This is a genomic window from Amaricoccus macauensis (genome assembly GCF_049800915.1).
GTDB lineage: Bacteria > Pseudomonadota > Alphaproteobacteria > Rhodobacterales > Rhodobacteraceae > Amaricoccus > Amaricoccus macauensis_A.
Window position 1 is genome coordinate 370,760 of record NZ_JBNAFY010000002.1, and the last position, 227,731, is coordinate 598,490.

The 227,731-nt window shown below is 63.0% G+C and carries 204 protein-coding genes (1 of these 204 only partly in view); 110 read left to right on the forward strand and 94 right to left on the reverse strand.

From position 1 onward, the window contains the following. Positions 1–22: 22 nt before the first annotated feature. Entirely contained in the window at positions 23–2,185 is a 2,163-nt protein-coding gene (locus tag ACP15W_RS06015) for a malate synthase G (RefSeq protein ID WP_424931948.1), read from the reverse strand. A gap of 289 nt (positions 2,186–2,474) precedes the next feature. On the opposite strand from ACP15W_RS06015, the gene ACP15W_RS06020 reads away from it, so the two are divergent. Next, positions 2,475–3,485 (forward strand): GAF domain-containing protein, encoded by a 1,011-nt coding sequence (locus tag ACP15W_RS06020; protein WP_424931949.1) that lies wholly within the window; start codon positions 2,475–2,477, stop codon positions 3,483–3,485. Positions 3,486–3,794: 309 nt separating this feature from the next. Here the strand turns inward: ACP15W_RS06020 and ACP15W_RS06025 are convergent, their stop codons facing one another. The 14 genes from ACP15W_RS06025 to ACP15W_RS06090 all read right to left on the reverse strand — a co-directional run bounded on the left by ACP15W_RS06025 (position 3,795) and on the right by ACP15W_RS06090 (position 20,617). Then, a complete protein-coding gene (locus ACP15W_RS06025) occupies positions 3,795–4,469 on the reverse strand; it encodes an imm11 family protein (RefSeq protein ID WP_424931950.1) in 675 nt (224 codons plus the stop codon). A gap of 384 nt (positions 4,470–4,853) precedes the next feature. Then, entirely contained in the window at positions 4,854–6,812 is a 1,959-nt protein-coding gene (locus ACP15W_RS06030; RefSeq protein ID WP_424931951.1) for a tetratricopeptide repeat protein, read from the reverse strand. Between the two features lie 33 nt (positions 6,813–6,845). Then, on the reverse strand, positions 6,846–8,162 hold the full coding sequence (locus ACP15W_RS06035; protein ID WP_424931952.1) for a hypothetical protein: 1,317 nt from the start codon (positions 8,160–8,162) through the stop codon (positions 6,846–6,848). Beyond that, positions 8,159–9,682 (reverse strand): VWA domain-containing protein, encoded by a 1,524-nt coding sequence (locus tag ACP15W_RS06040; protein ID WP_424931953.1) that lies wholly within the window; start codon positions 9,680–9,682, stop codon positions 8,159–8,161. The genes ACP15W_RS06035 and ACP15W_RS06040 overlap by 4 nt, the downstream gene beginning before the upstream one ends. Next, complete coding sequence (locus ACP15W_RS06045) at positions 9,679–10,662, reverse strand: VWA domain-containing protein (RefSeq protein ID WP_424931954.1); 984 nt, start codon at positions 10,660–10,662, stop codon at positions 9,679–9,681. The genes ACP15W_RS06040 and ACP15W_RS06045 overlap by 4 nt, the downstream gene beginning before the upstream one ends. Next, entirely contained in the window at positions 10,659–11,141 is a 483-nt protein-coding gene (locus ACP15W_RS06050) for a DUF4381 domain-containing protein (RefSeq protein WP_424931955.1), read from the reverse strand. The genes ACP15W_RS06045 and ACP15W_RS06050 overlap by 4 nt, the downstream gene beginning before the upstream one ends. After that, the gene (locus ACP15W_RS06055; protein WP_424931956.1) at positions 11,138–12,127 is read right to left on the reverse strand and encodes a DUF58 domain-containing protein; all 990 of its coding nucleotides are present in this window, start codon (positions 12,125–12,127) and stop codon (positions 11,138–11,140) included. Before ACP15W_RS06055 ends, ACP15W_RS06050 begins: the two co-directional genes overlap by 4 nt. 10 nt (positions 12,128–12,137) lie before the next feature. Continuing rightward, positions 12,138–13,127 (reverse strand): AAA family ATPase, encoded by a 990-nt coding sequence (locus ACP15W_RS06060; RefSeq protein WP_424931957.1) that lies wholly within the window; start codon positions 13,125–13,127, stop codon positions 12,138–12,140. Further along, on the reverse strand, positions 13,124–14,095 hold the full coding sequence (locus tag ACP15W_RS06065) for an HAD family hydrolase (RefSeq protein WP_424931958.1): 972 nt from the start codon (positions 14,093–14,095) through the stop codon (positions 13,124–13,126). Before ACP15W_RS06065 ends, ACP15W_RS06060 begins: the two co-directional genes overlap by 4 nt. A gap of 59 nt (positions 14,096–14,154) precedes the next feature. Further along, on the reverse strand, positions 14,155–15,768 hold the full coding sequence (locus ACP15W_RS06070; RefSeq protein ID WP_424931959.1) for a sulfatase-like hydrolase/transferase: 1,614 nt from the start codon (positions 15,766–15,768) through the stop codon (positions 14,155–14,157). Between the two features lie 370 nt (positions 15,769–16,138). Continuing rightward, the gene (locus ACP15W_RS06075; protein WP_424931960.1) at positions 16,139–17,722 is read right to left on the reverse strand and encodes an arylsulfatase; all 1,584 of its coding nucleotides are present in this window, start codon (positions 17,720–17,722) and stop codon (positions 16,139–16,141) included. Positions 17,723–18,065: 343 nt separating this feature from the next. After that, a complete protein-coding gene (locus tag ACP15W_RS06080; RefSeq protein ID WP_424931961.1) occupies positions 18,066–19,181 on the reverse strand; it encodes a TRAP transporter substrate-binding protein in 1,116 nt (371 codons plus the stop codon). 127 nt (positions 19,182–19,308) lie between these two features. Beyond that, the gene (locus ACP15W_RS06085) at positions 19,309–20,052 is read right to left on the reverse strand and encodes a sulfite exporter TauE/SafE family protein (RefSeq protein ID WP_424931962.1); all 744 of its coding nucleotides are present in this window, start codon (positions 20,050–20,052) and stop codon (positions 19,309–19,311) included. Between the two features lie 103 nt (positions 20,053–20,155). Beyond that, the gene (locus tag ACP15W_RS06090; RefSeq protein ID WP_424931963.1) at positions 20,156–20,617 is read right to left on the reverse strand and encodes an Lrp/AsnC family transcriptional regulator; all 462 of its coding nucleotides are present in this window, start codon (positions 20,615–20,617) and stop codon (positions 20,156–20,158) included. A 137-nt stretch (positions 20,618–20,754) separates the two neighbouring features. Here ACP15W_RS06090 and ald point away from each other — a divergent pair, with 137 nt between their 5' ends. Beyond that, positions 20,755–21,867: an alanine dehydrogenase gene (gene ald, locus ACP15W_RS06095; RefSeq protein WP_424931964.1), complete on the forward strand. Its 1,113-nt coding sequence runs from the start codon at positions 20,755–20,757 to the stop codon at positions 21,865–21,867. A gap of 60 nt (positions 21,868–21,927) precedes the next feature. Here ald and ACP15W_RS06100 read toward each other — a convergent pair whose 3' ends face one another. Further along, a complete protein-coding gene (locus tag ACP15W_RS06100) occupies positions 21,928–23,151 on the reverse strand; it encodes a multidrug effflux MFS transporter (protein WP_424931965.1) in 1,224 nt (407 codons plus the stop codon). A 141-nt stretch (positions 23,152–23,292) separates the two neighbouring features. On the opposite strand from ACP15W_RS06100, the gene ACP15W_RS06105 reads away from it, so the two are divergent. After that, complete coding sequence (locus tag ACP15W_RS06105) at positions 23,293–23,868, forward strand: TetR/AcrR family transcriptional regulator (RefSeq protein ID WP_424931966.1); 576 nt, start codon at positions 23,293–23,295, stop codon at positions 23,866–23,868. Between the two features lie 34 nt (positions 23,869–23,902). Here the strand turns inward: ACP15W_RS06105 and ACP15W_RS06110 are convergent, their stop codons facing one another. The 3 genes from ACP15W_RS06110 to ACP15W_RS06120 form a co-directional block, all read right to left on the reverse strand. Further along, on the reverse strand, positions 23,903–25,825 hold the full coding sequence (locus ACP15W_RS06110; RefSeq protein ID WP_424931967.1) for a TRAP transporter large permease: 1,923 nt from the start codon (positions 25,823–25,825) through the stop codon (positions 23,903–23,905). Continuing rightward, entirely contained in the window at positions 25,818–26,438 is a 621-nt protein-coding gene (locus ACP15W_RS06115) for a TRAP transporter small permease subunit (RefSeq protein WP_424931968.1), read from the reverse strand. The genes ACP15W_RS06110 and ACP15W_RS06115 overlap by 8 nt, the downstream gene beginning before the upstream one ends. A 100-nt stretch (positions 26,439–26,538) precedes the next feature. Further along, on the reverse strand, positions 26,539–28,875 hold the full coding sequence (locus ACP15W_RS06120) for a calcium-binding protein (RefSeq protein ID WP_424931969.1): 2,337 nt from the start codon (positions 28,873–28,875) through the stop codon (positions 26,539–26,541). A 166-nt stretch (positions 28,876–29,041) separates the two neighbouring features. On the opposite strand from ACP15W_RS06120, the gene ACP15W_RS06125 reads away from it, so the two are divergent. Next, positions 29,042–31,981, forward strand: a complete 2,940-nt coding sequence (locus ACP15W_RS06125; protein ID WP_424932285.1) for a valine--tRNA ligase — start codon at positions 29,042–29,044, stop codon at positions 31,979–31,981. Next, a complete protein-coding gene (locus ACP15W_RS06130) occupies positions 31,978–33,180 on the forward strand; it encodes an MFS transporter (RefSeq protein WP_424931970.1) in 1,203 nt (400 codons plus the stop codon). The genes ACP15W_RS06125 and ACP15W_RS06130 overlap by 4 nt, the downstream gene beginning before the upstream one ends. Before the next feature lie 56 nt (positions 33,181–33,236). On the opposite strand, the gene putP is transcribed toward ACP15W_RS06130, so the two are convergent. The 11 genes from putP to ACP15W_RS06185 form a co-directional block, all read right to left on the reverse strand. Next, on the reverse strand, positions 33,237–34,712 hold the full coding sequence (gene putP / locus ACP15W_RS06135; protein WP_424931971.1) for a sodium/proline symporter PutP: 1,476 nt from the start codon (positions 34,710–34,712) through the stop codon (positions 33,237–33,239). Between the two features lie 85 nt (positions 34,713–34,797). Then, a complete protein-coding gene (locus ACP15W_RS06140) occupies positions 34,798–36,189 on the reverse strand; it encodes a trypsin-like peptidase domain-containing protein (RefSeq protein WP_424931972.1) in 1,392 nt (463 codons plus the stop codon). A 10-nt stretch (positions 36,190–36,199) separates the two neighbouring features. Further along, the gene (locus ACP15W_RS06145; RefSeq protein ID WP_424931973.1) at positions 36,200–36,922 is read right to left on the reverse strand and encodes an RlmE family RNA methyltransferase; all 723 of its coding nucleotides are present in this window, start codon (positions 36,920–36,922) and stop codon (positions 36,200–36,202) included. Next, positions 36,919–38,052 carry a Ppx/GppA phosphatase family protein gene (locus ACP15W_RS06150; protein ID WP_424932286.1) on the reverse strand — a complete coding sequence of 378 codons (1,134 nt, stop codon included), beginning with the start codon at positions 38,050–38,052 and terminating at the stop codon, positions 36,919–36,921. Before ACP15W_RS06150 ends, ACP15W_RS06145 begins: the two co-directional genes overlap by 4 nt. 124 nt (positions 38,053–38,176) lie before the next feature. Then, positions 38,177–39,808: a TRAP transporter large permease gene (locus ACP15W_RS06155; RefSeq protein WP_424932287.1), complete on the reverse strand. Its 1,632-nt coding sequence runs from the start codon at positions 39,806–39,808 to the stop codon at positions 38,177–38,179. 13 nt (positions 39,809–39,821) lie between these two features. After that, positions 39,822–40,376, reverse strand: a complete 555-nt coding sequence (locus tag ACP15W_RS06160; protein WP_424931974.1) for a TRAP transporter small permease subunit — start codon at positions 40,374–40,376, stop codon at positions 39,822–39,824. A gap of 60 nt (positions 40,377–40,436) precedes the next feature. Continuing rightward, positions 40,437–41,522, reverse strand: coding sequence for a TRAP transporter substrate-binding protein (locus ACP15W_RS06165; RefSeq protein ID WP_424931975.1), 1,086 nt, complete (start codon positions 41,520–41,522; stop codon positions 40,437–40,439). A gap of 168 nt (positions 41,523–41,690) precedes the next feature. Next, positions 41,691–42,464, reverse strand: a complete 774-nt coding sequence (gene pstB, locus ACP15W_RS06170; protein WP_424932288.1) for a phosphate ABC transporter ATP-binding protein PstB — start codon at positions 42,462–42,464, stop codon at positions 41,691–41,693. 86 nt (positions 42,465–42,550) lie between these two features. After that, the gene (gene pstA, locus ACP15W_RS06175; RefSeq protein ID WP_424931976.1) at positions 42,551–43,897 is read right to left on the reverse strand and encodes a phosphate ABC transporter permease PstA; all 1,347 of its coding nucleotides are present in this window, start codon (positions 43,895–43,897) and stop codon (positions 42,551–42,553) included. Beyond that, positions 43,894–45,096, reverse strand: coding sequence for a phosphate ABC transporter permease subunit PstC (gene pstC / locus ACP15W_RS06180; RefSeq protein ID WP_424931977.1), 1,203 nt, complete (start codon positions 45,094–45,096; stop codon positions 43,894–43,896). The genes pstA and pstC overlap by 4 nt, the downstream gene beginning before the upstream one ends. A gap of 84 nt (positions 45,097–45,180) precedes the next feature. Beyond that, entirely contained in the window at positions 45,181–46,233 is a 1,053-nt protein-coding gene (locus ACP15W_RS06185) for a PstS family phosphate ABC transporter substrate-binding protein (protein ID WP_424931978.1), read from the reverse strand. Between the two features lie 358 nt (positions 46,234–46,591). Here ACP15W_RS06185 and ACP15W_RS06190 point away from each other — a divergent pair, with 358 nt between their 5' ends. The 9 genes from ACP15W_RS06190 (at position 46,592) to ACP15W_RS06230 (ending at position 55,846) form a co-directional block, all read left to right on the forward strand. Further along, positions 46,592–47,326: a lytic transglycosylase domain-containing protein gene (locus ACP15W_RS06190; RefSeq protein WP_424931979.1), complete on the forward strand. Its 735-nt coding sequence runs from the start codon at positions 46,592–46,594 to the stop codon at positions 47,324–47,326. A 148-nt stretch (positions 47,327–47,474) separates the two neighbouring features. After that, positions 47,475–47,681: a Flp family type IVb pilin gene (locus ACP15W_RS06195; RefSeq protein ID WP_424931980.1), complete on the forward strand. Its 207-nt coding sequence runs from the start codon at positions 47,475–47,477 to the stop codon at positions 47,679–47,681. Between the two features lie 243 nt (positions 47,682–47,924). After that, positions 47,925–48,971: a Flp pilus assembly protein CpaB gene (cpaB, locus tag ACP15W_RS06200; protein WP_424931981.1), complete on the forward strand. Its 1,047-nt coding sequence runs from the start codon at positions 47,925–47,927 to the stop codon at positions 48,969–48,971. 1 nt (position 48,972) lies between these two features. Then, the gene (locus tag ACP15W_RS06205) at positions 48,973–50,358 is read left to right on the forward strand and encodes a type II and III secretion system protein family protein (protein ID WP_424931982.1); all 1,386 of its coding nucleotides are present in this window, start codon (positions 48,973–48,975) and stop codon (positions 50,356–50,358) included. A 17-nt stretch (positions 50,359–50,375) separates the two neighbouring features. Further along, positions 50,376–51,026: a CpaD family pilus assembly lipoprotein gene (locus ACP15W_RS06210; RefSeq protein WP_424931983.1), complete on the forward strand. Its 651-nt coding sequence runs from the start codon at positions 50,376–50,378 to the stop codon at positions 51,024–51,026. 12 nt (positions 51,027–51,038) lie between these two features. Then, positions 51,039–52,256: an AAA family ATPase gene (locus ACP15W_RS06215; protein WP_424931984.1), complete on the forward strand. Its 1,218-nt coding sequence runs from the start codon at positions 51,039–51,041 to the stop codon at positions 52,254–52,256. 6 nt (positions 52,257–52,262) lie between these two features. Further along, positions 52,263–53,873, forward strand: a complete 1,611-nt coding sequence (locus ACP15W_RS06220; protein WP_424931985.1) for a CpaF family protein — start codon at positions 52,263–52,265, stop codon at positions 53,871–53,873. After that, a complete protein-coding gene (locus tag ACP15W_RS06225; protein WP_424931986.1) occupies positions 53,870–54,880 on the forward strand; it encodes a type II secretion system F family protein in 1,011 nt (336 codons plus the stop codon). Before ACP15W_RS06220 ends, ACP15W_RS06225 begins: the two co-directional genes overlap by 4 nt. 12 nt (positions 54,881–54,892) lie before the next feature. Then, on the forward strand, positions 54,893–55,846 hold the full coding sequence (locus ACP15W_RS06230) for a type II secretion system F family protein (RefSeq protein WP_424931987.1): 954 nt from the start codon (positions 54,893–54,895) through the stop codon (positions 55,844–55,846). 40 nt (positions 55,847–55,886) lie between these two features. Here the strand turns inward: ACP15W_RS06230 and ACP15W_RS06235 are convergent, their stop codons facing one another. Further along, a complete protein-coding gene (locus tag ACP15W_RS06235; RefSeq protein WP_424931988.1) occupies positions 55,887–56,654 on the reverse strand; it encodes a tetratricopeptide repeat protein in 768 nt (255 codons plus the stop codon). 165 nt (positions 56,655–56,819) lie between these two features. Here ACP15W_RS06235 and ACP15W_RS06240 point away from each other — a divergent pair, with 165 nt between their 5' ends. The 8 genes from ACP15W_RS06240 to ACP15W_RS06275 all read left to right on the forward strand — a co-directional run bounded on the left by ACP15W_RS06240 (position 56,820) and on the right by ACP15W_RS06275 (position 64,567). Next, positions 56,820–57,293 carry a prepilin peptidase gene (locus ACP15W_RS06240; protein WP_424931989.1) on the forward strand — a complete coding sequence of 158 codons (474 nt, stop codon included), beginning with the start codon at positions 56,820–56,822 and terminating at the stop codon, positions 57,291–57,293. A gap of 78 nt (positions 57,294–57,371) precedes the next feature. Further along, positions 57,372–58,850: a pilus assembly protein gene (locus ACP15W_RS06245; protein ID WP_424931990.1), complete on the forward strand. Its 1,479-nt coding sequence runs from the start codon at positions 57,372–57,374 to the stop codon at positions 58,848–58,850. Next, entirely contained in the window at positions 58,847–59,425 is a 579-nt protein-coding gene (locus ACP15W_RS06250) for a TadE/TadG family type IV pilus assembly protein (RefSeq protein ID WP_424931991.1), read from the forward strand. The genes ACP15W_RS06245 and ACP15W_RS06250 overlap by 4 nt, the downstream gene beginning before the upstream one ends. Then, positions 59,425–60,039 carry a TadE/TadG family type IV pilus assembly protein gene (locus tag ACP15W_RS06255; RefSeq protein WP_424931992.1) on the forward strand — a complete coding sequence of 205 codons (615 nt, stop codon included), beginning with the start codon at positions 59,425–59,427 and terminating at the stop codon, positions 60,037–60,039. The genes ACP15W_RS06250 and ACP15W_RS06255 overlap by 1 nt, the downstream gene beginning before the upstream one ends. A 182-nt stretch (positions 60,040–60,221) precedes the next feature. Continuing rightward, positions 60,222–60,761: a CoxG family protein gene (locus ACP15W_RS06260; protein WP_424931993.1), complete on the forward strand. Its 540-nt coding sequence runs from the start codon at positions 60,222–60,224 to the stop codon at positions 60,759–60,761. Positions 60,762–60,800: 39 nt separating this feature from the next. After that, positions 60,801–61,289 carry a (2Fe-2S)-binding protein gene (locus tag ACP15W_RS06265; RefSeq protein WP_424931994.1) on the forward strand — a complete coding sequence of 163 codons (489 nt, stop codon included), beginning with the start codon at positions 60,801–60,803 and terminating at the stop codon, positions 61,287–61,289. A 74-nt stretch (positions 61,290–61,363) separates the two neighbouring features. After that, positions 61,364–63,751: a xanthine dehydrogenase family protein molybdopterin-binding subunit gene (locus ACP15W_RS06270; protein ID WP_424931995.1), complete on the forward strand. Its 2,388-nt coding sequence runs from the start codon at positions 61,364–61,366 to the stop codon at positions 63,749–63,751. Between the two features lie 27 nt (positions 63,752–63,778). Further along, the gene (locus ACP15W_RS06275; protein WP_424931996.1) at positions 63,779–64,567 is read left to right on the forward strand and encodes an FAD binding domain-containing protein; all 789 of its coding nucleotides are present in this window, start codon (positions 63,779–63,781) and stop codon (positions 64,565–64,567) included. 7 nt (positions 64,568–64,574) lie between these two features. Here ACP15W_RS06275 and ACP15W_RS06280 read toward each other — a convergent pair whose 3' ends face one another. Continuing rightward, entirely contained in the window at positions 64,575–65,144 is a 570-nt protein-coding gene (locus ACP15W_RS06280) for a DUF2239 family protein (protein WP_424931997.1), read from the reverse strand. A 99-nt stretch (positions 65,145–65,243) separates the two neighbouring features. Here ACP15W_RS06280 and ACP15W_RS06285 point away from each other — a divergent pair, with 99 nt between their 5' ends. The 3 genes from ACP15W_RS06285 to ACP15W_RS06295 all read left to right on the forward strand — a co-directional run bounded on the left by ACP15W_RS06285 (position 65,244) and on the right by ACP15W_RS06295 (position 67,617). Further along, positions 65,244–65,582, forward strand: coding sequence for a GIY-YIG nuclease family protein (locus ACP15W_RS06285; protein WP_424931998.1), 339 nt, complete (start codon positions 65,244–65,246; stop codon positions 65,580–65,582). 86 nt (positions 65,583–65,668) lie between these two features. After that, the gene (locus tag ACP15W_RS06290; protein WP_424931999.1) at positions 65,669–66,415 is read left to right on the forward strand and encodes a response regulator transcription factor; all 747 of its coding nucleotides are present in this window, start codon (positions 65,669–65,671) and stop codon (positions 66,413–66,415) included. 92 nt (positions 66,416–66,507) lie between these two features. Beyond that, a complete protein-coding gene (locus ACP15W_RS06295) occupies positions 66,508–67,617 on the forward strand; it encodes a PQQ-dependent sugar dehydrogenase (RefSeq protein ID WP_424932000.1) in 1,110 nt (369 codons plus the stop codon). Positions 67,618–67,621: 4 nt separating this feature from the next. Here the strand turns inward: ACP15W_RS06295 and ACP15W_RS06300 are convergent, their stop codons facing one another. Continuing rightward, positions 67,622–68,602 carry a GlxA family transcriptional regulator gene (locus ACP15W_RS06300; RefSeq protein ID WP_424932001.1) on the reverse strand — a complete coding sequence of 327 codons (981 nt, stop codon included), beginning with the start codon at positions 68,600–68,602 and terminating at the stop codon, positions 67,622–67,624. A gap of 155 nt (positions 68,603–68,757) precedes the next feature. Between ACP15W_RS06300 and ACP15W_RS06305 the strand changes: the two genes are divergently transcribed. Together ACP15W_RS06305 and serB are read left to right on the forward strand one after the other, a co-directional pair. After that, on the forward strand, positions 68,758–70,128 hold the full coding sequence (locus ACP15W_RS06305; RefSeq protein ID WP_424932002.1) for a class II 3-deoxy-7-phosphoheptulonate synthase: 1,371 nt from the start codon (positions 68,758–68,760) through the stop codon (positions 70,126–70,128). Positions 70,129–70,257: 129 nt separating this feature from the next. Continuing rightward, positions 70,258–71,142: a phosphoserine phosphatase SerB gene (serB, locus tag ACP15W_RS06310; RefSeq protein ID WP_424932003.1), complete on the forward strand. Its 885-nt coding sequence runs from the start codon at positions 70,258–70,260 to the stop codon at positions 71,140–71,142. Positions 71,143–71,377: 235 nt separating this feature from the next. Here serB and ACP15W_RS06315 read toward each other — a convergent pair whose 3' ends face one another. Further along, the gene (locus ACP15W_RS06315; RefSeq protein ID WP_424932004.1) at positions 71,378–72,034 is read right to left on the reverse strand and encodes a PAS domain-containing protein; all 657 of its coding nucleotides are present in this window, start codon (positions 72,032–72,034) and stop codon (positions 71,378–71,380) included. A gap of 198 nt (positions 72,035–72,232) precedes the next feature. On the opposite strand from ACP15W_RS06315, the gene ACP15W_RS06320 reads away from it, so the two are divergent. The 4 genes from ACP15W_RS06320 to ACP15W_RS06335 all read left to right on the forward strand — a co-directional run bounded on the left by ACP15W_RS06320 (position 72,233) and on the right by ACP15W_RS06335 (position 75,531). Then, complete coding sequence (locus ACP15W_RS06320) at positions 72,233–73,123, forward strand: YicC/YloC family endoribonuclease (RefSeq protein ID WP_424932005.1); 891 nt, start codon at positions 72,233–72,235, stop codon at positions 73,121–73,123. Between the two features lie 3 nt (positions 73,124–73,126). Continuing rightward, positions 73,127–73,795 carry a guanylate kinase gene (gene gmk / locus ACP15W_RS06325; protein WP_424932006.1) on the forward strand — a complete coding sequence of 223 codons (669 nt, stop codon included), beginning with the start codon at positions 73,127–73,129 and terminating at the stop codon, positions 73,793–73,795. Next, positions 73,792–74,319 (forward strand): gamma carbonic anhydrase family protein, encoded by a 528-nt coding sequence (locus ACP15W_RS06330; RefSeq protein WP_424932007.1) that lies wholly within the window; start codon positions 73,792–73,794, stop codon positions 74,317–74,319. The genes gmk and ACP15W_RS06330 overlap by 4 nt, the downstream gene beginning before the upstream one ends. A 66-nt stretch (positions 74,320–74,385) precedes the next feature. After that, the gene (locus ACP15W_RS06335; RefSeq protein ID WP_424932008.1) at positions 74,386–75,531 is read left to right on the forward strand and encodes an HPP family protein; all 1,146 of its coding nucleotides are present in this window, start codon (positions 74,386–74,388) and stop codon (positions 75,529–75,531) included. Between the two features lie 79 nt (positions 75,532–75,610). Here the strand turns inward: ACP15W_RS06335 and ACP15W_RS06340 are convergent, their stop codons facing one another. Beyond that, positions 75,611–76,228 (reverse strand): histidine phosphotransferase family protein, encoded by a 618-nt coding sequence (locus ACP15W_RS06340; RefSeq protein ID WP_424932009.1) that lies wholly within the window; start codon positions 76,226–76,228, stop codon positions 75,611–75,613. A 30-nt stretch (positions 76,229–76,258) separates the two neighbouring features. Between ACP15W_RS06340 and ACP15W_RS06345 the strand changes: the two genes are divergently transcribed. The 3 genes from ACP15W_RS06345 to ACP15W_RS06355 all read left to right on the forward strand — a co-directional run bounded on the left by ACP15W_RS06345 (position 76,259) and on the right by ACP15W_RS06355 (position 78,261). Then, on the forward strand, positions 76,259–76,441 hold the full coding sequence (locus ACP15W_RS06345; RefSeq protein WP_424932010.1) for a DUF3553 domain-containing protein: 183 nt from the start codon (positions 76,259–76,261) through the stop codon (positions 76,439–76,441). 135 nt (positions 76,442–76,576) lie between these two features. Then, entirely contained in the window at positions 76,577–77,371 is a 795-nt protein-coding gene (locus tag ACP15W_RS06350; RefSeq protein WP_424932011.1) for a GNAT family N-acetyltransferase, read from the forward strand. Then, positions 77,368–78,261, forward strand: a complete 894-nt coding sequence (locus ACP15W_RS06355) for a lysophospholipid acyltransferase family protein (protein ID WP_424932012.1) — start codon at positions 77,368–77,370, stop codon at positions 78,259–78,261. Before ACP15W_RS06350 ends, ACP15W_RS06355 begins: the two co-directional genes overlap by 4 nt. On the opposite strand, the gene msrB is transcribed toward ACP15W_RS06355, so the two are convergent. Then, the gene (gene msrB / locus ACP15W_RS06360) at positions 78,207–78,620 is read right to left on the reverse strand and encodes a peptide-methionine (R)-S-oxide reductase MsrB (protein ID WP_424932013.1); all 414 of its coding nucleotides are present in this window, start codon (positions 78,618–78,620) and stop codon (positions 78,207–78,209) included. The genes ACP15W_RS06355 and msrB overlap by 55 nt on opposite strands. Positions 78,621–78,747: 127 nt before the next feature. On the opposite strand from msrB, the gene ACP15W_RS06365 reads away from it, so the two are divergent. After that, positions 78,748–79,521 (forward strand): GNAT family N-acetyltransferase, encoded by a 774-nt coding sequence (locus ACP15W_RS06365; protein ID WP_424932014.1) that lies wholly within the window; start codon positions 78,748–78,750, stop codon positions 79,519–79,521. A gap of 51 nt (positions 79,522–79,572) precedes the next feature. On the opposite strand, the gene ACP15W_RS06370 is transcribed toward ACP15W_RS06365, so the two are convergent. Genes ACP15W_RS06370 through ACP15W_RS06380 form a run of 3 tightly spaced genes read right to left on the reverse strand, consistent with a single transcriptional unit; the run spans position 79,573 to position 81,275 of the window. Next, positions 79,573–79,815 (reverse strand): DUF6894 family protein, encoded by a 243-nt coding sequence (locus tag ACP15W_RS06370; RefSeq protein ID WP_424932015.1) that lies wholly within the window; start codon positions 79,813–79,815, stop codon positions 79,573–79,575. A gap of 28 nt (positions 79,816–79,843) precedes the next feature. Further along, positions 79,844–80,581, reverse strand: coding sequence for a Crp/Fnr family transcriptional regulator (locus ACP15W_RS06375; RefSeq protein WP_424932016.1), 738 nt, complete (start codon positions 80,579–80,581; stop codon positions 79,844–79,846). Between the two features lie 10 nt (positions 80,582–80,591). Further along, complete coding sequence (locus ACP15W_RS06380; RefSeq protein ID WP_424932017.1) at positions 80,592–81,275, reverse strand: ATP-binding protein; 684 nt, start codon at positions 81,273–81,275, stop codon at positions 80,592–80,594. 477 nt (positions 81,276–81,752) lie between these two features. On the opposite strand from ACP15W_RS06380, the gene ACP15W_RS06385 reads away from it, so the two are divergent. Both ACP15W_RS06385 and ACP15W_RS06390 read left to right on the forward strand, forming a co-directional pair. After that, the gene (locus tag ACP15W_RS06385; protein WP_424932018.1) at positions 81,753–83,075 is read left to right on the forward strand and encodes a serine hydrolase domain-containing protein; all 1,323 of its coding nucleotides are present in this window, start codon (positions 81,753–81,755) and stop codon (positions 83,073–83,075) included. Between the two features lie 100 nt (positions 83,076–83,175). Beyond that, the gene (locus tag ACP15W_RS06390) at positions 83,176–84,858 is read left to right on the forward strand and encodes an ABC transporter permease (protein WP_424932019.1); all 1,683 of its coding nucleotides are present in this window, start codon (positions 83,176–83,178) and stop codon (positions 84,856–84,858) included. Here ACP15W_RS06390 and ACP15W_RS06395 read toward each other — a convergent pair. Next, positions 84,840–85,859, reverse strand: a complete 1,020-nt coding sequence (locus ACP15W_RS06395) for a ribose-phosphate pyrophosphokinase (RefSeq protein WP_424932020.1) — start codon at positions 85,857–85,859, stop codon at positions 84,840–84,842. The two genes, ACP15W_RS06390 and ACP15W_RS06395, sit on opposite strands and share 19 nt — an antisense overlap. 119 nt (positions 85,860–85,978) lie before the next feature. On the opposite strand from ACP15W_RS06395, the gene ACP15W_RS06400 reads away from it, so the two are divergent. From ACP15W_RS06400 to ACP15W_RS06410, 3 genes are all read left to right on the forward strand, one after another. Then, positions 85,979–86,581, forward strand: coding sequence for a 2-hydroxychromene-2-carboxylate isomerase (locus ACP15W_RS06400; protein WP_424932021.1), 603 nt, complete (start codon positions 85,979–85,981; stop codon positions 86,579–86,581). Positions 86,582–86,638: 57 nt separating this feature from the next. After that, a complete protein-coding gene (gene xth, locus ACP15W_RS06405; RefSeq protein WP_424932022.1) occupies positions 86,639–87,421 on the forward strand; it encodes an exodeoxyribonuclease III in 783 nt (260 codons plus the stop codon). A 482-nt stretch (positions 87,422–87,903) separates the two neighbouring features. Further along, a complete protein-coding gene (locus ACP15W_RS06410) occupies positions 87,904–88,761 on the forward strand; it encodes a pseudouridine synthase (RefSeq protein WP_424932023.1) in 858 nt (285 codons plus the stop codon). Between the two features lie 456 nt (positions 88,762–89,217). On the opposite strand, the gene ACP15W_RS06415 is transcribed toward ACP15W_RS06410, so the two are convergent. Further along, complete coding sequence (locus tag ACP15W_RS06415) at positions 89,218–89,421, reverse strand: cold-shock protein (protein WP_424932024.1); 204 nt, start codon at positions 89,419–89,421, stop codon at positions 89,218–89,220. A gap of 417 nt (positions 89,422–89,838) precedes the next feature. Between ACP15W_RS06415 and ACP15W_RS06420 the strand changes: the two genes are divergently transcribed. From ACP15W_RS06420 to ACP15W_RS06455, 8 genes are all read left to right on the forward strand, one after another. Further along, on the forward strand, positions 89,839–90,744 hold the full coding sequence (locus tag ACP15W_RS06420) for a 5-bromo-4-chloroindolyl phosphate hydrolysis family protein (RefSeq protein ID WP_424932025.1): 906 nt from the start codon (positions 89,839–89,841) through the stop codon (positions 90,742–90,744). A gap of 21 nt (positions 90,745–90,765) precedes the next feature. Then, on the forward strand, positions 90,766–91,953 hold the full coding sequence (locus ACP15W_RS06425; RefSeq protein WP_424932026.1) for a toxic anion resistance protein: 1,188 nt from the start codon (positions 90,766–90,768) through the stop codon (positions 91,951–91,953). 14 nt (positions 91,954–91,967) lie between these two features. Beyond that, positions 91,968–93,005: a DUF2927 domain-containing protein gene (locus ACP15W_RS06430; RefSeq protein ID WP_424932027.1), complete on the forward strand. Its 1,038-nt coding sequence runs from the start codon at positions 91,968–91,970 to the stop codon at positions 93,003–93,005. 132 nt (positions 93,006–93,137) lie between these two features. Beyond that, on the forward strand, positions 93,138–93,806 hold the full coding sequence (locus ACP15W_RS06435; RefSeq protein ID WP_424932028.1) for a DUF998 domain-containing protein: 669 nt from the start codon (positions 93,138–93,140) through the stop codon (positions 93,804–93,806). A gap of 137 nt (positions 93,807–93,943) precedes the next feature. Further along, a complete protein-coding gene (locus ACP15W_RS06440) occupies positions 93,944–95,071 on the forward strand; it encodes an SPFH domain-containing protein (RefSeq protein WP_424932029.1) in 1,128 nt (375 codons plus the stop codon). A gap of 90 nt (positions 95,072–95,161) precedes the next feature. Then, positions 95,162–96,295 carry a primosomal protein N' (replication factor Y) - superfamily II helicase gene (locus ACP15W_RS06445; RefSeq protein ID WP_424932030.1) on the forward strand — a complete coding sequence of 378 codons (1,134 nt, stop codon included), beginning with the start codon at positions 95,162–95,164 and terminating at the stop codon, positions 96,293–96,295. Between the two features lie 3 nt (positions 96,296–96,298). Continuing rightward, entirely contained in the window at positions 96,299–97,267 is a 969-nt protein-coding gene (locus ACP15W_RS06450; RefSeq protein ID WP_424932031.1) for a hypothetical protein, read from the forward strand. Positions 97,268–97,414: 147 nt separating this feature from the next. Next, the gene (locus ACP15W_RS06455; RefSeq protein ID WP_424932032.1) at positions 97,415–98,197 is read left to right on the forward strand and encodes a DUF4394 domain-containing protein; all 783 of its coding nucleotides are present in this window, start codon (positions 97,415–97,417) and stop codon (positions 98,195–98,197) included. 74 nt (positions 98,198–98,271) lie between these two features. Here the strand turns inward: ACP15W_RS06455 and ACP15W_RS06460 are convergent, their stop codons facing one another. From ACP15W_RS06460 to tkt, 9 genes are all read right to left on the reverse strand, one after another. Then, positions 98,272–99,726: a mannose-1-phosphate guanylyltransferase/mannose-6-phosphate isomerase gene (locus ACP15W_RS06460; RefSeq protein ID WP_424932033.1), complete on the reverse strand. Its 1,455-nt coding sequence runs from the start codon at positions 99,724–99,726 to the stop codon at positions 98,272–98,274. Between the two features lie 335 nt (positions 99,727–100,061). Beyond that, positions 100,062–101,384 (reverse strand): pyruvate dehydrogenase complex dihydrolipoamide acetyltransferase, encoded by a 1,323-nt coding sequence (locus ACP15W_RS06465; RefSeq protein WP_424932034.1) that lies wholly within the window; start codon positions 101,382–101,384, stop codon positions 100,062–100,064. Between the two features lie 10 nt (positions 101,385–101,394). Next, positions 101,395–102,813: a pyruvate dehydrogenase complex E1 component subunit beta gene (locus ACP15W_RS06470; RefSeq protein ID WP_424932035.1), complete on the reverse strand. Its 1,419-nt coding sequence runs from the start codon at positions 102,811–102,813 to the stop codon at positions 101,395–101,397. 17 nt (positions 102,814–102,830) lie between these two features. Then, entirely contained in the window at positions 102,831–103,820 is a 990-nt protein-coding gene (gene pdhA / locus ACP15W_RS06475; protein ID WP_424932036.1) for a pyruvate dehydrogenase (acetyl-transferring) E1 component subunit alpha, read from the reverse strand. Positions 103,821–104,051: 231 nt separating this feature from the next. Then, positions 104,052–104,360, reverse strand: a complete 309-nt coding sequence (locus ACP15W_RS06480) for an FtsB family cell division protein (RefSeq protein WP_424932037.1) — start codon at positions 104,358–104,360, stop codon at positions 104,052–104,054. An 86-nt stretch (positions 104,361–104,446) separates the two neighbouring features. Next, positions 104,447–105,403, reverse strand: coding sequence for a YihY/virulence factor BrkB family protein (locus tag ACP15W_RS06485; RefSeq protein WP_424932038.1), 957 nt, complete (start codon positions 105,401–105,403; stop codon positions 104,447–104,449). Between the two features lie 233 nt (positions 105,404–105,636). After that, the gene (locus tag ACP15W_RS06490; protein ID WP_424932039.1) at positions 105,637–106,566 is read right to left on the reverse strand and encodes a class I fructose-bisphosphate aldolase; all 930 of its coding nucleotides are present in this window, start codon (positions 106,564–106,566) and stop codon (positions 105,637–105,639) included. Positions 106,567–106,599: 33 nt separating this feature from the next. Continuing rightward, positions 106,600–107,781 carry a phosphoglycerate kinase gene (locus ACP15W_RS06495; protein ID WP_424932040.1) on the reverse strand — a complete coding sequence of 394 codons (1,182 nt, stop codon included), beginning with the start codon at positions 107,779–107,781 and terminating at the stop codon, positions 106,600–106,602. Between the two features lie 47 nt (positions 107,782–107,828). Then, the gene (gene tkt, locus ACP15W_RS06500) at positions 107,829–109,847 is read right to left on the reverse strand and encodes a transketolase (protein WP_424932041.1); all 2,019 of its coding nucleotides are present in this window, start codon (positions 109,845–109,847) and stop codon (positions 107,829–107,831) included. Between the two features lie 297 nt (positions 109,848–110,144). Here tkt and ACP15W_RS06505 point away from each other — a divergent pair, with 297 nt between their 5' ends. Continuing rightward, the gene (locus ACP15W_RS06505; RefSeq protein ID WP_424932042.1) at positions 110,145–110,396 is read left to right on the forward strand and encodes a hypothetical protein; all 252 of its coding nucleotides are present in this window, start codon (positions 110,145–110,147) and stop codon (positions 110,394–110,396) included. Between the two features lies 1 nt (position 110,397). Then, positions 110,398–110,841 carry a cell division protein ZapA gene (locus ACP15W_RS06510; protein WP_424932043.1) on the forward strand — a complete coding sequence of 148 codons (444 nt, stop codon included), beginning with the start codon at positions 110,398–110,400 and terminating at the stop codon, positions 110,839–110,841. 52 nt (positions 110,842–110,893) lie between these two features. Here the strand turns inward: ACP15W_RS06510 and grxD are convergent, their stop codons facing one another. From grxD to ACP15W_RS06535, 5 genes are all read right to left on the reverse strand, one after another. Then, entirely contained in the window at positions 110,894–111,268 is a 375-nt protein-coding gene (gene grxD / locus ACP15W_RS06515; RefSeq protein WP_424932044.1) for a Grx4 family monothiol glutaredoxin, read from the reverse strand. A 6-nt stretch (positions 111,269–111,274) separates the two neighbouring features. Beyond that, the gene (locus ACP15W_RS06520; RefSeq protein ID WP_424932045.1) at positions 111,275–111,517 is read right to left on the reverse strand and encodes a BolA/IbaG family iron-sulfur metabolism protein; all 243 of its coding nucleotides are present in this window, start codon (positions 111,515–111,517) and stop codon (positions 111,275–111,277) included. A gap of 65 nt (positions 111,518–111,582) precedes the next feature. After that, complete coding sequence (gene purL, locus ACP15W_RS06525) at positions 111,583–113,760, reverse strand: phosphoribosylformylglycinamidine synthase subunit PurL (protein WP_424932289.1); 2,178 nt, start codon at positions 113,758–113,760, stop codon at positions 111,583–111,585. Between the two features lie 700 nt (positions 113,761–114,460). After that, the gene (locus ACP15W_RS06530; RefSeq protein WP_424932046.1) at positions 114,461–115,405 is read right to left on the reverse strand and encodes an alpha/beta hydrolase family protein; all 945 of its coding nucleotides are present in this window, start codon (positions 115,403–115,405) and stop codon (positions 114,461–114,463) included. 40 nt (positions 115,406–115,445) lie between these two features. After that, positions 115,446–115,604 (reverse strand): hypothetical protein, encoded by a 159-nt coding sequence (locus ACP15W_RS06535; protein ID WP_424932047.1) that lies wholly within the window; start codon positions 115,602–115,604, stop codon positions 115,446–115,448. A 97-nt stretch (positions 115,605–115,701) separates the two neighbouring features. On the opposite strand from ACP15W_RS06535, the gene ACP15W_RS06540 reads away from it, so the two are divergent. The 12 genes from ACP15W_RS06540 (at position 115,702) to ACP15W_RS06595 (ending at position 129,965) form a co-directional block, all read left to right on the forward strand. After that, the gene (locus ACP15W_RS06540; protein ID WP_424932048.1) at positions 115,702–116,613 is read left to right on the forward strand and encodes an AraC family transcriptional regulator; all 912 of its coding nucleotides are present in this window, start codon (positions 115,702–115,704) and stop codon (positions 116,611–116,613) included. Positions 116,614–116,845: 232 nt separating this feature from the next. After that, positions 116,846–117,382, forward strand: a complete 537-nt coding sequence (locus ACP15W_RS06545) for an NADPH-dependent FMN reductase (protein ID WP_424932049.1) — start codon at positions 116,846–116,848, stop codon at positions 117,380–117,382. 216 nt (positions 117,383–117,598) lie between these two features. Beyond that, a complete protein-coding gene (locus ACP15W_RS06550) occupies positions 117,599–119,806 on the forward strand; it encodes an NADP-dependent isocitrate dehydrogenase (protein ID WP_424932050.1) in 2,208 nt (735 codons plus the stop codon). 74 nt (positions 119,807–119,880) lie between these two features. Then, the gene (locus ACP15W_RS06555; RefSeq protein ID WP_424932051.1) at positions 119,881–120,537 is read left to right on the forward strand and encodes an HAD family hydrolase; all 657 of its coding nucleotides are present in this window, start codon (positions 119,881–119,883) and stop codon (positions 120,535–120,537) included. Positions 120,538–120,541: 4 nt separating this feature from the next. Next, a complete protein-coding gene (locus tag ACP15W_RS06560) occupies positions 120,542–121,495 on the forward strand; it encodes a sugar-binding transcriptional regulator (RefSeq protein ID WP_424932052.1) in 954 nt (317 codons plus the stop codon). 220 nt (positions 121,496–121,715) lie between these two features. Beyond that, the gene (locus tag ACP15W_RS06565) at positions 121,716–123,029 is read left to right on the forward strand and encodes an ABC transporter substrate-binding protein (RefSeq protein WP_424932053.1); all 1,314 of its coding nucleotides are present in this window, start codon (positions 121,716–121,718) and stop codon (positions 123,027–123,029) included. A 213-nt stretch (positions 123,030–123,242) separates the two neighbouring features. Then, positions 123,243–124,112 (forward strand): carbohydrate ABC transporter permease, encoded by an 870-nt coding sequence (locus ACP15W_RS06570; RefSeq protein WP_424932054.1) that lies wholly within the window; start codon positions 123,243–123,245, stop codon positions 124,110–124,112. A 12-nt stretch (positions 124,113–124,124) separates the two neighbouring features. Continuing rightward, positions 124,125–124,955, forward strand: a complete 831-nt coding sequence (locus ACP15W_RS06575) for a carbohydrate ABC transporter permease (RefSeq protein ID WP_424932055.1) — start codon at positions 124,125–124,127, stop codon at positions 124,953–124,955. 10 nt (positions 124,956–124,965) lie between these two features. Beyond that, entirely contained in the window at positions 124,966–125,970 is a 1,005-nt protein-coding gene (locus ACP15W_RS06580) for an ABC transporter ATP-binding protein (RefSeq protein ID WP_424932056.1), read from the forward strand. A gap of 83 nt (positions 125,971–126,053) precedes the next feature. Beyond that, entirely contained in the window at positions 126,054–127,520 is a 1,467-nt protein-coding gene (locus ACP15W_RS06585) for a mannitol dehydrogenase family protein (RefSeq protein WP_424932057.1), read from the forward strand. Positions 127,521–127,534: 14 nt separating this feature from the next. Then, positions 127,535–128,989, forward strand: a complete 1,455-nt coding sequence (xylB, locus tag ACP15W_RS06590; RefSeq protein WP_424932058.1) for a xylulokinase — start codon at positions 127,535–127,537, stop codon at positions 128,987–128,989. 46 nt (positions 128,990–129,035) lie between these two features. Next, on the forward strand, positions 129,036–129,965 hold the full coding sequence (locus ACP15W_RS06595; RefSeq protein WP_424932059.1) for a carbohydrate kinase family protein: 930 nt from the start codon (positions 129,036–129,038) through the stop codon (positions 129,963–129,965). A 181-nt stretch (positions 129,966–130,146) separates the two neighbouring features. Here the strand turns inward: ACP15W_RS06595 and ACP15W_RS06600 are convergent, their stop codons facing one another. The 3 genes from ACP15W_RS06600 to ACP15W_RS06610 all read right to left on the reverse strand — a co-directional run bounded on the left by ACP15W_RS06600 (position 130,147) and on the right by ACP15W_RS06610 (position 132,331). Beyond that, complete coding sequence (locus ACP15W_RS06600; protein WP_424932060.1) at positions 130,147–130,464, reverse strand: hypothetical protein; 318 nt, start codon at positions 130,462–130,464, stop codon at positions 130,147–130,149. Between the two features lie 68 nt (positions 130,465–130,532). Next, a complete protein-coding gene (locus ACP15W_RS06605) occupies positions 130,533–131,750 on the reverse strand; it encodes a Zn-dependent hydrolase (protein ID WP_424932061.1) in 1,218 nt (405 codons plus the stop codon). Then, a complete protein-coding gene (locus ACP15W_RS06610) occupies positions 131,747–132,331 on the reverse strand; it encodes a 5-formyltetrahydrofolate cyclo-ligase (RefSeq protein WP_424932062.1) in 585 nt (194 codons plus the stop codon). Before ACP15W_RS06610 ends, ACP15W_RS06605 begins: the two co-directional genes overlap by 4 nt. A gap of 353 nt (positions 132,332–132,684) precedes the next feature. On the opposite strand from ACP15W_RS06610, the gene ACP15W_RS06615 reads away from it, so the two are divergent. Genes ACP15W_RS06615 through pap form a run of 3 tightly spaced genes read left to right on the forward strand, consistent with a single transcriptional unit; the run spans position 132,685 to position 135,651 of the window. Continuing rightward, positions 132,685–133,014: a DUF952 domain-containing protein gene (locus ACP15W_RS06615; protein WP_424932063.1), complete on the forward strand. Its 330-nt coding sequence runs from the start codon at positions 132,685–132,687 to the stop codon at positions 133,012–133,014. After that, positions 133,011–134,081: a quinone-dependent dihydroorotate dehydrogenase gene (locus ACP15W_RS06620; protein ID WP_424932064.1), complete on the forward strand. Its 1,071-nt coding sequence runs from the start codon at positions 133,011–133,013 to the stop codon at positions 134,079–134,081. Before ACP15W_RS06615 ends, ACP15W_RS06620 begins: the two co-directional genes overlap by 4 nt. Before the next feature lie 49 nt (positions 134,082–134,130). Continuing rightward, complete coding sequence (gene pap / locus ACP15W_RS06625; RefSeq protein ID WP_424932065.1) at positions 134,131–135,651, forward strand: polyphosphate:AMP phosphotransferase; 1,521 nt, start codon at positions 134,131–134,133, stop codon at positions 135,649–135,651. A gap of 128 nt (positions 135,652–135,779) precedes the next feature. Here the strand turns inward: pap and ACP15W_RS06630 are convergent, their stop codons facing one another. The 3 genes from ACP15W_RS06630 to ACP15W_RS06640 form a co-directional block, all read right to left on the reverse strand. Further along, a complete protein-coding gene (locus ACP15W_RS06630) occupies positions 135,780–137,147 on the reverse strand; it encodes an ATP-binding protein (RefSeq protein WP_424932066.1) in 1,368 nt (455 codons plus the stop codon). Continuing rightward, positions 137,144–137,830 carry a response regulator transcription factor gene (locus tag ACP15W_RS06635; protein ID WP_424932067.1) on the reverse strand — a complete coding sequence of 229 codons (687 nt, stop codon included), beginning with the start codon at positions 137,828–137,830 and terminating at the stop codon, positions 137,144–137,146. Before ACP15W_RS06635 ends, ACP15W_RS06630 begins: the two co-directional genes overlap by 4 nt. Positions 137,831–137,928: 98 nt before the next feature. After that, on the reverse strand, positions 137,929–139,386 hold the full coding sequence (locus ACP15W_RS06640; RefSeq protein ID WP_424932068.1) for a Do family serine endopeptidase: 1,458 nt from the start codon (positions 139,384–139,386) through the stop codon (positions 137,929–137,931). Between the two features lie 180 nt (positions 139,387–139,566). On the opposite strand from ACP15W_RS06640, the gene ACP15W_RS06645 reads away from it, so the two are divergent. Beyond that, positions 139,567–140,079, forward strand: coding sequence for an AAA family ATPase (locus tag ACP15W_RS06645; RefSeq protein ID WP_424932069.1), 513 nt, complete (start codon positions 139,567–139,569; stop codon positions 140,077–140,079). A 5-nt stretch (positions 140,080–140,084) separates the two neighbouring features. On the opposite strand, the gene ACP15W_RS06650 is transcribed toward ACP15W_RS06645, so the two are convergent. The 3 genes from ACP15W_RS06650 to ACP15W_RS06660 are packed head-to-tail and all read right to left on the reverse strand — an operon-like array spanning position 140,085 to position 144,888. After that, the gene (locus ACP15W_RS06650) at positions 140,085–141,005 is read right to left on the reverse strand and encodes a DMT family transporter (RefSeq protein WP_424932070.1); all 921 of its coding nucleotides are present in this window, start codon (positions 141,003–141,005) and stop codon (positions 140,085–140,087) included. A gap of 28 nt (positions 141,006–141,033) precedes the next feature. Continuing rightward, positions 141,034–142,284, reverse strand: coding sequence for a type III PLP-dependent enzyme (locus ACP15W_RS06655; protein ID WP_424932071.1), 1,251 nt, complete (start codon positions 142,282–142,284; stop codon positions 141,034–141,036). Between the two features lie 30 nt (positions 142,285–142,314). Beyond that, the gene (locus ACP15W_RS06660) at positions 142,315–144,888 is read right to left on the reverse strand and encodes a bifunctional diguanylate cyclase/phosphodiesterase (RefSeq protein WP_424932072.1); all 2,574 of its coding nucleotides are present in this window, start codon (positions 144,886–144,888) and stop codon (positions 142,315–142,317) included. A 475-nt stretch (positions 144,889–145,363) separates the two neighbouring features. Here ACP15W_RS06660 and ACP15W_RS06665 point away from each other — a divergent pair, with 475 nt between their 5' ends. From ACP15W_RS06665 to rlmH, 3 genes are all read left to right on the forward strand, one after another. Next, positions 145,364–145,528 carry a hypothetical protein gene (locus ACP15W_RS06665; protein ID WP_424932073.1) on the forward strand — a complete coding sequence of 55 codons (165 nt, stop codon included), beginning with the start codon at positions 145,364–145,366 and terminating at the stop codon, positions 145,526–145,528. A gap of 98 nt (positions 145,529–145,626) precedes the next feature. Next, a complete protein-coding gene (gene rsfS, locus ACP15W_RS06670; RefSeq protein WP_424932290.1) occupies positions 145,627–145,959 on the forward strand; it encodes a ribosome silencing factor in 333 nt (110 codons plus the stop codon). Between the two features lie 12 nt (positions 145,960–145,971). Further along, the gene (rlmH, locus tag ACP15W_RS06675) at positions 145,972–146,442 is read left to right on the forward strand and encodes a 23S rRNA (pseudouridine(1915)-N(3))-methyltransferase RlmH (protein WP_424932074.1); all 471 of its coding nucleotides are present in this window, start codon (positions 145,972–145,974) and stop codon (positions 146,440–146,442) included. 17 nt (positions 146,443–146,459) lie between these two features. Here the strand turns inward: rlmH and ACP15W_RS06680 are convergent, their stop codons facing one another. Beyond that, a complete protein-coding gene (locus tag ACP15W_RS06680) occupies positions 146,460–146,792 on the reverse strand; it encodes a HesB/IscA family protein (RefSeq protein WP_424932075.1) in 333 nt (110 codons plus the stop codon). Positions 146,793–146,981: 189 nt separating this feature from the next. Here ACP15W_RS06680 and ACP15W_RS06685 point away from each other — a divergent pair, with 189 nt between their 5' ends. After that, positions 146,982–148,133 carry a deoxyguanosinetriphosphate triphosphohydrolase gene (locus tag ACP15W_RS06685; protein ID WP_424932076.1) on the forward strand — a complete coding sequence of 384 codons (1,152 nt, stop codon included), beginning with the start codon at positions 146,982–146,984 and terminating at the stop codon, positions 148,131–148,133. A gap of 54 nt (positions 148,134–148,187) precedes the next feature. Here ACP15W_RS06685 and ACP15W_RS06690 read toward each other — a convergent pair whose 3' ends face one another. The 6 genes from ACP15W_RS06690 to xylF all read right to left on the reverse strand — a co-directional run bounded on the left by ACP15W_RS06690 (position 148,188) and on the right by xylF (position 156,450). Continuing rightward, on the reverse strand, positions 148,188–148,595 hold the full coding sequence (locus tag ACP15W_RS06690) for a response regulator (RefSeq protein WP_424932077.1): 408 nt from the start codon (positions 148,593–148,595) through the stop codon (positions 148,188–148,190). 26 nt (positions 148,596–148,621) lie between these two features. Continuing rightward, positions 148,622–151,672, reverse strand: a complete 3,051-nt coding sequence (locus tag ACP15W_RS06695) for an ATP-binding protein (protein WP_424932078.1) — start codon at positions 151,670–151,672, stop codon at positions 148,622–148,624. 221 nt (positions 151,673–151,893) lie between these two features. Further along, a complete protein-coding gene (gene xylA / locus ACP15W_RS06700) occupies positions 151,894–153,201 on the reverse strand; it encodes a xylose isomerase (protein WP_424932079.1) in 1,308 nt (435 codons plus the stop codon). A gap of 56 nt (positions 153,202–153,257) precedes the next feature. Then, positions 153,258–154,040, reverse strand: coding sequence for an ATP-binding cassette domain-containing protein (locus tag ACP15W_RS06705; RefSeq protein WP_424932080.1), 783 nt, complete (start codon positions 154,038–154,040; stop codon positions 153,258–153,260). Next, positions 154,040–155,338, reverse strand: coding sequence for a sugar ABC transporter permease (locus ACP15W_RS06710; protein ID WP_424932081.1), 1,299 nt, complete (start codon positions 155,336–155,338; stop codon positions 154,040–154,042). The genes ACP15W_RS06705 and ACP15W_RS06710 overlap by 1 nt, the downstream gene beginning before the upstream one ends. A gap of 83 nt (positions 155,339–155,421) precedes the next feature. Beyond that, positions 155,422–156,450 (reverse strand): D-xylose ABC transporter substrate-binding protein, encoded by a 1,029-nt coding sequence (gene xylF / locus ACP15W_RS06715; RefSeq protein ID WP_424932082.1) that lies wholly within the window; start codon positions 156,448–156,450, stop codon positions 155,422–155,424. 191 nt (positions 156,451–156,641) lie between these two features. Between xylF and ACP15W_RS06720 the strand changes: the two genes are divergently transcribed. After that, positions 156,642–157,862, forward strand: coding sequence for an ROK family protein (locus ACP15W_RS06720; RefSeq protein ID WP_424932083.1), 1,221 nt, complete (start codon positions 156,642–156,644; stop codon positions 157,860–157,862). Beyond that, complete coding sequence (locus ACP15W_RS06725) at positions 157,852–159,390, forward strand: CRTAC1 family protein (RefSeq protein ID WP_424932084.1); 1,539 nt, start codon at positions 157,852–157,854, stop codon at positions 159,388–159,390. Before ACP15W_RS06720 ends, ACP15W_RS06725 begins: the two co-directional genes overlap by 11 nt. Before the next feature lie 7 nt (positions 159,391–159,397). On the opposite strand, the gene ACP15W_RS06730 is transcribed toward ACP15W_RS06725, so the two are convergent. From ACP15W_RS06730 to ACP15W_RS06745, 4 genes are all read right to left on the reverse strand, one after another. Next, on the reverse strand, positions 159,398–160,639 hold the full coding sequence (locus ACP15W_RS06730; RefSeq protein WP_424932291.1) for a cytochrome-c peroxidase: 1,242 nt from the start codon (positions 160,637–160,639) through the stop codon (positions 159,398–159,400). A gap of 206 nt (positions 160,640–160,845) precedes the next feature. After that, complete coding sequence (locus tag ACP15W_RS06735; RefSeq protein ID WP_424932085.1) at positions 160,846–161,712, reverse strand: universal stress protein; 867 nt, start codon at positions 161,710–161,712, stop codon at positions 160,846–160,848. A gap of 13 nt (positions 161,713–161,725) precedes the next feature. Then, the gene (locus ACP15W_RS06740; protein WP_424932086.1) at positions 161,726–163,219 is read right to left on the reverse strand and encodes a SulP family inorganic anion transporter; all 1,494 of its coding nucleotides are present in this window, start codon (positions 163,217–163,219) and stop codon (positions 161,726–161,728) included. Positions 163,220–163,396: 177 nt separating this feature from the next. Then, a complete protein-coding gene (locus ACP15W_RS06745) occupies positions 163,397–164,260 on the reverse strand; it encodes an NAD(P)-dependent oxidoreductase (protein WP_424932087.1) in 864 nt (287 codons plus the stop codon). Between the two features lie 95 nt (positions 164,261–164,355). On the opposite strand from ACP15W_RS06745, the gene ACP15W_RS06750 reads away from it, so the two are divergent. Continuing rightward, complete coding sequence (locus ACP15W_RS06750) at positions 164,356–166,815, forward strand: penicillin acylase family protein (protein ID WP_424932088.1); 2,460 nt, start codon at positions 164,356–164,358, stop codon at positions 166,813–166,815. A gap of 84 nt (positions 166,816–166,899) precedes the next feature. On the opposite strand, the gene ACP15W_RS06755 is transcribed toward ACP15W_RS06750, so the two are convergent. From ACP15W_RS06755 to hemB, 3 genes are all read right to left on the reverse strand, one after another. Then, complete coding sequence (locus ACP15W_RS06755) at positions 166,900–167,460, reverse strand: twin-arginine translocation pathway signal (protein ID WP_424932089.1); 561 nt, start codon at positions 167,458–167,460, stop codon at positions 166,900–166,902. 147 nt (positions 167,461–167,607) lie between these two features. Next, positions 167,608–168,255, reverse strand: a complete 648-nt coding sequence (locus tag ACP15W_RS06760; protein ID WP_424932090.1) for a LysE family translocator — start codon at positions 168,253–168,255, stop codon at positions 167,608–167,610. Next, positions 168,252–169,259 carry a porphobilinogen synthase gene (gene hemB, locus ACP15W_RS06765; RefSeq protein WP_424932091.1) on the reverse strand — a complete coding sequence of 336 codons (1,008 nt, stop codon included), beginning with the start codon at positions 169,257–169,259 and terminating at the stop codon, positions 168,252–168,254. Before hemB ends, ACP15W_RS06760 begins: the two co-directional genes overlap by 4 nt. Before the next feature lie 170 nt (positions 169,260–169,429). On the opposite strand from hemB, the gene ACP15W_RS06770 reads away from it, so the two are divergent. From ACP15W_RS06770 to mfd, 3 genes are all read left to right on the forward strand, one after another. Beyond that, positions 169,430–169,927 carry a hypothetical protein gene (locus ACP15W_RS06770; protein WP_424932092.1) on the forward strand — a complete coding sequence of 166 codons (498 nt, stop codon included), beginning with the start codon at positions 169,430–169,432 and terminating at the stop codon, positions 169,925–169,927. Between the two features lie 155 nt (positions 169,928–170,082). After that, complete coding sequence (locus ACP15W_RS06775; protein ID WP_424932093.1) at positions 170,083–171,210, forward strand: esterase-like activity of phytase family protein; 1,128 nt, start codon at positions 170,083–170,085, stop codon at positions 171,208–171,210. Positions 171,211–171,260: 50 nt separating this feature from the next. Then, positions 171,261–174,731, forward strand: a complete 3,471-nt coding sequence (gene mfd, locus ACP15W_RS06780; protein ID WP_424932292.1) for a transcription-repair coupling factor — start codon at positions 171,261–171,263, stop codon at positions 174,729–174,731. Between the two features lie 173 nt (positions 174,732–174,904). Here mfd and ACP15W_RS06785 read toward each other — a convergent pair whose 3' ends face one another. Continuing rightward, positions 174,905–175,282 (reverse strand): hypothetical protein, encoded by a 378-nt coding sequence (locus tag ACP15W_RS06785; RefSeq protein WP_424932094.1) that lies wholly within the window; start codon positions 175,280–175,282, stop codon positions 174,905–174,907. 128 nt (positions 175,283–175,410) lie between these two features. On the opposite strand from ACP15W_RS06785, the gene ACP15W_RS06790 reads away from it, so the two are divergent. Beyond that, entirely contained in the window at positions 175,411–176,235 is an 825-nt protein-coding gene (locus ACP15W_RS06790) for a hypothetical protein (RefSeq protein ID WP_424932095.1), read from the forward strand. 211 nt (positions 176,236–176,446) lie between these two features. On the opposite strand, the gene ACP15W_RS06795 is transcribed toward ACP15W_RS06790, so the two are convergent. From ACP15W_RS06795 to glmU, 3 genes are all read right to left on the reverse strand, one after another. After that, entirely contained in the window at positions 176,447–176,983 is a 537-nt protein-coding gene (locus ACP15W_RS06795; RefSeq protein ID WP_424932096.1) for a pyridoxamine 5'-phosphate oxidase family protein, read from the reverse strand. A gap of 218 nt (positions 176,984–177,201) precedes the next feature. Then, on the reverse strand, positions 177,202–179,022 hold the full coding sequence (glmS, locus tag ACP15W_RS06800) for a glutamine--fructose-6-phosphate transaminase (isomerizing) (RefSeq protein ID WP_424932097.1): 1,821 nt from the start codon (positions 179,020–179,022) through the stop codon (positions 177,202–177,204). A gap of 3 nt (positions 179,023–179,025) precedes the next feature. Beyond that, on the reverse strand, positions 179,026–180,384 hold the full coding sequence (gene glmU, locus ACP15W_RS06805; RefSeq protein ID WP_424932098.1) for a bifunctional UDP-N-acetylglucosamine diphosphorylase/glucosamine-1-phosphate N-acetyltransferase GlmU: 1,359 nt from the start codon (positions 180,382–180,384) through the stop codon (positions 179,026–179,028). A 149-nt stretch (positions 180,385–180,533) separates the two neighbouring features. On the opposite strand from glmU, the gene ACP15W_RS06810 reads away from it, so the two are divergent. The 9 genes from ACP15W_RS06810 to recN all read left to right on the forward strand — a co-directional run bounded on the left by ACP15W_RS06810 (position 180,534) and on the right by recN (position 189,673). Further along, positions 180,534–181,217 carry an HAD-IA family hydrolase gene (locus ACP15W_RS06810; RefSeq protein WP_424932293.1) on the forward strand — a complete coding sequence of 228 codons (684 nt, stop codon included), beginning with the start codon at positions 180,534–180,536 and terminating at the stop codon, positions 181,215–181,217. Positions 181,218–181,265: 48 nt separating this feature from the next. After that, on the forward strand, positions 181,266–182,072 hold the full coding sequence (locus ACP15W_RS06815) for a metallophosphoesterase (RefSeq protein WP_424932099.1): 807 nt from the start codon (positions 181,266–181,268) through the stop codon (positions 182,070–182,072). A gap of 276 nt (positions 182,073–182,348) precedes the next feature. Next, positions 182,349–183,308, forward strand: coding sequence for an NADPH:quinone oxidoreductase family protein (locus tag ACP15W_RS06820; protein WP_424932100.1), 960 nt, complete (start codon positions 182,349–182,351; stop codon positions 183,306–183,308). Between the two features lie 78 nt (positions 183,309–183,386). Then, a complete protein-coding gene (locus ACP15W_RS06825; RefSeq protein ID WP_424932101.1) occupies positions 183,387–183,629 on the forward strand; it encodes a DUF4170 domain-containing protein in 243 nt (80 codons plus the stop codon). A 10-nt stretch (positions 183,630–183,639) separates the two neighbouring features. After that, positions 183,640–184,935: a 3-deoxy-D-manno-octulosonic acid transferase gene (locus tag ACP15W_RS06830; RefSeq protein WP_424932102.1), complete on the forward strand. Its 1,296-nt coding sequence runs from the start codon at positions 183,640–183,642 to the stop codon at positions 184,933–184,935. After that, positions 184,935–185,957 carry a tetraacyldisaccharide 4'-kinase gene (lpxK, locus tag ACP15W_RS06835; RefSeq protein ID WP_424932103.1) on the forward strand — a complete coding sequence of 341 codons (1,023 nt, stop codon included), beginning with the start codon at positions 184,935–184,937 and terminating at the stop codon, positions 185,955–185,957. The genes ACP15W_RS06830 and lpxK overlap by 1 nt, the downstream gene beginning before the upstream one ends. Positions 185,958–186,099: 142 nt before the next feature. Further along, a complete protein-coding gene (gene lpxC / locus ACP15W_RS06840) occupies positions 186,100–187,017 on the forward strand; it encodes a UDP-3-O-acyl-N-acetylglucosamine deacetylase (RefSeq protein WP_424932104.1) in 918 nt (305 codons plus the stop codon). A 146-nt stretch (positions 187,018–187,163) separates the two neighbouring features. Further along, a complete protein-coding gene (locus ACP15W_RS06845) occupies positions 187,164–188,003 on the forward strand; it encodes an outer membrane protein assembly factor BamD (RefSeq protein WP_424932105.1) in 840 nt (279 codons plus the stop codon). Positions 188,004–188,023: 20 nt separating this feature from the next. Then, the gene (recN, locus tag ACP15W_RS06850; RefSeq protein ID WP_424932106.1) at positions 188,024–189,673 is read left to right on the forward strand and encodes a DNA repair protein RecN; all 1,650 of its coding nucleotides are present in this window, start codon (positions 188,024–188,026) and stop codon (positions 189,671–189,673) included. A gap of 3 nt (positions 189,674–189,676) precedes the next feature. Here recN and ACP15W_RS06855 read toward each other — a convergent pair whose 3' ends face one another. The 8 genes from ACP15W_RS06855 to ACP15W_RS06890 all read right to left on the reverse strand — a co-directional run bounded on the left by ACP15W_RS06855 (position 189,677) and on the right by ACP15W_RS06890 (position 197,691). Next, on the reverse strand, positions 189,677–190,675 hold the full coding sequence (locus ACP15W_RS06855; protein WP_424932107.1) for an SOS response-associated peptidase: 999 nt from the start codon (positions 190,673–190,675) through the stop codon (positions 189,677–189,679). Between the two features lie 73 nt (positions 190,676–190,748). Then, positions 190,749–190,955 carry a hypothetical protein gene (locus ACP15W_RS06860; protein WP_424932108.1) on the reverse strand — a complete coding sequence of 69 codons (207 nt, stop codon included), beginning with the start codon at positions 190,953–190,955 and terminating at the stop codon, positions 190,749–190,751. Between the two features lie 56 nt (positions 190,956–191,011). Next, entirely contained in the window at positions 191,012–192,406 is a 1,395-nt protein-coding gene (lpdA, locus tag ACP15W_RS06865; RefSeq protein WP_424932109.1) for a dihydrolipoyl dehydrogenase, read from the reverse strand. Positions 192,407–192,697: 291 nt separating this feature from the next. Continuing rightward, positions 192,698–193,267: a DUF924 family protein gene (locus ACP15W_RS06870; RefSeq protein WP_424932110.1), complete on the reverse strand. Its 570-nt coding sequence runs from the start codon at positions 193,265–193,267 to the stop codon at positions 192,698–192,700. Positions 193,268–193,374: 107 nt separating this feature from the next. Continuing rightward, positions 193,375–194,640 (reverse strand): MFS transporter, encoded by a 1,266-nt coding sequence (locus ACP15W_RS06875; RefSeq protein ID WP_424932111.1) that lies wholly within the window; start codon positions 194,638–194,640, stop codon positions 193,375–193,377. Between the two features lie 147 nt (positions 194,641–194,787). Next, on the reverse strand, positions 194,788–195,837 hold the full coding sequence (queA, locus tag ACP15W_RS06880; protein ID WP_424932112.1) for a tRNA preQ1(34) S-adenosylmethionine ribosyltransferase-isomerase QueA: 1,050 nt from the start codon (positions 195,835–195,837) through the stop codon (positions 194,788–194,790). A gap of 86 nt (positions 195,838–195,923) precedes the next feature. Continuing rightward, positions 195,924–196,739, reverse strand: coding sequence for a ChaN family lipoprotein (locus ACP15W_RS06885; RefSeq protein ID WP_424932113.1), 816 nt, complete (start codon positions 196,737–196,739; stop codon positions 195,924–195,926). Positions 196,740–196,806: 67 nt separating this feature from the next. After that, positions 196,807–197,691 (reverse strand): RNA polymerase factor sigma-32, encoded by an 885-nt coding sequence (locus tag ACP15W_RS06890; protein WP_424932114.1) that lies wholly within the window; start codon positions 197,689–197,691, stop codon positions 196,807–196,809. Positions 197,692–197,900: 209 nt separating this feature from the next. Between ACP15W_RS06890 and ACP15W_RS06895 the strand changes: the two genes are divergently transcribed. Continuing rightward, positions 197,901–199,403, forward strand: a complete 1,503-nt coding sequence (locus ACP15W_RS06895) for a YifB family Mg chelatase-like AAA ATPase (protein ID WP_424932115.1) — start codon at positions 197,901–197,903, stop codon at positions 199,401–199,403. A 34-nt stretch (positions 199,404–199,437) separates the two neighbouring features. On the opposite strand, the gene ACP15W_RS06900 is transcribed toward ACP15W_RS06895, so the two are convergent. The 4 genes from ACP15W_RS06900 to rsmI all read right to left on the reverse strand — a co-directional run bounded on the left by ACP15W_RS06900 (position 199,438) and on the right by rsmI (position 202,607). Then, positions 199,438–200,331 (reverse strand): alpha/beta hydrolase, encoded by an 894-nt coding sequence (locus tag ACP15W_RS06900; RefSeq protein WP_424932116.1) that lies wholly within the window; start codon positions 200,329–200,331, stop codon positions 199,438–199,440. Then, entirely contained in the window at positions 200,331–201,272 is a 942-nt protein-coding gene (gshB, locus tag ACP15W_RS06905; protein ID WP_424932117.1) for a glutathione synthase, read from the reverse strand. Before gshB ends, ACP15W_RS06900 begins: the two co-directional genes overlap by 1 nt. 85 nt (positions 201,273–201,357) lie before the next feature. Next, on the reverse strand, positions 201,358–201,720 hold the full coding sequence (locus tag ACP15W_RS06910; RefSeq protein ID WP_424932118.1) for a YraN family protein: 363 nt from the start codon (positions 201,718–201,720) through the stop codon (positions 201,358–201,360). After that, the gene (gene rsmI, locus ACP15W_RS06915; RefSeq protein ID WP_424932119.1) at positions 201,717–202,607 is read right to left on the reverse strand and encodes a 16S rRNA (cytidine(1402)-2'-O)-methyltransferase; all 891 of its coding nucleotides are present in this window, start codon (positions 202,605–202,607) and stop codon (positions 201,717–201,719) included. The genes ACP15W_RS06910 and rsmI overlap by 4 nt, the downstream gene beginning before the upstream one ends. Before the next feature lie 86 nt (positions 202,608–202,693). On the opposite strand from rsmI, the gene ACP15W_RS06920 reads away from it, so the two are divergent. From ACP15W_RS06920 to ACP15W_RS07030, 23 genes are all read left to right on the forward strand, one after another. Continuing rightward, a complete protein-coding gene (locus ACP15W_RS06920; protein ID WP_424932120.1) occupies positions 202,694–203,887 on the forward strand; it encodes a penicillin-binding protein activator in 1,194 nt (397 codons plus the stop codon). Then, positions 203,877–206,726, forward strand: a complete 2,850-nt coding sequence (locus ACP15W_RS06925; protein WP_424932121.1) for a [protein-PII] uridylyltransferase — start codon at positions 203,877–203,879, stop codon at positions 206,724–206,726. The genes ACP15W_RS06920 and ACP15W_RS06925 overlap by 11 nt, the downstream gene beginning before the upstream one ends. After that, on the forward strand, positions 206,726–208,282 hold the full coding sequence (murJ, locus tag ACP15W_RS06930; RefSeq protein WP_424932294.1) for a murein biosynthesis integral membrane protein MurJ: 1,557 nt from the start codon (positions 206,726–206,728) through the stop codon (positions 208,280–208,282). Before ACP15W_RS06925 ends, murJ begins: the two co-directional genes overlap by 1 nt. A gap of 142 nt (positions 208,283–208,424) precedes the next feature. Next, complete coding sequence (locus tag ACP15W_RS06935; protein WP_424932122.1) at positions 208,425–209,777, forward strand: tetratricopeptide repeat protein; 1,353 nt, start codon at positions 208,425–208,427, stop codon at positions 209,775–209,777. A gap of 44 nt (positions 209,778–209,821) precedes the next feature. Further along, entirely contained in the window at positions 209,822–210,313 is a 492-nt protein-coding gene (locus ACP15W_RS06940) for a hypothetical protein (protein WP_424932123.1), read from the forward strand. Between the two features lie 301 nt (positions 210,314–210,614). Continuing rightward, the gene (locus tag ACP15W_RS06945; protein ID WP_424932124.1) at positions 210,615–211,436 is read left to right on the forward strand and encodes a sulfite exporter TauE/SafE family protein; all 822 of its coding nucleotides are present in this window, start codon (positions 210,615–210,617) and stop codon (positions 211,434–211,436) included. A gap of 173 nt (positions 211,437–211,609) precedes the next feature. Continuing rightward, positions 211,610–212,422, forward strand: a complete 813-nt coding sequence (gene rpsB, locus ACP15W_RS06950; protein ID WP_424932125.1) for a 30S ribosomal protein S2 — start codon at positions 211,610–211,612, stop codon at positions 212,420–212,422. Between the two features lie 86 nt (positions 212,423–212,508). Beyond that, positions 212,509–213,384, forward strand: a complete 876-nt coding sequence (tsf, locus tag ACP15W_RS06955; protein ID WP_424932126.1) for a translation elongation factor Ts — start codon at positions 212,509–212,511, stop codon at positions 213,382–213,384. Between the two features lie 143 nt (positions 213,385–213,527). Further along, the gene (gene pyrH / locus ACP15W_RS06960) at positions 213,528–214,280 is read left to right on the forward strand and encodes a UMP kinase (RefSeq protein WP_424932127.1); all 753 of its coding nucleotides are present in this window, start codon (positions 213,528–213,530) and stop codon (positions 214,278–214,280) included. A gap of 30 nt (positions 214,281–214,310) precedes the next feature. Beyond that, complete coding sequence (frr, locus tag ACP15W_RS06965) at positions 214,311–214,877, forward strand: ribosome recycling factor (protein WP_424932128.1); 567 nt, start codon at positions 214,311–214,313, stop codon at positions 214,875–214,877. Between the two features lie 43 nt (positions 214,878–214,920). After that, complete coding sequence (gene uppS, locus ACP15W_RS06970; protein ID WP_424932129.1) at positions 214,921–215,652, forward strand: polyprenyl diphosphate synthase; 732 nt, start codon at positions 214,921–214,923, stop codon at positions 215,650–215,652. Beyond that, positions 215,649–216,470 carry a phosphatidate cytidylyltransferase gene (locus tag ACP15W_RS06975; RefSeq protein WP_424932130.1) on the forward strand — a complete coding sequence of 274 codons (822 nt, stop codon included), beginning with the start codon at positions 215,649–215,651 and terminating at the stop codon, positions 216,468–216,470. The genes uppS and ACP15W_RS06975 overlap by 4 nt, the downstream gene beginning before the upstream one ends. Positions 216,471–216,473: 3 nt before the next feature. After that, a complete protein-coding gene (gene dxr, locus ACP15W_RS06980) occupies positions 216,474–217,658 on the forward strand; it encodes a 1-deoxy-D-xylulose-5-phosphate reductoisomerase (protein ID WP_424932131.1) in 1,185 nt (394 codons plus the stop codon). Then, the gene (gene rseP, locus ACP15W_RS06985) at positions 217,642–219,006 is read left to right on the forward strand and encodes an RIP metalloprotease RseP (RefSeq protein WP_424932132.1); all 1,365 of its coding nucleotides are present in this window, start codon (positions 217,642–217,644) and stop codon (positions 219,004–219,006) included. The genes dxr and rseP overlap by 17 nt, the downstream gene beginning before the upstream one ends. A gap of 43 nt (positions 219,007–219,049) precedes the next feature. Further along, on the forward strand, positions 219,050–221,389 hold the full coding sequence (gene bamA, locus ACP15W_RS06990) for an outer membrane protein assembly factor BamA (protein WP_424932133.1): 2,340 nt from the start codon (positions 219,050–219,052) through the stop codon (positions 221,387–221,389). A gap of 7 nt (positions 221,390–221,396) precedes the next feature. Continuing rightward, positions 221,397–222,008, forward strand: a complete 612-nt coding sequence (locus ACP15W_RS06995) for an OmpH family outer membrane protein (protein WP_424932134.1) — start codon at positions 221,397–221,399, stop codon at positions 222,006–222,008. Next, positions 222,005–222,490, forward strand: a complete 486-nt coding sequence (gene fabZ / locus ACP15W_RS07000) for a 3-hydroxyacyl-ACP dehydratase FabZ (RefSeq protein WP_424932135.1) — start codon at positions 222,005–222,007, stop codon at positions 222,488–222,490. Before ACP15W_RS06995 ends, fabZ begins: the two co-directional genes overlap by 4 nt. A 4-nt stretch (positions 222,491–222,494) precedes the next feature. Continuing rightward, positions 222,495–223,298 carry an acyl-ACP--UDP-N-acetylglucosamine O-acyltransferase gene (gene lpxA / locus ACP15W_RS07005; protein WP_424932136.1) on the forward strand — a complete coding sequence of 268 codons (804 nt, stop codon included), beginning with the start codon at positions 222,495–222,497 and terminating at the stop codon, positions 223,296–223,298. A gap of 4 nt (positions 223,299–223,302) precedes the next feature. Beyond that, positions 223,303–224,145 carry an LpxI family protein gene (locus ACP15W_RS07010; RefSeq protein WP_424932137.1) on the forward strand — a complete coding sequence of 281 codons (843 nt, stop codon included), beginning with the start codon at positions 223,303–223,305 and terminating at the stop codon, positions 224,143–224,145. Continuing rightward, complete coding sequence (lpxB, locus tag ACP15W_RS07015; RefSeq protein ID WP_424932138.1) at positions 224,142–225,368, forward strand: lipid-A-disaccharide synthase; 1,227 nt, start codon at positions 224,142–224,144, stop codon at positions 225,366–225,368. The genes ACP15W_RS07010 and lpxB overlap by 4 nt, the downstream gene beginning before the upstream one ends. A gap of 105 nt (positions 225,369–225,473) precedes the next feature. Beyond that, complete coding sequence (locus ACP15W_RS07020) at positions 225,474–226,097, forward strand: riboflavin synthase (RefSeq protein ID WP_424932139.1); 624 nt, start codon at positions 225,474–225,476, stop codon at positions 226,095–226,097. Between the two features lie 5 nt (positions 226,098–226,102). Next, positions 226,103–227,227 carry a 3,4-dihydroxy-2-butanone-4-phosphate synthase gene (gene ribB, locus ACP15W_RS07025; protein WP_424932140.1) on the forward strand — a complete coding sequence of 375 codons (1,125 nt, stop codon included), beginning with the start codon at positions 226,103–226,105 and terminating at the stop codon, positions 227,225–227,227. Between the two features lies 1 nt (position 227,228). After that, a protein-coding gene (locus ACP15W_RS07030) for a 6,7-dimethyl-8-ribityllumazine synthase (RefSeq protein ID WP_424932141.1) crosses the window boundary here: on the forward strand, positions 227,229–227,731 show its 5' portion. 34 nt of this gene lie beyond the right edge of the window; the window shows 503 of its 537 coding nt (coding positions 1–503); it begins with the start codon at positions 227,229–227,231; its stop codon lies beyond the right edge, outside the window.

Below are 227,731 nucleotides of genomic sequence, written 5' to 3' on the forward strand. Positions count from 1 at the left end.
GCGCGCGCCCCTCGAGACCCGCTCAGGCCGAGCCTTGAGCGGCCTTCGCCTCCTTGCGGCGCATGTGCAGGACCGGCTCGGTATAACCCGAGGGCTGTTCGCGGCCCTTGAAGATCAGGTCCCGTGCCGCCTGGAAGGCCACGGAGCTGTCATAATCCGGAGCCATGGGGCGATAGTTCGGATCGCCAGCGTTCTGGGCATCGACGGCCTTCGCCATGCGCTTGAGGCTGTCCTCGACTTCCGCCTCCGTGACCAGGCCATGAAGAAGCCAGTTGGCAAGATACTGGGACGAGATGCGCAAGGTTGCCCGATCCTCCATGAGCGCGACATCGTTGATGTCGGGCACCTTGGAGCAGCCGACGCCCTGATCGACCCAGCGTACCACATATCCCAGGATCGACTGGCAGTTGTTGTCGAGTTCCTTTGCGACTTCCGCGTCCGAGAGGTTGCGGCCCGCGAGCAGAGGCGGGGTGAGCAAGGTGTCTCGGCTGGCGCGGGTGCGGGATTTCAGCTCGTTCTGGCGGGCTTCGACGTCGATCACGTGATAATGCGTCGCGTGCAGGGTCGCGGCGGTGGGGGACGGGACCCAGGCCGTATCGGCTCCAGCCATGGGGTGTGCGGTCTTGGTCGCCAGCATCTCCGCCATGTTGTCGGGCTTGGCGAACATGCCCTTGCCGATCTGGCCCTTGCCCTGCATGCCGACCGCAAGGCCCACATCGACGTTGCCGTCCTCGTAGACCTTGAGCCAGCCCGCATCCTTCTGTTCGCCCTTGGGGATGAAGGGGCCTGCGACCATCGAGGTGTGGATTTCGTCGCCAGTGCGGTCGAGAAAGCCGGTATTGATGAAGACCAGCCGGTCCTTCACCGCGCGCACGCACTCCATCAGGTTCGCAGACGTGCGCCGTTCCTCGTCCATGACACCGAGCTTCACGGTATTGGTCGGCAGGCCGAGCATGTCCTCGACACGGGCGTAGAGCGTGTCGGCGAAAGCGACCTCGGCGGGCCCGTGCATCTTGGGTTTCACGACGTAGACCGAGCCTGCACGGGAATTGCGGGGCCCGCTGGTCTTGGCCAGGTCATGCAGCGCGCAGGCCACGGTGACCGCGGCATCGAGCATGCCCTCGGGCGTTTCCTCGCCGTCCATCAGCACGGCGTCGGTGGTCATCAGGTGGCCGACGTTGCGCACGAGAAGGAGCGCGCGACCGGGCAGGGTGATCTCGCTGCCATCCGGTGCGGTGAAGGTCTTGTCCGGGTTGAGGCTGCGGGTCAGCGTCTTGCCGCCCTTCTCGAAGGTTTCCGAAAGGTCACCCTTCATCAACCCGAGCCAGTTGGAATAGACCACGACCTTGTCGTCTGCATCGACCGCCGCGACCGAATCCTCGCAATCCTGGATCGCGGTCAGCGCGGATTCGATGAGCACGTCGCAAAGGCCCGAGGGGCTTGCCGCGCCGACGGGATTCGACGGGTCGATTACCAACTCGATATGCAGGCCGTTGTTGGCGAGGAGCCAGGAGGCCTTGTCGCCCGCTTCGCGGTAGCCCGCGAACTGACCCGGATTTGCAAGGGGGACCTGCTTGCCGTCAACGGATGCGTGGAACGCCTCGCCGGTCCGACCGTAGGCGGTGACGCCCGCGTGGCTTGCGCCGTCGAGCGGAACCGCCTTGTCGAGAAACTCGGCGGCCCAAGCCACGGCTTCAGCGCCGCGCTTGGGGTCGAAGCCCTTGCCCTCGGGCGCGCCGGGCAGCGCATCGGTTCCGTAGAGCGCATCATAGAGCGAGCCCCAGCGCGCATTGGCGGCATTGAGCGCGAAACGGGCGTTCATCACCGGAACCACAAGCTGCGGGCCAGCGATGGTGCCGATTTCGGGGTCGACATTCGTGGTGCCGATCGCGAAGGCCGGGCCTTCAGGCACGAGATAGCCGATCTCGGTCAGGAAAGCCGTATAGGCGTCCACATCCCAGGGCGCGCCCTTGCGCGCTTCGAGCCAGGCGTCGATCTTGTGCTGAAGTTCGGTGCGGAATTCGAGCAGGCTTCTGTTCTCGGGTGCTAGGTCCTGCAGAATGGCCGCATAGCCCGACCAGAACGCATCGGGCGAGACGGATGTTCCCTTCAGGACCTTCTCCTCGACCAGATCGGCCAGCTGTTCGGCGACCTGCAGACCGGCGCGCGCGACGTATGTGTTCATTCCCTTCTCCCGCTCGTCATGGGCTCGTCCGGCGCCTGCCGGCTGGCTCCCTCGCGTGGTTGGTAGCCGGTTTCGCGACGGGCTGGAAGGTGGCCGGTCAAAATTCCGGGGAAGAGGCGCTCTGCCCTTCGTCAGTGGCTGGAGGCGCGATGCGATTGCCAAAACGTTGGGCATTCCACGCAGCTTGCCGGCGTGCAGGGCGTTTCTTCCCAGCATTGCGTTGTTTTTCGGAGCGTCTCCGGCATGCTGTCCTGAATGGGACCGGACGAAGCCAGGACAGGGTGAGGCGATGAGCACTTCCGAGATCGAAACGCATGGCGCGGAGGGTGGGCTGGCGGTGTCCGCCGGGCTCATGGGGGCGGGCTCCAAGCCATTCATCCGGGCCACCGAGATCTGGGTTCCCACGAGCGACCGTCGCAGGCTCGAACTCGGCGCAGGGCTCTACCCGGATCTGCCGGGTTTCGAGGCGGCGAGCCGGGGCATCAGTTTCGGGTATGACGAGGGATTGCCGGGCAAGGCCTGGGCCGGGCGCTGCCCGATCGTGCTCAAGAACCTGACAAGCTCCTATTTCATGCGGGGTGAAGCGGCGGAGGCCGCGCGGCTGACCTGCGGTGTGGCCGTGCCGGTTTTCGCAGGCTCCTTCCTGATGGCGGTTCTGGTCCTTTTCTGCGGCGATGACCGCGATCATGTGGGTGCGCTCGAGGTCTGGCATGCGCCGAGCGGATCGAACGAAATGGGGCTCCTCGACGGGTATTTCGGCACGGCGGAGGTGTTCGAATGGAGTGCCCGGCACACGAAGTTTCCCAAGGGCGCGGGGCTGCCGGGGCTCACATGGGAAACCGGGCTGCCGGTGGTGCTCGAGGACCTGGGCCGTTCCAAGCGTTTCCTGCGCTGGGAGAGCGCGGAGCGGGTCGGCATCAATCGCGGCGTGGGCATTCCTTGCGGCACGGGGCCGGACGGAGCCTATGTCCTGACCTTCCTTTCGGCGCTGGGCACGCCCATCGCGCGGCGCTTCGAAAGCTGGGTGCCGAACGCGGAGGGGGATGGATTGATACTCGCCGGAGGGTTCTGCGAGAGCACCGGGGCGCTGGCGCAATGCTATGAGGGTCAGGCGATCGCCCCTGGAATGGGAACGATCGGCCATGCCTGGCGCGCGGGCATCCCGGCGATCTCGACCGAACTTGCCCGCGATGCGCCGCTCGTGGCCGCCTCGATCGCGGGCACGGCACTCAGGACGATGGTGGCGATGCCGGTGATCGAGGCCGGCAAGCCGCGGGCCGTTGCGGCCTGGTATCTCTGAGCCGGCGCGCGGCCGCCACATCGTCAGCGCCATGCCGGCCATCTGGAGATGGGTTTCGGGAAAGTCGAGCCGGCCCTGCATCGAGCCCTGCCAGTCGCCCATGGCATTGCGCATGTCTTCGGCGATCGGGCCGGGCAGGCGGGCAATCGGCGCATCGAGGAGCGCGGACCGTAGCGATGCGCACGTTGCGTGATGGATCGTCGAGGAGGTCCGCCACCGCGCGCACTCTTTCCTGCGGCGCTGCCGGAGAACGACATCGTACGGCCCTACTCGTTACTGGAAATACTGGCTAAATCTGGCCGATTTGCGCTATGAAATGGGGTTGTACACGCTTAGGTGCTCTGGGTGCGCACGCAACCACGCGAGTTGGGCCCCAACCTGCTCCTCCGCGACGTAGGGAACAACCAGTTCCTTGAACGTTCCGCGAGTATTTAGGCCCGTGAGTTTCCGTTTTTTGACTTCCGCCATGAAGTCATCCGAGATCATTATTCCAGGAAGTCGGCTGTAATTCTCACACCAGATGTGCGTGTCGCCCCGGGCGGGCCTGCTGATGAAAAGCTCGTCGCGTTTGCCGGGTGTCTCGTGACATGGCATACCCATCTCGAGCATTATTTCTCTAAGCTTTGATTCCCGCACCAGGAATGTATCGATACGTCTCGTGCAGTTGAAGGTATAGTATTTCCCCGGATACGAAGTGCCGTCCTTGTGAGACAGGGTGAGTTCAAAGAACTGATGTTCGCCTGGTGCGAATTCTTCGACGAGATCCCGGAAACGCTCGCTGACCGCGTTCACCCCCGGCATCGGGAACACATCATGCATCGTTGTGCCTTGCTCTGCGCGCGCAGTCCGCGGAACTATGGCGGGATCAACAGGCTCGCCGAGGCTGAAGCCGAACAACGCCTTTGCTTTGGGCCCCTCTCTGTCGAGATACTCGAACATGGTCTGGCCGCGGAGGCTGAAGCTGTAGTTGACCCAGAACGGCATCTTGTCCCCTCATCACGTGACCGCACAAATCGAAACCTTCGTAGGTCAAATACTACTTACTCGAGCACTTTTGGACTATGTAGCGTCTAGTTCCGGTAGAAAATGCCATTGGCAGGCCGGTGGCCGTGATGTGATGAATTGCATTCATCACCTCGTGCAAATCCGTCGTGCGGGGGCAAGCGACGCGATTTTTGGGCGACATGAACGGTCCGGCGAGCGCCCAATCGCGATTCATCAGATCGCTAGCATGACGCGAGCATTCCCGCCAATTCCGAGGCCGAGCGGCTTCCGTCCAGGGCATTGGCGGTTGCTTTCGGTCTGCAAACCGAGCGGGAATATAATCGATTGCAGGCGATCAACTCTTTTTCGGTTGGGTTCTCATGGCTAGCGCCCCGGCGGCAGCAGGTCCGGGTAGGCCTCGCCCCTGAGTTCGGTGAGGAAGGACGCGAGAGCAAGATCTTCCGGGTTGGCGGCAACAGCTTCCTCGAGGGTGCTGGTGGCTTTTTCCATGTCGCCGCTGGCGGCCGCGATCCGCGCGAGCATGACCCAGGCGTCGACCATCTGCGCATCGAGCGTCACGACCTCGCGAAAGGCGCTTTCGGCCGCGGCAAAATTGCGCATTGTCAACGCCATGCCGGCCATCTGGAGATGGGTTTCGGGAAAGTCGAGCCGGCCCTGCATCGAGCCCTGCCAGTCGCCCATGGCATTGCGCATGTCTTCGGCGATCGGGCCGGGCAGGCGGGCAATCGGCGCATCGAGGAGCGCGCGGGCAGTGGCGATGCGGACATTCCGTGCCGGATCATCGAGAAGATCGACCAGCGAGAGCACCCGCTCCTGCGGTGGCGCGAGGCGCTGGGCGCCGACGGCAGCTGCGCGTATCATCGGGTCCGGGTCCTCGAGAAGCGGTGCGACCGTGGCGACCTGGGCCGCTTCGCCGGATTGCTCGAGAAGCCAGAGCGCGGTGGCTCGGACGATGCCCGGCTCCGCATCATCGAGGGCCAGCTCTGCAAGATCGGGGGCGGCAAGCGACGCGTTCATTCGGCCCGCCGCCAGAACCTGGCCGTAATGCGGGCCGCGATGATCGCTTTCGGGGAACCAGTCCGCGATCTGCCTTGCGGCCCAGTCCGGGCTTTCGCCGTCGTGGCACGTCGTGCAGGCGTCGGGCGCGCCGGTTTCGGCAGCAAGGTCCGGGCGCGGCACCCGGAAGGAGTGATCTGCGCGCCAGTCGTTGCCCATGTAGACGCGTTCGGTCATGTGGCAGCTCTTGCACTGCGCCCCTTCGCTGCCGGGCGCATGGTGGTGGTGTTCGGGCGTGTCGTATTCGGCTTCCCTCAGGGTCGGGAAGGCGGGGTTCGCCGCGGGGCTGTGGCACTGGGTGCAGACGGCGTTGCCCTCGGCACGCAGTTCGGCGGTATGCGGCTCGTGGCAGTTGGTGCAGGTCACGCCCTTGGCATACATCTTCGATTGCAGGAACGAGCCGTAGACATAGACCTCGTCGATGATCTGGCCGTCCGCCTCGTAGAGGCCGGGGCGGAGCTGCGAGAGGTTGTAGCTGTCGTGATAGGGCGTGCCGGGCAGGGGGCTGCTGTCGAGGTAGGCCTCGCGGCGGGAATGGCAGCCGGCACATTGCTGGATGAGGGTTTCGGGGTCCGAGAGGTCGGCCGAGAAGCCGCCAATCGCCGGGTAGGGGCTTTCGGGCGTTTCAGCCCATGCAAGATGGTCCGCGCCGGGACCGTGGCAGGCCTCGCAGCCGACGCCAATCTCGGTTTGCGTCGATGCGTAGCTGCGGGTGGTGATGTCGTAGTTGGCCTCGAAGTCCGTTGCGTGGCAGACGGCGCAGCGGCCGTTCCAGGTCTTGTAGGGGCCTGTCCAGTGGAGCCCGTCGGCAGGTGTGAGGTGTTGATCGGGGTAGAGGTGGAACCATTCCCGCTTCTCGGTGTCCCAGACCACGTCGAAGCTCTGGAGCCGGCCCGGTTCGGTCTGGAGCAGGTATTGTTGCAGCGGTTCGACCCCGACCACCGAATGCACGGCGTAGCTGCGCCGGCTGCCGTCGGCTTCGGTCACCTCGATACTGTAGCTGCCATCGGCCCCGGTGCGGAACCGCGCGGTCATGCCGTCATGGGAGAATGCGGTGTCGTTGAAATCGCCAAGGACGTTTTCGGGGGTGGCGGGTGTCCAGGCGAGGTCGTGGTGGGAGCCTTCCCAGGCTTCGGCCGCCTCGGTGTGGCAGCCGATGCAGGTTTCCGAGCCGACGTAGTCCGGGTGCTGCGCAAGCGCGGGCGCGGCCCAGGCGCCAAGGGCGAGCAGCGGGGCCGCGAGCAGGGCGCGGAGGAGAAGGGGCATGACGGGCTGTCCGTGGCTTGGGGGCTGTGGCGCTCAGGTAGCAGGGTTGAGCGGCGGGAGCGAGGCGGGCCGGGCGCTTTTGACCTTGTTTTGCCGTGCATCGTTCAGCGCGCGTCTTATGGCGGACCATGCGGCGGCTTGATCGGCAGCGCCCTCCCCTCGGTAGCGGGTGGCGCCGAGCGCGAGCAGGGCCGACTGGAGGCTCGGCTCCGCGCGCGGGTCGCGACCGGCGACGCGCATGGCCCAGGTGTCGAGGGATTGGCGAAGCGCCTGATAGTCGCGGTTGTGGACGGCATCCTGCACCATGTGGAAGGCGTGGGCTTCGGAGGCGAGATGGGCTTCGCGGCGGGCCTTCAGCCCTCGATGCAGGAGCGGCGCCATTTTCCAGGCAAGTAGGAGGACGAGGGCGAGCCCCGTGGCTGCTGCGCTCCAGGGCAGGAATTGCCTCGGCGCTGCCGAGGGCGCCGGGGGGCCGCTCACCGAAATGTCGAAGCCCTCGGCGCGGGCGGTTTCGATCCTGCCGCTGTCGATGTTGAACCAGTCCAGCGTGATCTCCGGCACGTGACCGCTTCCGCCGCCTTGCGCGAGGAGGGTGATCCGTTCGCTGCGCGTGCCGCCCGGCACGCCGCGGTCATCGGTTTCGACGATCGCAGGTTCGTCCGGGTAGCTCGCGATGGCGTCGATCTCGATGGCAGGTTGCAGGCGCGGCAGCATTACCGGCGAAACGCCCGAGATCGTCGCGGTCACGCTGCGCGTCACGCTGTCGCCGGGGGCGAGGTTCTCGGGTGTGCCTTCGATGTCCTGCGCAAGCTCGAGCGCGGTTGCGGCGATGAACGGATCGAGCCCGGCCGCGGCGTCCGGGATCGTGCCGGTGAAGGAGATCGGTTCGGTGGTGAGTTCGGCCTGTCGCGGTTCGCCCGTTTCGGGGTCGGACCAGGTGATAGCTACAGCCTGTGCGGGGATCTCAAAGGTCCCGCCGACCATGGGCGCGATCGTGTAGCGCCGGGTCACGCCCGACCAGGTCTCGTTGCCGATGCGTTCGCTCGTCGGGCCGGCGCTGCCGACTCGCACCATGACGTTCGGCATCTGGAAGTCCGGCCAGACAGGAGGTTTCGGCATGAAGCTCGGAACCAGAACCGTGAGCCGGAGCGTGAGTGGCTGGCCCGGCACGGCCTCGGTTTCGTCGAAGGTCTGGCGCAGCACGGGTTCGGTCGGGGCGGAGGCCGCAGCAGCCTCCCGTTCGGCTGCTTCCGCCTGCATCTCGCGGTTCGTTCGAAAGGGCAGGTCCTGCGCCCCGGCCGGAAGCGAAAGCGCGGTGGAAAGGGTAAAGAGAAGGAGAGCCCGTTTCATTCGCCCCTCTCCTGCGCCGCCTCGAGGGCAAACCGCTGGCGCAGGAAGTCGCCTGTCTGGGTCTCAACGCTCATCATCCACTGATCCGCTGTCAGCGGTGTGCCGTCCCCCTGCTGGGGCACCTCCATCCGGGTTTCCTCGCCACGGTTTTCCTCGTTGTCGAAGCGGACATCGTCGGCACCCATGTCCTCCTGCTCACCAATATCGGACTGTTCCTGCACCCGCTCGACATAGGCCACGATCTGGCGCGCGACTGCGAGGTTTTCCGCCGCACCGGGATAGTCCGGGTCGCGCTCCACGGCCGTTTCGAAGGCCCGCACGCCATCCCTGTAGCCACGGTTGCGGATCTGGGCGAGCCCCTGGATGAAGGCGGCCTGCGCTGTGTCCACCCGGTCCAGAACCTCGATTGCAGGCCCATACTGCCCGTCGCGGTAGAGCGCATAACCGCGCCAGAGCGGATCGGCAAAGAGCTCCGCCGCCCGGCTGAAATCCTTGTTGCGGAAGGCGATCTGGCCTTGCTGGTCGGGGGTTAGGAACCAGTCCGCGATGCCGTCGGCCCGCGCGGGGGCGGGGGGCATCGCGAGAGTTCCGGCCAGCAGGATGGCAGCCCAGCGCATGGTCCAGCCACGTCGGAACCACAGGAGCAGCAGGAGGGCCGCGGGCCAGGCGAGCCATGCACCGCGATCCTCCCAGGGTTGGTCTGCGTCTTCCAGCAGGGCCTGGCGGTAGGCGGCATTCAACAGCCGGTCGAGCCGGCGCACGTCGCCATCATCCGGCGTCACGCGCAGAACCTGTGCCGAAAGCGCGTCGAGCCTGCGATCATTCGTGCCGTCGGGCAGCATGGCCAGGACCGAAAGCGGCCGCTCGGCGCCGTTGAGCGCCTCCGCGTCCGCCGGATCCAAAGCATCGGTGACGAAGAGGATCGCGCCCGGTGCGTCTTCGGCCGAGAGGAGCGATTGCGCCAAACTCAGCGCCCGGCCCGCCTGTGCGCCTTCGCGCGGCATCACGTCGGGCGAAAGCCCTTCGAGATAGGGCACGATGATGGAGGGGTCCTGGGCCATGGGCACGACCACATGCGCGCTGCCGGAATAGGCCACGAGCGCGGTGCGCGCATTGCCCCGGAGATCGAGAAAATCCCGGATCTTCTGTTTCGCGCGTTCGAGCCGCGAAGGTGCGATGTCCGTTTCCTCCATCGACGGGGTGACCTCGAGCGCCACGACGACCGGGGCGGCCTGCGACACCAGCGGGTCGGGCACCCGCGACCATGTGGGGCCAGCCGCGCCCAGCGTCGCGCAGGTCAATGCCAGTGCCACGCCGTCGACCGGACGGATGCGTCGCCTTCGCTCCGCCCCAACGGTAAGGGCCGCGCGCAGGTGCGGGGCGATGCCGTCCTCTGGCGGTGCGCGCCTTGCTCGGGAGCGGCGCACCAACACCCAGAGCAGGGCGATCACTGGCAGGAGAAGCAGCCAGAGCGGTCGCAGGAAATGGAACGCTTCCAGCGCTATGGCGAGCTCGCTCATGCCGTGGTCCTTCGTCGCGAGCCGAGCTGGAGCACCCCGAGTGTCGCGGTTCCCAGAAGGGCGGCCATGGCAAGCGGTATCCAGGCCAGCGGCTGGCGAGGGCGATAGGAGGTGGTTTCGACCTTGTGCGGCGCAAGCTCGTCGATCCGGGAATAAACCTGGTCGAGCGCGGCCGCGTCGGAGGCAAAGAAATAGGCCCCGCCGGTGCGGCCGGCAATCTGCTGAAGGGCGGCAATATCGACCCGGTTCTCGCCGGTTGCGTCGGGATCTCCGACGCCGATCGTGTAGATCTCCACTCCCTTGCTGGCCGCGATCTCGGCGGCATTCACGGGGTCCATGCGGCTCGACGTGTCGCTGCCATCCGAAAGGAGGATGAGCAGGCGTTCCTCGATCTCGCTGTTCTCGAAGGTGCGGATCGCAAGCCCGATGGCATCGCCGAGCGCGGTGTGGGGGCCGGCCATGCCGACTTCCGTCGTGTCGAGCAAGGTGAGGATCGTGCCGAGATCTTCGGTGAGGGGCGTCTGCAGGTAGGCCTTGGACCCGAAGACGATCAGCGCCATCCGGTCGCCGTCGCGCCCGGAGACGAAGCCCTTCACCACCTCGCGCACCGCCGCAAGCCGCTGCATCCGTGTGCCGTCCGCGCTCTCGAAGTCGCGGGTATCCATCGAGCCGGAGATGTCGATGGCGAGCACCACATCCCGCGCGGCGCGTGTCACCTCGACCGGCGCGCCGAGGCGTTCCGGGCGGGCGAGCGCAAGGATCACGAGGCACCAGCAGGCGATCGCGGCGATCATCTGGAGCCGCGAGCGGTTGAGCACCACGGCCCCCGCGCGGGTGTCCGCACCGGCGGCATCCGCAACGCGCCGGAAGAAGGGAAAGCGCAGGGCCGGCACCCTTTCGCGATGAGGAGGTGCGAGCCGCCAGATCAGGATCGGCAGGGGCAGGGCCAGCAGCGCCCAGGCAAAACCGAGCGTGATCATTCCGCGACCCCCGCCTTGTGTTGGCGAACCCATGCCTCCGCGATCTGGCGCAGGCCCGGGGTCGTGGCGGTTTCCCGGTCGTAGGGGCCACGGGTCAGGGCACGGGCGGCAGCATCGGGGATCGCCTCCCGCCCCGTGCGGCCGAGAAAGGCAAGCCAGGCCTCCCCGGTCAGGCTCGCGACGTTTTCCCGTGGCCAGGCCGCCAGCGCCGCGCGGCGGAGGATGGTGGCAATGGCTTTCGGATCATCCCCCGCGGCAGCGAGTTCCCGGAGGGCGGCACGACGGTAGGCGTTTCGGTGCCAGCGCTGCCAACCGCGCCAGGCGGCCCAGAGGGCGGCCACGAGCAGGAGGGCTGCCAGAACCGCCCAGCCCCAGGTTTGCGGCATCATCGAGACGGGCGGGGGTTCGGGCGGTTGCTGCAACTGCTCGATCAGCGAGATCAGATCGGTACCGGCCTGGGCGTTCTTCTCGCCGTTCATGACCGGGCTCGTCCGGGACCGAGCCCCATCAGCCGGCGGATCTGGGGCAGGGTTTCCTCGCCGGCCGACAAGGGCAGTACCGGCACGCCGAAGCGGCGCTGCCAGTCGAGGACCTCCGCGACCCGCCCACGGACCATGTCGCTCAGGGCGCGGTGTCGCGTTCTGTCTTCGGTGTCAATCTCGGCCTGGAGCACGCCGTCCGAGACGATGAGGCGCAAGCCCTCCGGCAAATCATGGGCAAACGGGTCGGTGACGAGGCCGAGCACGAGGTCGTTGCGGCGCGAAAGGCCGGAAACGAGCCGTTCGGTCTCCGCGTCGATCACATCGAAATCGCTCAAAACGATGATGAGGTGGTCGCGCCGGGCAATGCGCGACACCGAGCGCAGGACGGAGGTGAGGGAGACGGGGGTCACATTGGGCGCATCGGCGCGGAGCAGGGAATTGGCATCCGACAGGGCCGCGAGAAATCGGTCGAGCGCCATGCGGCTGCGCTGGGGCCGGATCTCGGCGATGTGCCGGTCACCGAAGACGATCCCGCCCACACGGTCGCCTTGGTCGAGGATGCGGAAGGCGGCGAGCGCGGCGGCTTCGGCGGCCGTGACCGATTTCATGTTCCGTTCGGAGCCGAAGAACATCGACATGCGCTGATCGACGACGATGAGGGCCGGGCGGTCGCGCTCTTCCGTCATCACCCGCACATGGGGTCGGCCCGTGCGCGCGGTGACCTTCCAGTCGATGGAGCGGATATCGTCGCCGGGGAGGTAGTCGCGCAGTTCCTCGAAGTTGAGACCGCGGCCGCGCAGGCGGGAGGCGTGGCGCCCGTTCAGCACCGAACGGGCGGGCTGGCGCGGCAGGAAGGTGAGGCTGCGCGCGCGGGCCTCGAGGCTGCGCAGATGGGCGAGATCCACGCTGATGCGCGGGTCCGTCGCCACTTGAGGGGCGGCGGATACGGTGCCTGTCCTGATGCGTGCTGCGCGGTCGCGCATGTCATCTCCCTCAGGGCAGCGCCACCTGGCGGATGAGCTCCTCGACCACCGCATCCGCGGACACGCCCTCGCCCTGGGCCTCGTAGGTGAGCCCGAGCCTGTGGCGCAGTACCTCGGGTGCGATGGCTCGGACGTCCTCGGGATCAACGTAATCCCGGCCCGCGAGCCAGGCATGGACGCGCCCGCACTTGTCGAGCGCAATCGAGGCGCGCGGGGAAGCGCCGATCTCGATCCAGCGCTTGAGATCGTCTCCGAACTCGTCCGGGTGGCGGGTGGCATTGACCAGATCCGCCATGTAGCGGTCCATCGCATCGGAGACATGAATGCCGCCGATTTCTTCCCGCGCGGCAAAGACGGCATCCTGCGGGATCGGGGCGAGCGTCTGGACCGGTGGACGATCGGCCACGACAGTGCTCGACGCGATCTCCTCGCCCCGCACCAGCCGGATCACCTCGACCTCATCCTCCACGGGCGGGTAGGTGATGAGCACATGCATGAGGAAGCGGTCCATCTGCGCCTCGGGAAGCGGGTAGGTTCCCTCCTGCTCCACGGGGTTCTGCGTGGCCATGACCATGAAGAGCGGCGGCATGGCATGGGTCTTGCCCGAAACCGTGACCTGTCGCTCCTCCATGGCTTCCAGCAGGGCGGCCTGCACCTTGGCGGGGGCGCGGTTGATCTCGTCGGCAAGCACGATGTTGGCGAAGATCGGTCCCGGCTCGAAGCGGAACTCGCCGCGTCCGCCCGTCTGGTAGTAGACCTCCGTGCCGGTGACATCCGAGGGAAGCAGGTCAGGGGTGAACTGGATGCGGCTGAAATCGCATTCCATGTTCTTCGCGAGTGCCTTGATCGCGCGGGTCTTCGCGAGGCCCGGCAGGCCCTCCACCAGCAGGTTGCCATTGGCAAGCAGGCCTATGAGGAGCCGCTCGACCACGTCCCGCTGGCCGATGATCGCCTCGCCCATCCGGTTCCGCAGCGCATCTATCTGATCCCGCGGTGTCATTCGGTGCCGGGCCAGACACGGGCCCAGTCCTCTGCCATGTCGACGATCAGCCAGCCGCGCTCGGGGCCTTCGTCGAGACCGCGGTTCAGCACGCCGATATGGCCTTCCCGGTCATAGGCGAATTCGCGTTCCGCGTCGGTGTGGTGGACAAGCAGGCCGAAGCTCGGGCCCTCCTGGCTCGTCGTCCATTCGAGCATGGCGAAGTCGCCGTCGGAGTTGCCACCCGCAAGGATCGGGCGTTTGCCGATATGGCGCATGATGCCCACCGGCTTGCCCTCCTTGTCATCGACGAAGCTGATGCCGCCATTCTTGGTCAGCACCGGCTCGCCTTCGACGAGTTCGTAGGTCGTGTTGCCCTCGCTGCCCACGACCTGGTGGGGCGGAATGTTGTAGGCCTCCCCGGCAATGGCGCGGATGAAATCCACGCCGCCGCCCGAAACGATGTAGGTCTGGAAATCCTCGTCTCGCAGGTAGCGCAGGAGTTCCAGCATCGGCTGATAGACCAGTTCGGCATAGACCACGTCCTTGCCGGGATGGGCCTGGGAGGTCAGCCATTCATGGGCGCTGGCCTTGAAGTCCTCCACGGTGATGCCGCTGTGCGACACATTCACGACCTCGATGAGCCCATCCAAGCCGTTTGCCAGCATGCCGTCCATATCACCTTCGGCTGCCGCCTTGAGCACATCCGAACTCAGGATCGAGGGGTCGGCTTCGGCCTTCTCGCGCAGGATATCGAGCGCGTAGAGCAGCTGGAAATAAGCCGGCTGTTCGGCCCAGAGGGTCCCGTCATTGTCGAAGACGGCGATCCTGTCTGCCACGGGGACGAAATCGTCGGATGCCGGATCCGTCACCGACTCGACGAAATCCAGGATGGCAGCTTTCGTGTCTCCCGCGATCCAGGAGGGCAGGGGGTCGGCATGAAGCGGGGCTGCAACGAGCAGGGCCGCGGCGATCAGGGGGGCACGCATCGGATCGTCCTTATGAGTGTGAAGCGGGGAAGCGCCAAAGACGGCACTTCCCGGTCGAATTACTGCCGGGACCTCGGCATGAACTCTTCCACATTCTGGAGCCGTTCCAGATACTGCTGGTTCTGCAGGGTCTGGTAGCCAAGGTTGGCCGCGGTGAGAGAGCCGCCCATCTCGTAGGGGTAATCCGGAATGGTGGAGAAGAATTCCTTCACGTAGTTCTGCACCGGCACGAAGGTCCACATGTTGTCGGCATACCAGCGGCGATACATCTCGGAGTCCTCCCAGGCGCGCTCATAGGGATCGGCCTTGAGGTTGATGACAACCGGCCAGCCCGGAACTTCGCGGACGGCATCGGTGATGTTGCCTTCGAGGATAGCGAAATGGATCTTCCAGTTCTGCACGCGAACGGCGTTCAGGTTGCCACCCTGATCGAAATACATGATCTCGCTACGCGGGCTCTGGTCGGTCTCGCCGGCGAGATACGGCATCTGGTTGTAGCCGTCGAGATGGACGCGGAACTCCTTCCCGTTGAGCGTTGCGCCATCCTCGTCCGCGAGGTCGTCGACGATATCGTCGTCGCCCACGGCAGCCGCGAATGTGGGGAACCAATCCTCATGACTGAAGATGCCGTTGATCTTGCGGCCCGGCTCGATCACATCCGGCCATTTCACGATCATCGGAATGCGGAAGCCGCCCTCCCACGTCGTTCCCTTCTCGCCCAGGAACGGCGTGATGCCGCCATCGGGCCAGGTCACGGTCTCGGCGCCGTTGTCGGTGGAATACATGACGATGGTGTTGTCCTCGATGCCGAGCTCATCGAGCTTGTCGAGGAGCTGGCCGACCTGACCGTCATGCTCGACCATTCCGTCGGGATAGAGGCCGATGCCCGTCACGCCGTCGGATTCCGGCTTGAGGTGGGTCCAGACATGCATTCGGGTGGCGTTGTACCAGATGAAGAAGGGCTGATCCTGCTCGACCGAACGATCCATGAAGTCTAGCGCCGCGGCCATGAATTCCTCGTCCACGGTCTGCATCCGCTCGCGAGTCAGCGGGCCGGTGTCCTCTATCTGTCCGTCGGCCGATGCCTTGATCACGCCACGGGGCCCATACTGCTCGCGGAAGGCCGGGTCCTTCGGGTAGTAGTAGGTTTCGGGCTCTTCCTCGGCGTTGAGGTGATAGAGGTTGCCGAAAAACTCGTCGAACCCGTGATTGGTCGGCAGGTGCTTGTCCTGGTCGCCGAGGTGGTTCTTGCCGAACTGGCCGGTGGCATAGCCGTGGTCCTTCAGCATGTCGGCGATCGTGGGGGCCCAGTCGGGAATGCCCTGGTCGTCGCCGGGCATGCCGATGGTCAGAAGCCCGGTGCGGAACGGGTGTTGGCCGAGGATGAAGGAGGCGCGGCCCGCGGTGCAGCTCTGCTGCGCGTAGCTGTCGGTGAAGAGCGCGCCCTCGGCAGCCAGGCTGTCGATATTGGGCGTCTGATAGCCCATGATGCCATGGTTGTAGGCGCTGATGTTGTGAACGCCAATGTCGTCGCCCCAGATGACGAGGATGTTCGGCTTGTCGCTGCCGCCCTCTTCATTTCCGGAAATGTCCTGTGCGGCGGTGATGCCGGATGCCGCAAAAAGCGCGAGTGCGCTCGTGGCCACACGACGCCCGATCAGACCGAAACTCATAGGTGTTCCCCCCTGCGACACGCCGGTCGCTCATCTAGAAATACAAGGCCCATTGATCCCCGTCATATCGGGGCAGGCCTGCGATCAACCCCTAGATCCGAGTGGCGCCAACGAATTTTCTGGCGAGGAAGCGGGGCGATTCATGCTTAACATTACGCAGAACCAGGTCGCAAAAGTTATTTTATACTAGTCTGATCACTTTTTCTGGTTGTATCGCAATTGATGAATGCAATCCCTGATGATTGCGCATTCGAAGCGACAGGAAAACGGGAACGGAGGTGATTTCCTCACGATCCGGGGTGGGCCTGGAGCGAAGCCGGTTCGGACGAGCTGCCGAATCCGGGGTGTCGCTCCAGACCCTTGCTGTAGCTTAGCGAGCCATGCCGCTGAGCTGACTTTCGAGCTGTGCCTGGATCTGGTCGACCGAGAAGCTCGCGGCGCGCTGGGACGGCGGATATTCCTCGAAGGTCGAGAAGAATTTCGACACCTCGACCTGGGCCGGGGTCAGCAGGAACACGTGGTCTATCAGCCAGTCATAGTAGGTGTTCGAGGTCCGGTCCGCCCGCTCATAGGGGTCGGCGCGGAGATCGAACAGCTTGGGGACCCGCAGCGGCGTGAAGGGTTCGGCCCAGATCTCCAGGGTGCCCGTGGCGCGCTGCTCCTGGAAAACGACCTTCCAGTTCTCGTAGCGCAGCCCGACAATGGCGCCATCGTCGTTGAAGTAGAAGAACTCCTTGCGGGCCGTCTCGTCACTTTCGCCGGTGAGGTAGGGCAGCTGGTTGTAGCCGTCGAGATGGACCTTGTATTCGCTTCCGTCGATGGTCGTGCCCTCGAGGAGGCGATCCTTGATGTCCGTGTCGCCGGCGGCCGCAAGCAGGGTCGGGAACCAGTCAAGGCCCGAGATCATGCCGGTCTTGACGGTGCCGGGCTCGAACTGGCCGGGCCAGCGGATCATGGCAGGCACGCGGAAGGCGCCTTCCCAGTTGGTGTTCTTCTCGCTGCGGAACGGGGTCGTCGCCGCATCGGGCCAGGAGTTCTGGTGCGGGCCGTTGTCGGTCGCGTACATCACGATGGTATTGTCCGCGATGCCCATCTCGTCGACCGCATCGAGGATCTGGCCGACAATCGCGTCATGCTCGATCATGCCATCGGCATACTCGGTGAGTGCCGTGAGGCCGGGCTCGGAGCGATTCTCTTCCTTCACATGGGTGCGGAAGTGCATCCGGGTGGTGTTCATCCAGACGAAGAACGGTTTGTCCTGCTCGACCTGACGCTGCATGAAGTCGATGGCCGCGGCGGAGGTCTCCTCGTCGACGGTTTCCATACGCTTCTTGGTGAGCGGGCCGGTATCCTCGATCTCGCCATCGGCCGAGGCCCGGATGACGCCGCGCGGTCCGAACTGCTCGCGGAAGGCCGGATCCTGCGGGTAGTTGAAGTTCTCGGGCTCTTCCTCGGCGTTGAGGTGGTAGAGGTTCCCGAAGAACTCGTCGAAGCCGTGGTTCGTCGGGAGGAACTCGTCCTTGTCGCCCAGGTGGTTCTTGCCGAACTGGCCCGTGGCATAGCCGAGGTCCTTCAGCGCCGAGGCGAGGGTCACGTCATCGGCCTGGAGGCCGACATCCGCGCCCGGAAGGCCGACCTTCGACAGGCCGGTCCGCAGCGTCGACTGGCCGGTGATGAAGGTCGACCGGCCGGCCGTGCAGCTCTGCTCGGCGTAGTAGTCGGTGAACTTGATGCCTTCCTGGGCAATCCGGTCGATGTTCGGGGTCTCGTAGCCCATCAGGCCGAAGCTGTAGGCAGAGATGTTTGTCTGCCCGATGTCATCGCCCCAGATCACGAGGATGTTGGGCTTGTCGCTTCCGGTATCCGAAGAATCCTGCGCAAAGGCATATCCGGAAGCTGCGGCGAGGGTGAATGCGCCAAGACAGACCCCCCTGCCTAAAGTCGTCAAATTCATGGATCGGCTCCCCTGTTTCGGCCAAGTGGCCGATGATCCAAGGCCCGCAACGACCCCTACCGGGTCAGTGAGGCACAATCATGCCGGGCGATCCGTGGCTATAAATCAAGGAAATTGCGTCGAATCGTGGCAAACGTTGAGTAACATGACGCAAACGTGGTCGCAAAAGTTATTTTATTTCAGTATGTTCAACTTTGGGGTTGAAAACCGTCAAAATACTCTACGGGGGTATTTCAACCTTTGGAAGATCCCATCTCGAAAAATCATGACTCATGCGACCGCCCGGCGCGAGGCCGGAGCGGTCAGTCTGCCCGGACCGGGTTCGGTCCGGGCCCAAGGCCATTCAGCCGTCGGTGCCAAGTGCGCCTTCGCGCTGCTTGACCATCATGAAGGTATCGAAGCTGTATTCGGAGACCTGCTGCCACAGGTAGGTCTCGGCGCGGAAGGCCATCATGGAGTCGTAGAGCTTCTTGAAGGCCTCGTTTTCCGCGTTGATCTCGCCATACATTTCGTTGGCGGCCTCGAAGCAGGCCTGCATCACGTCCTGCGGATAGTTGCGCAGCTGCGTGCCGTTCTGGACCAGCGTCTTGATGGCCGTGGGGTTCTTGTAGTCGTATTCGGCCATCATCTCGGTGGTCGCGGCCTTGCCGGCGGTGAGCAGAAGGCTCTGGTAGGCCGGGGGCAGCTCGTTCCACTTCTCGGCGTTCACGAAGCAGTTGAGGATGAGGTTCCCCTCCCACCAGCCGGGATAGTAGTAGAACGGTGCGACCTTGTAGAAGCCGAGCTTTTCGTCGTCATAGGGGCCGATCCACTCGGCGGCGTCGATCGTACCGCGCTCCAGCGAGGGGTAGATGTCGCCGCCCGCGATCTGCTGCGGAACTGCCCCGAGCTTTTCGATCACGCGGCCCGCGAGGCCCCCAATGCGCATCTTCAGGCCGTCCATGTCCGCGACGGAGTTGATCTCCTTGCGGAACCAGCCGCCCATCTGCGCGCCGGTGTTGCCCGCCGGGATGTAGTGCAGGCCTTCGCTGTTGTAGAACTCGTTGAGCGCGTCCATCCCGCCGCCGTAGAACAGCCAGGCCTGCATGCCGCGGGTGTTCAGGCCGAAGGGAATCGTCGCACCCATGGCATAGGCCGGGTTCTTGCCGACGTAGTAGTAGGCGGCGGTGTGGCACATCTCGACCGTTCCGCTCGAGACCGCATCGGCCGCCTGAAGGCCGGGGACGATTTCGCCGGCGGAATAGACCTGGATGGTGAAGTTGCCGTCCGTGGCCTCGCTCACGTATTTCGCCACGTCCTCGGCGCCGCCGTAGATCGTATCAAGCGATTTCGGGAAGGAGGACGTGCAGCGCCACTGAACCTTCGGCATGGACTGTGCGATAGCGGGTGCCGCGAGCGCGGTGCCGGCGACTGCGGCCGAGCCAATCGCGCCGCCCTTTATGAATTTGCGTCGATCCATTCTTCTCCCCTTCCGACATTGTCGGTTTGCAGTTGTGAGGTGAAATCCTCTGAGAGGTTTATGAAAGCCTCTCCCGCATTTGGCAATCGGCGTGATCCGATTGCCCATGCGATTGCAGTCGCGCGGGTCAGTTCAGGAAGAAGGCTATGGTCATCGCGGCACCAACAGCCGTGATCCCGGCGCGCAGAAGGGTCATGTTCCGGATACGGCGGGAATAGTGCCCGCCGAGATAGCCGCCTGCCGCCGTTGCGATGGCGAGGATCAAGGCGGACTCCCACGCGATAAGCCCGGCCAACGCGAGTGTGAGGGCCGACACGGTGGAGAGTAGTGCGGAAAGAACATTCTTCAGCCCGTTCATGCCGTGAAGGTTGGAAAACCCGATCAGGCTGAAGGCGGCCAGGAGCATGATGCCCAACCCGCCGTTGAAATACCCGCCATAGATCGAGACCGCGATCAGCACCGCGCTCGCGGCGGCCTTCGGAAGGCCATGCGCCCCGGCGAGGCGCGGCACGATCCAGGGGCCGGCGGCGAAGAGAACCGTGGCGGTGAGCAGGAGCCATGGCACAATCCCGACGAAGATCTCGTCTGGTGTGATCATCAGGAGCAGCGCGCCGATGAAGCCGCCGAGGATCGCCAGGGCGAGCATGAGTTTCAGCCCGACCGAACCCTCCGCGCTGATGTCGTGCCGGAAGGCCCAGGCACTGCTCAGATAGCCGGGCAGGGCCGTCAGCGTCGCGGTGGCGTTGGCCATGACCGGCGGGACGCCAAGCCAGACGAGGGCGGGAAACGAAAGGAAGGTTCCGCCACCCGCCACGGCGTTGAGCGCGCCTGCGGCGAGCCCGGCAAGGATCAGGACGAGTGTGGACAGCATCTGGAACTCCCATGGGCGCAGGCGATTCTTTTCGCCACGGAACGGTCTTGCGTTGCTCGGCGCAAGGCCAAAGTGTGCCTGATCGACAGCGGGTGATGGCCTTTCAGACGGGAAGTTCGGTCGTTTCACGGACCTTCTTCAGGACGAAGGAGGATTGCAGCCGCGCGACGCTCGGAAGACGGGCGAGATGCTTCCGATGCAGACGGGCGAAATCCTCGGTGTCCGCGACCACGATCTTGAGCAGGTAGTCGGCGGAGCCAGCCATCAGGTGGCATTCAAGGATCTCCGGTATTCTTGCCACGGCGGCTTCGAACGCCTCGAGCGCCTCTTCGGTCTGGGCGGCAAGCGTGACCTCGACGAAGACGTTGGAGCCGAGACCGATGGCCGCGCGATCGAGATGGGCGGCATAGCCCGCGATGGTGCCCGTTTCCTCGAGCCGGGCAAGACGGCGGTGACAGGCCGAGGCGGAGAGTGAAACCTCCTCGGCAAGTTCCGCGTTGGAGATACGTCCGCGACGCTGAAGCACCCGCAGGATTCGACGATCCGTGTGATCAAGTTCGGTCACGCGCAAGAATCTCCGCCAAAAATGGCAATACTGAGGTGGATATTTGCGTGAGAGTGGGCGCATACGCGAATCTTTTCAAGCATCTTCGACATGGGACGCTGTAGATTCGCAGAAATGGACAATCAGGGGGAGCAAGAATGAAGATCGGGGTGCCAAAGGAAATCAAGAACCAGGAATACCGTGTCGGGATGACGCCCAATGCCGTTCGCGAGGCCATTGCGCACGGCCATGAGGTTATTGTCGAAGCGGGTGCAGGGCACGGGTCCGGGTTCGAAGACGGAGACTACACGGAGGCCGGTGCGCAGATGCTGGGATCTGCCGAGGAAGTGTTCGGCGACGCGGAGATGATCGTGAAGGTCAAGGAACCGCAGCCCGCGGAGCGCAAGCGCCTGCGCGAGGGACAGTTGCTCTTCACCTATCTGCATCTGGCGCCCGATGGGCCGCAGACCGAGGATCTGCTGGCGTCCGGAGCGACCTGTGTTGCCTACGAGACCATTACCGATGCGCGCGGCGGGTTGCCGCTTCTTGCGCCGATGTCGGAGGTCGCGGGCCGTCTCGCGCCGCAGATGGGGGCCTGGACGCTGCAGAAGGCCAATGGCGGGCGCGGTGTCCTGCTGGCCGGCGTGCCGGGTGTTTCGCCCGCGGATGTCGTGGTGATCGGCGGTGGTGTGGTCGGCACCAACGCGGCCCGGATCGCCGCAGGGATGGGCGCGAACGTGACGGTGCTCGACCTCTCGCTGCCGCGGTTGCGCTATCTCGACGATACGTTCGGGCATTTGTTCTGCAACCGATATGCGTCACAGGGCGCGACGGCGGAACTGATCGCGCAGGCTGATATCGTCATCGGCGCGGTTCTGGTGCCGGGTGCGGCTGCGCCAAAGGTCATTCGTCGGGAACATCTTTCGACCATGAAGCCGGGTGCGGTGATCGTTGATGTGGCGATCGATCAGGGCGGCTGCGCGGAAACGTCGAAAGCGACGACCCATGACGATCCGATCTACGAGGTCGATGGGGTGATGCACTACTGCGTGGCGAACATGCCCGGCGCGGTGGCGCGCACCTCGACCATCGCACTTGGCAACGCGACGTTGCCGCATCTGCTGGCGCTGGCCGACAAGGGATGGAAGCAGGCTTGTGCCGACGACCCCCATCTAGCGGAAGGTCTCAATGTTCATGCGGGCAAGCTGACCAACCGTGCGGTGGCCGATGCCCAGGAGCGCGACTTCATCGAGCCTGCCGCGCTGTTCTGAACCTTCGGGGCGGGGGCCGGGTTGTGATCCGGCCCCGTCCAAGGCGGAGCAATTGGTGCCCTATCCGGCGGACGGGCATTCCCGTGGCAGGTCGCTTCCTCCTGCCTGCGCGAATTTCCAGAGGGCGAGGGCGAGAAGGCTTGCAATCAGGATGGGCAGGCACATGGAGAGCGCCGAGTCCGTGCCGCCGAGTGCAACTGAGCCCGAAACCGTGAAGGCGATGGCGAATTGCAGCCCGCCCAGGAGCGCGGAACGGATGCCCGATCCGGCGTGACCCAACTCCATTGCAATCGAGACGACATTGGGGGTGATCAGGCCGACAAGCCCCACCGTGATCCAGAGCGGCAGGACCAGAAGCCACATGTTCCCGAGGCTCGCGGAGATCGTTAGAGCGAGGGCGGAGAGGGCAAAGACCGGAAGCCCGGCATCGGCTATCTGTCGCGGCTCGTACCGATTCAGTAGCCGTGTGTTGACCCGTCCGAAGCAGATCAGTGCGGCCGCGATGAAAGCGAAGAGCAGGCCGTAGGCTACGTTCCCAAGCCCGTAGATCCCTTGGAATATCCCCGAAGAGCCGGTGATGAAGGCGAAGATGCCGCCCTGGACAAGACCTGCCACGATAGCGGGCAGGAGGAATGCACGCTGTGAGCCGGCGGAGGCGAAGGCGCGGGCAATGTGTGGAAGCGTTGTGGCGCTTCGCTTTTCTGGCGGGAGGGTTTCCGGAAGGGCGACGGCTGCGAGCACGAAGGCAACGATGCCGATACCCACCATCGTGAAGAAGATCGATTCCCACCCAAGGGACGAAAGGAGAAGACTGCCCAGGAAGGGGGAGAGGATCGGGCCAAGGGTCATGAGCATGACGAGAATGGTCATCATGCGCGCGGCTTCCCGCCCGCTGTGCAGGTCGTTGACCACAGCCCGGCCCACGACCATGCCGGAGCAGGCGCCTATGGCCTGGATGAAGCGGAGCGCGTTGAATGTCGCGATATCGTCGACGATCAGCAGACCGATGGACGAGAGAATGAAAAGACCCGCCCCGGCAAGCAGAGGTGGCTTGCGACCAAACCCGTCCATCAGCGGACCCATGATGAACTGGCCCACACAGAGCCCCAGGAAAAAGATCGACAGGGATAGCTCGGTGGCGGTTTCGCTTGCATGGAAGGCTAGAGCGATATCATCCATGGCCGAGAGATACATGTCGGTCGCTACCGGGGGGAAAATGGAAAGCAGCGCCAGAACGCCTGTGATGAGGCCCATGGAGGCCTTGCCGTGGTCAGCTTGAAGCATCGGTTTGTCCGTCGAGTTGGATTGAGTCGGGCCGTTCTGAGGGAGAATCCGCAAGGACATTCCCCGGCCATTGGGTTCGTATATATTAGACTGCAGTCTAATAATCACCCCAAGAATGCGATTTGGTCATGAGGTCAGCGCATGACAGCTAGTCAGTCGGCGGGACGGCCGAGAGATGAGATCGCGAGCCGGGCGCTCAAGGACGCCGCATTGGAGCTGGTCAGGGCGGAGGGATACAAGGCCGTGTCCATCCGCGCGATTGTCGAGGCAGCCCGTGTCTCGCGACAGACGCTCTACAACCGCTGGCAAGGCAAGGCGGAACTCGTACTTGACGCCATGTTCGAGGAAGCAGCCCAGAGCACGCCGTTTCCCGGGTCGGATCCGGAGATCCCGATGCGAGACCAACTCGAGCGGTTTCTGGGAGCCGTTTTCGAGCACATGGCGCGAGACGGCGATATCATTCGCAGTCTCATTGCCGCTGCGCAGGAAGATGTCGGGTTTCGCGAGGCGTTCCACACCAGGTTTGTTCACCCGCGTGAAAGGATCGTGACCGAACTGCTGGAGGTGGCGCAATCCCGCGATGAACTGCCTGCGGACAGGGACGTCGCCATGCTCTCGACATTCGTGCATGGCGCGTTCTGGTATCGGCTGCTGACCGGCCAGCCGCTTGACGAGACCTTCGCGCGTGAGATCGCAGACAGCGTGTTCGCTGTCTGACGACTCGTCTTCGCCGGGTCGGGTGCCGCTCGTGCTAGTCGAAGCTCGGGGGCTGCGAGAGATCCGGCGCAGCGGGCTGCTGGGCCGGCTGCTCCGTGGGCGCGGGAGCTTCACCCCCCAGTCCGGAAGGGGCTCCGCCGAGGCTGTCGCTGCCGAGCGGTGGCAGGCCGAGGCCGCCATCCCCGCTGGAGGCCCCCCCGCTGCTGCCGCCGAGGGGCGGCAAGCCGAGACCGCCATCGCTGCTCGAAGAGCCGCCGCCTCCACCGAGCGGGGGCAAGCCGAGACCGCCGTCGTTTCCGCCGCTTTCGCCACCCATCGGCGGCAGACCGAACCCACCGTCGGAGGGCGGTGCAAGCTGGATATTCGCGGCGGGCGGTGCCGTGACAGGCTCGGACTTGTAGTGCGTCACGAGACCCGGGAAGGAGATGATCAGCAGGATCATCGCCGCATTGATCACAATGAACGGGATCGCGCCCTTGTAGATCTCGGTCGTGCGGATCGAGGGCATCATCCGACCGGTGCGGCTGTCCTTCCAGTCCTTCGCGGGCGCCACCGAGCGCAGGTAGAACAGCGAGAAGCCAAAGGGCGGGGTGAGAAAGCTCGTCTGCAGGTTCACGCCGAGGATCACGCCGAACCAGACGAGGTCGATGCCGAGTGTCGAGGCGACGGGCGCCAGCAGCGGCACGAGGATGAAGGCGATCTCGAAGAAGTCGAGGAAACAGCCAAGGATGAAGACGACGATCGTCACGATCACGAGAAAGCCGTATTCGCCGCCGGGAAGCCCGAGCAGCAGTTCTTCAAGCCAGATGTTGCCGTTGACCCCGTAGAAGGTCAGCCCGAAGACGCGCGCGCCGATCAGGATGAACATCACGAAGGCCGACAGCGTCGTCGTGGCCTCGACCGAGGACCGCAAGGTCGCGAAGTCGAGCCGCTTCTTGGCGAGTGCAAGCACAAGGGCACCCACCGCGCCCATGGCGCCTCCCTCTGTCGGAGTGGCGATGCCGAGGAAGATCGTGCCGAGCACCAGGAAAATGAGCGCGAGCGGCGGGATCAGGACGATGATGACCTGTTCGGCCATCTTCGAAAGCACCTTCAGACCGAGTGCGCGGTTGATGAGTGCGAAGACGAAAGTGAGGATCACCGCGGTGGCCGCGGAGGCAACGAGCTGGTTGGCAGAGGTCAGCCCGTCGAAGAGGAAATGCCGGAAGACGTAGTAGAGCCCGATCGTGACCACGATCGCCGCAAGAAGGGACCAAACGCCGCCCCCCAGAGAGCGCTCCTCCACCGGCAGGGCGGGCACGAGCGAGGGACGGACCATGGAAATGATGAAGATGTAGGCGCTGTAGCATCCCACCAGGAGCAGAGCAGGCCAGATCGCGCCCAGATACATGTCTCCCACGGAGACGCCGAGCTGGTCGGCCATAACGATCAGGACGAGCGAGGGTGGCACGATCTGCGCCAGCGTACCAGAGGCGACGATGGTTCCGGTCGCCACCGATTGCGCGTAGCCGAAGCGCTGCATGATGGGCAGCGAGATCAGCCCCATGGCGATGACGGAGGCAGCGACAACGCCGGTTGTGGCCGCAAGCAGCGCGCCGACGAAGATCACGGCATAGGCGAGCCCGCCCCGGATCGGGCCGAAGAGCTGGCCGATGGTTTCGAGCAGATCCTCCGCCATGCCGGAGCGTTCGAGGATCAGGCCCATGAAGGTGAAGAACGGGATCGCCAAGAGCGTATCGTTCGACATGATCCCGAAGACGCGTTCGGGCTGGGCGCCCAGCAGGGGCCAGAAGAGGTTGATCTCGGTCGGAGCCACGCCCGAGAGGGCCACGCCGACCACAAAGAAGAAGAGGCCGCCCGCGGCAAGCGTCAGCGCGACGGGATAGCCGATCAGCAGCATGCCCATCACGGTGATGAACATGATAGGGGCGAGGTTGTGGGCAATCAGTTCAAGCATCGGATTTGCCCTCGTTCTTCTGGTGGGCTTCCTCAATCTCGTGGACCATGTGCGCGTGTTCGCGCAATTCGGGGGGCAGGTGGTCCTCCTCGGTCTCCTGTGGCGTTTCGAGATCACCACGCAGGCGGGCGATGGCCTTGATGATTTCGGAAACACCCTGGAAGGTCAGGACGACGAAGCCCAGCAGAACGAGAAGTTTTGCCGGCCAGAGGATCAGCCCTCCCGCGTTCATGGATTGCTCCCCGGTGGTCCAGGAGCGCCAGAAGAATGGCCAGGACAGCCATGCCATCATGATGACGAAGGGCATCAGGAAGAGAGTGTGGCAGATGAGGTCGATCCAGATCCGGGTGCGAATGCCGAGCCGTGACGAGACCACGTCGATCCGGACGTGCTCGTTCTTCTGCAAGGTCCAGGCGGCGGCGAGCAGGAACACGGCGCCGAAGAGATACCACTGCAGTTCGAGCCAGGCGTTGGACGAAAGGTCGAACGCCTTGCGGACGATTGCGTTCCCGGCGCTGACCAGAACCGCGACGAGAATGAGCCAGGCGACCCCGCGCCCCAGCAGCGCGGTGAATCTGTCGATCCCCCGGCTCCATCCGATAAGTAGGTTCATGACGGCTCCCCCCTGCGATCCATTCACCCGACAAGTTTGATAGGACCAGTACCGCCGTGCAGGCTCTGCGGCAAGCACGGTGTTGATGGAAGCGAGCCGATCAGGCGATCAGAATATCGGATTCACCAAGTTCGCCGTTGTAGCCTTCCAGAACCACCCGGAGGGACTGCTCTTCCCAGCCCATGGAGTAGCCGACGTGCTTGTTCATGTAATAGAGGACAGTATTCTGATTCTCTGATCGGTATCCGATCTCGTTGAAACCAAGTTCCTCGAACTGTCCGACCCAGGTCAGAGGGGCGTCGTCTATCGTCTCGAGGGTATCCTGCAGGACAATCCTGTCACCTTCGTCGGGATCGAAGTCGAGTATTCGCCCGCGCATGGAGATCACGGAATACTCGAAGCCGGGAATACTTGTTCGGAGGTCGCCGCGAAACACGAACTGGTCTGCCCCTCGGCCACCGGTCATGCTGACTTCGGTCTCTCCGTACTGCGTGGAGACAAGCATGTCCCTGCCGTTGCCGCCAAACATCTGGCCCGATCCGTAGAGCGTGTCCGCGCCGCGCCCGCCGTAGAGTTTTTCCAGCTCGGAGCCGGTGTCGATCTCCACGTTGAAATCCTGAAAGCGGAGAAAGCTGGAGGCGAGAGCCACTTCGGGGAGTGTGTATGTCTCGACATCGTGGGCGCCGCCGACGATCAGGTCGTTTCCGCCGTTGGCCTTTACATGATTGGCGCCCGAACCGACGCGGATCACATTGTCCGCGTCGTCACCGATCACCCTGTCGTCTCCCCAGGCCCCGATGATTTCCAGATTCTCGATCCCATCGAACTCGGTCGTTCCGTCAAAATCTTCGGACCCGCGGGCAATGCCTTTTTCAAAATCGACGAAGACGCTGGCGTCATAGGGGGTGTCGATATTGATGCGGTAGTGGTAGGTTCCATCGTAATCGAAATGGGCGCCGTAACGGTAGATGGCGTTGTCGAACAGGCCGTCACGGTTGTCGATGACGAGCGTGTCGCGGCCGTTTCCACCATAGATCTCGTCGTTGCCACTCGAAAGCAATATGGAGTCGCGACCGCCGCGCGCGAGGATGAGATCATCACCATCACCGCCGTCGAGGGTATTGGACTTGCTGCTTCCGAACAGGCTGTCATCGCCGTTTCCACCGGTGGCGTTCTCTATGGATTTCAGTGTCTGGCCAAGCTTTCCATTGGAGATCGTCGCCTTCTGACGGTCTAGGTTAACCGTTACCGCGGAACTAACCGAAGAGAAGGCGGCAGTATCACTGCCGGAACCGCCGGAAAGCTTGTTATGGCCCAATCCTCCATCGAGCGTGTCATCCCCGGACTTTCCCTTCAGTACATCGTCACCGCCCTCGGCAGCCAGGAAATTGTCTGAAGCGTTCCCAACGAGTGTGTCATTGCCGGAGCCGCTACGGATTCCCTCAACATTCTCGAGTTGTTCAGACCTCCAGGATCTGTCCGGAAAGCTGACCTCACCACTCGAAAGGTCGGCGGCAATACTTGTCTGAACATCCACATAGGCTGCGGTGTCGAAGCCTCTACCCCCGTCGATCCAGTCCCGACCGCCGCCCCCATCGAGCGTATCGTCGCCTTCGCCCCCGACAAGCGTGTCGGCGCCTTTTCCTCCGTCAATGCGATCGTTCCCTGCACCGCTCGACAGGATGTTCAGGCGATCATCGCCATAGAGAAGGTCGTTCGAGGCGCCGGTTATGGCGTTCTCGATTCCGATCAACTGCTGGGTGTTGTCGAAATGGCGGGAATAGCTGTAGGGCTCGTCGCTGGGTGCGCTGGCGTTTCCGCGAATGATCGCGGTTCCGTTCGACTGATCGAGCCGCACCTCCAGAACGGAAGATGTATCGATCGTGACCCAATCGTGGGTAACTATGCCATTCTCATATGACGCGACGCCTCTGGACTGTCTTTCCCAGAAGAACGCGAAAGTGTCGTTTCCGGCACCTCCATCAAGGGTATCGTCGCCGACACCGCCGTTGAGGCAATCATTTCCGGCCCCTGCGATCAAGGCGTTGTCCGCCTCGTCACCGATCAGCGTGTCATCGCCCGATCCGGTCGTGACGTTCTCGATGTCGTAGAGTTGTTCGGTGCGCCAGGATGTGGTCGGAAACTCCACCGTATTTGCCAGGGGGCCGTAAAAGAACCCCAACCGTTCCGGATAGGCATGAAGAGTTACGAGCAGGGCAACTTCGCTGTCGGAGTAGAGCGCGGTGTCGTTGCCATCTCCACCATCCAGCATGTCGGACCCGCCGCCGCCATCGAGCAGGTCGTCACCGTCTCCGCCGTAAAGGGAATCGTTGCCTCCGAGTCCGGCGAGTGTGTCGTTGCCCTGATAGGCCCAAATCAAGTCGTTTTCAGGCGTTCCGACAAGATTGTCCGGACCGTTCGTCCCTTCAGAAGCCATGAAAAAATCCACCCGTGAAAATACCCCGAATGCAAACTAGCGAATTCCGCTCTCGGCGTCGAAGCCTTATCGAGGGGCCCTGACGGTAATTGGAGCAGGCTCGGGCTTTCCCTCGCTCTCCGTCGCGGCTAAAACCCCGACCCGAACAGAAGAGATGAGCCAGCCCATGCCGATGGAAAAGACCTTCGACGCCGCAAGTGCCGAACCGCGGATCAGCGCGAAGTGGGATGACGCAAAGGCGTTCGTATCGGGCGCCAATGCCAAGCCGGGTCCGAACGGGGAGCCGGCCGAGCCGTTCTGCATTCTGCTGCCGCCGCCGAACGTGACCGGCTCTCTGCACATGGGCCATGCCTTCAACCACACACTCATGGACATCCTGACGCGCTGGCACCGGATGCAGGGTGACGACGTGCTCTGGCAGCCGGGGCTCGACCACGCGGGCATTGCCACGCAGATGGTCGTCGAGCGTCAGCTTGCCGCAGCCGGAGCCGAAAGCCGGCGCGATATGGGCCGCGAGAAGTTCGTCGCCAAGGTCTGGGACTGGAAGGCGCAATCGGGCGGCACGATTCTCGAGCAGTGCAAGCGTCTGGGCGACAGTTTCGATCTCTCGCGCAATGCCTTCACCATGTCGGGTGCGCCCGGTGCGCCTGCGGGCGAAGAGGGCAATTTCCACGATGCGGTGCTGAAGGCCTTCGTCACCTTCTACGAGCGCGGGCTGATCTATCGCGGTAAGCGGCTGGTCAACTGGGACCCCAAATTCGAGACCGCGATTTCCGACCTCGAGGTGGAGAACATCGAGGTCGACGGCCACATGTGGCACTTCAAGTATCCGCTGGCCGGCGGCGAGACCTACGAATACGTCGAGAAGGACGAGGATGGAAATGTCACGCTGCGCGAGACGCGTGACTATATTTCCATTGCCACTACGCGCCCCGAGACGATGCTGGGCGATGGTGCGGTCGCGGTTCACCCCTCGGATGAGCGCTATGCGCCGATCATCGGCAAGCTCTGCGAGATCCCCGTGGGGCCGAAGGAGCATCGCCGGCTGATTCCGATCATCACCGACGAATACCCCGATCCCGATTTCGGCTCTGGCGCTGTCAAGATCACCGGCGCGCATGACTTCAACGACTATCAGGTTGCCAAGCGTGGCGGCATTCCGATGTATCGCCTGATGGATACCCAAGGCCGGATGCGCGACGATGGCGCGCCCTATGCCGAGGCGGCAGCGCGGGCGCAGGAGCTGGCAGGCGGTGCGGCGTTCACCGAAAACGAGGTCGATGCGCTGAACCTCGTGCCTGACGATCTGCGCGGGCTCGACCGGTTCGAGGCGCGCAAGCGGGTCGTGGAGCAGATCTCGGACGAAGGCCTCGCGGTGATGACGGTCGCGACCGATCCGCGACTGGGCAAGGCTGCGGTCAAGAAGCCCGTCGCCCCGGAAGAGGGCGGCGAGGCGCGCGACGAGGATCTCGTTCCGCTCGTCGAGGCCAAGAAGATCATGCAGCCTTTCGGCGACCGCTCGAAGGTCGTCATCGAGCCGATGCTGACCGACCAGTGGTTCGTCGATGCAGAGAAGCTCGCCGGCCCCGCGCTCAAGGCCGTGCATTCGGGCAAGACACGCATCCTGCCCGAGCAGTACAGCAAGGTTTACGATCACTGGCTCGAGAACATCGAGCCCTGGTGCATCTCGCGCCAGCTCTGGTGGGGCCACCAGATCCCGGTTTGGTATGACGACGATGGCAACCACTATTGCGCCATGTCCGAAGCCGAAGCGGTGGAGAAAGCCGGGGGCAAGAGCCTGACCCGCGACCCCGACGTGCTCGACACCTGGTTCTCGTCGGGCATCTGGCCGATTGGCACCATGGGCTGGCCCGAGGAAACGGCGGATCTGGCGAAGTTCCATCCCTCGTCGGTACTCGTGACCGGCTTCGACATCCTGTTCTTCTGGGTTGCGCGCATGATGATGATGCAGCTCGAACTGGTCGGTGACGTGCCGTTCAAGGATGTCTACATCCATGCCCTCGTCCGCGACGAGAAGGGCAAGAAGATGTCGAAGTCGCTTGGCAACGTGCTCGATCCGATCGAACTGATCGACGAATACGGCGCGGATGCGGTGCGGTTCACGCTCTCCTCCATGGCAGCGCTGGGACGTGACGTGAAGCTCTCGAAGGACCGGATCGCGGGCTATCGCAATTTCGGCACCAAGCTCTGGAACGCCACCCGCTTCGCGGAGATGAACGGCTGCGTCGCCAAACCCGGGTTCGATCCGAAGGCGGTCACTCTGCCGGCGAACAATTGGATCGTCGGCGAGACGGGCAAGGTGCGCGAGCAGCTCGATGCCGCGCTCACGGCTTATCGGTTCAACGACGCCTCCGCCGCGCTCTATGCCTTTGTCTGGGGCAAGGTCTGCGATTGGTATGTGGAGCTTGCGAAGCCGCTCTTCGATGATCCGGAAGCGGCGGAAGAAACCCGCGCCACCATGGCCTGGGTGATCGACCAGTGCCTCATCCTGATGCACCCGTTCATGCCCTTCGTCACCGAGGAGCTTTGGGACGTCACGGGAGAGCGCGCGACGCTCCTGGCTCACGCGGACTGGCCCGGTTACGGCGCGGAACTGGTCGATGCGAAAGCCGATGACGAGATGAACTGGGTCATCGGGCTGATCGAGGAGATCCGCTCGGTGCGTGCCCAGATGCATGTGCCCGCCGGCGCGAAGGTCACGCTGATCGCACTCGACCTGAACCAGGAGCGCAAGGCACTGCTATCAGACAGTGAAGCGCTGGTGGCAAAGCTCGCCCGCGTCGAGCGGTTCGAGACGGCGGAGGCGGCACCGAAGGGCGCAGTGACGCTCGCTGTGGGCGGAGCGACCTTCTGCCTGCCGCTGGCGGATGTGATCGACGTGTCCGAGGAGCGCAAGCGGCTCGGCAAGGCGCTGGGCAAGCTCGAGAAGGAAGTGAAGGGCCTGCGCTCCAAGCTCTCGAACGAGGCTTTTCTCGCCAAGGCGCCCGAGGCGGTCGTGGACGAGAACAAGGCTCGGCTCGAATCGGCCGAAGAGGAGATCGCGATCCTTCAGACGGCTGAGGCGCGGCTCGCGGAAATCGCGTGACCCACAGGGACGAAGGGCAGGGGCCGCTCCTCTCGCCCTCCGTCGTCTGGCTTCTCTGTGCCATCTCCATGCTGCCGGCGGTTTCGACCGACATCATGCTGCCGGCTACAGGTATCATCGCCGCGCAATATGGCGTGCGCGAGGAGCTTGGCGGGCTGCTCGTGGGGGGCTTCCTGCTGGGCTACGGGTTCGGACAGGTCTTCTGGGGGCTGGCCTCCGACGCCTATGGCCGCCGACCGATCATCCTGCTCAGTCTTGGCGCGATGACGCTGGCGGCAGCGGGCTGTATCATCGCTCCGAACTTCTGGGTACTGCTCGGACTCCGGTTCGTTCATGGGCTCTGCGCCGGGGCGCCGGTGGTCGCCCGCGCCATGACCCGCGATTTCGGCACGGGGCCGAAGACGGTGCAGCTTCTCTCCCTGCTGATGGCGACGATTTCCATTGGCCCACTTCTGGCGCCGGTGGTGGGCTCCGCGCTGCTCGTGCTGTTCGACTGGCGCGCGAGCTTCGTCGTGCTGGCCGTGTTCGGAGCGACCTGCTGCGCGCTCGCCATGCGCGCGCTTCCAGAAACCCAACGCAATCCGCGGCCCGAGCGTTTCTCGTTTGCCTTCGTGCTTCAGGCCTCCCGAATGCTCCTGTGCGAAAGGGACTACCTCATGGGAGGCGGCGTCATCATCCTGACCTTCGCGGGATACGGGTCGGTCTTGGGGCTCGGCGCAATCGTGGCCGAACAGAGCTACGGCGTGACACCGCAGGCCTTCGGCGCGATCTTCTTCCTGGCCGCGGCAAGCAATGCCCTGGGCTCGCTTTCGATGCGCTGGTTCGGCGCGCGCTATTCGCTCGACTCGATAATGGCGGTGGCAATCTGCATGCTTCTCGGGACGGTGGCGATCCACACGCTGTTTCTGTTCATATCCCCGGGGCTCGCGCCATTCTGGCTGGGTGTCTGTCTCTACCTGCTCTGCTTCGGAACGATCATGCCCACGGGAACCGCCATTGCGATGCGGCCCGCCGGGGCGATGCCGGGCTTTGCCGCGTCGCTGCTCGGGATGCTGCTGATGATGGGGGCCTTCACCGGAGGATCGGTGGCGACCGCTCTCTACGCGCAGGATCACAGCGCCATCAGCCTGACCATGGTGATATTTGGAAGTGCTGCTGTGCTTCTCTACGCCATCTACCGGGTGATCGGCCCCAGATAGAGGACGCGAGGAGCGATTGCGGCCCCGAATGCCGAGATCCGGGGCCGCGGTTCATCTCATTCCGCCGGCTGGGCAAGCGGACGGAACTCGCCGGTATCCTGCGTCGCACGGCTGACGAAAACGATGGCCGCGAACGCCGCGATGAAGCCGGGGATGATCTCGTAGACGCCGGGGCCGCCGAGGAAGCTCGCATTCAGCCCGAGCGCGATCCAGATGATCACGGTCGCCGTTCCCACTACAAGTCCGGCAACAGCCCCGGCCCCGGTCATTCTTGGCCATGTCAGTGCGAGGATCATCAGGGGGCCGAAGGCCGCTCCGAACCCTGCCCAGGCATTTGCAACAAGGCCAAGAACCTGTGAGTCCGGGTCCCCGGCAATGAAAGCGGCGACGGCGCCAACCGCAACAACTGCGATCCGGCTGACCAGCACGAGTGTCTTCTCGCTCGCCTTCTTGTTCAGGAACAGGCGGTAAAAATCTTCTGTGAGCGAGGAGGACGACACGAGAAGCTGGCTCGACACGGTGCTCATGATTGCAGCCAGAAGCGCCGCGAAGAGGAATCCGGTGATGAGCGGGTTGAAGAGGAGTTCCGCGAGAACAATGAAGATGGTTTCGGGGTCCTCGATCGTCATGTCATTGCGCACGACATATGCGCGGCCGAAGATGCCGAGACCAATGGCGCCGAGCAGCGAGATTGCCATCCAGCTCATGCCGATGCGCCGAGCCGTCGCGACTTCACGGACGCTGCGGACCGCCATGAACCGCACGATGATGTGCGGCTGGCCGAAATACCCTAGTCCCCAGGTCACTGCCGAGAGAAAGCCCACGAACGTCAGGCCGCTCGTGAGCGAGAGGTAGTTCGGATCGACCGCGCTGAGAGTGTCCGAGGCTTGGGAGAAGCCGCCGCCCTGTCCAGCGAAAAGTACGATGACCGGCATGATGATCAGCGCCAGCATCATGATGCAGCCCTGAACGAAATCGGTGAGGCAGACCGCGAGGAAGCCGCCGACCACCGTGTAGGCCAGGACGATGCCGAGCGTGAGCCAGACCCCCATCTGGTAGCTGCCATCGAAGGCCGTCATGAAGAGCTTACCGCCTGCAACGAGGCCGGAGGCGGTGTAGACAGAGAAGAACAGGACCACGACGACTGCTGAGACCACGCGCAGCAAGACGGCCCTGGACGGGAAGCGGTTCGCCAGGAATTCGGGAATCGTCAGTGCATTGTCATAGCGTTCGGTCTGCTCGCGCAGCCGTGGTGCCACGATGATCCAGTTCAGGAGCGCGCCGACGAACAGGCCGATTCCGATCCAGGCCTCGATGAGCCCGGCCGCATAAAGGGCGCCCGGAAGGCCCAGAAGGAGCCAGCCGCTCATGTCGGAGGCGCCAGCGGAGAGGGCTGCGACGGCAGGCGGCAGATTTCGCCCGCCGAGAATGTATTCCTCCGAACTGCCCGTGGCCTTTCGGTAGGCGTAAAAGCCGATGCCGAGCATCAGCACAAAATAAAGAGTAAGACTTATCCAGACTCCGATAGCCATGTTTGCGCTCCCAATGGTAATCCCGATACGAGCTTTTCACGCTCGGCGCCTAAATAAAATGGCTCAGACTGGAAATAGTTCCGCTTCAGCCCCTGAGACGGATTCTGAGTATCCGATTGTCTCTCTTCAGGGCCAATTCCCAGTTGCGGGAGCCGCCGCGCAAGGCACGTTCGGCGTCAGCACTTGTCCGGAGGCTTTCGCCGTTCACGCTCTCAAGGACGTCTCCAGGGCGCAGCCCGCTGTTGCGCGCGATGCCAGAGACATCGAGAACGATCACCCCCTCGGAATCGAGAGATAGCCCCTCTGCCTCGATCAGGCGCGGGTTGATCGTGGCCACGGTAAGCCCGTCGAAGACGTTTTGGGTGTTGAGCCGTATGGGGGACGCCGGCGGAACATCCGGTGCCTCGGCAAGCGATATGCGTCCTTCCACCTTCTGGCCGTCGTGAAGCCAGACGAGTTCTGCACGACTGCCGGGCCCCAACGTGGCAAGACGGAAATCCAGCTCGGCGGGCGCGTTGACCGGCATTCCGTTCACCGAAAGAATGACATCCCCAAGTGTGATCCCGGCCTCGGCGAAGGCGCTTTCCGGGTGAATATCCGCGACGACAACGCCTTGCGGTAATGTCTGGCCAAGCGCCGCGGCAAGAGAGGCCTCCACCTGCTGCACCACGATCCCGGCCCAGGGTTTGCGAAAGCTCTCGTGCCCCTCGCGGGCCTGACCGACATATTGTTGCACGAGATTCGAAGGAATGGCGAACCCGATGCCATTGGAGCCGCCGGATCGTGTCAGGATCGACGTGTTGATGCCGAGCAAGGCTCCGGACATGTCCACGAGCGCACCCCCGGAGTTGCCGGGGTTGATCGGGGCGTCGGTCTGAATGTAGTAGCCCGCTTGATCGGCAAGCCGTCCGCCCGAGCGCGCGAGCCCCGACACAATGCCGCTGGAGACGGTCTGGCCCACGCCGAAGGGATTGCCGATCGCCAGCACAAGGTCTCCCACTTCCGCGGCGTCCGAATCGGCAAAGGGAAGGGCCGGCAGATCTTCGGCTCCGAGAAGCCGGATGATGGCGAGATCGGCGTTCTCGTCGGCCAGGAGGATCTCAGCTTCGAATTCCCGTCGATCCGAGAGCACGACGCGGATTTCCGTCGCACGTCCCACCACATGATAGTTCGATACCACGATGCCATCCGGGCTGACGATCACACCCGATCCGAGGGAATTCTGGACGCGGGGAACGCCCCGGTCGAGATTCCGGAAGAATTGCGAGAAGAAGGGATCATCGGCGAACGGGCTCACGCGCTGGGCAACGACGCGAGAGGCAAAGATATTGACCACACCGGGAACGGTCGATTGCACGACCGGGGCGAAGGAAAACGTGAGCTGCGCCTGATCTTCCGGCACGATCCGTTCCTGCGCCATGGCGGGGCAGGCGACCAGCACAAGCAGAAGAATGAACCTCGGCAGTATTGCAGGCATGGGCAAACGATCAGTCGGGCTTTCCCCTGAACCCGGTTGCGACAACGAATTTCTCCGACGAATCCGACCGGCTTGCCGGTGGCTTGACGTGGGAGACCTTGGCGAATGCACGGTTGAGGCGGGCGACGAGATCGGCTTCCGCACCTCCCGCCAGCACTTTCGCGACAAAGACGCCCCCCGGTTCGAGCACATCCATGGCAAACTCTGCAGCGGCTTCGCAAAGCCCCATGATGCGCAGGTGATCGGTCGGCGGATGGCCTGACGCTTTCGGCGCCATATCGGAAATCACGACATCTGCCGAGCCGCCGAGCCATTCGCGCACCAGGTCGTCTGCGCCTTCGTCGAGAAAGTCGAGCAGGTGAATCTCCGCGCCCTCAATCGGTTCGACCTCCTGCAGGTCGACGCCGATCACACGTCCTTGCGGCTTGTTCTGCCTGGTGCCGAGCGCATTGGTGCGTGCGACGGCCACCTGGCTCCACCCGCCAGGCGCGCAACCCAGATCGACGACCCGTGCGCCGGGTTTGAGGAAGTGGAACTTCTCGTCGATCTCGAGGATCTTGTAGGCGGCACGCCCGCGATAGCCTTCGGCTTTCGCACTCTGTACGTAAGGGTCGTTGAGTTGGCGCTCGAGCCACCGCGTGGATGAGAGCTTTCGGCCCTTCGCGGTCTTGACGCGAACCCTCAGATCGCGCCTTCCCCGTCCAGAGCTGCCCTTGGGGCGAGAGGTTGTCACTGCGGGGTCTTCTCCTTGCAGAAGCAGCCATTGGCGCTCATCATCGCGAAGAGCATGCCCTCGCGCAATCCACGATCGGCAACGCGCATGGAATCGGTCGGCCAGACCCGGAGCAGGGTTTGCAGGATCGCAACGCCGGACATGATGAGTTCGGAGCGATCACGGCCGAGCCCGATATCGCAGCGCCTCCCCTCCGGGCCGAGCCGTAGAAAACGGGATATCACGTCCTCGACCGCCCGTGTCGTCAGGGTCATGCCGTCAACCTTGCGTCGATCGTAACGCCGCAGCCCGAGATGTGCCGCACCCACGGTCGTTACCGTTCCCGAGGTGCCGATCATCTGGAAATCGGAGGCATCGGACTCCGATAGACTGCGCAAGTAGGGTTTGAAACTTGTGATCTGCTCTTCGAAATAGCAGGACATGAGGGCGAAACGTGCGCCATCGTCCACGACGTCGGCGAAGCGTTCGTGAAGCGTCGCGACGCCCAGTGGCACCGAGATGAAATCGACGATTCGGGCATCGCCCTTGCCGCACTTGTTGCGGCCGCCAAGCCTGAGATTGACGATGGCATCCGCCCGGCATTCGGGTTCGACATCGCCCAGGTCTATCCAGACGAGTTCGGTTGATCCGCCGCCAATGTCGAAGACCAATACCTGCCGTGCGTGGGTGTCCACCAGGGGCGCGCAGGAGATGACAGCGAGCCGCGCCTCTTCTTCCGGCCGGATCAGCTCAAGATTAAGACCGGTTTCCCGTGCCGCAAGTTTCAGGAAATGATTGCCGTTTCTCGCACGCCTGCAGGCCTCCGTGGCCACCAGGCGAACGTTGTCCACATCATGCCGTCGGATCTTGTCGGCGCATACGCCAAGCGCCGCGAGCGTGCGATGGATGCCGCCGCGAGAAAGAGATCCGGTTCTTTCGAGGCCCGAACCGAGCCGGACCGATTTCGCAAATGCATCGACAACGCGGAAATGTCCGCGGTCGGGCGTTGCAATCAGCATCCGGCAACTGTTCGTGCCTAGATCGAGCGCCGCATACAGATCCGACGCCAGCCGCGTGGGCGCGCCGCTCGACCGGTTGGATCTAACCGAGTCGGGCGCTTCCCGCGCAGGCCCTTCAAGGTTCTGCGCCATGTTTTCAGCCAAGCTGCAATCCGCGGAACATCCGCAGGTTTATATGAAAACTACATGACCTTGCGCGACAAAGCAAGAATTGCGCCCGAAGAGCCCAGCGCGGATCATGTTGCGTGGTGGCGGCTCAGCCAAAGATCCGCGTTGGCAACCATGTGGCGAGTTCCGGGACTGCCGCCAATAGTGCCAGCATCAGCAGCTGCATGAATACAAAGGGGATGACTCCACGATAGATTTCCACGGTCCGGATCTCAGGCGGAGTGACCCCACGCAAGTAAAACAGGGCAAACCCGAAGGGCGGTGTCAGGAACGACGTTTGCAGGTTCATCGCTATCATCACCGCCACCCAGACCGGATGGAACATGACTGAACCATCGGGATTCGAGTATGAGAAGATGATTGGTGCGGTAATCGGCACGACGACGAAGACAATCTCGAGGAAGTCGAGGAAGAAGCCGAGCAGGAAAATAACCAGCATCACGGCGAAGATCGCTCCCCACGGGCCGCCGGGCAGCGCGTCCAGAATCTCGCGGACCGTCTCGTCACCGCCGAGGCCGCGAAAGGTGAGGTTGAAGAGTTGGGCGCCGATCAGAATGATGAAAACCATGCTGCTCACGCGCATGGTGGAGCGCATGACTTCAGAGAGCATGGACGGACCGCCGGCGTGTTCCGTGCGCTGGTAGGCGCGCCAGAGGCTGGAGGCGATTCCCCAGGCGATCAGCAGGCAGGCGATGATGGCCGCGCCGATCGCGATCCGGTCGACCGGCGCGATGACATCGCGGGACACGCGCAGATCGAAGCCACTGGTCAGGATGAGCGCTGCAACAATCCCGGAGAAGGCTGCGATCTGTGGCCATGGCCGGCCCGGCTCGAGCCTCGCCCCGGCGAGAAGGACCGAGCCTACGGCGCCGACGGAGGCCGCCTCGGTCGGAGTGGCGATACCGGCGAGGATGGAACCGAGCACAGCCACGATGAGGCAGACGGGGGGTACCAGCACGCGTAGAACCATCCTGGGCGTCACCGGGTCTGCGTCACGCGCATCCATGGGCGGGGACTTCGACGGGAAGAAAACCGCAATGGCGATCTGGTAGAGCAGGTAGGCACCGACCAGCATCAGCCCTGGCACCATGGCACCCGCGAAAATGTCACCGACAGAGACCGGGTCCGGAGCCCAGTCACCGGCATTCCTGCGCGCCTCCGTGTATTCATTGGAGATCGCGTCACCCAGGATGATCAGTACGATCGACGGCGGAATGATCTGGCCCAGCGTGCCGGATGCGGCGATCGACCCGCAGGCGAGCGAGGGGGCGTAGTTGTAGCGGAGCATGGAGGGCAGGGAGATCATGCCCATGGTGACAACGGTCGCGCCGACCACCCCGGTCGAGGCGGCAAGCAGCATGCCGACGAATGTCACGGCAAAGCCGAGCCCGCCGGGGAGGCGGCCGAAGAGCCGGCCCATCGTCTCGAGCAGTTCTCCTGCCACTTGGCTGCGCTCGAGCATGACCCCCATGAAGATGAAGAGCGGCACGGCGACCAGCACCTCGTTGGTCTCGTCCATGAGGCCGTAGACGCGGCTGTAGAAGGGCTTGAGGAATGACAGATCCCCGGATGCGAAATACCCCACTTCGAGCCAGGCACCGATCAGCGCGAAACCGAGACCGACCCCTGCAAGGGTAAAGGCGACCGGGTAGCCGCGGATCAGCATGGCGATGGTGACCGCGAACATGACAATATCGATATGCTCGATCAGGAACTGCATCACGGGGGCGGCCTCAATGAGAGTGATCTTCGCCGCGATACGGGTCGTTGACCCGTAGCCCGGCAAGGCGGAGACCGGCCTTGAGCGCCGTCGAAAGCCCTTGGAGCGCGAGCAGAACAGCGGCGGCCAAGATCGTGGATTTGAGCAGATAGCGGTAGGGAATGCCGGACGCTTCAGGGGAGCCCTCGAGGCTGCGCCAGGAAAGGGCCACGTTCGGCGCGGCCGACCACCAGAGGATCCAGCAGACCGGCAACAGGAAGAAGATGGAACCCAGAAGGTCGGTCCAGTCCTTCACCCGTTCTGAGGCATCGGCATAGAAGATATCGAGCCGGACGTGGCCATCATGCAGGAGGGTGTAACTCGCCGCCAGCATGATGAGCGATCCGTGCAGATAGACCACGGCCTCCTGCCACCACAGAGAGGAGACGCCCAGGAAACCGGGTGCCGCGAAGACATAGCGCATCAGGACAGTCACGAACTGGATCAGAACCATGAGCAGCGTGAACCAGGCGACAATGCGCCCAAGCGCCTCGCTGAACGCGTCGATGGTGCGGTAGATCCGATGCATGGGTGTTGTCCCAAGTGGAGGCCGCCGCCGCGATGGTCCTCACGGGCGGCGGCGCTTTACCTAGAGCTGGAGGCTCGAAGAACGCGCGTCGAGATAGCCTTGCTCGGAGAGTTTCGACCATTCGGAGATCAGCTTGCGGAAGTTCGAGAAGCTGGCGTAGACGCGTTCGCCCAGTTCGTCGCCCGATCCGACCTGCGCCACCACATCTTCGGACGCCGCAGCAAGTTCGGCAAGCACTTCGCCGGGGTATGCGTGGAGCTGAACCCCATGTTCGGTCAGAAGCGTGTTGAGCGCCATGGCATTCTGGAAGTTGAACTCGGACAGCATGATGTCGAGCTCGGCCGCGCAGCATGTGCGGATGAGTTGCTGTTCGGTTTCGGAAAGGCTTTCCCACCAGGCGAGGTTCATGCCCAGCGAAATGCCGGATCCACCTTCCTGCCAGCCGGGATACATGTAGTTCTTCAGCACCTTGTAGAAGCCGAAAGCGAGGTCGTTATAGGGACCGACCCATTCGACCGCGTCGATGGCACCCGACTGGAGCGCCGGAAAGATCTCGCCGCCCGGAAGCGATACCGCGCTGGCGCCGATCTGGCGCATCACTTCTCCGCCAAGGCCCGGCATGCGGATCTTGAGACCCTTCATGTCATCGAGCGATGTCACCGGTTCGCGGAACCAGCCCCCCATCTGCGCGCCGGTGTTCCCGACCATCTCGCATTTGACGCCGAACTCGCCGGCGAGTTCGTCCCAGAGCTCCTGTCCGCCACCGTAGCGGATCCAGGAGTTGAGCTCCTGGCAGGTGAGGCCCATCGGAACGCCGGAGAAGAAATTGAATGCTGCGTGCTTGCCTTGCCAGTAGTAGTCCGGTGCGTGATACATTTCCGCAGCACCGGATGAAACGGCGTCGAAGCTCTCGAACGCCGGAACCAGTTCGCCCGCGGCGAAGAGTTGCACTTCGATCCGGCCTTCGGAGAGGCTGGTGATCCTGTCGGCGAGACGCTGCGCACCCGTCCCGAGCCCGGGAAAATTCTTGGGCCAGGGGGTGACCATCTTCGCCACCTTGCGGTCCTGCGCAATAGCGGGCGCAGCGAGGCTTGCGGCCCCTGCGGCTCCGGCAGCCGTTGTCGTGAGAAATGCGCGACGGTCCATGATCTCCTCCCCCATAGGCTCTTTCGCTGATCGTCTGATCGGGCCTCCGCCCGTCAATCCGGGCACCTTGCGCATTGGGCGGGCCATTTCAAGTCGATTCAGGTCCTCAAACGCAAAGGGCCCGGTGACTGGACCGGGCCCGGGCAGGCATTCATATGCGGAACGCGATCAGCCGATCTTGCCGGTGATGTAATCCTCGGTCTGCTGCTGCTTCGGGTTCGAGAAGATATCTTCCGTGCGGCCGAACTCGATCAGTTTGCCGAGATGGAAGAAGGCGGTGCGCTGGCTGACGCGCGCCGCCTGCTGCATCGAATGGGTCACGATGATGATTGTGTAGTTCGAACGCAGCTCGTCGATCAGTTCTTCCACGATTGCCGTGGCGATCGGATCGAGCGCCGAGCAGGGCTCATCCATCAGAACCACGTCGGGCCTGGTCGCAATGGCGCGCGCAATGCAAAGGCGTTGCTGCTGACCGCCCGAGAGGCCGGTGCCCGGCTCGTTTAGCCGATCCTTTACCTCGTTCCACAGTCCAGCCTTCTTCAGGGAACTGGTCACCAGTTCCTCCAGCTCGGACTTGTTCCGGGTCAGGCCGTGAATCTTCGGACCATAGGCCACATTGTCGAAGATCGACTTCGGGAAGGGGTTCGGTTTCTGGAACACCATGCCGACACGGGCGCGCAATTCGACAACGTCGATCTTCGGATCGTAGATGTCGCCGCCATCGAGTTCGATCTTGCCGTTCACGCGGCAGATCGGGATCGTGTCGTTCATCCGGTTGAGACAGCGCAGGAAGGTCGATTTGCCGCAACCCGAGGGCCCGATGAACGACGTGACCTCGTTCTCGCCGAGGTCGAGCGAGACATCGAAGAGCGCCTGTTTCTCACCGTAGAAGACGGAAACGTCCGTTGCCTTGATCTTGGCCGAGCGCTGAGCTGTATCCATCTCGTTGCCCTGTTTGAGAGGCGCAGATGTATCCGTAGACATATGGGCGGTTTCTTCCACAAGGGTCATAATCAGTCTCCTAGGGCTTACCAGGTGCGCTCGAGGCGCTGGCGCAGGAAAATGGCGATCGCATTCATGACGACCAGGAAGGCGAGCAGCACGATGATTGCGCCGGAAGCCCGCTCGACAAAGGCCGGGTCGGCTCGCTGGGTGAAGTTGTAGACCTGCACCGGAAGACCGGTCGCGGGGTCCATCAGGCCGCCGGGAAGAGCATCGGGGTAGTCGCGGACGAAAGCAACCATTCCGATGAGCAGGAGCGGCGCGGTTTCGCCGAGCGCCTGGGCCAGACCGATGATGGTGCCTGTGAGAATGCCTGGAGCGGCGAGGGGCAGAACATGATGGAAGATGGCCTGCATCTTCGATGCCCCGACCCCGAGTGCGGCCTCCTTGATCGACGGCGGCACCGATTTGAGCGATGCGCGGGTCGAGATAATGATCGTCGGCAGCGTCATCAGCGTCAGCACGAGGCCACCCACGATGGGCGCGGAGTTGGGCAGGTGCATGAAGTTGATGAAGATCGCCAGACCCAGGATGCCGAAAACGATGGAAGGAACGGCCGCAAGGTTCGAGATGTTCACCTCGATCACGTCAGTCATCCAGTTCTTCGGCGCAAATTCCTCGAGGTAGATCGAGGCGGCGACACCGATGGGCAGCGCCAGGCAGAGCACGATCAGCATCATGTAGGCCGAACCGATCAGTGCCACGCCGATACCCGCCGCTTCCGGCCGGTTCTCGGAGGCATCGGGCGCGGTGATGAAGTCCCAGTTGAACCGCTTGGTCATGATCCCGAGATCGAGAAGCTCGTCGGCCACATCGAGCTGGATCGGTGAAACGCGGCTGTCGGCCTCGGCGCTCTCGCGGGTCACATTGCCCTTGAGATACTGGTCGATACGAGCATTGGCCAGAAATTCGAACTCCACCGTCTGACCGATTTCGTCCGGATTTGCCATGACATAGTCGCGGAGCGTCGCATTCGCGGCGCCAGAGACCATTTCGGCCAGAAGCTGCGACGTGGCTTCAGGGACCGGACCTGCGCTCAAATCGTCCGCGAGGTTCTGCAGCGAGTTCTTGATCAGCGGATCGTAGCTGAACGTCATGATCTTGCTGATCTCGGCAGGATCACGCGATCCGCTCGGGTCGAGAACGGCCTCGTCGAGATAGATGTCGGCCTTCAGGAAGGTCTGGCTGAAGGCGGGCAGACCCTTGGACAGGATCGAAGTCAGGAGCATCAGAAGCGCGAGAACGCCAATCGCTACGGCAGCAATTCCATAGGCCTTGAAACGTTTTTCGGCGGCATATCGCTTCTTGGTCAGATCCGAGATGCCCGAGGATCCGGCGCTGCTCGGGGAGGGTTGCATGGTCGCGTCGGTCATTCGTACTGCTCCCGGTAGCGGCGAACGATATACAGGGCCAGGACATTGAGCCCCAGCGTGAAGACGAAAAGGGTGATCCCGAGTGCGAAGGCCACGAGGGTCTCGGGCGAGGCGAAGTCGGTATCGCCGGTAAGCTGGCTGACGATCTTGACCGTGACGGTGGTCATGGCCTCGAATGGGTTCAGCGACATGCGGGCCGCGGCACCGGCGCCGAGAACCACGATCATCGTCTCACCGATGGCGCGCGAGGCGGCCAGGAGGATCGCACCGACGATGCCGGGAAGTGCGGCCGGAATGACGACCTTCTTGATGGTCTCGGACTTGGTCGCACCCAGGCCCAGCGACCCGTCCCGCATGGCGCGGGGAACGGCGTTGATGATGTCGTCGGACAGCGAGGAGACGAAGGGGATCAGCATGATGCCCATGACGATGCCCGCGGTCGCGACCGATGCACTGCTCTGGCCGAGGCCCATGGGCTGGGCAAAATAGTCGCGCAGGATCGGGCCGACCGTGATCAGCGCGAAGAGCCCGTAGACGATGGTCGGAATGCCGGCAAGGATCTCGATGGCGGGTTTCGCGAAGGACCGGACCCTGGGGCTTGCATATTCCACGAGATAGATCGCGGAAAAGAGCCCGATCGGCACGGCAACGGCCAGGGCGATGAGGCTGACATAGAGCGTGCCCCAGAGGAGGGGAAGCATCCCGAGGTCGCTGTTGCCGCGAAAGTTCGGCGCCCAGTTCAGTCCGAAGAAGAACTCATGCCAAGTATACTGCGAGAAGAACCGGAGCGTCTCGGAGACCATTGAAAGAACGATGGCCAGCGTCGTCAGGATGGCGATGGACGAGGCCGTGATCAGAAGCCCGAGAATCATCTTCTCGACATAGTTCCGTGCCCGGAACTTGGCATCGATCTGCAGATAGGAATAGGCGAACGCCGCGATGGCTCCGGACGGCACCAGGATGCTCACCAGCACCGAACCGCCAAGAAAAGGGATCCAAGTGGCCAGAAGCTTCAGAACACAAAAGATGGCAACGCCGGCCAGGAAGCTCGCCAGAGCGACGCCCCAGCCGTGATACCCGGTGAGCGAATGGAGAATGGTCGGGTCGCCTCCGGAAGCGGATGCAGCCTTCTGCCGCCCGGCCACGTAGCCGACGGCCGCAAGGGCGCACAGTATGGTAAAGATCAGAGTTCCTGACATGTCCCCACCGCTAAGGATTTCATTATTCTAAACAGAGCGGAGCGCCCCGCTCCCCGGGGCGCTCCAAAAAACGAGATCGATCGATCAGGAAGCGCTATCGGACATGGTTTCTTCGTTGGCGATCATTTCCTGGGTTTCTGCCAGTTCGGGATCGGAAACGAGGCCGTATGCAGCGAGCGGGCCATTCGGGCCGGCAACCGCGTCAGACACGAAGAAGGAAGCGTATTCCTTCAGGCCCGGGATCACTTCGATATGCGCCTTCTTCACGTAGAAGTAGAGCGGACGCGAAACCGGATACTCGCCCGAAGCGATGGTTTCGGTCGAAGGCTGGACACCGCCCATGGTGGCGACCTTGAGAACGTTCATGTTGTTCTCGTAGAAGGACAGGCCGAACACGCCGATACCGTTCGGATCGGACTCGATGCGGGCCAGGGTCTCGGTGTAGTCGCCGTCGATGTCGACGGAGAGACCGTCGGTGCGGACAGCCATGCAGGCGCCTTCGGCTGCGTCTTCGTCACCGCCGTTGATTTCCATGATCGCTTCCATCGCGCCGCTTTCTTCACAGCCAGCGAGGATGACCTTCTCTTCGAAGACTTCACGGGTGCCGTGCTTGGTGCCCGGGATGAAGGTCAGGATCGGGGAGTCGGGGAGGGAGCCGTCAACTTCGGACCAGTTGGTGTTCGGGTTGGCAACCATGGCACCATCGACCGGAAGTTCGGCAGCGAGGGCGTTGTACCACTGAGTCGGCGTGAATGCCTGGTAGTCCGGACCTTCGGTCTTGGACGCGAAGACGATGCCGTCATAGCCAATGCGGACTTCGATGATGTCGGTGACACCCGCAGCGGCACAGGCTTCGATTTCGCCTTCGCGGATCTTGCGCGAGGAGTTGGCGATGTCGATCGTGTTCTCGCCGACGCCTTCACAGAACTTCTTCAGGCCGGCCGAAGAGCCGCCGGATTCGACCACCGGGGTCGGGAAGTCGAAGTTCTCACCGAAAGCTTCCGCAACGATCGAAGCGTAGGGCAGCACGGTCGAAGAGCCGGCGATCTGGACCTGGTCGCGGGACTGGGCGAACGCGGAAGGAGTGGCAACGAGGAGCGCTGCAAAGGCCGCGCCAGCGTACAAGCCGGATTTCATATCATTTCCTCTTTGAGTGCAGGATTCGTTTCGATTTCCACAGAAAACGGGGCCTGGACGGACCCCGTGCTCTGCGCGCCACCATAGGGCGTGGAATTGAAGCTTATATTTCAGAAAGACGTCAGTTTAGTGACATCTTATTTCCCTGTTTTGGTTGGGAAAATCAGATTGTGGTTAATTTATCGGCCCTTAGATTTCCGACGATTCAACCATACGGGTTCGGAAAGGCCATCACATGGGGTGGACAATCCATCTCGGCGCCGAACGAGATTGTGTAGCGGTTGTCAGTAACACCTGCCTAACCATTGCGTCTTAGACCGCTGGAACTTCGGAACACGAGTCGCGAACGGTGGAGGCGATGAAGAAAGCTGTCTGCATACTGCTGCTTTTCTGTCTCCTGACCGATTCTCCGGCATCTGCCACCGATTCTCCCGAAGAGGCGTCTTCGCTCTGCATCGATGCGGCGATTCGCGGTGCGCGGATTTCGGGCGTTCCTCCGGAAGTGCTGCACGCGATCTCGCTTGTCGAGACGGGCCGCTCCGTGAATGGCCAGGTCCGGCCCTGGCCCTGGGCCGTCAATAGGGCGGGGGACGGCCGCTGGTTCAAGGACAGGCGAGAGGCAATGAAATTTGCCGAAGCAACGCTCGAGGAGGGCCGAACCAATGTCGATATCGGCTGTTTTCAGATGAATTATCATTGGCATGGTCGGCGATTCGACGATCTGGACGAGATGTTCGATCCGGTGGCCGGCGCGGTTCAGGCCGGTGCCTTTCTCCGCTCGCTCTACGCGCAGTCAGGGGACTGGTCGAAGGCCGCGGGCACCTACCATTCCTCGACGCCCGAGCGCGCGCAGGTTTACCGGGAGAGATTCGATCGCGCGCTGGCCAACCTGCGGGCCGACCCGTCTTCGCAGATGCCTCTGGTCGTGCGCGGTGCAGCCTCGAAGAAACGCAGCCGCGTGAAGCTGGCAGGTAGGCCTCTGGTCATCACGATCGAGCAGGACGAGTTCGCTCCGGCGGCCGGGGGGCGTGGCTTTTCGGTCAAGCGCCGGGAGAGCAAGGCTCCGCAAAAGCAAATATCTTCGGGACCTTAACCTATCTTCAACTCCCGCCGCCTTAATTGCTTCCATCCGACTGCGGAACTGGAGTCTGTCTGGTGAAATACGTGAGCCCAGAAGTGTGTCCAGTTTTCCGTTTACTTGGATGACCGGCTTTTTATTCCATGCACCAGGAGTATCAGAAATGAAAATGCTGCGTTTCGCGTCCCGCCTTTGGAAGGACGAAGAAGGAGCCACCGCGATCGAGTACGGCCTTCTCGCCGCACTCATTTCCGTGGCAATCATCGGCGCCGTGACCACGCTGGGCGATCAGCTCAACACGACGATCGACACGATCGCGACCGACCTGGAAGAAGCCAATACGGCTGACGACGAAGACGACGACGGCTGAGGCCGTCCTAGCTATCGTCCACCGTTCGGTCACACCAGACCGAGGAGGCTTTGCGCCTCCCCCAGACCAACGGTTTCCCGCCCTGTACTCCGGAGCAACGGTAGGTCAGGCCATGCCGGCCTGATCCTGCCACCGGCGGCCGGCTGAGCGAGTCCGCGCCAGGTGCCCTCCGCCCTCGGAGGTGAGGGGCCAAGGCGCAGACATCTCGGTCTGCCTGTTGATCGAGTGAAAGCCAGTAGCGAGATGCGTATTCTCATTCTCCTTCTTGCGGCCGTGATCGTCGCCCTGGGTGCGGGAGCCTTTCTCTACACCCGGAGCGGACCGGAGCCAGCGCCCCAGGTCGCCGCTCCCGTGGTCGAGGAACCCAAGGCCCCTGAACTCGTCGAGGTCTTCACGCCCTCCACGCCAATCGCGGCCGGAACGATCATGACCGAGTCCGTCTTGCGTACGTTCGAGATGGACCCGGACAAGGTGAGCGACGAGATGATCGTTGTCGATGAAGAAGGGCGCGAGTTTCTCATAGGCGGCGTTGCCCGGCATTCGCTTGCCGAGGGCGTGCCGATCGCTCGCACCTCCATCATTCATCCCGGAGACCGCGGTTTTCTTGCGGCCGTGCTTCCCAAGGGTATGCGGGCGATCTCGATCGAGATCACCGAAGTCGCGGGGCTCAGCGGCCTCGTGCTCCCCGGTGACCATGTCGACCTTATCCTCACCTATACCGTCACGGCAGAGCAGGGGGACCACGAGCGTGATATTCACGCGAGCGAGACGCTGATCCACAATATCCGGGTGCTCGCGCTTGATCAGCGCGTTCAGGCCATCCGCCAGCAATTCGACAAGAACGGCATCCCGCTGCCGCCGCCCATCGCAAGCACTGCCACACTTGAAGTCACCCCGCGCCAAGCTGAGATGATCTCGCTCTCCACACGGCTCGGCCGGCTGTCGCTGGTGTTGAACTCCGCTCAGGACGGCGGGACCGAAAGCGGCACGCCCAGTGAAATGGACGATCTGCTCGGACCGATCATGCAGACCCATCCATCGGGCGAGAAAACGCGACCGGTCTCGATCACGGGCGGCCCACGCGAGCTGACCCTGGATACGGATGTGACTTCGCTGCTGGCTCGCCTGATGGACGATGCGGCCGAGGACAACGAACTCGACGCAATTCCGCACATGAACAAGATCGATCTCGTCCAGATCGTGCGCGGTCGCAGTAGCCGGTCGGTCGAGATCGGCGCCCCGCAGCCGGAAGCGGGCCCAGAGAATGTCGCCGACACAGGAGAAGAGTAGCATGATGGCAGAACGCCTCACGCGCATTGCAGCCAAGACCGCCTGTGCCAGCGCGATTGCCCTGACCTGCGCCATGGTGCCGGTCCCGCTGGAAAACAGCGCCGCTGCCTTCGAACTCGTCGAGCCCGCCACGGAGCGTTCGGTCTCGCTCGTGATTGGCACGGGCCAGCTTATCCGCGTCGATGAACCTTTCAGCAGCCTCTTCGTCGCTAACCCCGATGTGGCGGATATCGAGGTGAAGTCACCGCGGCTCCTCTATCTTACCGGTGTCGGGGTGGGCGAGACCACGCTCTTCGCGGTGGATGAGGCCGACAACGTGCTCATGTCCTCGGTGATCAAGGTGACGCACAATACCGGCGCGCTAGCGACCGGGATCAAGCGGGTCGCTCCCGGTCAATCGGTGACGGCAACCACCGTCGACCAGTCGCTTGTCCTGACAGGGACGGTGCAGTCGCCCGAACAGGCCGCGGATGTGATGAATATCGCCGCGCAGTTCGTCGACGACGAATCCCAGGTCGTGAACCGGCTCAACATTGCGACACCGACCCAGGTGAACCTCCAGGTCCGGATTGCTGAGGTGAACCGCGAGGTAGACCGGCAACTCGGGATCAACTGGCAGGCCGCGAATTTTGGCGGCGGCGGCGTGACAGTGGGCTTTGCGGGCGGCGATCTGCCCGGCGGAGGATATTCCGCGGGCGCAAGCATCAATCGTGGCGGCTTCCAACTCGACGTGATCCTGAATGCGCTGTCCGAAGAAGGCATGGTCACCATTCTCGCCGAGCCAAACCTCACCGCGCGCTCCGGCGAGTCGGCCAACTTCCTTGCTGGGGGCGAGTATCCCTTCGCGGTCTGGGATGAAGACGAAGACCACGAGACGATCTATTTTAAGGATTACGGCATCGGCCTTTCCTTTACCCCGACCGTACTCGACAAGCAGCGCATCAGCCTGAAGGTCGAAACCGAGGTCAGCGACCTGAGCTTCGCGGAAAACGTGGACTATCCGTCCCTCGTGACGCGGCGTGCGGAGACTACCGTGGATCTCGCCAGCGGCCAGAGCTTCGCCATCGCGGGCCTGATGCAGAACAGCACGTCGCAGGACGAAAGCCGCGTGCCCGGTCTCGGACGGCTGCCAATTCTCGGCGCGCTCTTCAAATCCTCCGGCTACAATCGGGGGCAGACCGAGCTCGTCATCCTTGTCACGCCGGTCATCGTCGAGCCCACCACGCCGAACCGGGTCGCCACGCCGGTGGACAACTACGTGCCACCGAACGACTTCGAGCGGATCCTGCTCGGGCGCTTCCAGGGTGATCGCCGCAAGGTCACCGAGGTGCAGAACTCGCTCGGACGCAGGCGCCTCTACGGCTCCTCGGGTTTCGAGTTCGATTGAGGCGGAGGACAACCACGATGAAGAACTCATTCCTCCTCCGATCCTTCAGGCTGGGCCTTGTCGGGTTTGGCACCGCGCTGCTCGCGGCCTGCACCCATGCCGAGGGCGAACGCCTTGTTCCTGCCTACCGCGCCGAACCTGCCGAGGTGCAGGTCGACCTCTATTTCCAGCCAGGCAGCCCGTCTCTCGCGTCTGGTGAGGCTACGAAGGTCAAGAATGTCCTGAACTCGCTCCTTCTCGGGGAGACCGACGACATTCTTGTGAACGTCCCGGCCACCGGATCGGACGTGCTCGATGCGCGGCGCATGTCGGCCGCACGGAAGGCAGTTTCCGGCACCCCGGCACGGATCCGGATCATAAAGAGGCCCGGCTTCTCGCTGGAGCAATCCGCGCCCGATGCCGCGCTCGTCCAGGTGCAGCGCTACGGCTATGTGCGCGTCCTGTGCCCCGGCAGCGGCATGGATTTCGCCGACAGCCTCGACTGGAACGACGACGAGATCAATTTCGGATGCACCAATGCGCGCAACCGTGCCTCGATGGTCTCGGAAGCGCGCGATCTGACCGATCCGGAGCGGCTCAACAACGCGGCGGCCGATGCCGAGATCCGGGCCGCAGAGCGGTACCGCACCGGCAGGGTCAAGTCGACGCAACTCGTAGTGCCGAAATAGGGAAGTTCGATCATGGCAGAACCGGCACGCGCCTATCAGGGATCCACGCCTTTCGAGGAACACGAAGAGGAACGGGAGCCCTTCGGTGTCTTCTACAATGACGATACCGTCCAGGAGATCGGCTCGCAGATCGCCGCGCAACGTGGGTGGAGCACGACGAACATCCGCAAGGGCGGATTGAACACCGCGCTTCGCCTGCTCGGCATTGCACCCCTGCCGAAATTCCTTGTCGTCGACATCGATGGTGAGGAGATCGAGGAGGCCTGCAAGGTCCTGACCGAGATTGCGCGCATGGGCTCCATGGTCGTGGCGCTCGGCACCGTCAATGACGTGCAGTATTTCCGGAAGGTGATGCGCGCGGGTGTGCGGGACTACCTCGTGAAACCCGTGACGGCAGACACCCTCGGCGAGGTTCTGGCCAGTCTCGAGCAGCCTGACAGCGGCGGACGGATCAAAGGGCGGCTTGTTGGCGTCATCGGTGCACGTGGCGGCGTCGGCACAACGACGATTGCGATCAACACGGCCTGGATCATGTCGGAGAGGCTCAATCGGCGCACGGCACTCGTCGACATGGACATCTATTCCGGCAGCATCGCGCTGGCCCTCGACATGGAACCGACCCGCGGTTTGCGTGAAGCCTTTGACGACCCCAAGCGCGTCGACGAGGTCTTCCTCCAGAATGCGATGAACAAGGTCGGAAAGAACCTGCACGTCCTCGCGACGGAAGAGGCACTCGACGATCAGGTCCGCATGTCGGACGACAAGATGGCGACGCTTGCGCAGATGATGCACGGCAACTTCGACATGTCCGTGCTCGACCTGCCGCGCCACTTCGCACTGCGCGAGGCGACACTTCTGGGCAAATGCGATGATTTCGTCATCGTAACCGAACTCACGCTTCAGTCGCTGCGCGACGCCAACCGTCTGCGAACCCTGCTCGGGATGCGCAACCCGCAGGCCACGATCCATGTGGTCGCCAACCAGATTGCGCCGGGCACCGACATTACCGTGAAGGAATTCGAGAACGGCCTGGAATCGCCTTTGCGTTGCCAGTTCCCGGTCGAGAAGAAGATCCTTGCGAAGTCGAGCATCCGGGGCGAACCGCTCGCCGCCCTCAACCCCAAGCACAGGATGGTGGGGGATCTCCACAAGCTCTGCCTCGAACTCGCCGGAATTCCGGAAGAGGCCCGGAAGAAGGGCTTCCTCCAGCGCGCATTCGGAAAGAAGTAATCCGTGATGGACGACAAGCCCGATATCCCCTCCGGTGACCCGGCGGACGCGCTTGCCGCATTGAAGGCAACCGCTGCCGAACGCGCGCATGACATGCTTGCGCAGGCCAGGCTCGAAGTGATCACGCCTGCCGCGCTCGCGGGCTTTGCCAACGATGCGCTCGAGGAAATTCTCTCGAAACAGGCGAACCCGCCCGGAATTGCCGAACAACGCACGCTGCTGCGCGACCTGGTGACAGAGCTTCAGAGCGTCGGTGACGCGGATATCTGGGACGACGAACCGGAGGAATTCGAGCAGGCCGCTCCGATCCCGACTATGGTTGCGCCCATGATCGACGCGGGAGCCGGAACCCGCCACCGGCGCGAGCTTCAGGTCAAGAGCCAGGTAATGCCGATCCTCATGCAGCGGATCGATGTCGCGGTGGCCTCGACGCTTGCTCCCGAGCAGCTCCGCAATCAGATCGTTGGCGTGGTCGAGGAGATCATCGTCGATCTGCGCATTCAGCTCAACGCGACCGAGCTGCGCAACCTCGTTCGCCTGATCGTGGACGACATGATCGGTCTCGGACCGCTCGAGCCGCTTCTCGCAGATGAAGCGGTGACCGACATCATGGTGAACGGTCCCCAGCAGATCTACGTCGAGCGGAAGGGCAAGCTCGAGCTTACGGATGTCGAGTTTCGCGACGACGCGCATGTGATCCACGTGGCGACCCGGATCGTGACCGATGTGGGGCGGCGCGTGGACGAATCCACACCGCTGGTCGATGCGCGACTGGCCGACGGCAGTCGTGTGAATATCATCATTCCACCGTTGGCGATCGACGGTCCCACCATCGCAATTCGGAAGTTCTCCAAGAAGGAGATCACGCTCGACACGATGGCGCGGCAGGGGAACATTTCCACCAATCTCGCCACGGTATTGAAGATCGCCGCACGCGCGAGGCTCAATATCCTGATCTCCGGCGGAACCGGCTCGGGCAAGACGACGCTGCTCAATGCCATGAGCCGGCTGATCGACCATGGCGAGCGCACGCTGACCATCGAGGATGCCGCGGAACTACAACTCCAGCAGCCGCATGTCGTCCGTCTGGAGACACGCCCGCCCAATGTGGAAGGGGAGGGCGAGATCACCATGCGTCACCTCCTCAAGAACGCCCTGCGTATGCGCCCCGACCGGATCATCCTCGGCGAGATCCGCGGCGAGGAAGCCATCGACATGCTCCAGGCCATGAACACCGGCCATGACGGCTCGATGTGTACCATTCACTCCAACACACCCCGCGATGCACTGACCCGTCTCGAGAACATGGTCGCAATGTCAGGCTTCAAGCTTCCGGCGGAAGCCGTGCGCGAGCAGATCCAGAGCGCCGTTCACCTTGTTGTCCAGGTGAGCCGAATGCGCGACGGGATGCGGCGCATCACCTACGTCACCGAGATCACCGGGATGGAGGGCGATGTCGTCACCACCCAGGACCTCTTCCGCTACCACTACGAGAGTGAGGACAGGGAGGGGAACCTCGTGGGCCGCTTCGAATGCTCCGGCCTTCGTCCGCACTTTATGGAACGGGCCGAGTATTTCGGTCTTGGCAACCGCCTGATGGAGGCGATGCAGACATGAGGGATCTCGATCCGGTTCTGGTCCTGCAGCTCTTTGCGGTCGCGACGGTGATCGTGTTCGGGCTCGGGATCGGCGTGATCCTCACCGTCATGAAATCGGATCGGGCGCACAAGGCGCGGCTCAAGCGAGTGAGCCGTGGCCGCATTGTCGGAAAGCTCGATCTGGAGGAGGTCCGCCTCAAACTTCAGCGCCCCGACAAGAACCCCGGTCTGGCCGTCCGGCTCTCGGACATGCTTGCCGGCTTCATTCCGATCCTCAACACGCAGCGGCTGCGCGAGAATTTCGTACGCGGCGGAATCGAGGCCACGATCGGGCGATATCTCGCGCTCAATGTCTTTCTCGGGTTTGTCGTCGCCGGGATCGCCTGGTTCGTGCTCCCCTATCATTTCATTGTCTGCCTGATCGGCGCGATGTTCGTGACGATGTATCTGATGGATGCCTATGTGCGGATGAAGGGCGACCGGATGGCCGCGCGCTTCATGGGGCAACTGCCCGATGCGCTGGACACGATCATCCGCGGCATCCGCTCGGGTATTCCGGTTTCCGAGTGTATCAAGACCGTGGGCAAGGAGTTCGACGACCCGATCGGTGCCTACTTCGCAAGCATCGGAGAACGGGTCAAACTGGGCGAAAGCCTGGATGTCGCACTCTGGGGCGTCGCGCGGATCGTGCGTCGACCCGAGATGGACTTTCTCGCCATCAGCATCACGATCCAGATGGAGACGGGCGGCAGTCTCGCCGAGGCGCTCGCGGGTCTTGCGGACCTCCTGCGAAAACGTCAGCAGATGCGCCTGAAGATCAGGGCGATCTCCTCCGAGGCAAAGGCCAGCGCGCTGATCATCGGCGCGCTTCCCTTCTTCATGCTGGCCCTCCTGAGCGCCATGGCACCGCAATACGTCGCGCCGCTCTTCAGTGATCCCCGAGGCAACGTCATGCTTGGCATCGGACTGCTGAGTATCTGCATCGGTGCCTTTGTCATGTGGCGCATGACGCAGTTCGAAATCTGAGGCGTATGGGCCATGGAGACACAACAACTCTATTTCGCGATCGTGGCCGGGACCGTCGTCCTGATCATCCTCTGCGTGATTGTCGCCATTCTGGTCTATGAGCAGAACACGCGCGCCCAGCGCATCACCATGGCCGCCGGCCGGACGAGTTCGCGGCAAAGCGCGCATCGTGGCGGTCCCGATACCGGCCTCAACCAGAAACTCGTGCAGATCATGCAGGGCACGACCGGCGGTCTCGCCATCCTCAAGGACCGCCAGATCAAGGAGATCCGTGGGCTGCTCGTCAGCGCCGGCTATCGCTCGCGGGACGCGATGGTCGTCTACACCTTCTTCAAGATCTTTGGGCCGATCGCGCTTCTCGCCGGCAGCGCCCTGGTGGTCTACGGGTTCGATCCGATCGGGAAGGGCCCCATGTTCGATTTCGGCGTGGTGCTGGGCGCGGCCCTGATCGGCAGCCGGTTGCCGGACATGATCGTGAAGAATGCGCAGCAGAAACGGCTTGATGCGATCAAGAAGAGCTTTCCGGACGCGCTCGACATGTTGGTGATCTGCGCCGAGGCCGGGCTTTCGTCCGATGCTGCGATGAAGCGTCTCGTCGCCGAGACAAGTCGCAGCAATTCGGTTCTTGGGGAGGAGCTTTCGATCACGGCGCAGGAGCTCAACTTTATGCCCGACCGGCGCATGGCGCTCGAAAACCTGATCGAGCGCGTTCCACTCCCCGCGATCAATGCCTTCGTCAACACGATGATCCAGGCTGAACGCTACGGAACACCGCTGGCCCGAGCCTTCAAGGTGCTGTCCCAGGAATTGCGCACCGAGCGGATGATGCGCGCGGAAGAGAAGGCCGGAAGACTGCCCGCGACCATGACGGTGCCGATGATGATCTTCATCCTGCCAGCGCTCTTCATCGTGCTGATCGGTCCGGCCGTTCTCGACATCATGGACAAGTTCATCGGTATGGAGTGAGGGCAAGCCGCGGCAGATCGTCTGCCGGAACCGCCTTCTGCTACTGCAACGCGCCGATGGGTTGGCCCTGTTTCAGCAAGGTGCGCAGCTCCGCGTAGTAGGCCAGGTTGCTGTTGATCTGCTCTGCGGTGAGATCGGCTTCCAGCGTGGCGCGGGCATCGCGTTCGCGGCCTGCCAGCCCGTAGACCAGCGCGAGGTTGCCGCGGGTCTTGCGCGAGGCGGCGGGATCGCGAATGAGTTCGCGCAGGATGCGGATCCCCTCGGTCGTCTGGCCGGACAGACCGTAGGACAGTCCGAGATTCGACTGGAGCGCAAAATCCGTCGGGTCGATGTCGAGACCCTGCCGGTAGAGGGCCTGCGCTTCGGAATGTCGGCTCAATGCGTCCAGAACCACACCGCGTGCGGTGATGATCTGGAGGTCGTTGGGCTTGAGCTTGTAGGCCGCATCGAGGTTCTTCAGCGCCGCTTCCGGCTTGCCCGCAGCAAGCTGGGTCCGGCCAAGATCGAGAAGGATCTGCGCGTCCCTCGGCTTGCGCTTCTGGGCTTCGACAAGCGTCTGTTCGGCACGCGAATACTGGCCCATACCCGCATAGCTACGCCCCAGCCCGACAAGGGCATCGGTGTCGTTGGGGTTCAGGGTAAAGGCCTGGTTGTAAAGGGCCGCTGCGGTTTCAAAGTCACCGGAATCGGCGGCGCGCTCGGCCAGACGTTCGGGCGAGGAGTCCCCCGGCATCTTCATGTCGCAGGCGGAGGGCAGGAATACGGCGGTGCAAACCAGCCAGGGGGCGATGTGTTTTTTCACTTGCATCAAATTCTGCTGATAAGCGCCGGAGGGATTTGCCTCAAATTAGAATTTTAACCGTTAATTTCGCGTAAAGGTAATCGGGTTTGGATCTGTTTCCGAAGCGTGGCGCTTGTCCCTCCATTCAAGGAGGCGAGTCTGTCGGCCACGCGAGAATCGTCGGAAGCATCGGTGCCAGCCCTACTTCTTTTCTCCGGAATCCTGGTTCTGCTCGGTGCCGCGACCTGCGACATCCGCGCGCGGCGCATCCCGAATGTCCTTCCCGTCTCGCTCGCCCTGCTTGGGGTGGCGCGCCTGCTGAACGCGGCCCTTGTGCAGGGCGGTCTCCTTGGTGCGGGGCTTGTTCCGGACATGATCGTGGCTTTCGCGGTGTTCTTCGCGGGTGCCGGCCTCTTCGGTGCAGGACTGCTGGGGGGAGGAGACGTCAAGCTTCTGGCTGCTGGATCGCTTTGGCTGGGCGCGGCACGCCTGCCGGATTTCCTGTTCGTAACGGCCCTCTCGGGCGGGTTTCTCGCGATCGTCTACCTTGCGGGGCGGATGATGGCGCCCCGGCCGGCGGATGGAACCGTCGCGCCGATCAGGCTGCCCTACGGGGTCGCGATCGCCATGGGTGGCATTGTCGCGGCTGTCGGCTTCCTGGGCTGATCGGTATCGGTCACGCGGGTTTCTTTCCGCATTTACCTGATCTTGACGCCATGCGGACAGGATCGCGCCGAACGTTTCATGGCTCGAGTATTGGGTGCCGTTTCACAGATGATCGTGCGAAATCACATCCGATCCCTCATGCGGATCGCCCGGCGGAACCCGATACGTCGCTGCCTTGACGACACGAGCGGCGCGGCGGCGGTACTTGTCGCCCTGATGATGATCCCTTTGCTCGGGGCGATGGGCATCGCGGTCGATACCTCTCTGGCCTACATGGCGGAAAGCCGGTTGTCGAAGTCGCTCGATGCCGCGGCGCTGGCGGCAGGACGTTCGGCGGATACCGATGAAGCGGCAGAGATCGCGACCAACTATTTCAATGCGAACTTCCCGAATGCCAGCGACTCCGTCGAGCTTGGCGACCTGTCCTTTTCCTACGATCCCGACACCCGGCAGGTGACGATGGAGACGTCTGCCACCGTGCGGACCTATTTCTCGCAGTTGATGGGGGTCGATTCGATCACCGTCAGGGCGCGCAGCGTTGTCGAGCGCGGCATATCGGGAATGGAACTGGCCCTCGTGCTCGACATCACCGGCTCGATGCGCGGAAGCAAGTTCACCTCCATGCAGTCGGCCGCGCTCGAACTGACCAAGGCGCTCTACGGCGACGAGACGGAAATCGAGAACCTCTATATCAGTGTCGTGCCCTATGTTGCGTCGGTGAATGTCGGTGCGTCGCATTCGGCCTGGCTCAACCCGGCGGATGCGGCAATCACCGATCCGTCCCTTTGGGAAGACGATCCGGTCGGCTGGAAAGGTTGCGTCGAGGCGCGCGACTATCCCTACGACACGGATGATACGCCGCCCTCGGACGAGCCCTTTACCTCCTATATCTATCCGCTGACCACGAGTGACTCGAATGATAACAATTACCCGCCCGTGCTCGGCGAACATGCCAACAGCAACAATGCGCGCGGCCCGAACTTGGGCTGCGGCGCACCGATCACGCCGCTGACGAATTCCCGCACCAAGGTCGATGCGGCACTTAACGCGATGCAAGCCTGGGCGCGGGGCGGGACCACCGGCAATCTCGGCCTGTCCTGGGGCTGGCGCACGATCTCGCCGCGCTGGCGTGGCCTCTGGGGGGGCGATACCCCGGCGGATTTCCCCCTCGACTACGACGAGCCGCTGATGAACAAGGCCGTCGTGATCCTGACCGATGGCCGGAACCAGTTCTACGACCACAGTTCCGTCGATCCGCCAAATTCCGACTACACCGCCTACGGGCGCATCGAGGACAAGCTCGGTACCACCTCCCTCAACACCGGCCGCGGCATTCTTGATGACCGCATGGCCGAGACGTGCGCCGCGATGAAGGCGGAAGGGATCGAGATCTACACCATCACCTTCGGCTCGGGCGTGGACTCCACGGCCCAGACCCTGTTTCAGAACTGCGCCACGGCGGTGTCGATGTACTACCATGCCCCGACCAACTCGGAGCTCTCGAACATCTTCAAGACCATCGCAGGCGAACTGGCGCGCCTGAGGATCGCCGAATGATCTCCTGCAGGGTAAGAGGATGTGCAGGCAGGCTCGCGCGTCTGCGCAGAGACGAAGAGGGGGCGGCGATCATCGAGTTCGCCCTCATCATGCCGCTCATCATCATCATGCTGATCGGAGCGATCGAACTGGCGCTGGTGGTCTTCGTCGGTGCCAGCATCGAGGCAGCCGTCCTCGAAGCGTCGCGGTTCGGGATCACGGGTTCGGGCACTTCGGTCACCCGCCAGGAACGAATACGCGAGATCATCTCCGAACGGACCTTCGGATTCGTCGACATGGACAAGGTCGATATCGATACGCTGGTCTACTCGGACTTTTCCTCCATCGGACAACCGGAACCCTTCACGGACGAGAACGGGAACGGCTCCTATGACGAGGGCGAGGTCTTCGTCGACGTGAACGGCAATGCGCAGTGGGACCCGGACATGGGGGAAGCGGGGCTTGGCGAGGATGATGACATCGTACTTTACCGAGTCAGCTATGAATGGGGGATCCTCACGCCGCTCATGCGGGAACTGCTCGGTCGGTCCGTCAATCATGTCTCCGCCGTCGCCATGCGCAACGAGGAGTTCTGATGATGGCCGCGCCCGTCAGGCTGTTTCGCAAACTCTGGCGCGATACGCGCGGCATCATCGCCGTCGAGTTTGCCTTCATTCTCCCGATCCTGGTCGTGCTCTTCACGGGGGCCGCGGAATTCGGCCGCATTCTGCTTCTGTCGCAGAAGCTTCAGAACGGGGCCTTCATTCTTGCCGACCTCGTGGGTCGGGACCAGAGCATTTCGGTAACAACGCTCAACGACGTCTTTCTCGCGGTGGACATGATCATGGAGCCCTTCGAGTTCGAGGACCACGGCGTCGCGATTGTCACCAGCGTAAGCGGCACCGCGACTCTCGGACCAATCGTGAACTGGCAGTTGTCCGGGGCCGGCGACCTTTCCGCTACGAGCGTCGTCAATGGACTCGATGGTGCGGCGATACTGCCGGAAAGCCTGTCGCTGGACACCGGGGAAACCCTGCTGGTCACGGAGGTCTACTATGAGTTTCAACCGCTCTTCGGCCTTCTACTCGAACCCTACACTATTCACCGCATAGCCTATCATCGACCCCGGCTCGGCATTCTCGACGAACTGGAAGGGCTTGATGCTCTCGATGGTCTGACCGGCGGTCTGGAGACCCTCGATCCCCTTTGAGTTCCTGCCAACGAGTTCGCACCGTTGTCTTTTTCCACGCCCCGTATCCTTACAGGACTTGATCGGCCAGGGCGGGCATGCGCATTGTGAGGGGGATACCAGGCGGCGGATGTGCTGCTAAAGTACTATAGGGGGAGTATTCGGACAGGCATAACCTCGTCCGAAACGAGGGAGGAAAATTAATGAATCTCAACGGTTCCCGTATCATCGCCGCCGACCGGGCCACGGTCTGGTCCGCGCTGAATGATCCGGAGATCCTGAAGGCCTGCATTCCGGGGTGCCAGGAGATGACCGGCTCACCCGAAGAAGGCTTTGAAGCGGTTGTCGTGCAGAAGGTCGGGCCGGTAAAGGCGACCTTCAAGGGCGCAGTCCAGCTCTCGAACGTCGTCGTGCCTGAAAGCTGCACCATCAGCGGAGAGGGCAAGGGCGGTGCGGCCGGCTTTGCCAAGGGTGCAGCCGATGTCAAGCTCAGCGATGCCGAGGAAGGGACCGAGCTGTTCTACGAGGTCGAGGCCAAGGTTGGCGGCAAGCTGGCCCAGCTCGGCAGCCGCATTATCGACGGATTCGCCAAGAAGATGGCGGACCAGTTCTTCGAGAACTTCAAGTCCCAGGTCGAAGGACCTCAAGTTCCGGCGGAAGACTCGGCTGACGAACCTGCAGAAGACGTCGCCGCCGGGGAACCGGAAAAGAAGAAAGGCTGGCTCGGTCGATTGAGAGGCTAGGCCAAAAATCTGCTATCCAGCCGATTTCGGGAGGAAATCATGCCAGAAATAGAAATGACCGTGAATGGCAAGCCCGCGAAGGGGAACGTGGAGGGGCGCACACTGCTCGTCGACTTCCTCCGCGAGACGCTCGGCCTCACGGGGACCCATGTCGGGTGCGACACGGCACAATGTGGCGCCTGTGCGATCCACATGGATGGCGAGCCGGTGAAGTCCTGCAACATCTTCGCGATGGATGCCGCGGGCACCGACATTACCACCATTGAGGGGATGGCCAACCCCGACGGATCTCTCGGAGTGGTCCAGGCGGCCTTTCGCGAGCATCACGGCCTCCAGTGCGGGTTCTGCACGCCGGGCATGGTGATGGTGGCCGCGTCGCTGCTGAAGGAAAATCCGGAGCCGACCGAGGCCGAGATCCGTGAGCACCTCGAAGGCAACATCTGCCGCTGCACGGGCTACCACAACATCGTCAAGGCCGTTCAGGCCGCTGCCGCAGACATGAGCGCCAAACCGATCGCCGCCGAATAGGGCGGCGATGGGCCGCGTTGCGAGACAAGCTTCGGGCCCGGGGTAAGCGCAGAACAATTTCCAGGGAGGAAACCATGCCCAAGGACAGCGGAATCGGGGCGAGCTCGAAGCGGCGCGAAGACGTGCGCTTCCTGACCGGCAAGGGCCGGTACACCGCCGATATCGATCTTCGCGGACAGGCCTATGTCGCCTTTGCCCGCTCCACTGTGGCCCATGGCCGCATCAACGGGATCGACACCAGTGCCGCCGAGGAAATGCCCGGCGTGCTGGCGGTCTTCACCGGCGAGGATTTCGTCGAGGTCGGCAGCAACCCGGCCGGCTGGCTCATCCACAGCAAGGACGGCTCGCCGATGAAGGAGCCGAAGCGTCCGGTGCTCGCGCATGGCAAGGTGCGCCATGTGGGCGATGCCTATGCCGCGGTGGTGGCCGAGACACCGATGCAAGCCAAGGATGCGGTGGAAGCCATCGAGGCCGATATCGAGGATCTGCCCGCGGTGCTCGACATGGCCTCGGCGGTCGCGGACAACGGGAACCGCGTCCATGACGAGATCGACGACAACATCTGCTTCGACTGGGGCTGGATCGAGGACAACAAGGCCGCGGTGGACGAGGCCTTCGCCAGCGCGCCGCATGTGACCACACTCGAGCTGATCAACAACCGGCTCTCGCCCAACCCGATGGAGCCGCGCGCCTCGATCGGCGACTACAATCCGGGCACCGAGGATTACACGCTCTACACCACGTCGCAGAATCCGCATGTGCATCGCCTGCTGATCGGCGCATTCGTGATGGGCATTCCGGAGCACAAGCTGACGGTGATCGCACCCGATGTGGGTGGCGGCTTCGGCTCGAAGATCTACCACTACGGCGAAGAGGCGCTGGTGCTTGCCGCCTCCAGGAAGCTCGGCCGGCCGGTCAAATGGGTCTGCGACCGTTCGGAAGCCTTCATGACCGATGCGCATGGCCGCGATCATGTCACGAAGATCGAGCTGGCCACCGACAAGGAAGGCAATTTCCTCGCGCTCCGCACCGAGACGCTGGCGAACATGGGGGCCTATCTCTCGAATTTTTCGACCTCCGTGCCGACCTTCCTTCACGGCACGCTGATGGCCGGTCCCTACAAGACGCCGCTTGTCTATGTGAACGTGAAGGCGGTCTTCACGAATACCGTGCCGGTTGATGCCTATCGCGGGGCAGGGCGCCCGGAGGCGACCTATTCGCTCGAGCGCGTCATCGACAAATGCGCCGACGAACTGGGGATCGACAAGTCGGAGATCCGGCGCAAGAACTTCATTTCGCCCGATGCTTTCCCCTACACGACTCCCGTGGGCCTGATCTACGACACCGGCAACTACGGCGCCACGCTCGACAAGCTCACCGAGCTTGGCGACCTCGCGGGCTTTGCCGCACGCCGCGCCGAAAGCGAGAAGAACGGCAAGCTGCGCGGGCTCGGGCTCTCGACCTGGATCGAGGCCTGCGGCATCGCGCCCTCGCATCTCGTCGGACAGCTTGGCGCGCGGGTGGGGCTCTATGACGCCGCGACCGTACGCGTGAATGCCACCGGCAATATCTCGGTGCTCACCGGCGCGCACAGCCATGGCCAGAGCCACGAGACGGTCTTCGCGCAGGTGGTCTCCGACATGCTCGGCATCCCGGAGGAGAGCGTCGAGATCGTCCATGGCGACACCTCGAAAATCCCCTTCGGCATGGGCAGCTACGGCTCGCGCTCGCTTGCGGTCTGCGGCACGGCGATCGTGAAGGCGACCGAGAAGATCATCGCCAAGTGCAAGAAGATCGCCGCGCACCAGATGGAGGCGTCCGTCGAGGATATCGTCTTCGAGAATGGCGCCTTCACCGTTGCGGGCACCGACAAGTCCACCAGCTTCGGCGACATTGCCCTCTCGGCCTATGTGCCGCACAACTACCCGCTCGAAGAACTCGAGCCGGGCCTGGAGGAATGCTCCTTCTACGATCCGGCGAACTTCACCTATCCCGCGGGCGCCTATGCCTGCGAGGTGGAGGTCGATCCGGGCACGGGCCGCGTCGAGGTGGCGAGCTTCACTTGCGCCGATGATTTCGGCAACGTGATCAACCCGATGGTCGTCGAGGGCCAGGTGCATGGCGGCGTGGTGCAGGGGATCGGCCAGGCGCTTCTCGAAGGTGTTGTTCACGATGCCGACGGGCAGCTGCTCACCGGGTCCTACATGGATTACGCCATGCCGCGCTCGAACGATGTGCCGATGGTGACGGTGGATCATTCCTGTCAGACGCCCTGTACCCACAACCCGCTCGGCGTGAAGGGCTGCGGCGAGGCCGGCGCGATCGGCACCCCGCCGGCGGTTGTCAACGCGGTGATCGACGCACTCAAGTCGGGCGGCCATGCGGTCGACCATATCGACATGCCGCTCACGCCGCAGAAGGTCTGGGCCGCGATGTCCGGCAGCCGCATGGCTGCCGAGTAAGCGGATCGGAATTGGAGGAAACAAACCATGTATGCTTTTGATTTCGTGAAGCCATCAAGCCTCGACGAGGCTTTGGCCGCTCTCCAGGAGGAGGATGCCCAGGCGCTGGGCGGGGGCCAGACGTTGATTCCCACCCTCAAGCAACGCCTCGCGATGCCCGGCAAGCTCGTGAGCCTGCGCGGGATCGCCGAACTCAAGGGGATCAAGGTCGAGGGTGGCGCCGTGGTGATCGGCGGCGGCACCAATCATGCGACCATCGCGCGCGAACTGACGGAAACCTATCCGGCGCTGGCCTATCTCGCCAGCCGGATCGGCGATCCCTCGGTGCGCACGCTCGGCACCATCGGCGGAAGTGTCGCCAACAACGATCCGGCCGCCTGCTATCCGGCGGCTGTCCTGGCCTCGGGCGCGACCGTCGTGACCAACGCGCGTGAAATCCCGGCGGACGACTATTTCCAGGGCATGTTCACCACGGCGCTGGAGGAAGGCGAGATCATCACCGAGATCCGCTTCCCCATCCCGCAGGCGGCGAATTACCAGAAGTTCGCCCAGCCCGCCTCGCGCTTTCCGCTCACGGGCGTCTTCTTGGCGAAATATGCCGGCGGCGTCCGCGTCGCGGTCACCGGCGCCTCGGAGGAGGGTGTGTTCCGCTGGAAGGAGGCGGAGGCGGCCTTGAGCCATGACTTCAGCCCGAGTGCCATCGACGGCTTGACGGTCGAGGCAGAGGGCATGATGGGCGACATCCACGGCACCCCGGAATACCGCGCCAATCTGGTGAAGGTGCTGACAGGGCGCGCCGTGGCGGCCGCCGGCTGAACCAGAACTAATTCCGGTCCGGGGCATCCGTGCCCCGGGCCAGACCAAGCGCATAGGTCGCAATGTCCTCGGGCCAGGCCGATACGCACTCGGACAATCTTTGTGTGTCCCCGGAAAACAGGGCCCGACACGCCTCCTCGAAACCCGGAAGATCTCCTGCAATCGCCGACATGAAGCGATAGGCCGCTTCCTGTGCCTGCCGCGCGGCTGTCGCGTCTCCATCCGCCTTTCGCGCCTGATCGACAAGGCGCCGCAGTGCGGCGGATGCGCCCCCCGGTTGTGCCGCCAGCCAGTCCCAATGCCGGGGCAACAGCGTCACTTCCCGCGCGACAACCCCGAGCTTCGGACGCCCCCGCCTTCGGGGCGGGCCGGTCTCCTCCGCACCCGACGGCGCTTGGCGTTCGGCTTCTTCCCTGAGGTCGAGATCGACAAGTCGTCCGGTTCCATCCTCGAATACCAGCACGGGCATGGCGCGCTCCTGCCCGGCATGGCTGCGTACGGCTTTCGTGACCTCATCGAGCGAGCCGTTGGCGAGGACGGTGGTTTCGGCAAAGGCCGTAAAGGTCCGTAATGGCATCTGCGGTTCCTCCTTTCCCTCTATCTACCCGGGCAAAATAGTTCTTGCAATATATACCCGGGTAAATATATCCGCCGCAGCAGAAGGGAGATCCATCCGATGACGAAACCTATCGACAGGCGCGCGGCTGCGCGCAGCTACAGGGAGCGAAAGGCCGACCGAGGCATCTATTCGGTCAGCTGCCCCGCGACCGGAGAGCGGTGGTTCGGGGCGAGCCAGGATCTGGAGAAGATCCAGAACCGTCACTGGTTCACGCTCAGACAAGGCACGCACCCGAACCGCGCGCTTCAGGCCGCATGGAACCGGCATGGAGAGGCTGCCTTCGAGTTCAGTCTCGTTGAAATTCTCGATTCGGAGTTGAACACGCTTTCCCTGCCGCGTGTTCTCAAGGAACGGCACGCTTTCTGGCTAACCGAGACCGGCGCAAAATCGGTCTGAACAGAACGGCCTTGTGCCACTTAATCACTTGTTAGCTTTGCTCCTTTCAAATCCGCCGGGTGTTTTGGCATCGGAGTATCCCGTCGATGAGTTTTTCCTCCAACAAACCCGGCAGCGTTTCGCTCGGCAGCCTGCGCCGCCAGTGCCTGTTCGCCGTGACGATCCTCCTGGTGGAGGATAGCCGCAGCGCGTCCGAAGCCATCCGTCTCTTCGCGGCGGAAAGCGGGGCCCGTGTGCGCCGGGCAGACAGTCTTCACGCAGCCAGCCGGCATCTGGCGATCTATCGTCCCAACGTGGTGATCGTGGATCTCGGTCTGCCTGATGGCGATGGCATGACCCTGGTGCGTCACCTCGCCTCCGCCTCGACCCCCATACAGGGCATCATCGCGTTGAGCGGGCACGACCGGTCCGAATGGCAGGCCGAAGCCATGAAGGCTGGCGCATCGGCCTGCATGGAAAAGCCGATCCCGAGCCTCAAGGCGTTCCAGGAATGCATTCTGGGCGTCCTGCCGGATGCGGACACGAGACGCGGACCGGACGAGTTGCGCAATCTCGAACTGATGGACCGCGCCTCCATGCGCACGGCCTTCTCCGAAGACCTCGTGCGGGCGCGTGCGCTGCTCGACGAGGCGCTGAAGATCCGCGATGGCGAGACGATCGCCTATTGCGCCCAGTTCGTTCATTCGGTCGGCGAAATGCTTGAGGACGCCCCCCTCGAGGCCGCGGCCCTTCAGGCCGCCGAGACCCCCACAAGCGCGAACGCACTGCTCGACCTGCTCGCCTCGCGCCTCTCGGACGGGCGTGGTGGCAGCACGATGCAGGGCGTCGCCTGACAGAGCGACCACCACTCACAATGGCTTGACCGCCGCTATCCCTTTCGCCCTTCGAAGGCTATCCTTCCCGCACCAAGTTGCGGGGAATTTTCATGCGGATCCACCATTCGATCGCCGGCCTGGCCATCCTCGGCCTTTCTGCCATACCGGGCATTGCGGAGACCTTTTCCGCTTCCGTCGGTGAGATCGAGGTCACGCAAACCGTCTCCGGTCTCGACACGCCCTGGGCCATCGCCTTCCTGCCCAGCGGCGGTCAGCTCATCACCGAACGCGAGGGCCGTCTGCTCCTGGTCTCGGGCGCCGCCGCCCGCAGCGTCAGCGGTGTGCCGGACGTCTGGGCAAGCGGGCAGGGTGGGTTGCTCGATGTCGTCGTCGCGCGCGACTTCGCACAATCCGGGGAGATCTTCCTCAGTTACGCCGAACCGGTACGGGGCGGGGCCGCGACCGCAGTGGCCGTTGCCAGCCTCGACACCGAAACCGCCAGCCTAAGCAACCTCCGGGTGATCTTCCGGCAGGGCGAGGCCAGCAGGTCGTCCCGGCATTTCGGCAGCCGGATCGTCGAGGCGCCAGACGGCACGCTCTATGTCACCCTGGGCGAACGGGGCGACCGGCAACAGGCCCAGAGCCTCGAGAGCTACAAGGGAAAACTCGTCCGCATCAACCGCGACGGCACCATTCCCAAGGGCAATCCCTTTTCGGACGGCACGGCTCCCGCGATCTGGTCCTATGGCCACCGCAACCCGCAAGGCGCAGCACTCGATGGCGCAGGGGCGCTCTGGCTCGTCGAACACGGCGCGCGCGGCGGGGACGAGATCAACCGCCCCGAGCCGGGAAAGAACTACGGCTGGCCCGAGATCAGCTACGGCGAAGAGTATTCCGGCGGACGGATCGGGCGCGGCACCTCGGCGCCGGGCATGGAGCAGCCGCTGCACTACTGGGACCCGTCCATCGCTCCCTCTGGCATGATGATCTACTCGGGTCGCCTCTGGCCGGAATGGCGCGGTGACATCTTCGTCGGCTCGCTCAAGTTCGACTTCATCTCCCGGCTCGATGTCGCGGGCGGAAGCGTGTCCGAGGCCGAGCGCCTGTTCGAAGGCGACTACATCCGGATACGCGATATACGCGAGGCTCCCGACGGCAGCATCTGGTTCCTGGCCGAATCCGACGGCGCCGCCTACCGGATCACACCCGCGGGCAATTGACGCGCTAGGCCTGCTCCTGGACCCCGCTTGTGCCGCGCTCGCGGTAGGGGGTCGTCTCGTAGAGCGCGCGGTAGCATTTCGAGAAATGCGACGGCGAGGTGAAGCCGCAGGCGAGCGCCACATTGATCACGCTCATGTCGGTCTGGAGCAGCAGGTTGCGCGCCTTCCGCAGCCGCAGTTCCATGTAGTAGCGCTTCGGACTGCGGTTGAGATAGCGGCGGAAAAGCCGCTCGAGCTGTCGCGTGGAAAGGTCGGAATCCTGAGCCAGCACCGAGGGCGAGATCGGCTCCTCGATATTCTCCTCCATACGCTGGATGATGGCCGCGAGCTTGGGATGACGCACACCGATCCGGGTCGGGATCGACAACCGCTGCTCCTCGCTTCCAGAGCGCAGGGAGGTGTGGATCAACTGATCGGCCACGAGGTTCGCGAGATCCGAACCATGCGTGCGGCTGATAAGGTTGATCATCAGATCGATGGAGGCCGTGCCGCCCGAGGCGGTGTATCGGTTGGCATCGATCACGAAGATATTCTCCGTGAGATCCACATCCGGGTATTCCTCCTCGAAACTGTCCCGGTTCTCCCAGTGGATCGTGCAACGGCGCCCGTCCAGAAGCCCCGCTTCGGCCAAAACCTGCGCCCCGGTGCACAGGCCCGCCACCGCGAGCCCCTTCCGGCTCTCGCGCCGCAGCCAGGTGACGACCGGCTTGGTGATGGTCTGCCGCACATCGAGGCCCGTGACGACGACGATCGTGCTGTCACGCGGCAGTTCGGTCAATCCGCTCTCCACTTCGACCGAAATGCCCGTGGAGGACCTGACCGGTGCGCCCGTCTCGCTGACGACCCGCCACTGGTAGAGCGGCTTGCCGGACATCCGGTTGGCGAGCCTGAGCGGTTCGAGCCCGCCGGAGAAAGCGCTCAAGGTGAAGTTCTCCAGCAGGAGAAACACGAAAGTATGCGTCTTCGTTTCTTGTTGGGCGGCCATTCGGACGGCGTCCTGACTGAGAGCAAGGGTCATAGCTTGATCCCGGTGGATTTGGGGGGTCAAGAACGAATCGTGTAATATCGGACGGTGGAACTATCGGGGAAGCTCGACTATACGAGAACGCCCGAATCAACAATTGTCAGGGAGCGAGAGCGATGTGCGCTGAATGGACCAAATCCGGATGGCGGGAGAAACCGCGGATCCAGATGCCGGATTATCCGGATGCTGACGCACTTCAGGCGGTGGAGGCAAAGCTTGCCTCCTATCCTCCCCTGGTTTTTGCCGGCGAGGCACGCCGACTGCGCGGTGAGCTGGCCGCGGCCTCCGAGGGCAAGGCCTTTCTGCTTCAGGGCGGGGACTGCGCCGAGAGCTTCGCCGATTTCCGGGCCGACAACATCCGCGACACCTTCCAGGTCATGCTGCAGATGGCCGTGGTCCTGACCTTTGGCGCGAAATGCCCTGTGGTGAAGATCGGCCGCATGGCCGGCCAGTTCGCCAAGCCCCGCTCGTCCCCCGTCGAGAAGGTCGGCGATCGCGAGCTTCCGTCCTACCGCGGCGACATCATCAACGGTTTCGAGCCCACGGATGAATCCCGCGTGCCCGATCCGAACCGGATGCTCCAGGCCTACATGCAGGCCGCCGGAACGCTGAACCTGCTGCGCGCCTTCAGCCAGGGCGGTTTCGCCGACATCAACCGCGTGCATTCCTGGACGCTCGATTTCACCGCCGGTGAAGAGGGCTATGCGGAATACCACGAGCTCGCGAACCGCATCTCGGAATCGCTCCAGTTCATGCAGGCCGCGGGCGTCAACGATCACAACGCCGACAGCCTGCACCGGGTGAACTTCTACACCTCCCACGAGGCGCTCCTGCTCGAATATGAACAGGCCCTGGCGCGTGTCGACAGCACCACCGGCGTGCCGGTCGCGGGCTCCGGCCACATGATCTGGATCGGCGACCGCACCCGCCAGGTCGACGGCGCGCATGTGGAGTTCTGCCGCGGCGTGCAGAACCCGATCGGTCTGAAATGTGGCCCGACCATCTCCGAGAGCGACCTGCTCAAGCTGATCGACACCCTCAACCCGAAGAACGAAGCCGGGCGGCTCACGCTGATCTCGCGCTTCGGCGCGGGCAATGTGGGCGAGCACCTGCCGAAGCTCATCCGGGCTGTCGAGCGCGAAGGCCGCAAGGTGCTGTGGTGCTGCGATCCGATGCACGGCAACACGATCAAGTCGGAAACCGGCTACAAGACCCGGCCCTTCGAGCGCGTGCTGCGCGAGGTCCGCGAGTTCTTCGCCATCCATGCAGCCGAAGGCACGATCCCGGGCGGGGTGCATTTCGAGATGACCGGCCGTGACGTGACCGAATGCACCGGTGGTGTCCGGGCCGTGCTCGACGAGAACCTCTCCGACCGCTACCACACTGCCTGCGATCCGCGCCTGAATGCGTCCCAGTCGCTGGAACTCGCCTTCCTGGTCGCGGACATGCTGCACAATCGCCGCGAGGCACAGCGCGCGGCCGTCTGAGCGCACGCACCTGACCGATCATCGGGCGGCGGAAGAAACTGCCGCCCGTTTCCTTTCGAACACTCTGGCCGGATCGACGGGGAGGTCTCACCCCTTCTCCGTTCTCGGCACTGGCGCGGGATCACGATCGTGGCTGAAACGAAGCTCCTGGTTCTCACCCATGCGGATGACGTCCGCGACGACGATGTTGCGGCCATGGCGGCGCGGATGCGCGATGCCGGCCTTGAGCCGTCCGAGCCTGCCCGGCTTGCGGGAACGGCCATCCGGATACCGTTTCGGGGCACTCTGCCTGAGGGTATGAAGCCGGCCGACCTGACCGGTGGGCGCGATCTGGACGCGAATGTCGTCCCGGCAAACGTCCGGTTCCGCATGCTGATCGCCGACATGGATTCGACGATGATCGCTGTCGAATGCATCGACGAGCTTGCGGATTTTGCCGGCGTGAAGGATCGCGTTGCCGATATCACCGAGCGTGCAATGCGCGGCGAGCTTGATTTCGAGGCCGCACTGATCGAGCGCGTGGGGCTGCTCAAGGGGCTCCCCGAAGCCGATCTTGCGGCCTGTTTCGAGGAGCGCGTCAAGCTCAACCCCGGTGCGCGCCAGCTCGTGCAAACCGTGAATGCCGAGGGCGGCATGACGGTGCTCGTATCGGGGGGCTTCACCTATTTCTCGTCCCGCGTGGCCGAGCAGACCGGCTTCCAGATCCACCGCGCCAACGAACTGCTTTTCGAGGATGGTCGGCTGACCGGGGATGTGGCCCGTCCAATCCTGGGCCGGGCCTCGAAGCTGGAGATGCTGAACGCGGTTTGCGCCGAGAAGGGCATCTCCACGAAGGAGGTCATCGCCATCGGCGACGGGGCCAACGATCTCTCGATGATCGAGGCCGCGGGGCTCGGTGTGGCCTATCATGCCAAACCGGCGCTCCGGGAGGCGGCGGACGCCACGCTGGACGTCTCCGACCTGACAGCCGTTCTGGCGCTTCAGGGGATTCCGGAAGCCAACTGGCAAACTTGAAACGGGGCGCAAGCGGCGGACCCGTCTCGGCGGGCTCGCCCGCATGAGGGCTTCGCAACGGCCCGCACGCATGCCCGGCATTCGATTTGCCCCGGCGTGCGGGCACGCCCACATCTTTCCCGCTCCTGATTGCGCGTGCGCGGAGCCGAGGGCAGGTTACAGTAGTAACACACCACAACGGCAGAGCGCGGGCCCAACTCCGGCCGGCGCGTTCTGCTGGCAGTTCCTCAAGGGGCTATTTTCCGTCGATGATCCGGAGCTTCGGCGTTCCGCCGGTCGTTCGCGAGCGCCCCGCGGCATCCGGGTTTCCGTCGATCGAGCGCAGTTGCGGCCCCTTCGTCGGTGCCGGGCCGAACCCGGCCTGCTCTTCCGCGAAACCGGGCAGGGGCTGGCTGGCTTCCGTGCTTTCGCTCGGTTCGATCGGCGCGACGGTCACATCGGTGATCGTGAAGGAAAGCGGTGGCGCGAAGAAATCGCCGCGGCCGGAAATCCCGCCCAGAACCCGGTTGATGTCGCCGAAATCGCTGCGAAGCGGCATGAGCAGCATTGCGGCCTCGTAGGTGCCGGTGCGGTTCGGCGCTTCGAGCTTGAGTTCGACCACCGCGGGTTCGTTCATCACCACATGCAACAGCCGTTGATAGCGCTGGCGGTCCACGTCGTCGATGAGGTATCCCGGCTGCATGCCGCGCACCTCCATACCCATCATCTCGCAGACCTTCATGCCGGCGAGACGGATACGCATGTTGTTCTCACCGATCTTCTCGATGATGAACATGTTCTCTAGGGCTGATTCGAACTGGCGCGGATCGATTTCGGCGCGATACGGCGCGATGCGCCCGGCGCGAAGCCGCTCCCAGTAGGATTTCAGCGAGGTTAGCATGAGATCAGTCATCAGCGTCTCGACCAGTTCGGAACCGGGTTGGCCCTCCCCACACAGGGCAACCGCGATTGGTAAACAATTCCCTTATACGTTATACGACACCCCTCGCAATGTCGCGCGTTTTGATCAGATTTCATTAATTCGCGTAAAAATTTGGATAAAATCCGTGGCCAGCGAGAAAATTTTTCCCAAGCACGCAAGGGAGTGCCCATGCAGTCTATGACCGGATTTGCCGCAGTGAAAGGGGCCGAGAGTGCCGCCGGACGCGCCTGGGAGGCGCGGAGCGTCAACGGGCGCGGCCTCGATGTGCGCCTGCGTCTGCCGGAGGGATTCGAGGCGCTCGAGCCGGTGATCCGCTCGACATTCGGCAAGGTGTTCGGTCGCGGATCGATTACCGTTTCGCTCAAACTTGATCGCAGCGAACAGCGCGGCTTGCCCCACCTGAGCTTGCCCCACCTCGAAGCCGCGCTCGATGCGGCGGAGGAGGCGAGCAACCGGGCCGCCCAGCGCGGGTTGGCACTTGCACCCCTGAGTACGGGCGAACTCCTGACCCTGCGGGGCATTCTCGAACAGGACACCGGGCAGACGGAGGACATCGCGGCCGAGATGGATGCGCTGGCCGCCGAAGTGGCCGAACTTGCGGCCGCCCTGCGCGAGGCCCGTGCCGCGGAAGGTGCACGCCTCGAAGCGATCCTGCGTGAACAGCTTGCACACATCGCGGAACTGGTCTCGGCAGCGCGCGAAACGAGCCTCGCCCGTGACGTGAAGCGGCGTGATCTGATCCGCGAGCGGGTCGCGATCCTGCTCGAAACCACGGAACTCGCCGACGAAGCACGGCTCGCCCAGGAACTCGCACTGATCGCGGTCAAGGCGGACGTGACGGAAGAACTCGACCGGCTCGAGGCGCATCTCGCCGCCGCCGATGCGCTCCTGGCGGCGAAGGCGCCCGTGGGCCGCAAATTCGACTTCCTGACCCAGGAATTCAACCGGGAGGCCAACACGCTCTGCTCGAAATCAGGCTCAAGCGAATTGACCTCGATCGGTCTGGAGATGAAAGTGGCCGTCGACCAGATGCGGGAGCAGGTGCAGAATGTGGAGTAGGGTATGAGTGACTCGCCCGCCATCGGTGAGCCGCGCCGTCGCGGCCTCCTGATCATCCTGTCCTCACCTTCGGGTGCGGGCAAGTCGACGCTTTCCCGGCGAATGCTCGAAGCCGACCCGGAAGTGCGCTTCTCGGTCTCCGCCACTACACGGCCGCCGCGGCCCGGTGAGCAGGATGGCCAGGACTATTTCTTCAAGTCGCGCCGCGAGTTCGAGGCCATGGCGGCCGCGGGCGAAATGCTCGAACACGCCGAGGTCTTCGGCAACCTCTATGGCACGCCCCGAGCGCCAGTGGAAGCCGCGATCATGCGCGGCGAGGATGTGCTCTTCGACGTGGATTGGCAGGGCGGGCAGCAGATCCGCAACTCCACCCTCTCGGATTCGGTGGTCTCGATCTTCATCCTCCCGCCCTCCATCGCCGAGTTGGAAAATCGGCTTCGCACCCGCGGACAGGACAGCGCCGAAGTGGTCGCGAACCGCATGGCCAAATCGCGGGACGAGATCAGCCACTGGGCGGAATACGACTATGTTCTGGTCAACAAGACCCTCTCCGAATGCGAGGCGCAGCTCCGCGCGATCATCGAGGCCGAACGCCTCCGCAGGGAGCGCCGCCCCGAACTCATGCAACTGGTCAACCGCATGAATCGTGAATTCGAGGAAAGAACCCCATGAGCCTGCTCACCCTCGATGGCATCGCACCGGAACTCCCAGAGGACGGCTCCGCCTGGGTGGCGCCCGGTGCGCAGGTCGTCGGCAAGATCATCCTTCACCGGAATGCGTCGGTCTGGTTCAACGCGGTCCTTCGCGGCGACAACGAACCCATCACCCTGGGCGAAGGTTCGAACATCCAGGACGGCTCCGTCTGCCATACCGACATGGGCTACCCGCTGACCATCGGGCGAAACTGCACCATCGGTCACCTGGCGATCCTGCACGGGTGCACCATCGGCGAGAACAGTCTCGTGGGCATGGGCGCATGCGTGCTCAACGGTGCGGTGCTGGAGAAGAACGTGCTGGTCGGCGCGGGCGCGCTGGTGACCGAGGGCAAGCACTTCCCCGCAGGCACGCTCGTCATGGGCCGCCCTGCCAAGGTCGCCCGCGAGTTGACCGAGGAGGAGATCAGGGGCCTCACCGCTTCGGCCGAGCGCTACCAGGAAAACGCGCGCCGCTTCCGCGCAGGTCTCGCCGCAACCTGAACCGTCCTCCTGCTCCTGCCTTTCCGGCAGCCTTGCGTGCCTGCCGTTCGTCCTCGACTGTCCAGAATGCTCTTTCAGACCGCTCTTCGTTCGCTCGGCCCCGCTGTTTCCCGCACTCCGCCGCTCGAAGCCGTGCGTGCCGGGGCAGGGGCGCTGATCGGGCTCGCGCTCGCAGGTCTCTTCGTGTTGACGCCGGCCGTGGACCCCGCGCTCGGCCTCTACATGATCGCTCCCTTCGGGGCGACCTCCGTCCTGCTCTTCGCCGTGCCCAACAGCCCGCTGGCCCAGCCCTGGTCTGCCATCGTCGGCAATACGGTGGCCGCCCTCGTCGGCGTCACCGTCTGCCTCACCGTGCCGGACCCGGCGTTGCGCATCGCGCTTGCCGTGGGCCTCGCGATCATCGCGACGATCCTCTGCCGCGCGGTTCATCCGCCCGCCGGTGCAGTCGCCATGACAGCGGCCATGAGCCCGGAGGCGATCCACGAACTGGGTTTCCTCTTCGCGCTGACGCCCGTTGCGGCCGGTACAGCGCTTCTGGTGGGGCTGGCCATGGCCTGGGCGCGCCTCACCGGCCGCAACTACCCCTTCCGCCAGTTCGAGGCCCCCAATGCCCACGGCACCCGCGACCCCGAGCCGTTGGAGCGCCTGGGCCTCAGCGAAGCCGAGCTTGTCGGTATCCTCGAACGCTACAGACAATCCTTCAACCTCGGCGTCGAGGACCTCGCCCGCCTCATCGGGGCGGCGGAGCTCCAGGCCGCCACCCACCGCACCGGCCCGCTGGTCGCCTCCGACATCATGTCGCGCGACCTCGTCACCATTGGTCCCGAAACGCCGATGTCCGAGGTCGCGGACCTGTTCCGGCATCATGGCTTCACCTCGCTGCCCGTCGTCGATGCGGATGCGCGTTTTCTCGGCGTGATCTTCCAGATCCACCTCATCAGCCGGGCACGGGAAGACGCGCTGCGCCTCAGGCGCGGTTTCGGCGCGGCGATGAAACGGCTTCTCGATCGCGAACGCGACAGGCCGGTGCGCGCCGTCGACATCATGAGTGTCGCCGGCCCCCGCGCAATGCGGAACACGCCGGTTGCAGCACTCCTGCCACTGATGGCCGATGGCGAGGTGGATGCCGTACCCGTGCTCTCGAGAGGCCGGGTTGTCGGGATCGTCACCCGAACCGACCTGATCGGCGCTCTGGCCCGGCACGCGACCTGAAACGAAACGGGTCCGGTCCCTGGTGGACCGAACCCGGAATGGCTGTTCGTCTGTCGCGGGCGGCGCGGAAAGGCGCGATCTACGCCGCGTGCTCCTGTGCGCGCGGGGTGAGCGAAAGCTCGGCATCCGCTTCGCCGAATTGCGCCTCCAGGCCGTGGCCGGTGGACAGCAGGGCTTCGCGCAGCGCCGGGAACTGCACGCAGTCTGAGCGCAACTCGGGGATTTCGGCACCATCCGTCACATGCGCCCAAAGCTCCGCCGGCGCACCGATCCGGCGGCTCTCGACATGCATCGAGACGGTATCCTCTGCCGTCGAGACCCGCACGAGCCCGCCCATGGGCAGGCTCTTCTCGAGGCAGAGGATGGCGAGGAAGGCAAGCCGCGCGACCGGCCGGGGCAGGGACGCATCGAGGTCCATCCAGGCGACCGTCAGGCGGCCGTTGAACATCGCGCCGGTGATTTCTCCGGCCTCTTCCATCGTCACGCGGGTCTCGGGGTCTGCGGGACCGAAGGCCACCCGGAAGAACCGGACCTTCGCGAGTGCATTGGTCAGGCTGTCGGAGATCAGATCGACCTCCGGGCTGCCGCTGCCGGTCATCTGCAGTAGTTCGAGACCGTTGCCGATTGCGCCCAACGGGCTTATCAGGTCGTGACAGAACCTTGCGCTTACCAGCGCGCTGAGATCCGGTGCGCTCATCCGCTGATCTCCCTTTCACCGGAGTTTATCTTGAACGAATTCTTGGAGCCCGGCAATCTCGTGCGCCATCCGGACAAACCGGACTGGGGGCTCGGGCAGGTGCAGTCGGTCGTCGGTAACAGAATAACCGTGAACTTCGAGCACGCAGGGAAGGTTGTCATCAATGGGTCCCAAATTAACCTGGTGCCGGATTTTGGCGGTCCGGAAACCTGACGAGACGAGTCACACATAAGTCTTAACGGGGTATGAATGCGTGCGCGCGTCCGCTGGCCCTCGACCCCGCCTCGTTGCTATAGAAGGGCGCGGCCCGCGCCAGTTCCGGGGCAGGCCGCCCAGTTCAGGAACGAGATGAAATCCAAACCGAATATCTACCGGGTCAAGATCGCGGAAACGGAGGATGAACTGCGCGGCGCGCAGCGATTGCGCTACCGGGTCTTCGTCGAGGAGATGGGGGCGACCGCCCGGCCGGAGGAACATGCCGCCCGCCTCGAATGGGACGAGTTCGACCCGTATTTCGATCACCTGATCCTCTTGGCAGATGGCGACGACACGGAGGCAATGGACCCGCTCGACCGCGTCGTCGGTGTCTACCGGCTGATGCGCGACGATGCTGCGAAGGCAGGCCGGGGCTTCTACGGTGCTACCGAATACGACCTCTCGCTCCTCGAGCGCTCGGGCCGCAAGCTCGTGGAACTGGGGCGGTCCTGCGTCGCGGCAGATCACCGGGGCGGGGTCGGAATGCACCTGCTCTGGTCGGAACTCGCACGGTATGTGCTCGAGCGGGACATCGAGATCCTGTTCGGCACCGCCAGTTTCCATGGCACCGACCCCGAACCCATTTCCGACGCGCTGGCCTTCCTGCACCACCGCCACCTCGCGCCGGACGACCTTCGCGTCCGCGCCCTCGACGCGCACTACCTCGACATGAACCTGCGCGCTCCGGGCGAGATCGACACCGCACGCGCGGCGCGCCAGATCCCGCCGCTGTTGAAATCCTACCTGCGTCTCGGGGGCTTCGTGGGCGATGGCGCCTTCGTCGACCACGGCTTCAACACCATCGACGTCTGCGTCGTCATGGATACGGGCCGGATGCAGGAAAACTACCGCCGCTTCTACGAGCGCGACAGGCGCACACGCCCATGACCATCGGTTGGAACGAGGCAGTGCCACCCGAATTGCCGCCGCTGCGCCAACGCGAGCGACTGCGGCTTGCGCTCCGCGGCATCGTCGCGGTCCTGACGCTCCTGTGCCTCTTCGGCATCTTCCTTCTCGTTCGCGGCGCCGAGATGCTGGTGGCGAAGGTGCGGGGGCGCCGCTCGCGCCGCGCGAGCAACCGGATCGTGCAGGTCTGGGCGCGGACCGCGCTGCCGAACCTCGGCCTGCGCTACGTCCAGCGCGGCACGCCGCTTTCCGGCGCTGGCGGTTTCGTCGCCAACCATTCGAGCTGGATCGACATCGTCGTGCTTCAGCGGGCCGCCGTGCCCTTCCTCGTGTCGAAATCCGAAGTGCGCGACTGGCCCGGCATCGGCTTCATCGGGCGGGCCATCGGCACGCTCTTCATCGACCGCAAGGCCACCGCCGCGAAACGCCAGGAGGCCGAACTGCTCGAACGCATCCGGGCAGGCGACCGCATGGCGCTGTTTCCGGAAGGCACCAGCACCGACGGCCAGCGCGTGCTTCCCTTCAAGTCCTCGCTCTTCGCCGTCTTCTTCTCCCGCGAACTCGAAACGGTAACGGTCCAGCCGGTGGCGATCACCTACCATCCCGCCGCGGGACTGCCCGCGAGCTTCTATTCCTGGTGGGGAGAGATGGACTTCGCCGCCCATCTCATCGACATCCTCGCCCGCTCGAAAGGCGGGGTGGTGGAGATAGATTTTCTCGATCCCGTGGCGGCGGAGGAAACCACCGGCCGCAAGGAAATGGCGTTCATCTGCGGCCAGCGGGTGCGCAGCGCATTCGACAGCGCGCTGCCGTCAGGTCAGTCCCGGGTCTCGGTCGGCTCGAAGGTTAGCGCCACGCCGTTCATGCAGTAGCGCTGGCCGGTGGGCGCAGGCCCGTCGGGGAAGACATGCCCCAGATGCGCATCGCACCGAGCACAGACGATCTCCGTGCGCCGCATGAAGAACTTCCGGTCCTCGTGCTCCTCCACCGCCTCAGGGCCGATCGGCGCATAGAAGCTCGGCCAGCCGGTGCCGCTGTCGAACTTGGTCGAGGATTCGAAGAGCGGCGCCCCACAGCACACGCAGTTGAACGTCCCCGGCGCCTTCGGGAAATCGTCATGGGTATGCGCGCGCTCCGTGCCCTTCTTGCGCGTCACCTTGTAGGCGAGGTCCGAAAGCTGCTCCTTCCACTCCGCATCCGTCTTTATGATCTTGTCCTTGACTGTGCTCATGCCAGGCGCTCCCGTCAGATTTCCACGTCCATTAGGGGAATGAGGTCGGGATCTTTTTGGGAACGTCAAGGAGAAGTCACACAAATATTGCAGGCTCCGCCCGGCATTCCTCCGGTGGATGGACATCATGGGCCTCAGCAGGCACCCCCGACCCAAGACCCCGAAATATCGCGTCCGCCTCGCCAATTCGCCCGAGGATCTCCGGCGCGCCCAGGCACTCCGACACGAGCGCTTCCTCGCGGGCCGGGGGGCAGAGACCAGCCCGGCGCAGGGCTTCGACGCCGATGACTACGACCAGACGGCCCAGCATGTGATGGTGGAAGACGCCCGCGATGGCGCGCTGGTCTGCTGCTACCGGATCCGGGTCTTCGAGAGCGGCGCGGAGATCACCGGCTCCTATTCGGCGCAATACTACGACCTCTCGAAACTTGCCCTCTTCGAGGGGCGGATGCTGGAAATGGGCCGTTTCTGCATCGCATCCGACCACCGCGACCCCGACATCCTGCGCCTCGCCTGGGGCTACCTCACCGAATATGTCGCCCGCGAGAGGATCGACTTGCTCTTCGGCTGCTCGAGCTTCCACGGCATCGAAACCGGCGACTACGAGGACGCCTTCGCGCTGCTCAAGGACAAGCACCTTGCACCCCGCCGCTGGCTCCCGCGCGTGAAGGCGCCTTCGGTCTTCCGCTACGCGACCCGCCTCAAGCTGCGCAAGCCGGACCTGCGCCGCGCCATGCAGGCGATGCCGCCGCTCCTGCGCAGCTACCTGATGATGGGTGGCTGGGTGTCGGACCACGCCGTGGTCGACCGCCACCTGAACACGCTCCACGTCTTCACCGGGCTTGAGATCCGCCTTGTGCCGCCCGCCCGCCTGCGCTTGCTGAGCCGCGCCGCCGAGTAAGGCCGCAGGTTCATGCACCGCCCGGCCGCGAGCCCGGCGATGGCCCCGAAGTCACGCGCGCTCGAGCGTCTCGCAGAGCAGCGTCGCGGTGGCAACATAGATGGGAATGCCCTTGGCGTCGCACAGCGTGACGACATAGCCCCGACGTTCGCCGTTGGGAATGTCGTCCTTGAACATCAGTGTCAGTTCACGGGTCGCGGCCTTCCGGGCCGAGTCGACATCGGGATAGTGATGGCCTGTGTGGTCGACCCTGCGGGTCAAGCCATCACTGATGTCGAAGTAGAACAGTTCCATTTCATCTCCTAGTCTTCAGGGATCCCCGTCATTGTTCATGGGGTCCCACAGTATTGCCGAGGTGCAGGTAGGTCTCGTCGAAGTCGGCCATTTCAGCCAAAGAGGCGAAATCCGGGATGACCAGAACCCTGTCCTGCAGCATTATGAGCCCGGCATCCTTCAGGTTGGCGATAACGCGCTGCACATGAACCGCAGAGATGCCGATTACATCCGCAATCGTTGCTTGCGTCAAAGGCAGGTAGAACACATGGCCCCGTGCTAGGCCCACCGCGCCGAGCCGGGCGTCCAGTTCGCAGAACAGGTGCGCAACCGCTTCCTCGGAGGATCTTCGGCCCACATTGACCAGCCACTCCCTCAAGGTGGCCTCTTCGACCATCGTTGCCCACAAACAGGCGCGTCTTATTGCGGGTGAGCTTTCGAGAAGCCGGGTGATCTCCTGCTTGTCGAGCTTGGCAATCCGGCAATCGACCAGTGTCGCTATCGAATGATCCATCTTCTGCTGGATGCTGTCCTGAAGATCGCAGAAATCCCCCGGAAGCAGAAGCGCAACGATGGCGCGCCGTCCATCCCGCAGAAACTTGTAGCGACATGCAACACCATCGAGGATGATATGGGCATGTTTGGCGACATCATGCTGCTTGATGAGATCGGTCGAAGCGACGATATCGATGGCGGATGCGGATATTGTCTCCAGCTGTCCGATGTCTCGTTCGCTCAGCCTTGCGCCATGCCGCAGTCTACGCGTCAGTTTGCTCTCGGTCGGCATACATCATCTCTCAGAGCGGCCATGTGAGCTCGACACGATGGCCCTCGTTGTTCTGGGCCGTGCCGCGCGTCAATACGCCTCCGAGTAGTCCGGTAAGCGTTTGCATGAAAATCGCTCCGCGGGGCTTGGTTTCCTCCTTGTGCGAACCGCTCCGTGCCGTATGTCCGGCGGCTCCGACCCCATCATCCCAGACAACGAGCTTAGCACGATTTGCGCTGCGGAGCGCCAATCGAATGCCGATTGTGCCGGTCCGATCGTCGGGGAAGGCGTGCTTGAACGCGTTCAGGATTGCCTCGTGGGCGATCAGGAGAACCAGCGTTTTCTCTCTCACCGGCAGATCGAGCGATCCGGATGGCCTCAGTTCAATTTTCACGTTGCCATTGCTGAGCTGCTGCGCTTGTCGAGCCATCAGTTGCAGTTGCCGCTGTATGTCCCCACCCCTCCCGTCACATGAGAGCCTGTCCAGCGCGGCCAATGTATCGAGAAGCTCGACCATGCAGATCAGGGCCTCACGATTGATGGAATCTTGTTCCTTATCAGGATTATCGCGGCTCAGCCCCGCGACGGTCTGAAGTGTGTAGTGGTAGCAGCGCTGGATCTCGCGACGGCGGGCAGCGTCCCAATACCCCTTTCTGAGTACCAGTGGCACGACCTCGGTAATCTCTTCTGAAAATATGCCAGTCCCTCTCCCCATGGCGGAGCCCCCATCCCAAACATGACTGGTTGGCGCTGCGCGAGCGTGAAATTAAATCTATTCACTCTGAATAAGCTGCGTTTTCCCCCCAACGCATCTCGTTCAACGCTCAATCAAGTCTGCGTTCACAGCAGCGCCATGTTCAACCATGGAGGTGGCTTGCATTGTGCGCGACAACATAGGTTGCCTTGGCGAATCTATAGGTTGAGGCGTGCAATTTTGCACCGTACAAGCCGATTCGGCTGTTCCTTGACGGTTCGACTTCCGCACCTGTCTCGTCAAATCGGACGACTTCAGTCGACTGGCCAGCCTGGTGCCGCCTGCGTCTCCTGAGCCGCGCCGCCGAGTGAGGCCAGGGCGGCCTCGCGGGCACCGACCGGGGGGCAAACCTTTGGGCGTTGCAATCGTTGCGAGTATGGTTGCGCATGCTGCAAGATGCGATCCATTTGGAGTTGAAATCGTGTGGAAGGGCCTCGAATGACGACGCGAAGATCATGGGGGGCATCGGTCGGGCTCATGCTTGGTCTGGGCCTCCTGGGCGCAGCCAGCGCAACGGCTGCGCAGGAGCGGACGCAGCTCGAGGCATTCGTGACGGGTTTCCCGGCCGAACTGGCAAGCCGGACGCGGGACGCTTCCTTACCCAGGCTGCTCAGCGGTGGCGATGAGGCGGCCTACTTCAACATGCGCGCCTCCGAGTTCCTGCCGACAGCCATTCTGCCTGTTCGTCAGCCCGTCATGCCGCTGGCGACCGCCATCGAGCCCCGGATCGGCGAGATTTCCGCAGAGACGATGAACTTCGGTGAAATGACGCTGGACGAATATCTGGCGCTCCCCGAGAGTTATGTTCAAAGCTTCATCGTCATTCACGATGGCCGGATCGTCTTCGAGGCGTATCCGCGGATGCGCCCCGAAGACCATCACCTGTGGATGTCCAACGCGAAGGTGACGGCCTCACTGGTGATAGACCTCCTGATCGAGGAGGGCAGGATCGACGAGAACGAAACTCTGGGCACCTACATCCCCGAATTCGTCGGAACCCCGACCGGAGATGTTACCGTGCGCGATGCCCTCGACATGACGACGGGGCTGAACAGTGACGAAAATCCCGAAACGCGCGCCGATCCGAACTCAATCGCGATTCGGACCTTCAATGCCGAGTTCGGGATGCCGCATGACGGCGCGCCCGAACGCCTGATCGACGTGTTGAAGGACGCGGAGCCCGTCCGCGAAGCGGGCGAGGCATTCCAGTATGCGTCGGCCACGACCCAGTTGCTCGTCTACCTTGCCGAAGCGGTCGAGGGAAAACGATGGCCGGACACCTTCGACGAGCGGGTCTGGTCGAAGATCGGGGCCGAAGCTCCGTTCCAGGTTCACCTCACGCCGGATGGCGTCGCCATTGCCCACGGTTTGGTCTCGAGCAACCTGCGCGACCTCGCACGGTTCGGCATGCTCTACACGCCGAGCTGGACCGAGATCGCCACCGAGCAGGTCGTCTCCGATGCGATGATCCGGCGCATCCGCGAGAGCGTGCGATCAACCGACTTCTTCCTTGGCGGTTACAACGGGCCCGCGTTCCAGGCGATCTTCGACGATGACACCATGCTTTCGAACAGCCGCCAGTGGGATATCGTCTGGCCGGACGGGGACATGTGGAAGGGCGGGTTGATGACGCAGGGGCTTTACGTGTCCCCCGACCGGGATCTGGTCATCGCCTATTTCTCGGTCAACGTGGGCGATCGGTCGATCGACCGCTTTCTCCGGCCCATCGCGACCTCCGATCTGTTGAATGGCGGAGACTGACCAGCACGCGCGCCGTGCCCGCCCTCAAATCAGACCACTTTAGTCGACTTCTGTTTTGCTGTAGGGATTCCGCCTCGCGGCTTCGGAAGGAACGACCACATTGAGCGAGCGGATTCTCAACTGGCTGGCCTGGCTCGCCGCACTCGTCTGCGTCGCGCCCATCGTGGCGGCGGGGCTTGCGGCCTTCACCGGCGATTTCGACACCTGGCGCGGGCTGATGAACACGGTCCTGCCGGGTTATGTCGCCAATACCCTGATGCTCGTGGTGCTTGTCGGGCTGGGCACCGCCGCGCTCGGCACCGGCGCGGCTTGGCTGGTGACGATGTATCGCTTTCCGGGATCGCGCGCGCTCGAGGTCCTGCTCGTGCTTCCGCTGGCCTTCCCGGCCTATGTGCTGGCCTATGCCTATACCTACCTGCTCCAGCATTCCGGCCCCGTTCAGAGCGCGCTGCGCGATGTGACCGGTTGGGGGCCGCGGGACTACTGGTTCCCTGAGGTCCGCTCGCTGCCCGGTGCCGCCTTCATGCTGATCTGCGTCCTTTACCCTTACGTCTACCTGCTCGCGCGCACCGCCTTCGCCCAGCAATCGGTCGGGGCCTATTTCGCCGCGCGCACGCTTGGCCGCGGACCCTGGGGGGCATTCTGGTCGGTGAGCCTGCCCATGGCGCGGCCCGCCATTGTCGGCGGGGCGCTGCTCTGCGTGATGGAGACGATCGCCGATTACGGCACCGTCTCGCATTTCTCGGTGCAGACCTTCTCGACCGGGATCTACCAGGCGTGGTTCTCCATGGGCGACCGCGCCGCCGCGGCCCAGCTTGCCCTCGGGCTCCTTGCCTTTGCCCTCGTCCTCGCGATCCTCGAGCGTATCCAGCGGGGGCAGGCGCGCGCGCACACCCGTGGCAACCGCGCGGAAATCTACGATGCCCAGCCCATCGGCGGGCTTGCCGGGGGCTTGGCGGCGTTTTTCTGCTTCCTGCCGGTTTTCGTCGGATTCCTCCTGCCGGTGATCGTGCTGAGCCGGATGGCCATCGATTCGGGCCAGAGCCCCTTCGATGGGCGCTACCTGCGCTTCGTGACAAACTCCCTCACCCTGGCCGGCACAGCAGCCCTCGTGACCGTCACGGCCGCGATCCTGATCAGCTTCCGGGTCCGAACCCGCCCCGGCCGTTCCTCACGCGCCATGGTGCTGGGGGCCGGGCTGGGCTATGCCGTGCCCGGCGGTGTGATCGCCGTTGGCATCCTCGTGCCGCTCGCGGCCCTCGACAACGTGCTGTCCGACTGGCTGCAATCCGCCTTCGGCCGCACGCCGGGGCTCATCTTCACCGGTTCGATCTGGGTGCTGGTGGTGGCCTACATGGCCCGCTTCATGGCCGCCGGCCTCAATACCATCGAGGCGGGCTATGCCAGCCTGAGCCCCAATCTCGACGCAGTGACCCGCACGCTGGGGCGCAACCCCACAGGCCTGCTCGCGCGCGTCCATCTGCCGATCCTCAGGCGCAGCATTCTCGCCGCCGCCCTGATCGTCTTCGTCGACACGATGAAGGAATTGCCCGCGACCATGATCATGCGGCCCTTCAACTTCGACACGCTCGCCGTACAGGCCCACCGGCTCGCCGCCGACGAGCGGCTTCACCAGGCGGCGGTGCCCAGCCTCGTGATCGTGGCGATCGGGCTGCTGCCGGTCTTCATGGTCTGCCGGCAACTCTCACGCAGGGCGCCGGGCCGACCGGCCCCGGAACCGCGCAGCGCGGGCGTCGCCCAGCCCTACGCCGCGGACGGGTAGAGCGCCTCGTAGATCGGCTCGAGCGTGTCGGAGCCGAAGAGCGAGGAAACGCTGGTGCCATTGGCGATGTTAAGGATCGCCTGCCCGAAGAGCGGCGCCACCGGAACGGTGCGGATGTTGGGCGTCGCGCGGACTTCCGGCGTCGGCTCGATGGAATCCGTCACCACGAGGCTCTTCATCGACGAGTTGCGCACCCGCTCCACCGCCGGGCCCGAAAGAACGCCGTGGGTGATGTAGGCGTGAACCTCCGAAGCGCCCTGCGAGGACAGCAGATCCGCGGCCTTCACCAGCGTCCCGGCCGTGTCGCAGATGTCGTCCACGATGATGCAGACCCGATCCTGAACGTCCCCGATCACCGTCATGGACGCGATCTCGCCCGGCTTCGAGCGCCGCTTGTCGACGATGGCGAGATCCGCCCCGATCCGCTCCGCAAGCTCGCGGGCACGCGCCACGCCGCCCACATCCGGCGAGACCACCGTCACCTTGTCGAGATCGGCGAAGTTGTGCTTGATGTCGAGCGCGAAGACCGGCGCGGCATAGAGGTTGTCCACCGGAATGTCGAAGAAACCCTGGATCTGCGCCGCATGGAGATCCATCGTCAGAACCCGCTCGATGCCGGCCTGGGTCAGGAGGTTCGCCACCAGCTTGGCGCTGATCGGCGTGCGGGCCTTCGAGCGGCGATCCTGCCGGGCATAACCGAAATAGGGCATCACGGCGGTGATCCTATGCGCCGAGGAGCGGCGCAGCGCATCGCACATGATGAGCAGTTCCATCAGGTTGTCGTTCGCCGGGTTCGAGGTCGACTGGATGATGAACATGTCCTCGCCGCGGACATTGTCGAACACCTCGACGAAGATCTCCTGGTCGTTGAACCGCTCCACGCGGGCATCCACGAGGTCCACCCGCTCGCCGCGATGAATGGAAATCCGCCGGGCAATCGCACGCGCCAGGGTCTGGTTCGAGTTCCCGGCAATGAGCTTGGGCCTGAAGATGGTATTCATCACGAGCGGTCCTCACGTGAATATGACAAGTTGCCGGGGGGGTATCACCCGGACGCGGGCTTGCAAAGCCCCCGATTTTCCGCTCCCTCATGTGCAAAACCAACCAGAGGGCGAGGGACATGACCCAGATCGACTATTATTACTTCCCGATTTCACCCTATGTTTACCTCGCCGGGCTGCGCCTTGAGGAAATTGCAGGCAAACACGGTGCCTCGATCAACTACAAACCGGTTGAACTGATGCGAATCTATGCGGAAATGGGCACCGAGCCGCTGCCCAAACGCCACGATTCGCGCAAGATCTACCGCCTGAAGGACATTGCCCGCCAGGCCCGTTTCCTCGACATGCCGCTCAACCCCGAGCCCGCGCATTTCCCGACCAACCCCGTGCCCGCCTGCACCGCGCTGATCGCGGCCGCCCATGACGGCAGCGGGGACGTGGGCAAGCTCGCCCACCTGCTCTCGCGCGCGACCTGGGCCGAGGAACGCGATCTCGCCGACGAGGCCGTGGTGCGCGATTGCCTGAGCCAGGCCGGTTTCGACCCCGAGCTGGCTTCGAAGGGTATGCTCTCGGGCGTCGAGGAGCTTCAGCGCAACACCGACGAGGCGATCCGCCGCGGCGTCTTCGGCGCGCCGTTCTACGGCGTGGGCGAGGAGCTTTTCTGGGGCCAGGACCGTCTGCCGCATCTCGACGCGCATCTGGACGAACTGGCCGCTCGCTGATAGGCCGATCCGGCGCCTGGAAATGCGGGCTGCGCAGTCAGACAAGCGGAAACGCCAATGAAAATTGCATCCTTCAATATCAATGGCGTGAAGGCGCGTCTGCCCGCATTGCTCGACTGGCTCGGTGAAGCACAACCCGATGTGGTTGTGCTTCAGGAGATCAAGAGCACCGACGAAACCTTCCCGCGCTCTCAGGTCGAGGATGCGGGCTACAGCGTCGAGACCCACGGCCAGAAGAGTTTCAACGGGGTCGCGATCCTCTCGAAGCACCCGCTCGAGGATGTCAGCCGTGGCCTGCCCGGCGACGAGGAGGACGAGCAGGCCCGCTGGATCGAGGCGACCGTTGTGGGGGAGGCGAACGCCATCCGCATCTGCGGGCTCTACCTGCCCAACGGCAACCCGGCACCCGGCCCGAAATACGACTACAAGCTGGCCTGGATGGAGCGGCTCCACGCCCGCGCGTCGGAGCTGATCGCCGGCGAGGAATGCGCGCTCATGGCGGGCGATTACAATGTCATCCCGCAGGGCATCGATTGCCACGACCCCAAGGTCTGGGCCGAGGATGCGCTCTTCCTGCCGCAGACCCGCGCCTCCTTCCAGCGCATCACCAGCCTAGGATTCACCGACGCGCTGCGCGCCAGCACCTCGGAGGACAAGATCTACACCTTCTGGGATTACCAGACCGGGGCGTGGCAGAAGAACAACGGCATCCGCATCGACCATTTCCTTCTGACGCCCCAGGCCGCCGACCGGCTCACCGCCTGCGGCATCGACAAGGACATCCGTAGCCGGGAAAAACCTTCCGACCACGTGCCGATCTGGGTCGATCTGGATCTTTGATCGACCCCGAGACTCGGACCTTGTTCGGTTCGGGCAGGTCTTGCTGCCGTGCTGGCAGTTGATGGCGCGGCTCAGCGCTTTGATCGAACCGGACACGGGCCGGGTCTCGGTGAACAGCAAACGTCGATATCGACTCTCGGTTGCCGCGAAATGCGGCAACACAAACGTTGCCGATGATTTCCACCTTTTTGATAAATATATTAGAATTATATTTGGGAAAATTCGCTTTCTCGATCTGACTGTGATTGCAATCTGTTGCTCCAAAATTTTAGCCGTCTGTTTGTCTGACTTGCATAATTCTTGTTTCATTCTTGGTTGGTTTCCAGCGCGGAACACGCCAGAAGCGCCGCGCCTGCGGTAGCCCGTTCCGCGGGCCGGCGCATCGTTTTTGGGAAGCCGAAAGCTCTATTCCACCCCGGCCAACCGCCCGCAGTGTGAGAATCCCGTTCCCTCCGGCAGGCCCCCCGTATAAACCCCACCGAATGACAGACGATCCCACATCCGAACGTATCGCCAAGCGCCTCTCCCGCGCCGGTGTCGCCTCGCGCCGCGAAGCCGAGGCGATGATCCTCGCTGGCCGGGTGGCCGTGAATGGCAAGGCGATCGCATCGCCCGCCCTGAACGTCACCGCGTCCGACCGGATCGCCGTCGATGGCAAGGCCATTGCCGAGCCCGAAGCCACACGGCTCTGGCGCTACCACAAGCCCGTGGGCCTGGTGACGACCGCGCGCGACGAGAAGGGTCGCACCACGATCTTCGACAGGCTCCCCGAGGACCTTCCGCGGGTCATGAGCATCGGACGTCTGGATCTCAATTCCGAGGGGCTGCTGCTGCTCACCAACGATGGTGCGCTCAAGCGGCGGCTCGAATTGCCCTCGACCGGCTGGGCGAGGAAATACCGCGTCCGCGCCAACGGCAGCGCGACCGAGGAGTCGCTGGAACCGATCCGCAAGGGCGTCACGGTCGATGGCGAGAGGTTCCAGCCCATGTCCGTCACGCTCGACCGCCAGCAGGGCGCGAATGTCTGGCTCACCATCGGCCTCCGCGAGGGCCGCAACCGCGAGGTGCGCCGTGCCCTCGCGACCGTCGGGCTGACCGTCAACCGGCTGATCCGCATCTCTTACGGCCCGTTCCAGCTTGGCGACCTCGCCTCCGGACAGGTCGAGGAAATCCGACCCAAGATCCTGCGCGACCAGATCGGTGCCCTTTTGACCTCTGACCGCACGGAAAGCGAACCGGGCCGGTCACCCCGAGCGGCCAAAGGCGCACCCGGAAAGGCTCGCCGCGTCTCTCGTGGCCCCGGCCCACAAGGCAAGGGCAGGCCCGCGAGAAAGCTCTGAGCACCGGACGCGCCAGTTCTCGTGTGCGGTCCTGGGTGTTGGTCGAACTCTTGATTTCTCGTTAATTCGCCGTTGCGAACGGTGTTCCGGCGTGGGTCGCCATACAAACAGCCATATCGAAACCATACGGAATCCATATCGATTACATACGCGATTTTCTCTGGGAATGGTGAGGGTATGCCGGCTTCGCAGCCTCGGGTCCGGGGTCTGTCCAGGCTTTGCAATGCGCCCGTGGCGTGTCCGCCATGGGCTTTCTCAATGGCACATTGAAATGCACTTTGGTGAGGCTTTCAAAAGCGAAACCGTTCTTGCGCCTTCCGGTCTCCCCGATCCCGAAAGCGTATAGGTTTCAGCTGGATACAGCCCGTTTCAATATTGAGCCGCCCATTGTGGGGCGGTCCCGATCCGTTCGTTTCTGCTGAGTTCATGTCCCTGGCCCGCAGGCCAGCGGAGGTGTCAAACCTTCAGTTCGCCGGCACTCTTGCGGCCGTCACGGCCATCGATCAGCTCGTATTCGATCGGCTGATTATCGGTAAGAGTCTGCAGTCCGGCCTTCTGTACGGCCGTGATATGGACGAAAACGTCCTTTCCCCCATCGGAGGGCTGGATAAAACCATAGCCCTTTTCGGTGTTGAACCATTTCACCGTGCCTTTGGCCATTCGGAAAGTCCCTAAGTCACTGCCAACCCGGACCCCGCGCCCGGGCTTCTTCGACGCCACACCACTCGGACGCGGCGCACGGTTAAGCAGCTGCATCGGGTTGCGAGACCTCGTGATCTTGGAATAGCCCGATTCGCACTGCAAAAAAAGCGGCTACACAACCTGGACAGGGGCGGGAGTTCACGCCTGACGCGCAAATGTCGCCGAATGCCCTAAATCATAACAGTTGATGAACAAAAATGTTTGCCGGCACTGGCTTTGAAAGGGGGCAATGGCTATCTTTCAAACCGGTTCGCTGCTGCAGCGAGGCTGAAAAACGGGCGATTCAGGCATGCGATTCCTTGCTTTCATCATTCTGGCCGCAATCGTTTTGGCCGCCGGCTTCGGGGCACTCGGGCCCGCCGGAGGGATCATCTGATGGCCGCACAACGTTTCGGCGGCAAGTATTCACCCGGTGGTCCGGTAGCAGAGGCCGGGACCAAACGGACGGCGCCCTTCGAAAATCGCCGCGCGCGCAAGGTGAGCATCCGGGCCCGCCTGATGTATCTACTGCCCGTTCCGATGTTCTTCGCGGGGCTCGGCGCCATCTTCCGGGGCGATCCGGTCGAGATGGTCGCGGAGGTCGGCGGTTTCGCAGGGCTGACTTTCGCAGCCTATCTGCTCAACGAAGGTTTGAAGGCGGAAGCGGCCTTCGAAGCGCGCCGGGTGGCAAAGCCGCCGAGTTTCCCGCGCAAGTCTGTCGCAGCAGTTCTCACCGGGCTCTGCGTGACAGCCGTGGGAACACTCAGTCTCGGCCAGCCGCTTCTCGGTGCGCTTGTCTTCGGAATCGCCTCGGGCGGTGCACAGATCCTTGCCTTCGGACTGGACCCGATGCGTGCCAAGGGGCTCGATGGTGTTGACAGTTTCGAGAGCGAACGGGTGGCCCGCGCAATCGACCGGGCCGAGGCGCTCGTGCGTGAGATCTCGTTGGCGGCGGATCGCATCGGCGAGCGGGCGATGGAAGACCGGGTCCAGCAGATCTGCGGACAGGCGCGCGGGCTCTTCCGCACCGTTGAAGAGGATCCGAGGGATCTGCCGCGCGCACGCAAGTTCCTGACAGTCTATCTCACCGGCCTGCGCGATGCGACGCAGAAATACGCGAGCCTGAGCCCGCAGGGGCGCGATGCCGAATCGCGCGATCAGTTCCAGGCTCTGCTGACGGATCTCGAAGGCAGCTTCACTGCGCATCGGGAGGATCTCCTGCGCGACGATCGAAGCGAACTCGACACGGAAATCGAAGTTCTGAGAGAGAGGCTCAAGCAGGACGGGCTTGTCTCCAACTGACATCAACCAGGAGAAATGCAGATGGCTGAGGATATCCGGGCAAAGGCCGCAGCGGCGCAAGAGGAAGTCGATGCGCTGGGTGCCGTGGCATTGCCCGAACCGAAGGCGGAGATTGTTCCCGCCGACACGCTGGACCCTGCAATTCAATCAAGAGTTGAATGCCTGAAATCGGAGATCGACCTCTCGAATACCCAGTCGATCATCCGGTTCGGATCCGCCGCTCAGACCGACCTGCAATCCATCAGCCAGCAGATGCTCAGCGACGTGCGCAACAAGGACGTCGGGCCTGCAGGCGATTCCCTGCGTGAAATGGTCACGTCGCTTCGCGGGTTCTCGGTCAAGGAACTCGATCCCAACCGCAAGCAAAGCTGGTGGGAGCGGCTGACCGGCAAGGCAAAGCCGATGGCCGAGTTCATGGCGCGATACGAGAGCGTGCAGGTGCAGATCGACCGCATCACCGAAAACCTGCTCACCCATGAACACACGTTGCTCAAGGATGTGAAGGCGCTCGACAAGCTCTACGAGAAGACCCTCGAATTCTACGACGAACTGGCTCTCTATATCGCGGCGGGCGAGCAGCGGGTCGCGGAACTGGACGAGACCGAGATTCCGGCCAAGGAAGCCGAGGTTCAGGCCGCGCCTGAACAGGAAGGCGTTCTGAAGGCGCAGGAACTCAGGGACCTGCGTGCGGCGCGCGACGATCTGGAACGCCGGGTTCACGATCTGAAGCTCACGCGGCAGGTGACGATGCAGTCTCTGCCCTCGATTCGGCTCGTTCAGGAGAACGACAAGAGCCTCGTGAACAAGATCCATTCGACGCTCGTGAACACGGTGCCGCTTTGGGAAACCCAGCTTGCGCAGGCGGTGACCATCCACCGCTCCCGCAAGGCCGCGCAGGACGTACGGGCCGCGAACGATCTGACCAACGAACTTCTCACCGCCAATGCAAAGAACCTGCGCGAAGCAAATGCCGAGATCCGGACCGAACTCGAGCGGGGTGTCTTCGATATCACAGCGGTTGAAAAGGCGAATGCAGATCTCATCGCGACTATTGAGGACTCACTCCGGATCGCGGATGAGGGCAAGGCGAAGCGTGCCGAGGCGGAACAGTCGCTCGTCCGCATGGAGGGCGAACTGAAACAGACCCTGGCCGCGGCCAAATCCAAGGCCACCGGGCTTGGTGATACTGTTTCTGGTGTGAACGGCTAGAAGTAAGGATACGGATGGGGGAAGGCTCGGCAGGTATTGCTTCCGGTTCAAGAAAACCGGCCTGCATTCGCTCCCCCTACCTCCGTGCTGGGGTGCGCGCGGCCTGCCTGCTCGGCTGCGTCTCTTTCCTGGATGCCTGCACCTTCGGTGGATCGCGCAACCTTCCGTCCGATCCTTCTCTGACTGCTGCGCCGGAAGATCTGGCGGAGCCACCAGAGCAGGGAACGGACGCGCTCTCTGCTCTCTATGCCGATGTCGAGGGGCAGTTGACCTCGACGGGGCGGATGCGACGGGATGTGGCCCCGATCGATGCGCCTTACTCGGTTGACGATCTTGTGCGGAATTTCGAGCGGATCGCGCTCTACGACGAGTATGTCGATGTGGATGGGCGTTTCCTGCAATCGGAAACACCGGCCTACCTGCGGCGTTGGGAGCAGCCTGTGCGGGTTGCGGTGATGACCGGTCCGTCTGTCCTTCCAGAGGAGGCCGCCCGGGACCGGGCCAATGTGGCCGCGTTCACCAACAGGCTGTCAAGGTTGACCGGGGTGGACATGGCGCTGGCCAACGGCCCGGATGTCAACTTTCTCGTGCTGTTCATGAACAACTCCGAGCAGCAGGCTTTCGGTCGTGAGGTTGCGGCGCGCTTCCCGAGTTTTTCGCCTGCGGTCACCAGTGCAATTGCTGAAACCCAGCTCGATACGTTCTGTACCGCCTATGCGTTCAGCAACCCGGACCAACCGGCGCTCTATGCCGCTGTGCTGATCCTGATCCGCGCGGAACACCCGCCGCTCACGAAGCTTTCCTGCGTCCACGAGGAGATGGCTCAGGCGATGGGGCTGCCGAATGACAGTCCCGATGCACGGCCGTCGCTGTTCAATGACAGCCTGGAGTTCGCTCTCCTGACCGAGCATGACGAAATTCTGCTTCGCATGCTCTATGATCCCCGCCTCGAACCGGGAATGACGGCCGAGGAAGCGCGACCCTTGCTGCCCGCCGTGGCGCAGGATGCGATGCAAGAGGAACGCGCGGCACAGACGGCAGGCAGCAGCTAGACCTGTTTCGCGCCGGCGCTATCGGGCAGGTGCAACGAACGATGGACCTCTCAGCATCTGGCGCTATCTGACCTTCCCGAAGCCCCGAAAGCCGGGCAGGGGCCGACCAATACCCGACGAGAGGAGATTGCGATGTTCGAGGCCCCGGGCGCCAGACACAGCAGCGCCGAGGTGGTCGCCGACGAACGGCCCGAACTCCTCTTGTTCTGCGGCATTGTCGGCTTCATCGGCTCACTCACCCCGCTTGTCACGCTTCTCGTGTCATGGCCGATCGCCGAACACGACTTCATCGCGGACACGGTGAGCGATCTGGCACGCGGGCCGCACAAGTGGATCATGGACCTCGGGTTCTACGTCAGTGCCGCCGGCCTCCTCGGCCTCGCGATCGGGGCGGCCCATGTCCATCTCGGTCGGATGGCCTGGTCACTCGGCATCTTCTGTCTGTGCTTTCTTGCCCTGTTCGTGGTTCTGCTCGGTCTCTGGGACGAGTTCCACAACGTGGGTGACGAGGCAACCGGCATGACGGTACACACCAAGCTCACCTTCTTTCTGGGCCCGCTCTACACCGCGGGGCCGCTCCTGACCGCAAAGGGTGCGGCGGGGATTTCGCGAACATATGGCTGGCTCTTCGTCGCGAGCGCGGTGATCTGGCTGAGCTTTGCCGCGGCATTCCTGATGGCACCCACCGCGTATGACGGGATCATCGAGAAGATCGCCATCGCGGCTACGCTGCTCTGGACGCTGCCGCTCTCGCATATCTTCTTCTGGCGCGGCTATGACAAGCTCCATCGCCTGACCTGAGGTGTCGGTCGCGTTAACCCAGAAGGCATGTCGCAAGTCGTGGCGGAGCCGGAAACAAGGCCCTATAGTCGTGCCGGGGCGCATGGCGACGGCGTCCCGACGAAGCCGACCGATCCACGAGCCGAGCAGGTGAACGCATGGCCCTCTTCAATTTTCTTCGCGGTGAATTCATCGATGTCATCGAATGGACGGATGATACTCGCGACACCATCGTCTGGCGGTTCCAGCGGCGGGACAATGCGATCAAATACGGCGCGAAGCTGACGGTGCGCGAGGGACAGGCGGCGGTTTTCGTCCACGAGGGCCAGCTCGCGGATGTCTTCACGTCCGGTCTCTACCAGCTCGAGACCAACAACATGCCGATCCTGACCTCGCTTCAGCACTGGGATCACGGCTTCTCGAGCCCGTTCAAGTCTGAGATCTATTTCGTCAACCTGCGCCGCTTCACGGACCTGAAATGGGGCACGCGCAATCCCATCATGTGCCGCGATCCGGAGTTCGGCCCGGTGCGGCTGCGCGCTTTCGGCACATACACCATGCGGGTGGCCGATCCGGGTCGCTTCATGACCGAGATCGTCGGAACCGATGGCGAGTTCACCACCGAGGAAATCTCGTTCCAGATCCGCAATATCATCGTCACCCATTTCAGCCAGATCATTGCATCCTCCGGCATTCCCGTGCTCGACATGGCGGCGAACACGCTCGATCTCGCGAAGCTGGTCCATGAGAAGATCGCGCCCATGGTCGAGGCCTACGGTCTCGAACTTCCGGCCTTCATGATCGAAAACATCTCGCTGCCCTCCGAGGTTGAGGCTGCGCTCGACAAGCGCAGCTCCGCCTCCTTCGCCGGCGATCTGCGGCGCTATACCGATTTTGCCGCCGCCGAAGCGATGACAAAATCCGCCGAGAACCCCGGTGGGGGCGGGGGCATGGCCGCGGGAATGGGCATGGGAATGGGCATGGCGATGGCCGAGCGCATGGCCAAGTCCGGTCCCTGGGGCTCTGCTCCGGCTCCGGCGGCACAGGCCGGCACGCCTGCGCCGCCACCACCCCCCGCGGCCGAACCGCGCTGGCATCTGGCGGAGGGCGGCGCGTCCAAGGGGCCCTTCACCCAGCTGCAACTCGAGAAGATGGCCGCCGAGGGCAGCTTCACGCGGGAAACCTATGTCTGGACGCCCGGAAGCGCGGGCTGGATCCATGCCGGAGAGGTGGCCGAGCTTGCGCCGGTTTTCGCGCAGGTTCCCCCGCCACCCCCGCTTGCATGACCAGCCGGAACCTGGGCAGAGGCCATGCAGAACCCGTGCACGCCCACCTGACCTGTCCGCTGTTCGTGGGCTGTCCGGGGGTGACCTGCCATGGATAATCCGTGGGCCAAGGAAATGGCGACGATCGAGAATGTGCCCCTCGAAGAGCATCGCTTTCCGTGCCCGGCCTGCGGCGCGGACCTGCGTTTCGCCCCCGGCACGGACAATCTTGCCTGCGACCACTGCGGCCATGCAGAGCCGATCCAGGCACCGCGAGGCGCACTTCGCGAACTCGACCTGCGCAGCGCCGAGAAGGGCGGGATCTCCGAAGAAGACCTTGAGGAAACACGCACGGCGCGCTGCGGCAGTTGTGGCGCGGAAGTGGAGTTCGCCGCGGGCGTTCATGCCGAAACCTGCCCGTTCTGTGCCTCTCCCCTCGTGACCGACACGGGGGCAAACAGACACATCAAGCCCCAGGGCCAACTGCCCTTTCTCATAGCCGAGGAGGAGGCGCGACAGGCGTTACGCAAATGGCTCGGACGCCTCTGGTTTGCACCCTCCGACCTCAAGAAATACGCCAGCGCCGAACGGGCGCTCGACGGCATCTATGTGCCCTACTGGACCTATGACGCCGAAACGCGCTCACGCTACACCGGCCAGCGCGGCACGGTCCATCACAAGACGAAACGCGTTCCGGTGATGGTGAAGGGCAAGCGGCGGATGCAGAACGTGACGACATCTGAGGTCCGGTGGCGACCCGCGAGCGGCCGCGTGGCGCGAGATTTCGACGATGTTCTGGTGCCCGGAACGACCAGCCTCCCAAAACGCTTTGTTGATGCCATCGCCCCGTGGGACCTGTCGGCCCTCCTGCGCTACGATCCGCGGTATCTGGCAGGGTTTCGTGCCGAAGCCTACGGGCGTTCCGTTCAGGAGGGCTACGAAGACGCGCGGGCGATCATGAATTCGGTCATCACTCAGGATGTGCGTCGGGATATCGGTGGGGATCGGCAGAAGATCACCCGGCTTGAAACGGATGTGGGCCGGCTGACTTTCAAGCACGTGCTCCTGCCCGTCTGGATGGCGGCCTATCGCTACCGGGGCAAGAGCTACCGGTTCGTGGTCAATGCGCGGACGGGTGCGGTCGAGGGAGAGCGACCCTGGTCGCCGGGCAAGATCGCGATTGCCGTCGTGCTTGGCCTCATCGTCGCCTTGGCGATTGCCTGGCTTCAGATCAGCCAAAACTGACCCATGATGCGCGGGCATGACATTGGAGGCCTGACCCTGCCTCTCGCCATGCGATGGCTCGGGAGGGTGCTGTGCAGCGGGTATCTGGCTTTCGCCACTCAGACCTTGGCGGACCCGCCGCCGGTCGTGTTCGAAGCCACAGAATCCGCGCTCGCGCTCTGCGACGTTCGGGGCGAGGAAGGCCAGATCCGCGAAGGCTACGAGACAACCGTGGACCTGAACGGCGATGCCTTGCCCGACTACATCCTCGATTTCGGCAAGATCGAATGCGGTGGTGCGGGCGGCCCGGGCTGTGGTTCTTTCGGATGCGAAATTTCGGTCTGGCTCTCGCGTCCCAATGGAGAATACCAGCAGATCCCGCTTGGCCGTGGAATGTCCTATGATCTTCTACGGCCAGCAGTTGCCCTGCCAAGCGTGCAGGTCATCAAGGGAGGCCAGGCCTGCGCGGGCGCCGGTCTTTCTTCGTCCGTCTGCACGCAGACCTGGCACTTTGCGGGTGAAACGCCCGAAGCCGGGCCCGTCGTGATGCCGGCACCAAGGCGCCCCGAGAAAAGGCCTCCGCCAGAAGCCCTGCCACGCCTGCCTGCCGAACCGGGCTGGACGCTGCGCCAATCCGCGGATGGGCGTCCGGTGGCCCTTGGTATCGCCTCCGGCAACCTTCAGTCTCTGGGTGCCTTCTGTCTCCAGGATATGCCGTTTCTCGTTCTGAGGTTCGCCGAGCGGCCGGCGCAGGACGAGCTTTGGGTTGGCTTTGGCTTTTCCTCCGGTGTGGTCGAGGCACAGGCCCATTTCGAGGAAACCGCCGGCGATGCCTTCGTCATCGACCTTTCCGGATCGTCTCTTGCCGCACGTCTCGCCGGGGCGGATCAGTCGGTAGATGTTGCCTATGGGGGCTCGGTGGTCGAGACGATCTCGCTCGCGGGATCAAGCCGGAGCTTGCGCGCAGCCCTTGGCCCCTGCCTCGATCTGTGATCTCCCGGACAATCAAAGGGCAGGGGGCAGTGCTCCTTTCTCACGTGTTCGTGATCCCTGCATCCGATCGCGAAGCGCTGCGGGTAACCGATGCGAGACCGGCCGATCAGGCCGCCTCGTTGATTGGTTGAAAGAAAGGACACCGACATGCTTCGTATTGCAGCATTCTCGACCGCCGCGTTGGCACTCTCGGTATCGGCTTCCGCTGCCGCTCCCGCCATTGGGCTTGTGGGCGACAAGACCCTTGTGATGTTCGACACCGAAACGCTCGAGGTTTCGGGCGCGACCGAGCTCCTGGGCGTCGAACGGCTGCTGGGCATCGACATGCGGCCTGCGGATGGCACCCTCGTTGGAGTGACCGAGGATTTCAGGGTCCTTGAGCTTGATATCGAGGGCCAGACCGCACGGGAAATGTCCCGGATGGACACGCCGCTTCCTGTCTCGGACATGCCGGTGATCGTCGACTTCAATCCGATGGCCGACAAGCTGCGGTTCATGACCGGGACCACCAATCACCGGGTCGATGTCGATACGGGCGCAGTCACAGTCGATGGCAGTCTCGCCTTCGAGGGGAACGACATGCACGCCGGAGAAGCTCCTGCAATTGTCGCGGCAGCTTATATCAACAGCTACGGCAAGCCGGAAGGCACAGCGATGTATGACATCGATTCCACGATCATCGCGCTGATCCAGCAGACCTCGCCCAACGACGGCACTCTTGCAGCCATCGGCAAGCTCGGCCTTGATGCGCCTTCGGAGACCTATGCCTTCGACATCGAAACCAGCGCGGAGCTGGAGAACACCGGTTGGCTGGTGAACGGCAACACTCTCTACACGGTCGATCTGGAATCAGGCATGGCGACCGAGAAGGGATCGCTTGCCGGCATCAACGGCGAGATCCGCGACATCACGGTCCTGCACGAGATGTAATCTGCCGAGACACCATGTTTACAAGAGCAGAGGACCCGCCAAAGGGCGGGTCCTCGAGGTGTGCAAGCTGAGGCTCAGGTGCGTGCGTAGACGTCTTCGTACCGGATGATGTCGTCCTCACCGAGATAGGGACCGGACTGGACCTCGATGAGGTGCAGATCGACCTTGCCCGGGTTCTCCAGCCGGTGGACGTTGCCCACGGGGATGTAGATCGACTGGTTCTCAGTCAGCAGGTGCACATCCTCGGGCGCAGGGGTCTCGGTGGCAGCATTCGTCACGCGGGCCGCGCCTTGAACCACGACCCAGTGTTCGGACCGGTGCACGTGGGATTGCAACGAAAGCTGGCCGCCAGGATGGACCATGATCCGCTTGACCTGGAAACGGGAGCCGAGCGAAAGCGTCTCGTACCAGCCCCAGGGGCGATGGTAGCGCGGAAACTCCGTGGCTTGCTTGCGTCCCTTGGTCTTGAGGAGATCGACCGCTTCCTTGACCCGCTGGCCTTCCGTGATATCGGCCACCAGCACGGCATCGTGCATGGCAACGGCAACGATGTTCTTGAGCCCGATCCCGATCACGGTCTGATCGTCGGATTCCGAGCGAAGAAGCGTATTCTCGCAATCGATCGCATGTGCGTCTCCGCCAAGGGCGACGCCGGTTTCATCCGGGCCCATTGCGCGGGAAATCGCATCCCACGATCCCAGATCCGACCATTCCGCCGCAAAAGGCACAACGGCGAGGTTGGAGGATTTCTCCATGATCGCGTAGTCGATGGAGTTCGACGGCGCGCGGGACCATGCCTCCGGATCGAGCCGCAGGAAGTTCAGGTCGGCCTGTGCCTGCGCGACCGCGGCGCGCACCGCTACCGTCATCTCGGGTTGATGCGTTTCGAAGGCCCTGATCACGGCTGGAACCGAAAAGAGGAAAATCCCGCTGTTCCACAGATGCCTGCCGCCGGCCAGCATGGCCTCCGCGGTGGCAAGATCCGGCTTCTCGACAAAATTCTTGAGCGAGACCGGCTTGGGGGCGGCATCCATGTCGAGCGGATCGTGCAACTCGAGATAGCCGTATCCCGTCTCCGGGCGGCTCGGGGCGATACCGAAGGTGACGAGATTGCCCTCCTTGGCGGACTCGAGACCCGAAAGCGCCGTTTCCCGGAAAGCCGCACTGTCCGGAATGGCATGGTCCGAGGGACAGACGAGCAAGATCCCGTCGGGGTGAAGCTCCGCAGCCTTCAACGCCGCGGCAAGCACGGCGGGCCCCGTGTTGCGCCCGTCTGGTTCGATCAGCACCGCGCCGGCTGCGCGACCGATACCGGCCATCTGCTCTGTCGCGATGAAGCGGAACTCGGAATTCGTGACGATGATGGGTGCAGCGAAGTCGGGATCGGGAAACCGCTCGACCGTCTGCTGAAACAGGCTCTTCTCGCCCAGAATGCGGCCGAATTGCTTGGGGTAGCTCTTGCGCGACAGGGGCCAGAGCCGAGTGCCGGAGCCCCCGCAGAGGATGACGGGGACGATCGCCTGTGACATCTAACTACTCCTTGAAAGACTGAACGGATGGAGAGCCGGTTCTTGTGCCGGAACTTGATCCGCCAAAAGGGTTACAAAATCAATCATGCCTGCCAGTCTTCACCGCAATATCGCCAAGGTTTCATTCGAAGCCATGGCACCCGTGAAGGTGGAAGGCGCTACCGGCACGAATCTAACCGGGAGCGAGAAGGTTTCAAAAGCTTTTCGAGCCCAAACAGCTCTGGATTTTCTGAAATGTATTGGATGTGCCAACACGCCACGAACAGCGTGGCCCATTGGAATTATGAAGGGGTGTTCGGCGCGCCGCGCGTGAGGCAGCGCGCCGTGATAGACTATCAGGTCAGCATGGTGAGCGGCTTCTCGAGCGAAGTCTTGAGCTTGTCGAGCCACTCCGCGCCGAGCGCGCCATCGATGACACGGTGATCGACGGAAAGTGTCACCGACATCATGGTCGCAACCTCGACCTCGCCCTCGGCATTGACGATCGGCTTCTTCACGCCGGCGCCCACCGCGAGGATCGAGGCGTGCGGCGGGTTGATCACCGCATCGAAGTTCTCGACGCCCATCATCCCGAGGTTGGAGACCGCAAAGCTGCCGCCCTGGTATTCGTGCGGCGCGAGCTTGCGATCGCGGGCACGCTTCGCCAGATCCTTCATTTCCGCCGAGATGGCCGACATCGTCTTGACGTCCGCGTCCCGGATCACCGGAGTGAAGAGACCGCCTTCAATGGCCACAGCCACCGCGACGTCGGCGCGTTCGAACTTGAGGACCCGGTCACCCGCCCAGACCGCATTGCAGTCCGGAACCTGTGTCAGGGCCAGCGCCGAGGCCTTGATGATGAAGTCGTTGACCGAGAGCTTGACCCCGCGCTCTTCCAGTTCCTTGTTGAGCTGGCTCCGGAATTTGAGCAGCGCATCGAGACGAATCTCGCGGCGCAGGTAGAAGTGGGGGATGGTCTGCTTCGCTTCGGTAAGCCGCGCCGCGATGGTCTTCCGCATACCGTCGAGGGTGACTTCCTCGTAGTTGCGATCGGTATACATCTTCTTGATCGCATCGGCATTGGGAGAGGCAGGCGTTGCCGGAGCCGGTGCTGCCGCGGCAGGAGCGTCCTTCTTGGCTGGCGCTGCAGCCTCGGGCTTCGCACTCTCGACATCGGCCTTGACGATCCGACCATGCGGCCCGCTGCCCTTGACCTTCGTCAGATCAAGACCCTTCTCGGCCGCAATCCGGCGCGCGAGCGGCGAGGCGAAGATGCGATCGCCGGAAGAGGACGAAGGGGCCGCCGGTGCAGGGGTTGCCGCAGCAGCGGCAGCGGGTGCTGCCTCAGGTGCCGGCGCAGAAGCCGCCTCGGGCGCAGCATCGCTGTCGCCGCCTCCGCCGGACCCGGCATCGGCCGGGATGTCATCCGCGCTTTCACCCTCTTCGAGCAGCACCGCGATCGGTTCGTTGACCTTCACGCCGGCGGTCCCCTCGTCGATGAGGATCTTGCCGAGCGTGCCTTCATCGACCGCTTCGAACTCCATCGTCGCCTTGTCGGTTTCGATCTCGGCGATGATGTCTCCGGAGGAGATCGTATCCCCCTCCTTCTTCAGCCACTTGGCGAGGGTGCCCTCCTCCATGGTGGGGGAGAGCGCGGGCATCAGGATATTGACAGGCATTGCTCTCTCCTCAGCGGTAGGTCACGGCCTTGACGGCGGCGATCACTTCGGGCGTGGTCACCAGCGCCAGCTTCTCGAGGTTCGCGGCATAGGGCATCGGCACGTCCTTGCCGGTGCAGTTCAGCACGGGCGCATCGAGCCAGTCGAAAGCCTCGGTCATCAGAACCGACGAGATGTGGCTGCCGATGGAGCAGACCGGGAAGCCTTCCTCGACCGTCACGCAGCGATTGGTCTTCTTCACCGAATTGATCACCGTTTCGGTGTCGAGCGGACGCAGGGAGCGCAGGTCGATCACCTCTGCGGAGATGCCGTCCTTCTCGAGTTCCTCGGCGGCGGTCATGGCGTAGGTCATGCCGATGCCGAAGCTCACGATGGTCACATCCGTGCCCGGCTTCGCAATGCGTGCCTTGCCGATCGGCAGGGTGAAATCTTCGAGATCTGGAACTTCGAAGGTGCGGCCATAGAGAATCTCGTTCTCCAGGAAGACCACCGGGTTCGGATCGCGGATCGCAGCCTTCAGCAGACCCTTGGCGTCAGCCGCCGAGTAAGGCTGAACGACCTTAAGGCCCGGAACCTGAGCATAGGTGGTGGCGAAGTCGTGGCTGTGCTGAGCCGCAACGCGCGCCGCAGCGCCGTTCGGGCCGCGGAACACCATCGGCGCACCCATCTGACCGCCCGACATGTAGAGCGTCTTGGCGGCCGAGTTGATGATGTGGTCGATGGCCTGAAGCGCGAAGTTGAAGGTCATGAACTCCACGATCGGGCGGAGCCCGGCGAAGGCCATGCCAACTGCAAGCCCGGCAAACCCGTGCTCGGTGATCGGCGTGTCGATGACGCGCTTCGCACCGAACTCGTCGAGCAGACCTTGCGTGATCTTGTAGGCGCCCTGGTATTCGGCAACCTCCTCACCCATCAGAAGCACGTCACCGTCGCGACGCATCTCCTCGGCCATCGCGTCGCGCAAAGCTTCGCGCACGGTCTGGCTCTTGTAGGTCGTGCCTTCAGGCACTTCCGGAGCGGGCGGGGTGTCGATGTTCGGGGCGGCCTTGGGCTGCGCGCCGGGGCCCTCGGGCTCGAGGCCTTCGCCGGCCTTGCCCGACGATGTCTCGGATGCGGATTCCTCCGCGGGCGCAGCTGCCTCTTCACCACCGCCCGAAGCCAGTTCCTCCGCGGCGGATGCATCTTCGCCCTCTTCGAGCAGTACCGCGATCGGCGTGTTGACCTTAACGCCCGCCGTCCCTTCCTCGACGAGGATCTTGCCGAGCACGCCTTCATCGACGGCCTCGAACTCCATCGTCGCCTTGTCGGTTTCGATCTCGGCGATGATGTCACCCGAGGTGATCGTGTCGCCTTCCTTTTTGAGCCAGTTTGCGAGTGTGCCCTCTTCCATCGTCGGAGAGAGCGCCGGCATCAGAATTTGTGTAGCCATGTCTAATCAATCCCCCCTCAGCGATACACGTCCGTCCAGAGCTCGGCTTCGGCCGGCTCCGGGCTTTCCTGCGCGAACTTGGCGGATTCGTTGATGACGCCCTTGATTTCCTTGTCGATCGCCTTCAGGTCGTCTTCGCTCGCCAGCCCGGCAGATACCAGCAGGTCGCGGACATGATCTATCGGGTCGCGCTCCTCGCGCATCTTCTGGACCTCTTCACGGGTGCGGTATTTCGCCGGGTCCGACATGGAGTGTCCCCGGTATCGGTAGGTGTTCATTTCGAGGATGTAGGGGCCTTCGCCCGCACGGCAGTGATCCACCGCCTTCTGTCCGGCATCACGCACCGCGAGCACATCCATGCCGTCAACCGCCTCACCGGGGATGCCGAAGGCTTCGCCGCGCGTGTAGAGCGCAGGCGTCGAGGAGGCGCGGGCGAGCGAGGTGCCCATGGCATACTGGTTGTTCTCGATCACGAAGATGCAGGGCAGCTTCCAGAGTGACGCCATGTTGAAGGTCTCGTAGACCTGACCCTGGTTGGCCGCGCCATCGCCGAAATAGTTGAAGCTGACATTGTCATTGCCCCGATACTTGTTCGCGTAGGCAAGGCCCGCACCGATCGGCACGCTTGCGCCCACGATGCCGTGGCCGCCGTAGAAATCCTTCTCCTTGGAGAACATGTGCATCGAGCCGCCCTTGCCCTTGGAGTAGCCTCCTTCGCGGCCGGTGAGCTCTGCCATCACGCCCTTGGGGTCCATGCCGCAAGCCAGCATGTGGCCGTGATCGCGATATGTGGTGACCCGCTGATCGCCATCCTTGGCGGTCGACTCGAGGCCGACAACAACAGCTTCCTGACCGATGTAGAGGTGGCAGAAGCCGCCGATCTGGCCCATGCCGTAAAGCTGTCCGGCCTTTTCCTCGAAACGCCGGATCAGCAGCATTTCCCGGTAGTACGTCTCGAGTTCTTCCTTAGACGCGTTGGGTTTTCCCGTGCGTTTGCCCGTCGCCATGCGTTCCCCCTCGAAATGGTTTAACGTTGAACCATTCCGGATTATACTGAATATCAACCGTATGAAAACCCCTTGACGCAGGATACGGGATCAATCGGCAAGAAAGTGGGGGTTGCGTTTTAGGAAAGCCTGTCCAAACGGGAGTAGGGGAACAATGCTGCGCGGATCGCGGCAAGAATTGCGGTCAATCATTGCGCACAGCCCGGATGCTTTCGAACTGTTGCGCCGCTCTCAGGGGATGATGATCTCGTCTTCGCGCCCCAGGCTGAGAACCTTGCGCGATTGCTCGTCGAGCAACTCGAGATCGAGACTTTCTACCGACAACCGGCGCACCTTGTTCTCGGCCAAAGCTCTCTCGGCGCGGATTTCGGCCAGTTCGGTTTCGAGCCGATTCTCCTGCGCCTCGATCTCGATCAATCGAAAGAGCCCGTAGTTCCCCTGCAAGCCCGTGTAGGTCAGGTAGCAGATGAAGCCGATGAAGACGATCGCGAAGACTGCGCTTCCGGCGCTGAGCGGCCGCGTTTCTGTGCCCTTTTCCATGCCTCGGTACCATCATTTCTTGTATTTTCCGATACCCTCGCAGATTTGCCTGAAGAAAGGAATACCCGACACGTGGGGCCGGAGGCTCACGGCACGCTGCCAATCTTGTCGGCGACAACCGCTCCACGCTCACCCATCGGTTTGTCATGCCCCGTCGTGGTGTCGAGAGAGGTCTGGTGTTCCATCTCCGAGTTGATCTCGGCTCCAAGCAGCACGATGAAAGCCGAAAGCCAGAGCCACGTCAGTAGAATGATCACCCCTCCGAGCGCCCCGTAGGATTCGTTGTATGTGCCGAAGTTGCGCACGTAGAGTGAGAAGGCGATCGATCCCGCAATCCACAGCAGCGTCGCGACCACCGAACCCCAGGTGACCCACCGCCATTGCGGCGACTCGCGCGACGGCCCGAAACGGTAGAGCACCGCGAGGCCCCAGATGGTGAGAATCGCGAGGATCGGCCAGCGGATCCATCCCACGATACCGACCAGAAGATTTGACAGGCCGAGATTGTCGATCAGCGCAGGCAGGGCAACGGTTGCCGCGAGCGCGATGACCGCACTGATGGTCAGCAGGAAGGTGAGCGCGATCGAGACGAGATAGAGCCGGACAATGCCCCGCTTCTCCTCCTCGTGGTAGGCGATGTTCATCCCTTCCATCAGGGTGCGAACACTCTTGGACGCGCCGTAGACGGAAATCGACAGTGCGATCAGCGCCGCAATCCCCAGACCGCTGCTGGGCTGGGCGGCAATCTGCTGTGCCTGTGCCTGGATGATCCCGGCGGCGTTTTCCGGTAGGATCGAAAGGATGCTGGAGAGCTGTTCTTCAACCAGCGCAGGTTCCATGAAAAGACCCGCGATCGAGACGAGCGCACCGATTGCCGGGAAGATCGAGAGGAGCGTATAGAAGGCGACACCCGCCGAAACGACCGACACATGATCGGTGTTCAGGCTCTGCCAGACCCGAATGAGGATGTCCCGCCAGCCAAGCCAGGGGATCTCACTTGGGCTCGATGCGTCCCTGCCACGTGTCGCTGCTGCCTCTGCCATGCCATCTCCGCTTGCCGTTCCGTTGCACGGTTAACTCTGGCAATGCGGTCTGGTTCCGCGAAAGAATCGCATGAAAATGGAAGAGACGGGCGGGCGTGAAAGATATGGGCGGCATCTGGGCGAACATCAGATGCTCCTCGGAAGCGCAGATTGCTTCCCCTTCGTGGCACCGGGTTTGCGAAACCGGGGCACAACGGCCCCGGTTCATTATCATCGGACCTTGCAGGTCCCGATCAGGCCTTGCCGAGATAGATGTCGGTCAGCTTGCCGAGCAGATCGAGCGCGTCTTCGCGGGAGCGCTGGAAGCTGTTGCGACCGATGATCGAGCCATTGCCGCCGCCGGCGAGGATTGCGCGGGCGTCGTCGTAGACCGCATCCGAACCCTTCGATGCGCCACCCGAGAAGACGATGATCCGGCGGCCGTCGAAGGAGGCCTGCACGCAGTGCTTCACGCGCGCCGCGAGAGACGCGATATCGATGCTCTGCTCGGAATAGACCTTCTGGCACTCCGGCTGCATCAGGTGATCGGTGGAAAGCTTGATCTTGATGATATGCGCGCCGAGCAGGGCCGCGATATGAGCGGCATAGGCCCCGACATCCACCGCCGTCTCGCCTTCCTTGGTCACGCCTTCACCGCGCGGGTAGGACCAGATCACGGTCGCGATGCCCTTGGAGGCCGCTTCCTTGCGCATCTCGACGATCTCTTCGAACATGTCGAACATGGCGTCGGAGCCGGGGTAGACGGTGAAACCGATCGCGGAACAGCCGAGACGCAGCGCATCATCGACGGAAGCGGTCACTGCCTGGTTCTTCGCCGCGGTGCCGGACATCAGCGAGTTCGCCGAGTTCACCTTGAGGATCGTCGGGATCTGGCCGGCGAAGGTGTCTGCCCCCGCTTCGAGCGGACCGAGCGGGGCTGCGTAGGCGTTGAGGCCCGCATCGATGGCAAGCTGGTAGTGGTAGTGCGGATCATAGCCGGCCGGATTTGGGGCGAAGCTGCGCGCAGGGCCGTGCTCGAAGCCCTGGTCGACCGGCAGGATGATCATCTTGCCCGTGCCGGCAAGCTTACCGGTCATCAGCATCTGGCAGAGCTTGCCCTTGACGCCCGGATTCTCGCCTTCGTAGTAGCTCAGGATCTTCTTTACTTCAGCTGTCGCCTGCATGATCGTTCCTTCACTTAAACAATGACAATCTGCTCAAGACTGGTCGAGCGCGGCCACGCCGGGCAACGTCTTGCCTTCCAGCCATTCCAAAAATGCACCACCCGCGGTGGAGACATAGGTGAAGTCTTCCGCAGCCCCGCTGGTGTTGAGGGCCGCAACCGTATCGCCCCCACCGGCAACCGAGAGAACCCGGCCCGCCTTGGTAAGTGCGGCTGCCCGCCGCGCGGCGGCATCGGTCGCTGCATTGAAAGGCTTGATCTCGAAGGCTCCGAGAGGACCGTTCCAGACGATCGTTTTCGCGGCCTCGAAGACCACGGCGATCTGGGCGATCGTGGCCGGCCCTGCATCGAGAATCATCGCATCCGGCGGGCAGGCATTGGCCGCTACGATCTCGTGCGGCGCCTCTGCCTTGAATTCCTTGGCCACCACCACATCGGTCGGAAGCAGGATCGTGCAATTGGCAGCTTCGCTCCTGTCCATGATCTCCTTGGCCGTGGAGGTCATGTCGTGCTCGCAGAGCGACTTGCCAACGTCGATGCCCTGAGCCGCGAGGAAGGTGTTGGCCATCCCGCCGCCGATCACGACCGTATCGACCCGTTCGATCAGGTTTCCCAGCAATTCGAGCTTGGTGGAAACCTTGGCGCCGCCCACAACCGCGACGACCGGACGTTCCGGCTGGCCCAGCGCCTTTTCCAGCGCCTCCAGCTCGGCCTGCATCAGGCGCCCGGCGCAGGAGGGCAGCAGCTTCGCCACACCTTCGGTCGAGGCGTGCGCCCGGTGCGCGGCCGAGAACGCGTCATTGCAGTAGACATCTCCGAGGCTGGCAAGAAACTTCGCCATTTCCGGATCGTTCTTCTCCTCGCCCGGGGAGAAGCGGGTGTTCTCCACCAGCACGATGCTGTCCTGGGGCAGTGCGTCGAGCGCATCGCGGTTCGGGGTCTCGACGAACTCGACCTTGTGTCCGAAGGTTTCCTCGAGCGAGGGCAGCGTGACCCGCAACGACATTTCCGGCACGACCTTGCCCTTTGGGCGTCCGAAATGGGCGAGAAGGACGGGCTTGCCGCCCTTCGCCAGGATGTCCTTGATCGTGGGAGCAATCCGCTCGATGCGGGTCGCGTCGGTGACCTTTCCGTTGTCGACGGGGACGTTGATGTCGACTCGCGTCAACACAACCTTCCCTGAGAGATCCATATCGTCGAGTGTCTTCCAGGCCATGCGTTTCCTCACCGTTCGGTTGAATTCATCCCGTCACGCCCGGACTGTTACAGCAGGTTCTCCACCTTCTCCGCAACCGCTTCCGGTGTGATTCCGAAATGCTTGAAAAGTTCTGGGGCAGGGCCGGAGGCACCGAAACCGTCCATCCCGACGAAATCCGCCTTCTTCTCCGAACCGCGTTCGCCGAGCAGCCAGCGGTCCCAGCCCATGCGGATTCCGGCTTCCACCCCGACGCGCACCGGCCCGGAGGGCAGAACGCTGCGGCGGTACTTCTCGTCCTGCGCTTCGAAGAGCTCCCAGCAGGGCATGGAAACCACGCGCGTTCCGATCCCCTTTGCCTGAAGGATGTCGCGCGCGCCCATGGCCACGGAGATCTCCGAGCCGGAGGCAAGAATGATCGCACGGCGCTTGCCGTCCGCGTCCGCGAGCGTATAGGCGCCCCGAGCGGAAAGGTTGTTCCGGCCGTGGGCGGCCCGCAGCATTGGAAGTCCCTGGCGGGAAAGAGCGAGCACAGACGGCAGTTTCGGGCCCGTCAGCGCGCACTCCCAGGCTTCCGCCGTTTCGACGATATCCGCGGGGCGGAAAACGTTGAGGTCGGGCATGGCGCGAAGAGCCGCGAGGTGCTCCACCGGCTGGTGTGTCGGCCCATCTTCACCGAGGCCGATCGAATCGTGCGTCAGGACGTAGACCACGCGCTGCTTCATCAGGGACGAGAGCCGGATCGCGCCGCGTGCATAGTCGCTGAAGACAAGGAATGTTCCGCCATAGGGGATCATGCCGCCATGCAGCGCGATCCCGTTCATGGCGGCCGCCATGCCATGCTCACGGATGCCGTAGTGGACGTAACGCCCGTCGCGGTTCTCCGCGTCGAAGATGGCAAGGCCCTTCGTCAGCGTATTGTTGGAACCGGTCAGGTCCGCAGAACCACCGATGGTTTCGGGCAGCAGGTCGTTGACCACCTCGAGAACCTTCTCCGAAGCCGCGCGCGTCGCGATCTTCGGGGCGGCCTCGACCTGCGTCTTGCGGAAATCGGTCAGCGCCTTGACGAGCTTCGAGGGTGTCGTTCCGGAGAGGCAACGCTCGAATTCGGCCTTCTTGCGCGCGGGCAGCTTTTCAAGCCGCGTTTCCCAGTCTGAACGGGCATCGCGTCCACGCGAACCGATGGCGCGCCAGGCGGAGAGAATTTCTGCCGGAATCTCGAAGGGCGGGTGCGTCCAACCGTAGATTTCGCGGACCTTCTCGATTTCGTCCAGACCGAGCGGCGAGCCATGCGCGCCCTTGGTGTCCTGCTTGTTCGGTGCCCCGAAGCCGATATGGGTGCGGCAATCGATCAGTGCGGGCAGGTCGCTGGCCTTCGCTTCGGTGATGGCGCGGTCGATATCCTCTGGATCGTGACCGTTGCACGAATGCACGGACCAGCCGGATGCGGCGAAACGTGCGCCCTGGTCCGTGATGTCGGAGAGCAGGACCTTTCCGTCGATCGAGATGCCGTTGTTGTCCCAGAGCACGATGAGGCGGGAGAGCTTCTGGCGCCCGGCAAGGCCGATGGCCTCCTGGCTGATGCCCTCCATCAGGCAGCCGTCGCCCGCGATCACATAGGTATGGTGATCGACGACCTTGCGGCTGAAACGTGCGGCGAGCGCCTCCTCGGCCATCGCGAAACCGACCGCGGTTGCAAGGCCCTGACCCAGCGGACCGGTCGTGGTCTCGATGCCGGTGGCATGGCCGAATTCGGGGTGACCGGCGCATTTCGAGCCGAGCTGGCGGAAATTGCGCAGATCCTCGAGGCTCATGTCCTCGTAGCCGCTCAGGTAGAGCAGGCCGTAAAGCAGCATGGAGCCGTGACCGGCGGAAAGGATGAAGCGGTCGCGATCGGCCCAGTGCGGCGCGCTCGCATCGAACTTCAGGTGCTTCTCGAACAGGACGGTTGCGACGTCCGCCATTCCCATCGGCATTCCCGGATGACCGGAATTCGCCTGCTGGACGGCATCCATCGCGAGAACCCGAAGGGCAGCGGCCTTTTCCCAATGCGCGGCGTGAAGGTTGCGCAGATCGGAGATATCCAAGGTTTTGCCCCCCAAATTGTTGCGGTTCGTACCCGTAAGCGGCACGCAACCGGCATTCGGGCGCACTGATAACAGCAAGAAAGGAAGGGTCAAGGCGATTTCGCTGGCTGTTTGCATCCGATGGGTGAGCTTCCCGCGACGCGTGCGCGGTCGGGTGCCGAAATCGGCAAAGCCGCAGGGCGGCGGTTCCGGTTTTTCGCGTAAGGGCAATGAAATCCCACGAAACATCCCGTGGGCTGATTGCATTGTCCGGAATGCCTGCCTAAAACTGGAACCCGACGTTTCGGAAGAGCACGCATGGGTCAAGTGAATCAACTCGAGATACAATTTGCCCGCGCCCTGGATCGGCTCCGGGAAGCGATTGCAACGCGGGCACCGGCGGGAGAAGCCCCGGAGGCCGAACAGTTGCGCCAGAGGGTGGCCTCGCTGGAGAATGACAAGGCCAAGCTCCTCGAGGAGCTTGTGAGCATCCGGGCCAAGCGCGACAAGGATGTCGCTGCGCTCGACCAGCTCATCTCCCAGCTGAAACCCCTGATCGAGGAGGCCTGAAGTGCCGGAACTCATTCTCGAAATCGGTGGCCGCGTCTACGAAGTGGCCTGCGATGAGGGGCAGGAGAAGTCGCTCGAGGCCGCAGCCGCGCTCCTCGACACCCAGGCCCAGCAGATCCCGGAGAACGCCTCGGCCTCGACCGAGAAGCGGATGCTGCTGCTGGCGGGTCTGATGATGGCGGACACGACGGCGAACGAACGCCGGCAGTTGGCCGATACCGAGGAGAAGCTGCGCGAAGCCGAAGAGCGCATTCGAATCGCCGAGGCCAAGGCCGCGATGCTGGCGGCGAATGTCCTGAAGGCCGAGAATGCGTCCGAGCGTTACCAGGGCAGCGAGGATGCCGAGCAGCTTCGCGCCGAGAACGAAATTGCCGTGGACCTGTTGTCGAAGGTGCTCGACGATCTCCACGAACTTGCCACGAAAGTGGAGACCGGCAAGGTCTGAGCGATGTGGCATCCCGGCCCCGTTCGGGAAGGGCCGGGCGCCTCGCAGAGGCTCAGCTGTCTGCCGTGTTGGCTTCGCGGATCTTGTCCGCGGCTTCCTTGTTGAAGGCGACGCCCTTGGTCGCCAGAAGCGAATCCAGTTCGCCCGACAGGGTCATCTCGGTGATGATGTCGCAGCCACCGACGAATTCGCCCTTGACGTAGAGCTGCGGGATCGTCGGCCAGTCGGAAAACGACTTGATCCCGCTGCGCAGGCCTTCGTCCGCCAGCACGTTGACGTCCTTGAAGTCGACTTCGAGATAGCGCAGCACCCCGGCCACGCGATGGGAGAAGCCGCATTGCGGCGCGGTTTTCGTGCCCTTCATGAAAAGCACGACATCATTGGCGTCGATATCGGCCTTGATTGCCTCGTGGGCTGTGTCAGTCATAAGTTCCTACTCCGGTGCCTTGGTCGTCAGGGCCAGCGCATGTAGCTCGCCCTGCGATCCATCCATCTTTCCCTTGAGCGCAGCATAGACCATCTGATGCTGCTTGACCCTGTTGAGGCCGCGGAATTCTTCCGCCGTTACGGTGGCTGCGTAGTGATCGCCGTCACCCGCAAGATCGGTGATCTCGATCTTCGCCGTCGGAAAGGCCTCGCGTATCAGGTGTTCGATATCCGCCGCTTCCATGGCCATTGGTTTGCTCCCGCAAATATCCTTATTGTCCCAAAGGTAAAACCCGGCCGCTGCCGCCGCAAGGGCTACCCGAGCAGTTTGGTGAGGGCCGAGCCGTGCGTTTCGCGAAGCACATCGAGCGCAACCGTGCTCTTGCCCAGCCGGATGTCCGCGCCGCCGCATTCCCCGACCGGTGCGAACGGCACATCGGAGGCTTGGGCCGCGGCTTCAAGTTCCGCGGCCTTCCCGGGCCGGCAGGCAATCAGATAGCGCCCCTGATCCTCGCCGAAGAACCAGCCCGCAGATGTGAGGCTCGGCTCGTCGCGAATCGTGATCCCGTGCCCAGAGGCCAGTGCCATCTCGGCGGCCGCAACCGCGAGCCCGCCATCCGAGAGGTCATGCGCGGCCGATACCAGCCCGACCGACTTTGCCTTGCGGATGAACACGCCTGCCGTGCGTTCGGCCATCAGGTCGACGCGCGGCGCATCGCCGTCCTCGCGGCCGAAAAGCTCGGCAAGCAGTGCGCTCTGCCCGAGATGACCTTCGCATTTCCCGAGGAGGTAGAGCTTGTCACCGTCGCCCGGCGCCATGGGAATGGCATCATGCAGCGAATTGAGCAGGCCCACGGCGCCAATTGTCGGCGTAGGCAATATCGCAGTTCCGTCTGTCTCGTTGTAGAGGCTCACGTTGCCAGAGACGATCGGCATGTCGAGCGCGGCGCAGGCCGCACCGATCCCCTGGATGCAGCCGACGAACTGCCCCATGATCTCGGGTTTCTCCGGGTTGCCGAAGTTGAGATTGTCGGTCGTCGCGAGCGGCAGCGCACCGGTCGCCGAAAGGTTGCGGTAGGCTTCTGCCACCGCCTGCATCCCGCCCTGAACCGGATTGGCACGGCAGTAGCGCGGCGTCACGTCCGCGGTGAAGGCGATGGCCTTGCCCGTGCCATGGACGCGCACGATCCCCGCATCGCAGCCCGGCGGCTGGGCGGTATCGGCCATCACCATCGTGTCGTATTGTTCCCAGACCCAGTCCCGCTTGCCGAGATTGGCGCTGCCCATCAATTTCAGGAGCGCGTCGGCCGGGTCGATGTCCGGCACGTCGCCAAGTGCCGGGGCCGGCGGCGGCTGCACCCAGGGCCGGTCGTATTCCGGGGCTTCACCCGACAGCGCCTTGAGGGGCAGATCGGCTTTCACCTCGCCGTTCATCACGACAAGGAACCGGTCCTCGGGAATGGTCTCGCCGACGATGGCGAAATCGAGATCCCACTTGTCGAAGACGGCGCGCGCCTCCGCTTCCTTTTCCGGGCGCAGAACCATGAGCATCCGCTCCTGGCTCTCGGACAGCATCATCTCGTAGGCGCTCATCGCCTCTTCGCGCACCGGCACCCGCTCCAGATCGAGCCGGATGCCGAGATTGCCCTTGTCGCCCATCTCCACGGCGGAGCAGGTCAGGCCCGCGGCCCCCATGTCCTGGATCGAGATGACCGCACCGGTGGTCATCAGTTCGAGGCAGGCTTCCATCAGCCGCTTCTCGGTGAAGGGGTCGCCCACCTGCACCGTCGGCCGCTTCTCCTCGATGCTCTCGTCGAATTCCGCCGATGCCATCGTCGCACCGCCCACGCCGTCACGGCCGGTCTTGGCACCGAGGTAGACCACCGGCATGCCCACACCCGAAGCCGCCGAGTAGAAGATCTTGTCCGCATCCGCGAGACCGGCGGCAAAGGCGTTGACGAGGCAATTGCCGTTGTAGGCCGCGTGGAAGCGCAGTTCGCCGCCCACCGTCGGCACTCCGAAGCAGTTGCCGTAGCCGCCGACCCCGGCCACGACCCCGTGCACGAGGCTGCGGGTCTTGGGGTGGTCCGGCTCGCCGAAGGACAGCGCGTTCATCGCCGCGATGGGGCGCGCGCCCATGGTGAACACGTCGCGCAGGATGCCGCCCACGCCCGTCGCCGCACCCTGGTAGGGCTCGATGTAGGAGGGGTGGTTGTGGCTCTCCATCTTGAAGACGAGCGCCTGACCGTCACCGATATCCACCACACCCGCATTCTCGCCGGGGCCGCAGATGACCTGCGGGCCGGTGGTGGGCAGAGTGCGCAGCCACTTCTTCGACGACTTGTAGGAGCAGTGCTCGTTCCACATGGCGGAGAAGATGCCGAGCTCGGTCAGGCTCGGGGTCCGCCCGATCAGATCAAGGATGCGCTGATATTCGTCTGGCTTCAGGCCATGCGCCGCGATGAGGTCTTCGGTGATCTCGGGTTCGGTCAGGGTAGCGCTGTCGGCCATGGCAGGGCGGTCCAATCGTCTCGGGTCGAGGGGTTTCCCCACCCCATAGCGCCGCGACGCAGCGAACGGAAGGCTGACATGGAAAAATGCCGTTGCGCGGGGGCTGTCGTTGTGGCTCGAACGCGTTCCTTGGGAATGGGCGGCGCGCCGCCATTCGCCGTCGCCCCAAAGTCGGCAGCGCGGATAAGGCTGCCGGTCGTCGGGTCTAATCAAATGCCGCTCTCGGCCCATCATGCCATCATTGCTGGGAAGCCATGGCACGGGACAAGCCGAAGGCGCCGTGCCTGCGACGGCCCGACCGGGCGGGCTGGCGCATCGTCGATGTCGGGACATACAACCGATCCAGGCAATGTCGTCACCATCAATTGTGTCGAACAGACGGCTTTGCGCCAACCCCCGGTCCGCCGCCGGCTCGGCCTCGCAAAACGGCGGCGAACCGCGCAGTTCTGTCGTTCGGGTCCCGCGTAGCATTGGTCACAAAAGGCTCACCACTTTCGTTCCCAGCAAAACCCATGAAGGTTCGGAGAGGGCGGTTTGCGACAATCGCAGCCATGTTGCAGCGGCAAGCGGAAGGCTGACATCGAAAAATTCCGTTGCGCGCGGGGGCTGTCGGTCGGCATCGAATTGGACAGATCCATGTGTCGCGCGAGGCCGCCATGCAGGGCAAAGCCGCCCCGGAACTTCAACCGTTTCTTGAGGTGATGTTGGCGATTGCTGCCGCGCGTTCCTTGAGTGCGGACCGGCTATGTGCCCAGGCGGCGGGCTCCACGACAAATGTGCTCCTCAACCAGGCCAGCGTCAGCCGCCGCGTGGCCTCCAGTGCATCCGGGCTCTCTGCGTCGGTTTCGCGCGCGTCCCACCCCGCGATTCCACCCAGGCCATGGCCGACGCCGTTGATCGTCAGCAGGGCTTCGGCGCCGGGGGCGTCGTGGAAGGGATCAGCGTGCCATTCGGGGCCACGGGGCGTGAAATGCGGGTCGTCTTCGGCACCGCAGACCACGAGCGTCGGAGCGACGATTCCACTGAAATCCACGTCGAAGAAGGGAAATCGCTCCGCGTTTTCAGGCGTAAGGTCCGCGCCGCCGCGGCCCGGAGCCGCGAGCAGGATACCAGCACGGATTCGCGGGTCGGAAAAATCCTCATCTTTCAGGCGCGCGCCGAGCAGCAGTCCACAGGTGAGGCCGCCGAAGGAATGCCCGGCCACCGCGATCCGGTCATGGGCCAGCCGCCCTGCCACGGCGGGGGCCTGCCGCTCGACCTCGGCCAGCCGGTCGACGACGGCGCGCATTTCCGCCACCCTCTCGCGCCAGAAAAAGGGCCCGTCGGGCAAATCGGGGTCGAGCCCGCCGACCCTTGAGCTGGCATGGGTCGGCTGGATGACAGCCACACCCCGTTCTGCCCAGAACTGCGCAAGCGGGGCGTAGCCGTCCTTGGAGGAAAGATAATTCGAGGGACCGAAACCATGCGAGAAAATCACGATGGGCAGGTTCACCCCGGCAGAAGGGGCCGTCAGGCGCAACTCGAGAGGCTGGCGGCCCGGCATTGGCAACCGGATCGGCGTAAAGGCGACGGTGATCTCCGGCTCTGGTGTCGGCAGGTCGCGTGAGAGGGTGATCAGTCTGTTCATGGGGAGGTTCTCTTTCGAAATGAATGGCCGCGTCGGTGGCTCAGGCCGGGGCAAGGCCCTCTTCGCGGAACCAGGTTTCGGCGTCCGCGCCTGCGGGTAGCTTCATCGTCGCGATGACGTCCCAGCCCTGATCGAGAAACCGCGCGGCGATGGCCTGACCAAAACCGGAGGAACATCCTGTGATGAGAATACGGGGCATTTCTGATCTCCTTGTCTGCGGTGACGAGGAGATAGACGGCAGTGTTCGGTCATTCTATATTCAGATATCCATGAAAATTCATCAATAGTCCAAAATCATGCTCGACATCCCTTCAGATCCACTCTCCAGTGTCGTGACCTTGCTGAAGCCTGCGGTCTCCATATCCAAACTGGTCGAGGCTGGCGGCCCGTGGCGGGTGGAGCGCCACGACATGGCCAGCCCGTTCTATTGCGCGATGGTCGAAGGGCGGTGCCGGTTGCACGTCACCGGGCGTGATCCGGTCACGCTGTCGGGCGGAGATTTCGTGCTGATCCCCTATCTGCAGGGCTTTACCATGTCGAGCGAAGTGCCTCCGCCGCCGCATGTGCCACGCAGGCCGCTGGAAACCGGCCCCGGGCGCTTCCGGCTGGGCGTGCCGGAGGCCCCGGTCGATGTTCGCGCTCTGGTCGGGCATTGCCGCTTCGACACGCCGGCCAGTGACCTGATCGTGTCGCTGCTGCCCGAGATGATCCATGTCTCGGGGCATAGCCGCCTGACGGCCCTGGTTCCGGTGATCCACGAGGAAACCCGTGCAGACCGGCCTGGGCGTGAGATGATCCTGGAGCGGTTGCTGGAGGTTCTGCTGATCGAGGCCCTGCGCTCGGGGCCGGCGGCGACCCTGCCGCCAGGGCTCCTGCGCGGCTTGTCGGATCCGCAACTGGCCGGTGCCTTGCAACGCATTCACGCCGAAGCGGGCAGCGCGCTTTCGGTTTCAGAATTGGCCAAGGCGGCTGGCATGTCACGCTCTGGCTTCTTCGAGCGGTTCCGCAGGCAGGTCGGCCGCGCACCGATGGAATACGCGACCGACTGGCGCATGGCGGTTGCCAAGACATTGCTGCGGCAAGGTGGTCTGACCAATGCCGAGATCGCCCTGAGGGTCGGATACGGGTCCGCCAGCGCATTTGGCCTGGCTTTTGTCCGGCACGAGGGCCTCTCGCCGGGCGCCTTTGCGGCCAAGAACGGACGTTAGAACGAGGACGCTCATGTCATGCGTCGACAATCAATTGGCAACGTCGAGTTTGGGCGCATCGCGGGCTTTCGCAGCAAGGCTGCGGTATGCGCACTGCGACGCAGTGAACGAAAGGCTGACATCGCCACTCAATTCGCTGATCCCCAAGGTTTTGCCTGACCGGTTCCGCAACCTCTGCTTCACTGCCCGCCATGAGCGGCAAATACGAATCGCGGAAACTAGGGAGTAACGCATGACAACGATCCTCGGCCTGAGCGGCAGCTTGCGCAAAGCCTCGTTCAACTCGGCGCTCCTGCGCGCCTCATTGGACCTCGCCCCAGATGGCGTCACGGTCGAGATCGGCTCCATCGCCGACGTGCCGCTCTACAATGCCGATGACGAGGCGCGCGACGGGCTTCCCGCTGCGGTGCAGATCCTTCAGCAGCAACTCGCAACCGCGGACGCGCTTCTTCTCGCCACTCCGGAATACAACAATGGCATTCCGGGCGTCTTCAAGAATGCGCTCGACTGGATGTCGCGGGGTGAGGGCGGCACGGCCTTCAGGGGAAAGCCGGTCGCCGTGATCGGGGCCTCTCCGGGCGGGTTCGGCACCACGCTTGCCCAGGCCCATTGGCTGCCGATCCTGCGCACGCTCGGCACCCGGCCCTGGTTCGGCGCGAAGCTCATGGTGTCGCGTGCAGGCGCCGTCATCGAGGATGGCGAACTGAAGGATGAGAAGATCCGCGCGCAGCTCCGGGATTTTCTCGCCGGCTTCGCGGCCAGCTTCTGATCTCCACTCGGGCCGGGCGCCATTCTGCCCGTGCCATACATTTAGCCATATCGTTTCCATATCGAAACCATACGGATTCCATACGCGGAAATCGGCGAGGAATCGGGCTCTCCAGGCCCGGCTTCCTCTTCTCGAGACTCGCAATATTGCTCAGCCATGTGGACCTCGGCCTGTAGCTCGGCTAAGGCTCTTGCGAAGTTAAAACGGGGGCGTGAAATGGCCGAGACAGATATCCCAGACATCGTGTATACCAAGGTGGACGAAGCACCTGAGCTTGCGTCGGCATCGCTTCTGCCAGTCATCCGCACCTTCGCGGCCGCGGCGGGCGTCACCGTCGGGACCCGCGATATTTCCCTTGCGGGCCGCATCATCGCAGCGTTCCCCGAGAAGCTCACCGATGCCCAGAAGCAGAGTGACGACCTTGCCTGGTTGGGAAATCTGGTGAAGCAGCCCGAGGCAAATGTCATCAAGCTGCCCAATATTTCTGCCTCCGTTCCGCAGCTCGTCGCGGCGGTGAAAGAGCTCCAGTCGCAGGGCTATGACCTGCCGGACTACCCCGAAGAGCCTTCCACCGACGAGGAAAAGGACGCCCGCGCCCGCTACGATGCGATCAAGGGCTCGGCCGTGAACCCGGTTCTGCGCGAGGGCAATTCCGATCGCCGTGCCGCCATCGCGGTCAAGAAGTTCGCCCAGGCCAACCCGCACCGTATGGGCAAATGGACGGCCGACAGCAAGACGCGCGTCGCCACGATGGGGCATGACGATTTCTTCTCGAACGAGAAATCCACCCGCCTCTCCGGTGAAGCGACCGTTCGGATCGAGCATGAGGCCGCCGACGGCACCGTGACCGTGCTTAAGGAGGGGATCAAGTATCCCTCCGGGACAGTTGTCGACGCCACCTTTATGTCCGCCAAGTCGCTCGATGCCTTCCTGGCCAAGGAAATCGAGAAGACCAAGGAAGAAGGTATCCTTTGGTCGCTCCACATGAAGGCAACGATGATGAAGGTCTCCGACCCGATCATCTTCGGCCATGCAGTCAAGGCATGGCTCGCGCCGGTCTTCGACAAATACGGCGACAAGCTGGCAGAAGCCGGTGTGAACCCGAATTCCGGTCTCGGCGACCTGCTCGCGCGCGTGAAGGCCATGCCCGAGGTCATGGAAGCCATCGAGGCCACCCGGGCCGAGAACCCGCCAATGTACATGGTGAATTCCGACAAGGGGATCACCAACCTGCACGTGCCCTCGGACGTCATCATCGACGCGTCCATGCCCGCGCTCATTCGCGCCGGCGGCAAGGGCTGGGGCCCGGACGGCAATGAGGCGGACTGCGTCTGCGTCATTCCCGACAGCTGTTATGCGCCGGTCTATGACGAGACGATCGAATACTTCAAGGAAACCGGCGCGCTCGACCCGGCCACCGCGGGCGCAGTGCAGAACATCGGCCTGATGGCACAGAAGGCCGAGGAATACGGCTCGCATCCGACCACCTTCGAGATCCCGGCTGACGGGATTGTCCGGATGGTCACCGACACCGGCGTCGAACTGCATGAGCACAAGGTTGAGAAGGGCGACATCTGGCGCTCCTCCTCGGCACGTCGGGCGCCCATCGAGGACTGGGTGAAACTCGCGATCGACCGGCAGAAGGCCGAAGGCTGCGAGGCCATCTTCTGGCTCGATCCGAACCGCGCCCATGACGCGGAACTGATCGAATTCGTGAAACCGATCCTCGAGGCCGAGGGTGTGGCGGACAAGTTCGAGATCATGGCCCCGCGCGAGGCGACCCGGAAAACTCTCGAATCCATTCGCGAAGGCAAGACCTCGATTGCCATCACCGGCAACGTGCTGCGCGACTACCTCACCGATCTCTTCCCCATCCTCGAGCTCGGCACCTCGGCCAAGATGCTTTCGATCGTGAAGCTGATGAATGGCGGCGGTCTGTTCGAGACCGGCGCGGGCGGCTCTGCGCCGAAGCATGTCCAGCAGCTCATGGAAGAAAACCACCTCCGCTGGGATTCGCTAGGCGAGTTCTGCGCACTGGGCGAGAGCCTGAAGTTCCTTGCAGATGCAAAGGGCAATGAGAAGGCGCGCGTGCTGGGCAAGGCGGTCGATGCCGCAACCCAGGGCGTTCTCGACAATGACAAGTCGCCGTCCCGCAAGGTCGGCCAGCCTGACAACCGCGACAGCCACTACTGGTTTGCGCGCTACTGGGCCGAGGCGCTTGCCGCGCAGGATGAGGATGCGGATCTGAAGGCGCATTTCGAGCCGATCGCCAAGGCGCTCGTGGATCATGAGGAGGCGATCGTCTCCGAACTGGCTGCGGCTCAGGGCAGCCCCGCCGATCTCGGAGGCTACTACCACACAGACGCGGAGAAGACTGCTCTTGTGATGCGCCCCTCTACTACGCTCAACACCATCATCGACTGAGCGGCATGCCCGGAAAATCCCCTGTCCGGCCGGAAAGGCCGGGCGGGTCACCGCAAAGCAGGCGCCATGATCTCGTGATCTTCGATTGCGACGGTGTGCTCATAGACAGCGAAGCGATTGCGGCACGGTGCCTTGTCGAGGCGCACCGGGAAATCGGTGTGGAAATCGACCGGGATTTTGTCGCCGAGCACTACCTTGGCCGCAGTTTTCCCGTCGTTGAGAAGGTCGTTAAACGTGATTTCGGCGTTGTGCTCCCGGCGCATTTCGAAAGCCGTTACCGGGCGAGGCTTCTTGAGGCGTACGACATTGAGTTGAGGGTCATGCCAGGTGTGGTTGGAGTAATTGAAGCTCTGGGGGTCCCATACTCTCTCGCGACAAGTTCCTCTCCGAAACGACTTGCGCATTCGCTGAGCGTCGTCGCCCTGGATCGGTATTTTGAGGGCAGGTGCGTGACTGCTTCTGAAGTCGAGCGAGGAAAACCCGCGCCGGATATCTATCTGCACGTCGCGAACCGGTGGAATGCTGATCCCGAAAGGTGCCTGGTGATCGAGGACTCCCTAGTAGGCGTCGAGGCGGGGCTGGCGGCCGGCATGGAGGTCTGGCGTTTTGTCGGCGGGACCCACCTCTCGGGTGTCTCGCGAGACATGCCCAGAAATGCACGCTGGCACAGGCAGTTTGCTTCTTTTGACGAATTCTTCCATCTTGAACCCAGTTTGAAGTCCAGGAATTAGCAACGTGGCGAAACATGCGGGACAGACCGTGGATACGCGCGATCTGGCTGCACGAGCGGCTTGGTTGTCGTTTGTGGGTGGTCTGACACAGGACCAGATTGCAATGGAACTTGGCATTTCGCGACAACGTGCTCAAAGGCTGGTGGCGCGCGCGCACGCCGAGAATCTCGTCCGGGTCCGGATCGATCATCCCATTGCCGATTGCCTCGAACTTGAACGTGACTTGAAGCGGCTCTTCAATCTCGATTCGGCATGGGTGGGTCCATCGCCTGGGCGAGGCGCCGACGCGCTGACGGGAGTGGCCCCTTTCGCAGCCCCGATACTCGAACGCGAATTCCTTGAGACCGCGCCTCGCGTTTTTGCACTTGGAACAGGGCGGACGCTGAGACAGGTTGTGGAGCAACTCCCCTCCATCGACGGCTCGCAGCACAAGCTCGTTTCGCTGATCGGGAATGTCGCGCCAGATGGATCGGCTACCCTTTACGAGGTTATCATCCGGCTGGCGGAAAAACTGTCAGCGCCCCATTTTCCGCTTTCCATTCCGCTCGTCTCGCGCAGTCCGGAGGAGTCGCAACTCTACCGGTCTCTGCCGCATGTGCTGACGGCTCGTGCGCTGGCGGAGAATGCAGACCTCGCAATTGTGGGCGTGGGACAGATGACCCAGGATGCACCACTTCTTGTGGACGGGTTCATCAATGCCGATGAGCATGCCGCCCTTGTCTCGGCTGGTGCAGTAGGCGAACTGGGCGGGCACACGTTCGATGCGCAGGGACGTTTTGTCGAACACCCGATGAATGATCGAATCGTTGGAGTTCGTGTCCCGGTCAACGACGTACCGGTTCTTTGTATTGGAGCAGGAAAAACCAAGGTCATTCCGCTGCGCTCTGCTCTCCAGGGTGGCCTGATTTCCAAATTGATCACCGACGAAGTGACGGCCCGCGAACTCCTGAAGCCCTAGAGCCGGTGCTTGCCGGACGCCTTGGCTGACGGAAAAATCCAGTAATCTCATAGAGTAAAGCTGTGTAGCGCACATGCGCCGCACGGCCTGCGCTTGGTTCGTATCGTTTGGTTAAGCGAATTTCTCATCTCGTTTGAGAAATTCCTTGACTTACGCACCTACATGACTGATTATTTGCCCAGTCAACGAGCAAAAAATCGATCTCTTAGGGAGGACCAAGATGAAGAGATTTCCCCGTGTGCTGCTCGGTGCATGCGCTGTAAGTGCGCTTGCTACCGCAGGCTTCGCCCAGACCAGCATCACTGTGGCGACCGTGAACAACGGCGACATGATCAGGATGCAGGGCTTGATGCAGGACTTCAACGATAAAAACCCAGATATCGAGGTGAACTGGGTCACACTTGAAGAGAATGCGCTCCGTCAGCAGGTCACGACCGACATCGCAACCGGCGGTGGCCAGTATGACGTTCTGACCATTGGCACTTACGAAGTTCCGATCTGGGGCCGGCAGGGCTGGCTCGAGCCGCTCGAAGGCTTCTCTGACGACTACGACGTCGAGGACATTCTTCCGGCGGTTCGCGAAGCGCTTTCGGTCGACGGAACGATGTATGCTGCACCGTTCTATGGCGAAAGTGCCATGATCATGTATCGCACCGACCTCGTCGAGGAAGCTGGCGTCGAGATGCCCGACAGCCCGACCTGGTCGCAGGTGATGGCAGCAGCCGAAGCAATGACCGACAAGGACAACGAAGTCTATGGGATCTGTCTGCGCGGCAAGGCGGGCTGGGGTGAGAACATGGCCTTCCTGGGCGCCATGTCCAACAGCTACGGCGCGCGTTGGTTCGACATGGACTGGAACCCGCAGTTCGACAGCCCTGAATGGGAGGAAACCGTCACGGACTACCTGCACATGATGCAGAACTACGGTCCTCCGGGCGCGTCCTCGAACGGCTTCAACGAAAACCTGACGCTATTCCAGCAGGGCAAGTGCGGAATGTGGATCGACGCGACGGTCGCCGCAGGCTTCGTGACCGGGCCGGACTCGACTGTGGCCGACAGCGTCGGTTTTGCGCAGTTCCCGAACAAGGAAGGCGTCGACAATCACGGTAACTGGCTCTGGGCATGGTCGCTGGCAATTCCGGCGTCGTCTCAGAAGAAGGAAGCCGCTCAGACCTTTATCGAGTGGGCGACCTCCAAGGGCTACACCGAACTCGTCGCCTCCGAGCAGGGCTGGCGCGCAGCACCTCCGGGCACCCGTACCTCGCTCTATGAGAATGCGGACTACCAGGCTGACGCACCCTTCGCGGCCATGACGCTGGACTCGATGAATGCTGTCGACACTCAGAAGCCGTCGGTTCAGGACATCCCCTACACGGGTGCTCAGTTCGTCGCGATCCCCGAGTTCCAGGGTATCGGCACCGACGTGGGACAGCAGATGTCTGCAGCGGTCGCCGGTCAGAAGTCTGCTGAGGAGGCCCTGGCTGACGCACAGCAGCTCACGGACGATGCGATGATCGACGCCGGCTACAAGTAAGCCGCCCCGACATCCGCAACGATTTGCCGGGAGTGGCGCATCCACTCCCGGTTTCCGGGCAACCTGGGTCGCCACAACGGCTTCAGGTGATTTCGCCACGGTTCGCGAATTCGTGTCCGATCTGTCAGTCGCCCGGGGCCCTTTCGCGTGCGACTACGCGCCTGGCGCGGCCGGCCCCGTCCCCACGACCAAAGTCCACCGTTGGAGCGCCCCATGGCCACTCAAGCCTCGCGATCCGCTGCCCGCTGGATGATCTCGCCATCTGTGATCCTGCTTTTTCTCTGGATGGCGATCCCGCTCGGCACGACGATCTACTATTCGCTGCAGCGCTATCAGCTGCTTTATCCTGAACGCTCCGGTTTCGTCGGTTTCCGGAACTATTCCCGTTTTGTGTTTTCTCCCAGTTTCGGAGAGGCGGTTGCCAATACGTTGGTGCTCGTTCTTGCCGTCCTGATCATCACTGTTGTTCTCGGCATCCTGATCGCGCTGCTCATCGACCGGCCGATCTGGGGGCAGGGCCCGGTTCGTATTCTGGTGATCTCGCCATTCTTCATCATGCCCCCGGTCTCGGCACTGATCTGGAAGAACATGTTCTTCAACCCATCGAACGGGCTCTTCGCCGAATTCTCGAAACTTTTCGGAATGACGCCGTTCGACTTCCTGGGGCAGGCGCCATTGGCTTCGATTATATGGATCGTGTCCTGGGAGTGGCTGCCCTTCGCGACCCTCATTCTGCTGACAGCGCTTCAGTCCCTCGATGGCGAGCAACTCGAGGCTGCGGAAATGGACGGAGCCAAGCCGCTTGCTCGCTTCTGGTACATCATGCTGCCGCACATGAGCCGCGCGATCACGGTCGTCATCCTGATCCAGACAATCTTCCTTCTTGGTGTCTTCGGTGAAATTCTCGTCACGACCAACGGTGGACCGGGAACGGCCTCCACGACGCTGCCCTTCCTGATCTACAAGGAGGCACTACTCGACTTCGACGCAGGCACCGCAGCAGCCGGTGGGGTCGTTGCCGTCATTCTCGCAAACATCGTCGCCATCTTCCTGATGAAGGCGATCGGCAAGAATCTGGATTGAGGGGGAGAGAAAATGGCACGCGCCGTAACACCAACCAAAAAGGCGATGAATACAGCAGCCGCATGGGCTGTGGCCTTCATCATCTTCTTCCCGATCCTCTGGACGTTCCTAACGAGCTTCAAGCCCGAACAGGTTGCGGTGGCCTCGCCGCCGGTATTCCTGGGGTTTGAATGGACGTGGCAGAACTATCAGGACGTCATCCAGCAGAGAGGATATTTCAGCTACTTCTGGAACTCGGTTGTCATCGCACTCGGATCGACGGTCCTGGGCATGATCATCGCGATCCCCGCCGCCTGGGCCATGGCCTTTGTTCATGGGCCTCGGACCAAGGATCTTCTGATGTGGATGCTTTCCACCAAGATGATGCCGGCCGCGGGTGTCCTCGTTCCCATTTACCTGATGGGTAAGGGGCTCGGGATCATCGATACGAAGTTCCTGCTGACCATCGTCCTGATGCTGATGAACCTGCCGATCATCGTCTGGATGCTCTACACCTACTTCCGCGAAATCCCGGTCGATATCCTGGAAGCCGCGCGGATGGATGGGGCCAACCTCAAGAACGAGATCCTCTATGTCCTGACACCGATGGCCGTCCCGGGCATCGCCTCGACGCTGCTCCTGAACGTGATCCTTGCATGGAACGAAGCGTTCTGGACGCTCAACCTGACAACCTTCCAGGCAGCACCGCTCACGAAGTTCATCGCCGGTTTCTCCAGCCCGCAGGGCCTCTTCTACGCGAAACTCTCGGCGGCTTCCGTCATGGCCATCCTGCCGATCATGGTGATCGGCTGGTTCAGCCAGAAACAGCTTGTCCGCGGTCTGACCTTCGGCGCAGTGAAATAGGATAGAATCCATGGGAAACATTACACTCGAAAAGGTGCAGAAGACCTTTGGGGACGTGGAGGTCATTCCGCCCCTGGACCTGGAGATCGGTGACGGTGAGTTCGTCGTTTTCGTCGGGCCCTCGGGCTGCGGCAAGTCCACCCTGCTGCGGTTGATCGCCGGGCTGGAGGATGTGTCGAGCGGCACGATCATGATCGACGGCAAGGACGCTACCGACCTCGGGCCCTCACAGCGGGGCCTGGCGATGGTCTTCCAGTCTTATGCGCTCTACCCACATATGTCCGTGCGCAAGAACATTGCCTTCCCGATGAAAATGGCGGGCATGCCGGAAGACGAGCAGCAGCGGCGGATCGACTCCGCAGCCAAGGCGCTCAACCTCACTGACTACCTCGATCGCAAGCCCGGTCAGCTCTCGGGCGGGCAGCGCCAACGTGTCGCCATCGGGCGCGCCATCGTTCGCGAGCCAGCGGCTTTTCTCTTCGACGAGCCGCTCTCCAACCTCGACGCCGCACTTCGCGTCGGCATGCGGCTGGAGATCTCCGAGCTGCATGAGCGGCTTGAGACCACGATGATCTACGTGACCCACGACCAGGTCGAGGCGATGACCATGGCCGACAAGATCGTGGTTCTGCGCGCGGGCCATATCGAACAGGTGGGTTCGCCCCTCGATCTATACCGGGAGCCGCGCAACAAGTTCGTCGCAGGCTTTATCGGCAGCCCGAAGATGAACTTCGTCGAGGGGCCGGAAGCGCAGAAGCACGGCGCTCACACCGTCGGTGTTCGCCCCGAGCACATGCAGGTCTCGAAGACCGAGGGCATCTGGAAGGGAACGGTCATGGTGTCCGAGCATCTCGGCTCCGATACATTCCTGCACGTCCATGATACCGGACTCGCAGAAACCATGACGATCCGTGTGGATGGCGAATTCGGCCTTCATCATGGCGACACGGTCTACATGACCCCCGAGCCGGACAAGATCCATCGCTTCGGCCAGGACGGGCTTCGGATCTCATGACCTGCCCAGGCGATACCGGTGAAATCATGGAAGGGGGGATATCCTCCCTTCCGGGCGACAACCCCAGTCGGCGGGAGACCCCGATGAAACTCAGCAATGCGACACTCGGCTCCCTTCCGGAGGGTGTGAAGGTTCCGAGTTACGATCGCTCCTCCCTGACACCCGGCATTGTCCATATCGGGCTCGGCAACTTCCATCGTGCGCACCAGGCGTGGTATTTGCATCGTCTCTTCGAACAGGGCCTTTGCCATGACTGGGCGATCGTGGGGGCTGGCGTCCGGCCTTATGATGCGGTGATGCGCGAGAAGTTCCTCGCGCAGGACTGCCTGACCACGCTGATCGAGCTTGATCCGTCAGGCCAGTCGGTCGAGGTCGTGGGTTCGATGATTGACTATGTGCCGATCGAGGAGGGGAACGCGGCACTGATCGCGCGCATGGCGCAGCCCGATATCCGCATCGTGGCGATGACAGTCACCGAGGGTGGCTACTACATCGATCTCGCGACGAAGGGCTTCGATGCGGAGAACGCCGATATCCAGCACGATGCGAAGAACCCGGATCGTCCGCGCACAGCCTTTGGAGCCATGATCGCCGCTCTGAAGATCAGGAAGGAGAAGGGGATCGGTCCTTTCACCTGCCAAAGCTGCGACAACCTTCAGGGCAATGGGGCGATCCTGCGGCAGACGATCTTGTCGCTGGCAGAGCTTTCGGATCCGGATCTGGCAAAATGGATCGAAGCGAACTGCACGTTCCCGAACTCCATGGTCGACAGTATCGTGCCGGCAACCGGTCCTGCCGAGCTTGCGCTCGTGCGCGAACTCGGGATCGAGGACAATGTGCCGGTCACCCACGAGAATTTTCGCCAGTGGGTGCTTGAGGACAAATTCTGCGCGGGACGTCCCGATTGGGACAAGGCCGGTGCGACATTCACCGATCATGTGCATGACTTCGAGACCATGAAGATCCGCATCCTCAATGGCGGGCATCAGGTCATCGCTGCACCCGGCGATCTCCTCGGTGTACAGACCATTTCCGGTTGCATGGAACATCCTCTTATCGCCGGGCTATTCCGCAAGGTGATCGGCGAGAATGTCGCGCCCCATGTGAAACCGGTTCCGGGCTACACGCCTGCGGATTACATGGAGTTGATCGAGCGTCGTTTTTCCAACCCCGAGATCCGCGATACCACGCGACGAGTGGCCTTCGACGGGTCCTCTCGGCAGCCCGGCTTCATCCTGAATTCGGTCCATGACGGGCTCGAGGCGGGTGTTTCCGTAAGAGGGCTCGCGCTGGTTTCGGCGCTTTGGGCGCGATATTGCCTCGGCACCCGCGAGGACGGCTCGACGATCGAACCGAACGACCCGTTCTGGGATCTGCTAACGGCCAAGGCTGCCGAAGCGAAGTCCGATCCCGCGGCGTGGCTCGGCATGCGGCAGTTCTATGGAAATCTAGGCGAAAAGTCTGCATTTGCAGAACCTTTCGCTACGTGGCTGGACATGATCTATAGGGTCGGGGTGGAGCAGACGCTCCAATCATATCTCGGCGACTAGAAGGTTGTTCAGCCATGACCACGTATCTCGGCATCGACCTAGGCACGTCCGGTATCCGGGCGTTGCTGGTTGACGAGGGCGGTGCGCCGCTCGCATCGGCCTCTAAGGAAATGTCGGTGTCCTATCCGCATCCCGGCTGGTGCGAACAGGACCCGGGCGCCTGGATCGAGGCGCTCGAGAGCGTGGTTGGGGAGTTGAAGCGCGACTACCCGCGGTTCGCGGATATCCGGGCGATCGGCGTTGCGGGGCACATGCATGGTGCGACGCTACTCGACGCCGACGACCGGGTGATCCGGCCCTGCATACTCTGGAATGACACGCGGAGCCATGCGGAGGCCACGCGGCTCGATGCGGTCCCTGGTGTCCAGGGGCTCTCGGGAAATATCGTTTTTCCGGGTTTCACGGCGCCTAAACTGCTCTGGGTGCAGGCGCATGAACCCGAGAATTTTGAGCGGGTGGCAAAGGTTCTTCTGCCTGCCGCTTATCTGAACCACTACCTCACCGGAGATCATGTGGCCGACATGTCTGACAGCGCGGGTACGTCCTGGCTAGATGTCGGCGGGCGCGACTGGTCAGAAAATCTGCTGGCTGCGGGCGGAATGCGGCGCGATCAGATGCCGCGGCTCGTCGAGGGCAGCGCGCCCGCAGGCGTCCTGCGTGCCGATCTGGCCATGAAATGGGGCCTCTTGGACAACGTGGTGATTGCCGGCGGCGCGGGCGACAATGCGGCTGCGGCCTGCGGCATCGGGGCGCTGAACGAAGGCGACGGATTTGTCTCGCTCGGTACGTCGGGCGTGGTTCTGGCCGCACGCGGCGGCTATCACCCCGCACCGGAGACGGCGGTCCATACCTTCTGTCATGCAGTGCCCGAGCGCTGGTATCAGATGGGCGTGATGCTCTCGGCCACCGACAGTCTCAACTGGCTCGGGCGCATCACGGGCCAGAAACCCGGCGATCTCGCGCGCGGGCTCGGGGACACGCTTCAGGCGCCGGGTCGGGTGCGGTTCCTGCCTTATCTCTCCGGAGAGCGGACGCCGCACAATGACGCGGATATCAGAGGCAGTTTCACGGGGTTGGGACAGGAATCTGACGTATCAGACCTGACGCGCGCCGTTTTCGAGGGGGTGGCTTTCGGGCTCAAGGACTCCTTCGAGGCGATCCGCTCGACAGGAGCCGAACTGAAGGCGCCTTTCGCCATCGGTGGGGGAACCCGCTCGCGCTACTGGGTCGAACTGATGGCAACGGTTTTCGGCGTGCCGCTCAACCTGCCGGAGGGCAGTGAATTTGGTGCCGCTCTTGGAGCGGCACGACTGGGAATGGTCGCGGCGACGGGGGCCACGCCGAGCGATGTGATGTCGCCGCCGGGTGTCTCTGCCGTCGTGGAACCAAACCCGTTGCTCATTGATGCATTCGAAGAAAGTTACGCCGCCTTCAAGGCGACATATCCGGCCATTCGCGCTATTCAATAAGACATCCCGCGCGGGGGGCGCGGGAGGTGATCAAGGAGCCTTCGACATGATCCTCTGTTGCGGTGAAGCACTGATAGATATGCTGCCCGATTCGGGGGCGAGCGGGGACCTCTGTTACCGCCCCGTTTCGGGTGGAGCGATCTTCAACACCGCCATCGCACTGGGACGGCTGGGTGTTCAGACCGGCATGCTGACCGGCCTTTCCACCGATCTGTTCGGACAGCAGCTCGAGATGGATTTGAAGGCAAGTCGCGTGGACACGACCCATGTGATCAAGTCCAGCCGCCCCACCACACTGGCATTCGTACGCCTGGTGGATGGTCATGCAACCTACACATTCTACGACGAAAATTCTGCCGGGCGGATGATCGGGACGGCCGATCTGCCAGAGCTTCCGAGCGATGTCACGGCCCTCTATGTCGGTGGGATCAGCCTCGTGGGTGAGCCGGGAGCCGATACCTACGCTCATCTGGTGGAGAGCGAGGCGGCGGGCCGCGCGGTTTTCGTCGATCCCAATATCCGGCCGGGGTTCATCACGGATGTGGCGCGCTATCGCGCCAGGATGGAGAAGGTTCTGTCGCATGCGGATATTGCCAAGGTCTCGGACGAGGACCTGAACTGGATCTATCCGGGTGCGGAGGCCATGGCGGACAAGGTCGCCCGTCTTCAGGAGGCGGGGCCGGCGATGATTATTGTCACCAAGGGCGGATCGGGTGCGAGCGCCTATCTCCAGGGCGGACGACAGGTGGATGTGGCCTCGCGCCGGGTCGAGGTTGTCGATACCGTGGGAGCGGGCGACACGTTCAACGCGGGCGTTCTGGCGAAACTATCCGCGCTCGGTTTCCTTTCTAAAGAAGGGATGCGGGGCCTTACGGAGGAGGCTGCCGAGGCTGCGCTCGCCCATGGTGCGAAGGTCGCGGCGATCACTGTCAGCCGGGCGGGCGCCAACCCGCCGTGGCAGGACGAGCTCGACTGAAGCGCCAGTGGGGCGGTTCAGGAACGACTGATTCTCTATATGGAATTCGATATGGAAACGGTATGGAATCGATATGGTTTCCATACATACGTTTCTGGACGTTTCGTTAACCGCAGCGGAACACGGGACTTGGGGAAACCTGTCAGGATAGACGGTGAGCCCGCATGTTGCGTGGAGTGGCTCAGAATCGCCCGGTGATCGGGTAGGCAGGTCCGATGGCCTGTGGATGGTGCGGGTTTGCGGCGGGATCGAGGCATGCCTCGCGCGTGAGATCGAGCGCGCAGGGGGTGCCGGTGGGGGGAGGGTCCTGGCCTGAGTGGCAGAGGAGGTCTGCGCGGATCTGATCCGCCGAACGGAACTCTACAATTTTCCCCGCCATTCGCTTGAGCAAAAAGTTCAGGAAGCCGGGCGGCTCGGCCCAGCAAGACGGTCTGGAAAAGGGCTGGTTCGTATCGGGGGCGGGCTCTTCGGGCAGCAGGGTTTGTGCATTGCCGGTCATGCGCGCAAACCGGAAAGGCCGGTGCGAGCCGGGTTCGGGCGAGGCCAGCGGACGTCCGGATTCTGACCCTAATCGCCCGCCAGCGCGGCGATGGCGCGGGTGAGCAGGATGACCCCGGGTTCGATGTCGCCCCAGTCGGTGTCCTCCTCCGGAGCGTGGCTGATCCCGCCTTTAGAGGGCACGAAGATCAGGCCCGCGGGGACATGCCGGGCGAAGGTCTGGGCGTCGTGGCCAGCGCCCGAGGCCATGACGCGGGCCTTCAACCCATCCCACTGTGCGAGTTCCACGAGTTGCTCGGTGATGCGTTCGTCCATGCGGGTGGGCGGCAACCAGGATTGTTCGGCAATTTCGAGCCCGAGGTCGTGATCTTGCGCGGCCTGTTCGAGCGTCTCGCGGCAGGCGTCGGCAAGCGCGTGCATCACGCGCTCGTCCGTGTCGCGGGCAATGATCGAGAATGCGGCCTCGCCGGCGATGGAATGGGGAAAGTTGGGGCTCAGCGCGGCCTGCCCGACGGTGAGGCGGCTTTGGGAAGTGCCTGCGCGTGCGAGGATCGCGTCGATTCCGGCTCCAAAAGAGGCCATGCCGCGGAAGGCATCCCGGCGCAGGTGCATCGGCGTGGTGCCGGAGTGATTGGCCTGGCCTGTGAAGGTGACGAGCCAGTTGAAGACACCCGAAACCGCATCGACGATGCCGATCTGATCGCCCATGGTTTCGAGCACCGGACCCTGCTCGATATGCAGTTCGAGGAAGGCATGAATGCTGCCCTGGGGCAGGGCGACATCGGACGGGCTGAGACCCTGCGCCCCCATCGCATGGGCAAGCGCGATGCCGTGGTCGTCGCGGGCTGCCTGCATCCATTCGGGGCCGACCTCGCCGGTCAGGGCCTGGCTGCCGAGCATCCCGCCGAAGCGGCCTTCCTCGTCGGCAGTGCAGACGATCTCGATGGGGCGGGCGGGACAAAAGCCCTGTTCCTTGAGGGTGCGGACAGCCTCGAGCGCCGAGAGAACGCCGAGCGCACCGTCGAACGGGCCGCCTTCGGGGACGGTATCGAGATGGGAGCCCGCAAAAACCGCTGCGCCAGTGCCGGACTGCCAGCGGCCGAAGACATTGCCGATGGCGTCCATGCGTGGCGCGAGCCCTGCGGCCTTGAAACGGGACATGAGCCAGCGCCGCCCGGCCATGTCCTGGTCCGAGAGGCTCACCCGGTTGATACCTGCACGGCCAGGCAGATGGCCGATTTCGTTGACCGCTTCGAGATCGAGGCGCAGACGCTCGAGATCGATCATTGCTGTGGCCGGAAGAGGCCCCGCTCGGTCGCCACGCAGTCGAGTGGCATGTCGTGAGGGCCTCGGGGCAGCAGTTCGACCTGCTGGGCGGCGAAGGCAAGGCCGATGGTCAGGATCGGGCCGGCCTCGCGGAGCTGTGCGATGGTGCGGTCGTAGAAGCCGCCGCCATAACCCAGGCGGTAGCCCTGGTTATCGAAAGAAAGCAGCGGGACAATGAGGGCGCGGGGGGTCACCGTTTCGCCCTTGATCGGGACCCTGATCCGGTAGGCGCCGTTTTCCAGGGGCGCGCCGGGGTGCCAGCGGTGAAAGGCAAGAGGTTCCTCGAGTGCAGTCACGACCGGCAGGCAGGTGTCGAGTTCCTCGCCGCGCAAGGCGTGCATCAGGGGCATCGAGTCGATCTCACCGCGCACGGCGAGATAGCAGGCGACGGGACTGGCCCTGTCATGTGCCAGGATTTCGCGGAAGGCGTGGGCCGCGGCGACGCGCGCGGCACCGGGCCGGGCAAGACCTGCCCTCTGCCGCTCCGTGCGCGCCTTGCGTCGCAGGTCCGCCTTGGCGGCGGCGAGGGTTTCGTCTTTCATGCGGTCTCCGTATTGGGGCGGAACCAGCGCGACCGTGGGGGCGGGAGATCCTCGAGAGCCTGGATAACCAGGTGGGCGCCAGGTACGATAGGCCAGGGCCAGTCGCAGAGCCAGCTCCCTCAAGAACATTTAAGGCCACTAGGATAGGGCCCCGCACGGGAAGGCCAGAAGCCGCCGGTCCTCAATGTAGCGCGCAAGGGGAGCGGTTTGAAGGTCCGCAATCCCTGCGAGGTGAGGATTTTTTTGCTAGGGCGCGGTGGCCCGGCGTCATGGGTGGCGGGAAGATGGTTGGGCTGAGTGCGTTGTGGCCGGGACGGGTTGACCCCTTCGGCGCGCTCGTCCATTGAACGGCCATGCTGGTATACAAGGTATTTCGAAGCCCGGAGTGGGCGGAATTCGAGGCGGCCGGGACAACGCTTGGCGCGCCGGTCGATCTGGCCGATGGTTTCGTGCATCTCTCGACTGCGGCACAGCTCGGGGGGACGCTGAAGAAGCATTTCGCCGGGGAGACCGGGCTGGTTCTTCTGGCCGTCGATCCAAGAACGATCGGCTCGGACCTGCGCTGGGAGCCGTCGCGCGGGGGTGATCTCTTCCCGCATCTCTACCGGCCGCTGGAGATGGCCGATGTTGTCTGGACCTGCCCGATCGAGGATGGCGGGGTGCTGCCGGAGGGGCTGACATGAGCTTCGCAGAACGCGCGGGCCTGTCGGTTCTGCATCGGCTCGACCCGGAGCGAGCGCATGAGATTGCGCTTCACGCGATGCGTGCGGGCTTCGGGCCGCGGCAGGAGGCAGTCGTGTCGGAGCGGTTGCGTGTGAGCGTGGCCGGGCTCGATCTGCCCAATCCGCTTGGCCTTGCCGCGGGGCTCGACAAGAATGCCGTGGCTGTGGAACCGCTCCTGCGGGCAGGTTTCGGGTTCGTGGAGGTGGGGGCCGCGACGCCTCTGCCGCAACCGGGAAACCCGAAGCCCCGGCTGTTCAGGCTGACCGGGGATCGTGCGATCATCAACCGGTTCGGTTTCAACAATGAAGGAATGGAGGCCATCGGCGCGCGGCTGGAGGGCCGGGGCTCCGGAGGCGTTGTCGGCATCAATCTCGGGGCCAACAAGGCGAGTGCGGACCGGGCGGCGGATTATGTTCGCGTTCTCGAGCGGATCGGACCGCATGTGGATTTTGCCACCGTCAACGTCTCTTCGCCCAACACCGAACGGCTCCGGGAATTGCAGGGCCGTGACGCGCTGGCTGCGTTGATCGGCGGGGTGGTGGAGGCAAATGCGGCGCTGTGCCGCCCGATCCCGGTCTTTCTCAAGATTGCTCCGGATCTCGGCCGGGACGAGCTCTCCGATATTGCCGAAGTGGCGCTTCAGAGCGGGATTTCCGGGATTGTCGCGACCAATACCACGCTGTCGCGAGAGGGGCTCACCTCGCCCGAGAAAGGCGAGGCGGGAGGCCTTTCGGGCGCACCGCTCTTCGAGCGCTCCACCGTGGTTCTGGCGCGGCTCTACCAGTTGACCGGCGGGCGTCTGCCGCTGATCGGGGTGGGCGGCATCCGCACCGGGGCGGACGCCTATGCAAAGATCCGGGCGGGCGCCTCGGCCCTGCAGATCTACTCGGCGCTGGTCTACGAGGGCCTGTCGCTCGTGCCGCGCATCCTGGGGGATCTCGATCGACTGCTCGAAAAGGACGGTTTCAACAGCCTCGGTGATGCGGTCGGTAGGGATGCAACGTCCTGGGCGGACCGCGACGTTTGAGACATTTCCGTGACGCGGGCCTTGCCTTGCGCCGCCGGAGCCGCAAACAATGCGACGACAGCGGGAAACCGGAGGCCTTGCAGAGATGATGGACGGCAGCGTGTTCGAACTGAAGGACGAGGGACAGCTCCGCGAGCGGGAGGCCGTTCTGCGCGAGCGACTGCTGGATGCGCAGTTCGATCTCGCCGAATCCCGGAAGGAATCGATCCTCGTTCTGCTGAACGGGCCCGACGGGGCGGGCAAGGGCCAGGTGCTCAACCGGCTTCACGGCTGGCTCGATCCGCGTGCGATCAAGACCATGGCCTACGATATCGAGACCAAGGAAGAGTATCGCGGTCCGGGTGGTTGGCGCTACTGGCGCGATCTCCCCGCCTACGGGCATGTGGGGATCGTGCTGGGCTCGTGGTATCATTACCTGCTGCATCGCAGGGCCACGAAGCTCATCAACAAGAGCGAGTTCCAGGAGCGGCTCGACATCGTCAACAGGATCGAGACGATGCTGGCGGCCGAGCGCGTGCGGATCGTGAAGATCTGGCTCACGCTTTCCGCGGGACAGGCCGAGAAGCGGGTGAAGAAGAACCATGGCGGGCCGGGAACGCTGAAGAACCCGCTGTTGCGCGAATGGCGGAGCATCGACACCAAGGGCGAGCGCAAACGGCTCGTGGAGGCCGCCCAGGAGATCGTCGCCTCGACCGGGCCGGAAGCCCCGCAGTGGCACCAGGTTCCGGCGGAATGGCCGATGGCGCGGGATCTTGCCGTCGGTGAGATCGTGCTTGATGCGATGCAACAGGCGCTCGCCGCCAAGCCACCGCGCAAGGCTCCGAAGCCTTCCGCCCGACCGCGCCGGGTGAGCAAGGGGCCCTCCGCGCTCAAGGCGCTGGACCTGGGGTTGAGTCTCGAGAAGAGCGACTACCGCAAGCGGCTGGCGGAGGCCCAGAAGGAGCTCTACGCGCTCACGCGGTCGAAGAAATTCTCCAAACGGGCGCTGGTCTGCGTGTTCGAGGGCAATGATGCTGCCGGAAAGGGCGGCGCGATCAAGCGGATGCGCGCGGCACTCGATCCGGTGCACAGCGAGGTCTATCCCATCGCCGCACCCAGCGAGGAGGACCTCGCGCATCCCTATCTCTGGCGTTTCTGGAAGCGCATCCCGCACCGCGGAGACGTCGCGATCTTTGATCGGAGTTGGTATGGGCGCGTGCTTGTCGAGCGGGTGGAGGGATTTGCCGCGCCGGCGGACTGGCGTCGGGCCTATGAGGAGATCAACGATTTCGAGGCATTGCTCTCCGGCGGGGGGTATATCGTCCACAAGTTCTGGCTCTCGATCGATCAGGACGAGCAGCTTCGACGGTTCGAGGAGCGCAAGGAGGTGCCGCACAAGCGCTTCAAGATCACTGACGAAGATTGGCGCAACCGGGAGAAATGGCCGGCCTACGAGGTGGCAATCGATGACATGGTGGCGCTGACATCCACGCCGAGCGCGCCCTGGACGCTCGTCGAGGCCAATGACAAGCGCTATGCGAGAGTGAAGGTCATCGAAACGCTGGTGGATCGTCTGAAATCAGAACTGTGAGAGTGCAGGCGCGGCCCGTTCGGGCCGCTCGCCGCTCGGCCACGCACTGCCGTTAACCAATCGTTTAACATTGCCTTGCGTGCGGTGATGCTTGCGCGCCATATGTTCTTGTTTTGTTCGATGATCGCTCAGGTGGGGAAATGCAGGCAAGCGCACAGGCCCGGGGCGTTGTCGGAAAGCTCAAGCCTCGCTCCGTGCATCCGGGCTACTGCCGCCACGAGTGCGAGGCCCAGGCCAGAGCCGGGTTCGCCTCTGCTGGGGTCGAGCCGGACGAACCGTTCGATGGCGCGGGCGCGGTCGGCCTCGGGGATGCCGGGGCCTGTGTCCGCGATGCAGAGCGTGGCGCCGCTAGGCGAGTGGCTGATGGAGAGTGTGATCGCGCTGCCCTCGGGAGCGTGACGCATGGCGTTCTCGATGAGGTTCGAGGCCGCCTGGGCGAGGAGTTGGGGATGACCGCGGATAACTGGAGCATCGGATGCCTTGATCTCAAGCCTGAGGCCGCTTTCCTCGGCCGCGGCCTGGTAGAGATCGCCGAGATCGCGGACCAGCAGGGAAAGGTCCACCTCTTCGAACTGTTCGATGCCGAGCCCCGCTTCGATGCGGGTTATGTCGAGAAGTGCCGTGGCGGTCGCGAGCACGCTTTCGGCTTCGGATTGGGCACGGGCGAGCAGGGCCGTGCGTTCGGACTCAGGAAGATCGGGGGTCTGGGCCGCGCGGATGTGGCGATGGAGCCGGTCCAGCGGACTGCGGAGATCGTGGGCAAGACTGTCGGTGACGGTGCGCAGGTCACTCACCAGTGCATCGATCCGCTCGAGCATCGCGTTGAGCGTGCCCGCGAGGCGGTCGAATTCGTCACCGCTGCCGCGTTCGAGGACGCGACGTTTGAGATCGCCGGCCATGATCGCGCTGGCCGCATCGCCGATCATGCCCACCCGGCGTCGCATCATCCGGACCGAGATCCAGCCGGTGGCGAGCGAAAGAAGGGTCATGGCGAGCAGGGCCCAGACAAGCGCGCGGGCGAGCAAACGGTCGAATGCGGCCCGTGCGGCGACATCCCGGCCCACCAGCAGGCGTTCATTGCCCGGCAAGCGGATCGCGAGTGCGGAGATCTCGGTGGGGCCGGTGCGATCGGTACGGATCAGGCTGAGGGTGACCCAGCCGGTATCGGGGGCGATGGTGGGCGGCCAGCTCGCGAGGTTGCCGGCAATCCGGGCCCCGCGCGCATCCGCAAGCAGGTAGATCGCGTCGCGCGTCTGAGGACGGCTGAGGCGGAGGTCGATGGCGCGGGCGAGCCCGATGATGCCGGCGCGATTGTAGTCGTCCGCGAGGCCGGCGATCTCGGTTTCCACCACCGCGCGCTGTTCGGCATCGATGACGCCGCCGACACGCCAGTAGACGAACCCGAGAACGAGGGCCGTGGAGGCCGCGATCATCAGGAACTGGGCGAGGATCAGCCGTGCCGCCGCCGAGCGCCAGAGTGACCCCATCGCTGTCATGGCTGGTCCGTCATGGTATAGCCGCTCCCACGCACCGTGCGGATGAGCTGGGGCTCGCCTTCGAGGTCGATCTTTCGGCGCAGGCGGCTGATATGAACGTCGATCACATTGGTCTTGGGATCGAACCGGTAGTCCCAAAGACCTTCGAGAAGCATCGTCCGGGTGACGACGCGCCCCTTGCGGCGCATGAGGTATTCAAGCATCTGAAATTCGCGCGGCAGAAGATCGATCTGGCGATCGCCACGGTGGGCAGTACGCGAAATGAGGTCGAGTTCGAGGTCGAAACAGCGGAGCGCGGTTTCCTGGGCCGAAGGTTCCGCGGGGCGGCGCAGGATGGCTTCGAGCCGGGCAGAAAGCTCCTCGAAGGAAAAGGGCTTGACCATGTAGTCATCCGCGCCGGCGCGCAGCCCCCGCACGCGCTCGTCGATGGCGCTCATGGCCGTGAGCAGGATTGCGGGTGCGCGAATGCCGGCGGCGCGGGCGGATTTCAGGAGCGAAAGGCCGTCAAGATCGGGGAGCATCCTGTCGAGGATCATGGCGTCGAACCCGCCCTCAAGTGCGTGCATCAGACCCTCACGGCCCGATCCCGTGGCTTCGACCGCATATCCTGCCTCGCGCAACCCCTTCGCGATATAGTCGCGCGTGTCGCTGTCGTCTTCGACGATGAGGATGCGTCTCGACAACGTCTGTCTCCCTGCTGGTCTCGGCCCTGGGGAAAAATGCGGACGCCCGGTTCGATCCGGGCGCCCATCTGAAGCATTTCAACCTCGGTCCCTCAGGATTATCCCATCCGCACGCCGACGAACAAGCGGGTGCCGTCCCGCGAGATCTGGAACAGCGCGGCGCTGGCGTTGAGGTCCTGGAGGGCGGTATCGACATCGCGCGGGGTGCGGACGTCGGTGCCGGAGACCTGAAGGATGATGTCGCCGACCCGCAGGCCTGCCTCCGCGGCGAGGCCCTCACCGTCGAGCGATGTGATGACGACACCGTCGATGTCGTTGGGCAGGCGGAGTTGTTCGCGCGCCGCCGGGGTGACGGCCGAGAGCGTCGCACCAAGGCGCTCGGATGCCGTGCCCGACTGCTTCTGGTCGGACCCGGGGGTGAGGGCGGCGAGTTCTTCACTGTCGAGCCGACCGAGACGGAGGGTGAGCGTCTGTTCCCTTCCGTCACGCAGCACCTCGACTTCCACGTCCTGGTCCGGCGCGGCGGCCGCGACAAGTTTCGGCAGTTCGCGGCTCGAGGCGACGGGAGCGCCGTTGAAGCCGACGATCACATCGCCGATCCGGAGCGTGTCTTCGGCTGGGCTGTCGGCGACCACTTCGGCCACCAGCGCGCCGCGCGCTTCGTCGAGGCCGACGGCTTCGGCGATATCGGCCGTGACGCCCTGGATCGAGACGCCAAGCCAACCGCGCTCGACCACGCCCGCATCGCGCAGCTGGCCCACCACGTATTCGACCGTGTTGGACGGCACCGCGAACCCCACGCCGACCGAACCGCCGTTCGGCGAGTAGATCGCGGAGTTCACGCCGATCACCTCGCCTTCTAGGTTGAGGAGCGGACCACCGGAATTGCCGCGGTTGATGGCGGCGTCCGTCTGGATGAAATCGACATAGGGGCCGGCATTGATGTCGCGGCTCACGGCGGAAATGATGCCGCGTGTCACCGTGCCGCCAAGGCCGAACGGGTTTCCGACTGCGATGACGTCCTCTCCGACGCGCATGTCGTCGCTGTCGCCGAGCGACAGGGTGGGCAGATCGTCAGCGTCGATCTTGATCAGGGCCAGGTCAGTTTGGGGGTCGGTGCCGATGACCTCGGCTTCGAACTCGCTCTCGTCGTGGAAGCGGACCCGGACGTTCGTGGCCTCGTCGACCACATGGTCATTGGTGACGATGTAGCCGTCGGCCTCGATGACGAAACCGGAGCCGAGCGAGGTGCCTTCGGACCGGGGCACGGGGCTGCCGCGCTCTCCGCTGTTCGGTTGGCCGAACCGGCGGAAGAACTCTTCGAAGGGAGAGCCGGGGCCGAAGGTCCATTGTTCGGGGGAGATCTGCGCCTCGCGCTCCTGGGTCGCGAGAATCGTCACCACAGCGGGGCTCGTCTTTTCCACGAGATCCGCCACGAGGCCGGGTTCGGTCTGGGCCGATGCGAGCGGAGCCCAGGCCATCCAGACCCCGGCGGTTGCGGCAGTGATGGCGGCAGTGAAGGGGGCGGGGCGCGGAAGGATTTCGTGGCGGGTCATGTCTTCGATATCTCCTGCTCTGGAAACACGGGGTGTGGCTTTGCAGGTCACATGGCGCGCAAATGTGGAGACTTCTTCGCGGGCAGGTTAAAGATCTTTCATGAAACGTGCGTTTCGGCGTCGGCGGCAGGGCAGGAGGCTGGCGCGGCTGACAGGCGCCGGGGGGAAGAGGGGGATGGAATGAATTCGGAACCGGCAACGCTGCATCTTCTGTGCGGAAAGATCGCGTCGGGAAAATCGACGCTCGCGGCGGAACTTGCAGGACGTTCCGGAACCATGCTGATCGCGGAGGATGCCTGGCTGGCCGCGCTTTACGGTGATCAGATGTCAACGGTCGAGGATTTCGTGCGGTGTTCGGCGGCCCTGCGGACGGTGATGGGACCGCATGTGATCGGGTTGCTCAAAGCGGGCGTTTCAGTGGTGCTCGATTTCCAGGGAAACACCCGTGAGAGCCGGGCCTGGATGCGCGGGATCTTCGAGGCGGCGGACGCCGCGCACATGCTGCACTATCTCGATGTGCCGGACGAGGTCTGCCTCGCGCGGCTCAGGGCGCGGAATGCGGGCGGCGATCACCCCTTCGCGGCGACGGAAGCGCAATTTGCGCGGATTACGAAGCATTTCGTTGCCCCGACAGCTGACGAGGGCTTTGACCTGGTGGTCCATGCTTCGGACGATGGAACACGCTTTGGGTGAGAGGTTTAAACCACTTCAACGGCCAGGGTCTTGGGTTCGGAACGCCATAGGCTCGAGCTTGCGATGACCGCGCCGCCGATCACGAGGCAACCGGACCAGATCATCTCGGGCGCAAGTGTGCCGGTGGTGAACATGGCGACAAGAGCCGCTCCGATGAAGGGTTCGACATAGGAGAAGGCGCCGAGCGCCTGGATATCGCCGTATTTGCAGCCGAAATCCCAGAGATAGATCGCGAGACCCATCGGCAGAATGCCGAGCCCCGCGATGGCGGCAAGCTCGTTTCTCGAGGGCGTGACCCATTCCTCGAGACCAAGATGCGCGATGAGGCAGAGAAATGCGCCGGCCATGTAGAACACCCCGAGCGCGGACGAGGGCACATGGGGCAGGCCGCGCGTGGCAACCGAATAGACGCCCCAGAGTGCGGCGGCGAGGCCGATCAGGGCGAGGTAGAAGACCGATCCGTCACTGCTCTCACCGCTATCGCCGCCGCTTTCGACCAGCATGGCGATCCCGATGAAGCCGAGCCCGGCTCCCAACACGTGCCACCAGCGCAACCGCTCTCCGGGCAGGAAGGCCGAGCCGATTACGATCATCAGGGGTGTCGTGCCCTGGAGAAGCGCGGCGGGGCCGGGTGGGGCTTTCTGCGTCGCGTAGTAGATCACGGCATGATAGCCCACGAGCGAGCCCACCATCAGCAGCCAGACCGGGAGCGGCAGGCGAAACGCCTCGACCGGATCATCTCCGGTGATCAGCCAGAGCACCGGAGAGAGCAGGGCGGCAAAAGTGAAGGCGAGTGCCACGGTCTGAATGGGCGGGATTGCGGCCGTATAGGTGATGAGCGTGGTTTCGGTCGCCCACAGGGCGACGCCGAGTGCGCCGAGGAGGGTCGGCAGGAACCGCCCGAGCGGTGGGTATGCAGGCGGCATCGGTACGTCTCCCTCCTCTAGACCTGGGTTATCCGCTCAACCGGACGATCTTGTCGGTGCGGAAACCGTTGAAACTCGTGCGCATGGCAAGGCTGTAGGCCCCCATCATGCCCACCTCGATCCAATCTCCTTCGCGGATGTCGTCCGGCAGGGTGAAAGGGGCTCCCAGCGTATCGTTGGAGTCGCAGGTTGGTCCGAAGACCTTGAAGTCCGCCGGTTTCTTCTCCACGCGCTCGCCATTTCGAATAAGGCGAACCGGGCGTTTCTCGCCGCTGTGTCCCAGTTCCTGGAGCGTGCCGAAGATCCCGTCATTGAGATGCAGGCAATTGCCCCGGCGGACCATGACCTGGACGATCAGCGTGCCCGACGTCGCGACGAGCGCGCGGCCGGGTTCGCAGAGAAGCATGTAGCCCGGCGCGAGATCGAGGGTCTGGCGCCCGTGGATGACATGGCTAAAGTAGGTCTGAAGCGTGGCGATCTTGTCGCCGGGGTAGGGTGCCGGGAAGCCACCGCCCACATTGAGCACGCTGATGGGGACGCCTGCCTTGCGGGCAACGGTGCCCGAGATCGACATCGCCTTGCCGAAGGCACCCGGCGAGAGGCATTGCGAGCCGACATGAAAGGAGATACCGGCCTTCACCCCGCGTTTGTGGATATATTTCAGGATCTTCACCGCCTCATCGGGCGGCGCGCCGAATTTGGTCGAAAGCACGTAGCGGGCATTGCGACCGGGCGTGTGCAGGCGAACCGCGACAATCAGTTCGTCACTGAGGTCCGCTTCCTCGAGGATCTTGTCGACTTCTTCGATGCAATCGGCGGTGTAGAACCGGACGCCGTATTCCGTGCTGGCCTTCCGGATGGCCGGACGGGTCTTGGCAGGATTGTTGAAATAAAGGCCCGCAGCCTTGCCGAAAAGACCTTCGATCTGTTCGATCTCGCCAAGTGAGGCCACGTCGAAATCACGGATGCCTGCATCGAAGAGCGTTTCCAGCACGAAGGGGTGCGAGTTGCACTTTACCGCGTAGAGCGGGCGGCCGGGAAAACTCAGGAACCGGGCGACTGCTGCACGGATCTCGAACGGGTCGATGCAGAAGACCGGCTCCGTCGGCTGCAGTTCCTCGATGATGTCCTCGATCGATGCGTAGCTCTCCAGGTCTGCCGCGGATGGAACCGCAGTGCGCTGGGTGTCGGCCGGTTTGCGCGGTTGGGTCGAGAGATCGACCCGGCTGACTGGTGCATCGGGACAAGCAGGGTCTGGTGCCTTTGCCTGGTGAAGCATGTATCCGTCCTATTCAAAGGGTATCTGTCGTTATGCAGCTGCGAAGGAGTTCCCGCCGCGGCCGATGCCTTCCCATTCCTCGAGGAACTTGGTCAGGTCTTCTGCGGACATCGGTTCGCCGCACAGGTGGCCCTGAACCAGGTCGCACCCTTCGGCCCGGAGCAGGTCCAGCTGCTCGCGCGCTTCCACGCCTTCCGCGGTCGTGGCGAGGCCGAGGCTGCGGCTCAGGCTGAGTACGGCTTTCACGATGGCCAGGGATTTCGGATCGGTGCGTGACGCGGCGACGAAGGATCGGTCGATCTTGAGCTTGTCGAACGGGAAGGAGTTGAGGCAGGCGAGCGACGAGAAACCGGTGCCGAAATCGTCCAACGCGATGTGCATGCCGGTTTCCTTCAGCGAGGTCAGCACGTCGAAGGCGATGTCGGCGTCGTTGATCAGCACGCTTTCGGTGATCTCGAGTTCCAGGCGGCTGGGGGGCAGGCCGGCATCGCTGAGGACGTGGCGAATGGTGCCGACGATGTCGCGCTGGCGGAACTGGACGGCGGAGACATTGACCGCCATCCGGATATCGGGCCACTGAAGCGCCTGTTTGCAGGCAACGCTCAGGATCCATTCGCCGATGGGACCGATCAGGCCGGTATCCTCGGCGATCGGGATGAAGACCTCGGGTTCGATCACGCCGCGTTCGGGGTGGTTCCAGCGGATGAGCGCCTCGATGCCGGCGACCTTTTCGGTCTGGATGTCGACGACCGGCTGGTAGTGGACGACGAACTCGTTGCCGGTGATTGCGCGGCGCAGGTCGTATTCGAGCGCCTTGCGTTCCTGTAGTTCGAGGTCCATGTGCGGTTCGAAGAAGCGAACGGTACAGCGCCCGGCCTTCTTGGCGCCATAGAGCGCGATATCCGCGTTCTTCAACAGCTTTTCCGGGCCGCAGCCGTCATTTGGCGAGAGAGCGGCACCGATGCTGACGCCCACGTGAATGACGTGGCCTTCGATTTCGAAGGGCTCGCGCATGACCTCGATGATCCGTTCGCTCAGCGCTTCCGCATCGCCAAGGCCCTCGATATCGGACTGGATGATCGCGAACTCGTCTCCACCGAGGCGCGCAACCGTATCTGTCGGGCGGGCGCAGGTGGTGAGCCGGTCGGCGACGGACGTGAGCAGGAGGTCGCCTGCCGCATGGCCGAGCGTGTCGTTCACTTCCTTGAAGTGATCGAGATCGAGACAGAGCACCGCGACCTTGGCGGCCAGCCGGCGGCGGTCGCGCAGGGCATGGTTCAGGCGGTCATTGAAAAGCATGCGATTCGGCAGGCCGGTGAGGCTGTCATGCAGGGCGAGATGCCGCGCGCGGGCCTGGGCCTCGACTTCCTCGGTGATATCGGTTGCGGTCCCACGGAAGCCGATGAACCGGCCCGAGGCATCGAAGATCGGCCGGCCGGCGAGGCGGCTGTTGCGCTCGCGATTTCGGGCATCGCGGTAGTGGCAGCGGATGTCGCGGAAGGACTGGCGCTTGCGCATTTCCTCGTTGAGATCCGTCGTGTCTTCAAGGCCGTCGATGGGCTGGAAGCAGCTTTCGAGCCGCTTGCCGAGCAGAGAGGCCGCGGCGATGCCGGTCACTTCGGAGAAGCGGGTGGAAAGGTATATCAGGCGATTCTGCGGGTCGCATTCCCAGATCCAGTCCGAGGAGGCTTCGGCCACGTCGCGGAACCGGGATTCACTTTCCTCCAGCGTGCGGGCATAGGCTTCAACGGTCCGTGCGGAATCATGCAGCGCGGTCGTGGTCCGGCGGGCGTTGCTCACGACGAGCCAGGCGAAGGCCACGAGGACAATCACGGAAATGACGAGGGGCGGCAGGAGGAGGCGGAGCAGCTCGTATCCCGGCTGTTCCGGCGACCACATCAGATAGCCCATCGTCTCGCCATTGAGACTGGCGAGCGGGATCGTGGCGCCTGCTGCCGCTTCGTCGGCCGCGATGATCTTGAGGCCCTTGAGCAGGTATTCGTTGCCCATGCGCTCGAGGAAGCTCTGGTCGAGGCGCTTGGCGAAGACGAGGCTGGAGCGTTCTTCGGAAGGCAGGGCTTCGTCGGAAATGGAGGGCGGGATGATGCCCATGCTGGCGATCAGCAGCAGGCCGTCGCTGGAACTTGCGACGCCGACGGCCGGGTTGCGGGAAAGGGTGCCTGTCTGGATGATCTGGTCGAGGCCTTCAGGGACGAACTCTTCGGCGCTCGTGTCCTGCGGCGTGCCTTCGATGACGGCGTAGACCGTCTCTCCTGCCGGGTCGATCACGAAGGCGAGCTCGTAGCCGAGGCCTTCGTAGACATTGGCGCCGACATTTCCATCCGTGGCGGCCCAATCGACATCGAGACCTTCATGGAGGTGATAGTAGACATCCTCCCAGACCGCGTAGTCCTTGAGGTTTCTCGCGATGTGGCGCTTGTTAACCTTGACCGCGGTGTCGGCCAGCATTGAGGAGGATTCGACCTCGAGCCGGTTCTGGCCCTGGGCCGTAAAGATGACGAAGCCCACGACCATGAAGATCGAGGCAAGGATTGCGCAGGCCATGGGCAACACGACGCGCCCGGTGAACAGATCTTTTGACAATGCCGCCACTGAAGTTTTTTCGGTTCTCAAGGCCCGGCCCCACATTTCGCTGGCCCGAGACTGCGCGAGATACGTTAACCAAACGTAACTAATAAAGAATCCCGGTAACCTGTGGCCTCAACGAGGCGACAGTAAGAGGCTCCTGACCCGGTGGAATCGGCGGTCAAAACAGGTGGCATAGTGTTACACGTTTAAAGAGAACTATAGATCTAAAGTAATCGTAAAAGACGAAAATTGGACCTCTATACGAGAAGACTTGTACGTGATTGGTCGAGAAACCCAAGGCGAGCCATGAAAACAAGGGCACTCGGTTAACGGCGTTTGCCCCGGGGTGGGGCTGTCGCTGGCGTTCGGGAAGCGGGGTAGGGTGTGTTTGTCAGGTAGTGAACGCGGGTGGTTGGAGTGCCTTTGGGTTGGCAAAGATCGGCCAAATCTCTACATCATTTGAGATACTTCCGAGAAAGAAAGATCCACGATGCTTCTTTTTGCCGGTGTGTCTGCAAGTGGCGCGTTGCTGTCTTCTCCAGATGGCGTGCGTCTCTTGCCGATTGACCGAACGCAAAAATCAGCCTTCTTGAAAAAATGCGCCCTTTCGCCTAATCTAAACATTGCCGGCGCCGGGCAAGAACGGCGCGTTTGACGGAGGTAATCGCGCTGTCTCAGCACGTTACGGCGGCTTCTGCCGCCACCCCGGGCAAGGCATTTCAGCCGGTCCCGGGAAAGTCTGGCAGAGAAGATCTGCTTGCGACCATCCTGGCCTCGCTCGACGACGACAAGGCCGAGGATGTGACGACCATACCGCTCGCTGGAAAATCGGAGATGGCGGATCACATGGTGATTGCCTCGGGCCGGTCGTCGCGCCAGGTAGCTTCCATTGCTGAAAAACTCGCTGACCGCTTGAAGAGTGATCATGGCGTTGTCGTCCGCACGGAAGGCAAGGAACATGGTGATTGGGTCCTGATCGATACGGGCGATGTGATCGTGCATCTGTTCCGGCCGGAAGTTCGCGAGTTCTACCAACTCGAGAAGATGTGGCAGAACACTGCGGGTAGTCCCCCGAAACCGGTCTAGAGACCGTTTCGCTTGCGCATCAGCATTGCTGCCGTGGGACGGCTCCGCAAGGGGCCGGAGCTTGAACTTGTCAACGACTACCTGAAGCGGTTTGACCGAGCCGGGCGCCCCAATGGGCTGGGCCCGGCAAGGATTCTGGAGCTCGAAGACCGGAAGGGCGGCGGGCGCGAAGCCGAAGCCGTCTTGCTGGCCGGCGCCATTCCGGATGGTGCGATCGTCGCGGCTCTCGACGAGCGCGGGAAAACCCGCAGCTCGCCCCAGTTTGCCACATTGCTACAAGAGCACGCCGATGACGGGGTCCGCGATCTGGTTTTCCTGATCGGCGGTGCGGACGGACTTACGCAGGAACTCCGTCAGCGCGCGGACCATCTTCTCTCATTCGGGCCAATGGTCTGGCCGCACATGCTGGCCCGGGTGATGCTCAGCGAGCAACTCTATCGCGCCGCATCCATTCTCGCAGGCTCGCCCTATCACCGGGCCTGAGGCTGTGAGGATTGTTCTCAGAGCGAGAAGCTGGTTCCGCAACCGCAGCTTGATGCCGCGTTCGGATTGTTGATCACGAACCGTGCCCCGATCAGTTCCTCGGAGAAATCGATTTCCGCATTGGCGAGGAAGGGCAGGCTTACACTGTCGATATACACGCGCGCGCCGTCCTTCTCGAGCACGAGGTCGTCCTCTCCCTGTGCCGCGTCGAGCTTGATTGCATACTGGAAGCCTGAGCAGCCCCCACCCTCAACTGCGATGCGCAACGCCTGTGGTTCGCGGCCTTCGGTAATTTCGTTGATGCGGGCGAAGGCGCGATCGGTGACCCGCGGTGGTATGGCAAGATCCATCGTTCTGCCCAATCTCCATTTCAAGGCTGCTTTCAAGGTAAGCGCCACGTGCCAGGCGCACAAGATCCGGCGTCATTTTGCACCGCGCTTGCGAGCGGGGGAACAGTCTTCGGACCTTTCAGCCCCCTTAGCGATGCGTTACCACGGCAGAGTAGGATTAAGAATTGTGACACACGAGGCCGCTTGCCCATGACCGCATCATTTGCGACGCGCCCCGACACGACGCGGGGAAGGCTCTATCCGGAGGAAGGCTCGGCCCATCGCACCTGCTTCCAGCGCGACCGGGACCGGATCATTCACGCATCGGCCTTTCGTAGGCTGAAACACAAGACGCAGGTCTTCGTGGAGCATGAAGGCGACTACTACAGGACGCGTCTGACCCACTCTATCGAGGTGGCGCAGGTTGCCCGCACGCTTGCGCGCTCGCTGGGACTCAATGAGGAACTGGCAGAGGCCGTGGCACTTGCTCACGATCTGGGCCACCCCCCCTTCGGGCATACCGGCGAAGACGAGCTGAAGGAACTGATGGAGCCCTTTGGCGGGTTCGACCACAATGCGCAGGCGATCAAGATCGTGACCAAGCTGGAAGCGCATTACGCGGATTTCGACGGGCTGAACCTGACCTGGGAGACGCTCGAGGGCATTGCCAAGCATAACGGGCCGGTCGTGGGCGACGTGCCGTTTGCGCTCAGCGAGTTCAACGCGGTCTATGATCTCGAGTTGGAGACCCACGCGAGCGCGGAGGCACAGGTTGCGGCGATCGCGGACGATATTGCCTACAACAACCACGACCTGGCCGATGGGCTTCGCGCGGGCCTCTTCACGCTGGAGGATCTGCGCTGTCTGCCGATGATCGGGCGTTGCATCGCCGAGGTCGATGCGCGGTGGCCTGGGCTTTCACCGGCGCGACGGGAGCACGAAGCGCTCCGGCGATTCTTCGGGCTTCTGGTGGAAGACGTGCTCGCCACCAGCCTCGAGCGCATCGAGGAATTTGCGCCCAAAGACGTGCAGGCCGTGCGGCATCTCGGCGTGCCCGTTGTCCGTTTCTCGGAGGGCACTTTCACCGAATTGAAGGAGATCCGTACGTTCCTCTACTACCGGATGTATCGGCAATGGGGAGTTCAGCGAATGCGGCGAAAGGCAAAGATCGTCGTGCGGCAACTCTTCGAGATATTCAACGAGGCACCGGGTTTGATGCCGGACGACTGGAATTCCGTGCAAGCACTTCAGGATGGCAGGGTCGGGCGCGCACGCATCGTTACGGACTATATTGCCGGCATGACAGATCGCTTCGCCCTTCAGGAACATCGCAAGCTGACCGATCCTAACGTCCGCGCCTGATGCCGGGCCGGGTCGCTTCGGGTTCCAGGCCCGGTCCGGCACGTTGACCAGAGGTCATACCGCAGCAGTGCCACTGCGCGCGCAATGGTTCCTCCAGATTTCCTCGACGATTGCCGGCAGTTCGACGGGGTGGAAAGGCTTGCCGATCACATTGACCGCGCCGAGCTCGCGATATGCTTCGACTTCTGCCCCCTGGATGCGGGCAGTGAGGAAAACAACCGGAATCTTGGCGGTCTTGGGGCATTCCTGGATATGCTTGAGGGCCTCGGTCCCGTCGAGTTCCGGCATCATGACATCGAGGATGATGAGATCCGGCAGTTTCTCTGCCGCAAGCCTGACGGCTTCGCGGCCATTCTCGCAAAGAATGACTTCATGCCCGCCCACCATCTCGAGGGAGAGGGCGACGATCCGGCGGATATCGGCTTCGTCTTCGGCGCAGAGGATTTTCAATTTCTTTTCCATGAACCTGGTTCGTCTCTTTTCTGGAATCAGGACTGACGTTGGCTGCGAGCGGTGCGGAGGAGCAGTTTTATCCGCTGCAGGAGTTCGGTATTGTCCGCATCGGTTTTGAGGATGGAATCCGAGATTGAGCGGCAGGCGTCTGCTGTTGGTAGATCGATGGAGTAGACCATCATTTCAGGCGGGTTGGTCTGGGACTTTAGCGTTTCGATAAGATCGAGCCCGCTGCCATCCGGCACATACTGGTCGAGAACAACCACATCGTAAGACGTTTCAGCGATGCGTGCGCGGGCCTCCCTGAGCGTCCTGACCGAGTCGACCTCCGCTATGCCGGTAAGCAAGGTTCTCAGCACCATTTGCTGGTCGACCTCATCTTCGAGATGCAGGACGCGCAGAGGGCCGGAGCCGGCGCGTATCGACGCCATTTCGAGGGCATTGCGAAGCCGGTTTTCGTCGAGCGGCTTGCTGATCTGGCGGATGTAGGACGCGCTGCCGGGATACTCCAGTTCATTGGAATCAGACTGCGCCGGCGAAATGGCGATCATCGGGATATCCGAAAGGTCGGGCGTGGCGTGAATGAAGCGCACCACTTTCTCGGCGTCTGTGCCGCTTCCTTCCCAATCTAGAATGACAATATCGAACCATTCGGATTTGAGCTGTTTGCAAGCGGTATCCGCGGTCGGACAGTGGAATGCTTCATAGCCAATGCTTTCGACGAGATCAGACAGAAGTTGTTCTGCCGTCTCGTCCTCTACGCACAGGAGGACCCTTCCCCGCGCGGTTTCAAAGGTTCTTGCCACCTGTTGCGGAGTTTCGGATGAAATGCCCAGATCGACGAAGAACACGGTTCCTGAGGAGCTGGTGCGGAAATCGATCCTGCCCATATGCGCCTTTACGATCGAGCGGCAGATGCTGAGCCCCAGACCACTGCCCCCGATGCGACGGCGTGTGCTGTTGTCGGCCTGGGTGAATTTTTCGAAGATCTGGCTGCGAAATTCGGCGGGTATGCCCGGACCGTTGTCGGCAACGGAGAGCCTCCAGGCCCCGCCGACCTGCTGAATCGAGACAGTGATCACCCCTCCCTGGGGGGAGAACTTGATGGCGTTCGAAAGAAGGTTGTTGACCACCTGAATCAGGCGGTCCGGATCGCCCAGCACGATCGGTGGTGTGTCCGGATATTTCGTCGAGATCCTGACACCCGCTTCCGTACCCATGCCCCGGCACTCCTGAACCGCAGTGTCGACAATGCGAGCAAGGTCAATGTGGTTGAAAGAGAAACTCATGCGGCCGGATTCGATCTTCTCCATGTCGAGAATGTCGTTGATAAGAGTAATGAGGCGGGCGCAGTTGCCATTCGCCGTCTCGATCAATTCATGGGCCTGGGGGGAAAGCTCTCCGGCGATGCCAGCCTCGAGCAGGCCAAGACTTCCCTGCATTGAAGCAAGCGGCGTCCTGAGTTCGTGACTGACCGTCGAAACGAATTCCGCCTTCATGCGCGCGACGACATCGCGTTCGGAGATATCTCTTATGATGCCGATGAAGCGTGCACTTCCCGGTTCGCCACTAACCGAAACGGTCAGTTCGATGGGAAACTCGGTTCCATCCCTTTTCATCCCGCTGAGGAAACGACTCTTGCCGAACACGTCCTGACGACCAGTTTCGATATACTTTCGCAGGTAGTGATCATGGCGGGACCGGAAGCTCTCCGGCATGATCATGGTCACGTTCTTTCCAATGATCTCGTCCTTGGTGTAGCCAAACATCTTGAGCGTGGACTGGTTCACGGTTTCCACTATGCCGTTCTCGTCGATCATGATGATCGAATCCGCGACACCATTGGTGAGGGTCTCAAGCCTGCGAACAGTCTCGTCGATTTGCTTTTCCCGATTGAGAATGGTGGTTATGACCTCGACGAAGGCATCCCGAAGCTTGCCTGCGGGGCCATCCGCACTTTCGGGCCAGTTGATGTGAGAGAGTGGGCGCCCAGCGAGAATCTGGTGTGCAGCACGTGTCAGCGTTTCCATCGGTCGAGCATGGCGGTTGGTGGCCGCGAAGAGCAGAAGCGCACCGAATATCGAGAAAAGAATAGCAATGAGGGATATCTGGGCGCGGATATTGTCTGCACTTTCCCGGAGTACACTCATGGGAATTGCCATCGCGGCGAGGACAAATTCTCCGGAGTCATGGTGGAGGAGAAACTTCCGTGCGAAGATTGCGATCTCTCGCTCATCCTTACCTTTGACCACACCTGAATAGCTGTCGCTTTCACCCTCGATGACGGTTGAGACCAGGGAAGGGTCTAGCCCCGAGAGGCCCTTCTGTTCCTCGAGAGCCATGTCCCAGGGTGGCGGGCGTGAAATGAGCTCACCTCTGGAGTTCAGCAGATAGATGTTGGCTTCCGAGGGAATAGAGTGCCGCAATTGGCGCATGACGGAAAACGTGTCGACATCGATCACCAAGATGCCGAAGACCTTCCCGGCATCATTGTGCAGGGGAGTCGCCGTGCGGAGGAAGGAACGGATCCCGCGCAAGGAGTTCTCCGGAGCCAGAGCGACTTCAAAGCCGCTCTGGTAGATTTCCTGTGGATTAAGACCGATTGCCTGTCGGAAAAAGCTGCTTTCCCCGATCTCATCGAGGGCGGTGGACGGACTCAGGGAAATCATCCCGCCTTTCCGTGTAGCTTCGAGAAGCTCGAGGCCGTTGCGTTCTGCACCGATAAGCCGAATCCGGTAGATATGCCTGTTGAGTTCGGCCATCCGCACAAACAGAGTGCCCAACTGTGCAAGCAGTTCCGTCTCCGTGGAGCCGTCCTCGGGATCGACGCCTCCATTGTAATGGGCGCGGACAAGGTTTCCCATGGCGGGCGTTCGGGCGAGGAACAGTGTGCGCGTGCGGATGTTCGCAATCTCGTCCTCGATACGGTTCATCCCGATCTGAAGATAGCTGTCGAAATTTGCCAGGCCGCGATCACGCAGTCCATCGACCATACCGTTGTAGAAGAAGATCCCGACACTGCCGGCCATGCCAAGCAGAAGACAGAAACCAATTATCGTGATCCGGATGGAATCCCGTCGCAACATTTTGAAAATTCATCCCTATTTCGCACGCGATCGGCGAAGTGCGAGCGCAGCGCTTAAATACAGATAAGACTCGTAATTGAATTTGACTAAAAAGCGATGAATGAGATGTCTGATTTGTGGGCTTGGTAGTGGAAGGAGCCAAGCCTGTGCGGAGCCTTGCGGAACGAAAAGCGCTCCAGCGAAAGACTCCGCAGATGCTGCCGGCCTTGGTCCGACTTCCTTCAGACGAACCGGTTCACGTAGTTCTCGAGGATTTCCTGCCGGCCGGAACGCGGGTTAGGGTTGATCCCTTCGGCCAGGGCCTTCGCAGCGACGCTTTCGAGGTCACTTGCAAGCATGGCCTTTCCGCGGTCGGTCTCCCAACCAGCATAGCGCTCCCGGCGTGCGGCCTCCAGCCCGCCATCTTCTATCATCGCGGCGGCGGCCTTCAGGCCTCTTGCGCAGATATCAAAACCTCCAACATGTGACGCGATCAGATCCTCTGGGTCGATAGATTGGCGCCGGATGCGTGCATCGAAGTTGGTGCCTCCCGTGGCGAAACCGCCTGCCCTAAGCACTTCGTAGTAGGCGAGCGCCACTTCCGGGGTGTTGTTCGGGAACTGGTCTGTGTCCCAGCCAGACTGGTAGTCGTTGCGGTTCATGTCGATCGAACCAAGCATCCCGTCTGCTGCCGCAACAGCCAGTTCATGCTCGAAGCTGTGCCCTGCGAGAATGGCGTGTCCCTGCTCGAGGTTGAGCTTCACTTCGTTTTCCAGCCCGTATTTGCGCAAGAACCCGATGCAGGTCGCGGCGTCATAGTCATACTGATGCTTGGAAGGCTCTTGTGGCTTCGGCTCTACGAGAATCGTGCCCTCGAAGCCGATCTTGTGCTTGTAGTCGACCACCATGGTTAGGAAACGTCCCATGTGGTCGAGTTCCCGACCCAGATCCGTGTTCAGCAGGGTTTCGTAACCCTCGCGTCCGCCCCAGAGAACATAGTTCGCCCCACCGAGCTTCTTGGTCGCGTCCATGCAGGATTTAACAGTCGCCGCGGCGAAGGCGAAGACATCCGGATCCGGATTGGTGGAGGCGCCACCCATCCAGCGGCGGTGGCTGAACATGTTCGCCGTGCCCCAGAGGCAGCGCGTGCTTGAGTGTTCCATCTTTTCGGCAATGTAGTCTGTAATCTCATCGAGTTTGGCCACGTTCCCGGCGAGATCGCCCTGGTCGGGCCGGATATCGGCATCGTGCCAACAGAAGAAGGGGGTGCCGAGGATTTCAAACATCTCGAAGGCGACATCAACCTTGAGCCGCGCATTCTCCATGTTGTCCTGGGGGTGCCAGGGGCGCACGAGGGTCGATCCACCGAATGGGTCGCCGCCCTCGTAGGCGAAGGAATGCCACCACGCGACGGCGAGCCGCAGATGCTCCTCCATTCGCTTGCCCAAGACGATTTCGTCTGGATTGTAGTGCCGGTATGCCATCGGGTTGGTGCTGTCCGCACCTTCGTAGCGGACGCGTTCAATGCCGTCGAAGAAGCCGGTTGCCATGGTATTGCCTTGTCTTTTCGTGAAGGTGCGCCCCGGTTCCCGCGGGGCGCCAGTTCTTAGAGGGTGGTTTCGCCAGGTTTCTTTCCGAGGATGATCATCGACAGCAGATCATCGTCAGTGACATCCTCAATATTAACCGTGCCAACGAGCGCGCCGTTTTTCATGACGCTGGCCCGGTCGCAGAGTTGCATGACCGAGTGAACGTCGTGGTCGATCAGGAAGATGCCTATGCCCTGTGCCTTCAGGGTCTGGATCAGTTCTGCGACCATCTGAGTTTCGTGTGGGCCAAGCGCGGCTGTCGGCTCGTCCATGATCAGGATGCGCGCGTTGAAATAGACCGCGCGGGCGATGGCAACCGACTGGCGCTGGCCGCCCGAGAGCGCGGAGACCGGTTCCTTGAACTTGCGGAAGTTGGGGTTGAGTCGTCCCATGATCTTCCGGCACTCGGCTTCCATGGCGGCATCATCCACGAGCCCGATCGGCGTGACAAGCTCCCGGCCAAGGAAGAGGTTCGAGGCGGCATCGAGATTGTCCGCCAAAGCGAGCGTCTGGTAGATCGTCTCGATATTGTTCGCGCGTGCGTCTCGCGGATTGTGGATCTCGACCGGCTTGCCGTCGATCAGGATCTCGCCGCCGTCCTTGTGGTAAGCACCCGACAGCACCTTGATCAGAGTCGATTTCCCGGCACCATTGTGGCCGAGGAGTCCTACGACCTCGCCTGGATGCAGGTCGACCGTGACGTGGTCCACGGCCTTGATCCCGCCGAAGGAGACCGAGATGTCGCGCATTTCGACCAGAGGTGTCGCGCCCTGGTCGCGGAGCTCTTTCGGAGTTGCCATCACTTCGCTCCCAACCGCTTGCGATAGACCGTGTCGATCAGGACCGCGAGAACAAGGACGGTGCCCACGACGATGTTCTGGAAAGGCGCATCAACGCCGACCATTGCCATGCCCGATTGAAGCGCCTGCATGATGAGCGCGCCGAGGATCGCGCCGTGGATCGTGCCGACACCGCCTGAAAGCGCCGTGCCTCCGATGACCGCCGCGGCAATCACGCGCAGTTCGTCAAGCGTCCCGATGTCGTTGGAATGGTTGGCGAGACGGGCTGAAGCGACAACAGCGGAAAGTGCGCAGAGAAAGCCCATGAGCGCGAAGACCTTGACCGTGAGCAGCCGGGTGTTGATGCCTGAAAGCTCGGCCGCGTCGGGATTCCCGCCGGTGGCAAAGATGTAGCGGCCCAGCCTTGTCTTTCTAGCCACGATAGTCAGTACGACCGCGACCGCGATCAGGATGAGCACCGAAATCGGCAGGCCGTAGCCGACTTCGAGCCCCTCCGGCATCACTTCCCCGCGGGCCTCGAACATCCGCTCGAGCCGGCGTTCGGGAATCATGTAGGAGTTGAGAATGGCGATGAATCCGAAAATCGAGCCAAGGATCATTGCCGATAGGGTGATTTCCGCCCAGACGGGCTTGACCGGAAAGCCGTGACTGGCCTTAGAGCGGCGGGCATTCCATTGCGCGAAGAGGGCTAGGCCGGCCGCGATCACCGCCACGACCCAACTCCATGTTGTGCCCAGCGTGCCGTTGATGCCGCCAAACATCAGGAAATTGCTGTCAAGCGGGCCGATCGTCTGACCTGAGGTCAGATACCAGGCGACATTGCGCCAGACGAGAAACCCGCCGAGTGTCACGATGAAGGCCGGGATCGCCAGATAGCCGACCATCCAGCCATGAAACGCGCCGATCAGCGTGCCGACGAGAAAACCGGAGGCCATGGCCAGTATCCATGTCATCGGATGGCCGAAGCCAAGACCGAGCGCATGGGGCAGGATCTGCGTTTGCACCATTGCCATTACGGCGGAACTGGTTGCGAGCAGTGCACCCACCGAGAGATCAATGTTGCGTGTGACGATGATGAAAACCATGCCGCAAGCCATGATCGCCACCGAGACGGTCTGGATCGACAGGTTGAAGATATTGCGTGGCGTCAGGAAGCGGCCATCGGTGAGGAGGTCGAACCCAATGCACAATAGAATGAAGGCACCGGCCATTCCCAAAAGGCGCGTGTCAAGTTCCAGCTTTTGGAACAGGTTACGTGCGTTGCTGGTGGTGGCTGGCTGAGATGTGGTGTCGGTCATGCCCGAACTCCCCCGATTCAGCACGAGATTTCGTCAGGCTGCCCCAAATTTCCGGGGGCAGCCATTCCCTTTCCGGGGTGTCGTCAGTTACACGGAGCAGGACCGTCCGAGACGCCCTGGCAAAGTGCTTCCTGGGTGATCCATCCTGCTTCCACGACTGTGGGGAGATTGTCCGCGGTGATCGGGATGGGTTCCAGGAAGAGCGAGGTCATCGTCGTGCCTCCCGGAGAGGTCCAAGATTCGGCACCGTCAATGTCCGCCATCGCGGTGCCGCCCGCAAGTTCCACGGCAATCTCGCCCGCGGCCCTGCCGAGATCGCGCGCATCCTTCCACACAGAGACCGTCTGGGTGCCAAGTGCAACGCGGTTAAGCGCCGCGTGATCGCCGTCCTGCCCGGAGACCGGGATACCCTGCATTCCCTGCGCAGTTAGCGCCGCCACGACGCCGCCCGCAGTGCCATCATTTGAGGCCACGACCGCATCGACCGCGTTGTCGTTCGCGGTCAGTATCTGTTCCATGTTGCGCTGGGCGTTCGCCGGTAGCCAACCGTCGGTGTAAGCTTCGCCCACGATGGTGATGTCGCCCGCGTCTATCGCGTCCTGCAGGATTTCCTGCTGGCCGCCGCGCAGGAAGTCCGCGTTCGGATCCGTGGGCGAGCCCTTGATCATGACATAGTTGCCGGTGGGCTGTTCTTCGAAGACCGCGCGGGCCTGCATCCGTCCGACCTCGACATTGTCGAAAGTCAGATAGAAGGCCCGGTCATCCTCAATCAGACGGTCGTAGGCAATGACCGGAATTCCCTCATCGGCTGCGGCCTGAACAGCCGGTCCGATGGCCTGGGTGTCCTGCGCCAGAACGATCAGTGCGTCGACGCCTTGGGCGATGAGGCTTTCGATATCGGCAAGCTGCTTGGCCGAGGAGGACTGTGCGTCCGCCGAGATGTAGCTTGCGCCGCCGGCTTCCAAGGCGCCAACAATCGCGGCCTCGTCGGTTTTCCAGCGCTCTTCCTGGAAATTCGACCAGCTCACGCCGACGGAAATGTCCTGTGCGTTGGCCGGGAATGCGGCCACGGCAAGCAGGGCAATGGCTGATGTGCCACCGAGAAATTTCATTGCTTTCCTCCCAGTTTTCTTTTCGCCAGGCCCGCCTCGAGAGGTGCTCCGGCGCAATCAACGTCTACGCTTATTTATTTTATCTGTCAAAATATTTGTGCTACAATTCCCGGCACAGCACCGCGAAGGTGCGGTGGAGGCGGGATTCTACACCGATTTCAGGCTCGTAATCAGGGGAGGCGGAAACGACCATGGGGCGGATTGAGCCATCGGGAGGGGCGGCAGACCTGCGCGACCACGGGCGGCTCGCCGTGCTGAATGCGATCCGGCTCGCCGGGCGAATCGCTCGGATCGACATCTCGCGTGCAGTCGGATTGAGCCCTGCAACGGTCACTGCCATCACCGCGGAAATGATTGCCGCGGGTGTGCTCGAGGAAATCCGGCAAGAAGAGAAACCCAGTCAATCAAGGCGAGGTCGCCCGCGTGTGCTGCTGAAACTGCGGGGAGGCGCGCACCGCGTTGCAGGCGTCAAGGTCGCGCAGCGCTATATCTCGGTGTTGATCCTCGACTTCGAGGGCCGCGAAATTATTCGTCACCAGATGTCATTGGCCAGGGCCAAGATGCAATCCGTTGAACTTGTGGATCAGGTCACGTTGGCAGTGGAGCAAGCCTGCGGAAAGGGAGGCTTCAGGCCTGACGATCTCTCGGGTATCGGCATCGGCCTAGCCGGCCAAATCGACGCGATCCGTAATTTCGTGCATTGGTCTTCATCGCTCATTCATCGCAACGCCGATCTCGCATCGGTTCTCGCGCAGAGACTCCCTGTTCCGGCCTTTCTCGACAATGACGCCAATCTCGTGGCCAAGGCCGAGCATCTCTTCGGCGCCGTCCGGAATGTGAACAACTTCCTCGTGGTCACGATAGAGCATGGGGTTGGGCTCGGGATCATCCTGGATGGCGAGTTATACCGCGGTGCACGAGGCTGCGGTGCAGAACTCGGCCACACCAAGGTCCAGTATGAGGGTGCGCTTTGCCAATGCGGGCAAAGGGGGTGCCTGGAAGCCTATGTCGGCGGTTATGCAATGCTGCGCGAAGCCAATGTCGAGATTGCCGGGAGCAACATCCAAGGAGATATTTCTGATTTCCTCGCTGCGGCACAGGCCGGTAACCAGACTGCCCTATCGGTTCTTGAGCGGGCGGGGCGCATTCTCGCGATGGGGATAGCAAATCTGATAAACGTCTTCGATCCGGAGTTGATCATTCTGGCAGGCGCACGGGTCTCTTTCCGGCACTTCTACGAGCGGAACGTGATGCCAGAAATGCAGCGAATGGTGGTCCAGGTCGATGCCCCGTTGCCGGAAATCCGGGTTCACGAATGGGGCGACGAAATGTGGGCAAAGGGAGCTGCGGCGTATGCAATCGAGCAGGTCTCCGTGCTTACTGTGCGGGAATTGGCGAAAGATGCGGTCTAGGATCCTGATGGTCGCCCTCTTGGGCGCAAGCGCGGGCAACGCGTTGGCGGAGGACAAACCTGTTTCTGTGCCGGTCTTTGATCAACGCCCGTTGCTGGATCATGTCTATGATGGTGGCTGGGAACATTTTGTTGGCGGCGGTCTCGCAGCTTTTGATTGCGATGGTGATGCCTTCCCCGATCTCTTCGCTGCAGGGGGCGCGAACCCTGCAAAGCTTTTGCGGAACACGACAGATCTGCCTGGTGGCGAACTCACTTTCCACGACGAAACACCCGAAGTGATGAGAATAACGGGCGTTACGGGTGCCTATCCGCTCGATGTCGATGGGGATGGAGTGCTCGACCTTGCGATTTTGCGCGTCGGGCCGGACATGCTGATGCGGGGCAAAAGCAAATGCGCGTTCGAGCCCTTTACCGACTTGGGGTTCACCTCCGGAGACCATTGGACTACGGCATTTTCCGCTACCTGGGAGGAGGGGGAAAGCCTGCCGACACTCGCCTTCGGAACTTACGTGGATCGTAGCGATCCAGATGGGCCTTTCGAGGCCTGCGATGTGACGCTGCTCTACAGGCCCAAAGGCGGACACTACGGCGAACCTCTGCGCCTCGAGCCGGGCTTTTGCGCACTTTCGATGCTGTTCTCGGACTGGTCGCGCACCGGGAAGGCCGATCTGAGGGTCAGCAACGATCGACATTATTACGTCCGGGGCGGGCAGGAGCAGATGTGGGCCATGGGGGCCGATCCCCGCCTCTATACTGCCGACGATGGCTGGCGAAGCTATAGCCTATGGGGCATGGGTATCGCCTCCCGCGATCTCTCGGGTGACGGCTTCCCAGAGGTCTATCTTACCTCCATCGGCGATCAGAAATTCCAGGCATTCGATCCGGCCCCGGGCGGACCGGTCTGGCGCGACGTGACCTACGATTTTGGCACCACCGCGCACAGGCCCCACACGGGGGAGGATGGACGTCCTTCGACAGGCTGGCATGCAGCCTTTGGTGATGTGAACACCGACGGGCGCGATGATATCTTCGTGGCAAAGGGCAACGTCGAGCAGATGCCTGATGCGGCGATAGAAGACCCGAACACGCTGCTTCTGCAGGGGCAGGACGGGCGCTTCACGGAGGTCGCGAAAGAGGCCGGGGTTGCTTCGATGGCCCGCTCTAGAGGTGCGGCTCTGGTCGATCTCAATCTTGACGGCGCACTGGATATTGCGGTGGTGAACCGTCGCGCGCGTATGGAAGTCTGGCAGAACGCGCCTCCATCGGGAAACTGGTTGAAGGTCTGGGTGTCAGCTCCGGAGCCAAACACCCAGGCCGTCGGAGCATTCGTGGAGGTGCGTCGCTCAGGCGGTATCCAAGCACAGGAAATCACTGTGGGAGGTGGTCATGCCGGGGGCGCGGCTGTGCCGCTGCATTTCGGCCTGGCTACAGACGAAGAGGTCGACGTCCGGGTCATCTGGCCGGGCGGTGCGTCAACTGAATGGCGCAGGATCAAAGCAAATGGTGAGGTGAAATTCGAGAAATAGCCATCTGCTATCTGTCCACCGGGAGGCCGCTCGGGACGGTTTCGGGGACGCCGAGACGCTCCGCCGGGTCCGTCAGGGCCGCCAGAAACGCAATTAGCGCGTCGATATCCGACTTGCCCAGAATGGTGGGCTTCAGCTCGTTTGCTTCAGCAATAAGTTCGCGTTCTTCCGGGTCGCTTGCAACGACAAAGTCCTCCGCGCCTTCCAGTTCAGGAAGGACCGCAAGTTCGGCGGAATAGTTTTCGAGCGCGACCAAAGGAGCAAGGTGGTGCTGGATCACCGTTTCAAGGTCTGGATACGCACCGTCATGCCCATAAGGCGCTGTGAGGGCCACATTGCGCAGGGAGGGTGTCCGAAAAGCGAAGGCGTCCTCCGCGTTGCCGGTTACACGCATCCGGCCCTCATCGCGCGCATGGGCTTCGAACCGGGCAGCCTTGCCTGGTCCGATTTGCGGCATCGCGATGGCGTGGAAGTCATGATCCGTCTGGAACCAACCGGAATGGCATTCCGCGCATCCGGCTTCACCGTAGAAGAGGGCCATGCCACGCGCAGCGTCAGGGGAAAGCTCGCCTTCTCCCCGCAAGGCCCTGTCGAAGGGACTGTCATCCGCCCGCCATTCGTGGCGGATGAAATCGGCAATAAGGTTTGAGATCAATGGAAAACCTTCCGCTTCGCCGGGCATTTTCAATGTTTCCAGCGCCTGCGCATACGCGGGAATGGCGTGAACGCGTGCGGTAAGTTGATCCCAAGCCCCACCCTTGCGGCTCAGAAAACCCTGCCGAACCGACTGGCTGATTTCGTTCTCCGAATAGTGACCGGCCATTTCATCGGCGGAGAGGACCGGGAACATGCTTTGCGCCGAGAGGACGGAGTCGAAACCCTCGACCATTTCTGCTCCGAGCGGTGTGCGGATACCACCGGGGTGGTCCGGGTCCGCCTCCAATCGCCCGTCGTGGAACATGACGGTGAACTCTTCGGCGCCGAGGTTCCACAGCCCCGGCGCATTGCGTGGAATGCGCTCCTCCGGGATGTTGTCTGGGTCTACATGCCTCTCTGGACCGAGCCGAGTCCCGCCCTCGCCAAGCGAGAGCGAAACGCCATCTGATGTACCGAATCGCGGGTGATGGCAGGTGGCGCAGGAGATATTGCGGTTGCCCGAAAGGATAGGGTCATAGAAGAGCAACCGGCCCACACGCACCCGCTCCATATCGGGCGTGATGAACCTCGGCTCAGGTCCGAGATCCGGCATATCGGTCGCGAGGGCCGGGGTGCCTGCGGAGACCAGGGCAAGCAATGCGACAACGTGGACACTGTCGCGACATGGCACGGTCTCGACCTCCTGCAATGCGCCCCGTCCCCGGATCCCGAACACGCTCCAAGCCTCCATGATACTCGTTGGCCCGAGATCATTTCCACTTGTGGAATGGTGTCAACTCTGCCGTCCGGCTCGAACCACTAGCGGAAGATTACCACCGGTACCTTGCAGAGGCGTGCCATGCTCGATGAAGTGGAGCCAAGGAAAAGCCGTTTGATGCGGTTGTGGCCCGACGCGCCCATCACAAGAAGGTCTGTACCATCGGCCTCGATCCGGTCCGCGATGGTCTTGTCGGGCTCGCCTGAGACGAAATTGATGGTCACGGGTCCAGCTTTCGGCGCAATCAAGGCGGCCGCACCCTCCATCTGGGCTTGCATCGCGGAGGTGCGCTCGCCCACATGCAGTAATGTGCAAGGCAGGCCGTCGAGCATGGAGCCTGCTGCGATCCGGTCGATCGAATTCATCACTGCACGGCTGCCGTCGAAGGCTACAAGGTAGCTTTCGACTTCCTTGAAGGCACGGTTTGCGACGAGGACAGGGCGAGTAACCGAGCGCAGGATCCGTTCGAGATTGGAGCCGAGATGCTCGTGTGCGAAGGCCGAAGCCTCGCCGCGCTTGCCGACGACGAGCAGACGCGCATCCTTCTCGAATTCGGAGATTGTACTTAGGAGGTCGTCGTTGCGGAGGCGCTCCTCGATCTGGGTGACACCGTCATTGCGAAGTCGCGTCGCGGCATCTTCGAGAATGAGCCGGCCACGGGCATGATTGAGCTTTGCACGCTCGGCATCGGATTTTGCCAGTTCATCAAGCAGTGCTGTGCGAGCCCCAAGCTTGAGACTGCCGCTTAGATCTGCGGGGACGCTCGATTGCTCGCGCCGCCCAAGGATATGAAACAGTTCGACCCCGAGGCCCAGGCGCTTGGAGGCCCACGCTGCATGATCGCACACGCTGGCCGAATAGGACGAGCCATCGACCAGGGCGATGATACGTGTCGGGTTGTCTGCCATCGGTTTCGCTCCCTCAATGCCCGAGCATTTCTTCCATGGCGCCGGGTTTGTCATGGACCCCCAGCTTGTCGACGATGGTCTCAGAGGCCTCGTTCATGCCCACAAGGTTCACATCCGTGCCCTCCCGGCGGAACTTGAGCACGACCATGTCCACGGCCGCAACAGAGGATATGTCCCAGATATGCGCGGCACTCACGTCGATGGTAACCTCATCCAGTGCTTCCTTGAAGTCGAACGCGCGGGAAAACTCATCAGCACTTGCGAAGAAAAGCTGACCCTCGACGCGGTACATGCGTGCACGACCATCCGGTGTGACGGTTGATGTGACACGAAAGATCTGCGCGATCTTGCCGGCGAAAAAGATGCCTGAAAGCAGGACACCGACCATCACACCGATGGCGAGATTGTGGGTGTAGACCACGAGCGCAACGGTCGCGAGCATGACGATCGAGGACGAGCGCGGATGGGTGCGGAGGTTCTTGATCGAAGACCAGGAGAAGGTTCCGATCGAAACCATGATCATGATCGCAACGAGAGCGGCCATCGGAATTTGCTTCACCCAGTCATTGAGCACCAGGATCATGAAAAGGAGACCGACGCCAGCGGTGAGAGCCGAAAGCCGCCCGCGACCGCCAGATTTCACGTTAATGATTGACTGCCCGATCATGGCGCAGCCGGCCATGCCCCCAAGGAAACCGGTTACGGTGTTCGAGATGCCCTGACCCACGCATTCGCGGTCCTTGTCCGAGTTCGTATCGGTCAGTTCGTCGACGATCTGTGCGGTCATCAGGCTTTCCAGAAGACCCACCGCAGCAACTCCGACGGAATAGGGAAAGATGATCTGCAGCGTTTCGAAATTGAGCGGGATGTCGGGCAATAGGAATACGGGCAGGGAGGACGGCAACTCACCCAGGTCATCGACAGTCCGCACATCGAAGCCGAAGATCATGCTCGCGAGGGTCAGAATGATGATGCAGAGGAGCGGCGATGGTATCGCCTTGGTAACATAGGGTGCGCCGTAGATGATCCCGAGGCCCACGGCTACGAGCACATAGGTAAGCACAGGCACGTTCGTGAGTTCCGGAAGCTGCGCCATGAAGATCAGGATGGCGAGGGCGTTGACAAAGCCGGTCATGACCGAACGCGAGACGAAGCGCATCAGTTTCGCAAGTCCGACAAAGCCTGCGACGATCTGGAGCAATCCGGCAAGTATTGTCGCTGCGAGCAAATATTCAAGGCCGTAGTCTCGCACGAGCGTCGTCATCAGGACGGCAGTTGCCGCGGTCGCGGCCGAGATCATGCCTGGTCGGCCACCGGTGAACGCGATCAGCGTCGCGATGGAGAAGGAGGCGTAAAGCGCGACCTTCGGATCGACGCCCGCGATGATGGCAAAGGCAATGGCTTCGGGAATGAGCGCGAGTGCGACAACGATGCCCGCAAGCATGTCCGCCCGAACGTTACCGAACCATTCGTGACGGAGTTCATGGCGGAGGTTGGGGAGGTTCATGAAATCTGCCTTGTCTCGGGAAGGGCCGCGAGCGCGCGACACTAGGGCCTCGGGCGTGCGGTCGGGCCGCGTTTGAGCTTCTTCAAGGGCGCGAGCGGCTCCGAGTCAAGCGCTCGGAGCCGTGATAAAGGTTGAATGTGTTGGTTGAGCGGCAGTTTCGGGCCTGAAGCGCCCTGTTCAGCGGAGTCGCTTGATCAAGCTCGAGGTATCCCAGCGACCACCGCCCATTTTCTGAACGTCATGGTAGAACTGATCGACGAGCGCGGTAACCGGCAGGGATGTGCCGTTACGATTGGCCTCGGCCAAGCAGATTGCGAGATCCTTGCGCATCCAGTCGACCGCAAAGCCGAAGTCGAACTCATCCTCCAGCATGGTTCTGCCGCGGTTTTCCATCTGCCAGGACCCAGCAGCTCCCTTCGAGATCACATCGAGCACTGCCTGACCATCGAGCCCGGCACTTTGGGTGAAGGCAAGTGCCTCGGACAGCCCCTGGATAAGCCCTGCGATCGTAATCTGGTTGACCATTTTGGTAAGTTGTCCGGCTCCTGCGGGGCCCATGAGCCTGCAAGAGCGGGCATAGGCCTCAATCACCGGAGCGGCACGGGCAAACTCCGTTTCTTCGCCACCGCACATTACTGTTAGAACACCGTTTTCCGCCCCGGCCTGGCCACCGGATACGGGCGCATCGATGAAGTGGGAGCCCTTGGAACTTGCGTATTCGCTCAACTCTCGCGCGACTTCTGCGGAGGCTGTGGTGTGATCGACGAAGATTGCACCCTGGGAAAGGCCGGTGAATGCACCGTTCTTCCCGATCGTGACAGACCGCAGGTCCTCATCGTTCCCGACGCAGCAGAAGGCAATCTCGGCTTCGTGAACCGCAGCCGCAGGAGTCTCGGCGGATTGATGGCCGTGTTCGGCTACCCATTGGTCGGATTTCGATTTTGTTCTATTGTAAACAGTAACTTGATGTCCGGCTTTTGCGAGGTGACCGGCCATGGGATATCCCATCACTCCGAGTCCGATAAAGGCAACACGTGCCATAAGATACCCACCCTTTTTGACGTGCGGCGTTGTGTCTGCACTAGTGGCCTGCTATCCGAGAGGCGTCAACCCGATCGGGAGAGGGCGTTTCGCGCATGGCGTTTTTGTTCCGCTGGTTCATGCGGGCTTTCATTTTTCTGACGGTCTTGGTGATCATAGCGGCGGGTCTGGCCTATTACCTCGCAGAGCAGTCGCTTCCCGATTATAACAAGGAGTATCTCGTCTCCGGCCCCACGGGCGAGGTGGAGATTATACGGGATCGGTATGGCGTCCCGCATATTCTAGCAGAGAGCGATCATGATGCGCTTTTCGGGCTGGGCTTTGTGCACGCGCAAGATCGGCTCTGGCAGATGTTCATCATGCGCCGGGCGGCGCAGGGCAGGCTTTCCGAGCTGTTCGGTCCCGGGACATTGGAAATCGACCAACTCATGCGGGCGCTCGACATCTACGGCTCCTCACGTGAGGCCGCGGCAATCCAGAGCTCCGAGATTACGGCCGATCTGAACGCTTATGCTGACGGCGTGAATGCCTGGCTGAGAATCGTCCAGCGCGATGCGCTTGGGCGTGGCGCGCCTGAATTGTTTCTGTTCGACTCCGCCATCGCACCGTGGATCCCAGCCGACTCGATCGCGATCCAGAAGCTGATGGGGCTGCGGCTTTCCGACAATGCCGCGCGCGAAACGTTGCGTGCGCGGTTGTCGCTTCGGATCCCAGCGGAAAGGGTTCGGGACATATTGCCGGAGGAGACGAGCCAGCCTGTTATGGGGCTTCCCGAGTTCTCCGAGATGTTTCCGGATTTGCGCGAGGGCCCAGTGGAACCGCCTGTGCGTCATGCGCTCTATCCACTGGCTCCTGTAGGTCAGGCAGGGGCCTCAAACGCATTCGCCGCGGCGGCGGATCGCACGGCGGCCGGGGTGCCACTGCTTGCAAATGATCCTCATCTCGCACTTACCGCCCCCACTGCATTCTATCTGGCGCGGCTCGACCTGGAGAGCGGCCCAGCCATAGGTGCAACGCTTCCCGGTGTGCCATCCATCGTCATTGGGCGGAACGAGAATATCGGCTGGGGTCTGACGGCGAGTTATCTCGACAATCAAGATATCTATATTGAGCGACTGGACCCTGAAGATCCCGATCGCTACCTCACTCCTGAGGGATACGAACCTTTCCGGCAGCGCGATGCGGTGATCAATGTGCGAGGCGAGGATCCCGTGCACATGGTTCTGAAATGGACGCGCCACGGTCCGGTCATTCCGGGAAATCATTTCGAAGTCGAGCCGATCACGCCCCAAGGCCACGTGGCCGCACTTGCCTGGACCGGGCTGACGTCCGAGGATCGGTCGATAGAGGCGGCTATGGGGCTGATGCGCGCGGGTTCGATCCGCGAAGCGCGCAATGCCCTCCGCGCTCTTGTCGTGCCCTCACAGATGATCACGTTGGCGGACAAGGAAACCGTGGCGCTCCAGATGGCCGGTTCCGCACCGCGCCGTCATCCCGGGCATACCAGTCGAGGGCGTATTCCTTCACCAGGGTGGCTGGCGATAAACGACTGGCAAGGGATCCGACCCTTTTCCGAATACCCTTGGGTGATAGATCCGCCGAGTGGCATTGTCGCCAATACCAATAACCGGATTACCGATGCGCTCTGGCCCGACAATCTGAGTCATGACTGGGGCGATACGTTCCGCATCGTGCGTGCGGCTCGTTTATTGGGCGCGCGGGAATACCACACGCTCGACAGCTTTATCGAGATTCAGACCGATACCATTTCGGAACCCGCGCGCACCCTCCTGCCTCTGATCGCGCGGGATCTGTGGTATTCCGATGCGGCGGCGGAGGAGGGCAGTGCGGCGCGGCGTCGGCAGGACGCGCTCGAACGGCTGGCAGACTGGAACGGGGCCATGTCCGAGCACGACCCCGAGCCGCTGATATACGCCGCCTGGATGCGCGCGCTCCAGCGCCGGCTGATCATCGACGAGCTTGGGACTTACGCCGAACTTCTGCCGCAGCCCGAGCCTGTCTTCATCGAACGGGTCTTTCGCAATGTGGATGGGGCAGGCGACTGGTGCGATGTCGCGCAAACATCCGTGGTCGAGACCTGCTCCGACATGGCAAGCCGGGCACTTGATGACGCGCTGGTAGAACTGACGGAAGAATATGGCGGCCGGGTCGAGAGCTGGCGCTGGGGCGATGCCCACCAGGCGGTGCATCGCCACGAGACGCTTGGCACGATCCCGGTCCTGGGGCTGCTTACAAATATCCGGCAGACGACAGGTGGCGGAGATCATACCCTGATGCGCGGGCTCGCCACCGGGCGCGCGCCGGAGCCGTTCCTGAATGAACATGCCTCCGTGTTGCGTACCGTTTACGACTTCGCTGACCCGGATTCGAGCGTGATCATTCTCTCTACGGGCCAAAGCGGACATCCGCTTTCACGCCACTATGACGACATGTCGACCCTATGGCGGCGGGGGGAATACATTCCCATGTCGCTTGACACCGATCTCGCCCGGGCGGCGGGAGACGGGGTGACGCATCTCGTTCCGCAGGAGTGAATGCGGTCTTTGCCTGGCGGGGATTCAATTGAAATGGGCCGGTCTGACGAACCGGCCCGCATCAGGAATTAGAGCGGTTTATAGTCAGCGTACGATGCGGCTGTATTTGGCGCCGACAAAGCTCGCGTCCGCGATCAGGCCGCGCTGGCCAAACACGACCTCGACGATGGGCCGGTTGATCCGGGTCGAGTCAATGCCCGCGGATGCGCCACCCGCTCTGGGAACGGTGACGGCCGCGCCCGCGCCGAGCTGCCAGCCATCGGCCAGACGAAAATCCTGCAGCGACTGCGAAGTCAGGAAGAAGAGCGCCTGATTGTATTCGGCTGCGCCGAATGTGAAGCCGAAACCTGCGGAACTGAGCGAGTAGTATTCGACCTTTGCAGGGCCGATGATCAGTGCGCCCTCACCGTAGGCGCCGCTGGCGAAGAAACCTGCTTTGCGGATCTGCGGTATTATCAGAAGCCCTTGGGAACGAGCGCCGAGTTCCTGGGCGCCAGGCACGGTCTGGTAGAGTTCGCTGACTGCTCTGTCGACGGCGGAGTCGATACGTCCGCGCTCGCCCGAAGGATCCGGCGCGCGGGAGGTACAGGCCGCCAGGCCACACCCTGCGGCGGCCACAAAACTGCGGCGGGTCCAGTTGCTCATCGATGGCTCCTCAAACGAAAGAAAACTTGCCTCTAAGGCCGGTCAGATTGCCGACTTGGCTTTCGATAGCATGTTCCGGACGGGGCCGCCAAGTATTCGCGCCCGTTCCTCCCTTCAAATACGGGAGAATTGAAGGAGAGCCGACGCTCAACGCACCGTACGCTGCCCTGAAAACGCCGCAAACAGTCCCATTGCGATGAAGACGCTGCCCGAAACTGCACGGACCTTCTGCCGCATCGAATGCGTGTTCCCCAGCAGCCCAGAAACGCGGCTTGCACCTATTGCGTAGAGAGCGTCGGTGCAGAAGGCGATGCCGACGAAGAGCGTTCCGAGAAGAAGGATCTGGGAAACTTGCGGCGCGCCCGGATCCAGGAATTGCGGCAGAAAGGCGGCGAAAAACAGCGTGGTCTTGGGGTTCAGGAGGGCGACAAGAAATCCGTCCCGCCAGATGCGGCCTCGTGGCAGAGGAAAAAGCTTCGGCTGGCGATCCGGCGAGATCGGGGCAAGAAGCGTGCGGATACCGAGCCATACGAGATACGCCGCGCCAGCCCATTTGACCACGGTGAAAGCTGCTGCCGATGCTGAGAAGAGCGCCGCAAGCCCGAGAGCGGCACCCGTGGCGTTCGCGAGGTTGCCAGCAGCAACGCCGGCGACGGAGGCAAGCCCCGAACGGAGCCCCTGCGTCGCACTTCGCAGGACGATGTAGAGCACGCCTGGGCCCGGGGTTGCTGCCAGGACGAAGCTCGCGCCCAGAAAGGCTGCGAATACAATCCCGTCCGGCAGCGCCTCGATCATGCAGGAAAGCCCTCGATGAGTTGGGCCGCGAGCGGTGCGTGGTATGACAGGATGCCGTCGCACCCCGCGCGCTTGAAACCCAGCAGGCTTTCGAGAACGGCTTTCTCGCGGTCCAGCCATCCGTTTGCCGCCGCAGCTTCGAGCATCGCGTATTCGCCTGAAACCTGGTAGGCGAAGACAGGCACATCAAACTCGAGCTTGGCGCGCGCGCAGACGTCGAGATAGGGCAGGCCGGGCTTGACCATCACCATGTCAGCGCCTTCGGCCAGATCGATCGCGATCTCTCGCAATGCCTCCGCCCCATTGGCCGCATCCATCTGATAGGTTTTCTTGTCGCCCTTCAACGCGCCGGTGGCGCCGACCGCGTCGCGAAACGGACCATAGAAGCAGGAGGCGTATTTCGCCGCATAGCTCATGATTATCGTGTCGGGGAAATCATGTGTCTCCAAGGCAGCGCGGATCACGCCGATACGGCCATCCATCATGTCGGAGGGACCGAGAATGTCGCAGCCCGCCTCGGCCTGCACCAGCGCCATCTTCTCCAAGGCCATGAGTGTTTCGTCATTGACGATGACGCCGTCCCTCACGATCCCATCATGACCGTCGGAACTGTAGGGATCGAGCGCCACATCAAGCAGAACGCCGACGCCCGGCACTGCGGCCTTGATCGCGCGGGTGGCGCGGTTCACCAGGTTTTCCGGGTTCCAGGCTTCCGTCGCTTCCGGGTTCTTGTCGTTCTCATCCGTGTAGGGAAAAAGCGCGATGCATGGGATCCCGAGGTCGGCTGCGAGCTTGGCGGCCTCGACGGCCCGGTCGATGGAGAGCCGCGACACGCCGGGCAGCGACGCGACAGGTTCATCCACATTCTCGCCGGAGCGCACAAAGATCGGCCAGATCAGATCGGACACGCTCAGTCGGTTCTCGGCCACCATGTCGCGGATCCAGGTCGTGCGACGCAGTCGGCGAGGTCGGCCATGAGGAAAGGGGGCGGCGAGCGGTGTCATGTCTCGTGTCCTTCACTTGCGGTAGACCGGGTTTCGCACGGGACGGATGCGCCCTCAAGATCCCGGTTCGGACATTCATCCTTTTGCCCCGCCTCGCTTGACCTCGGGGGGCGGCCCGTGGCTTCTGGAGCGCGCTGCATTGCTGCGTGGCGGAATGTCGGAGCAACGGATTGAGCGCGTTCGGAGTATCGAGTTTTGAAAGCATCTGGTACTGGGTGCTGCACATGATTGTCTGGACCCTCGTCACGCAACGCATGCTTGGGGTCCCCCATGACATGCTCGTTCGCGCCCGCCGGTCGCCGGAAATTGCGGGCAAGGTCGAAATGCTGGCTCTTGTCCATACGGGACGGCTGGCGGCGCTTTACGACGCACTGGGTATCGCCGCGGCGCTGCTCGGTGGATTTCTCCTTTCGGCACTCTTTGTCATCGGTTTTCTCAATGGTGTCGAACTGGCGCAGGCCGTTTTTCTCCTCGTTTTTCCAGTTTCGATAGTCGCCTACTCCACGGCTTCGGTCGCACTTAGGATCGAACGGCGCAACTATCGCGGGGACATGCTTCTGCGGATCCTTGCCCGGCGGCAGTTCTGGCATCAAGTGATCGCGGTCGCCGCCCTCATTGGGGCGTTGGGGGTCGCCCTGAGCCATCATCCGCGAATCGTGCTACCCTGACATACCGGGAGCATGTCTCGGCACTCGCTTCCGATTGGCAGGATCTGTAAAGATCGTGATTGCCGCATTTCTTTTGTCATCCGAGTGATACATTGCGCTGTCACCCTCGGGGCGTGCGGCGGGTGCGACAGGGTGTGGTGTCAAGGAGTTCGTCAATGTTTTGGTCGTGGATGCGGCATGGTCTGGCCGCGGGGGTAATTTCTGGCGTGGGTTGTTGGGCGTCTGCCGCTGATGCGCTGTCACTTCGGTTGATCGGCAGCTACGAGATCCCGACCGGAACCATGTTCGAGGGTGCCGAATTCGGTGGCATTTCCGCGATCGACCTCGGGCCGGACGGGGTGTTCTACGCGCTTTCTGACGACCGTGGTGGGGAAGGTCGAACACCGCGCTTCTATATGCTCGATCTCGACTACGATGGCGGCGGTTTCCACGACGTGAAGATTGCCGGGGTGCGCCATATGCGAGACCTTGGTGGGGAGCATTTTCCATCCGAAAAGCGTTCCGTCGATCCTGAGGGACTGCGGTTCGCGCCAAGTGGCAATCTCTACTGGTCCAGCGAAGGTAACTTCAGCGACGCGGCGGACGAGTTCGTGCAGCCCTTCTTGCGCGAGATGACACCCGAGGGAGCATACGTGCGTGATCTGGCAGTGCCGGGCCTCTTCAACTATTTCGACAATGCAACGGCGGGTGCCCGATCCAACAAGGTGTTCGAGGCGTTGGCGGTTGAGGAGAGCGGCGCGATCTGGATCGTCAACGAGGATGCAATCTTCGAGGACGGTCCGGCTGCGAGCCTCGAAGCGGGCAGCCTTGTCCGATTCACCCGGTTCGATGCGGAGACGGGGCGGGCGGATGGGCAATTTGTCTATGCGCTTCCGGCGATACCACTCGATGCAAAGGAGGGTGCGCCCTTTGCACCGGACAATGGCGTTGCGGAGCTTCTGACACTGCCCAATGGCGGGTTGCTTGCGCTTGAACGTGCCTTTGCGTGGGGGCGCGGCAACACGATCCGCCTGGTTTCCACCGGAATTCTGAACAGTGCCACGGACGTAACCGGCCAGCAGAGCCTCGTCGATCTGGAGCTCACTATGATGCCGCGCGAGTTGGTGCTCGAAATGGGGCCCGAGTTCGAAGGCGTGACGCTCGACAACATGGAAGCCATGTCCTGGGGGCCGGATCTGCCCAATGGCAACCGGTCGCTGGTGCTGGTCTCGGACAACAATTTCAACGACAGCCAGCGCACGCTGTTCATGGCCTTCGAAGTGACGGGGCTAGCCGAGGACTAAACCTTCGGCGACTTCTTGCCACCGGGGGGTGTGTGGTTTACCTCGCAAACATGAATGTCCAACGGCCTCTCTCTCCCGGTCGCCTGATCGTCGGCGGTTGCCCCGAAGGCTTTGACGCGCATCACCTCGTCGATACGGTGAACCGCGCGGAGGGGCCCGTGATACATGTTGCGCGTGACGATGCGCGGCTGGCGAGCTTGCGGGCGGCAATCCGGTTCTTCTCGCCGCAGCTGCCGATCCTGACATTTCCGGCATGGGATTGTCTGCCCTATGACCGGATCTCTCCCAACAGCGACATCTCGGCGGCGCGCATGGCGACCCTGGCAGGGCTCGCGAGCGGGTTCGACCGCCCGGCGGCGATCCTGACCACGGTCAATGCCGCGACACAGCGTGTGCCCGCGCGCGAGACGCTCAGGGGGGCTAGCTTCATTGCACGGGTGGGGCGTCAGCTCGATCAGGAGAAACTCCGCGCATTTCTCGTGCGTATGGGCTATGTCCAGACGCCGACTGTCACGGACAAGGGCGAGTTCGCCATCCGGGGCGGGCTGATCGACCTCTTTCCCCCCAGTTCTCGCACACCGATCCGACTCGATCTGTTCGGCGACGTCCTCGAAAGCGCACGGCGCTTCGAGCCTGAGAGCCAGCGAACCACCGAAACGGTGAAGCGTGTGGAGCTTGCGCCAGTTTCCGAGGTTCTGCTCGACGAAGCCTCGATCCAGCGTTTTCGCACCGAGTATCGCATGAGATTCGGAGCGGCGGGACACGATGATCCGCTCTACGAAGCCGTAAGCGCGGGCCGCAAACACCAGGGCGTCGAGCACTGGCTACCATTCTTCCACGACAGGCTGGAAACGCTCTTCGACTATCTGCCGGATGCACCTGTTCTGCTCGACGATCAGTTCGGCGCGGCACACTCTGCGCGCTGGGCAGCGCTGAAGGAGCAGTACGAGGCGCGCACCGCGGCGATGGCGGCGAAATCCAAGGTCGGTACCGTCTACAAGCCAGCGCCGCCCGAAATGCTCTACATGGATGAGGCTGCGTTTGACTACGCGCTGGGGCAGCGGCCGCGCCATGAGCTTTCGGCGCTACCGCGTGCCTCCGGTCCCGGCGTGATCGATCTGGGCGGGCGGATCGGGCGTGACTTTTCCCTGGAACGTCAGCAGGAGCAGGTAAGCCTTTTCGGTGCGCTGGCAGATCACGTGCGCGAGAAGCGAAAGACCGGCAACGTGGTTGTTGCGAGCTACTCGAAAGGCGCGCGCGAGCGGCTCGAGGGGCTTCTCTCGGACAGTGGCATCACGGATGCCAGGGAAATCTCCAGATCCACCGAGATCGAGGGGCAGGGCAAGCTCTACCTCGCAGTCTGGGCGCTGGAGCACGGGTTCGAGGCCAAGGGTCTCACGGTCATCGCCGAGCAGGACGTGCTGGGAGATCGGCTCATACGCGCGCCGAAACGGAGAAAGAGGGCCGAGAACTTCCTGACCGAGGCCACGACACTCACGCCCGGCGATCTGGTTGTTCACGTGGATCACGGGATCGGTCGCTACAAGGGATTGGAGACTGTCACGGCCGCGGGCGCGCCCCATGAGTGCATCAGCCTGGAATATGCTGGCGGCGACAAGCTTTACCTGCCGGTGGAGAACATCGAGCTTCTCTCTCGCTATGGTCATGAGGAGGGGCTGCTCGACCGGCTGGGTGGCGGCGCATGGCAGGCCAAGAAGGCAAAGCTCAAGGAGCGCATCCGCGAGATGGCGGACAAGCTCATCCGCATTGCCGCCGAGCGCGCCCTCAGGAAGGGCCCGGTGCTCTCGCCGCCCGATCACAGCGACTGGGAGAAGTTCTGCGCCCGTTTTCCCTACTCCGAAACCGATGACCAGCTGAACGCCATTGCGGATGTGCTGGAGGACATGGATTCGGGACGGCCGATGGACCGACTGATCTGTGGCGATGTGGGGTTCGGCAAGACCGAGGTGGCTCTGCGCGCGGCCTACGTGGCGGCGATGTCCGGCACCCAGGTTGCGGTGATTGCGCCCACGACGCTTCTTGCGCGTCAGCACTACAAGGGCTTTGCCGAACGGTTCCGGGGGACGCCCATTCGCGTCCGCCAGCTCTCACGGTTCGTCTCCGCAAAAGAAGCCGCCGAGACGCGCAAGGGAGTGGAGAACGGCGAGGTTGGTATCGTCGTCGGCACTCATGCGCTGCTGGCAAAGACCATCAAGTTCGCCAATCTCGGGCTGTTGATCATTGATGAGGAGCAGCATTTCGGCGTTGGTCACAAGGAGCGGTTGAAGCAGCTGCGCTCGGACATCCATGTGCTGACGCTGACGGCGACGCCGATCCCGCGGACGTTGCAGATGGCGCTTTCGGGGGTCCGAGAACTTAGTCTCATCGCGACACCGCCTGTCGATCGGCTGGCGATCCGGACCTACGTGAGTGAGTTCGATGCGGTGACGGTGCGTGAGGCACTCTTGCGCGAACACTACCGCGGCGGGCAGTCGTTCTACGTGGTGCCGCGGGTTTCCGACATTGCCGACGTGGAGAGCTTCCTCCGCGAACATGTGCCCGAAGTGAGCTTCATTACTGCGCATGGTCAGATGGCCGCGGGCGAGCTCGATGACCGGATGAACGCCTTCTATGACGGCAAATATGACGTGTTGCTCGCGACGACGATCGTGGAATCCGGGCTCGATATTCCGGCGGCGAATACCCTGATCGTCGAACGCGCCGACATGTTCGGCCTTGCGCAACTCTACCAGATCCGGGGTCGTGTCGGCCGTTCGAAGCTGCGGGCCTATGCATTCTTCATGACCGAACCGCGGAAGAAGCTCACGCCGCAGGCCGAGAAACGGCTGCGCGTGCTGGGGTCGCTCGACAGTCTTGGAGCAGGATTTACCCTTGCAAGTCAGGATCTTGACATACGCGGGGCGGGGAACTTGCTGGGCGAGGAGCAGTCCGGGCAGGTTCGCGAGGTCGGCTTCGAGCTTTATCAGGAAATGCTGAGCGAAGCGATTGCCAAGCTGCAGTCCGGCGAGGTCGAGATGGCGGATGACGGCGAATGGTCACCGCAGATCAATCTCGGCGTGCCGGTGCTGATTCCGGAGCCCTACGTGCCCGATCTCGACGTGCGACTGGGGCTCTATCGCAGGCTTTCCAGCCTCGAAAAAAGGGTGGAAATGGAAGGGTTTGCGGCGGAACTCATCGACCGGTTCGGGCCGCTGCCGGGCGAGGTCGATACGCTCTTGCAGGTCGTGCGCATCAAGGCGATGTGCAAGCGGGCGGGCATTGCCAAGCTCGATGGCGGGCCGAAGGGTGCCACGATCCAGTTCCACAATGACAAATTCGCCAACCCGGCGGGGCTCGTGGAGTTCATGCACGCCCAGAAGGGGCAGGCAAAAGTCAAGGATAACAAGATCATAGTCCGCCGGGACTGGTCCGACGACCGGGCGAAGCTGCAAGGTGCGTTCGGCATCGCGCGGGACCTCGCGCAGTTCGCGGCACCGGAGAAAGCCAAGGCAGGCAACTGACGCCGAACGTCGTATGGAATCGATATGGAAACCGTATGGATTCGATATGGCTAATTGCCATACTGCGCGTCGCATTTCGTTAACCATTCGGGAGGCCGGAGACGGGATGCGGTGCCCTAGGGCAATGGGCGGACAGCTCGATCCGGAGACATGGGTTTCGGGGGAACTTCCCGTCAACCGGCGAACACCACCACCGCCGCGAGCGCCAGCAGGATGGAGGTCAGTGGCCCCCAAAGCCGCCGCTCCGGTTTCGAGGGCGTGATCCAGTTGAGGACACAGGAGAGGACCTGGACCGCGAGTGCCGTCCACTGCGTCCAGCGGGGCCAATGGGGCCACAATCCCGCACCGGACAGAATTCCGAACGCCATGGCCATTACAATGAAGATCGAGATGAATGCGGCAACTCGGCCTACTGTGGAGAGGGGGCCTTCGTGTTGCCCGCCCTGGGTGAGATGCCCCCAGGGTGCCCCCGCGATCAAGGCGATCTGAAAGCCGATGACGCCGACACAGGCGCAGGCATAGGCGAATGCGATGGAGGGTGCCGGGCTCATTCCGCCATGGTTGGGTTCCGCCGATCGCTGGGTCAATCACGTTGGGGGAATTGCGGTGCCGTGCCCTTTGCGGCTCTCCACACCCTGCCTCAATACTTGTGGTATGGTGACAAGGGGGAGGGCTGGCCATGACCATGAGCGAGATCGGGGACGGCAACTGGTGTTTCGGAAGCCCGGCACAGCAGAGCATGGAGCGCACGGCGCATTGGCTCTGGCCCTTGCTGCGAAGCGATCCCGCCTACGGATACATGGGACGGAGTGTGTCTCTCGAGGCGGTCACGCCGGAGAGCCTGCCGGTTCTGGCAACGCTTGCGCGATTGCAGGGTGCCTCTCTGAGCCATTTCGTCAGCCGGGAGGATGAGCCGGAACTGGCAGCGGCCTTCTCGGCCCAGGGGCTGATTTCGGATCGATGGGATCAGTTCATGGGGACCGAGGCTTGCCTCGAAACCTGTGCGCGGGTGGTGCGGGGTTTCGAACTGCCCGATTGCTATCGCCTGCGCGAGATCGGGCCGGATACCGAAGCGGGGCTGTATGCCAAGCTCGCGGAGACCGCGCTGGCATGTCATGTCCTGCCGCCGATTTCGGCGGTGATCAGCGGGCAGAGCCAACGGGCGATCTGCTTCGTTCTCGAAGCGCCGGATGGGGGCGTGGCGGCCTGCTCGGGCGCGGTGCTGGGCAATCATTTTGAAAGCCCCTGGGGGCGGGCCGCCTGGTGGGGCATGCTGGCGACACGGGAAAAGGATCGGGGTCAGTCTCTATCGCTCTACCTCGGCGCGTTGGCGGCCTTGCGGATGAACGAACGGTTCGGGGCAGAGATCTTCTATACCGGGGTGCGGCCTGAGAACGCGGTTTCGCGCCATATTTGCGGCAAGCTGGGTGTGAGCGACAGCGGGCTTTCCTGCCTCGCGGTGATCGATCCGGCGCAATTTGGAGAGGGGGCCTTCACGAAGTAGGGTGCTTTCGCGCGTTGAAACCGCGAAAGAGGGACAGTCGCAGGCGCGGCGCCTTCGGCTTGTTCCATGCCATTTTTTCCCGTCACTAATGGCGTGATGGGCTCAAGGAAAATATTGCCTGAGACGTAGTAGGGGCGCTCGGTCCGCCGCTGGCATCGGGACTCCGGCAAGAGGCCTGCGGTGGAGTTCAACGCTCTGCCGAAGTGGAATATCAGATACCGGTGGGGCGGCCGTCGAGCGAGGTGGTGTTGCGCTCTTCCCAGTAGGCGGCGACGCCTTTGGGGCCCTTTGTCTCTGCCCAGGTTTGGAGCGTGTCGCGCGGCTCTTGGTAGTCCATGAAGGGCACGGCATAGCCGCAGGAGGTCTGTACCAGATCGACGGTGAGATCGTAGATCTGCCGCGCACCGGGTTGGTCGGGGAAGTGGGCGTAGAGCGCTTCCCAGTCCTCCGCGCCGTTGTGGATCGTTCGGGCGGTGCCATAGGCGCGCAGGATCAGCGGGCGCGTCGTGAAGGAACACCACATCACGGTCATGCGCGGGCTTTCGAGCAGGTGCGCCGCGGTCTCGTTGCCGGACCCGGTGAGATTGAGCCAGACCAGCCGGTTGGGGCCGAGCACGCGCATGGCATCGCGGCCCTTGGGCGAGAGGTTCACCCGGCCGGTGGGCGCGGCGGTCGCGACGAAGAAGATGTGCTGCTCCGCAATGAACCGCGTGTGGTCTTCGGTGAAGCCGGGAAACTGCTTGGCCATGGGGCGCTCCTTTGGATGTGCGCCGGTCCTCAATCGCGACGGCAGCCCGTCGAGTATTACGCGTTTGCGCGGATCTGAGAAGGGAGGGGTGGTTGGAAGAGGCTGGACCCTTCCGGGTCAATTTCAGACGGCAGACCAACCCGCCAATCACGTCGGGCGACAGCGGCACGGGACAAGCCGAATGCGTCGTGCGCGTCCCGTGGCTTCGTCGATGTCGGCTACTCCACCGTCACCGACTTAGCGAGGTTGCGGGGCTGATCCACATCGGTGCCCTTCTGGATGGCGCAATGGTAGGCCAGAAGCTGGAGCGGGATCGCGTAGACGATCGGGCCGGTGAGGGCCTCGACGGAGGGGAGTTCGAGCGTGTGGGCTGCCTTGCCGCCGGACATGGCGAGGCCGTTGGCATCCGAGAGCAGCACGATCTCGCCGCTGCGCGCGATCACCTCCTCCATGTTGGAGAGCGATTTCTCGAAGAGCGGCCCGTAGGGTGCGAGCACCACCACCGGAACCTCCTGGTCCACGAGCGCGATGGGGCCGTGTTTCAACTCGCCGGACGCGTAGCCCTCGGCGTGGATGTAGCTGATTTCCTTCAGTTTCAGCGCGCCTTCGAGGGCGAGGGGAAACATCGGGCCACGGCCCAGGAAGAGCACGTCCCGAGCGCGGGCGACGGATTTCGCCGTCTCGGCCACGTCTTCCTCGAGCGCGAGCGCCTGGGCGATGAGGCCGGGCACGCCGCTGAGCGCCTCCGCCAGCCGGGTGCATTCCGCCGCGTCGAGCTTGCCGCGCTGGCGGCCTGCGGTGATGGCGAGCATGGCGAGGACGAGAAGCTGGCAGGTGAAGGCCTTGGTGGAGGCGACGCCGATCTCGGGGCCCGCGAGGATCGGTAAGGCGACATCGCTTTCCCGCGCGATGGTGGAGGTCTCGACATTGATCACCGAAACGATGCGCCCGCCGTGGGCACGCACGTAGCGCAGGGCCGCGAGCGTGTCGGCGGTCTCGCCCGACTGGCTGACGAAGATGCCGAGGGTCTCGGGGCCCACGGGGGGCTCGCGGTAGCGGAATTCGGAGGCGATCTCGATCTCGACATTCATTCGCGCGAGCGTCTCGAACCAGTATTTCGCCACGTGGCAGGCGTAGTTCGCGGTGCCGCAGGCCACGAGCACGATGCGCTCGCAGGCGGTGAAATCGAGCCGTTCCTCGAACTCGGAGAGGCGCAGGTCGGAGCCGAGATAGCGCTGGAGCGACTGGGCGATCACGCTGGGCTGTTCGTGGATCTCCTTGGCCATGAAGTGCCGGAAGCGGCCCTTCTCGGCGTGGAAGTTTTCCTGCGGGATGTCGGCGATGGGGCGCTCGACCCGCTGGCCGTCGGCGTCGAATATTTCCGCCGAGGTGCGGGTGAGGATGGCGTGGTCGCCTTCCTCGAGGTAGCAGATCCGGTGGGTCATGGGTCCGAGCGCCAGGGCGTCGGAGCCGACATACATCTCGCCCTCGCCGTAGCCGATCGCGAGCGGCGAGCCCCGGCGGGCGGCGATGAGCAGGTCGCGTTCGCCGTCGAAGAGGAAGCAGAGCGCGAAGGCGCCGCGAAGCCGCGCGAGCGTGGCGCGGGCGGCCTCGACGGGGGATCTGCCGGCTTTCAGTTCGCGGTTGCAGAGCTGGGCGATGATCTCGGTGTCGGTTTCGGTCTCGAAGCCGGTGCCGGTGGCCTCGAGCTCGGCGCGCAGCTCGCGGAAGTTCTCGATGATGCCGTTGTGGACGACCGCGACGCTGCCGGCCTGGTGCGGGTGGGCGTTGGTTTCGTTGGGCCGGCCATGGGTCGCCCAGCGGGTATGGCCGATGCCGCTTTCGCCGCGCACGGGGTCACGCACGAGGAGGTCGGAGAGGTTGACCAGCTTGCCCACGGAGCGGCGGCGCACGAGGTGGCCGTCGTCGAGCGTGGCGATGCCCGCGCTGTCGTAGCCGCGGTATTCCAGCCGCTTGAGGGCTTCGATCAGGATGGGGGCGACCTGGTGGCGGCCGAGAATTCCGACGATTCCGCACATGGTTCAGACGGCCTCCTGCTTCTTCTTTTTCGCTGCGCGGAGCTTGTCCATCAAGCGGCGGCCTAGGCCGGGCTTGGTGGCCTGGCGGCTGCGGGCGACCGCGAGCGCGCCTTCGGGGACGCTTTCGGTGATGATGGAGCCTGCGGCGATCATGGCGTCGTTGCCGATGGTGACGGGGGCGATCAAAGCGGAGTTCGAGCCGACGAAGACCCGCGCGCCGATCTCCGTATGGTGCTTGAAGACGCCGTCGTAGTTGCAGGTGATGGTTCCCGCGCCGATATTGGTGGCCGTGCCCACATGCGCGTCGCCGATATAGCTCAGGTGGTTCACCTTCGCGCCTTCGTCGACGATGGCGTTCTTGATCTCGACGAAGTTGCCGATGTGGGTGTCTTCGGCCAGTTCGGCGCCTGGTCTGAGGCGGGCGTAGGGGCCGACCCGCGCGCCACGGCTGACATGGCAGCCTTCGAGGTGGCAGAAGGCGAGGATCGTGGCGCCGGATTCCACCGTGACGCCGGGACCGAAGAAGACGGACGGGCCGATCTGCACGTCGCGGCCGATGACGGTGTCGAGCGCGAACCAGGTCGTGGCGGGATCGCTGAGCGTGACGCCGTTTTCCATGGCCTCGGAGCGGGCGCGCGCCTGGAAGGCGGCTTCGGCGGCGGCGAGGTCGGTGCGGGAATTGACGCCGAGCGTTTCGCTCTCGGGGCAGGTGATGATGCCGGCCGTGAGCCCGCGGCCACGGGCGAGGCCGATCACGTCCGTGAGGTAGTATTCGCCCTTGGCGTTGTCATTGCGGACCTCGGAGAGGAGCTCGAAGAGCAGGGCGCTGTCTGCGAGGATCACGCCGGAATTGCAGAGGGAAACCTCGCGCTCGGCGGGGGTGGCGTCCTTTTCCTCGACGATCTTCAGGAGCGAGCCGTCTTCGTCGCGGATCAGCCTGCCGTAGCCCGTGGGGCAGGCGGTTTCGAAGCCAAGCACGACCACGGATGCGCCCTCTTCGCGGGCCTTCTGCATCGCTTCGAGCGTTTCGGGACGGATCAGGGGGGTGTCGCCGTAGAGAATGGCGACATCGCCGGAGAAATCCGCGAGCTCGGGTGCAGCCTGCAGGACCGCATGTCCGGTGCCGAGCTGTTCCTCCTGACGGACGAAGCGGGCCTCCTCGTCGCGCGTGGCGGCCTCGGCTTCGACCGCCTCGGCTCCATGACCGGTCACGACCACCAGCCGTTCGGACTCGATTTCCTGTGCCGTGGCCATCACATGGGCGAGGAGCGGAGCGCCTGCGAGCCCGTGCAAGACCTTGGGCAGATCGGATTTCATCCGAGTTCCCTGCCCGGCGGCCAGGATGACAACGGCGATTGACATGATCGGTCTCCGGCAAACTGTTCCTTGGCGCGTTTACCAGCCTGCCCATTCCGACAAAAGACCGGTCTGCATCAGATAGTGTTTCAAATGATTGCCGCGATGGGGCAAGAGGGAAGCGGAAACCGGTTCGGAAACTTGGTCAGGTGTGCATGCGGACAGCGGTCTTTGATCTCGATGGAACCCTGGCGGACACGTCCGCCGACCTTCTGGCGGCCGCGAATGTCTCGCTGGGCGAGGCCGGGCATGGCGCACCCCTGGGGCCGCAAGATGCCTCGGTGGCCTTTCGCGGCGGACGGGCGATGCTGCGGGCGGGGCTTGGGCGCGTATCCGGTGCGGAGGCGGATGAGGCAGAGGTGAACCGGCTCTATCCCCGGCTCCTGGAAGCCTATGGTGCGGGGATCTGTGTCGAAACGCGGCTCTACCCCGGTGCGCTGGAGGTTTTGGACCGGTTGGCGGCTGACGGCTGGATTCTGGCGGTCTGCACCAACAAGCCCATCGGTCTTGCACGGGTGCTGCTTGACAGGCTGGGGATCGCGGGGCGGTTTCGCGCCGTGCTGGGGGCGGACAGCCTCCCCATCCGCAAGCCGCATCCGGGTCACCTGATGGAGACGATCAAGCAGGCCGGGGGGCGGCGTGAGGCCTCGGTGCTGATCGGGGATACGGAGACCGACCGGAAGACCGCGCGCAATGCCGGGGTGCCCTGCGTATTGGTCGGGTTCGGACCGGAGGGCGAGGCGGTGGCCCGGATGGAGCCGGATGCTGTTCTTGCCCGTTATGCGGATCTGCCGGATCTTCTCGAAACGCTCGTGCAGTTTCCGCGCCGGGCGATCTAGGGGTGCCGGGACGGTCGAAGTCATTTGTCTGACCAGGGAGTTTTCGACATGCTCAAGTTCGTGGTGATCTCCGATCTCCATCTGGTGCCGCGCGGGGCGCTGAGCCTGGGGATCGATACGGCCGAACGTCTTGAGAAGGCCATCGAGCATGTGAATACCCATCATTCGGACGCGGCCTTCTGCATCTTCGCCGGTGATCTGACCGACGATGGTGACCGCCCGTCCTATGAGCGGCTGTCGCGCAAGCTGGCGCATATCGCGATGCCCTTCTATCTCACGCTCGGCAATCACGATGACCGCCCGACCTTTCTCGAGGTCTTCGGGCCCGGGCTGGCAGCACCCACGGGCTGTATCGACGATCTGATCGATGCCGAGGGCTATCGGGTCATCATTCTGGACACGCTCCATGAAGGGACGGACGGGGGTGTCATCACGCCCGAGCAGCTCGGTTGGCTTGAGGAACGGCTTGGCGAGGCGAAGGGCCGGCCGGTGATCGTGGTGCTGCATCACTCGATCTGCGAGATGGGTGTTCCGACCGACTCGATCAGCATGGAGAACCCCGGCCCCTTTCTCGCGGCGCTGCGTGCCCATGGTGACGTGCGGCAGGTGATTTCCGGACATGTGCACATGTCCTCATCCGGTGTCGCGGGCGGTGTGCCCTTCACGACGATTGGCGGGAACCATTTCTGCCTCTTTCCGCAGCTCGGCGGGCCGGAGGTCCGGATGCCGCGCTATGACGGGCCAGGGCAAATCGGGGTGGTGCTTGCCTGGCCCGACCGGGTGGTCGTGCATCAGGAGAATTTCTTCGACCGCCATATTCTCCAGGAGGACAATGCCCCGGGCGGCAGCACCTGACGGCGGGTTCTGCGCTTCGGGTTCACCAGAAAACAGCCTCGCGCGCTTCTGTCTTCCGCGCCGCCTTCGCTTGATGGATGCCTGAAGCGGCCCGCCTCATCTGTCAAACAGCCGCTGCGCTGGACTATTTGACAGCTGCCGCTGTCCGCTTTTTCCGGCATCAGCGAAGGTGGTTCCGGAAAACAGGCTCGGCCGGGTGCGCGGTGTGTCAACGGGCTGGACGGGCAGTGGTCCTTTCGGGTCAAAGGGCGTGGGATAGGCAGGGAGAGTGAGAACATGCGTGCAATGCAGGTCGTGGAACTGGGAAAGCCGCTCGAACTGGCGGAGGCTCCGAAGCCGGTTCCGGGGCAGGGCGAGGTGCTGGTTAGGGTCCGTGCCTGCGGCATCAATTTCGCCGACACGCTGATGGTCAAGGGGCGCTACCAGGAGAAGTTTCCGCTGCCCTTCTCGCCTGGACTCGAGATCTGCGGCACTGTCGAGGCCGCGGGGCCCGGTGCGGATGGCGGTTTGGTGGGCCGGCGGATCGCCTGCTACTCCGGAGTGGGCGGTCTGGCCGAGTATCTGTGTGTTCCGGCGGAGCGCTGCGTTCCGGCGCCCGCGCAGATGCCCGACGCCGAAGTTGCGGGATTTCTCATTGCCTACGGCACGAGCCACGTGGCGCTTGACCATCGGGCGGGGCTCAAGCCTGGTGAGCGGCTGCTGGTGCTCGGTGCCTCGGGCGGTGTCGGGCTGACGGCGGTGGAGATCGGCCGGGTGATGGGGGCCGAGGTGATCGCGGTGGCGCGCGGGGCGGAGAAATGCGCGGTCGCCAAGGCGGCCGGGGCGCATCATGTCTTCGACAACGACGCCGATATCCGCACGGAGGTGAAGGCCTTGGGCGGTGCCGATGTCGTCTATGACCCCGTTGGAGGGGATCTCTTCGAGGCCGCGCTTCGGGCGTGCAATCCGCTCGCGCGCATCCTGCCGCTGGGGTTTGCCTCGGGGGACATCCCGCAGATCCCGGCCAATATCATCCTGGTCAAGAACATCACCGTTCACGGGCTCTATTGGGGGGCCTACGCGAAGCTCGCGCCGCATGTCCTCGCGGAGAGTTTCGGTAAGCTCTTCAAGATGTACGAGGCCGGCAAGCTGCGCCCGCATGTCTCGCATGTGGTGCCGCTCGAACGTGCCGAAGAAGCGCTCGATCTGCTGCGGAACCGGGCGGCGACGGGAAAGGTGGTCGTCGAGATCGATTGATCGGTGGGGAGTTGTTGATTTCGCCGGGGTGGTGTCTATTGTGCCGGAAATTCCCCACATTCCAGCGGAGGCCCCTACATGACCCAACGCCTGCATCTCGTTTTCGGCGGTGAACTCACGAGCACGGACAAGACCGAGTTCGCGGATGTGGAAAAGATCGACATCGTGGGGCTCTATCCCGACTATGCCTCTGCCTATGATGCCTGGAAGGCCAAGGCGCACTCCACGGTCGACAGTGCCGAGACCCGCTATTTCATCGCGCATCTTCACCGGCTGATCGACGAGGGCGAGGAAGCAGGGCCCACTGCCGAAATCGCGTGAGACCCTTCCCGTGACTGCCGCGCGCCGGCGCACGCCGCTTCTTGCCTGCTATCTCCTGCTTTCGCGAAGTCTCGGCTGGTTCGCCCGGTGGCGGCTCAGGAAGAGGCTGGCCATCGGCAAGGAGAACGGGGAGCGGCTCGGCGAGCGGATGGGGCAGGCCGGGATCGCAAGGCCCGAGGGGCCGCTGGTCTGGTTTCATGCCGCAAGCGTGGGCGAATCGGTCTCGCTGCTTGAATTGCTCAAGCGGCTTCGGGCCAGCCGTCCGGATGTGACCTGTCTTGTGACCTCCGGCACGCAGACCTCTGCGGACATTCTTGCGGCGCGGATGCCGGAAGGGTGTCTGCACCAGTTCGTGCCGCTCGACATTCTGCCCTGGGTGGAGCGTTTCCTCGATCACTGGCGACCCGATGTGGCGGTCTGGACCGAGAGCGAGCTCTGGCCCGGCATGATCTGGGCCGTGCAGGGGCGGGGTATTCCGATGCTGCTGATCAACGCCCGCATCTCCGAGACCTCTTTCAGGAACTGGCGGCGGGTCGGGGCCACGTCGAAGCTCTTGCTCAACCGATTTGACCAGATTCTGGCACAGGACGACCTGGCGGGCGTGCAGCTTCGCCAACTGGGGGCGTCGCCGGACCGGCTCGCCGTCACGGGGTCACTCAAGGAGGGCGCATCGCCCTTGCCCCATGACGAGGCGGAGCTTGCGCGGGTGCGCAAGGTGCTGAAGGGGCGGTCCTGCTGGCTTGCGGCCTCGACGCACAAGGGCGAGGAAGAACTGGTCATCGCGGCGCATCGCGCTGCGGTGCGCGCCGCACCTGGCCTGTTGCTCATTCTCGTGCCGCGCCACCCGGAACGCGGTGGAGAGATCGCGGCGGATCTGCGCGCGAAAGGCCTGAAGGTGGCGCTGCGCTCCGCAAGCGAGGCGGTGGACAAGGAGACGGACGTCTATCTCGCGGACACGCTGGGCGAACTGGGGATCTGGTATCGCGTGGCGCCGGTCTGTTTCGTGGGCGGGTCGCTGAAGGAAATCGGCGGCCACAACCCTTATGAGCCGGCCCTGCTCGGCAGTGCGATCCTCCACGGGCCGCATGTGCGCAACTTCCAGGATGCGTATTCCAAGCTTGCGGAGGCGGATGCGGTCGTCGAGGTGCGGGGCGCCCAGGACTTCGGACAGGCGCTCGGCGATGTTCTGGCGCCGGATCGCGCGGCGAAGATGGCCGCTGCGGCGTGGGATGTGGTCTCGAAGAATGCCGAGGTGACCGACAGGGTGGAGCAGGTGATCCTCGACGCGCTCGACCGGGCCGCCTGATGCAACCGCCCGCCTTCTGGTTTCGCGATCGGCGCGCGCCTGGGCTCTTGCCGCATCTGCTTGCGCCTCTCGCGCAGCTCTGGACCGCGATGACGCGGCGGCGTCTCGCCAAGGGGCCGTACGAGCGCCTGGCCGTGCCGGTGATCTGCGTGGGCAATCTTTCGCTCGGCGGCGCGGGAAAGACCCCGACGGTCATGGCGCTGATCACGGAACTGACGAGCCGCGGGATGGCCCCGCACGTGATCTCCCGCGGGCATGGCGGGAGGCTGACCGGTCCGGTCCGGGTCGATGAGACGCGACACACCGCGGGGGATGTGGGGGACGAGCCCTTGCTGATCGCGCCCTTCGCGCCGGTCTGGGTGGCGCGCGACCGTGCGGCGGCGGGTCGGGCGGCAGCCGAGGCCGGAGCCGACGTCATCGTCATGGATGACGGGTTCCAGAACCCCGCATTGGCGCGGGATCTCTCGATTGTGGTCGTGGATGCCGGTGTGGGATTCGGCAATGGGCGGGTCGCGCCGGCCGGGCCGCTGAGGGAACCGGTGCCCGAGGGATTGGCACGTGCCGACCTCGTGATGGCCATCGGAGCGCCGGAGGAGCGGGCACGGTTTCGCAAGACCTGGCCCGAGGCGGCGGCGCTTCCCTTTGTGGAGGCAGAGCTTGCGCCATTGCAGACCGGGATGGATTGGGAGGGCCTGCGTGCCTTTGCCTTTGCCGGGATCGGCCGCCCGGAAAAGTTTTTCCGGACGCTGCGCGCGCTGGGCGCCGAAATTGTCGGAACACGGGCCTTCGACGATCACGGAGTCTATGACGGGAGGATCTTGTCACGGCTGGAAGCGGATGCGCGAACGGCCGGGGCGCAACTCGTCACGACGGAGAAGGACGCTGCGCGGCTTCCGCAGGATTTCCGGCGGAACGTGATTGTCTTGCCTGTCAGATTGAATATGATCAATCGCGACGCACTGGATGCGCAGCTCGACAGACTTTTGACCGAACGGTCCCTCGAAGCAGGCAAGTGCCAGTGAGTGTTGTGTTTTTGCCGATTGTTGCAAACCGACACAAACGTTGATTTGCGAAAAACCGCCCAGTTCCTAATTTAGCATCAGGAACAGATGCCGGGTTCTTGGGGTGAATGCCCGGCAAATCTTGAGGTTTTAGGGGGCAGTTATGCTTACCACTGTTAAACACGAGGCGATTCTGCGTGGCACCGGGCTTCATTCCGGTCGTCCGGTGCGCCTGGTCATTCACCCCGCTCTGTCGGGCGGGATACGGTTCCGGCGCACGGATGTGACCGATCGCGACAACATCATCCCGGCAATCTTCGACGCCGTGAGCGACACGACGCTCTGCACGGTACTGCGCAACGAGGCGGGTGCGACGGTTTCGACGGTCGAGCACATCATGGCGGCCATGGCCGGGCTTGGTGTCACCGATGCGCTGATCGACGTGGACGGACCCGAAATCCCGATCATGGACGGCAGTTCGCAGCGGTTCGTCAGCGCGATCCTGAAGGCCGGTCTGCACCGCTTCGAAGGCGAGGCTCGGGCAATCCGCATCCTGCGTCCCGTGATCGACATCCAGGGCGATGTGGTGGCGGAATTGCGGCCCGCAGACGCGCTGAGCATCGAGTTCGAGATCGACTTTCCCGATGCGGCCATTGGCCATCAGAAAAAGTCGCTTTCGATGCAGAATGGCACCTTCGTGCACGAGCTTTCCGACTGCCGGACCTTCTGCCGCCGGGCGGATGTGGACTTCATGCAGTCGCGGGGCCTGGCTCTTGGTGGCTCGCTCGACAATGCGATCGTCGTCGAGGGCGACGAGGTGCTGAATCCAGGCGGCTTCCGGCGCACGGACGAATGCGTGCGGCACAAGATGCTGGACGCAATGGGCGATCTGGCTCTCGCGGGGGCGCCGATCCTCGGAGCCTATCGCGGCGTCCGGGCCGGTCACGGCGCGACCAACCGTCTGCTGCGCAAGCTCTTCGCGGAGCCGGACGCATGGGAGTGGGTTTCGCTCGACGAAAAGGAAACCGAGCAACTGCCCGGTGCCGGTGTGGGGTTCGCGGATCTACGCCGGGCAGGTTGACGGCAGGCAGAACAGGCGGAAGCGCAGCCCCTCGGGGCTGCGCTTTTCGTTTCACCCCCTCGCTGAGCTATGATAACCGGTGTGCCACCGGGAGCGGGCGGGGCTCCTCGTGTGGTATGACGTGACTGGCGAGAGGCAGGAAGAGTATGGCATCTAAATCGGGTCGTGTACTGGCAAAGGCCGGCGCATTGGTCCTGATCCTGCTGGTGGCGGTGTCCTGCAGCCGGAACCGCGAGGAGCCTATCGAAACCCGCTCCGCCCAGCAGATCTATCTCGATGCGGAAGGATTGCTGGCCGAGGGACAGCCGCGCGATGCGGGCGAGATGTTCTCCGAGGTCGAGCGGCTCTATCCCTATTCGGAATGGGCAAAGCGATCGATGCTTATGTCGGCCTTCGCCTATCACGAGGGCGCGCAATATGCCGAGAGTCGCGCGGCCGCTCAGCGCTATCTCGAGTTCTTCCCGGCGGATGTGGATGCGCCCTATGCGCAGTTCCTGATCGCGCTTTCCTACTACGACCAGATCGTCGATATCGGTCGCGACCAGGCCAACACCTTCGAGGCGTTGCAGGAGATGCGCGACATCATCGAGCGCTATCCCGACAGTGAATATGCCAAGTCCGCCGAACTGAAGTTCGAACTGGCCCTCGATCATCTTGCGGGCAAGGAGATGGAGGTCGGCCGGTATTATCTCTCGCGCGGCCACTACACTGCGGCGATCAACCGTTTCCGTGTGGTTGTCGAGGATTATCAGACCACGACCCATACGCCCGAGGCCTTGCATCGCCTCGTGGAATCCTATCTCTCACTCGGGCTGGTCAACGAGGCGCAGACCGCCGGAGCGATTCTGGGTTACAACTTCCAGGGCTCGCCCTGGTACGCGGACAGCTACGTTCTGCTCACGGGTCGCGGCCTGCGGCCCGAAGATGCGGGCGAGGGGTGGCTCAATCGGACCTATCGGCAGGTCGTCAAAGGGGACTGGCGCTGAGCAAGGAGAGATCCTGACCGATGCTGCGTAGTCTCACCATTCGCGACATGGTGCTTATCGAGGCGGCGGATCTCGTCTTCGAACCGGGGCTGAATGTGCTCACCGGGGAGACGGGGTCCGGCAAGTCGATCCTGCTCGATTCACTCGGCTTCGTGCTCGGCTGGCGGGTGCGGCCCGGGCTGGTTCGGGCCGGTGCCAAGCGGGGTGAGGTGACGGCGGAGTTCCAACTCGCACCGGCTCATCCCGTGCGGGCGATCCTCGATGAGGCCGGGCTGCCCGTGGAGGATGATCTGATCCTGCGGCGGGTGGCGAATGCCGATGGCAAGCGGCGGGCCTGGGTGAATGACCGGCCCGTGGCCGCAGAGACGTTGCGCCTGCTGGGCGGGGCGCTGGTCGAGCTTCATGGCCAGCATGACGACAAGGGATTGCTGGATGCCAGGCGCCACATGGGGCTCCTCGATGCGTTTGGCGAGTGCGGCGCGGAGCTTGCGGGCGTGCAGGAGGTCTGGGTGCGGCGCGCGGGTCTTACGCGCAGGCTGGCCGAAGCGGAGGCGGCACTGGAGGCCGCGTCCCGCGATACGGAATACCTGACTCATGCCGTGGCGGAGCTTGACGATCTCGATCCGCAGCCGGGTGAGGAACCCGAACTCGATCTGCGACGGCGGCAGTTGAAGGTTGCCGAGGAGATCCGGAGCGATATCGACCGCGCGGGCCAGGCTGTTGGTGCGGAGGGCGCGGAAGGCGCGCTTCTTCAGGCGATGCGTTGGCTCGAGGGGGCTGCGGTTCGCTCGGAGGGTGCGCTCGATGGCGTTCTCGAAGGGCTTGAGCGGGTGCTCTCGGAGCTGGGTGAGGTTTCGCAAGGCATCGAGGCCGTGCAGGACGCGCTTGTGAGCGATCCCGGCGAGCTCGATCGGGTCGAGGAGCGGCTCTTTGCCATTCGCGGTCTCGCGCGCAAGCATCAGGTTCCGCCCGATGAACTGGCGGCTCTGGCCGAGGATCTGCGCGTGAGGCTCGCTGCAATCGATGGCGGTGCCGACGCGATTGCAGGGTTGAAGCGCGAGCTGAACGAAGCCGATGCGGAATATCAGGCAAGGGCAGAAGTGCTCTCCGCGAAGCGCCGTGCCGCCGCCGAGCGGCTGGATGCGCGGATGCTCCAGGAGCTGCCACCGCTCAAGCTCGAGAAAGCGCGGTTCGTGACCGAGGTGCGCGAGGGCGAGCCCGGACCGGATGGATCGGACCGTGTGCGGTTCACAGCCGCGACCAACCCCGGCTCACCTGCCGGGCCCATCGACAAGGTGGCCTCGGGGGGCGAGCTTTCGCGGTTCCTGCTGGCGCTCAAGGTGTGTCTCGCGGAGCGCTCGACCGACCTCACGCTGATCTTTGACGAGATCGACCGCGGCGTGGGCGGCGCGACGGCGGATGCCGTGGGTCGGAGGTTGCAGTCTTTGGGGCAGGGGGCGCAGGTGCTGGTCGTCACCCATTCGGCCCAGGTTGCTGCGCGCGGATCGCATCACTGGCAGGTGGGCAAACGGGTCGAGGACGGGCACACGCGCACGCAGGTGCTGCCGCTCAGCCCGGATCAGCGGACCGAGGAGATCGCGCGGATGCTTGCGGGCGATACCGTGACTGCCGAGGCGCGCGGTGCGGCGCGCGCCCTGCTGGAAGCCTGAGCTTCAGGTTTCCGGATCCGAAGGCGCGCCATCCTCGCGCTTGCCGGTCGCCACGATCTCGAGCACATCGTCGGGCAGGGGCCGCTGAAGCGCCAGGGCTTCGGCTGTCGGTGCGCGCATCCAGACATCGCGCTCTTCTGCCGTCGTGAGGATCACGGGCATTGCCTTCGGGTGGATCGGTGCGACGGTCGTGTTCGGCTCTGTGGTGAGGAAGCCGAAGAGGTCGTTGGTTGTCTCCCCCTCCTTCAGCTTGCGCACGGAGGTCCATTGCGTCCAGATCCCGGCAAAGAAGGCGAGCGGCCGATCCTCGCCGAGCGCGAACCACACCGGCTCGCGGTCCTTGCCCGGTCGGGTATCGTATTCGCAGAAGCTGGTGAAGGGCACGAGGCAGCGGCTCTCGACGCCGAGCCAGCGGCGCCAATGGGGGGACCTGGTGTTGCGCACATTGGTGACGCCACTGTCGGTCTTGCGGTTCTTCAACGCGAAAGCGGGCGAGGGCATTCCCCAGCGCATGAGGCAAAGCGCGCGCCCGTCGCCCTCGTTTCGGACCACCGGGGCGAACTGGTCGGGAAAGATGCCCGGCAGGGGCGGCTGGTTGCCGGTACTGTCGGTCATCGCATCCGCGATTTCGCGGATCGCGGCCTGCCCCTTGATGAGTGAGTAGAGATTGCACACGCCGAATATGTCCATTGCCTGCCACGGCCCCTGCTGGACCGGGGAGGAATATGGGAGCGATATCGTCCCGTCGGCAAGGGCGATATCGGGAAAGGCCTCGAGCAGGGCACGGGCGCAGTCGATATCGCAGAAGTAGATCGCCAGCGCGTCCGAACCGGTGGAACTGGCGGCATGGACAGCGAAATGACCCGCGCCGATCTCGGCCGAAAGCCAGGCATGAACATCCTGAAGCCGCCGCCCCAGCCCCTGGGGCGGGATGGCGAGCTTCACGCGGACGGGAAAGGCCTCGTCATCGAGTCGGGCCTGGGAGGTGGAACGGCGCGGCATGCGAGAACATTACGTGAACATCCGGCGCAGCCCAAGATGAAATCGCAAGTTCGCGCGCAGCGGACCAAGGGTGTCAGGAACCGCGTTTCTTTCGTCGGGTGGGAGAGGATTTCATCGGCATGCCAGCACCGAAAAACAGGTTCGGGCTGCTGAATGCTTTCTGCATCTCACGCATATAGGCCTTCTGCTGGCGCTGGTATTCGGCCATCCAGTAGCCTTGGATCTGGCCGGCGGCGGTATTCGCCGCGCTCAGCCACATGCTCATGAACGGGTTCTTCATGCGAAAGGTCTCCGGTAGGGGGCGGAAGGTCCGAGCCGACCGCCCCATGTGCCGGATCAGAAGTGGATCGCCTTACCATAGGCGTCGAGCACCGATTCGTGCATCATTTCCGACAGCGTCGGATGCGGGAAGACCGTGTGCATCAGGTCTTCCTCGGTGGTCTCGAGGGTGCGGCCGACGATGTAGCCCTGGATCAGTTCGGTGACTTCCGCGCCGACCATGTGGGCCCCCAGAAGCTCGCCGGTCTTCTCGTCGAAGATCGTCTTGATCATGCCCTCGGATTCGCCGAGCGCGATGGCCTTGCCGTTCCCGATGAAGGGGAAGCGGCCAACCTTGATCTTGTAGCCCTGCTCCTTGGCCTTCGCCTCGGTGAGCCCGACGCTTGCAACCTGCGGGTGGCAGTAGGTGCAGCCCGCGATGCTTTCCGGCTTGACCGGGTGGGCGTGCTTGCCGGCGATGAGTTCCGCGACCATGACGCCTTCGTGGCTGGCCTTGTGGGCGAGCCAGGGTGCGCCGGCGATGTCGCCAATGGCGTAGAGGCCGTCGATGCCGGTGCGGCAGAATTCATCGGTGATCACGTGGGTCCGGTCGACCTTCACGCCAAGCGCCTCAAGGCCCAGCCCTTCGGTGTTGCCGACGATGCCCACGGCGGAGATGACCGTGTCGAATTCCTCGGTGGTGGACTTGCCGTTCTGCTCGATGGTGGCGGTGACCTTGTCGGCGCCGCGGTCGAGCTTCTTGACCATCGCCTTCTCGAGGATCTTCATCTTCTGCTTCTGGAACTGCTTCTTGGCGAAGGCGGAGATTTCCGCGTCTTCGACAGGCAGGATCCGGTCGAGCACTTCGACAACCGTGGTATCGGCGCCGAGCGTGTTGAAAAAGCTGGCAAATTCGATGCCGATCGCGCCGGAGCCGATCACCAGAAGCTTTTTCGGTTCATGGGGCGGCTTAAGGGCATGCTTGTAGTTCCAGACGCGCTTGCCGTCGGCCTCGAGGCCCGGCAGGTCGCGGGCGCGGGCGCCAGTGGCCAGCACGATATTCTTGGCGGAGAGGTTCTCCGTGCCCTTGTCGGTCTTGACCGTCACCTTGCCCTTGGAGGGCAGGGACGCCTCGCCCATGAGAACGGTGACCTTGTTCTTCTTCAGAAGGTGGCCGACGCCGCCCGAAAGCTGCTTGGCCACGCCGCGGGACCGCTGGACGACGGCATCGAGATCGTAGCCGATGTTCTCGGCCTTGAGACCGAATTCCTTCGCGCGGTGCATGAGGTGGAAGACCTCGGACGAGCGCAGAAGCGCCTTGGTCGGGATGCAGCCCCAGTTCAGGCAGATGCCGCCCAGATGCTCGCGTTCGACAATTGCCGTCTTGAGACCGAGCTGGGCTGCACGGATTGCGGCGACGTAGCCCCCCGGGCCCGCTCCGATCACAATCACGTCGTAGGTCTGTTCCGCCATGTTTCCTTCCCCCGGGGTTTCTGAACCTTGAGGACTTTCATAAGGCGTAGACCGGCTCGGGGCAAACGCGTTTTCGCCAGTTGGCCCGAAATTGGTTCAATTTCGAACCATTTCAGCGCAAAATGACGACCGCACAGGCTGAAAATAGGTGAAATATTGCCGAAAATGGTTTAATGTTAAACTAAAGGGATGGCCGGCTGGTTCTCGCAAGAATCGCCGGCAGGTAGGTTAGGCTCTCAAAATCGGGTCGGGCACGCAAGCGCCTCTGCAGGGCGCAGCCCTACCGCCGCCTCAGGTGTCGCGGACCTCCTTGAGAGCGAGTTCATACCCACCATTCGCGAGGAAGGCTTCCTCCTCCGGTGTGTTCTTCCGGCCGAATGCCTCGTTGCGATAGGGAAAGCGGCCGAACTTGCGGATGACCCAGCGGTGGGCGCGGGCATGAAGCAGCCCTGTTTCCGCCTCGGAGAACATGAAAAGCCGGACGGCGCGCTCCTGATCGGGGCCGATTTCCGAATGCATGAAGGGCAGGTAGAAGAACTGCCGGCCCGGCATCTCTAGGCGCTGGTCATGGCCGATCGAGATGGCCTCCTTCGCGGCGCGCAGTGCCTTCGCGTCGGTGGCAAAGGCCTTGCGATCGCCGCGGAACATGTTGCGCGGGAACTGGTCGAGCAACACAAGGAGCGCGAGGCTGGTAAGCGGCTCGCAGATCCACTGGTCTAGTTCGCCGCGTGCGGCAAAGCCCCAGATCTGTTCGAACTTCTGCAGGATCGTGGCGTCAAGTTCCGGAGATGCGTTGTACCAGGCGTCGGTTCCGATCTCGTCGAACCAGAAGGTAAGGATCTGTTCCGCTCTCTTGTCCAATTCGCTTCCCCTAACGTCTGGGCGTGTCCGGAACCGGACAGGCGAACGCCACCGGTCTTCTGCCGCCAAATCTCTCTGCACAGAAAGCTACGGAATTGCAGGCGAGGTCAAGACATCCCTCCCTGGTTCTCCTCTTCATGGGCCTCTGCAATCTCGATCGCGACTTCCTGGTTGGCTTCGAAGGCAACGGGTGAGGCGGTGGGCGAAATGGCACGATAGGGGATCGTGTCGTCCGCGCTGGCCCGCTTCGTCATTCGATACGCTGCGAAACCGCCAAGGATTGCCAGGAGTGCGATCAGATAGACGAAGAACGCCTCCGCGCCCCAGGTCCGCATCATCCAGCCGATGAAGATCGGGCCTATCGTTGCGCCGACCCCGTTGAGAAACAGCATGCCGCCAGATGCCGCCGCCATGTCGGAGGGGTCGAGGTAGTCGTTCGTGTAGGCAATCAGGAGCGAATAAAGCGGGTTGGCCACCGCGCCGAAGAGGGCGCCCAGTGCGACGATGACGGCAAAACGATCCGAGAACGGAAAGGCGATCGAGCCGACGACGACGCCGATCACCGCCAGCATGGTGATGAGAACGCGCCGGTCGATCCGATCGGAGGCTGCCCCGATCGGGATCTGAAGTGCGAGCCCCCCGGCGTAGATTGCCGCGACGAAGAGGGAAATCTGACCGACCGTCAGCCCCTGTTCGGTGCCGAAGACCGCGGACATGCCGATCAGGCCGGAGAAGACGCCGCCGAGCAGGAATATGCCAATACAGCCGAGCGGCGAGGCCCTGTAGAGTTCCCTGAGCGTCATCGGCTTGGTGGTTTGGAATGCCGGGGCCGGCGTGACGGAGAGCAGGATCGGGAGGAAGGAGACCGAAACCAGCACCGACATCAGGATGAAGAGCGAGTAGCCCGACGGGTCGCCGAAGTTCAGAATGCCCTGGGCCGAAATCATGCCCAGCATCTGCACGACCATGTAGAGCGAAAGCGCCATGCCGCGCGTTTCGTTCGTGGAGGATTCGTTTAGCCAGCTTTCGGTCACGACATACACCCCCGAAAAGCAGAACCCGACGACAAAGCGCATCAGAATCCACGACCAGGCGGTCGGTGCGGCGGCGTAAAGGATGAAGACGGCGGAGATCATCGAGGCAAGCGCGGCGAAGACCCGCACGTGTCCCACGTTCCGGATAAGGATCGGCGCGCGGCGCGACCCGAGCAGGAAGCCGGCAAAATAGGCGCTCATGATCCAGGACATCGTGGTGGGGTCGAGGCCCTCGAGCGCGCCTCGGATACCGAGCAGGGTGCCCTGGATTCCGTTGCCCACCAGGAGGAGGAGCAATCCCAGAAGCAGCGGCCAAGATTGCCGGATGACTAGAACCATTTTACGCGGCCTTTTCGTGTTCGTAGCCTCGAGATCATCTCGAAAGCTTATCGACAATCATAGAAGTGTGGTCTGCGCGAGGGCTTGCCCGGCGCAAAGGTTTGCGCGCCGATGCCGGCCTCAACCTGCCGATTCGTGCCCGCGCGTTTACGCCGCTTTTGGGAGAAGAAGCGACGAATCGCCGTAGGAGAAGAACCTGTATCGCTGCTCTATCGCGTGGGCGTAGATATCTCTGATGCGTTCGGTGCCCATCAATGCGGAAACGAGCATCATCAGGGTGGATTTCGGCAGGTGGAAGTTGGTCATCAGCCCGCGGGTCACGCGGAATTCGTGCCCGGGGCGAATGAAGATGTCGGTTTCGCCATGCCATGGACGGATCTCGCTTGGCCCGGTTGCGGCGGTTTCAAGCACGCGCAGGGCAGTCGTGCCGACCGGGATCACGCGACGACCGGATGCGAGTGTGGCATGGATTGCCTCGCAGGCGTCCGGTCCGATCTCCCCCCATTCCTTGTGCATCTTGTGATCCTCGATCCGGTCCGTCTTGACCGGCAGGAAGGTTCCTGCGCCCACGTGAAGGGTGACATGGGCGAACCGGATGCCTTTCCCGGCCAGTTCCGACAGAAGCGCTTCGTCGAAATGCAGCGAGGCGGTCGGCGCCGCGACGGCTCCGGGGTTGCGCGCGAAGACAGTCTGGTAATCGGTGCGATCCTGGGCATCCACCGCGCGGCGACCGGCGATATAAGGTGGCAGGGGCATTTCGCCCAGCGCTTCGAGGGCGGCCTCGAATTCGGCTCCTGCGCTGGAGAAGAAAAGCGAGACCTCTGCCCCCTCGCGGTCTTGGACGGTTGCGCTCAGCCTGTCGCCGAAGCGGATCGTGTCGCCCGGAGCCAGCCGCTTTCCGGGCTTGGCAAGCGCATGCCAGCCCCCGTCAGGCCGGGCGGAGATCAGCGTTACCTCGACCCGCGCGCCTGTGCCCCCCGGGCGTTCGCGGACCCCGTGCAGGCGCCCCGGAATGACCCTGGTGTCGTTCAGAACCAAAAGATCGCCTTCCACCAGATGGTCCCCGATCTGTGAAACCCGGCTATCGGTGATCGAGCTGTCGTCGGCAACCAGGAGGCGGGAGGCGGGCCGCGGCCGGAGCGGACGCAGCGCGATAAGGTCCTCGGGGAGACTGAAGTCGAAATCGTCGAGTTGCATGGGTCAGGTGAGCTTGGGATGGAAGAATCGCAGCGCGTGGTGATAGCGCAGGGAAAGCGTCGCGCCAATCGTCCGCTGTCAGCGGGTCAATCGGTTTTGCGCGTTTCGAAGATTTCGCAGGGATCGCCGCGTTCGGGGGCGGCGGTGCTGATCGTCATGTCAAAGGCAAGATCCGCCGAGCCGGTGCCTTCCAGGAGACCAAGCACCCGGATCTCAAGATCCGGTTCGGCTTGCGCGATCACCTTCGGAGCACCCCGGACGCGATCAGCGTGGCCGTTGCCTGCAATCATGACCACCTGAGCACCCTCGTCTGCGTCTTCAAGCGCGCTGAGGGCCGCGCGGGCAAGGGTGGCATCCCAGAGGCGTTGAACCTCGATCATGCCATCCAGCGCGTCATCCGGCAGGGCGCCGCAGTGGGCGATGGCCATTTCCTCGCGCCGTGAAGCGACGTCCTGTGCCGGAAGCGCGGAAGTGAGGCCATAGCGAGCGGCCTCTGGGCCTAAGGTGGCTGCGGCGCCTTCCCGAGAGGCCTGACGGATCGTTTCGCGGCTCTGGCCCGCGCCATAGATGCGCGCATCGGGGGCGGCTTCGAGGATCGGTGCGTAGAAGTCGAAACTGGGCCAGCCACTGTTGTCCCAATCGAGAGCCGCCTTGATGGCGTCCCGCCCGGTACCTTCCGCTCGGAGGTCGTTTACCGTGGCGGATTGTGCTTCCGGTATCATTTCGAACACGATGGCATCGGGTTGAAGCACCTGCACAACCCGAGCCTGGATCTCATGATGTTGGGGGTTGTCGTGTATCTCCCCAATCACGACGACATCCGCATCTTCGGCATCTACGAGAAAGGCCTCGAGCGGACCTAGATCAGAGCCTGAGACCGCAAGTGGTGATATCAGACACATGACCAGGACCGCCGCGACGGCTCTGGTGAGCCAAGCCGCCGCGGTCCTGCCAGTAGGCGGAAGAGTTTCAGCCCATTGCAACGAGATGCGCCGCACCGCCCGTGTTCTCCTGAAGGTGCGAGCGCATTTTCGAAAGTGCTTGCGCCTCGAGTTGCCGCACCCTTTCCTTGCTGACGCCGAGTTCCTCGCCGATGCGCTCCAACGTGCGCGGAGCATCCCGCAGCTTGCGCTCCATGATGATCTTGCGCTCACGGGTATTGAGGGCGCCGAGGGCTTCAGCGATCCATTCTCGCGCCCGCTCGAGATCGGAATCCCGCTCGACGGTTTCGGCGGAGGGCGGCGCATCGTCTTCAAGCGTGTCGACCCACTCGCGGGCGCCATCGTCATCGGACTGACGGGCATTGAGCGAGAAGTCGGAGCCCGAAAGCCGGGCTTCCATCATCTCGACATCTGCGACGGAAACGCGGAGTTCTTCTGCCACCATTTCGCGCAGGCGGGGCGCATCGATTGCCGAGCCTTCGGACCGGCCCTCGCGCTCCAACCGTGCGACGACGCGGTGATAGTTGAAGAAGAGCGACTTCTGCGACGAGGTGGAGCCGGTGCGGACCAGCGACCAGTTGCGCATCACATTGTCCTGGATCGACGCCTTGATCCACCAGACGGCGTAGGTGGAGAAGCGCACACCCCGGTCGGGGTCGAATTTCTCCGCTGCCTTCAGAAGTCCGATGCCAGCCTCCTGGATCAGATCGGGCATCGAGTTTCCGTAACGGTTATATTTGCTTGCCATCGAAATCGCGAGCCGCATATAGGCATTCACGAGCCGATGGAGCGCCTTTTCGTCTCCGTTGTCGCGCCAGGCTCTTGCAAGTGCAAGTTCCGTCTCGGCGTCCAGCATTTCTGCCTGCATCGCTTCGCGGGCAAGACGTTTTACTGCGGTATCCAAAAGTGCCATGGGGTCCCCTGTTCTTGCCGGTGCACCGAACTGGTACTGGTGGCCTTTTGAAGAGTGTTACGCGCGAGGGGGCTGTTCGGTTCTCTCGGCTGCGAAATTGTAACGATTTGTTTATTTCGGTGTGAGCGCCGGAGGGTCGGCATGGTGGCGGTTAACCAAACCTTGGGAGGTGCTGTGCTCAGGGTTTGACCACGTTTTCGGGAGAAGACATGGTCGCGCGTGCCTATACAGTAGCATTCCAGGGGATCGAGGCGCGGATAGTCGAGGTCCAGTGCGCCATCGTCGCGGGGTTGCCGGCGTTCAACCTCGTCGGGCTTCCCGACAAGGCGGTATCGGAAGCGCGCGAGCGGGTGCGGGCCGCTCTCACGTCCATGGGGCTTGCGCTGCCTGCGCGCCGGATCACGGTCAACCTCTCGCCCGCTGACCTGCCCAAGGAGGGCTCGCATTTCGATCTGCCGATTGCACTGGCGGTGCTTGCGGCCATGGAAGCCTTGCCGGCGGATGCGGTCGCCTCACAGGTGGCGCTGGGCGAATTGTCGCTTGATGGATCGCTCGTCCCAGTGATTGGCGCGCTTCCGGCGGCACTAGCGGCCGCGGAGGCCGATTGCGGGCTGATCTGCCCGGCGGCATGTGGTGCGGAGGCAGCCTGGGTCGGCGCGGTTCAGGTCTTCGCGCCGAAGACGATGCTGGAACTGGTCAATCATCTGACGGGACGGACGTCGCTCTCCCCTGCGCAGCCCGGTCTGGTGACGGGCGGGGGCGGATCGAAGGACCTCGCGGAAGTGAAGGGGCAGGACAAGGCCAAGCGCGCGCTCGAGATCGCGGCGGCCGGTCGGCATCACCTGCTGATGGTCGGCCCGCCTGGGTCTGGCAAGTCGATGCTGGCCGCGCGCCTGCCCGGTATCCTGCCGCCGCTCGACCCGGCGGAAGCACTCGAGACCTCGATGATCCATTCGCTGGCCGGTCTGCTGGACGAAGGCGGGATCAGCCGGGCACGGCCATTCCGCTCGCCGCATCACACGGCCTCGATGGCCGCCATCGTCGGTGGCGGTCGAGGCGCGAAGCCCGGAGAAATCAGCCTCGCGCATCATGGTGTGCTTTTTCTCGATGAACTGCCCGAGTTCTCACGAACGGTGCTCGAGACATTGCGGCAGCCGGTGGAGGATGGCGAGGTGGTGGTGGCGCGCGCCAACGCCCACGTGCGTTACCCTTGCCGGTTCATGCTGGCTGCGGCCGCCAATCCCTGCCGGTGTGGACATCTTGCCGATCCGGACAGGGCCTGTGCCCGCGTGCCCGATTGCGGGGCGGACTACCTGGGGCGGATTTCGGGGCCACTGATGGACCGCTTCGACTTGCGGATCGAAGTGCCAGCGCTTTCCGTGGACGATCTGACGCGGGCCGAGAGCGGAGAGTCGAGTGCCGCGGTGGCGGCTCGGGTTGCCGCGGCGCGAGCGGTGCAGGCCGAACGCTATGCGGAAGAAGAGAACGTGCGGGTCAATGCGGATGCAGAAGGCGACCTCCTGGCCCGGGTAAGCGCGCGCAGCGAGGACGCCGAGGAGTTGCTGACGCGGCTGGCGGCGAAATTTCGGTTGAGCGCGCGCGCCTATCACCGGGTCTTGCGGGTGGCGCGGACCATCGCCGACCTGGAAGCGGCGGAGCAGCTTGAACGCGCGCATGTCGCCGAGGCGGCGGCTTACCGGCTGGCGTTCTGAGCCGCAGGGCGCGCGGCACTTCCCGAACTACGGCTCAGGCGAGTTGCGCGCGGATCCACCTGGCGGCGCTATCGAGCGCCTCGTCCGCCTCCGGCAGCCAGCCCTGGTATATCTGCCAGACATGGGGCAGGCCATCTTCGATGTCGAGCGCGGCTTCCGTATCGTGATCCGAAAGATGGCGGGCCATGCGGCGGGCGTCATCAAGCAGGATCTCGGTGCTGCTGGCCTGGATGAGTGTGGGTGGCGCTCCCCGGAAGGTTCCGAAGAGCGGAGAGGCCAGAGGGGCGCGCGAGTTGCTGCCGGCGAGATACATGTCGCGGATCTGCGGCAGGCGCTCGATGGGCAGGAGCACGTCCCGTGTGGACAGGCTGAAGAGCGTGTCGCCAGAGAGCGAAAGATCGACCCAGGGGCAGAAGGTCACCACTGCGCGGGGCGTCTCGCGCTTTTCCGCCAGCAGGTGGTGGAGCAGGGCGAAAGCGAGACCGCCGCCCGCGCTGTCGCCCCCGAGCACGATCTGATCCGGCGCGATCCCCTCCGCGAGAAGTCCGTTCCAGGCAGCGATGCAATCGTCTATCGCGGCCGGAAAAGGATGCTCCGGTGCAAGGCGATAGGCCGGCAGGTAGGCACCGGTTCGGCAGCGCTGGGCGAGCGCCGCGATCATGGCCGAATGGGTGCGGGGCGAGCCCATGATATAGGCGCCGCCGTGCAGCCACAGGATTACGGGATTCTTCGCAGGCGCATCGAGCCGCAGCCCCTTCGGGCCATCTGCAAGCTGGATCTCGCGGAATTTCGCCCCTGACGGCATCGGAAACAGCACGGCCTGGTTCTCAAGCCGCTCACGCGCGGATTTCGGGTCCTGCATCCGCGCCAGCAGCGCCTTCTCCGCCGTGCGCAGGTAGAGGTTCAAGGTGGAAAGTTGCCACGACATCAGCCGCGCCTTGCCTCGATGGCCTCCCAGATCTTGCCCGCGACGTTGATCCCGTCGAAGCGTTCGAGTTCCTGGATGCCAGTGGGGGAGGTGACGTTGATTTCGGTGAGCCAGCCACCGATCACGTCGATCCCGACGAAGACCTGGCCTTTCTCCTTCAGGAGCGGGCCGATGGCCTCACAGATCTCGAGGTCGCGGTCGGTCATGGCAACTTTTTCCGCACGCCCACCCACATGCATGTTGGAGCGTGTCTCGCCCTTCTGCGGCACGCGGTTGATCGCCCCCACGGCTTCACCATCGACGAGGATCACGCGCTTGTCGCCCGCGGAAACGTCGGGAAGGAATTTCTGTGCGATGAGCGGCTCGCGGTTGATGCCCGTGAAGAGTTCGTAGAGCGAGCTGAAGTTGCGGTCGTTCGCATCGAGCCGGAACACGCCCGCGCCGCCGTTGCCGTAGAGCGGCTTGAGGATGATGTCGCCGTGGCGCTCCTTGAACGCCCGGAGCGTGGAGATGTCGCGGGCGATGGTGGTCGGCGGGGTGAGATCCTTAAAGCCAAGCACGAGGAGCTTCTCGGGGAAGTTCCGCACCCAGAAGGGATCGTTCACCACCAGGGTCTCGGGGTGGATGCGCTCAAGGATATGGGTGGTCGTGATGTAACTCATGTCGAAGGGCGGGTCCTGGCGGAGCCAGACCACATCCCATTCCGCAAGGTCGATCACCTGTTCCGCACCTGCTGCGAAGTGATTGCCCTTCTCGCGGCGTACCTCGACCGGCCAGCCGCGTGCGGTGACCCGGCCCTCTTCGAAGGCGAGCTTGTCCGGGGTATAATAAAAGAGTTCGTGGCCGCGTGCCTGCGCCTCTTCCATGATCCGGAAGGTCGAATCCGCGTTGATGTCGATAGCCTGGATCGGGTCCATCTGGACGGCGACTTTCATGCCCATGTCGGTCCTTGCCTTGAATATTGTGTTATGCCCCTCATGGCCGAGGGCGGGGCATGTTGGCAAGATCCCGCAGGTGCAGCGCGGATTACCAGCCCTCGAAGCTCGCCGCGTTCTCGATCCTTTCGCAGCGGCCCGTGCCATCGACGGCGACGAGGTCGAAGCGGCAGGGTTGGTCGTCCTGACCATGCTCCGCCATGTAGAGGCTGGCGGCATTTCCGATCCGGCGCCATTGGGCGGGGCTGACGGACCCTGCGGCGCGCGCGAGGCTGGTGCGTGTCTTTACCTCCGCGAAGATCAGGCCATCGGGTCCTTCGAGCACGAGGTCGATCTCCCCGTGGGCGCAGCGCCAGCGCCGGGCCACGAGCGAGATGCCGTCCGCCGCGTAGGACCTGAGCGCGATCTCCTCGGCGGCAAGACCTGACTGGTGGTTGCGCGCACCGCTGCTCATTTTGCGGAAGCCAGTTCAAGCGCGCGGGCGTAGACCTGCTTCCGGGGCAGGCCGAGTTCGGTGGCGACGGAACTGGCTGCATCCTTGAGAGAGCCTGCTTCGAGTGCCGCCAGGAGGCGCGTGTCGATGTCGGCCTCGGTGATTTCGCGTGCCAGGGGCGGCCCGACGACTACAACGATCTCTCCCTTGGGGTCCGGAGCGTTGGCATACTGGGCAGCAAGCTCGTCGAGCGTCCCGCGCCGGGCCTCCTCGAACCGCTTTGTGAGCTCGCGGCACACTGCAGCCTCGCGATCGCCACCCAGCACGGCACACATTTCCGCGAGGCTTGCGGCCAGCCTGTGGGGCGATTCATAGAACACCAGACTGGAGGGCACGGGGGCGAGCTCGGCCAGTTCGCGCCGTCGCGCACCGGATTTCGAGGGCAGGAAGCCCGCGAACAAGAAGCGATCGGTGGGAAGGCCCGCGATGCAGAGCGCGGAGAGCAGGGCGGAGGCGCCTGGAACAGCAACCACGTCGTAACCGGCCTCGATTGCGGCCCGGACGAGCGGATAACCCGGATCGGAGACCACAGGCGTGCCGGCATCGGACACCAGCGCTACGGATTTGCCTTCGGCGAGGGCTGCCAGGATCTGCGGCCGCTGCCTTGCGCCGTTGTGATCGTGATAGGGCCAGAAGCTGCGCGCTTCGCGCTTTACGCCGTGAATGTCGAGCAACTTTCGCGTGTTGCGCGTGTCTTCGGCGGCAAGGATGTCGGCCGTGCCCAGCACATCGAGCGCGCGGAGCGAGATGTCGCGCGCATTGCCGATCGGGGTCGCTACAAGATGGAGGATGCCCGACGGTTTTCCGCCGCTGCGGGACGGGTCGTCGGCCATGTCTGTCTCGTCCATTCTTCGTTTACTTTTCCGGGGCTAACCCATACCTTGCTGCGCGCCAGACGTCCATTGAACAGACACCGGAAACAGGGTGAACATTGATGCTGCAGGTTCGCAAATCAATCCGCAAGGTTTTGAAGGCCGTCGTGCCTTGCCTCTTTGCGGCAAGTCTCGCTGCCTGCACGGTGCCCGGGCCCACGCAGGTTTCGAGCAGCGGTGTCGACGTCGACCCGAACCAGCCGGTGCAGGTTGCGCTTCTGGTGCCGACCGGCTCGGGTGAGCCGGGCAAGGAGGAGATCGGTCGCAGCCTGATCAACGCCGCGCAGCTTGCGCAGCGTGATCTGCAGAATGCCGAGATCGACCTGCGGATCTATCCGACTTCGGGGACCACGAACGGTGGTGCCGCGGCTGCGAATCAGGCGGTGAGTGAAGGGGCGAAGGTCATCGTCGGCCCGCTCTTTTCGACCGCCACGGCCGGAGCCGAACCGGTCGCGCGCGCGGCCGGCGTGACCATGTTCTCCATGAGCAACAACCCGGAAGTTGCCAGTTCGACGACCTATATCCTCGGAAACAGCTTCGCCAACACGGCTGAGAGCCTCGTCAGCTATGGCCTGTCTCAGGGCCTGAGGAACTACGGCATCGTCTATCCGTCCAATCTCGAAGGCGAGACCGCGCGCAACGCGGCAGCCTCCGCAGTCAGCCGGAGTGGCGCGAACCTCGTGGGCTCGGAGCCCTATGACCTTTCGGTAGAATCGATCCGGTCGTCGGCCGCACCTGCGGCGGCTGCGCTGAATGCGCGTGGTGCCAATGCGGTGATCCTGACGGATGGTCCGACTGGCGGCCTCGGCTACATTGCCGAATCCCTACGCATCAACGGCCTCAGCTCGGACAATGTACGGTTCCTTGGCATGCAGCGCTGGGACACCTCGGGCGAAATCATGTCGCTCGACAGCCTTCAGGGCGATGTTTTCGCGGCTCCCGATCCCGCCCAGCTCGGCGTTTTCAACGGCCGCTACCTGACCGCATATGGCGAGAACCCGCACACGCTTGCCGGCCTTGCCTATGACGGCATCGCGGCCATCGGTGCGCTGATCTCCGAAGCCAGGACCAACGGTGGCAACCCGTTCACGTCCGAACGCATCATCGACCCCTCCGGTTTCGTCGGTGCGACGGGTCTGTTCCGTTTCTACCCCAACGGCACCAACCAGCGTACGCTCGCGATTTTCCAGGTCCAGTCCGGTCAGGCCACGGTGATCCGGTCGGCGCCGAGGAGTTTCGACTCTCTTGCGTATTGAACAAAGCCTGCTGCCGACCACCGATACCGCGTGGTCGGGACTCGTCGACGAGCCCAAACACCTGATCGATCGTGAGGGTCTGCTTGCAGAGTTCGCGGTCCTTCAGGAATCTGCCTCCGATCCGACCGATTTCCGCAATCGGGCGGTCAAGGCGATTGCGGATGCCTATACTTCCGGACGGGAACTGATCGCTGATCTGATCGCCCAATCTCCGCGCGAGGCCTATCGCGCAGTCTACGACTACACGCGCCTGACCGACCAGATGATCCGGCTGATCCTCGAGCTGTCGGCGACCTATCTGCACCCGCGGCCGAACCCCACGGAGGGGGAGAGGATTGCTGTTGTCGCGGTGGGCGGCTATGGCCGCGGTGAGATGGCGCCTTTCTCGGATGTCGATATTCTGTTCCTGACGCCCTACAAACAGACCGCATGGTGCGAGACGCTTATCGAGAGTGCGCTCTATTGCCTCTGGGATCTCAAGTTGAAGGTCGGGCAGGCGGTTCGGACGGTCGACGACTGTATCCGTCAGAGCAAGAAGGACGGCACGATCCGCACGTCGCTCCTCGAGCAGCGCCACCTGTGGGGCAATGAAGCGCTTTCCACCGAGCTTCGCGAACGGCTGTTCAATGAGCTCTTCAAGGGCACGGGGCCCGAATTCGTCGAGTTGAAGCTCGAAGAGCGCGCCGAGCGGCACAAGCGCCAGGGAAGTTCCCGCTACCTGCTCGAACCTAACATCAAGGACGGGAAGGGCGGGCTTCGCGACCTTCAGATGTTGTTCTGGATCGCGAAATACCTCAACAACGTGCGCAGCCCGGAAGACCTCGTGGAACTGGGTGTATTTTCGCCGGAGGAATACGAGATCTTCGTGGAGGCGGCGGCGTTTCTCTGGACCGCCCGCGTGCATCTGCATCTGATCAACAACCGGGCAAGCGAACTGCTGAGTTTCGACATGCAGGTGGAGGTCTCCGAGCGGCTCGGCTACGGCAGCACTGATGGCCAGCGCGCTGTCGAGTGTTTCATGCAGGACTATTTCACGCATGCGAAGCACGTGGGCGATCTGACGCGTATCTTCTCTGCCGCGCTCGAAGCGCAGCATGTGAAGGCCAAGCCGGGGCTTACCCGCGCCTTCCGGAATGTCTTTTCCTACGAGAGGGACACCACCGGACCGTTGTATCGGCTGAAACACGGCCGTATCGACGTCGCCGAGGAGGAAGAGTTCCTTTCGGATCCGGTGAATTTCCTGCGGCTCTTCAAGGAAAACCTTGTAACCGGCATTCCGATCCACCCCGATGTCCTGCGGCTCGTGGTGGCCAATCTCGACCTGATCGATGATCGGATGCGGGAGAACGAGGAAGCCAATCACATCTTCCTCGAATTGCTCCTGAATCACAACAACCCCGAGCGTGTGTTGCGGCTGATGAACGAGGTTGGCGTCCTTGGGGCGTTCATGCCGGAATTCGGTCGGATCGTCGCGATGATGCAGTTCAACATGTATCATCACTACACGGTCGATGAGCATACGATCCGCGTGATCTCGACGCTCAGCAAGATCGAGCGCGGGGAAATGAAGCAGCGGATGCCCACATCGACGCGCATCCTCTCGCGTGGAATAAACCGGCGTGTGCTCTATGTCGCGCTGCTCCTGCACGATATCGGCAAGGGCTCCGGCCAGGACCATTCGATCTATGGCGCCGACGTGGCGCTGAAGGTCTGTCCAAGGCTTGGTCTGAATGCCGAGGAGACCGAGCTTGTGTCCTGGCTCGTGCGTCATCACCTCCTGATGTCCGATGTCGCGCAGAAGCGTGACCTCACCGATCCGCGGACCGTGCGCGATTTTGCCCAGGTGGTGAAGAGCCCGACGCGCCTGCGTCTGCTGACGGTTCTTACGGTTTGCGATATTCACGGCGTCGGACCCAATGTCTGGAACAACTGGAAGGCCTCGCTGCTGCGGGCGCTCTACGGCGAGACGCTCGAGTATCTCACCGGCGGAAGCCAGGCGCAGGGACGCCCGGAGCGGGAAGCCGAGGCCAAGGAGGCACTAAGCGCGGCGCTGGAAGGTTGGAGTGCCGAGGAGATCGAACTGGAGCTGTCGCGGCACTATGCGCCATACTGGCTCGGCTTCGACAATTCGACCCATGTGATCTTTGCCGAGCTTCTGCGGAAGCTGCCGACGGACGAAGCGGCCATTGCCATCGAGCAGGACGACGCACGTGACGCGACACGGGCCTGTTTCGCGATGACCGATCATCCGGGCATCTTCGCGCGGCTCACGGGTGCGCTCGCGCTGGTGGGGGCCAACGTGGTGGATGCGCGCTCCTACATTACCAGTGACGGTGTCGCGACCGCAGCGTTCTGGATCCAGGATGCGGATGGGCAGCCCTATGGCGAGTCCCGGCTCGGGCGGCTCCGGCGCAGCGTGCAGCGGACGCTCAAGGGCGAGATCCTCGCAAGTGAGGCGCTGAAGGAGAAGGATCGGATCAAGCCGCGGGAACGCAAGTTCAGCGTGCCGACGCGGGTGAGTTTCGACAATACGGGCAGTGACATCTACACGATCGTCGAGGTGGAGACCTTTGACCGTCCGGGCCTGCTCTTCGATCTGTCTCGGGCCTTCAAGCGCGGCAACATCTCGGTCGCGTCCTCGATTGTCGCGACCTATGGCAAGCAGGCAGTCGATGTCTTCTATGTGAAGGACATATTTGGCCTGAAGATCCATTCCCAGTCCAAGCAGAGGGCGCTCGAGGCGCGGATCCGCACGGCAATCGACCCGGGTTCCGCCGAGATGCCGCCACAGGCCAGGGCCGTAAAGCAGGCAAAGGGCGGAGGCGGGGAAAGCTCGTGATCCGTCCCATCCGGCTTTTGCCGGCCTTCCTGACCGTCGGGTCCTGGACGATGCTGAGCCGTGTACTTGGTTTGGCGCGCGACGTGCTGATGGCGGCCTTTCTCGGCACAGGGCCGGTGGCGCAGGCTTTCCTGATTGCGTTCACCTTGCCCAACATGTTTCGACGCTTCTTTGCCGAAGGCGCGTTCAACATGGCCTTCGTGCCGATCTTTGCCAAAAAGGTCGAGGCCGGCGAAGACCCGTTGGGCTTCGCGCGGGATGCCTTTTCGGCGCTGGCGAGTTTCCTGATTGGTTTCACGTTGCTCGCTCAACTGGCCATGCCCTGGCTGGTGCTCGCGATGGCGAGCGGTTTTGCGGGTGACGAACGCTATGACCTGAGCGTCTTCTATGGGCGTATCGCCTTTCCCTATATTCTGTTCATCTCGCTGACCGCGCTGCTCAGCGGTGTGCTCAATGCGCTGGGCCGGTTCTCGGAAGCGGCGGCGGCGCCGATCCTGATGAACGTCGTGATGATCACCTTTCTGCTTGCGGGCTACTGGAGCGGGGGGGATGTCGGGCTCTGGCAAATCTGGTCCGTGCCCGTGGCGGGGGTGGCGCAATTCGCACTGGTCTGGTGGGGGGCATCGCGAGCGGGATTTCGTCTGGTGCCGCGCCTGCCGCGCCTCACGCCCGATATCCGGCGACTTGCCATGGTTGGCGCACCTGCGCTGCTCACGGGCGGCGTGGTGCAGATCAACCTGCTGGTGGGGCGGCAGGTCGGATCGTTCTTTGACGGCGCCGTGGCCTGGCTCTCATATGCCGACCGCCTCTACCAGCTTCCGCTTGGTGTGGTCGGTGTCGCCATTGGCGTGGTTCTTCTGCCCGATCTCTCGAGGCGGCTGCGGGCGGATGACGTTTCGGGTGCGCGTAATGCCGCGAACCGCGCGACCGAACTGACGCTTGCCCTGACGGTTCCGGCGGCGCTCGCGCTTCTCGTCATTCCTGCGCCCATCGTCTCGGTATTGTTCGAACGCGGGGAGTTTTCCGCGTCCGACACCGCAGCGACGGCAATCGCGGTCATGATCTACGGTGCGGGGCTTCCGGCCTTCGTGCTGCAGAAGGTCTACATGCCGATGTATTACGCACGAGAGGATAGCCGGACCCCGCTGCGCTTCACCATTCACGCGATGATCGTGAACGCAGTCGCGGCAATTGCACTTGCGCCCTTCCTTGGATTTTCGGCGGCAGCGCTTGGCACGACGCTGGCAGGCTGGACGATGCTGTTCCAGCTTTGGAACGGCACACGCGCCATGGGGGAGGCCGCACGCTGGGACGCGGGGATCAAGCGTGCTGCCCCGAGGATCGTGCTGGCAAGCGTTCTGATGGCGATTGCGTTGATCGGTTTGCAGTACCTGATGGCGGATCTTCTCGCGGATGCGGTCTGGCGTTACGGCGCGCTCTTCTTGCTCGTTGCCGCGGGTGGGGCGATCTATCTCGGAGCAGCCATTGCCGTACGCGCCCTGGTGCCCTCCGAACTGAAGCGGCTTCTGCGCCGGAACTCTGCCTCTTCCGCCTGAACGCGCGGATCACGTACGCGTGACAGGGTCGTGCGTAATTCTCCGGCCATCTCAACCGTATACTCACGGGACAGCGCTCTGGTGGGGCGCGCGGACCGGGCACTGGGCGCGGTCGAAATCGCAGGAAGACAGGGCCAAGCGCATGATTCGAGAAGACCGATACGGACTGCTGACCAGCTCGACGGAAACTGAAGCGATTCATGCGTTGGAGGAAGCGGTTCACGGTGTCGGTGCGCATCGGCCGAATGCCGCAACGGCGCTGGGACGTGCGATCTCCCTCGATCCCGATCATGTGGCCGCTCATGCGCTCAAGGGGTTTGCCTGCCTGATCCTCGCGCGGAAGGAACTCGTGCCGGATGCGGCCCAGGCGCTGAAGGATGCCCGTTCGGCCCTCCGCCGCCGGGATGGCGGGACACGTGACGAGCGCGTCCTGGTCGATGCCCTCTCGCTGGCACTCGACGGCTACTTTGGTCTCGCTTCCGACAAGCTTGATGCCGGGTTTGCCGATCGGCCGGCGGCCTTTCTTCCCTTCAAACTCTCTCATTCGCTGCGCTTCATGATCGGCGATGGGCCGGGAATGCTGGCGGCGAGCCGGCGGATGCTGGGCGCCTGGAGTGAAGACAATGAGGCAGCGGGTTTCCTGCTCGGTTGTCATGCGTTTGCGCTGGAGGAGAGCGGTGCCTATGCCGAGGCAGAGGCCGCCGGGCGGCAGGCCGTTTCGCTGCAGCGCGAGGATGCCTGGGGCATGCATGCCGTGGGGCATGTCTACGAAATGTCGGGAGATGCCGAGGCCGGTATCTCCTGGCTTGAAAGCGGGCGCGGGGACTGGTCACGTTGCAACAACTTCTCTTTCCACATGGCCTGGCATCTTGGACTCCTGCATCTCGAGCGGGGCGAACATGACCAGGTGCTGCAACTTTATGACGAAGATGTGCGGCCCGAGCAGACGGACGACTTCCGCGATGTTGCCAACGCTGTCTCTCTGCTCTGGCGGCTCGAGCACAGTGGGGCCGCCGTGGGCCGACGCTGGGAGGAACTGGCGGAAATTGCCCGGCGCCGCGCACAGGATACGAGCCTCATGTTCGCCGTTCTGCACAATCTTCTGGCGCTCGTGGCCTCGGGAGATGAGGCAAATGCGGCCCTGACGCTGCAATCCATTTCCGAGCGGGCCAAAGGTGAGGCGGATCAGTCACGCGTGGCAGCCGAGATCGGCTTGCCGCTGGCCCGGCTAATTTCCGATCTGATGCCCGGCGCTTGCCGAGATGGTTTGCCGGCGCAGGAAACGCGCCTGACCCTCGATGACCTGCTGGGACGTCTGCCGCGGATTGGCGGCAGCAATGCCCAACGCGATGTGTTCGTGCTTGCGCTCGCCGATCACGCCGCCCGCCGGGGGGATGAGCTTTCACTTGCGCGGATCAAACGGGCGCGCAACCGACTGAAGGCAGAAGACAACCTCCTGGAGGCAGTTGGACGCCACGCGGCCAGAATGGCCTGACAGCTATTGCCCCGCGGGGCTTTCATACCACCGGAGAAAACTCGATGAACACGATGACCCAAGCCGCGGCGCGGCTCGAATTCCCTGTTCTCAATCGCAGCCTGATTGTCACCCTGCTTCTGGCAGGCCTCGCGGCGGATATCGCCTGGGAGGTTTGGGCGCGCGGGATCACGCCCCTGCTGATCGGTGGACCGCTCGAGCCTTCCGCACTTGTTCGCTCGGTCTTCGGTATCCAGAGCAAGGGACTCTCGGAAGCGATCCACATCATCACCGGGCTGGTCTTCTATCCCATCGGGTATCTCTTCATCGTTCGCCCGCTACAGAAGATGGTTCTGCCGAGCCTGCCCGCTCTGCTGACCGGTGCAGCCTACGGTGTCGCGCTCTGGGTGTTTGCCCTTTATGTGATGGCGCATCTTGTCGCCGGCTTCCCGCCGTTCCTGAACTTCGGCAATCTGGCCTGGGTCTCGCTGGCCGGACATGTGCTTTACGGGGTGATCGTGGCGCTCGTCGTCGACATGCGGGCGCGTCGCGCATGATCTAATCTGCCGCACGGCTCCCGACAAAAGAGAGGCCCCCGCAGTTGACTGTGGGGGCGTTGCTGTTCTCCAGGTCATGAACCGCGTTGCTGGCGCAGGGTAGGGGGCGGTGGAATGGTGTCGATCTGGAGCCGGGATGGCCGGTTTCTCGGTCAGAACGGCCGCGCGAACGGTTCGATCTTGAGCAGATTTGCCAAGATGTTGATTGCAGGGGGATCTTGTCTTTCATCAGGCTTTGCACGTCGCGAAAGCCCGGAGTAGGACGAGACGTCGCATCCTTGCCGAGTAGGTTCCCTGTATCATGCCCGATCCCGCCCAGCTTCTGCCATTCCTCGGCCTGCTTTTCGTGATCGGCGCATTCGCCGGCGTTGTTGCGGGGCTCCTCGGTGTCGGTGGCGGCATCGTGCTCGTGCCGGCCTTTCTCTACACCTTCATCGGCATGGGATACGATGGTCCGCTGGTGATGCAGGTCTGTCTGGCCACATCGCTCGCCACCATCATCGTGACGTCGGCGCGCTCGCTCAGCAGCCACAACAGGAAGGGGGCGGTGCGATGGGATATCCTGAAGAGCTGGGCGCCGGGGATTGCCGTAGGGGCGCTTTTCGGGGTCGTGATCGCGCGCGGGCTCAAAACCGAATCCCTGATGATCACCTTCGGCATTCTCGGGACGCTTGTCGGCCTTTATATCGGTTTCGGACGGGATGACTGGCGTCTGGGAACAGAAATGCCGGGACGCGTTGGGCGGAGCATTACCTCGGCGGTCGTGGGGTTCATCTCGGTGCTGATGGGGATCGGCGGGGGAAGCTTTGGCGTGCCGATCATGCGGCTCTTCGGGGTGCCCATCCACAATGCCGTGGCGACCGCCTCCGGGTTTGGGCTTTCGATCGCGCTGCCTTCGGTTCTGGGCTTCCTCTTGACGGGCCATGGTGCGGAAGGCTTGCCACCCTTCACGCTGGGGCTCGTGAATCTTCCGGCCTTTCTCGTGGTGATTTCGGCCACAATCTTCACCGCTCCACTGGGGGCGAAGCTCGCGCACGCGATGAACCCGAAGCCCCTCAAGCGCACCTTTGCGGTGTTTATCGTGATCACTGCGCTCAACATGCTCCGGCAGGCAGTCTTCTGATTCCTGGTGGCACCGACACTTTCCTGTTGCCAAGCCTGATTTTTGCGGCTATCGGCACGCCACTCTAAATCCACAGGCGGAGGCGCGGCGTTCGGGGGAGACATCCTCGAGGGTCCACCGGTTGGGCAATTGCTCTTCTCTCCGCTGAGGCGAAACCGGAAAGGAAACGGATAATGGCTCTTCCCGAGTTCAGTCTTCGTCAGCTTCTCGAAGCGGGCGTTCACTTCGGCCACCAGACGCATCGCTGGAACCCGCGCATGGGTCCCTACATCTACGGCGAGCGCAATGGCATCCATGTCATCGACCTGACCCAGACCATGCCGCTGCTCGATGCCGCGCTGCATGCTGTTCAGCAGACGGTCGCAAAGGGTGGTCGCATTCTCTTCGTCGGCACCAAGCGCCAGGCGCAGAAGGCAATCTCCGACGCCGCCGAGCGTTCGGCACAGTATTACATGAACCACCGCTGGCTGGGCGGCACGCTCACCAACTGGAAGACGGTTTCCAATTCGATCGCGCGCCTGCGCTCCATCGACGAGAAGCTCGAGGGCGGTGCCGAAGGCCTCACCAAGAAGGAGCGTCTCGGTCTCGAGCGCGAGCAGGCCAAGCTGCAGCAGTCGCTTGGCGGAATCCGTGAGATGGGCGGCACGCCGGATCTGATCTTCGTCGTGGACACCAACAAGGAAGACCTGGCGATCCTCGAGGCGAAGAAGCTCGGCATTCCGGTGATCGCGGTTCTCGACACCAACTCCTCCCCCGACGGTATCGACTACCCGATTCCGGGCAACGATGATGCGGCCCGCGCCATCGCGCTCTACTGCGATCTGGTGGCCCGCGCGGCACTGGACGGCATGGCTGCACAGCTTGGCTCCGCCGGTATCGACGTCGGCGAATTCGAGGAAGCACCGGTCGAGGAACTGCTCGAGGAAGAGAGCGCCCCGGCAGCGGAAGCTCCGGCCGAAGGCGAAGCTCCCGAAGCCAGCGCCTGATTTGTCATGGAACCGTCGCGGGATGGGCGTAATCCTCCGCGGCGGGTTCCATATTACCTGCTAGAAGACGTTTGAGGAGAGCGACGATGTCGATCACCGCTGCTATGGTCAAGGAACTGCGCGACGCATCGGGCGCAGGCATGATGGATGCCAAGAAGGCACTGACCGAAAACGAAGGCAACATGGAAGCCGCCATCGACTGGCTGCGCACCAAGGGGCTTGCCAAGGCTGCGAAGAAGTCCGGCCGCACCGCGGCTGAGGGCCTGGTTGGCGTGGCTGTCGAAGGCGGCGTCGGCGTTGCTGTGGAAGTCAACTCCGAAACCGATTTCGTCGCGCGTAACGCTGAATTCCAGGGCATGGTGACCGACATCACCAAGGCTGCAGCGGCCGTGTCGGACATCGAAGCGCTCAAGGCGGCCGATCTCGGCGGCAAGTCGGTCGAGACCGTCCTGACGGACAAGATCGCGACAATCGGCGAGAACATGACTCTGCGCCGGATGGCGAAGGTCGAAGGTGAGTCGGTTGCCTCCTACGTGCACAATGGTGTTGCCGATGGTCTCGGCAAGATCGGTGTGCTGGTTGCCCTCAAAGGGGTCGATAACGGTATCGGCAAGCAGATCGCCATGCATGTGGCGGCGACCAACCCCGCTTCGCTGTCGGAAGCCGATCTCGACCCGGCACTCGTCGCACGCGAAAAGAGCGTGCTGACCGAGCAGGCGCGCGAGTCCGGCAAGCCCGAGCAGGTCATCGAGAAGATGATCGTGGGCCGCATGAACAAGTTCTTCGAAGAGGTCACGCTTCTGAAGCAGAAGTTTGTGATCGATCCCGACACCACCGTTGGAAAGGCTGCCGCGGCAGCAGGTGTCGAGGTTCTCGGGTTCGTGCGCCTCGAAGTTGGCGAAGGGATCGAGAAGGAAGAAGAGGATTTCGCAGCCGAGGTCGCCAAGACCGCCGGTCGCTGAGCCCGACATTTCAGCGCGAATATCGAAGCGTTGTCAAAATGCAAGATCTGAAGCCGGGCTGCCTTGCGGCCCGGTTTTCGCGTTGAACCCTTGCCTGTTTTCCGACAGGTTAGCGCCGGTGAGTGGGTCATGAGGAGTTTGTCATGCTGGATGCACCCGAGGAAGGCGATCCGACGCCATCCCTTGTGACATACAAGCGCGTATTGTTGAAAATTTCGGGTGAAGCCCTCATGGGCACCCAGCAGTTCGGCCTGCATCCGCCCACTGTCGAGCGAATCGCCGCTCAGGTGAAAGCGCTGCACGATACCGGAGTTGAAGTTTGTCTCGTCATCGGCGGCGGCAACATCTTCCGTGGGTTGCAAGGCAGCGCCCAGGGCATGGAGCGCACGACCGCCGACTACATGGGCATGCTCGCCACGGTGATGAACGCGCTCGGGATGCAGGGTGCGATCGAGGGACTGGGTCTGCAGACGCGCGTGATCTCGGCCATTCCGATGGATCAGGTCTGCGAACCCTACATTCGTCGGCGGGCCGTTCGCCATCTCGAGAAGGGAAGGGTCTGCATCTTCGCGGCAGGCACCGGCAACCCATATTTCACGACCGATACCGCGGCCACGCTGCGCGCCTCCGAAATGTCGTGTGACGCGATCTTCAAGGGCACGCAGGTGGATGGCGTCTATGACAGCGATCCGAAAAAGAATCCGGATGCGAAACGCTATGATCGGGTCAGCTACGATATTGTGCTACAGAAGAACCTCAAGGTAATGGATGCATCCGCTATTGCCTTGGCGCGGGACAATGGTCTGCCGATCATCGTCTTTGCTCTTGATGAGCCTTGCGGGCTCGCCGGCATCGTGCAGGGCAAGGGCCGGTTTACGATCGTTGAACCCGGGTAAGGCAGACAGCGCCGGATCTAGGAGGCAGACATGTCGGACACCGACATAGAAATTGACGTTGATGCGCTCGAGAAGCGGATGGTCGGCGCGTTGAACGCGCTTAAAGGGGAATTCGCATCGCTGCGGACGGGGCGGGCTTCGGCCTCCATGCTCGATCCGGTAACGGTCGAGGCCTACGGTTCGCCCACGCCGATCAACCAGGTCGGGACCATCACCGTACCCGAGCCCCGTATGGTTCTGGTGAATATCTGGGACAAGAGCCTCGTCAACGCGGTGGACAAGGCGATCCGATCCTCGGGGCTCGGTATCAATCCCCAGATGGATGGTACGATCCTGCGTCTGCCGATCCCCGAACTGAACGAGGAGCGCCGGCGCGAGCTTGCAAAGGTCGCCGGACAATACGCGGAGAACGCGCGGATCGCTGTCCGCAATGTGCGCCGTGACGGCATGGACCAGCTGAAGAAGGCCAAGGCGGCGGGGATGGCTGAGGACGACCAGAAACTCTGGTCGGAGGAAATTCAGAAGCTCACCGACAGCGCGATCGACAAGATAGACGCCGCGCTGGCATCGAAGCAGGATGAGATCATGCAGGTCTGACGGGCCGCAGGGACCGTTCCAGAAGTGTAAGGGGTGCAGTAAGATGGAGTGTGGTTCGAGTTCTGAACCGTCGGTGGGACCAACGCATGTTGCCATCATCATGGATGGCAACGGCCGGTGGGCGGAGAGCCGTGGCCTGCCGCGTCTGCAGGGTCATCGGCGCGGGGCAGACCGGGTCCGAGAGATCGTCGAGGCCTGTCCCGAACTCGGTGTGACACACCTGACGCTCTACGCCTTTTCCACGGAGAACTGGAAGCGCCCGGCCTCGGAGGTCATGGGGCTGATGCGCTTGTTTCGCCGCTACATCAGGAAGGAGGGCGCACGGCTCGTCGATGAGGGTGTGCGCGTGCGCTTCATTGGTGGGCGTGAGCGGCTTGAGCCTGATCTGCAGGCGCAGATGTCGGGTCTCGAAGCCCAGACCCGGATGAACAGCCGTTTCCATCTGACCATCGCGATCAACTATGGCGGGCGGGACGAGATACTTCGCGCCACCCGCCGGATGGCCGACGCGGTTCGCCGTGGCGAAATTTCGTCCGAGGACATCACGGCTGATACCGTCGAGGCCTATCTCGACACCGCCGGACTACCCGACCCGGATCTCATCATCCGCACGTCGGGCGAATATCGCGTATCGGGGTTCCTGCCTTGGCAGTCGGCCTATTCCGAGTTCGCATTTGTCGATACACGATGGCCTGATTTCACCGTAGAGCGGTTTGCCCAGCAGATTCGCGGCTTCGGACGGCGTGAGCGCAGGTTTGGTGCTGTAGCCGGATGACGGAAAAGGGATCAGGCTCGAGCCGCTTCGCCGATCTGGGTATCCGCGCGGTCTCGGGTGTGGTTCTGGGACTTATCAGTCTTGTCTGTGTCGTGATTGGCAACCTGCCGGCCATCCTGCTGGCGGCAGTGCTGCTCTGGCTGCTTCTCTGGGAATACCATCGGATCGTCACCGGCTGCGTGCGTCTCCGGGCACCGGAACTGCTGGTGTTGCAGATCGGTGGAGTGCTTGGGATCATAGTGGCGGGACTGCAATCGATTCCCATCGGTTTCGTGATCTTTACCGTGGCAGTTCTGGTGGCCGGGCTAAAGGCTGGAAAGCAGTTTGCCTTCCTCGCCCTCGGCTCGTTCTATATCGGGATAGCGATAGGCCAGCTTCTCCTGCTGCGGCTCATACATCCAAACGGATTTGCGCTGCTTGTCTGGCTCGTCTGCGTGGTGATTGCCTGTGACGTGGCGGCCTATTTTGCGGGTCGGGTGTTCGGCGGCGCCAAGCTGTGTCCGAGAATCAGCCCGGGAAAGACTCGTTCCGGCGGGCTGGGCGGGCTCGTTGGCGCGATGGTCTTCAGTCTCGGCTATGGTGCGGTTTGCGGTTGGCCGCTTGGAATTGCCGCCGGTGCGGCACTTCTTGTCGCCGCCGCCTCGCAGGTCGGGGACTTGGTCGAATCCTGGATGAAGCGGCGCGCCGGAGTGAAGGACTCCGGCATTCTCCTACCGGGACATGGCGGTTTCCTGGACCGGCTAGATGGGGTATTGGGGGGAACATGGGCCTTCATGGCTCTGGATGCCCTCGGGCTCGGAATATATCTGACCAACTGACCCATGCGACGCAAGATCAGCATCTTTGGTTCCACCGGCTCAATCGGACAGAACACTGTCTCGCTGATCCAAGCGCAGGGCGGGAGGGACGCCTATGATGTCGTGGCGCTGTCAGGCGCGCGCAACATCCCTCTCCTTGCGGAGCAAGCGCGCACGCTCGGCGCACGCATCGCGGTGACATCAGAGCCCTCGCGGCTCAAGGACTTGCGTGCCGCGCTCGAGGGTAGCGGTGTGGAAGCCGCAGCGGGGCCCGATGCGCTTGAAGACGCCGCAGCGGAACCCGCGGATTGGGCAATGATTGCCATCGTCGGCGCCGCGGGGCTCGTGCCAGGCCTTCGCGCGGCCGAGAGCGGCGCTACGGTTGCGCTCGCCAACAAGGAGAGCCTTGTCTGTGCAGGAGACCTCTTTCTGCGAACCTGCGCCGCGAACGGCGCGCGACTTCTGCCGGTCGACAGTGAACACAGCGCGATCTTCCAGGCCCTCAACGGCGAAAAGCAGGAAGAGGTGGACCGGATCATCCTGACCGCTTCGGGTGGGCCCTTCCGGGATTGGAGTCGCGAGGCGATGGCGCGTGCCACACCCGCCCAGGCCATCGCACATCCAAACTGGGACATGGGCCAGCGCATCTCCATCGACAGTGCGTCGATGTTCAACAAGGCGCTTGAGGTAATTGAGGCGCATGTGCTGTTCGATCTGCCGCCCTCGTGCATCGAGGTTATCGTGCATCCTCAGTCGATCATTCATTCACTGGTCGGGTTCCGCGATGGCTCGATCATGGCCCATCTGGGGCCGGCGGACATGCGCGGAGCGATCGGTTACGCGCTGAACTGGCCCGATCGGCGCGTGCTTCCCATCGAACGGCTGGATCTTGCCGCACTCGCTCGGCTCGATTTTTCTGCACCCGATGAGGAGCGTTTTCCTGCTCTCCGTATTGCACATGACGTGATGGAAATGGGTGGGTTGGCCGGTGCGATATTCAATGCCGCCAAGGAGACCGCCCTCGACGGCTTTCTCGCGGGACGGATCGGTTTTCTTGACATGTCGGCGCTTGTCGAACATGTCACGCAGACCCTTGGCCGGGACGCGGCCGCATGTGGTGCGGATTATGCTCTCGGGGAAGTCCTCGAAGCCGATGCGCTGGCCCGTGCGGCGGGACTGGCTTGGATGAAATGTGACGTCGGAGCCTGACACGATGGACCTGATCTCGAGTATTCCGTTCTTCGGTCCGTTTCTCTCGACGGTCATTCCCTTCGTGGTGGTGCTCGGGATCGTGGTCTTTGTCCACGAATACGGCCATTACATCGTTGCTCGCTGGTGTGGTATTCATTCGGAGGTGTTCTCCATCGGGTTCGGGCCGGTGATCTGGTCGCGTACCGACGCGCGCGGCACGCTCTGGCAGCTCGCGGCAATCCCGTTGGGGGGATACGTGAAATTCCTCGGCGATGGGGACGGCTCCAGCCGGGCCGACCCGGGAGCGCTTGCGCACATGTCGCAGCAGGACCTGACACGCAGCTTCCATGGCGCGGCCGTCTGGCGTCGCTCTCTGACCGTTCTGGCTGGGCCGGTGGCGAATTTCATTCTCACGATCGTGGTCTTTGCCGGGCTCGTGACCTGGCAGGGCATGCCCTACGAGCGGCCAGTCGTCGGCGAGATCCTTGAATTGCCCGGTGACGACATGCCCATTCAGGCGGGTGACTTGATCACCGCAGTGAACGGAGCTCCGGTTGCGACCTTCGCCGAGGTGCTGGAGAAGGCGATCGACATGGACCCGGCCGGGCCTATGGAAGTCTCGATCGACCGGGATGGACAGCGGATGACTGTCGAGGCGCCTTTTGCCTTCCCGCCCCTGGTGCAGGGTGTCGAGCCGCTGTCACCTGCGAGCGAGGCGGGGCTGCGGCGCGGTGATGTGATCCTGTCCGCGGACGGAACCGATCTGGTGACTTTCGACGATCTGCGGCAGGTGGTGCTGGCCTCGGGTGACAAGACCATCCCGCTGGATGTCTGGCGCGAAGGCGAGACGGTTCAGCTTCAGATTACCCCTGTGGATCGCGATGCGGATGACGGAGAGGGGGGCTTCGAGCGGCGTGTGATGATCGGTGTCGCGGGCGGCCCGATCTACCTTCCGGCGACCTATACGCCGATGCCTTGGACCGCAGTGGGCGTCGGCGCGATGCGGATGGTCGGGATCATCGGGCAGTCCCTTAACGGCATCAAGCACATGATCACCGGTGCGATCAGCCCGGACAACCTGCAGGGGCCCCTTGGCATTGCGCAGGTCTCCGGCGAGACAGCGCAGCAGGGTTTCCTGAGCTTCATCGTTCTGATCGGGATCATCTCCACCGCCATCGGCATGCTGAACCTCTTTCCGATCCCCGTGCTCGATGGCGGGCATCTGCTCGCATTCCTGATCGAGGCGATCCGCGGGAAGCCTCCGAGCCCCGCAGTGATGCAGATTGCCATGTCTATCGGGCTTGGCTTGATCTTGCTACTGATGGTATTCGCGACATACAACGACATCATGCGGTTGGTGAGTTGACAATAGAGCGGCGAAACCGCTCAAGAGCAGAGGGGCGAACGCCATGGGGCAGGCCACGAGCAGGCGGGGAATTTCTCGCGCAACAGCAATCTGCGCATTCTTCTTTCTGCTGGTCTTTGCCGCAGAAGTGTTTGCCCAGGGAACGGTGACGTTCAGCCGGATCGATGTGGCTGGCAACCAGCGGATCGAGTCCCAGACGGTTCGAACCTTCTCCGGCCTTGAGGCCGGAGAGCCTGTCACGCCGCAGGAGATCAACCTTGCCGTGCGCCGCCTCTATGACTCCGGCTTGTTCGAGGAGGTCACGGTTACACCCGAAGCAGGGCGGCTTCTGATCACGGTCGCGGAAAATCCGATCATCAACCAGGTTGTCTTCGAGGGCAATGACGCCCTCGACGATGATGTTCTGCTGTCCGCCATCGAGTTGCGCCCGCGTCTGGCCTATTCGGCGACGGCGGCGGAAGCCGACGCTCAGCGCATTACCGATGCCTACCGCTTCTCGGGTCGCTATTCCGCCGAGGTCGAGCCGGTCATTATCCGTCGCCAGGACAACAGGGTCGATCTGGTGTTCGAGGTCTACGAAGGCCGCACCACAGCCGTCCAGCGCGTAAGCTTCAACGGCAACCAGGTCTATTCCGACCGGAGACTGCTTCGGGTCATTCAGACCAATCAGTCGAACTGGCTCAGTTTCCTCTTCGGCGGCAACACCTACGATGCAGATCGGCTGGAAGTGGACAGCCAGCTTCTGCGGCAGTTCTACCTCGAGCGGGGCTACTACGACTTCCAGGTTCTTTCGGCCACATCCGAACTGGAGCGTGACCGCAGCGGATTCTTTCTTTCCTTCACGGTCTCCGAGGGACCGCAATACCGCTATGGCCGGGTCGGTGTGACGTCGCAGATCCCCGGTCTGCCAGCAGAATCCTTCCAGCCTTTGCTCGGCACCCTGGTGGCAGGCGAGGTCTACAATGGCACGGAAGTCGAGCGTGTCATCGAGCGCATGGTCTACCAGGCAGGTCAGGAGGGCTATGCCTTCGTGAACATCGAGCCCGTCATCGTCAAGGACGAAGCCAATCGGCTCCTGCAGGTCACGTTCACTCTCTCCCCGGCGGAGCGCGTTTTCATCGAGCGCATCGACATCTCGGGTAACAACCGGACCCTGGACAGGGTGATCCGCAGGCAGTTTCACGTGGTGGAAGGAGATGCCTTCAACACCCGGGAAGTCCGAGAGGCAGAGGACCGGATCCGGGGTCTGGGTTATTTCTCCAACGTTGCAATGAATGTGCGTGATGGCTCCGGCCCAGGCGAGGCGATCGTCGACGTGAAGGTGGAGGAGCAGCCGACCGGCTCGCTCTCCATCGGCGGCGCCTACTCGACCAGCGATGGCGTGACCGCGCAGGTGGGCATCACCGAGCGCAACTTCCTTGGCCGGGGACAGACCGTGTCCGCTACCGTTGCGGCCAACACGGAATACGGCAACTTCGAATTCGGCTTTGCCGAGCCTGAACTTTTCGACCGGGATCTTCTTGCCGGGTTCACGGTCTACTACCGCAGCCGGGACCTCAGCGAGCAGGCCTTCACACAGCGCAATATCGGTTTCGAACCGCGGCTCGGCTTTCCGCTCAGTGAAAACGGTCGCCTGACTGTACGCTACCGGATCTCTTCGGACGAGATTACCGACGTCGATGATGATGCATCGTTGATCATCATGGACGAGGAAGGCGATCTGCTCACCTCGGCGCTTGGCTTCACCTATACCTACGACAAGCGGAACTCCGTCGTCGATCCGACGGCCGGCTTCATCCTGACGTTGAACCAGGAGTTTGCGGGGCTCGGCGGTGACGTGCGGCATTCCAAGACCTATGGTTCCGCGCGAGCATACACGAGCCTCTACGACGAGGAAGTGATCCTCTCTGCCACGCTCGAAGGCGGCGCAATCTTCTCCCAGGACGGCACACGTATCATCGACCGTTTCAACGCAGGAGGCGACAGTTTCCGCGGGTTTGAACGTAACGGGATCGGCCCGCGCGACTTCTGCGATGAGGGTGAATGCGATGCTTCGCAGATTGATGAGGAGGTCGATGAAGCCCTGGGTGGCAACTACTACGGCATCCTGAGGTTCGACGCGAGCTTCCCACTCGGACTTCCACAGGAGTACGGCATCTATGGCGGCCTCTTTGCCGATGTGGGTTCGCTCTGGGGCCTCGACGAAACCGATGGCAGCATGGGTGAAGTGGACGACTCGTTCGAGCTCCGTGCCTCTTCCGGGGTAAGCCTTTTCGTTGATACGCCTTTCGCGCCGTTGCGCTTCAACTACGCGTTCCCGCTGGTGAAGGAAGACTACGACAAGACCGAGCGCTTCCGCTTCTCGCTCCAGACCCGCTTCTGAGCACGCGATGGCCCCCGGAGTTTCAGACCTGTCGAAGATCTGCCGGGCGCTCGGCTTTGCTGCTTGGATTGCGCTAGTGCCCGGCGTTTCTGCCGCGCAGAGCCAGGATACGCCGGCAGTCGCACCGTTTCTCTTCATCAACCAGGAGCGCATCCTGGTCGATTCCGAGGCCGGAAAGGCACTTCTTGCCCAGGAAGAGACGGAGCGGACCCGCCTTGTGGCGGAGGCCCGGTCAATCGATGCGGCATTCGAGGCGGAAGAGCGCGAACTGACCGAGAAACGCAAGACGCTTCCGGCAGCGGAATTTGCCGAGTTGGCCGAGGATTTCGACGCGCGAGTCGTGGCCGCGCGGCAGCGACAGGATGAGCGGTCTGATGCCTTGGCGCAAGAACTTGAACGGGCGCGGCGTCAGTTCTTTGCGGAAGTCGCGCCACTTCTGGTGCAATTTATGGACCGGCATGGCGCTTCGGCAATCTTCGACGAGAACAGCGTCTTGCTTGCGGACCAGCGGCTGAATATCACCGATGCCGTAATCGAGGAAATAGATGCGGCCTATTCGGACGCTCTTTCCGGCGAAGGTACGCCGGACAATCAGAACGATGGGGAAACCGAACCATGACCCTGACCATCAACGAGGACCTCAAGCAGGCGGATGTCCTGCAGATCAAGCGGATGATCCCGCACAGGTATCCGTTCCTGATGATCGATCGGGTGGTCAACATGGAACCGGGCAAGTCCGCGGTGGGGCTCAAGAACGTCACCGTGAACGAACCCCATTTCGAGGGCCATTTCCCGGTATTGCCGGTCATGCCGGGGGTACTGATCGTCGAAGCCATGGCCCAGACCGCCGCCGTCCTGGTCGTCGAGACGCTCGACCTCTATGATAGCAACCGGCTGGTCTATTTCATGAGCATCGACAGCGCGAAGTTCCGCCAGCCCGTGGCACCCGGCGATCAGCTCGAGCTGCACGTCGAGGTCGCACGCGGCAAGTCGAAGATCTGGAAATTCAACGGGACCGGCATGGTGGGCGGCAAGATCGCAGCCGAAGCCGTGTTCACCGCGATGATCATGACCCCCGAGGAAGCTGGCGCAAAGGCCTGAACCAATGTCCATTGACCCTACCGCGGAGATCCACCCAAGCGCCGTCATCGACGAGGGCGCGGTTATCGGTGCCGGCTGCAAGATCGGCGCTTTCTGCGCGGTCGGGCCAGACGTCCGGCTTGGCGAGCGCGTGACGCTCTTGAGCCATGTGGCGGTGGCTGGCAAGACTTCGATCGGCGACGAAACCACGATCTGGCCGTTTGCCTCCATCGGGCAGGTGCCGCAGGATCTGAAATACAGGGGCGAACCGACCGAGTTGGTGGTCGGGGCGCGCAATCATATCCGTGAGCATACCACCATGAGCACCGGCACCGTGGGAGGTGGCGGCATCACGCGTGTGGGGGATGGCAATCTCTTCATGATGTCGACCCACGTGGCACATGACTGCATCATCGGCAACAATGTCATCATGGCAAACAACGCGACGCTTGCGGGCCATTGCGTCGTGGAGGATTTCGTCGTCATGGGCGGGCTTTCCGCGGTTCACCAGCATGTGCGGCTGGGGCGTGGCGCGATGATCGGAGGGCTCGCGGGGGTCGTTGCGGATGTGATACCCTATGGTTCCGTGGCGGGTGAGCGGGCCCACCTGATGGGGCTCAACCTTGTCGGGCTCAAGCGTCGCGCCACCGACCGGGCGCAGATCAACGAACTTCGGGGCGTTTTCGGGGAGCTTTTCAGCAAGGAAGGCACGCTGCAGACAAGGGTCGAAGCCGTCGCGCAGAAACACCCCGATAACCCGCTCATCGCCGAGATCATCGCGTTCATGACCGGCGAAACTTCACGGTCCTTCACCCAGCCGCCCGGTTGAGCCGATGCCGGGCGCGGCTCTTGCGATCGTTGCCGGCCGGGGCAGTCTGCCCCGGTTGCTTGTGGAGGAATGCCTGAGGCGTGGGCGGACCTACTGGATCGTACGATTGCCTGGCGTTTCGCTCGATTGGGCCGAAGGCCATCCTTCCATACCGGCGGAGTTCGAGAAACCCGGACGCCTCTTCAAGGCGCTTCGTTCAGCGGGAGTTGGAGACGTCACATTTGCAGGCGGCATCCGGCGCCCCGAGCTCAACCCGCTGCGTTTCGATTTCAAGATGCTCGCCCTTGCGCCGAAGGTTCTGGCGGGCCTGCGCGCAGGCGATGACCGGACCCTGCGGGTCGTTGCGGAGATATTCGAGGCTGAGGGACTTCGGCTCGTGGGTGCACATGAACTGCTCACTGACCTTCTGGCGCCAGAGGCGGTGCTGACCCGCGTGAAACCCGGGGCAGGGGATCGAGAGGATGCCGACCGCGCACGCGCCATCGTTGACGCCCTGGGTCGCGCTGATGTGGGGCAAACGGCGGTGGTTGCCCAGGGGCTATGCCTCGGCATAGAATCCATACAGGGCACGGACGCCATGCTTGGTTTCGTCGCGAAGACGGCAAGGGATCTGCGTCCGGATCCGTCTGGAGCACGAGGTGTGATGCACAAGGCGCCAAAGCCCGGGCAGGACTGGCGGATCGATTTGCCAGCCATTGGCCCGGACACAGCGAGAGCCGCAGTGGAAGCCGGGCTCGCGGGCATCGTGGTGCAGGCGGGCGGCGTGCTCCTGCTCGATCGTGCGGAGATCGTGAAAATCTGCGATGCCGAGGGGCTGTTTCTCTGGGGCAGGAGTGCGGGCGCATGAGGCCGCCGCACCTCTTCATGATCGCAGGTGAGCCTTCGGGAGATCTGCTTGGAGCGGCATTGATCCGCGGGCTCCGGACGTTGTGCGGCCCCTGTCTCCGGCTTGAGGGTGTGGGCGGACCGGCCATGGAGGGTGAGGGTTTTCGAAGCCGGTTTCCCATGGAGGAACTGTCGGTAATGGGGATCGCGGAGGTTCTGCCGCGTCTTCCGAACCTACTTCGCCGGATCCGGGAGACGACGGAGGCGGTGATTGCCGCAAGGCCCGACGCGCTGGTGACCATCGACAGTCCCGACTTCTGTCTGCGGGTAGCACGGCGGGCCCGCAAGGTCTTGCCCGATCTGAAGGTCATTCACTATGTCGCGCCGTCCGTCTGGGCATGGCGGCCCAAGCGGGCTGACAAGATGGCCAAGGCGGTGGACCACGTGCTGGCTCTCCTGCCGTTCGAACCGCCCTACATGCGTGCCGCAGGCATGACGTGCGATTTCGTTGGTCATCCGGTCGCTGGAACACCGCGGGTGAGCGCGAATGAAATACAATCGCTGCGCTCGGAACTTGGTATCGATGCGAAGCGCAAGGTTCTCGTGGTGTTGCCGGGCTCCCGCGGCAGCGAGGTGCGTCGGCTCGGTCCGGTCTTTCGGGAGGTGGTCGATCGCTTGCGGGCCTCCGAGCCCGATCTGGCCGTTGTGGTTCCGACTGTGGAACCCATGTTCGACGAGGTCAGCGCCCTTCTCGGCACTTCCGGAGAAGGCCGTGCGATTTTTCTGCGCACGGAGAAGGGGGCCGCGGCCTCTGCTTCCGATCGGCGCAAGCATGTGGCCTTTGCCATGGCTGATGCCGCGCTGGCTGCATCCGGAACCGTGAGCCTCGAACTTGCGGCGCATGGCACACCCATGGTGATCGCCTACGGTGCAAATCCTATAACTGCGGCAATCCTGCGTCGGATGGTGCGGCTTGACACGGTGACGCTCGTCAATCTCGTGACGAATACCAGAAGCGTGCCGGAGTTCTTGCTTGAGGATTGCACGCCCGAGAAGATCGCGCCCGCGGTTGCGCTGCTTCTTGCGGATACGGATGCGGCCAATGCCCAGCGGGATGCGGCTGACAGGGCCATGGAGCTCCTTGGCCGCGGCGGCGAGGCGCCGGGGCTGCGCGCGGCAAGGTCAGTGCTTGGTGCCGTTGCGACCGTCAGGGTCGAGGGAAGTCTGCCGCATCTGCGCGGTTGAGTTCACGTTGATTTCAGCCCTGTCCACCGCACCAAGGATCAAGACTTGCCGCCGCGGCCGGGGAAAGATAGGACGCAGGCCAAAGCAGAGCGGGATCCAGGACCAATGTTCACCGGCATCATCACCGATATCGGCCGAATCGAGAGCATCGAGGAGCGCGGCGACCTGCGCGTCCGTATCGTCACCAGGTACCCGGCCGAGACGATCGCGCTTGGCGCTTCCATTGCCTGCGACGGTATCTGTCTTACGGTGGTCGATATGGGCCCTTATGGCGAGGGCGCGTGGTTCGACGTCGATCTTTCGGCGGAGACGGTCTCCAAGACAAATGTCGGGAGTGGCCCGAACGCGTGGAAACCGGGTGCTCCGGTAAACCTTGAACGTGCGCTGCGGCTCGGCGACGAACTTGGTGGGCACGTGGTCTCCGGCCATGTCGACGGCGTGGCGGAAGTGGTGTCGGTGACACCGGAAGGCGACAGCACCCGCGTCCTCTTTCGCGCGCCCGATCGGCTCGCGCGCTACATCGCGCCGAAGGGCTCGGTTGCGCTGAACGGCACATCACTCACTGTCAATGAGGTGGATGGTGCGGATTTCGGCGTGAATTTCATCCCGCATACCAAGATCGAGACGACCTGGGGTATGGTGCAGCCCGGTGACCTGATCAATCTCGAGATTGACACGCTTGCGCGCTACGTGGCCCGGCTTGGGGAATTCGCGGCCGAAGCGGGGTAAGGCAGATGGACACAATACCGATGGGCAGCAACGAAGAGCATTTTCGCGATGCGATCTCCTCGACGGAGGAGATCATAGAAGACGCACGCAATGGGCGGATGTTCATTCTCGTGGACCACGAGGACCGGGAGAACGAGGGTGACCTCGTAATCCCAGCGCAAATGTGCACACCCGATGCGATCAACTTCATGGCGACGCACGGGCGGGGGTTGATCTGCCTTTCGCTGCCTGCATCGCGTCTCGATGCGCTCGGATTGCCGATGATGTCGGCGTCGAATTCGTCGCGTCACGAGACCGCTTTCACCGTTTCCATCGAGGCGCGCGAGGGGGTAACCACCGGTATTTCCGCCGCCGATCGCGCCCGAACCGTGGCTGTTGCCATCGATCCGACGTCCGGCCCGCAGGACATTGCAACGCCCGGACACATCTTCCCGCTGCGTGCCCGCGAGGGCGGTGTGCTTGTTCGCGCAGGTCATACCGAAGCGGCTGTCGATATCTCGCGGCTGGCCGGTCTGAACAATTCCGGTGTGATCTGCGAGGTGATGAACGACGACGGTACGATGGCGCGTCTGCCGGATCTCGTCGCCTTCGCGCAGCGCCACGGTCTCAAGATCGGCACGATTTCAGATCTCATCGCCTATCGTCGCCGTCACGACAACCTCGTGCGCCAGACAGCCTCCGATACGGTTTCGTCGGAATATGGTGGTCAGTGGCAGCTTCGCGTCTTTACCGATGTGATCGAGGGCGCGGAACATATCGCGCTGACCAAAGGCGATCTGACCTCCCCCGAGCCTGTTCTGGTTCGAATGCATGCCATGAACCCAATGGAGGACCTCCTCGGGCTTCATGCCGGGCGGACCCACCAGATCCGTGATGCGATGCTTGAAATTGCGAAGAACGGCCGCGGCGTGGTCGTGTTGCTGCGCGATATGTCGATGAAGCTCGAGATCGGCGATCACGTGACCCATGACAAGTTGCGGCAATACGGGCTCGGCGCGCAGGTTCTGAGCGCGCTCGGCTTGCGTGAACTGGTTCTGCTGACCAACTCTCCGATCCCGAAGGTGGTCGGGCTCGACGGATATGGACTGAAGATCATGGGCACCCGGCCTATCCCGCAGGCGGAGAACTGACATGGCCAGACATGACGCCGAGGACGCCCTTGAGCGGCCCAAATTCGACAAGCCCACACGGGTACTGCTCGTAGTCGCGCCCTTCTATCGCGACATCGCCGATCACCTCATCAATGGCGCGCAAGCCGCCGTGGTGGCATCGGGGGCCGATTGCGACGTGATCGAGGTTCCCGGTGCGCTGGAGATTCCCCCAGCCATCGTGCTGGCGGCGCGATCCGGCCACTACGACGGTTTTGTCGGCCTGGGGTGTGTGATCCGCGGGGAAACGACCCATTACGACACTGTCTGCAATGACAGCTCTCGTGGGCTCACGCTGCTGGGGCTCCAGGGGTATTGCATTGGCAACGGCATCCTGACAGTCGAGAACACGGCGCAAGCATTGGCGCGCGCAAACCCCGAGGAGATGAACAAGGGCGGTGGCGCTGCCGATGCCTGCCTTCATCTCATTGCACTCGCGCGGCGTTTCGCGCCCCAGCCGAAATCACTGCCCGAAGGCAGCATCCA

What these genes read in the sequence shown, in the direction of transcription:
- ACP15W_RS06015 (WP_424931948.1), bottom strand. Translation starts at nt 2,185, where the DNA reads ATGAACACATACGTCGCGCGCGCCGGTCTGCAGGTCGCCGAACAGCTG.
- ACP15W_RS06020 (WP_424931949.1), top strand. Translation starts at nt 2,475, where the DNA reads ATGAGCACTTCCGAGATCGAAACGCATGGCGCGGAGGGTGGGCTGGCG.
- ACP15W_RS06025 (WP_424931950.1), bottom strand. Translation starts at nt 4,469, where the DNA reads ATGCCGTTCTGGGTCAACTACAGCTTCAGCCTCCGCGGCCAGACCATG.
- ACP15W_RS06030 (WP_424931951.1), bottom strand. Translation starts at nt 6,812, where the DNA reads ATGCCCCTTCTCCTCCGCGCCCTGCTCGCGGCCCCGCTGCTCGCCCTT.
- ACP15W_RS06035 (WP_424931952.1), bottom strand. Translation starts at nt 8,162, where the DNA reads ATGAAACGGGCTCTCCTTCTCTTTACCCTTTCCACCGCGCTTTCGCTT.
- ACP15W_RS06040 (WP_424931953.1), bottom strand. Translation starts at nt 9,682, where the DNA reads ATGAGCGAGCTCGCCATAGCGCTGGAAGCGTTCCATTTCCTGCGACCG.
- ACP15W_RS06045 (WP_424931954.1), bottom strand. Translation starts at nt 10,662, where the DNA reads ATGATCACGCTCGGTTTTGCCTGGGCGCTGCTGGCCCTGCCCCTGCCG.
- ACP15W_RS06050 (WP_424931955.1), bottom strand. Translation starts at nt 11,141, where the DNA reads ATGAACGGCGAGAAGAACGCCCAGGCCGGTACCGATCTGATCTCGCTG.
- ACP15W_RS06055 (WP_424931956.1), bottom strand. Translation starts at nt 12,127, where the DNA reads ATGCGCGACCGCGCAGCACGCATCAGGACAGGCACCGTATCCGCCGCC.
- ACP15W_RS06060 (WP_424931957.1), bottom strand. Translation starts at nt 13,127, where the DNA reads ATGACACCGCGGGATCAGATAGATGCGCTGCGGAACCGGATGGGCGAG.
- ACP15W_RS06065 (WP_424931958.1), bottom strand. Translation starts at nt 14,095, where the DNA reads ATGCGTGCCCCCCTGATCGCCGCGGCCCTGCTCGTTGCAGCCCCGCTT.
- ACP15W_RS06070 (WP_424931959.1), bottom strand. Translation starts at nt 15,768, where the DNA reads ATGAGTTTCGGTCTGATCGGGCGTCGTGTGGCCACGAGCGCACTCGCG.
- ACP15W_RS06075 (WP_424931960.1), bottom strand. Translation starts at nt 17,722, where the DNA reads ATGAATTTGACGACTTTAGGCAGGGGGGTCTGTCTTGGCGCATTCACC.
- ACP15W_RS06080 (WP_424931961.1), bottom strand. Translation starts at nt 19,181, where the DNA reads ATGGATCGACGCAAATTCATAAAGGGCGGCGCGATTGGCTCGGCCGCA.
- ACP15W_RS06085 (WP_424931962.1), bottom strand. Translation starts at nt 20,052, where the DNA reads ATGCTGTCCACACTCGTCCTGATCCTTGCCGGGCTCGCCGCAGGCGCG.
- ald (WP_424931964.1), top strand. Translation starts at nt 20,755, where the DNA reads ATGAAGATCGGGGTGCCAAAGGAAATCAAGAACCAGGAATACCGTGTC.
- ACP15W_RS06100 (WP_424931965.1), bottom strand. Translation starts at nt 23,151, where the DNA reads ATGCTTCAAGCTGACCACGGCAAGGCCTCCATGGGCCTCATCACAGGC.
- ACP15W_RS06105 (WP_424931966.1), top strand. Translation starts at nt 23,293, where the DNA reads ATGACAGCTAGTCAGTCGGCGGGACGGCCGAGAGATGAGATCGCGAGC.
- ACP15W_RS06110 (WP_424931967.1), bottom strand. Translation starts at nt 25,825, where the DNA reads ATGCTTGAACTGATTGCCCACAACCTCGCCCCTATCATGTTCATCACC.
- ACP15W_RS06115 (WP_424931968.1), bottom strand. Translation starts at nt 26,438, where the DNA reads ATGAACCTACTTATCGGATGGAGCCGGGGGATCGACAGATTCACCGCG.
- ACP15W_RS06120 (WP_424931969.1), bottom strand. Translation starts at nt 28,875, where the DNA reads ATGGCTTCTGAAGGGACGAACGGTCCGGACAATCTTGTCGGAACGCCT.
- ACP15W_RS06125 (WP_424932285.1), top strand. Translation starts at nt 29,042, where the DNA reads ATGCCGATGGAAAAGACCTTCGACGCCGCAAGTGCCGAACCGCGGATC.
- putP (WP_424931971.1), bottom strand. Translation starts at nt 34,712, where the DNA reads ATGGCTATCGGAGTCTGGATAAGTCTTACTCTTTATTTTGTGCTGATG.
- ACP15W_RS06140 (WP_424931972.1), bottom strand. Translation starts at nt 36,189, where the DNA reads ATGCCTGCAATACTGCCGAGGTTCATTCTTCTGCTTGTGCTGGTCGCC.
- ACP15W_RS06150 (WP_424932286.1), bottom strand. Translation starts at nt 38,052, where the DNA reads ATGGCGCAGAACCTTGAAGGGCCTGCGCGGGAAGCGCCCGACTCGGTT.
- ACP15W_RS06155 (WP_424932287.1), bottom strand. Translation starts at nt 39,808, where the DNA reads ATGCAGTTCCTGATCGAGCATATCGATATTGTCATGTTCGCGGTCACC.
- ACP15W_RS06160 (WP_424931974.1), bottom strand. Translation starts at nt 40,376, where the DNA reads ATGCATCGGATCTACCGCACCATCGACGCGTTCAGCGAGGCGCTTGGG.
- ACP15W_RS06165 (WP_424931975.1), bottom strand. Translation starts at nt 41,522, where the DNA reads ATGGACCGTCGCGCATTTCTCACGACAACGGCTGCCGGAGCCGCAGGG.
- pstB (WP_424932288.1), bottom strand. Translation starts at nt 42,464, where the DNA reads ATGGATACAGCTCAGCGCTCGGCCAAGATCAAGGCAACGGACGTTTCC.
- pstA (WP_424931976.1), bottom strand. Translation starts at nt 43,897, where the DNA reads ATGACCGACGCGACCATGCAACCCTCCCCGAGCAGCGCCGGATCCTCG.
- pstC (WP_424931977.1), bottom strand. Translation starts at nt 45,096, where the DNA reads ATGTCAGGAACTCTGATCTTTACCATACTGTGCGCCCTTGCGGCCGTC.
- ACP15W_RS06185 (WP_424931978.1), bottom strand. Translation starts at nt 46,233, where the DNA reads ATGAAATCCGGCTTGTACGCTGGCGCGGCCTTTGCAGCGCTCCTCGTT.
- ACP15W_RS06190 (WP_424931979.1), top strand. Translation starts at nt 46,592, where the DNA reads ATGAAGAAAGCTGTCTGCATACTGCTGCTTTTCTGTCTCCTGACCGAT.
- ACP15W_RS06195 (WP_424931980.1), top strand. Translation starts at nt 47,475, where the DNA reads ATGAAAATGCTGCGTTTCGCGTCCCGCCTTTGGAAGGACGAAGAAGGA.
- cpaB (WP_424931981.1), top strand. Translation starts at nt 47,925, where the DNA reads ATGCGTATTCTCATTCTCCTTCTTGCGGCCGTGATCGTCGCCCTGGGT.
- ACP15W_RS06205 (WP_424931982.1), top strand. Translation starts at nt 48,973, where the DNA reads ATGATGGCAGAACGCCTCACGCGCATTGCAGCCAAGACCGCCTGTGCC.
- ACP15W_RS06210 (WP_424931983.1), top strand. Translation starts at nt 50,376, where the DNA reads ATGAAGAACTCATTCCTCCTCCGATCCTTCAGGCTGGGCCTTGTCGGG.
- ACP15W_RS06215 (WP_424931984.1), top strand. Translation starts at nt 51,039, where the DNA reads ATGGCAGAACCGGCACGCGCCTATCAGGGATCCACGCCTTTCGAGGAA.
- ACP15W_RS06220 (WP_424931985.1), top strand. Translation starts at nt 52,263, where the DNA reads ATGGACGACAAGCCCGATATCCCCTCCGGTGACCCGGCGGACGCGCTT.
- ACP15W_RS06225 (WP_424931986.1), top strand. Translation starts at nt 53,870, where the DNA reads ATGAGGGATCTCGATCCGGTTCTGGTCCTGCAGCTCTTTGCGGTCGCG.
- ACP15W_RS06230 (WP_424931987.1), top strand. Translation starts at nt 54,893, where the DNA reads ATGGAGACACAACAACTCTATTTCGCGATCGTGGCCGGGACCGTCGTC.
- ACP15W_RS06235 (WP_424931988.1), bottom strand. Translation starts at nt 56,654, where the DNA reads ATGCAAGTGAAAAAACACATCGCCCCCTGGCTGGTTTGCACCGCCGTA.
- ACP15W_RS06245 (WP_424931990.1), top strand. Translation starts at nt 57,372, where the DNA reads ATGGCTCGAGTATTGGGTGCCGTTTCACAGATGATCGTGCGAAATCAC.
- ACP15W_RS06250 (WP_424931991.1), top strand. Translation starts at nt 58,847, where the DNA reads ATGATCTCCTGCAGGGTAAGAGGATGTGCAGGCAGGCTCGCGCGTCTG.
- ACP15W_RS06255 (WP_424931992.1), top strand. Translation starts at nt 59,425, where the DNA reads ATGATGGCCGCGCCCGTCAGGCTGTTTCGCAAACTCTGGCGCGATACG.
- ACP15W_RS06260 (WP_424931993.1), top strand. Translation starts at nt 60,222, where the DNA reads ATGAATCTCAACGGTTCCCGTATCATCGCCGCCGACCGGGCCACGGTC.
- ACP15W_RS06265 (WP_424931994.1), top strand. Translation starts at nt 60,801, where the DNA reads ATGCCAGAAATAGAAATGACCGTGAATGGCAAGCCCGCGAAGGGGAAC.
- ACP15W_RS06270 (WP_424931995.1), top strand. Translation starts at nt 61,364, where the DNA reads ATGCCCAAGGACAGCGGAATCGGGGCGAGCTCGAAGCGGCGCGAAGAC.
- ACP15W_RS06275 (WP_424931996.1), top strand. Translation starts at nt 63,779, where the DNA reads ATGTATGCTTTTGATTTCGTGAAGCCATCAAGCCTCGACGAGGCTTTG.
- ACP15W_RS06280 (WP_424931997.1), bottom strand. Translation starts at nt 65,144, where the DNA reads ATGCCATTACGGACCTTTACGGCCTTTGCCGAAACCACCGTCCTCGCC.
- ACP15W_RS06285 (WP_424931998.1), top strand. Translation starts at nt 65,244, where the DNA reads ATGACGAAACCTATCGACAGGCGCGCGGCTGCGCGCAGCTACAGGGAG.
- ACP15W_RS06290 (WP_424931999.1), top strand. Translation starts at nt 65,669, where the DNA reads ATGAGTTTTTCCTCCAACAAACCCGGCAGCGTTTCGCTCGGCAGCCTG.
- ACP15W_RS06295 (WP_424932000.1), top strand. Translation starts at nt 66,508, where the DNA reads ATGCGGATCCACCATTCGATCGCCGGCCTGGCCATCCTCGGCCTTTCT.
- ACP15W_RS06300 (WP_424932001.1), bottom strand. Translation starts at nt 68,602, where the DNA reads ATGGCCGCCCAACAAGAAACGAAGACGCATACTTTCGTGTTTCTCCTG.
- ACP15W_RS06305 (WP_424932002.1), top strand. Translation starts at nt 68,758, where the DNA reads ATGTGCGCTGAATGGACCAAATCCGGATGGCGGGAGAAACCGCGGATC.
- ACP15W_RS06315 (WP_424932004.1), bottom strand. Translation starts at nt 72,034, where the DNA reads ATGACTGATCTCATGCTAACCTCGCTGAAATCCTACTGGGAGCGGCTT.
- ACP15W_RS06320 (WP_424932005.1), top strand. Translation starts at nt 72,233, where the DNA reads ATGCAGTCTATGACCGGATTTGCCGCAGTGAAAGGGGCCGAGAGTGCC.
- gmk (WP_424932006.1), top strand. Translation starts at nt 73,127, where the DNA reads ATGAGTGACTCGCCCGCCATCGGTGAGCCGCGCCGTCGCGGCCTCCTG.
- ACP15W_RS06330 (WP_424932007.1), top strand. Translation starts at nt 73,792, where the DNA reads ATGAGCCTGCTCACCCTCGATGGCATCGCACCGGAACTCCCAGAGGAC.
- ACP15W_RS06335 (WP_424932008.1), top strand. Translation starts at nt 74,386, where the DNA reads ATGCTCTTTCAGACCGCTCTTCGTTCGCTCGGCCCCGCTGTTTCCCGC.
- ACP15W_RS06340 (WP_424932009.1), bottom strand. Translation starts at nt 76,228, where the DNA reads ATGAGCGCACCGGATCTCAGCGCGCTGGTAAGCGCAAGGTTCTGTCAC.
- ACP15W_RS06350 (WP_424932011.1), top strand. Translation starts at nt 76,577, where the DNA reads ATGAAATCCAAACCGAATATCTACCGGGTCAAGATCGCGGAAACGGAG.
- ACP15W_RS06355 (WP_424932012.1), top strand. Translation starts at nt 77,368, where the DNA reads ATGACCATCGGTTGGAACGAGGCAGTGCCACCCGAATTGCCGCCGCTG.
- msrB (WP_424932013.1), bottom strand. Translation starts at nt 78,620, where the DNA reads ATGAGCACAGTCAAGGACAAGATCATAAAGACGGATGCGGAGTGGAAG.
- ACP15W_RS06365 (WP_424932014.1), top strand. Translation starts at nt 78,748, where the DNA reads ATGGGCCTCAGCAGGCACCCCCGACCCAAGACCCCGAAATATCGCGTC.
- ACP15W_RS06370 (WP_424932015.1), bottom strand. Translation starts at nt 79,815, where the DNA reads ATGGAACTGTTCTACTTCGACATCAGTGATGGCTTGACCCGCAGGGTC.
- ACP15W_RS06375 (WP_424932016.1), bottom strand. Translation starts at nt 80,581, where the DNA reads ATGCCGACCGAGAGCAAACTGACGCGTAGACTGCGGCATGGCGCAAGG.
- ACP15W_RS06380 (WP_424932017.1), bottom strand. Translation starts at nt 81,275, where the DNA reads ATGGGGAGAGGGACTGGCATATTTTCAGAAGAGATTACCGAGGTCGTG.
- ACP15W_RS06385 (WP_424932018.1), top strand. Translation starts at nt 81,753, where the DNA reads ATGACGACGCGAAGATCATGGGGGGCATCGGTCGGGCTCATGCTTGGT.
- ACP15W_RS06395 (WP_424932020.1), bottom strand. Translation starts at nt 85,859, where the DNA reads ATGAATACCATCTTCAGGCCCAAGCTCATTGCCGGGAACTCGAACCAG.
- ACP15W_RS06400 (WP_424932021.1), top strand. Translation starts at nt 85,979, where the DNA reads ATGACCCAGATCGACTATTATTACTTCCCGATTTCACCCTATGTTTAC.
- xth (WP_424932022.1), top strand. Translation starts at nt 86,639, where the DNA reads ATGAAAATTGCATCCTTCAATATCAATGGCGTGAAGGCGCGTCTGCCC.
- ACP15W_RS06410 (WP_424932023.1), top strand. Translation starts at nt 87,904, where the DNA reads ATGACAGACGATCCCACATCCGAACGTATCGCCAAGCGCCTCTCCCGC.
- ACP15W_RS06415 (WP_424932024.1), bottom strand. Translation starts at nt 89,421, where the DNA reads ATGGCCAAAGGCACGGTGAAATGGTTCAACACCGAAAAGGGCTATGGT.
- ACP15W_RS06420 (WP_424932025.1), top strand. Translation starts at nt 89,839, where the DNA reads ATGGCCGCACAACGTTTCGGCGGCAAGTATTCACCCGGTGGTCCGGTA.
- ACP15W_RS06425 (WP_424932026.1), top strand. Translation starts at nt 90,766, where the DNA reads ATGGCTGAGGATATCCGGGCAAAGGCCGCAGCGGCGCAAGAGGAAGTC.
- ACP15W_RS06430 (WP_424932027.1), top strand. Translation starts at nt 91,968, where the DNA reads ATGGGGGAAGGCTCGGCAGGTATTGCTTCCGGTTCAAGAAAACCGGCC.
- ACP15W_RS06435 (WP_424932028.1), top strand. Translation starts at nt 93,138, where the DNA reads ATGTTCGAGGCCCCGGGCGCCAGACACAGCAGCGCCGAGGTGGTCGCC.
- ACP15W_RS06440 (WP_424932029.1), top strand. Translation starts at nt 93,944, where the DNA reads ATGGCCCTCTTCAATTTTCTTCGCGGTGAATTCATCGATGTCATCGAA.
- ACP15W_RS06445 (WP_424932030.1), top strand. Translation starts at nt 95,162, where the DNA reads ATGGATAATCCGTGGGCCAAGGAAATGGCGACGATCGAGAATGTGCCC.
- ACP15W_RS06450 (WP_424932031.1), top strand. Translation starts at nt 96,299, where the DNA reads ATGATGCGCGGGCATGACATTGGAGGCCTGACCCTGCCTCTCGCCATG.
- ACP15W_RS06455 (WP_424932032.1), top strand. Translation starts at nt 97,415, where the DNA reads ATGCTTCGTATTGCAGCATTCTCGACCGCCGCGTTGGCACTCTCGGTA.
- ACP15W_RS06460 (WP_424932033.1), bottom strand. Translation starts at nt 99,726, where the DNA reads ATGTCACAGGCGATCGTCCCCGTCATCCTCTGCGGGGGCTCCGGCACT.
- ACP15W_RS06465 (WP_424932034.1), bottom strand. Translation starts at nt 101,384, where the DNA reads ATGCCTGTCAATATCCTGATGCCCGCGCTCTCCCCCACCATGGAGGAG.
- ACP15W_RS06470 (WP_424932035.1), bottom strand. Translation starts at nt 102,813, where the DNA reads ATGGCTACACAAATTCTGATGCCGGCGCTCTCTCCGACGATGGAAGAG.
- pdhA (WP_424932036.1), bottom strand. Translation starts at nt 103,820, where the DNA reads ATGGCGACGGGCAAACGCACGGGAAAACCCAACGCGTCTAAGGAAGAA.
- ACP15W_RS06480 (WP_424932037.1), bottom strand. Translation starts at nt 104,360, where the DNA reads ATGGAAAAGGGCACAGAAACGCGGCCGCTCAGCGCCGGAAGCGCAGTC.
- ACP15W_RS06485 (WP_424932038.1), bottom strand. Translation starts at nt 105,403, where the DNA reads ATGGCAGAGGCAGCAGCGACACGTGGCAGGGACGCATCGAGCCCAAGT.
- ACP15W_RS06490 (WP_424932039.1), bottom strand. Translation starts at nt 106,566, where the DNA reads ATGCAGGCGACAGCTGAAGTAAAGAAGATCCTGAGCTACTACGAAGGC.
- ACP15W_RS06495 (WP_424932040.1), bottom strand. Translation starts at nt 107,781, where the DNA reads ATGGCCTGGAAGACACTCGACGATATGGATCTCTCAGGGAAGGTTGTG.
- ACP15W_RS06505 (WP_424932042.1), top strand. Translation starts at nt 110,145, where the DNA reads ATGGGTCAAGTGAATCAACTCGAGATACAATTTGCCCGCGCCCTGGAT.
- grxD (WP_424932044.1), bottom strand. Translation starts at nt 111,268, where the DNA reads ATGACTGACACAGCCCACGAGGCAATCAAGGCCGATATCGACGCCAAT.
- ACP15W_RS06520 (WP_424932045.1), bottom strand. Translation starts at nt 111,517, where the DNA reads ATGGCCATGGAAGCGGCGGATATCGAACACCTGATACGCGAGGCCTTT.
- ACP15W_RS06530 (WP_424932046.1), bottom strand. Translation starts at nt 115,405, where the DNA reads ATGAACAGACTGATCACCCTCTCACGCGACCTGCCGACACCAGAGCCG.
- ACP15W_RS06535 (WP_424932047.1), bottom strand. Translation starts at nt 115,604, where the DNA reads ATGCCCCGTATTCTCATCACAGGATGTTCCTCCGGTTTTGGTCAGGCC.
- ACP15W_RS06540 (WP_424932048.1), top strand. Translation starts at nt 115,702, where the DNA reads ATGCTCGACATCCCTTCAGATCCACTCTCCAGTGTCGTGACCTTGCTG.
- ACP15W_RS06545 (WP_424932049.1), top strand. Translation starts at nt 116,846, where the DNA reads ATGACAACGATCCTCGGCCTGAGCGGCAGCTTGCGCAAAGCCTCGTTC.
- ACP15W_RS06550 (WP_424932050.1), top strand. Translation starts at nt 117,599, where the DNA reads ATGGCCGAGACAGATATCCCAGACATCGTGTATACCAAGGTGGACGAA.
- ACP15W_RS06565 (WP_424932053.1), top strand. Translation starts at nt 121,716, where the DNA reads ATGAAGAGATTTCCCCGTGTGCTGCTCGGTGCATGCGCTGTAAGTGCG.
- ACP15W_RS06570 (WP_424932054.1), top strand. Translation starts at nt 123,243, where the DNA reads ATGGCCACTCAAGCCTCGCGATCCGCTGCCCGCTGGATGATCTCGCCA.
- ACP15W_RS06575 (WP_424932055.1), top strand. Translation starts at nt 124,125, where the DNA reads ATGGCACGCGCCGTAACACCAACCAAAAAGGCGATGAATACAGCAGCC.
- ACP15W_RS06580 (WP_424932056.1), top strand. Translation starts at nt 124,966, where the DNA reads ATGGGAAACATTACACTCGAAAAGGTGCAGAAGACCTTTGGGGACGTG.
- ACP15W_RS06585 (WP_424932057.1), top strand. Translation starts at nt 126,054, where the DNA reads ATGAAACTCAGCAATGCGACACTCGGCTCCCTTCCGGAGGGTGTGAAG.
- xylB (WP_424932058.1), top strand. Translation starts at nt 127,535, where the DNA reads ATGACCACGTATCTCGGCATCGACCTAGGCACGTCCGGTATCCGGGCG.
- ACP15W_RS06595 (WP_424932059.1), top strand. Translation starts at nt 129,036, where the DNA reads ATGATCCTCTGTTGCGGTGAAGCACTGATAGATATGCTGCCCGATTCG.
- ACP15W_RS06600 (WP_424932060.1), bottom strand. Translation starts at nt 130,464, where the DNA reads ATGACCGGCAATGCACAAACCCTGCTGCCCGAAGAGCCCGCCCCCGAT.
- ACP15W_RS06605 (WP_424932061.1), bottom strand. Translation starts at nt 131,750, where the DNA reads ATGATCGATCTCGAGCGTCTGCGCCTCGATCTCGAAGCGGTCAACGAA.
- ACP15W_RS06610 (WP_424932062.1), bottom strand. Translation starts at nt 132,331, where the DNA reads ATGAAAGACGAAACCCTCGCCGCCGCCAAGGCGGACCTGCGACGCAAG.
- ACP15W_RS06615 (WP_424932063.1), top strand. Translation starts at nt 132,685, where the DNA reads ATGCTGGTATACAAGGTATTTCGAAGCCCGGAGTGGGCGGAATTCGAG.
- ACP15W_RS06620 (WP_424932064.1), top strand. Translation starts at nt 133,011, where the DNA reads ATGAGCTTCGCAGAACGCGCGGGCCTGTCGGTTCTGCATCGGCTCGAC.
- pap (WP_424932065.1), top strand. Translation starts at nt 134,131, where the DNA reads ATGCGACGACAGCGGGAAACCGGAGGCCTTGCAGAGATGATGGACGGC.
- ACP15W_RS06630 (WP_424932066.1), bottom strand. Translation starts at nt 137,147, where the DNA reads ATGACAGCGATGGGGTCACTCTGGCGCTCGGCGGCGGCACGGCTGATC.
- ACP15W_RS06640 (WP_424932068.1), bottom strand. Translation starts at nt 139,386, where the DNA reads ATGACCCGCCACGAAATCCTTCCGCGCCCCGCCCCCTTCACTGCCGCC.
- ACP15W_RS06645 (WP_424932069.1), top strand. Translation starts at nt 139,567, where the DNA reads ATGAATTCGGAACCGGCAACGCTGCATCTTCTGTGCGGAAAGATCGCG.
- ACP15W_RS06650 (WP_424932070.1), bottom strand. Translation starts at nt 141,005, where the DNA reads ATGCCGCCTGCATACCCACCGCTCGGGCGGTTCCTGCCGACCCTCCTC.
- ACP15W_RS06655 (WP_424932071.1), bottom strand. Translation starts at nt 142,284, where the DNA reads ATGCTTCACCAGGCAAAGGCACCAGACCCTGCTTGTCCCGATGCACCA.
- ACP15W_RS06665 (WP_424932073.1), top strand. Translation starts at nt 145,364, where the DNA reads ATGCTTCTTTTTGCCGGTGTGTCTGCAAGTGGCGCGTTGCTGTCTTCT.
- ACP15W_RS06680 (WP_424932075.1), bottom strand. Translation starts at nt 146,792, where the DNA reads ATGGATCTTGCCATACCACCGCGGGTCACCGATCGCGCCTTCGCCCGC.
- ACP15W_RS06685 (WP_424932076.1), top strand. Translation starts at nt 146,982, where the DNA reads ATGACCGCATCATTTGCGACGCGCCCCGACACGACGCGGGGAAGGCTC.
- ACP15W_RS06690 (WP_424932077.1), bottom strand. Translation starts at nt 148,595, where the DNA reads ATGGAAAAGAAATTGAAAATCCTCTGCGCCGAAGACGAAGCCGATATC.
- ACP15W_RS06695 (WP_424932078.1), bottom strand. Translation starts at nt 151,672, where the DNA reads ATGTTGCGACGGGATTCCATCCGGATCACGATAATTGGTTTCTGTCTT.
- xylA (WP_424932079.1), bottom strand. Translation starts at nt 153,201, where the DNA reads ATGGCAACCGGCTTCTTCGACGGCATTGAACGCGTCCGCTACGAAGGT.
- ACP15W_RS06705 (WP_424932080.1), bottom strand. Translation starts at nt 154,040, where the DNA reads ATGGCAACTCCGAAAGAGCTCCGCGACCAGGGCGCGACACCTCTGGTC.
- ACP15W_RS06710 (WP_424932081.1), bottom strand. Translation starts at nt 155,338, where the DNA reads ATGACCGACACCACATCTCAGCCAGCCACCACCAGCAACGCACGTAAC.
- xylF (WP_424932082.1), bottom strand. Translation starts at nt 156,450, where the DNA reads ATGAAATTTCTCGGTGGCACATCAGCCATTGCCCTGCTTGCCGTGGCC.
- ACP15W_RS06720 (WP_424932083.1), top strand. Translation starts at nt 156,642, where the DNA reads ATGGGGCGGATTGAGCCATCGGGAGGGGCGGCAGACCTGCGCGACCAC.
- ACP15W_RS06725 (WP_424932084.1), top strand. Translation starts at nt 157,852, where the DNA reads ATGCGGTCTAGGATCCTGATGGTCGCCCTCTTGGGCGCAAGCGCGGGC.
- ACP15W_RS06730 (WP_424932291.1), bottom strand. Translation starts at nt 160,639, where the DNA reads ATGCCGGATCTCGGACCTGAGCCGAGGTTCATCACGCCCGATATGGAG.
- ACP15W_RS06735 (WP_424932085.1), bottom strand. Translation starts at nt 161,712, where the DNA reads ATGGCAGACAACCCGACACGTATCATCGCCCTGGTCGATGGCTCGTCC.
- ACP15W_RS06740 (WP_424932086.1), bottom strand. Translation starts at nt 163,219, where the DNA reads ATGAACCTCCCCAACCTCCGCCATGAACTCCGTCACGAATGGTTCGGT.
- ACP15W_RS06745 (WP_424932087.1), bottom strand. Translation starts at nt 164,260, where the DNA reads ATGGCACGTGTTGCCTTTATCGGACTCGGAGTGATGGGATATCCCATG.
- ACP15W_RS06750 (WP_424932088.1), top strand. Translation starts at nt 164,356, where the DNA reads ATGGCGTTTTTGTTCCGCTGGTTCATGCGGGCTTTCATTTTTCTGACG.
- ACP15W_RS06755 (WP_424932089.1), bottom strand. Translation starts at nt 167,460, where the DNA reads ATGAGCAACTGGACCCGCCGCAGTTTTGTGGCCGCCGCAGGGTGTGGC.
- ACP15W_RS06760 (WP_424932090.1), bottom strand. Translation starts at nt 168,255, where the DNA reads ATGATCGAGGCGCTGCCGGACGGGATTGTATTCGCAGCCTTTCTGGGC.
- hemB (WP_424932091.1), bottom strand. Translation starts at nt 169,259, where the DNA reads ATGACACCGCTCGCCGCCCCCTTTCCTCATGGCCGACCTCGCCGACTG.
- ACP15W_RS06775 (WP_424932093.1), top strand. Translation starts at nt 170,083, where the DNA reads ATGTTTTGGTCGTGGATGCGGCATGGTCTGGCCGCGGGGGTAATTTCT.
- mfd (WP_424932292.1), top strand. Translation starts at nt 171,261, where the DNA reads ATGAATGTCCAACGGCCTCTCTCTCCCGGTCGCCTGATCGTCGGCGGT.
- ACP15W_RS06785 (WP_424932094.1), bottom strand. Translation starts at nt 175,282, where the DNA reads ATGAGCCCGGCACCCTCCATCGCATTCGCCTATGCCTGCGCCTGTGTC.
- ACP15W_RS06790 (WP_424932095.1), top strand. Translation starts at nt 175,411, where the DNA reads ATGACCATGAGCGAGATCGGGGACGGCAACTGGTGTTTCGGAAGCCCG.
- ACP15W_RS06795 (WP_424932096.1), bottom strand. Translation starts at nt 176,983, where the DNA reads ATGGCCAAGCAGTTTCCCGGCTTCACCGAAGACCACACGCGGTTCATT.
- glmS (WP_424932097.1), bottom strand. Translation starts at nt 179,022, where the DNA reads ATGTGCGGAATCGTCGGAATTCTCGGCCGCCACCAGGTCGCCCCCATC.
- glmU (WP_424932098.1), bottom strand. Translation starts at nt 180,384, where the DNA reads ATGTCAATCGCCGTTGTCATCCTGGCCGCCGGGCAGGGAACTCGGATG.
- ACP15W_RS06810 (WP_424932293.1), top strand. Translation starts at nt 180,534, where the DNA reads ATGCGGACAGCGGTCTTTGATCTCGATGGAACCCTGGCGGACACGTCC.
- ACP15W_RS06815 (WP_424932099.1), top strand. Translation starts at nt 181,266, where the DNA reads ATGCTCAAGTTCGTGGTGATCTCCGATCTCCATCTGGTGCCGCGCGGG.
- ACP15W_RS06820 (WP_424932100.1), top strand. Translation starts at nt 182,349, where the DNA reads ATGCGTGCAATGCAGGTCGTGGAACTGGGAAAGCCGCTCGAACTGGCG.
- ACP15W_RS06825 (WP_424932101.1), top strand. Translation starts at nt 183,387, where the DNA reads ATGACCCAACGCCTGCATCTCGTTTTCGGCGGTGAACTCACGAGCACG.
- lpxK (WP_424932103.1), top strand. Translation starts at nt 184,935, where the DNA reads ATGCAACCGCCCGCCTTCTGGTTTCGCGATCGGCGCGCGCCTGGGCTC.
- lpxC (WP_424932104.1), top strand. Translation starts at nt 186,100, where the DNA reads ATGCTTACCACTGTTAAACACGAGGCGATTCTGCGTGGCACCGGGCTT.
- ACP15W_RS06845 (WP_424932105.1), top strand. Translation starts at nt 187,164, where the DNA reads ATGGCATCTAAATCGGGTCGTGTACTGGCAAAGGCCGGCGCATTGGTC.
- recN (WP_424932106.1), top strand. Translation starts at nt 188,024, where the DNA reads ATGCTGCGTAGTCTCACCATTCGCGACATGGTGCTTATCGAGGCGGCG.
- ACP15W_RS06855 (WP_424932107.1), bottom strand. Translation starts at nt 190,675, where the DNA reads ATGCCGCGCCGTTCCACCTCCCAGGCCCGACTCGATGACGAGGCCTTT.
- ACP15W_RS06860 (WP_424932108.1), bottom strand. Translation starts at nt 190,955, where the DNA reads ATGAAGAACCCGTTCATGAGCATGTGGCTGAGCGCGGCGAATACCGCC.
- lpdA (WP_424932109.1), bottom strand. Translation starts at nt 192,406, where the DNA reads ATGGCGGAACAGACCTACGACGTGATTGTGATCGGAGCGGGCCCGGGG.
- ACP15W_RS06875 (WP_424932111.1), bottom strand. Translation starts at nt 194,640, where the DNA reads ATGGTTCTAGTCATCCGGCAATCTTGGCCGCTGCTTCTGGGATTGCTC.
- queA (WP_424932112.1), bottom strand. Translation starts at nt 195,837, where the DNA reads ATGCAACTCGACGATTTCGACTTCAGTCTCCCCGAGGACCTTATCGCG.
- ACP15W_RS06885 (WP_424932113.1), bottom strand. Translation starts at nt 196,739, where the DNA reads ATGTGTCTGATATCACCACTTGCGGTCTCAGGCTCTGATCTAGGTCCG.
- ACP15W_RS06890 (WP_424932114.1), bottom strand. Translation starts at nt 197,691, where the DNA reads ATGGCACTTTTGGATACCGCAGTAAAACGTCTTGCCCGCGAAGCGATG.
- ACP15W_RS06895 (WP_424932115.1), top strand. Translation starts at nt 197,901, where the DNA reads ATGGTCGCGCGTGCCTATACAGTAGCATTCCAGGGGATCGAGGCGCGG.
- ACP15W_RS06900 (WP_424932116.1), bottom strand. Translation starts at nt 200,331, where the DNA reads ATGTCGTGGCAACTTTCCACCTTGAACCTCTACCTGCGCACGGCGGAG.
- gshB (WP_424932117.1), bottom strand. Translation starts at nt 201,272, where the DNA reads ATGGGCATGAAAGTCGCCGTCCAGATGGACCCGATCCAGGCTATCGAC.
- ACP15W_RS06910 (WP_424932118.1), bottom strand. Translation starts at nt 201,720, where the DNA reads ATGAGCAGCGGTGCGCGCAACCACCAGTCAGGTCTTGCCGCCGAGGAG.
- rsmI (WP_424932119.1), bottom strand. Translation starts at nt 202,607, where the DNA reads ATGGACGAGACAGACATGGCCGACGACCCGTCCCGCAGCGGCGGAAAA.
- ACP15W_RS06920 (WP_424932120.1), top strand. Translation starts at nt 202,694, where the DNA reads ATGCTGCAGGTTCGCAAATCAATCCGCAAGGTTTTGAAGGCCGTCGTG.
- ACP15W_RS06935 (WP_424932122.1), top strand. Translation starts at nt 208,425, where the DNA reads ATGATTCGAGAAGACCGATACGGACTGCTGACCAGCTCGACGGAAACT.
- ACP15W_RS06940 (WP_424932123.1), top strand. Translation starts at nt 209,822, where the DNA reads ATGAACACGATGACCCAAGCCGCGGCGCGGCTCGAATTCCCTGTTCTC.
- ACP15W_RS06945 (WP_424932124.1), top strand. Translation starts at nt 210,615, where the DNA reads ATGCCCGATCCCGCCCAGCTTCTGCCATTCCTCGGCCTGCTTTTCGTG.
- rpsB (WP_424932125.1), top strand. Translation starts at nt 211,610, where the DNA reads ATGGCTCTTCCCGAGTTCAGTCTTCGTCAGCTTCTCGAAGCGGGCGTT.
- tsf (WP_424932126.1), top strand. Translation starts at nt 212,509, where the DNA reads ATGTCGATCACCGCTGCTATGGTCAAGGAACTGCGCGACGCATCGGGC.
- pyrH (WP_424932127.1), top strand. Translation starts at nt 213,528, where the DNA reads ATGCTGGATGCACCCGAGGAAGGCGATCCGACGCCATCCCTTGTGACA.
- frr (WP_424932128.1), top strand. Translation starts at nt 214,311, where the DNA reads ATGTCGGACACCGACATAGAAATTGACGTTGATGCGCTCGAGAAGCGG.
- uppS (WP_424932129.1), top strand. Translation starts at nt 214,921, where the DNA reads ATGGAGTGTGGTTCGAGTTCTGAACCGTCGGTGGGACCAACGCATGTT.
- ACP15W_RS06975 (WP_424932130.1), top strand. Translation starts at nt 215,649, where the DNA reads ATGACGGAAAAGGGATCAGGCTCGAGCCGCTTCGCCGATCTGGGTATC.
- dxr (WP_424932131.1), top strand. Translation starts at nt 216,474, where the DNA reads ATGCGACGCAAGATCAGCATCTTTGGTTCCACCGGCTCAATCGGACAG.
- bamA (WP_424932133.1), top strand. Translation starts at nt 219,050, where the DNA reads ATGGGGCAGGCCACGAGCAGGCGGGGAATTTCTCGCGCAACAGCAATC.
- ACP15W_RS06995 (WP_424932134.1), top strand. Translation starts at nt 221,397, where the DNA reads ATGGCCCCCGGAGTTTCAGACCTGTCGAAGATCTGCCGGGCGCTCGGC.
- fabZ (WP_424932135.1), top strand. Translation starts at nt 222,005, where the DNA reads ATGACCCTGACCATCAACGAGGACCTCAAGCAGGCGGATGTCCTGCAG.
- lpxA (WP_424932136.1), top strand. Translation starts at nt 222,495, where the DNA reads ATGTCCATTGACCCTACCGCGGAGATCCACCCAAGCGCCGTCATCGAC.
- ACP15W_RS07010 (WP_424932137.1), top strand. Translation starts at nt 223,303, where the DNA reads ATGCCGGGCGCGGCTCTTGCGATCGTTGCCGGCCGGGGCAGTCTGCCC.
- lpxB (WP_424932138.1), top strand. Translation starts at nt 224,142, where the DNA reads ATGAGGCCGCCGCACCTCTTCATGATCGCAGGTGAGCCTTCGGGAGAT.
- ACP15W_RS07020 (WP_424932139.1), top strand. Translation starts at nt 225,474, where the DNA reads ATGTTCACCGGCATCATCACCGATATCGGCCGAATCGAGAGCATCGAG.
- ribB (WP_424932140.1), top strand. Translation starts at nt 226,103, where the DNA reads ATGGACACAATACCGATGGGCAGCAACGAAGAGCATTTTCGCGATGCG.